The organism is Truepera radiovictrix DSM 17093 (assembly GCF_000092425.1).
GTDB lineage: Bacteria > Deinococcota > Deinococci > Deinococcales > Trueperaceae > Truepera > Truepera radiovictrix.
The window spans coordinates 1,410,862-1,636,781 of record NC_014221.1; the positions used below are offsets into that span (position 1 = coordinate 1,410,862).

The window sequence follows — 225,920 nt, forward strand, 5'->3', positions numbered from 1 at the left end:
AGCATGAGGACGCTCCCCTGCACCACGGGAAAGTCGCGCTGATTGATGGCGTCCACCGTGAGGCGCCCGAGCCCGGGCCAGGCGAAGACGACCTCGGTGACGATCGCGCCGCCCAAAAGCGCCCCGAACTGCAAGCCGATCACCGTCACGACGGGCAAGAGCGCGTTGCGCAGCGCGTGCCCAAAGACCACGCGGCTCGGACGCGCCCCCTTCGCGCGGGCGGTGCGCACGAAGTCGCGGCGCAGCACCTCGAGGAGGCTCGAGCGCGTCAGGCGGGTGATGAGCGCCATGATCGACGCGCCGAGCGCCACGGCGGGGAGCAGGAGGTGGCGCAGCCCGTTCCACAAAGGGGTGGGGTCTCCCGCCGTGAGGAGCGCCGTGAACCCTTCTGTAAGCGCCGGGCCGCGCCCGAAGATGGGCAGCCAGCTCACGTGAAGGGCCACCGTGCTTAAGAGCACCAGCCCGACCCAGAAGTTGGGCGCCGCCACCCCGATAAGGGCGGCGATCATGCTCGTAAAGTCGAGCCAGGTGTTGCGCCTCACCGCCGCCAACACCCCCAGCGGGACGCCGACGACGACCGCCAGCGCGAGGGAGGCCACGGCCAGCTCGAGCGTCGCCGGGAGGCGCTCTAGGATGAGCCGCAGCACCGGCGCCCCCTGCCGGATGGAGACGCCCAGGTCACCCCGCAGGGCCTGCGCGAGCCACCGCCCGTACTGCTCATAGAGGGGCCGGTCGAAGCCGTACAGCTGGGTGAGGCGCGCCACCTCGTCGGGCCGCGCCTGCTCGCCCAGCATGATGCGCACCGGGTCGCCCGGCGAGAGGTGCACGAGCAAAAAGACGATGACCGAGACGCCCCAGAGCGTCACGGCCAGGAAGAGGAGGCGTTTGAGGAGAAACTGGAGCAAGGCGGGTTCCTTGTTGCTAGGTGGGTCGCGGGTGGGGGAGGGCGGTAGGCGTCCCCGGGCGTGTCAGCGGGCTTTTTCCACCAAGTGCAGGTCTTGGAAGGTCGCCGAGACGTACGGGTGGAGCTGCCAACCCGTGATGGTGTCGTGGTTAACGCCGATCTCCTCGGTGTTGTTGATAAAAGCGAAGGGCGCGTCGGCCATCAGCACCGCTTGGGCTTCCCGGTAGACCGCGTTGCTCTCCTCCGAACCGGGCTCGAGCCTCCGTCCCTCCTCCAAAAGCGCGTCCAGCTCGGGGTTGGTGTAAGCGATGTAGTTGTTGTCCCCGCGCGAATGGAAGAGCTCGAACATGGCGTAGTTCGGGTCGACGTTGCCGGTCCAACCGAGCAAGAAGAGGTCGAAGTCGGCCGTGTCGGTGTCCAGGATGCGGTCGATAAAGGCACCGAACTCCTCGACGAAGACCTCGAGGTTGACGCCGACTTGCGCCGCCTCGAACTGCAGCACCTCGGCGATCTGGACGCGCACGGGGTTCTCGTTCGTGTGGAGCCGTAAGGAGAGACCGTCACCGTAACCCGCCTCTTCGAGCAGCTCGCGGGCGCGCTCGGGGTCGTAGTCGTAGCGCGGCACGTCTGGGTTGTACCAGGGCACGCCGGGGGCGATGGGGCCGGTGGCGACCGAACCGATCCCCTGCAAGATGCGTTCGACGATGGCCTCGCGCGGGATAAGGTGGCCTATCGCCTGACGCACCCGCACGTCCGACAGCGCCTCGTTGCGGAAGTTGAAGCCCACGTACGCGTGCCCCAAACCGACGGCGCGCTGGACGGTGATCCCCTCGGTCGCCTCTAGACGCGTCACCTCGGCGGGGACGACTTGGCCGTGGTAGAGGTCGATCTCGCCGCCCTCGAAGGCTAGGAGCCGGGTGGCGTCTTCGGTGATGGGCCGAAACTCGACCGCGTCGACCTGTGCGCGCCCGCCCCAGTAGTCCTCGTAGGCGCTTAACACCATGCGGTCGTCACGCGCCCACGACTCGAACACGAAGGGCCCCGTGCCCACCGGGTTGCGGCCGAAGTCCCCTTCTTCCCCGAGGTCGGCCGGGACGATGTGGAGCCGCGCGATGTTGTTGAGGATAAAGGCGTTCTCACCCGACAGGTCGAAGCGGACGGTGTGCTCATCCAAGACCTCGATGTTGGTGATGTCCTCCAAAAGCCCCGGGTTGGCGCCCGGGTTGTCGGGGTTTAACACCCACTCGAAGGTGTAGCGGACGTCCTCGGCCGTAAAGGGGCGCCCGTGGTGGAAGGTGACCCCCTGGCGCAGCGCGAAGGTGACGCTGCTCCCGTCCTCGGCGAACGTCCACGACTCGGCGAGGCGCGGCTGCAAGGTGAGGTCCTCGGGGCTGTAGGTTAGCAGCGTCTCCATAATCGGGTACATGCGCTGGTACGAGTAGGCGTCGTAGGTGGTGCGCGGGTCGAGGTCGGAGGCTTCGGCGACGGTGGCGATCACCAGGCGCGTCTGCGCGAAGGCGGTGCTAGCGAGGAGCGCGCAGCTAAGGGCGAGGGCGAAGGGGCGTTTCATAGGGACCTCCTGAGGCTGGGCATGGTGCGGCTAGATGAGGGTGAGTTCTCGGGGGGGCGTGCTGAGGAGTTCGGCCCCCTGGGCGGTCACGAGCACGTCTTGCTCGAGCCCAATGGGCGCCCCGCTCTGGCCCGTCACGCCGTGCACCACGGGTTCGACGGTGTAGACCTCGTTTTCGCGTAAGGGGACGTTGCCGCGCTCCCCGTAGCGGGCACCCAGGGGCGCTAGAAGCGTGCCGCCGTCGTGGACGGTGCGACCGATCTGGTGGCCGAGCGCGTGGGGGTAGGGGGTGATGCCCCCCGCCTCGAGGTGCTCGCGCGCGACCGCGTCGATTTCAAACCCGCGCTTGCCGGGGGCGATGGCGTCGATCGCGCGCATCATGGCACCCCGGCCGGTGACGAAGCGGTGCTGGACGCTTTCGGGCGGCCCGCTCTCCCCCTCGCGGCGGGCGTAGTAGGTCCGCTGGATGTCGCTGGTGTAGCCCTCGACGTAGACGCCCATGTCGACCACCACCACATCCCCCGGCGTGACCCGCGCCTCGCTCGCGGGGCGGTGGCCGATGCCCGCGTTCCCGACCATGACGTTCGCGCCGTCGCCGAACGAGTGCGTGACGCCGTAGTGGCGGTGGCGGGCCTTGACGAACGCGGCGGCCTCGAGCTCGCTCACCCCCGGACGCAAAAACGCCCCCAACTCGTCCAAGACGCGCTCGGTCACCCGCACCGCCTCGCGGATGCGGCGCACCTCCTCGGGGGTCTTCTGGCTGCGCAGCGCGTCCAAGATCCCCTGCGCGCTCCGGATGCGGCTCTCGAAGTCGTCCCAGCCGAGCACGCGCCTGAGTTTCCGGTAGAGGCCGACGCTCAGGCCGTCGGCTAGGGGGTCGCTCTCGCTAAAGTCGAGCGCCAGCGTCTTCGGCTGGGCGCGCTCTAAAAGCGCGCCTAGCGGCGCCTCGAAACCGCCTTGCCCGTAGGGGGTGATCGCAAAAGCGCCGCTCGCGGCAATCGGCGCGACGTCGTAGTCGGCGACGACGGCGAACTTCTGGCCGCTTTTGGTCAAGAGAAAGGCCGCTTCGCCGACCATCTCGGTGTTGGCAAAAAGCAGCGTGGCGGGGTCGCTCCCCTCGCGGCAGAGCACAAGCCACGCGTCGGCCTCCAGGCTCGGCAGCAGCGCGTCTAGCTGCGCCTGCTTCTCGCGGATGAGGGTGAGGTCGCTCGGTGTCATCGGGCGGCTTTCTCGGGTCTCATCTGGGTCGGGTCGCTCCTTTTGCGCTTGGGTGGCTGAGTGTTTATGCGGCCGCGCGGAAGTTCTTTAGAGTGTAGTCCCGGCAGCAGAGGGTGTCAAGATATTGAACTTCGTTCAATGAAGTGAAATAGTGGGGTATGCACCCCCACACCCCCTTGCGACCTCGAGGCGCTGCGTCATGAGTGCGCCCCTAGGCCCCGACGCGCCCTCCCCCCTCGTCTGCACCGCCCCGCCGACGCGCTTTTTCGGCTACTACCCCGGCACGGTCGCCGTCGTCACGGCGGCCGCCGACGGTGACCGTAACGTCATGAGCGCGGGCTGGCACGCGGCGCTGTCCGCCGAACCGCCCCTCTACGGGGTGGCGGTGGCGCCGGAGCGCTACACCTACGGGTTGCTGAGAGCGAGCGGCGCGTTTGCCGTGCACTTCCTCCCCTTCGGGCGCGCCGACGCGGTCGCCGGCGCGGGGAGCTTGAGCCGCCACGAGGGGGTCGACAAGTTCGCGGCGCTCGGCCTCGCGTGGCGCCCCGGCACAAAGACCCCCGCACCCATCTTGCAAGACGCCTACCTCGCCTACGAGTGCCGCCTCCAGAACGCGCTCCCGACGGGCGACCACACCTGGTTCGTCGGCGAGGTTGTGGCGCTGCACTACCGTCCGGAGGCGTTCGGCGAACGCCTGATGCAGGCGAGCGAGCGGGTCGCGCCCGCGGTCTACTACGGCCGGGCGACCTACGAGGCGTTGGGGGCGGGCGAACGGGCCGTCTTCCCACCGGACGCGTTTAGGGAGCGGGCGTGAAGCTCCTGCCTTTGGCACGGCAAGCGGAGGTCACCAACGGCTGGCTCCGCGAGCGGCTGCGGGCGGTGCTCCCCGAGGTGATGCGGCGCGCGCGCGTCGACCTCTGGCTGGTGGTCGCCCGCGAGTACAACGAGGACCCCGTCTTGCCGAGCCTCCTACCCGCCCCCATGATGGGCGCGCGGCGCCGCACGATGCTCGTCTTTCACGCGCCCGAGGGGGGCGCTTTCGAGGCGCTGGCGATCGCCAACGCGGGCGTCGGACTTGACGGCTTTTACACGCCGATGTGGGACAAGACGATGCTCGCCGAGGCCGCCGAGGACCAGTGGGCGTGTTTGCGGCGGGTGGTGGCCGAGCGGAACCCCAAACGCATCGGGGTCAACGTCAGCGCCGAGATCGCCTTCGCCGACGGGCTCTCCAAAAGCGAACACGACGCGCTCATGGCGGCGCTCGGGCCGGAGCTGGCCGCGCGCTGCGTGAGCGCCGAGGAGGTGGTCGTCGGGTGGTTGAGCCGCCGCCTAGAGGGTGAGATCGAAGCCGCGGACGGTATCAACGCCCTGGCGCACGGCCTCATCGCGGAGGCGTTTTCACCCCGCGTCGTGCACCCGGGGGTGACGACCGCTGTGGAGGTCGCCTGGTGGCTGCGCGAGCGCGCGCGGTCTCTGGGCCTGGGCTGCTGGTTTCAACCCTCGGTGTCCATCCAGCGGCGCGGCGAACACCTGGGCGACCTCGGCAGCAGCCCGGACGCGGTCATCCGCCGCGGCGACCTGTTGCACTGCGACTTCGGGTTGCACTACCTGGGGCTCGCGACCGACACCCAACAGAACGCCTACGTGCGGCGGCTCGGTGAGAGCGGCCCCCCGGCCGGGATGGTGGCGGCGCTCGCCAAGGCTAAATGGCAGCAGGAGCTCTTGGCGGCCGAGATGGTCATCGGGCGCAGCGGCAACGAGGTGCTGCGCGCGGCGCGCGCGGCGATGGCGCGCGCCGGCCTCGAGGGCCGCATCTACACCCACCCCATCGGCTATCACGGGCACGGGGCGGGGCCGATGATCGGCCGCTACGACAACCAGGAGGGGTTGCCCGGCGCGGGCGAGCTGCGCCTGCAAGACGCCACCCTCTTCTCGTTCGAGATGTTCGTCGAGCACGCGTTGCCGGAGTGGGACGGGCAGCGCATCAAACTGGCCACGGAGCAGTGCGTGGCGTTTCGCGGCGGGGAGGTCCACTTCCTGGGGGGGCGGCAGACCGCGTGGCACCTCATCTAGACGCCCCCGGGGCCCCGGCACCGGTCGAGCGCTGCGAGCTGGCGCCGGGACTTTCCGTCTCCCGCGTCCTCACCGGGCTCTGGCAAGTGGCCGACATGGAGCGCGGCGGCAAGCTCGAGCCGCGCGCCGCCGCGCGCGCCATGGTGCCCTACGTGGAGGCCGGGCTGACGAGCTTCGACATGGCCGACCACTACGGCTCGGCGGAGGAGATCGCCGGGACCTTCGGCCCCCGCAGCCCCTCGGGCACCCCCGTGCAGCGGCTCACCAAATGGGTGCCCGAACCCGGCCCCCTGACCAAAAGGGACGTGCGCGCGGCGGTGGAGCGCGCCCTGCGGCGCCTCCGGACGGAGCGCCTGGACCTGTTGCAGTTTCACACCTGGAGCTACGCCGACCCGAGCTACCTAGACGCCCTCTTCTGGCTCCAGGAGCTGCAGGCGGAGGGGCTCGTGGCGCACCTCGGGCTGACGAACGTCGACGCGGCGCACCTGCGGCTGGTGCTCTCGAGCGGCCTTGAGGTGGTCTCCAACCAGGTGTCGTTTTCGCTCCTCGACCAGCGGGCGGCGGGGGAGATGACGGCGCTCTGCCTCGAGCGGGGCGTCAAGCTGCTCGCCTACGGCACCCTCGCGGGGGGCTTTCTGTCGGAGCGCTGGCTGGGGCAGCCGGAGCCTGCCTGGGAGCGCCTGACGACCTGGTCGCAGCGCAAGTACCGCCGCTTTATCGAGGCGGCGGGCGGCTGGGGGGCGTTCCAGGGTGTTTTGCGGGCGGCGGCGCACGTGGCGCGGCGCCACGGCGTGTCGGTCGCCAACGTCGCCGTGCGGAGCGTTCTCGAGCAACCCGCCGTCGGCGGCGTGATCGTCGGCGCGCGCCTCGGCCAGAGCGAGCACCTTGACGACACGCTGCGCGTCTTTTCGTTTCGCCTCGACGAGACCGACCGCGCGGCGCTCCGCGGCGCCCTCTCGGCCCTCGCGCCAATCCCCGGCGACTGCGGCGACGAGTACCGCCGCCCGCCCTTTTTGACCGCCGCGGGCGACCTCAGCCACCACGTCGCCACCTTTCCGCCCCCCTACCCGAGCTGCACCCGCGCGGACGGTCGGCGCGTGGCGCTGAGCGGCACCCCCTGGGAGGCGCTGGCCGGGTACGCCCGCGCGGTGCGCGTCGGGGACCGCATCCTCGTGTCGGGGACCACGGCGACCCACGGGGGGCGGCTAATTGGCGGGGCGGACGCCGCCGCGCAGTTTCACTTCGCGGTGGACAAGCTCGAGGGCGCCCTGAGGTCGCTCGGGGGCCGCCTGGAGGACGTCGTGCGCACGCGCGTCTATGTCCGCGACCTAGCGGACTGGGAGGCGGTGGCGCGGGCGCACGGGGCCAGATTCAGGGAGATCAGCCCCGCCAACACGCTCGTGCAGGCGGGGCTGGTGGGGGAGGGGTACTTGGTGGAGCTCGAGGCGGAGGCGGTGGTGGGGGGCTGAAGCGGGCGCTGAGGGGGCGTTCCTGGCCTCAGACGCCCCGAGCCGGGCGTGACCGACGGCACTAGCGCGCCGCTGCGCAAACGGTTAGCCTGTTTTTATGGCAGCAGCTGCCCTGGAGCTTCGCGGCCTCAGCAAGCGCTTCGGCGCCGTGCGGGCGGTTCACGAGCTCGATTTGCGCGTCCCCCAGGGCGAGCTCTACGCCCTCTTGGGCCCCAACGGCGCGGGTAAGACCACCACCTTGCGGATGGTGGCGGGGCTGCTGGCACCCGACCGAGGGGACGCTCTCATCCTGGGCGCGAGCGTTCGGGAGCGCCCGACCGAGGCCAAGCGGGCGCTCGCCTACCTCCCCGACGATCCCATGCTCTACGGCAAGCTGCGGCCCGGCGAGTACCTCGAGTTCGTGGCAGGGCTCTGGGGGGTGCCCCCCGAGGAGGCGGCGCCGCGCGCAGAGGCGCTTTTGGAGCGCTTCGACCTGTGGCGGCACCGGCGCGACCTCACCGAGACCTTTTCACGCGGTATGAAGCAGAAGCTAGCGCTCGCCGGGGCGCTCGTCCACGCGCCCAAGGTGATGATCCTCGACGAGCCCCTGACGGGCCTCGACGCGGCGGCCGCGCGCGACGTCAAGGCGCTCCTCGCGGACTTCGTGAGCGCGGGCAACACCGTGGTCTTGACCACCCACATCATGGAGGTCGCCGAACGCTTGGCCGAGCGCATCGGCATCCTGAGCGGCGGGAGCTTGCGCGCCGAGGGCACGCTGGCCGAGCTGCGCGCCCTGAGCGGCGGCGAGGGCAGCTTGGAAGAGGTCTTTTTGGAGCTCGTCGGGGACGGGGCCGAGCAGCAGGAGAGGGCTGGGGCGTGAGGCCGGGCTCCTGGCTCTGGCTCGTGCGGCACGACCTGCGCCTCGGCTGGCGCGACCTGGCGGCGCGTTGGAACCCGCGCCTCGTCGCCGCGCTCGTCCTCGGCGCGCTCGGGGTGGTTCATCTGGTGCTCTGGCTGCTCCTGCGCGAGGTCCGCCTCGAGCTCTCGGACGAGCTGCACACCGCCCTGCTCTGGGTCGTGACCGGCGGTCTCGCGCTGGCCTTTGTCCTGGCGCTCGGCTTCGGGATGAACCGCAGCCTGCTGATGCTCTTCGAACGCGGCGACCTGGACCTCCTCCTCTCCTCGCCGGTGTCCGCTCGAGCGGTCTTCGCGAGCCGCGCGACGGGCGTCGCTTTGAGCGTGCTCCTCGCGTTCGCCCCCTTCGTGGTGCCGCTCGTGAGCGCCGGGGTGATGCTCGGCCTGCCGCGGCTGCTCGGCCTCTACCCAGCGCTGTTGGCGCTCGCGCTAGTGGCCTCGAGCCTGGGCCTGCTTGTCGTCCTCTGCCTGGTGCGGCTCGTCGGCGCGCGCGCCACCCGCACCCTGACGCAGATCCTAAGCAGCCTCGTCGGCGCGGCGCTCTTTCTCGCGTACTACTTCGTGCTCCTTACGGGGTGGCGGCCGCCCTGGCAGCTAGGGGACGGCGCGCCGCTGCCCGGGCCGGACAGCCCGCTCTGGTGGCCGGCGCGCGCCGCCCTGGCCGAACCCCTGCCGCTCGCTATCGGCCTCATGCTCGGCGCGGGGCTCTTCTGGCTGACGGTTGCGCTCACCCACCGCCGCTTCGTCGCCGGTACGCAGGCCGCCCTAAGCGTGCGGCGGCGCGCCGCGGCGCACCGCGGGTCCTTGCGCTTCCGGGGCGGGTTGTTGTGGGTGGTGTTCGCCAAGGAGTGGCGGCTGCTCCGGCGCGACCCCTACCTCCTCTCGCAGACGCTGCTGCAGGTGCTCTACCTGATCCCCTTGGCCTTTTTTCTCTTTCGCGGCGAGGACGGTTTTACCGGCCTGCCCCCCGGCGCGCTGGGGGTCGGTGTGGTCCTGCTGGCCGGCACCCTCGCGAGCACCCTCACGCGCATCTGCGTCGCCGCCGAGGACGCGCCCGAGCTCCTGGCGGCCGCGCCGCTGCCGCGCGGCCGCCTGCGCTGGCTCAAGCTGGGGGCGGCGCTGACACCCCTGTGGCTCTTGTGCCTGCCGCTCGTAACGACGCTCGCTCTGCGGGGCACGCCGGGCTGGTGGTGGATCCTCCTCGGCTTCGCCGGCATGACCCTCTCGGTGGGTGTGATCAACGTCTGGAGCGCGCACCCCATCCCTCGCAGCGACCTCTTTAAGCGCCAGGGCTACAGGGACCGCGACGTGGTGCTCACCCTTATCGAAGCGCTCCTCATCTTCGCCTGGCTGGGCGCGACTTGGGGGTTGGTGGTGGGCGCGTGGTGGGGATGGCTAGCGCTCGCCTTGGGGCTGCTGCTGCCGGGGGTCGCCTACGGGCGCTACCGGGAGCAGGGTTCGGGGCTGAGCTACTGACGTGTGGCGCCGCGGGTGGTGCAGCGAGCACCCCCTTGCGACCGTCACCCCTAGGCCGTAGGGCCCTATGCTGTAGGGATGGACTGCTGCGACCCCAATGGCCTTGACCGCATGTTCGCCGCTCCGCTCGTCCGCTGGGAGCTGCGGGCGTACCGGCGGCGCGGGCTCAACCGGCGGCAGCGGGAGATTGTCGCGCTGCTAGGCCCCCTCGCGCCCGAGACCTCGGTGCTCGACATCGGCTGTGGGATCGGCGCCCTCGGCGTCACCTTGTTGGCAAAAGGCGCCGGTGAGGGGACGTTCGTCGACCTCTCCTCGGCCTACCTCCAAGCAGCTCGCGAGGTCGCCGCCGAGGCGGGGGTGGCGGCGCGGGCTGCTCTTTACCGCGACGACTTCGCAACCTCGGCGCGCCCGTACCCGTGCGCCGACGTGGTGCTGCTCGACCGGGTGGTGTGCTGCTACCCGGAGGGCGCGGCGCTGCTCGAGAAAGCGGCGCGCCACAGCCGGCGTACGCTCGTCTACAGCTACCCGCGGCCCCTCTGGTTCATGCCGCTCTTTCGGGCGCTCTGCGCTCTCGGTATGAGGCTCATGGGCCAGCGCTACCGGTTTTTCCTGCACGACCCGGACGCGCTCCTGCGGGCGGCGACCGCGGGGGGTGGGGTCCACGTCGCGACCCGCCGGGTGGGCGTGTGGGGGCTGGTGAGGGTGAGCAAGCGCTAACGGTGTCCCTGCCCCCGCGCGCCGAGGTCTAGCGCGCACAGCCGACCCGCAGCTCAGCTGGGACGCCCCCGGCCGGCGAGAAACCGGATCGCGGCGGCGTAGCCGTCGGGTCCTAGACCGGCGATCGTCCCCACGCAGACGCCCGCGACAAACGAGTGGTGGCGGAAGCTCTCGCGCGCGTGGATGTTGGAGAGGTGCACCTCGACGACGGGCAGGGGGATGCTCGACACCGCGTCGCGCAGCGCCACCGAGGTGTGGGTGAGGCCGCCGGGGTTGAGGACCACCCCCTGAGCGCCCTCGTCGGGCGCTTCGTGAAGCCACGTGATGAGCTGCCCCTCGAAGTTCGATTGGCGGCACACGACCGGCACGCCGACCTCCCGCCCCCAGGCGGCGCACTGCGCCTCGAGCGCCTCTAGGGTCGCCGAACCGTACACCGCCGGTTCGCGGCGGCCCAGCATGTTGAGGTTGGGGCCGTTGAGGACGAGGATCACCGCGAGACCTCCTCGAGCCCGGCTAGACGCGCTTGCAGCGCCGTCCACGCCGCGCGCAGTTCGCGCTCGGTCACGTCGCCCGCAATGACGGGCGACGTGACGCGCTCCAAAAGCACCCAGCGCTGCTGCGCCTCGCCCCGAGCTCGGCTCAGGTGCTTTTTGTCGCGGGCGATAAAGGGGAGCAGGTCGTCTAAGCTCAGCTCGGGGAGCGGCGCGGGGGCGACCCACGCCACAAAGCGCGCGACCCGTTCGGTCTCGTCGGCGTAGCCGCGCGCAGCGCTTAAAAGGGCGGCGAACAGCAACCCGTAGGCCACCGCGTCGCCGTGAGAGAGGCGGTGCTGGGTGGCGGCCTCGAGCGCGTGCGCCAAGGTGTGCCCGAGGTTGAGGTGCGCCCGCACCCCCCCTTCGCGCTCGTCTCGTGCCACGATCGCCGCTTTGACCGCGACGGAGCGCGCGACGGTTTCTGTCAAAAACGCCGCGGGGCCGTCGCGGCGAAATTCGGGGCGGGTGACCGCCTCCAAAAGCCACGGGTCGGCTAGAAGCCCGTGTTTAAAGAGCTCGACGGCGCCGGCGCGAAACTCGCGTTCGGGGAGGGTGCGCAGCACGGTGGGGTCGATCAGCACCGCTCTAGGCTGCCAAAAGGCGCCGACCAAATTTTTCCCCTCGGGGAGGTTGATCCCCGTCTTGCCCCCGACCGCGGCGTCGACCATGGCGAGCAGGCTCGTCGGCAGCGCGGCGAAGGCCAGCCCGCGCATGTACGAAGCGGCGACGAAACCCGCCAAGTCGCTCACCACCCCGCCGCCGAGGGCGAGCACCGCGTCGTGGCGGGTAAAGCCCTTTCGGGCGAGCTCGCTTAAGAGCGCCCCAAACTGGGTGAGGGACTTGCTCGCTTCGCCCGCCGCTACGGGGCAAAAGGTGACGCGCGCCCCGGCGCCCGCCAGGCTCCGGACGACGCGCTCGGCGTAGTGGGGCGCTACGTTCTCGTCGCTGATGAGCGCGACGTTAGGGGCGCTCACCGCTTCGCCGACTCGAGCCAGCACCCCCGGTTCGACGTGAACGTCGTAGGGGGGGGTGGTCTGCACCGTGAGTGTGATCCGTCGGTGCGTCGCGCCAGGGTCTCTCATCGTCTCCTTTCGGCTTCGCGCGCCTCGCGCCACGCCCACAGCTTCTCGACGATCTCCTCGACGACGTCGCTGCTGTGGCGCCCGTCGGTCGACACGTGAAAGCTCGCGGCCGCGTCGTAGGCGCTTTGGCGGGCGTTCAAAAGTTCGCGGATGCGCCCCTCGGGGTCGCCGATCTCCAAAAGCGGGCGTTTGTGGCGCCGCGTGCGCCGGTAGATGGTTTCGGGGCTCGCGGTGAGCACGATCACCGGGCCGCGGCTTAGGAGCATCCGCCGGTTCGCCTCGCGCATCACCGTCCCACCCCCCGTGGAGATCACCGCCTCGTCGAGGCGCAGGCAGCGGCGCACGACCTCGCTCTCGTAGTCGCGGAAGACCGCCTCGCCGTAGAGCTCGAAGAGTTCGGGGATGCGCATACACGACACCCGCTCGACGACGCGGTCGGTGTCGATGAAGTTGAGCCCCAAGCGGCGCGACAGCTCCCAACCGATGCGGCTTTTGCCGGTCCCCATAAACCCCGCCAGCGCGAGCCAGGTCACGGGGCGCTCGAGCCGCAGCCGTCTCGGGGCGCTGCTGGCCATCACGCGCCTCTCGGGGTGTCGGGGAGACGTCGCCTGTACACGTTACGCTCGCCGGGCGGTTAGAAGGTGCTGGCGAAGTCGCGGTGAGCCGCCACCCGCTCGGTGATCTCGCGCACCGTGTCGGCGCCGAACTTCTCCATCAGAGCGTCCGCCAGGATAAGCGCCGACATCGCCAACACCACGATCGAGGCCGCTGGTACCGCCGTCGTGTCGCTCCGCTCGCGGGCGGCGTCGGCGGCCTCGTGCGTCAGCACGTCGACCGTCGGGAGCGGTTTCATAAGGGTGGCGATGGGTTTCATCGCGGCGCGCACCACGAGCTCTTCGCCGGTGGTCATGCCCGCCTCGAGCCCCCCCGCGCGGTTGCTCTGGCGGTAGTAGCCCGCCTCGCCAGGATGCTCCGCCGCGCTCCGGTATCCGATGGGGTCGTGGACCTGGCTGCCGGGAGCCCCTGCCGCCGCCCAACCGTCGCCGATCTCAACCGCCTTGATGGCTTGAATGCTCATCACGGCCCCCGCGAGCCGCCCGTCGAGTTTGCGGTCCCACTGGGTGTGGCTCCCCAGCCCCACCGGCAGCCCCCGAAAGCGCGCCTCGACGACGCCCCCCAAGGTGTCGCCGCTGCGTTTGGCCTCGTCGATCCGCGCGATGATGGCGGCCTCGGCGTCGCGGTCAAAGGTGCGCAGCGGGCTCTCGTCGAGGTCACTGAGGCGCTCCCAGTCCATCCCGCCGTCGCACGGGATGCCGCCCAGCGCGACCACGCGGGCGCACGCCTGGACGCCGACGGTCTCTAAAAGCCGCAGCGCGATGGCCCCCGCCGCCACGCGGCTCGCCGTTTCCCGCGCCGACGCGCGCTCCAAAACGTCGCGCAGGTCTTTGTGGCCGTACTTGATGCCGCCCGTGAGGTCGGCGTGGCCGGGCCGCGCCTCGGTCAGCGCGCGTTTGCGCGGTTCGCCCCCGGGTAGCGGCGACATGATCTCGGACCAGTTGCGCCAGTCGCGGTTTTCGATCTGCAAGCTGATGGGGGCGCCCGTCGTGCGCCCGGCGCGCACCCCCGCGAGGATCTGGGCGCAGTCGCTCTCGATGACCATGCGCCGACCCCGCCCGTAGCCCCCCTGGCGGCGGCGCAGCCACGGGTCGATGTGTTCGCTCGCGACGAGCGCTAACCCAGCGGGGACGCCATCGAGCAAGACGGTGAGGGCCGGGCCGTGCGACTCGCCGGCGGAGAAAAACCTCAGCATCTTCCCAGCTTAGCACGCACCTCTCGGGTGGTCGCGGCCCCGCTGTGGCGAGCACACGGGCGCGCCGCAGGGGGCTGGGTCTACTCGAGCACGTTGGCGGTGACGATAATAAGAAGTTCGGTATTCAATTCGGTAGCGGTGTTTGTGGAGAACAGGTTACCTACCACAGGTATATCGCCTAGGCCGGGAACGCTCCTATTGGACGCTACAACTTGATTTTGGAGAAGTCCACCTAGGACGACGGTTTGTCCTGGTTGTAGCGTGATTCGAGAGTTGGCTTTGCGAGTTAGAAACTCGGTTATCCTCCCTTCCGCATCGCGTAAGCTCGGCGTATCTACGCGCGCACAGAGATCAAGAATGACTGAGTTATTGTTGGCGACTTGTGGCGTAAAGCCGACGATGACGCCGTAGGGGATCTCGTCCCTGGTGACCCCTCCGGCCTCATCCCTTACGTAGTTGTATTGCGTCCCTCCAGCTTGGAGTGTAGCGACGCCGTTATTGAGCACGGTCACGTTGCTGTCATCAACGCGCCTTGAAAGCCCCTGTTCTTCGTAGACGTCGAGAATGGCTCCCAGGTTAAAACCAGCGATGGCGCGTTGCGCATCAAAGACGAAGCTCAGACCTCCCTCTCCTGAAAAGAGGGTTGTCGAAAACCGGTCCATGGCTGCAGTCAAGTTGAGGCCAAGGCGCTCGCTTGCATTTGCAGAGACTTCTTGGATGCGCACCTGGACGTTGATTTGCCGCTCCGGCCGGTCGAGTGTCTTGATAAGCTCTGCAATTTCTTCTTGGATGCTCACAGGTGCTGTGACGATAAGTTGGTTTGTGCGGGGGTCAGCTGATATAGCCAGAGAGGGTGTCTCCAGAGCTTCACTGTTTGGTATAGGCGTAACGCCCTCTGTGTTAACTGCACCTTGGTTTGTTGCTTGAGGAGTAGACAGATCAGCGGTACTACACAAGTCAGTTACGCTTCGTTGTTCGGAGGAGCCGAGCGTATTGGTGGAAAAGATCGTGCCAAGAAGTACGCCCGCTAGGTTGCTCGCGCGAGCGTAAGAAAGCGGATAGACGCGTCGCACCCTCGCCACTTTACTTCTGTCGTAGCGCTCGAGCAGCTCCGCAACCCGCTCCTGCTGCGCTGGCGCGCCCCGAACGCTGATGAGCCCCAGCTCCTCGAAGGCGGTGACGTCGACGCTCTCGGAGGCGAACTGCGCAGCTAAAAACGCGGCGAGCTGCTCGGGGCTGCTGTTGACCGCGTAGGTGCGCACGTCGCGCGTTTCGCGCGCCTCGGTGCGCGTTTCAAAGAGGCCGGCGAGCACGGACGGCGGCCCGATGACGACGATGTCGGGGTCGCGCAGGACGTACGTGAGGCCGTTTAAGCTGAGCACGATCTCCCAGATCTCGCGAAAGGGTTTGGGTTCGCCGATGTCGTAGCGGACGACCGTGTCGGGGACGCCTTGGGTGATGGCGGTGAGGCCGACCGAGCGCGCGAGCGCCTGCAGCATGGCGCTCAGCGCCTCCCCCTCGGGGCCCGTGCGAAAGCTGACCGGCGCGTCGAAGCGCGCCTCGGCGGGGAGCGGGGCGACCTGCGCGCGCGCCGCCGGCGCCGTCGTCTCTGCGGGGGGCGCTTCCTGGGCGACGGCGAGCTGCACCGCGCCGGCGATCAGGGCGCAGGTGAGCTGAGTTGCGACGCCCCGAAGGAGGCGCACGTGCGGGACGAAGCGCCATCTCTGCGCGAGGGGCGAGTGGGCTGGGGGGAGGCTTGTCATCTCCCCCTCAGCGTAAGTCAGGGTCTTAGCGGAAGCCTGTGACGAACGTCGGTTCGCTCCCCGTAGGCGAAGGCGGCCGCGTCGGGCGTCAGCTCGACGAGCACCACCTCGCTCCCCGGCAGGGCCTCGCCGACGGCGAGCAGGATGGGCCCGTCGTGCTCTTGGGTGCGGAAGACGCCGGTGCCGGTACTCATCGCGGTAAACACCACGCCGCGCTCGTCGAGAAGGCGCTGTACGGTGTTACCCGCCGCCTGCGCCTCTCGGCTGTGCGCGAGCTGTAGGGGGGGAGGTGGTTGGAGGGGGGTGGTCGCCCCCGCTGCGGTCGCCGAAAGACCGGCAGGGCGCTGCGTTACGGGCGTGCCGGGCTCGAGCGGCGGTACGCGCAGGGCGGCGACCTCGGCGAGCGCGCCCCCCCTCGCCGCGTGCGCGTCAGCGCCCTCCCACGCGAGGGGGCGCGGAGTTTGAGGGGTGGCGGAAGCCTCGAGGCGTCTTGGCAGCTCCCCTGGTCGCGTCAGGGGGGGGCGTGGTGTCGGGGTCGGGATGAGCTCGCTGAGGTCGGGTGGCCCCTCCACCACGCTCTCGGGGGGGGGAGGCGGCGCGCTGACCTCGGCGACCGGAGGGGGCGCTACCGGCGGGGGTTCGGCGACCGCCGGTGGGGTTTCGGTGTCTGGCGCCGGGCCGAAGAGCGCCGAGAACGGGTTGGCGATCGCCGCTTGGTCGGCGGCGGGGGGCTGCTCAGCGCCTCGTGGTGCTGGGCTCGCCGCGTCCGGCCCCGCCTCCTCTGGTAGGGGGATGAGAAACGGCAGCTCGGCGATGCGGAGGTCCGCGGTCACTTCGGGCGGCGTCGCTGCGGGGAGGGGGGGAGCCCCCCCCGTCATAGCGGCGTCGTTCGCCGGTGGGGGGGTGTCGGTGGGCGTCGGGGCTGCGGGGGTGGCGAGGGTCCAGCTCAGACCCAAGCTCAGGAGTGCGAGCGCGGTGCGCCAGGGCGAGCGGGGCGTCTTACGGCTCATGGGCGTTCGTCCGCGGCAGGCTCCCCCGCAGCCGCCTCATCGCCCATGACCTCATCGCCTATGACCTCGTCGGCGCTAACCTCATCGCCCATGCTCCCGTCGCCTGCCAGGACGAAGACCGTAAAGTCGTAGCTGGCGCTTAGCAAAGGGTCGCTGCTCGACTCGTTGGTGCTCAACCCGACGCGCTCCACCCTAGCGAAGCGGGGGAGCGTCTCGAGCGCCTCCAAAAAGGCGATGGTCTGGCCGTAAGTACCCTGGGTGCTGAGCGAAAACCCCAGGGGCCGCACCCCTTCGACGCTGGCGCTGCCCAAACCGGTGTGCTGCAGCGCGCTTAGGGTCACCCCCGCGGCGCTGCTGGCCTCACGCAGGTAGTCGAGCAGCTCGGCGACCTCGCGCTGCGGGGGGAGCTGTACCAAAAAGCGGTCCCGTTCGGCCTCTAAGCGCGCGATCTCGCCGCGCAGCGCCGGGAGGTTGGCGCGCGCGGCGCGCCCTAGCGCTACCTGGGTCTCAAGGCCCTGCACGCTCGCCTCGAGTTCGCTTAGGCGCAGCGTCGTCGGCGTGTAGAGGTTGAAGTACCAGAGCATGAGCCCGAGCGCCGTCACGGCGGCGCTCAGCATAAGCAGGTGGCGGCGGCTCAGCTTGAGTGAGGGGGAAGCGGCGTTCTCACGCGTCCAAAACCCGCTCACGCCCTTTAGGGTAAGCCCTCTCACGGGGTGTCTCCTTCGCTGCTTTCGGCTGGCATCGCTGGATAATCGGCGTCTGGGTTGTCGGCGTCGCCGGTGAGGGCCGCGCCGATGGTCAGGTTAAAGGTGTAAAAACCGCTCTCCTCGCGCGTGAGGTCGCGCAGCATCACGCCGAAGTCCGGCGCCCGCTGAAGCTCACGGACGTAGTCGGCGACGACGCCGGCGCTACCCGCAACGCCCGCAACGTCCATCTCGACGACCGCTGTGAGGTCTTCGTAGACGCCCTCGGCGCGGCGCTGCTCGCTCGTGGCCGCGTCGAGGGCGCGCATCTCGAGCGTCTGGAAGGCCATACGCGTCGCGGGGTCCTCGCGGGCGGGGGGGCGGGTCTCGAGCATGGCGAAGAGCTGCTCGGAGAAGAGGATTTGGTTTCCCTGCACCTCCTGGGCGATCGCCTGGAGCTCGCCGAGGGCGCTGCGGCGGTTCTGTAGCGCGCTCTGCTCGGCGATAAAGCGGCTTAGGGCGCGCTGTTCGGCGCGCAGCGCGCTCTCACGCGCCTCCAAGCGCGCCTGTTCCGAAGACACCCCCATCTGCAACCAGCCAGCACCGAGGAGCGCGACGAGGGGCAGCGCTGCCGCCGCGAGCGTGTAGGGGTCGGCGCGGCGGCGCCGCCGGAGCGTCTTCGGCAGGAGGTTGATGGTGATCACGGGCCGCTAACCCCCCGCAGCGCGAGCCCGAGCGGTACCCCGAACTCGGGGCCGAGATCTTTGAGCGCGTGGGCGTCGCCGTGCTCACCGGGCGAGACGGTGAGCCACGGGTCGCCGAGCTCGACCCGCAGACTGAGCGTGCGGCCGAGCGCCGCAGGCAGCCCGTGCAGCTTGGCGCCGCCGCCGGCGAGCAGCAGCCGACTGATGTGGGCGTCGCCCGACTGCACCCGGAAAAACTCCAGGCTGCGGCGGATCTCGGTGGTGAGCTCGGCGACGACGGGTCGGAGCGCTTCGTAGACGCGTTCGGGGCTCGGCGCTCCCGGGGGGGCTGGTGCGGCGGCTTCGGGTGACACGCCGCCGGTGCCGGGGGGGAGCGCCCCGCCGTAGCGGAGCTTGAGCGCCTCGGCGCTGTCGAAGTCGAGCCCAAAAGCGCGCTGCAGCGCCGTGGTGAAGTCGTCGCCGGCGACGCCCAGGTTGCGGTTCATGAGCACCCGCTCGCCGCGCACGAGGGTGATGGTGCTGCTCGAGGCGGCGACCTCGACGACCACCCCGATCTCGTCGTCTTCGGTGTAGGCGTCCCCCACGAGGGTGCTGCGGTTGAGGCGCTCGCCTAGCAGCGAACCCTTGAGCGCGCGCAGGAGCGCAAACGGTTTGATGTCTAAGACTACCGGCTCGAGCCCCGCGCCCCGCAGCGCGTGAGCGAGCTGCGTGACGAGGTCGAGCCGCGTCGCCGCGACGACCACCTCGATCTCGCCGCCGTCGGGGACATCATCGGGGTGGTCGAGGATAAAGTAGTCGAACGCCACGTCGTCAATCGGGAAGGGGATGTAGCGCTCCGCCTCCCAGGGGATCGCTTTTTGGAGGTCTTTGAGGGGCATCTTGGGGAGCTGCAGGTTGCGCGTGATGGCGAGCCGGTTGGAGACGGCGGTGACCACCGAGCGCTGGCGCACCCCTGCCGCCTCGAAGAGGGTCTGCAGCTCGCCCTTAAGGGCTGCTTCGTCGAGGATGCCGTCGTCGTGGATGACGCCGGGGGGCATGGGGCGCACGCCGAGGTGTTGCAGCGTAGGGGGGGTGCCGGGGCGCAGCGCAACGACTTTGAGCGCGCTCGTACCGACCTCGAGGCCGACGGCGAGGTGGCGCCGGGCCAGGAGGCGAGCAAAAGGGACGCGTCGGGTGCGGGTCGCGGGCGTGACCATAGCGCTCCCCCTCCTCGGGGAACAGGGAGACTGTAACAACTCAGGCGGGCTAGAGAGATAAAAAATGTCGCTTGCGCCAGAGGGCTGTGGTGGGCGGCTCTATGGTGTCAGACGGCGCGCTGCTTATAGCGGGCTGCAGGCTTGGGGTACGCGCTTGTAGGTGCTTTTGCGGCGGCGAGGCGGCGTGTGACGGATGAGCAAAACCGCTCTGTGTACGAATAACCATGGGGACTTACGTATCTCAGCCTATACTAATCTATACTAAACGGCGAACAAGAAAGGTCGCCTTGCTCAACGTGGGTGAGATGGGAGGAGGGGTATGCGGCATTTTGGAAATAGCACTCGACGCACGCTCTCTTGGGGTGGGGCTCGAGGTAACAGGGGACTTGGCTGGGTGCTCGCGCTCTCCATCCTATCGGGTTCGCTCATCGCTTGCTCTACGGGTGTTCGCGACGACGTCGCGCCCCCGGAGGTCGAGCTGCCGGCGTCACCTGAACCTGTGCGGACGCTGACGACATGGACCATCGACCCCGACTTCGACGTCGCGCAGCTTGACGATCCGCAGACGCGCGCCTGGTACGAGCGGGTCTACACCGAGATCGCGCACGAGCGGACGAGGCGCTGTCTGCCGCCCTCGGCGACCCCGGAGGACTACCCACATTACCCCGCCTCGGGGACGCTCGCGGCGTGTTCGGGGGTCAAGCACTACGTCGGCCGCGGCCTCAACTTCTATGTCACCTCGCTCCTCAGCCTCTTTCGCGTGACGGGTGACGCGGCGCTGCTGCAGGAGGTCGACCGCGTCATGGAGCTCGCGCGCGCGCAGCTCGCCGACACGAACGGCGACGGTTACCGCAACTGGCGGTGGCTGAAGCGCATCGACTCGAGCGACTTCAACCTTAAGGAGGAGTCGTTAGCACACGGGTTCATCGCTCAGGTCGCCTACGTCTTTACGCAAAACGCCGCGCTCAGCACCCCCGAGCACCCGTACGCGGCGCGCGCGGCCCTCTGGCTCGAGTACCTCCGGGACGACTTCGAGGCGAAGTGGGCGCAGCGCAGCGCGACGCGCGCGTCACGCGGACTGCCGCGGCACTCGCTCTTTCACCCCTACATGGAGCTGCTGCGCTACACCGTCTACATGGCGAAGCTCTTCCCGGAGGACCCGCGCTACGCGGCGCTGCGCGACGACATGACGCGCACGGCGCTACATGAGTTTCGGGAGGACATGACCGAAGCGGGCCCTGCGCTCGTGTGGTCGCACCGGATGCGGTGGGCGGCTGAGGACCCGGAAGCGTGCCTCGTCTTTCAGATGGGTACCTATCCGCAGCAGACGATGCTAGTCTTTGCCGACTTGGCGCTCGAGGGGCACGCCGGGTTTGCCGACGCCGAGAAGCTGCGGGCGCTCTCCCGCACGCTCTCGGAGTCGCTGCTCGAGCCTAACCGGTGGGGCTTTATGTATAAAGACGTCGGCGGCCTGAGAAACGGTAGCCTCGAGCTCCCGGGCAGCCGGAAAACGGCGGTGATCGACGGTTGGTGCTTTATGGAGTCGCCAGCATCGATCATGGGCAGAGAAGCGGACAACTTCCGCTCAGAGGGGTCGTACCGCCTGCTCACGTGGGGGTTTCTCGCCGCCTTTGCCCCGGAGCCCGGCACCCCCCTCGAGGCGACCAAGATCTACCGCACCAACCGCGAGGTCTACGGGGATCCCTTCTCGGCGGCGACGCCGCGGTCGGCGCTGCACATCCCGGTAGCGATGGCGTTTGCGCGCCTTTTTCACGCCCAGGGCTACGCGCTCGGAGCACCCTAACGCTTGACGATAAGGCGAGCGCGAAGCGGGCGTTAGAACGCTCTAACGCCCGCTTCGTAGGGCTTGGCGGTTTCACGCGTTGCTGCAGGATCAGGTGCGTCTAGGGCGCCCTTTTTTGTTTTTTGTCGTGAGAGCCCCCCTGGCTTCGTACGAACCGAGATACCTGCTAACCCGGTTTCGGCATCATCCCCGGCGGTAACAAAGGGCCTTTGGAGGGTTTGTCCGGTTTGGCGGGTGGAGTAGTTGCGGCGGGTGGGTTGGGCGCGACGTACGGTTCGTGCTCGGGGAGTTTTTCCCCCCGCATGAGCGCGGCGAACTCGTCGGCGTGGAGCGTTTCGCGCTCCAAAAGCACCCGGACGATGGTCTCGAGGTCGTCGCGGTGTGCCTGCAAAAGCGTCACGACGCGGCGGTACTGCTCGTCGATGATCGCCTTGACCTCGTTGTCGATGAGCCGCGCCGTCTCCTCGCTATAGGTCCTGATCCCCTCGACTTCACCCAAGTACGAGTCGGTGCCGCTTGAAAGCGCGACGCGTCCCAACGCGTCGCTCATCCCCCAACTCGTCACCATGCGCCTCGCGATGTTGGTGGCCTGCTGAAAGTCGTTTTGGGCGCCCGTGGTGATGTCGTTGAAGATAAGTTCCTCGGCCGCGCGGCCCGCGAGCGCGACCCCGATGGTGTCTAGGAGCATGTCGCGCGACATGTACATGCGGTCCTCTTCGGCAACCCGCATAACGTAGCCGCCCGCGCGGCCGCGCGGCACGATGGTGATCTTGTGAACGGGGTCGGCGTGGGGGAGCAAAAAGGCCGCCAGCGCGTGACCGCCTTCGTGGTACGCGGTGATCTTCTTCTCCTTGGGGCTGATGACGCGGCTGCGGCGCTCTGGCCCCATCACCACGCGGTCGGCGGCCTCGTCGATGTCGGCGGGGAGGATCTCTTTGCGGCCCGCGCGCGCCGCGACGAGGGCCGCTTCGTTGAGCAGGTTCTCGAGGTCAGCCCCGACGAAGCCCGGCGTGCGTTTGGCGACCGTGCGCAGATCGACCTTCTGGCTGAGGGGTTTGCCGCGCGCGTGAATCTGCAAGATCGCCTCACGCCCCTTGACGTCGGGGGCGTCGACGACGACCTGGCGGTCGAAGCGGCCGGGGCGCAAGAGCGCGGGGTCGAGCACGTCGGGGCGGTTGGTCGCGGCGATAATGATGATGTCGTGCTTGGACTCGAAGCCGTCCATCTCGACTAAAAGCGCGTTTAGCGTCTGCTCCCGCTCGTCGTTGCCGCCGTTGATGTTCATCCCGCGCCGCCTTCCTACGGCGTCGATCTCGTCGATAAAGACGATGCAAGGGGCGTTCTTTTTGGCGCTCTCGAAAAGGTCGCGGACGCGCGCCGCGCCGACCCCGACGAACATCTCGACGAAGTCGGAGCCGGAGATGCTGAAAAAGGGGACCTTGGCCTCGCCGGCGACGGCTTTGGCGAGGTGCGTCTTGCCCGAGCCCGGCGGCCCCACCATAAGCACGCCGTGCGGGATGCGGGCGCCGAGCGCGTGGAACTTGGCCGGGTTTTTTAGAAACTCGACGACCTCGTAGAGGTCGTTTTTCGCCTCCTCGACCCCGGCGACGTCTTTAAAGAGCGTCTGCGAGTTTTCCTCGGTGATCATGCGGGCGCGCGATTTGCCGAACTGCATGGCGCCGTCGCCGCCCGTGCGCATCCCGCGCATGAGGTACCACATAAAGGCGATGATGAGGATGATGGGGAGGAGCGTGATGAGGATACCCCCCCAGTTCTGGCTTCGCGGCGCGACCTCGACGGTGTTGACCTGCGCGTCGAGCTGACTAAGCTCCTCGGTCGACAGGGGGGCGCTGATGCGGGTGGTGTACGACTCCCCGCCCCGCACGCTGACCTCGAGCACGCCGTCGCCGACCACGACCTTGTCGATCGCTCCGCTTTCGAGCTGCCGAGCGAAGTACGAGTAGTCCCTAACGTTCCCACCCCCGCGTGACCCGTTCTGTGACGCTACAAACACCACCACGCCAAGCACGACTGCCCCGATGAGTACGCTCCGAACCGGAAATTTCCCCATAGTCTAGTCTACTCTTTCGGGGTCACGCGGATGTAAGCAAAGAACAGTTGGGGGGGAGAGCAATGAGCAACGAGCAATGAGTAATGAGTGATGAGTAAAAACTCTTCACTCATTGCTCGTTGCTCATGTCTCATGGCTGCTCTACTGCTGTTTTGCCAGGTCGTTAAAGCGCACGTGGGCGTTGTGAAACTGCAGCTCGATGGTGCCAACCGGGCCGTTACGCTGTTTGCCCAAGATGATCTCGGCGATCCCCTGCTTTTCGGAGTGCGGGTCGTAGTACTCGTCGCGGTAGATGAACATCACCAGGTCGGCGTCCTGCTCGATGGCGCCCGATTCGCGCAGGTCCGAGAGCATGGGGCGTTTGTTGGGGCGCGACTCGACCGCCCTGGAGAGCTGCGACAAGACGAGCACGGGGATGTCGAGCTCGCGCGCCAAGGCTTTGAGGCCGCGCGAGATCGAGGAGATCTCCTGCTGCCGGTTCTCGGCGCCGCCGCGCGAACCGCTCCCCTGCATGAGCTGCAGATAGTCGATGATCACGAGCCCCAAACCGTGCTCGGCCATGAGCCGCCGGGTACGGCTCCGGAGCTCCATGACGGTCATGTCGGCGGCGTCGTCGATAAAGATCTTGGCTTCCGACATCCGCCCGGCCGTGTCGGCGAGGCGCTGAAAGTCGCGGTCCGAGAGCTGCCCCGTGCGCACGCGGCTCATGTCGACGCGGGCTTCGCTGCAGAGCATCCGCATAACGAGCTGCACGGCCGACATCTCGAGGGAGAAGATACCGACCGTTTTGCCCTCTTTGAGCGCGACGTTTTGGCCGATGGTGAGCGCGAAAGCGGTTTTCCCCATCGAGGGGCGCGCGGCCAACACGTTAAGAGACGACGGTTGCAACCCGGCGGTCATCATGTCGAGCTCGCGAAAGCCCGTCCGCAAACCCGAGATGGGGTCGGGGTTGTTAAAGAGCTCGTTAATCTGCGCAAACGAGTCGGAGACGAGCGAGGGCATCCCCTGAAAGGCGTGGGTGCGTTTGTTCGACGAGAGCTCGAAGATGTTCGCCTCGGCCTTGTCGAGGATCTGCTCGAGGGGCATCGCCTGGTCGTAGGCGCTCTGCATGATGGCGCCCGAGGCGGCGATCAGCTCGCGCAGGGTCGCCTTCTCCGCCACGATGCGGGCGTACGACTCGGCGTAGGCCGCGGTCGGCACGCTGTCGGCGAGGCCGATGAGGTAGGGCACGCTGCCAACCGCTTCAAGTTCACCCGTTTGCCGCAGCTCCTCGGTGAGCGTCACGAGGTCGACGGGTTCGTTGCGCCGAAAGAGCCGTTCGCAGGCGCGCCAGATCTTGCGGTGGCTCTCCTTGTAGAAGTGCTCGGCGCTGAGCATCCCCTCGAGCTGCGCGAAGACCTCGTTGTCTAGGAGGATGCTTCCCAAGACGCTCTGCTCGGCCTCAAGGTTCTGCGGCGGCATGCGGCTCTCGATCACACCGCCCCCGAAGGCGCCGCCGGCCTCGCAAGACCCCTGTGAACACCTAGAGCCACGGGTAACACCACCCTGGCCGTGAGCTGTAAGGCGTTCTGCACGTCATCGCATCATCTCCCGTATCGTGCCCGTTCGCTTGGTAGCGGCTACTTCAGCTTCGTAGACCTCGGTCTATCGCCCCCGCGTGGGGCCCGCCTCAAAACGGCTCACCCACCTCATGGGCGGGTTCACGAAAGGAGATGATACCGGATTCGAGCCACAACCTGGCAGGGCCTCCGACGGGGGTGAACGGTACAATGCCCTGTGGACGGTTTTCTGTGATGGACGCTCTAGCTGTTTTCACCGCCGCGCTCGCGCTGCTGGGCGGCTTTGTGATCGGCTCGCTGCCGCTCGGCGGGCGCGTCGTCGCGCTTCTAAGCGGTCAAAGTCCGGCGGAGACGAGCGCACACAACCTGGGCGTGGAGAACCTGCTGCGCTTCGTCGGGGTGCCTGCGGCAGTCGTCTCGTTTTTGTTGGACGCGCTTAAAGGTCTTCTGGCGCTCGCCCTCTTTGGTGGTAGCCCCTGGGCGGCGTTCGGTGTCTACGCCGGGCACCTCTACCCGCTACCGCGTTGGCGCGGGGAGCTGCCCCGTGGACGCGGGAACGGGGTGCTGCTAGGTCTCTTGGCGGGGTTGTGGGCCGTCGTGGGAGTTCCTTTTTGGTTGACGGCGCTACCGGTCGCGGTCTACGCGGCGCTCCTGGCCCTTTCGGGGTTCGTCGCCCTGGCGACGACAGGCGGGCTCGTGGTGCTGCCGCTGCTCGCGTTGGGGGTAGCGGAGGGGGCGCGTAACGCGGTGCTAGCGGCGCTGCTTCTGGTCGTGCTGTTTGGGTTGTGGCGCCACAAGGTCAGCTTGGTGCGTATCGTGGACCGGACCGAGCCGCGCATCTGGGAGCCGCCGCCCGTGCGTGGTGTCGACCCCGGGGTGGTCTACGCCGCCTTTATGATCCACCCGCTCACCCTGGAGGACCTCTGGCAGGCGCCCAGCCTCCGGCCGTTCGGCGCCCTCGCGCGCCGCGGCCTCCTGCCGGAAGCGCTCATCCGTCTCTCGGTGCGTTGGCTGCGTCCGCAAAAGCGCGGCGAGATCAGCGGGATCCGGCTCTCGGACGGGCGCGAGCTGCGCGTGATGCTGATCGGCGGTCCCATGCTCCCCGACCAGATCCGCCGCTACCCGGATGAAGCGGTGCGGATGGCGATCCAGGGGGCGCGGCTGGCGTTCGAGTTGGGCGCTGAAGCCTTCGGGTTGGGCGCTTTCTGGTCGACGGTCGGCAACAAGGGACAGGCGGTGCAGGAGGCGGTGCCGCAGCTGCACATCACCAACGGCGGCGCCTACACCGCCGGCACGGTGCGCGCGGCGGTGCCGGGGATTTTAGAAGGCTTTCGCGCCTCCGGGCGCGACCTTAAGCGGGCGACGGCGGCCGTCGTCGGGGCCAACGGCGTCGTCGCTTTTGGCGTCGCGCGCACCGTGGCGCCGCACGTGGCGCGGCTTATCCTCATAGGCCGCGACGAGGCACGCCTGACGCGCAGCGCCCGCACCCTGAGGCGCAAGTTTCCGCAGACGCAGTTCGAGGTGAGCACCGACGTCGCGCGCTGCCGCGCGGCCGCGCTCGTCTTTTCGGCGACCTCCGACCCCAACCCCGTTATCCGCCCTGAGCACGTCGCACCGGGGACCTGGCTCTTTGACCTCGGGCGCCCCGCCGACGTCGACGAAAGCGTGCGGGCGCTCCCGGGGGTGCGCCTCATCCCGGGCGGCGTGGTCCGCCCACCCGGGCGGATGCGCAGCTCGCTCGACCTGCACTTCGGCGACGGCCTCGTACCCGCTTGCTTGGCCGAAACGATGATCATGACCGCGAGCCGCGCCTTCGGGCGCAAGTCGCTCGGGGAGCGCACGCGCGAGGCCGACATCACCTTCTACGTCGAGGAGGGGGCGCGTCTCGGCTTCGAGGTCGTCACCGAGGACGTGACGCAACCTGCCCGCACCGCCGCAGCGCGTGACGAGCGCGCTTTGGAGGCCGTATGACGAGCCGTATGACGCTCGCCTTTCGCGTCCGGGGAACGCTCGAGGACCCCCACCTCGCCCCCCTCTGGGAGGCCGGCTGCACCGGCATGCTCGAGGACGGCGGTGAGGTCGTCGCCTTTTTCAGCGAGCCCCCCCCAGGGGAGCTCCTCACCCGCTTCCCCCCCGGTGGGCGCTGGGAGCGTGTCGACGACACCGACTGGGTCGCCCGCTACCACGAGACCTTGGCGCCCGTTGTCGTGGGGCGGCTCGTGGTCGCGCCGACGCACCGCGAGGTGACGCTCCGCGCGCCCCAGCGCGCGCTCTGGCTCGACCCGGGGATGGCGTTCGGCACCGGCCACCACGAGACGACCTACCTGGCGCTCGCGGCGCTCGAGCGCCTCGAGCTGCGCGGGCGCCGCGTGCTCGACGTGGGGGCGGGTTCGGGCATCTTGGCCATCGCCGCCGACCTGTTGGGCGCGGCGGAGGCCGAGGGGCTCGACATCGACCCCGACACGGTGGGGGTCGCCGAGGCCAACGCGGCCCTAAACGCTTCGCGGGCGCGCTTCTCGGCGGGGGAGCTGAGCGCGCGGACGAGACCGGCGCACGTCATCGTCGCCAACCTCTACGCCGAGCTGCACGCCGAGCTCGCGCCGCTCTACGCGCGCCTCCTGAAGCCCGGCGGTTACCTCCTGGCGACGGGTATCTTGGCCTCGCGTGGCGCGGTGGCGCAAGGGGCGCTGGAGCGGGTTTTCGGGTCCGTCGAGGTAGAGGCGCGCGGCGAGTGGCTGCTGCTGCGCGCCCGCGCCCCATGAGCCCGCACACCGTGAACCCGTACACCGTGAACCCGTACACCGTGAACCCGTACACCGTGAACCCGTACACCGTGAGCCCGCACCGCCCGAGGAGGCGCGCGTGAGGGTGCACCGGGTGTTCGTCCCCCACCTCGCTGCGGGGGAGCGCGTCCTGACGGGCCGTGAGGCGCAGCACCTCGCGCAGGTGCTGCGGGTGCGCCCAGGGGCGCGCGTGCGCGCCTTTGACGGGGCGGGGCTCGAGGCCGACGGGACGGTGCGGGAGGTTACGGGGCTGCGCGTAACGCTCGAGCTCGGCGCGCCCTACGCCCGCGAGGTCGAGGCGGCGCTGCGCGTGACGCTAGCGGTAGCGCTCCTCAAGGGCGACAAGCTCGCCGAGGTGGTGCGGCGCGCGACCGAGTTGGGGGCCGTGGGCTTTCGCCCCTTTGTGAGCCGCCGCTGCGACGTGCGCGAGCTCTCGGCAAACAAACTCGCGCGACTGCGCCGCGTCGCGCAGGAGGCCGCCAAGCAGTCGGGGCGGAGCGTGGTGCCACCCGTGGCGGAAGCCGCTCCCCTGGCTCACCTCAGCCTGCCGGCGCCCACCCTCGTCGCGCACCCGAGCGCCCCCCGAACCCTCGGCGAGACGCTCGCCGCACTCACCCCCCCGCCCACCGCGCTCACCGTCCTCACCGGCCCCGAGGGGGGGTTGACCGAAGACGAACTCGCCGCGCTCACTGAGCGCGGCGCGCACCCCATCCGCCTGGGCGCGCGCATCCTCCGCGCCGAGACCGCCCCCGTGGCCCTCACCGCGGCCCTTCTCATCCCCGAGGGGTTATAAAGGACCGTATGACGCGCTCCGCTCTTTGGCCCCTTCGCGCGCTCGCGCTCTGCTTGGGGTTGGGCGTAGGGCTCAGCGCCTGCACGCTCACCTACCTGCCGCCGCTACGCGAGGTGCGCGAGAGCACGCCGCGGCTCGAGCTGGGGCCGGCGTCGAGCTTGCGGGCCGTGCAGGAGGCGGGCGGGACGAGGCTCGAGCTCGTCCTTGAGCTGAGCCGCGTGCCCGAACCCGACTGGCTCGCCGTGCAGTGGTTTAACCCGCGCAACGAGGAGGTCGCCGCAACCTCGCTCTGGGTGGTGCCAAGGGAGACCGAGCGCCGCAACGCCCTACCCGCCGACGTGCCCGTCGAGCCCGGTCTGTGGCGGGTCGTGGTGTCGTACCAAGGGCGGCTTGTGAGGCAGCTGTCGCTCGAGCTCTAACGCTCGGCGGCCACCGGTGAGAGGGGTCCGCGAAACAGCGCCCAAACAACACAGACCAAACAATACAAATCAAAATAAGAGGAGCCGTGAAGCACCTCACGGCTCGCACGCGGTCGCGCGGTGGGGTTAGCGCTGGGCGGGACGCACGCGCACGCTCGGTTTGGGTTTGGAGGCGCGCTGGCGGTTTTTAAACCACACCACCATCGGGGCGAGGATAAAGATCGACGAGTAGGTGCCGAACGCGATGCCGACCAGAAGCGTCAGGCTAAAGTCGCGGAGCACGCTGCCGCCGAAAAAGAGCAGCGCGAGGACCGGCAGGAGCGTCGTGCCGGAGGTCAGCACGGTGCGCGAGAGCGTCTGGTTGACAGAGGCGTTGACGATCTCGCGGTAGCTCATCCCGCGTCCCTTACGCAAGTTTTCACGGATGCGGTCGGCGATGATGATGGAGTCGTTTAACGAGTACCCGACGACGAAGAGCAGCGCGGCCAAGACCGGGATGCTGAATTCGGCGCCGGTGAGCGCCAAAAAGCCCATGACGATGACCACGTCGTGCGCCGAGGCGATCACCGAAGCGACCGCGACGATCCAGTTGGGCCAGAAGCGGAAGCCGACGTACACCAAGATGAGGCCGAACGCTAAGAGCACGGCGAGAATCGCCCCTTGGCGCAAGTCGGCGCCGACGGCGGGGCCGACGACGTCGGCTTGGAGCAGCTCGGCCTCTAAGGCGGCGGCGAGGTCGCTGGCAAAGGCCGTAGCCCCGTCGCCCTCACCCTGGCCGAGACCGATACGCACCGAGTAGAGCTGGCCCGCGGCCTGCTCGGCTCCGCCGTCGAGGGTGCCGTCTTGCACCGCCTGCACGGTCGCCGTGCTGCCGTCGACGCCGGGGATGTCGGCGGCGACCTCGCTGATGGCGGCGCGCACCTCCTCGACGGTGGTGCCTTCAGCCGTGCGCAGCAGCGCGCTGGTGCCGCCCGTAAAGTCGGTCGAGGGGTTGAGGCCGACCGTCAGCACGGCTAGGAGCGCCCCGGCGGCCAGCACCCCCGAGAGGGTGGTCACGAGGGGGGCGCGCTTTAAAAAGTCGATGCCGGTGACGTAAAAGCCCCTGGGGAGCCGTGGCCGCCTAAACCGCAGGGTCAAGACGTCGAGCAAAAAGGGCACGACGACCGTGTTGACGAACACCGCCGCGACGATCCCAATCGCGAGGGTGATGGCGAAGCCGCGCACCGGACCGGTGGTGTACTGGTAGAGCGCTGCGGCGGCGATTAGCGTGGTGACGTTGGCGTCGATAATGGCCGAGAGCGAGTTGGCAAAGCCACTCCGCATCGCGAGCCGCAGGCTCTTGCCGGCGCGCAGCTCCTCTTTGATGCGCTCAAACGAGATGACGTTGCCGTCGACGGCGGCGCCGATGGTGAGCACCAACCCGGCGAGGCCAGGGAGCGTGAGGGCAGCGCCGAGGCCCGCCAGCATCCCGAAGATGAGCACGAGGGCGAAGAGCACGCCGACGGTGAGCACGCTGCCGAAGAGCGGGCCGTAAAAGAGCAGCACGGTGACGACGACCGCGACCGCGCCGATGAGCCCCGCGCGGGTACCGGCGGCGACCGAGTCGGCGCCCAAGGTCGGCCCGATGGCGCGGATTTCTTGCACCTGCAAGGCGATGGGCAGGCTGCCCGAGCGCAGCACCAAGGCGAGGTCGGAGGCCTCCTCGAGCGTAAAGCGCCCGGAGATCTGCCCGCTCGCGTCGATGCGCTGGTTGATGGTCGGGGCGCTTACCACGTTGCCGTCTAAGACGATCGCCATGCTGCGGCCGACGTTGGCGCCGGTAAACTGGCCGAAAGCCTGCGCGTCGGCGCCGCGGACCTGAAAGTTGACCACGGGGCGCCCGAGCTCGTCGTAGCCCGTCTGGGCGCCGCTCAAGATCTCACCCGTAAAGGCGGGGGGTTCAAGGTCCGCTTCGGTCATCGCCTCGACCGGCATCCCGACCGACTGCGGTCTGACCAAACGGAACTCCAACACCGCCTGCTGACCGATGAGGTCTTGCGCGCGGTCTTGTTCGTCGGCCGATAGACCGGGGAGCTCGACGATGATGCGGTCGCCCCCGGCGGTCTGCACCAGGGGTTCGGCGACGCCAAACTCGTTGACGCGGTTTTCGATCACCCGCCGCGCGGCCTGAAGGTCTTCGGGGGCGGGGTTGGGGGTGGTGGACTGCAAGACCACGCGCAACCCCCCCTGCAGGTCGAGGCCGAGCCGCAACGGGGGGAGGCCCGTGGTGTTCCACGGTTGCCAGAGGTAGAGCACGGCCGCCAAAAGGGCGCCGAGCACCAAGATGCCCGTAAACGAGCGTTGTGTCATAGGGTCTCCAAATTGGGTTGACAGAGGGCGTTAAGACGAGGCTTCTAGACCTTGTAATAGACCTTGTAAAACGCCCTAGCCACCCTCGAGCTTGAGCTGCTGCAGGGCGACCAAGCTCGGTCTCTGGAGCAAGGAGGGGGCGGCGGGGGGGAGGGGGGCGCGTTGCCAGGCGCGCCCAGAGCCCGCACCTGTCGCCGCGAGCGGCAGCCAAGCGGCGCCCCCTACCTGAGAGGGGGCGCCGGCGCGGGAGGCGGGCTCGAGCGCAAAAGGGGGTGCCCCCATCCCCGCTTGCGGCGCCTCCTCAGGCAAGGGGCGCAGCGCGCGCGGGCTCTGCGGCCAAGGCCACGCGCAGCACAGGAGCATAAGGGCGCACAGCCAGCGCGCCGCGTGAGCCCAACCCCGCGGGCCGCGCGCGTTACGGCGCGCCCTGGCGAGCAAAAAGCGGATGTCGGGGGGTCCTTGCGGACGCCCCTGCACCCGCTTGTGGTAAGCGCGAGGTCGGTGGCTGCAACCCATCCGGGCCTAGGCTACCACGCTAGGAAGAAGTTTGTAGTCTAGCGCCAACTCCACCCGAGGTGCAGCGGGCGTTTAGACCGGCACCTCGACCATCTCGTACGCCTCGATGATGTCGCCCTCTTGCACGTTGTCGTAGTTTTGCAGGTTGATCCCGCACTCGAAGCCCGTGGCAACCTCGCGCACGTCGTCCTTAAAGCGCCGCAGCTGCGCCACCGAGCCCTTGTAGACCTCGCGGCCGCCCCGGATGAGGCGCGCCTTGGCGCCGCGCCGGATCACCCCGTCGGTGACGTAGGAGCCGGCGATATTGCCGCTTCTAGGCACGTGGATGACCTGCCGCACCTCGGCGTGACCGATGACCTGCTCCTCGAATTCGGGTTCGATCTGGCCCTTAATTAGGCGCTGCACGTCCTCGATGAGGTCGTAGATGATGCGGTAGCTTTTGAGCGTGATCCCCTGCCGTTCGGCGGCCTTTTTGACGCTCCCCGGCGCGGTGACGCCAAAACTCATCACGGTGGCGCCGGCGGTCGAGGCGAGCAGCAGGTCGGACTCGGTCGGTGCGCCGACCGCGTCGAGCATCACCTCGACGTCGACCTCTTCGACCTGTTCGGCCTCGCGGGCGATCACCCCCTTGATCGCCTCCAAAGAGCCCTGGGTGTCGGCGCGCAGGATGAGGTTGATCTTGACCGCTTTGGGTTTGCCGAAAAGGTCGGCCAAGGTAACGCCCTTTTTACCGATGCCCTCGCGCTCGGCCTCTTCACGCGCGGCGCGGCGCTCAGCCACGATCGCTTTGGCGGTCGCCTCGTCGGGGGCGCTCACGATCTTGTCGCCCGCGACGGGCTGCTCGCTAAAGCCTAGGATCTGCACCGGCACCGACGGCCCCGCTTCGGCGACGGTTTGGCCGTTTTCGTCGGTCATGCGGCGCACCTTCGCCCACACCTCACCTGAGACGAGGTAGTCGGCGACGCGCAGGGTGCCCTTTTGCACCAACACGGTCGCTAGGACGCCGGCGCGCTTGTCCAAGACCGACTCGATGATGACCCCTTCGGCGGGGCCGTCGACGGGGGCGCGCAGGTCCTCGAGCTCGGCCACGAGCGAGATCATCTCCAAGAGCTGGTCGACCCCCGCGCCCGTCTTGGCGCTGATCGGCACGGTGATGGTGTCGCCGCCGTAATCCTCGGGGACGAGCTCTAAGCGCATGAGGTCCTGCTTGACCTTGTCCACGTTGGCTTGCGGCAGGTCGGTCTTGTTAATAGCGATGATGATGGGCACCCCGGCGGCCCTGGCGTGCGCGATGGCCTCGCGGGTCTGCGGCATGATCGAGTCGTCGGCGGCGATGACGATCACCGCGATGTCGGTCGCCGAAGCCCCCCGCTGCCGGATGGTGGTAAACGCCTCGTGACCCGGCGTGTCCAAAAAGGTGATCGGTCCGTTCGGCGTCTCGACGCGGTACGCCCCGATGTGCTGCGTGATGCCGCCCGCCTCTTTGTCGGCGACGCGGGTTTTGCGGATAAAGTCGAGCAGGCTCGTTTTGCCGTGGTCGACGTGACCCATAACCGTGACCACGGGGGCGCGGTGCGGGGCGGCGGGTTGCGCTTCGGCGGGCGCCGGTGCGGTCGCGGCCGCCTGTGGCTGCGGCGCAGCGGCGACTTCGCCGCGCTCTTCGCTCACGAGCTGCCGGATGGTCTCGGCGACGTCCTCCTCGAGCGTCGACGAGTGCGACTTGTACTCGACGCCCAAGCTGTCGAGGTGCGCGAGGAGATCTTTGGTGTCGATGCCGAGCTCTTTGGCGAGTTGGTAGATGCGGACTTTTTCAGACATTCAGCCCTCCGGGGTCTTGGGGTTCTAGTTCATAGGCTTTGGGGCGAGGGTCGGTTGCCCTCGGGGTCGTGGGTGTTGTCGGTGTGCGGCGCTTCGGTTTGGGCGCCGTGGGGGTCGCTGACGGCGGCCTGCACCAGCGCGCGCACCGCTTCGGCCTGGCTGCGAAAGGTGCGCCGCAGCTTTTTGAGCTCCCAGCAGCTCGGCGTGTCGGCGCAGAGCCAGCTCCCGCGCCCCCCCGCGCGCCGCGCCGCGTCGAGGTGCCACACGCCGTCGCGCTGGTAAAAGCGCAGCAGCTCGGCCTGTGGCCTCGAGCGGCGGCACGAGGTGCAGCGGCGCAGCGGCACGTGACGCGCTCTCGCGGCCACGCGAACTCCTACGCTTCGTCGCCGACGCGCTCGGCCGCGTCGCCTTCTTCCGCGGCGCTCGGGGCGGCGCTAAAGAGCGCGTCAAAGGCAGCGCGTTTGGCGTCGTCGGTGGCGATGGGGGCGTCGTGGACGCGCGACGCGGCGGCCTGCAGGGCGGCGTCGAGGTCTGAGATGTGCTCCGAGGCCACGAGGTCGATTTTAAAACCCGTCAGTTTGGCCGCGAGCCGCACGTTTTGCCCCCCCTTGCCGATCGCTAGCGAGAGCTGGTCGTTGCTGACGGTCACCTTGGCTTCACCCGTTTCGCTGTTGACCTCGATGGTGCCGACCTTGGCGGGGGAGAGGGCGTTGCGGATGAATTCGCGCGGGCTCGGGTCCCACAAGATGATGTCGACGCGCTCGCGCTGCAGCTCGCCGGTGACCGCTTGGATGCGCGCGCCGCGGTGCCCGATGCAGGCACCGATGGGGTCGACGTTGGGGTTACGGCTCACCACGGCTACTTTCGAGCGCTGCCCGGCTTCGCGCGCAACCGCTTTGATCTCAACGGTGTCGTCGGCGATCTCGGGGATCTCTTGGCGCATGAGGTACTCCAAGAGTTCGGGCGCCGCGCGCGACACGAGGATGCTCGGGCCGCGGTTGCCGAGTTCGACTTTCATGACAAACACCTTGAGCCGCATCCCGACCATGTAGCGCTCGCCCGGGATCTGCTCCTTGGGCGGCATGATCGCCTCGCCGCGCCCGAGGTCGACGAAGACGTTGCGCTTGTTGTCGGTGCGCGACACCACGGCGGTGATCACGTCGCCCGCGCGGTCTTTATACTCGTTAAAGACGAGCGCGCGCTCGGCTTCGCGGATCTTTTGCGTAATGACCTGTTTGGTGGTCTGCACGGCGATGCGGGTAAAGCGCTCGGGGTCGACCGGGAGCTCCATCTCCATACCGACTTCGACGGTCGGGTCGAGCTCGCGCGCCTCTTCGAGGCTCATCTCGAGCCCGGGGTCCTCGACGGTCTCGACCACCCGTTTAACGACCAGCACGTCGATCTCCCCCGATTCGGGGTCGACGTGCACCTCGATCTGCTTGCCGGGTTCGACGTTGCGCTCGTAGGCCTGCTCGAGCGCCTCTTCAAAGCTCGCCAAAAGCTGTTCTTTATCCAGGTTGCGCTCGTGAGCGAGTTGGTTGAGCGCGTCGATAAAGTCTTTGTTCATCTGTCTCCTCGTAAGGGGGTCGGGGACGGTTTTAGCGCGGCGTGTCGGGCCACTCGGCCAGCCTCGCCTGTATGTCCTCTAGCGCGAGCGTGCGCGGCTGTCCGTGGACGTCGAAGGTGACCTGCGCGTCGCTGACCTCGACGACCCGGCCGGTAAACGTTTCGCCGTGCGCGCGCACCTTGGCGAGCAGCCCCGAAAAGCGCCGAAAGTGTTCGGCGGTCCTTAAGGGGCGCTCGGGGCCGGGGGATTCGACCTCGAGCCGGTACGCCCCCTCGAAGGGGTCTAAGCGGTCGAGCTCTAGGCTAAAAACCTGCGTCGCCCGTTCGACGTCCTCCATGGTGACGACGCCGCGGTCGCGGCGGTCGATGCGCAAGAGCACGTTGCGTTTGCCTCCTCTGCCGCTCACCACGAGCTCTAGGACCTCGTAGCCGAGCGGCTCCAGCAGCTGTTCGGCAGCTCTTTGTAAGTCCACGGCACCTCCCTCTCCCCAGTTCGCGTTGCTGCGCTTCCGGAGTGCCAAAATAAAAGGATGGGCCGCGGCCCACCCTTTATCAAGGCAGTCGGGAAAACGTTCCAGGGTTCAATATACAGCCTTTTAGGCTCCTTTTACAAGGCTTTGGGCGACGCTGCGAGCGGGCGCCTCCGGGAGATCCCGCTGCCTCGAACCCGAGCCGGGCTCGGGGCGCGTCGCGCAAGCACTTCACAACCGTGTGCAAGGTGTGTAAACTAACGCCATGATAGGCGCCCCGCTCCGAGCTAGCTGACCTGCGGTACGTTCTTCGCAACGTATCGCCCCCGATGACCGGCCCCGTAGGTGCGGTCGTTTTTTTGTTCGCCACCTGAGGTCTAGAGGCTCGACCGAGCAGAAACGGACGACGACGCGTGAACCCACCGCCTAGCCCACAACCCATCTTGCTGCTAACGCCAGGCCCCACCATGCTCCACCCGAGAGCCGCAGCCGCCCTCTCCTGGCCGATGGTCGGCCATATGGACCCGGAGATGTTCGCCTTTAACGACCGCGTAGCCCGCGACCTGCGCACGCTCTACGGGGCCGCCGACGAGGATTTTACGGCGCTCTTGTCGGGTACCGGGTCGCTCGGGATGGAGTCGGGCCTCGCCAACTTGCTCGAGCCCGGCGACCGCGCGTTGGTGCTCTCAAACGGCGTCTTCGGCGAGCGGATGGGGGAGATGGCGGCGCGCCTAGGCGCCGAGGTGTCGGTGCTGCGCGCGCCGCTCGGCGAACCCATCGACCCCGAGGCGGTGCGCCGAGCGGCTAGAGCGCAGCCTCCCAAACTCATCGCCGTGGTACACGGCGAGACCAGCACGGGGGTGTTAAACCCGGTGCCGGAGATCGCCGCGGTCGCCCGCGAGGTCGGTGCGCTGCTGTCCGTTGACGCCGTGACAACGGTCGGTATGCTGCCCTTTAAGTTCGCCGAGTGGGGGGTTGACTACGCCTACACGGGGTCGCAAAAGTGCCTCTCGGCGCCCCCCGGGTTGGCGCCGGTCGCCTACAGCGCGCGCGCTTTGCAGGTCGTGGCGGCCCGCCGAACGCCGGTGAGCACCTGGTACAGCGACGTTTCGGGGATGCAGGGGTACTGGTGCGCGGACGGGGGGGCGCGGCGCTACCACCACACCGTGCCGGTGCAGCTGCACTGGGCGACCGGTGAGGCGATTCGCGCCGCTTTAGAGGAGGGGATCGCCGCCCGCGCGGCGCGCGCCAAAGCGCTCGAAGACGCCGTGTTGGCGGCCCTCGGTACGGTCGGCTTCCGCGCCTTCGTCCCCGCGCGCTGGCGCTTGCCGACGGTGCTCGCCGTCACCCTCCCCGAGGCCCTCGACGACGCGCGTCTGCGCGCGGCGCTGCGCGAGCGCTTCCGCATCGCCGTCACCGGCGGCCTGGGCGAGACGGCCGGGAGGATCTGGCGCCTAGGTCTCATGGGTGAAAACGCCCGCCCCGAGTACTACGCGCGCCTCATGCACGCTTTAGAGGTGCTCTTGGGGGCTCGAGGGTTGGTCGCGCGCTTCGAGGCGCTCCTGAGCGTCGCCGGGTAGCGCCGTGGAGCTCTCCGCGTGGCTCCGCGCCCGCCTCGCTGCCCACGAACCCGGCGCGGCGCTCCGCCGCCGCGCCGAAGCTGCGGGGGTGGCGCTAGACGCGCTTAAGCGTGAGGACCCGGCCGCCTACATGGCCGCTTGCGCCGCGCCGCTCGTACGCACCGACGCGCGGCTCGTCGGGGTGGTGTCGGGGATCGTCGGCCGTCTGTTACCCGAGCACCAGCTTTTTCAGGTACCGCTCGTCACGCCGCAGACCGATACCGAGCTGCGCGTGTTCCCGCCCCTAACGCGCGCCGAGCGGCGCGCGCTCGACGACGCCTTCGGGCAGCTCGTGGGGGAGGGGCCCTACCGCGAGCAGCGGGTGTTCTACCGCGTCGTCGAGGAGCGGGGGGGGGCGCGCCGCGAGCTCGCCTGGCCGCTCGCGCCGAGCGCCTACCGGGCGGGCACCACGGGCCTCATCGGACCCTTCGAGGACGAGGCGGCGGCGCGCGCCTGGGGGGAGGCGCACGCCGAGCGGCGCAGCGGCGTGGTCTTCGACACCCTCCCCTACGGCGGGGCGTGGTTCTGCGACCTCTTTCGCGGCGAGCTCGAGTAGCGTCCCGTTCGCAACCCCCTGTTTTGCCCAAGGGTTCCGAGCGGCCGTGCAGCTGAGCGCGTCGCCCTATCCGGCCGCGACGGGCGCGTCGAGGCGCACCTCGATACCCCCCTCGAGCGTCAGCGTATGGTGCCCTGCGGTCCGCTTTGGCGGGGTGGCGCCGTGCCGCGCGGCCTTTCGCGGCGCGGGGTCAGGTGACGCGGCGCTAGCAAGCATCTGGCCGCAGCGCACGGTCCCGCCCGTGAGTTTGGCGACCTTGTAAGCGACGAGATTGTCCCGAAAGAGGAGCCATTCACCCCCCTCCCCACGGAGACACGTCGCTAAGCTGAGCACATCTGGGGGTAGCTGGTGGCGTTGGCTCGGTTTGAGTTCGACGAGGTAGCATCGGTTCATCTTCAGCCCCCATCAGGTAAAATGCGCCCTCTAGCATAGCGGGCACCGTGGGGTAGCGGAAGGGTGTGTTTCCAAAACTTGTACACAAGAACCCCCGCGGGGGGCGCCCCCCGAGTCACCCCGAGGCCCAGCAGAGCTGCCAAGGCTCACCTGGCCGTTGGGTCTGCAGTACGCGGCGCTGTCGTGGCCACTGCGTGTGGTTCTCCTGCGCGCGCCTCTTGGCGAGAGACCCCTTTGGCCCTTGCGCTCGCGCGGGGCATCGGCTAAACTCGGGGTTGTGAGAAGCGCTTTAGCTTCGCCCTTTACCCTGTAGCGCGGGACGCCCCGCGCGAGTTAGGCGCTGCCCTTCGGGGCGGTGTTTTTTTATGTTTCGAGGAGGCACGATGCCGGACGTAGGGCGACAAGGCGACGCGGAGGCTGCGCCGAGAGGACCTGAGGACCTCAAGGCGCTGCAAAAGGCGGCGCTAGAGGAGATCGCGAGCGCTGCGGATCAGGCGGCGCTGCAGGCGCTGCGGGTCAAGCTGCTCGGTAAAAAAGGGGTGCTCACCGCGCAGCTTAAAGGGTTAGGCGCGCTCTCGGCCGAGGCGCGTAAAACGCGGGGGGCGGCCGTCAACGAGACCAAACGGGCGCTCGAGGCCGCTTTTGCCGCGCGGCGCGAGGCTTTGGAGCGCGAGGCGCTCGCGCGGCAGCTTCTCAGCGAGCGCCTCGACGTGACGCTCCCGGGCGTCGCCTTTCCGGTCGGCGGCTTGCACCTCCTGACGCGGCTCACGCACCGTCTTCTGGACGTCTTTCGCAGCCTCGGCTACGACGTCGCGGTCGGACCCGAGCTCGAAACCGACGACTACAACTTCCGGATGCTCAACTTTCCCGACGAGCACCCCGCGCGCGACACCCAGGACACCTTCTGGACCGAAGACGGTCGGCTCCTGCGCACCCACACGAGCCCCGTGCAGGTGCGCTACATGCTGGCGCACCGGCCGCCCTTTAAGGTCGTCGCGCCCGGCCGCGTCTTTCGCAACGAGGCGGTCGACGTGACCCACGAGGCGATGTTTCACCAGCTCGAGGCGCTCGTCGTCGGCGAGCGCGTCACCATGGCCGACATGCACGGCGCGATTCTCAGCATGGCGCGCGCGCTCTTCGGCCCGGAGACGAAAACGCGGTTGCAGCCGACCTTTTTCCCCTTCGTCGAGCCGGGGGCGGAGTTCGCGGTGTGGTGGACGAACCCGCGCACGGGCCGCGGGGAGTGGCTCGAGCTGGGCGGCTGCGGCATGGTGCACCCGAACGTCTTTAAAGCGGTCGGTTACGAGAACGTCACGGGTTTTGCCTTCGGCTTTGGGCTCGAGCGCCTGGCGATGGTCTCGTACGGCGTGCCGGACGTGCGCTACTTTTTTAACGGTGACCTGCGGGTGCTGCGCCAGTTCCGGGGGCCGCTATGAACGTACCCTGGAGCTGGCTGCTCACCTTTTTCGAGGACGGGCCGACGAACCACCTTTTGGCGGCGCTCACGGAGCGCGTGCAGCGAGGCGCTCCGGAGGGGGCGTTAAGCGGCGCCGAGCTGGAGGCCGCGCAGCTCGAGAAGCTCACCGAGCTGCTCGACAGCTTGGGCCTCAGCGTCGAGCGCGTCGTCGAGCGCCCCGCCGCCCCGGCAGGGGTGGTGGTGGCCGAGGTGCGCGCCGTGGCGCCCGTTGCGGCTTCCGATCACCTGCTTGTGGCCGAGGTCTGGGACGGCCACGAAACGCGCCAGGTGGTGACGGGGGCGCCGAACACGGCGGTGGGGTTGCGCACGGCGCTCGCCAAACCCGGCGCGACGCTCCCCGCCGTGGGGCTTGCGGTCGCGGTGCGCGAGGTGGCCGGCGTGCGGAGCGAAGGGGTCCTCTGCAGTCCGCGCGAGCTCGGGCTGTACGACCACGCGGGGGGTCTTATCGCGTTCGGCGAGGACGCCCCCGTAGGCGCGGCGTTAGCGGCGCTCTGGCCGCAAGAGACGGTGATCGAGCTCGAGCTGACCCCCAACCGCGCGGACGCTTTTTCGCTCCTCGGCGTGGCGCGCGACCTCGCCGCGAAGCTCGGCGTCCCCTACCGCCACCCCGCCGACGGTCTGCCGCTCGGCGACCCGGCCTCTGAAGACGGCCTCAGCGTGCGGGTCGACGACCCGGCCGCCTGCCCCCGCTTCGTGTTGCGGCGCGTCGACGGGGTGTCGGTGGGGCCGAGCCCGCTCTGGTTGCAGCGCCGCTTGGCGGCCTTGGGGCTGCGCCCGCGCAACAACCTGGTCGACGTCACCAACTACGTGACCTTCGAACTCGGTCAGCCCTCGCACGCCTACGACGTCGCCGACCTGACGGGGGGCGCCGTCGTGGTGCGGCGCGCGGCGGCGGGGGAGAGGCTGCTGGCCCTCACCGAAGAGGAGCTGGCGCTCTCGCCGGAGAACCTGCTGATCACGACGCCGCGCGCGCCGTCGGCGGAGGGAGCGACGCAGCCCATCGGCCTAGCCGGGGTGATCGGCGGGGCCCACCACTCGGTCAAACCGACGACCACCGCGGTCGCCCTCGAGGTCGCCCACTTCGACCCCGTGACGATCCGCAAGAGCGCCAAGCGGCTCGGGCTCGTCACGGACGCGCGCACCCGCTTCGAGCGCGGTGTCGACCCCAACCTGCCGCCCGTAGCCGCCGCGCGCGCCGCGCAGCTCATGGCCGAGGTCGGGGGCGGGAGGGTTCACCCGGGGCGCACCGAGTTTGGCGGCGACGCCCCCCCCAAACGGGTCGCCTTTCGCCCCGCGCGCGTACCCTTTTTGACCGCCCTCGAAGTTCCCGAGGAGGTGCAGCGGCGGTTTTTGGCGGGGCTCGGCTGCCGCGTCACCGAGAGGGGGGAGCGCTGGGAGGTGCTGGTGCCGAGCTGGCGCTTCGACCTCGCGATCGAAGACGACCTCGTCGAGGAGGTCGCGCGCCTCTACGGCTACGAGCACATCCCGCAGACGGTGCCGGTGATGGACTTTATCCCCGCGGGGGCCGACACCACGCACCGGGGGTTGCGTACGCTGCTGGCGAGCATGGGGTTTCAGGAGGTGATGACCTACAGCTTTACCGGCGCGCTCGAGCTCGAGCGGGCGCGGGCGCCGGCGGCGCGCGTGCGCCTCGCCCATCCGCCGAGCTCGGAGCGGAGCGTGCTGCGCACCGCCCTCTACCCGGGGCTCTTGGCGGCGGCGCGGGGGAGCCGCGGGGAGCGCCTCGCGCTCTTCGAGGTCGGGCGGGTGTTCGTAGAGGACGAGCTCGAGCGCCTCGCGCTGCTGTTACGCGGCCCCTGGGCGGAGCTGCCCTGGTCGCCAGCCGCGCTCGCCGGTGACTTCTACACCTTCAAGGGGCTTTTGGAGGGCCTCGCCGAGACGCTCGGGGCGACCCTGCGTTTAGAACCCGCCCCACACCCCGCGCTGCACCCGGGCGTGAGCGCGAGCGCCTTCTGGAACGGCCGCGAGGTCGGCTTCGTGGGGCAGCTCCACCCCGAGGTCGCCGCGCAGTTCGCGTTGGAGGCGACCTTCGTGGCGGAGTTGACGCTCCCCCTAGAGGGCCGAGAGGCGCCGTTTCGCGACTTTTCCCGTCAACCGTTCGCTGAGCGCGACCTCGCCATCATCGCCCCCGCCGAGGTGACGTACGCGCAGCTCGCGGCGCTCGCGCGCGAGGCGGCGGGCGCGTGGCTCGAGTCGGTCGCCCCCTTTGACGTCTACGCGGGCCCCCCCATCCCCGAGGGGGAACGCAGCGTCGCGCTGCGGCTGCGCTTCCGGCACCCCGAGCGCGCGCTAGAGGGCGACGAGGTCGACAGCTACATGGCTAGGCTTATCGACGCGCTCGCGCGCGAGGGCTACAGCATCCGCGACCGTTAGGCTGCTAGCGGCGCGAGAAGTTTTGCAAACGTCACGCCCCGTTCACGCGCTTCGTGCTATCGTGCGCTATCTAGCGTGAGGCGCGTGACGTTTGGACGCCTTCGCCACGCCGGAAGGGAGGCAGCACGAGGACAATGCGGCTCGAGGAAGCGCAAGCCCTGACCGGTAGCCGAGCGTGCGGCGACGCTCTAGCTGCGAGCGCCGGTTAGGTGACGAGGTGGAGGGCCCTACGGGCGGCCGTACGCCCCTAGGGATAGGCGAAAGCCGAAAACGCGAGCGGTGTCACGAGGCACCTCAAGTCTGCGGGCCCCTCCTGGTTAGACCCCCACTCGAGACCTGTTGGGTCTTTGGGCTCACCCCCCAACTCTGAACGTCGACTGTGAGGCTGTGTCAACTCTGCAGCGCGCCGCAAGCCCATCACCCCAGGGTGTTCGGATGGCGGCTGCGTGCGGCGCGTTTCCACGGGCGCTTTTTGTTGGCACTTCACCCTTGTGACATGTAAACACGCTGTGTAGACACACTGTAGGAGACACCATGTGCGGCATTGTCGGTTACGTCGGTCATCGTCAGGCAGCAGAGGTCATCTTAGACGGGCTTAAACGGCTCGAGTACCGCGGTTACGACTCCGCGGGCCTCGTCATCGCCCCGCAGGAGCAGAGGGGCGCTCTCAGCGTGGTGAAAAAGTCGGGCAAACTCAAGGTGCTCTCCGAAGCCCTCAAGCAGGGCCCGCTCGTCGGCACGCTGGGGCTCGGCCACACCCGCTGGGCCACCCACGGCAAACCGAACGACGTCAACGCCCACCCGCACCTCTCGGAGGACGGGCGCTTGGCGGTGATCCATAACGGCATCATCGAGAACTACCTGTCCCTGAAGGCGAAGCTTGTAGAGAGCGGCCACGTCTTCTCGTCGGAGACCGACACCGAGGTGATCGTCCACCTTATCGAGGAGCACTACGCGCGGCTCGAAGGGGACCTCGTCGCGGCGGTCCGGAGCGCCCTCAAAGAGGTCTCAGGCGCCTACGCGCTCGTGGTCTCGCACGTCGACCACGAGCTCATCGTCGCCGCGCGCGCCACGAGCCCGATGGTGTTGGGTCTCGGTGAGGGGGAAAACTTCGTCGCCTCCGACGTCCCCGCGCTGTTGCCCTACACCCGCGAGGTCATTTTCCTACACGACGGTGACATGGCTCTGATCGCCAAAGACAGCCTCACCGTCACCGACTTTGACGGGCGGGTGTTGGCGCGCCCCGTCACCACCATCGAGTGGGACGCCGAGGCAGCCGAAAAGGCCGGTTTCGAGCACTTTATGCTTAAGGAGATCTACGAGCAGCCGACGGTGTTGCAGCACACCCTGGGCGGCCGCTTCGCCGGCAACGGCACCGACGTGCAGCTAGAGCTCGGCCTCGACCCGCTCGCCGTGGACCGCGTGGTCATCTCCGCTTGCGGCACGGCGTTCTACTCGGGGCTCGTGGGGGAGTACCTCATCGAACGCCTCGCGCGCCTGCCGGTCGAGGTCGAGATCGCCTCGGAGTTTCGCTACCGCGAACCGGTCTTAGATGAGCGCACCCTCTGCGTGGTGGTCTCGCAGTCGGGGGAGACCATCGACACCCTCGAGGCGCTGCGCGAGGCCAAACGCCAGGGGGCGCGGACGCTCGCGGTGCTTAACGCCAAAGGCTCGTCGATTAGCCGCGAGGCCGACGACGTGCTCTACATCCACGCGGGGCCGGAGATCGGCGTGGCGAGCACAAAAGCCTACACCGCGATGGTGGCGGCGTTCGAGCTTTTAGCGATCTTTTTGGGCCGCGCGCGGGGGGTGCTGAGCGGCGAGGCGGCGGCCGAACTGATCCGCGCGCTGCGCGCGCTGCCGGGGCTCGTCGAGGAGACCCTCGGGGCGCGCCCTGAGATCGCGGCGGTCGCCGAAGCCTTTAAGGACAAGCGCGACTACCTCTTTCTCGGTCGGGGGGCGAACTACCCGACGGCGCTAGAGGGGGCGCTCAAACTCAAAGAGATCTCCTACATCCACGCCGAAGCCTACGCGACCGGCGAGATGAAACACGGCCCCATCGCCCTCATCGACGCCGACATGCCCGTGGTGGCGGTGGCGACCGCCTCGGCTTTATACGACAAGACGATCTCCAACCTTCAGGAGGTGCGCGCGCGCGACGGCGTGGTGATCGCGCTCGCGAGCCGCGGCGACGAGGCGATTCGGGCGCACGCCGACCACGTCATCTACGTGCCTAGGACCTTGGAGCTGGTGTCGCCGATCGTCAATGTGGTGGCGCTGCAGCTGTTGGCCTACGAAACCGCCGCGCGTTTGGGGCGCGACGTCGACCAACCGCGCAACCTGGCCAAGAGCGTGACGGTGGAGTAGCGCCGTCACGCACCGCTAGCTTGCCGCGTCAGACGCTCGACGCGCGCCGCTTCGCCGCTGCACGCTATGATGGGGGCCATGAGAGTGTTGCACGGTCTAGGGGAAGCCGCCCCCCTCTTCGCGGCGCGCCAGGGCCCTGACAGCGCAGCCCACGAGGAGGCCGTCCGGGCGATTTTGGCGCGCGTCCGCGCGGAGGGCGACGCCGCCCTGTTCGACCTCACCGAGCGCTTTGACGGCGTGCGTCTGGGCGCGCTGCAGGTTCCCGAGGCCGCCTTCGCAGCGGCCGAGCGGGAGGTCCCCGCAGCGCTGCAAGACGCCATGCGCCTGAGCGCCGCGCGCATCCGCGCTTTTTACGAACGGCAGCCGCAGGAGGGCTTTTTGTACCCCGCCGAGGGGGGGCTCTTGGGGCAACTCGTCCGGCCCGTCACGCGGGTCGGGGTGTACGCCCCCGCTGCCCTCTTTAGCACCCTCCTCATGTGCGCCGTGCCCGCACAGGTCGCGGGCGTCCGCGAGATCGCCGTGGCGACCCCGCCGCGGGGTGACGGCCGCGTCGCGCCGGAGATCCTGGTGGCCGCGCGCCTCTTGGGCCTCACCGAGGTCTACGCGGTCGGGGGGGCGCAGGCGATCGGCGCGCTCGCCTACGGCACCGAGAGCGTCCCCCGCGTCGACAAGATCGTCGGGCCGGGCAACGCCTACGTCGTGCTCGCCAAACGGCTCGTCTTCGGCGAAGTCGGTATCGAGGCGCTCCCTGGGCCCACCGAGACGCTCGTCTTGGCCGACGAAAGCGCCGAGGCGCACCACGTCGCCGCCGACCTCTTGGCCCAGGCCGAACATGCGGGCGCGCAGCCGGTTTTCGTCACGACCAGCGAGGCGCTCCTAGAGGCCGTGCAGCTCGAGCTCACGCGCCAGCTCGTTACGCTCCCGACCCGCGAGGTCGCAGCGGCCTCCCTGGGGCGCGGCTACGCCGTCTTGGTCGGAACGCTCGAAGAGGGGGTCGAGGTCGCCAACCGCTACGCCCCCGAACACCTCTGCTTGCTCGTGCGCGACCCGTGGGCGGTGCTCCCCGCCGTCGAGCACGCGGGCGGCGTCTTCCTGGGCGCCTCGAGCATGGAGGCGTTGGGCGACTACGCGGCGGGGCCGAGCCACGTGATGCCCACGGGCGCTACGGCGCGCTTTTCAAGCGCGCTCAACGTCCGCGACTTTCAGAAGGTGATCCCCCTCGTCAACGTCAGCGCCGAGACGCTGGGGCGCATCGGCCCCGCTTCGGCGCAAATGGCCCGCGCCGAGGGGCTCGAGGCCCACGCCCGCGCCATCGAGGCGCGCCTTAAACGGGACGCGCCAGGCGACGCCCCGGCCACTGCGGCTGGAGCGGTGCTCCGTGACTAGGACGCCCGTGACTAGGGTGAGCGCGACCAGGGCGCCCCGCGAGGCTGGGGTGCGCCGTGGCTAAACGGTTCGTTTGGCTCCTCGCGCTCACCCTGCTCGGCGGGGGCGTCGCCGGTGAGCCGACCCCCGGCTGCCCCGCCGACACGCTGCTGGTCATGGGCGCCGCCCAGTACGACGGCGTCCCCTCGCCCGCCTTCGCGCGGCGCCTCGACCGGGCGTTCGAGCTCTACGAGGCGGGCTGCGCCGAGAAGATCCTGGTCACGGGCGGCAAGCGCCCCGGCGACCGCTTTACCGAGGGGGAGGCGGGGGTGCGCTACTTAGCGGCGCGCGGGGTGCCCGAGACGGCCCTCTTAAAGGAGACGAAGAGCCGCTCGAGCCTGCAAAACCTCCGCTACAGCCTGCCGCTGGTTCGGGGTGAACGCGTGCTCATCGTCACCGACGACCTGCACACCTACCGCACGGGCTTTTTGGCGCAAGAGCTCGGCCTCGACGCAACCGTCACCGGCGTCCCCACCAAGGGGCCGCGTCTGCCCTACTTGCTGCGCGAAGCGGCGAGCGTGACGGCTTACCTCTTGGGGCGCCGGTAGTGGCGGCCGAACCGCCGGGGACGCTGCTACAGGGGCGCTTCCAACAACCCTTAAGCTACCGCTTCGACCTCTGGCGTCCGGCGGGGCCGCTGCGGGGGCCGCTGCTCGTCTGCCTGCACGGCTACGGGCAGAGCAAGCGGGCGTCGCTTGCGTTCGGTCAGCGCGTCCGTCACGGCGGCCCGGTCGCCGCGCTCCAGGCGCCGCACCCCCATCACCGCCGCACCGAGGCGGGGTTACGCGTCGGTTTCAGCTGGGTCGGCGCCGCTGAAGCGGGCCTTTACGAACCGGACGAAGACCTCGCCAACCACCACCGCTTCGTGCAGCACGTCATCGCCCGCGCTCACGCGGAGGGGCTAGCGGCGGCGCCGAGGGCGTTTCTGTTCGGTTTCTCGCAGTCCGTGAGCCTCAACTACCGCTTCGCTGCCGCTCACCCCGAGCTGCTTTTGGGCGTCATCGCCGTCGCGGGGGCGACCCCGTCGGCGTGGGAGCGCGCCGCACCCCGCTTGGGGGTACCCGTGCTCCACATCGCCCCGACCGATGACGAGGCGTACCCGCGCGCACGCGCGCAGCGCTTTCGGGAGCGCCTGGCGGCGGCCACGGACGACCTCACCTGGCTCGAGCCGCCCGGGGGGCACCGCGTGCCGAGCGCGTGCTACCCGGTGATGCGGCGCTGGCTTTTGGAGAGAGCCCGTCCTTAGGGGAGCCCCTTAGAGCACCCCTTGCGTTTGCAGAAGAAAAAGGATCCCGAGCGCCAGGAGCGCGTAGAGCAGCCAGCGCACCCCCTGCCGCGCCCCGCGCCCCCCGAAGCCCTGGAGCGCGCTCCGCGCCTCCTCGCGGTCGCGCTGGCGCCCCACGCGCTGAGCGCGGCGGATGGCCTTGACGCTCCGGTCGATCTGCCCCTTGCGCCGGTAGGCGACCCCTAGGTTGTGGTGCGCGTTGGCGAAGCTGTCGTTGAGCTTCAGTGCCCCCTCGTAAAGGGCGATCGCCTCGTCGACGCGCCCCTCCTCGAGGGCGACGTTGCCGAGGTTCGTCTGCGCGCGGTAGTGTTTGGCGTCGCTCGTTAGGGCGCGGGTAAAGGCGTCTTTGGCGGCTTGTGGGTCGCCCAGAAAGATGTGGGCGGTGCCGCGCTGCGTCTCGGCTTCGGCGTGCAGCAAGGGTTCGGTGATCCCCGCCAGCAGCGCTAGAGCCGCCTCGGGCTCGCCGCGCTCGAGGTGCTTGCCGCTCACGCCGAGCTGCGCGACCTGCGCTTGCAACGTGGCCGGATCCGAGGGCATCGCTGCGCGCACGGCTTCGGGGAGTTTAAGCGCGGCCACGCGCCGGTGAGCACGGTCCCACGCCTTGGCCCGCAGGAAGGCGCGCACCTCCTCGAGCTCGCCGAGAGCGTCCACGACCTCGGGGTCGGCGCTTGGCTCCTGCAAAAGGCTGCGGAGCGCCGCGCTGAGCTGGCCCGCACGGAGCGCTTCGGCCCAAGGCGGCAGCGTCGTGGCGCCGCCTTCCCGGACGGTCTGCGCCGGTGCGACCTTGAGGGTTCCCGTCTTCATCCCGTGCAGTATAGCGCGGCCCTTTATGTGCCCGATGATGGCCCACGCGCCCTTGGTTACGCCGCGCCCCGAATCTCTCACCCGCGCGCCGTATACTCAGACTATGCCGAAGTTTGAGCGCAGGGTGGTGACGGGGTGAGGCGGCGAGGCGCGATCTTTCTCCTTGCGTTTCTCCTGTCCGTGGTGGTTAACGCGCAGTTTTTGCGCGACTTTTCAGGTCTGTCCGAGGAGGTCTTCAGCTCCCCGACGGGGCGCGCGTTTTTGCAGGCGTACGGCGCGCTGAAAGCGGGTTACCTCAACGAGACGGACGACGAGGTGCTCCTGCAAGGGGCGATCGAGGGGATGCTCGGGGCGCTCGAGGATCCCTACACCTCCTACGCGACGCCGGAGCAGGCGGCCCAAGACGCCGAGAACCGGAGCGGGTCGTTCGAGGGCATCGGCGCCGTTTTGCAACCCCGTAACCGCGCGACCGACACCGTCGTCGAGGTGATCAACGTCTATAGCGGCTCCCCGGCCGAAGAGGCGGGGGTCCAGGTCGGCGACATCTTCGTCGAGGTCGACGGGGTCGACGTGCAGGAGGCGACCACGCAGGAGATCGTGCGCATGGTGCGCGGCCCTGCGGGGAGCGAGGTGCGGCTCGGCTTCCGGCGGCCCGGCGTCGAGGGGGTCGTTTACATCACCGTGACGCGCGGTTCGATCGCGATCGTCGACGTCGAGTCGACCGTGCTCGAGGGTGGGGTCGGCTACCTCAGCATCTCGTCGTTCGCCAACGAGCGCGTCCACGACCAGCTCACCGAGCAGCTGGAAAACCTTAAAGCGCGCGGCATCACCTCGCTGATCCTCGACCTGCGCAACAACGGCGGCGGGCTGCTCGACCAGGGCGTGCGGGTCGCCGACGAGTTCTTGTCCGAAGGCGACATCGTCTTCCAGCGCGCCCGGGGGGTGACGCAGCGCCTCGCGACCGCCGACCCCGCTTGGTTCGACCTGCCGATGGTGGTGCTCGTCAACCGCAACTCGGCCTCGGCCTCGGAGATCGTCGCGGGGGCGCTGCAAGACAACGGGCGCGCCACGGTGATCGGCGAGGAGACCTTCGGCAAAGGCGTCGGGCAGAGCGTCGTCTCGCTGAGTAACGGCGGACAGCTCGTGTATCTCTCGTTCGAGTGGTTGACGCCGTCGCGCCGTTCGATCAACGAACAGGGGATCACACCCGACGTGCTGATCGAAGACGCGCTCCTCAGCGACGTGCTGACGCTACAGGGGCAGGGGGCGCGCCCGGGGCAGACGATCGAGATCGTCGTCGACGGCGAAGTCGTCGGCACCGCCGAGATCGACGACGAGGGCAACTTCACCTTCTTCCAGCCCCTGAATAACCGCCCCGACAGCGCCGTGCAGGGCGAAGCGCTCGTCGACCTCGAGGCCGACACCATCTTGCGGCGGGCGCACCACGAGCTGCTCAGCTTGCAGGCGCAGGCGCGCTAGCGGGCAAAACGAGCAAAAGAAAGAGGCGGGGTCACTCCCGCCTCTTGGCTTGTTTGGCCGCGCGGAGCGTGCGCGCCGCTGGGCCGCCTTTAGAGGTTGGGTCCAGCGGCGCGCACAGCTTCGGGGACGCTGCTGGCGAACTGGGCGAAGTTGTCGCCGAACATGCGGGCGAGTTTGGCGGCTTGCCGGTCGTACGCCTCGGCGTCAGCCCAGGTGCTCTTGGGGTCGAGCACGTCCGCGGGGACGCCGGGGCACGCGGTCGGCATGGCGACGTTGAACACGGGGTGCTGGCGCGTCGGAACCCCCTTAAGCGCGCCCGAGAGCGCCGCTTGCACCATCGCGCGGGTGTAGGCGAGCTTCATACGCGCGCCCGTTCCGTAGGGGCCGCCGCTCCAACCGGTGTTGACGAGCCACACGTTCGCGCCGTGTTGGCGGAGCTTGTCGCCGAGCATCTGGGCGTAGACGCCCGGGTGGCGCGGCATAAAGGGGGCGCCGAAGCAGGTGCTAAAGGTCGCTTTGGGTTCGGTGACGCCGCGTTCGGTGCCCGCGACCTTGGCGGTGTAGCCGCTCAGAAAGTGGTACATCGCCCCCTCGACGCTGAGCTTGGCGATCGGGGGGAGCACGCCGAAGGCGTCGGCGGTCAAAAACACGACGTCGGTGGGGTGCCCCGCCGTGCCCTCGAGGCTCGCGTTGGGGATAAAGTGAATCGGGTACGAAGCGCGCGTGTTCTCCGTTTTGCGCGCGTCGCCGAAGTCGACCGCGCGCGTGTGGGGGTCGACGACGACGTTTTCGAGAATCGTCCCGAAACGCTTGGTGGTGGCGAAAATCTCCGGTTCGGCCTCGGGGCTGAGGTTGATGACCTTGGCGTAGCAGCCCCCTTCGAAGTTGAAGATACCGCGCCCCGACCACCCGTGTTCGTCGTCGCCGATCAGCGTGCGGTGCGGGTCGGCCGAGAGGGTCGTCTTGCCGGTGCCCGACAGGCCGAAAAAGAGGGCCGCTTTGCCCTCTGCCCCGACGTTGGCCGAGCAGTGCATGGGCATGACGTCGCGGTCGGGGAGGAGAAAATTCAGCACCGAAAAGATGGACTTTTTGATCTCGCCGGCGTACTCGGTCGCGCCCACGAGGACGAGCCGCTCGCTAAACGAGACCGCGATGACCGTTTCGCTCCGGCAGCCGTGCCGTTCGGGGTCGGCGCGAAAGCTCGGGAGGTTGATGACGGTAAAGTCGGGGTCGCGCGCCTCGCGGGTCTCGGGGCGGACGAACATGTTGCGCGCGAACAGGCTGTGCCACGCGTACTCGGTGATCACCCGGACGCTCAGGCGGTACGCCGGGTCGGTGCCGGCGTAGAGGTCCTGAACGAACGGGGTGGTGTGAGCGAGCGCCGCCAACATGTCGCGTTTAAGCGCCGCGAAGTGCGCTTCAGACAGCGGTTGGTTGATCGCGCCCCACGCCACGGTGTTTTCCGTCAGCGCGTCTTTGACGATAAACTTGTCTTGGGGCGAGCGTCCGGTGAAGTGTCCGGTGTCGGCGCAGAGCGCGCCGTCGACACTCAGGAGGCCCTCGTGGCGCCTCAAAGACTCCTCGATAAGCGCGGCGCTCGGAAGATTGTGGTAAGGTGTGCGCAGAACGTCGGACAACCCGGACAGCTGAACGGCTGGGGTGGCGGTGTCGGCCATAGATCACCCTCTTTGCGAAGTCACTTCCCCCCGCGCAGCGCGCGGACAGATGAGTTTCACCTTAGCAAGGTGTAACGAGAGGGGTATCTAGGCTACTTTGGGGATGGTACACCGTTGCTACCGCCGTCGCTGCGCGCCGCCAAGGGTGCCTCGGTCGCCTGTAAGCTTACCCAAGTGGTTTATGAGAGCGCCGTTCGCCCTCTCGGTGGCGCCGCTGACCTGGCGTAGCCCGGGTCAAGGGGCTTCGGGCAGCGCCGGGGCTCAACCCCACGAGGTCGACCGAGAGATGCGCGCGGGAGGTGCCTGCGTAGGCCCTGGGGGTAAGCGAGCGCGCGTAGGCGGATCGTAGCGGAAAAAGAGGCCACAGCTGACAAACGCGTACGCGTTGGGTCAGCTACCGGTAGGCGTGGTCGCTCTGGAGAACGAAAGAGCTCCCCGCGTCGGGGGAGCTTGGTTGGGGTGCGACCCGTGAGGTTTTAGACATGGCCTAACCCATGAGAGGCTGGTTGTTGGGTCGATGGGCGTCGTGAGCCGGGGGGCCTGCTAGCGCGTCGACGAGACCGAGGTTCTGCAGACGTCACCGCCACCGTTGCCCGGGCGTGCAAAGGCAAAGGTGCTGAGGCTCAAGCAGATAAGCCCGAGGGTAACGATCTTCTTGACCATGTCGCGTCCTCCTTGGGTTCACTCTAGCGCTCGCGTGTTGCCGGAGCGTTACCGAGGTGTGACCGCGCGCCGCGCGCGCGTTGCCACATGGGCGTGTGCGTTGCCATATGGGTGCGACGGCCGCGCGCGTAAGCTCTGGTGAGGAGGTGTGGTATGACCCAGAGAGAGGCGAAAGCGAAGCTGGCGGGCACGTGGTCCTTTGCGCAGGTGGGTGGCGCCATCGCCCTGCGCGAGCGGTCGCTGGTCGAGGCCGTGCAGGCGCACCGAGCCCCGACGCCCACCTTATCCCTGAAAGCGGCGCGCCCCACCGAGACCGCTTTCCAACCGCGTTAAACCCGGGGCCGCCTTGAGGCGCAAGGGCGGCCTTTTCGAGCTGCCGCCCTGAGCGCGTGAGGGTGGGGGGCGTGACGTCGCAGGGTCCAGGCAAAGCCTTGCCCTGGGCGGGCTTTGGTCAAGTGCGAGGGTGAACCAGGGCGTTCGTGGCGCGCACTCGTCTCGAGCGGCCCGCCGGCTCACCTGCCTCTAGCTAGCCGTAGCGCCCTCACGGCCGACAGCGTACGACGCGCTGCGCTGCCGGTTACGGGCTGTGCCGCTTTCACCGCTGGACGCGCGACCATCGGTTGCCGAGAGTACGAGATCCTAGTTGTAGCGCGGCTCGAGGTCGCGCGCCACGCGTTGCAGGTGCGCCCGGACGATCGGCACCCGCGGGTCGCCCGGGCGCAAGGCGGCGTGGGCCGCTTGCCACAGCTCGGCGTCGTCGCCGAGGGTCTCGGCCAAGGGAATCAGGGCTTCGGGGTCGCCGGAGAGCAGCACGGTCTGGCGCAGCTGCTCCTCGAGGTAGAGGCGCGCTTCGCGGATTCCAGGCGCCTCGCTCTGCGGGAGCAGAGGGCCGCGGTAGAGCTCGAGGGCGCCCCGCACGTCCTTCTGGGCGAGCGCCGCTTCGCACGCGAAGGCGTCGAAGGCGTAGGGCACGGCGATCTTGTACGGTTCCGGGTGGCTGGTGATCGGTACGAGGTTGCGCAGGCGCGACACCGCCGAACGCAGCGCGACGAGCTTCGTGCTCTCGTCCTCGTAGAGTTTGGCGTGCAGCGCCTCGGCGCTGAGGCCCTTGGGGTGCAGCGCGAGCAGCACGAGCACCTCGAGCGCGCGTTCGCTCAGCTCGAGGGGCTGGTTTCTCAACCAGACCGCCGCGCGCCCCAGGGCGGCGATGCGCAAGGGGCGTTCGTCGCCGAGCACGGTTTCCCAGATGGGAGCGAAGAGCGTCTCGGGGCCCGAAAGGAGAAAGAGGCCGTTTTTCGAGAGCGACTGGAGGCTGCGCCGGAGCGCGTCGGGCAGCTCGGCGAACTCGAGCTCGCCGAGCTGCATGAGGTAAAGCGCGGCGCTTAAGCGCAAGTCGGCCTCGAGCTGCGCTGCGTCAAGGACGGCGCGCAGGTGCGCTTCGGCCTCGCGCGCGCCCCTAACGGCGAGCCCCATACCGAGCGCCAAGGCGGCGGGGAGGGCGTAAAAGGGGTCTTCACCCCCCGTAAGGGCGACGACGCGCCGCCCTTCCTCGACGGCCCGTTCGACCTCGCCCTCCTCGAGGAGCAGGCGGACGCGCAGCACGGCGAAGCGCCCGAGGTCCTGGCGCGAGCTCTGCCGGAGGTTCTCGGCGCAGAGCTCTCTAGCCTCCTCGAAGCGCCCGAGGACGAAACTCAGCTCGGCGAGCGTGGAGCGGAACTCCACGGCGAGGCTCGGGTGGGTGCTTTCAAGGAGGTGCCTGGCTTCGGCGAGCGCGTTGTAGAGCCCGTTGGTCTGGCCGCAGAGGAGGCGCGCGTACGCCCAGCCGTTCAGCAGCCTGAGGCGGCGCTGGCCATCTTTGAGCTGGTGTCTATCGAAAGCTTCGAGCGCCCACTCGCCCCAGCTCAGCGCGTCGGTAAAGTTGCCGTCGTGAATCAGCCTTTCGGCGAGCCCGCCGGCGTTGCGTACGACGTCGTAGGGCCGACCCTCCTTTTCGGCGAGCCGGACGCTCTCTTTAAGGAGTGCGACGCCGACGCTGGGGTCGGGGTGTAAGCGCCCCAGCTGATAGAGGGTAATCGGGGTGGCCTGGGCGGCGGCGGCGCGCTGCGCCTCGGCAAAACGCAGCGCCGGGTCGCTGAGGGTGCCGGCGTAACGCGCCCGCAAGTTGGGCGCCTCGTGCTCCGCGAGGTGCCGCGCGACGTCGGTGAGCACCGGTTGGTGGGCCGACTGGCTGTACGCGGCGACGAGGCGCCACTCGAGCACCTCCTCGGCGTAGCGGGCTGGCGCCTCGAGGCTCTCGAGCAGCAGGTGCAGGCGCGCCAAAAGCCCCTGGTCCTGGTAGACCGGCCCCGCCTCCTTAAGGATCTCCGCGACCCGTTCGGGCAGGCTCATCACCGCCAGGTCGAGCGCCTCGGTGTAGCGGCCGAGCTGCATAAGCACCTCGAGCAGCAGCTCCGGGGCGACGAGCGCCTGTGCGCCCGGCGTAGCGAGCTCCCCCTGAGGGGAGGGGACGTGGGGCAACGCCTCGCCGCGCAGCCGCCGGACGCTGCTGATAAACGTCAGGTAGGCGCCCCCCGACGAGCGCCAGAGGGTCTCGCGTTCGCTGGGGGTGAGAAAGGGGCCGGCGAGGGTTTCGGCCTCCTCCAAGCTCAGCGCCAACTCCGCCTGCTTGAGGTGCAGCCCCCACACCCCGAGGGGTGCGGTACCGCTCACGAGGGCGATGACCTTGGCGTGCTCGCTGCTAAGTTCGAGGAGCGCGTCGCGCAGCGGGGGGCTAAACTCGGCGTTCGAGAGCGCGATGAAAAGGGGACCGAGGAGCGGTAGGCGCCTTTTAAGGAGCTCCGTGCTGTAGGTGTAGGGGAGGGCGTAGGGTAAAAAGGTGGCCTCGAGAGCGCTGTTGACCGCTTCGGCCAAACGGTTGCCGAGCGCCACGGGGTCGCCCGCGTCAGCCGGCGCGAGCTGCAACCAGGCGACGCGGTGCACCTTGCGCAGCGCGTCGATCAAAAAGGGGCCGCCGTACGCCTCACCCCCCTCGATGAGGATGGGGCCGGGGTGGCCGTGGATGCGCGCGAGCAGGCGTTGGAGCCACACGGTTTAGTATATCCCTGTAAGCTCCGTGGGGTCGGCGAACCCATCTTGGCGCCGCCTCGCTCGAGGTCGAGGGTGCGAGACTGCAAGTACCGGCGACAAACGCCCCCGACCGGTCGCGCGGGCCCGTGTGTGACGGCGCTTCTCAGAAAGCGACCCTGCTAGCCGTGCTAGCAGGGCAGGGTGTAGCGCCACCGTTCCCCCCGGTGGTGTTGCTATCGTAGTTTTTGTGTGCTGCAGCGGCTAGAGACAGATGCAAGTACGCCCTGGTACTTGTGTACCACTTTGGCGCTGACGGGGTATGTGACGGGGCATGAAGGTGCCGGCCGGTTCGGAAGGTTCGCCAGCTTTGCAGCTTAGCGGTGTGCGCCCTTGTTAGCCTGCCCGAACAGGTGGCAGAACGAACAGAAACAAACAGCAGGTTTCGTGGCGACACCTTTACTTTTGTGACCTTGCGTAGTACGCTAGGCGCACAGTGCTCGGTTCGGGGCGGGGCGCGCTTCGGAGGTCCTCGGCCTCTCGGTGACGCCGATGGGTGGCTCAACCTCCAGGCACCGGAGTGCGAGGCGGGGTACCGGTCACCCAAACCTCCCCGCTCCCGGCGGACTTTTAGAAAGGAACCATCTTGTCATCGATTAGCGCCAGCAGAGTCTACATGCCCACCTATAACCAACGCCTCGTGCTCGAGCTCGTGCGGGTGCGCGGGCCCATCTCGCGGGCGGACATCGTCCGGCTCTCGGGCCTGACGTTCCCCTCGGTGTCGCGGATCGTCGGGGAACTCATCGAGCGCAACCTGATCGCGGAGAAGCGCCAGCGGCGCGGCGGTATGGGCAAACCACCGACCGAGCTCGAGCTCAACCCCGAGAGCGCCTTTTCGATCGGGCTCAACGTCGACCGCGATCACCTCTCGGCGGTGATCGTGGACCTTGCGGGCGTGGTCAAAGGGCACTACCACCATCCGCTCGAAGACCCGAGCCCCAAGTCGGTGCTCCCCCTCCTCTCAGAGGCGGCCGAAACGCTCCTAAACGAGCACGGCGTCGCCAAGAGCCTCCTCTTGGGGGCGGGGGTTGGGTTGCCCGCGCCGCTACACACCTCGGCCGTCGACGGGCTTTCGCATAACAGCGCCCTGCCCGAGGACCTCTCGGGGTGGCAGAGCGTGGCGCTGCCGACGACCTTGGGTCAGCAGCTCGGGTGCCCCGTCCTGCTCGAGAACAACGCCACGGCGGCGGCGATTGGCGAGCGTTGGTACGGCGTCGGGCGCAACATCGACAACTTCTTCTTCGTCTTTTTCGGCTACGGCGTAGGGGGTGGGCTCATCCTCGAGGGGCGGCCGCACGTCGGCTTCCGCGGGTTTGCGGGGGAGTTCGGCAACATCCCCATCCGCGCGCCCAAGCGGGGGATGCCGAAGCACACCGGCGAGTACGCCGCCATGGGGTTGCTCCATGAGCGGCTCAAAGAGGCCGGTGTCGCTACCGACGCCGAAACGCTCGCGGCGCGCTACGCCGAGGGTGACGCGATCATCCTCGAGTGGTTGGACACGGCGGCGCAGCACCTCGCGCCCGCCCTCGTCTACGCCGAGTACCTCATAGACCCCGAGGCGATCATCTTCGGCGGCAGGCTCCCGGCGCCCCTCACCGACGGGCTCATCGAGCGCGTCGCGGCGCTTTTGCCCGCGCTGCGCCACCCCGCCAAACCGTACGAGCCGCGCCTTCTGCGCGGTGAGACGGGGGAGAACGCGGCCGCCCTGGGCGCAGCGACGATCCCCATCTACCGCGCGCTGACCCCCGACCCGGTCCCCGAGGGGCGCTACTACAGCCGCGCCCATCCGGCGACCGTGCAACCCATGCGGGCGTTTTAAAGGTGCGTAGCGGTCCGCAACCGCACCTCAAGCTCCCCGCAAGCCGCCACTGGCACCCTGGGGGTATGAAAAGCTTGTCGCTACCAACCCCCACACCCTTTGCCGCCAGCCGTGAGCGCTCACCCGCTCGGCGCTCCCTTGCAGAGCGCGCCCTTTTCATCATCATGACAGGGCTCGTGCTCTGCGGCGTCGTCGACCTCGAGGCGTCACCCGACTAGCGCGCAGCGGGGCGCGGCCGCCCTACTCACCGAGCCGCGCCCTCAGCTCCTGTTCGGCCTCGCGCCAGGTCGGGCCAGAGGTCACGAGCAAAAGGGTGTTTTCGGGGAGCTCGCCGTGAAAGGCGCGCCGCCCCCGCTCAGCGCGGTCGGGGTCGCTATACTCGTCGACCATCTCGACCGTCTGGATGGCGGCGTCATAGTCGGCGAAGATGCGCGCGACAAAGTAGCGTTTGGCGTACATGCCCCACTCTAAAGCCCGCTGGGAGGGCGCGCCGTCGCGCAGCTCGCTTTGTCGCGCGCTCAACCTCGGTTCAAGACCGCAGACAGCGTAACGGCTACGTAGCCGCTGCGCGCAGCTCCCTGCGCCACTCACGCCTGTGACACCCGGTGCCCGTGTCGACTGTCGGCCGGGTCAGCTCGGCGCCAGCCCAACGCTAATGGGGGCTTGGGGCCGAGCGGCGCATGGACAAGGGCCGTGACCGCCCGGTAAACGTTGGGAGCAAGAGCGTTGCTCGCCGGAGGACTGTGCCAAAAAGCCAGAGGCTGCGCGAAGTATCTCCGCGCAGCCTCAGCGTTTGGTGCCGAAGGTGGGACTCGAACCCACACGCCGTGAGGCACACGACCCTGAATCGTGCGCGTCTACCAATTCCGCCACTTCGGCGTGGCTCAGGCAGTCTAGCAAAAGCCCTCTCCTTTGGCAAGGGGTCTAGGGTTTGGCGTTGCGTTTGCGGTAGACGTAGATGGTGGTGCCGACGCCGCCCGCGAGCGCGAGAAAGAGCGCGAGAAAGAGCGGTGTGCCGATGATCAGCAGCAACACGAAGAGCGGGGCGGTCGCGACGATGCCCCAGATCATGGCGTCTTCAAGCTCCATACCTCACTCTCACCCAAAACGTCCCCGAGCGCAACCCCCAAACCTCCCAACAGGCCATGTGGCGACGTGGGTAGTGCGAGCTACCCCTTTTGTTGACACCCTTTGTGCTTAGCCCGCACTATAGGGACATGACGCAACGACACGTTGACCTAGCGCTCCTCGTGGGGATCGGCGTGCTGCTCCTGGCGCTGCTCGTGCTGGCGCTACGCGCGGCGCCGGAGGGGAACGCGCCGGTGACCGGCGTAGCGCCGCGCACCGCACGGGAGGGTGCGCCCCCAAACACCCCGGCGGGAATGGCTGACCCTGCGAGCGAACCGACGCAGGTGACGTTGCCGGAAGCGCCCGGTGGGGGGGGCGCGACGCTAGGGGAGGGGCAGGGGCTCGAGAGCGCTGCGACGAGCCCGCAGACCGTCCCCGAGCGGGCGGGGAGCGCGTCAGACCGCGCCGATAGCGCTCCCGAGCCAACCGGTGCTGATCAAGCGGCTTCGACCGGCACGCTGCCGGCGGCGCCTGGCAGCGCCGCGGTGACGGGCGGAGCGGTGCCGACCGCGGCCGCGAGGACGGGGGCCGCGGGGGTGGGGGCCGTAGGTGCGGCGCCACCTCAGGGCGCGGCGCAGCCTTTGGAGCGCGTCGGTTTCGCCTTCGGCGCGGGCAGCGTGGGGGCGTGCGGGGTGCCGCTCCAACCCTGGCAGCACGTGGCGGTGAGCCGCGACCTCCTGGAGCGCTACGGATGCGGCGCGACGGTCGAGATCACCCTCGCCGAGAGCGTCGCCGGGCGGGAGCGCGTGGTGGCCCAGGTCGGCGACACGATGGGGGCGGAGCTCTCCGGGACGGTCAACATCTTCGTCGCCGAGGACGAACCCGCTTTCGAGTACGGCGTCACCGAGGGGACGTTGAGGCCCGTCGGTTCGCCCTAGGCGCGTGCGCCGCTTTACCGCCCAGGGCACCAACGAGGGGTTTACGTGCCGCCACTGCGGCGCTGCGGTGCCGCCTTTAGCCAACGGCAGCTACCGCAACCACTGCCCGCGCTGCCTCTACTCGCTTCACGTCGACGTCTTCCCGGGCGACCGCGCGAGCGACTGCGGCGGCCTGCTCGAGCCCATCGGGGTCGAGCACAGCGGCAAGAAGGGCTGGGTCATCGTCCACCGCTGCGGGCGCTGCGGCGCGCTGCGGCGCAACAAGGCGGCGCTGGACGACCCCGCGGCGCCCGACAGCTTTGAGCGGCTGCTCGAGCTCTCGCAAGGGCCGCGCTAGCGCCGCCGCGACTGGCGCGCGCCCGCAAGGCGGGGTAGAACGGCTCGCGCGACCCGCGCGCGGCGCGCGCCACCCTGTATCGTCACCTTGTAGCGTTTTTGTAGCGTCTTTGCGCCATCACGTGTAGAGGAGGCCGACTATGCCACCTAGAACCTACGAGACCCTCAGCCTCGACCTGCGGGCGGGGGTGCTCACCCTAGCGCTCAACCGCCCACACGTCCTGAACGCCCTCTCGCCGCAGCTGTTAGAGGAGTTGCGGCGCGCGCTCCAGGAGGACGCGGCCGACCCCTCGGTGCGGGCGGTGCTCCTGACGGGGACGGGGCGCGGCTTCTGCTCGGGGGCCGACCTCGCCGAGACCGACCTGGAGGCGGGCGCCGAGGTCGTCGTCGAGCGCCTTTACAACCCCGTTGTCCACGCTCTGCTCGCGCTGCAAAAGCCCGTCGTCGCGGCCGTCAACGGGGTCGCGGCGGGGGCGGGGATGAGCCTCGCGCTGGCCTGCGACGTGCGCCTGCTGTCACAAAACGCCGTGTTCGCGCTCGGCTTTTCGCGCATCGGTCTGGTGATGGACGCCTCGTGTTCGTACTTTTTGCCGCGCCTCATCGGCCCCGCGCGCACGCTCGAGCTGGCCTATAGCGGGCGCAAGGTCGGCGCCGAGGAGGCGCTCGCCATGGGGCTCGGCGAACACCTCTACCCCGCCGAGGGGTTTTTGGAGGCGGCGTTTGACTACGTCAAGGCGCTCGCCGCGGGGCCGACGCGGAGCTTCGCGCTGATCAAGCAGCAGGTCGCCGCTTCGGCGCACAACGACCTTGAGGCGCAGCTCGCGCTCGAGGCGGCCTTACAGGGTGAGGCGAGCCGGACGGCCGACTTCACCGAGGGGGTGCGGGCCTTTGCGGAGAAGCGCCCCCCCGCCTTCGAGGGGCGTTAGATGGCGCTGCCCGAAGGCCTGCGTGACACGCTCTTTGTCGGCACCATCCTCACGATGGATGAGGCGCGCCCCCGGGCCGAAGCGCTCCTCGTGCGCGGGGGGCGGATCGCCGCGGTCGGCGCGCTCGCCGCGGTCGCGCCGCTCGCCGCCCCCGGAGCCGAGCGCGTCGAGCTGTCTGGGCGCGCGCTGCTGCCCGGGTTTCACGACGCGCACGTGCACCTCACGCAGCACGGCCTCAACCTCGACCGCCTCGACCTAATCGCCACCCAGAGCTTGGAGGAGGCGCTCCAGGCGGTCGCGGCGCGCGCGCAGGTGACCGAGCCGGGCGCCTGGATCGAGGGCTCGGGGCTCTCCATGAGCCGCTGGGGGGTGTCGCGCCTCGACAAACGCGACCTCGACCGGGTGTCGCCGCACCACCCCGTGGTGCTCCGCTCGCAAGACGGTCACTCGGTGTGGGCCAACTCGCTCGCGCTGGCGCGTGCGGGCGTCCACGCCCAGACCCCCGACCCCGAACACGGCATCATCGAGCGGGACGAGGCGGGCGAGCCCACGGGCCGCCTTTTGGAGCAGGCCTCGGCGCTCGTGATGCGCGCGCTGCCCGCCCCCACGGAGGCGGCGCTGCGCCGGGCGCTGGCGCGGGCCGGCGCGCACCTCGCGAGCCTCGGCATCACCACCGTGCACCACATGGCCTACGAGCCGCCGAGCTACTTCCGGCAACTCGCGCTCGCGGCGAGCGATGAGGCGTTCTCGCTGCGTGTCTGGGCGTGCGTGCCGCACGAGGACCTCGAGCACGCGGCGGCGCTCGGGTTGGCGACGGGGCAGGGGGGCGGGCGCTTCGCGGTGGGGGGCGCCAAGTTCTTCGCCGACGGGGCGATAGGCAGCCTGACGGCCTGGATGCTCGAGCCCTACGCCGGCACCCGCACGTGCGGCGTCGCCGTGCACGGCCCCGAGGTGCTGCGCGAGCGGCTGCCGCTGGCTATCTCACAGGGCCTGACGCCCGTCGTTCACGCCATCGGCGACGCCGCTAACCGCGCGGTGGTGAGCGCTTTCGAGGCGACCCGGCCGCTCTGGGAGGGGGCGGGGTTGCGCCCGCGGCTCGAGCACGCCCAACACCTGCACCCCGACGACCTCGCCCGCCTCGCCGCGCTCCGCATCCCCGTCTCCATGCAGCCCGTGCACCTGGTCTTCGACGCCAAGCGCGTCGCCGAGCTTCTCCCCGACCGGATCGCGGGCTACTGCGCCACGCGCTCGCTGCTCGCGGCGGGGGCCCCGCTCGCTTTCGGGTCGGACACGCCCGTTGCCGACCCCGACGTGAGGCTCGGGTTGCGCGCCGCCACCACGCGCGTCGCGGCGACCGGCGAGGCGCTCAACCCGGCCGAGACCGTACCGGTCGAGGCGGCGCTGGCGGCCTACACGCGGGGCGCCGCTTACGCCATCGGGCGCGAGGGGCGTTCGGGGCGGCTCGCGCCCGGCTTCGACGCCGACCTCGTCGTGCTCTCGCACGACCCCACGGCGACCTTAGACGGGCTCGAGGTCGCGGGGACGATGCTGGCGGGGCGGTGGACCTACCGCCCTGGTGACCCCGCGGGTGACGCGCGCTATACTCACGCATGACCCGAGCTGCCGAGCGCTCCAGTGAGCTAGACCTCTCCAACCTGCTGCGGCGGGCGCGCGTCGCCGCGCGCGCCCTGCCCCGCGCCCCCCGGAGCGCCGCGCTGCGCGCCGTGGCCGACGCCCTCGAGGCGGACGCCGAGGTGATCCTCGCGGCGAACGCCGAGGACGTCGCGGCCGAGCGCGCGCGCGGCACCGCCGCCCCCCTCGTCGACCGTCTGGCGCTCTCCCCAGCGCGCCTGTCCGGCATCGCGGCGGCGGTGCGGCAGGTCGCCGCCCTGCCCGACCCCTTGCACCGCGTCCTCGCGGGGTGGCGGCTCGAGAACGGCCTGCAGGTGCAGAAGGTCACCGTGCCCTTCGGGGTGATCGGCATGATCTACGAGTCGCGCCCGAACGTCACCGTCGACGCGGCCGCGCTCGCCCTCAAAGCGGGGAGCGCGGCCGTGCTGCGCGGTTCGGCGAACGCCCTCAGGAGCAACCGCGCCTTGGTCGCCGCGGTGCGCCGCGCGCTCGCCGGCGCGGGGCTCCCCGAGGACGCGGTGCAGCTCATCGACTCGCCCGACCGGGCGCTCGTGACGCAGCTTCTAGCGGCCCGCGGCCAGGTCGACCTGGTCATCCCCAGGGGCGGCGCGTCGCTGATCGGTCACGTCGTCGAGACGGCCAAGGTGCCGGTGCTCGAGACCGGCGTCGGCAACTGCCACGTCTTCGTCGACGCCTCGGCCGACCTGGAGATGGCCGAGCGGATCGTCCTCAACGCCAAGGTGCAGCGGCCAGGGGTGTGCAACGCCGCCGAGACGCTGCTCGTCCACGAGGCGGTCGCTAAGGCCTTCGTGCCCCAAACGCTGGCCGCGCTCGCGGCGGCCGGCGTCGAGCTGCGCGGCTGCGAGCGCACGCGCGCGCTCTTCCCGGCGGCGCGGGCGGCCAGTGAAATCGATTGGGCGACCGAGTACCTAGACCTCAAACTCGCCGTGCGGGTCGTGGCGAGCTTGGAGGAGGCGCTCGAGCACATCAATCGCTACGGTACGGGCCACTCTGAGGCTATCGTGACGCGTTCGCGCGACGCCGCGCGGCGCTTCGAGGAGGAGGTCGACGCGGCGGCGGTCTTCGTCAACGCCTCGACCCGTTTTACCGACGGCTTCGAGTTCGGCTTCGGCGCCGAGATCGGCATCTCGACCCAGAAGCTGCACGCCCGTGGACCGATGGGGCTCGCCGAGATGGTGACCTACAAGTACCTCTTGGAGGGGGACGGTCAGGTGCGCACCTAGCCCCTAGCGTGCGCGTGCGGTGAGAAAGCGCCGGGCGGGGGAGGTCTGCTCGAGCACGAAGTGCAGCAGGGTGAGCGCCGCAAAAAAGCTCAGCACGACGAGCTCGCCGCCGTCCTCTAGGAGAATGGTCCGCGCCAGAAAAAAGCGCACGGTGGGGTTTTCGACGTAGGGCGCCGCCGCGTGCAGCGCGTCGACGACCGCGCCGCAGAAGAAGAGCGCCCCCAAAAGCCCTAGAAGAAGCCTCGAGAGCGGGCGCAGCGCCGGCTCGCGGCGGTAACCCAGCGCGATCAGGAGGAGCAAGGGGGGGGCGACGGCGAGCCACAACACCGCCTCCGCGTAGAGCTCGGGGCGCACCCCCAGAAGCGTCGGGAGCGCCCCGCTGTCTACAAGGGCCGCACCGACCCTCTCGTGGAGTTCAAGGGCGTCATCGAGAAGGATAAAGACGAGGGTCACCCCCCACGCGACGTAGGTCAGGGCGCGCTTTCGGGCGAAGAGGACAAACAGGAGCAGGGCTGCAAACCCCGCCTTGAGGTACGAAAAGATTTCGGGGTACGACCCATCGATACCGAGGCTCCAGCGCGTCCTGTCGTGGAAGATCCCACTGTAGGCGACGTCGCGCGTGAGGCGGGTGTGGGCTAAAAACGCGCCGATAAAGAGCAGGTCGATCACCAGAAGAAGCGCGAGCGTGACGATAAACAGCCGGCGGGGGCTCGGTGCGCTGCGGGGGTAGGTCTGGCTCAGCTGCATAGGGGGGTCCTTTCGGGGTGGGCGCGGGGTTGGGGGGCGACGCCTCTAGAGCCGCCGGATCTTCGGCTGACGGTTACCTGACGGTTTGCTGACCTTCCGATGACAAAAGTGTAGCACGCTAACGCGCCCTTAGGTAAGTAAGCGCCGCGGCGCTCGGGCGCCGCGGCAGAACCCGACATCTGGCGGAGTTTTCGTCCTGGACGTAGCTTCTGGCTTACTTCGGGGGTCGCAAACGTGCTAAAGTGAACTGTTTGACTGTTTGCCTGGCCGAACACGCCGGCCCTTGACGGTAAGCGAAGCGGAGGACATGTTGACGACCTACACAGCGGACAGCATCAAGGTACTTAAAGGTTTGGAGGGGGTGCGTAAGCGCCCGGCGATGTATGTTCAAGGGGGCACGGGGGTCGACGGGTACCACCAGCTCCTCACTGAGATCATCGACAACGCTATCGATGAGGCCTTGGCGGGTCACGCCGACACCGTCGAGGTGGTTTTAAACCCCGACGGCTCGGCGACGGTCGCTGACAACGGCCGCGGTATCCCCGTGGGCATGATGAAGCGCGAGGGGCGTCACGCCATCGAGGTGATCTTTACCGAGCTGCACGCGGGTGGCAAGTTCGACTCGGACGCCTACAAGGTCTCCGGGGGGCTCCACGGCGTCGGGTCGTCGGTCGTCAACGCACTTTCGGTGTTTCTAGAAGCCGAGGTCAAGTCCGGTGGAAAACTGCACCGCATCCGCTTCGACCGCGGCGAGGTGACCGAACCGGTTCACGTCATCGGCAAGGTCAAACCGGGTGACACCGGCTCCAAGGTCACCTTTCTGCCCGACCACGACATCTTTAAAGAGGTTAAAGCGTTCGACTACGCGCGCATCCGCCGCCGGCTGCGCGAGCTCGCCTTTCTCACCGCGGGCGTCAAGATCACCCTGGAGGATCGGCGCGGCGCTGAACCCAAGCGCGAAGTGTTTCAGGAAAAGGGTGGCGTCGCGGCCTTTGCGCTTACCCTCGCCGAGGGGAACTACCTCTACGACAAACCGGTCCTCATTCGCGGGCACGCCGACGACATCGAGGTCGAGGTCGGGTTCATCCACACGGGCGCCTACGTCCAGACCATCTTGACCTACGCCAACATGATCACCAACCGCGACGGCGGCACCCACTTAACCGGCTTTAAAACCGCCTACACCCGCGTGCTCAACAACTACGCGAAGGCGAAGAACCTGATAAAAAAGGGCGACCCCGCGCCGACGGGTGACGACTTTTTGGAGGGTATCTCGTGTGTCGTGTCGGTCAAGCTCGGCGACCCGCAGTTCGAGTCGCAGGCGAAGGTCAAGCTGTTAAACCCCGAGGCGCAGAGCGCGGTGCAGTCGGTCGTCTACGAACGGCTCACCGAGTTTTTGGAGGAGAACCCGAAGGTCGCCAAAGCGATCATCGAAAAGGCCGTTCACGCCGCCAAAGCGCGCGAGGCGGCGCGCAAGGCGCGCGACCTTGTGCGCCGCGCCAACCCTATCGACAACGACGAGCTGCCCGGCAAGCTCGCCGACTGCCAGTCCGAAGACCCGTCGGTGAGCGAGCTCTACATCGTCGAGGGGAACTCGGCGGGCGGCTCGGCCAAGGGGGGGCGCGAGCGGCGCTTCCAGGCCATCTTGCCGCTCCGCGGAAAAGTCCTCAACGTCGAGAAGGCGCAGCTCAGCAAGGTGCTCAAAAACGCCGAGATCCGCGCGATGATCGCCGCTATCGGCGCGGGGCTCGAGGGCACCGGCGACGACGCGCACTTCGACCTCGAGTCGGTGCGCTACCACCGCATCATCATCATGGCCGACGCCGACGTCGACGGTTCACACATCCGCACGCTGCTCCTGACGTTTTTCTACAACTACATGCGCCCGCTGATCGACGCGGGCTACCTCTACCTGGCGCAGCCGCCCCTTTACGCCGTGCGCTTCGGCCGCGAAAAAGACGTCACCTACGTCTACGACGACGCCGATCTGCAGCGCCTGTTGGCTGAAAACAAGGGGCGTAAGTACGAGCTGCAGCGCTTTAAGGGGCTCGGTGAGATGAACCCCGAGGAGCTGTGGGCGACCACCATGAACCCGGAGACGCGCATCCTTAAAAAAGTCACCGTCGAGGACGCCCTAGACGCCAAGGAGACCTTCGAGGTGCTGATGGGCACCGAGGTGCCGCCGCGCCGCCGCTTTATCGAGGAGAACGCGCACTTGGCGCAGCTCGACGTGTAGCTTTCCTGCGCGCAACGCCCACAACAGGCCGACCTCCGGGTTGGCCCTTTTGCTGTGGGCTTGGGGGCGCCCCAGCTAGCTCAGGGCCGCTGCGGCGTAAAGCGGCCCCTCAACCCCTCTCTGCGCGCCCGCCCGGCCCACAGGTGCGCTTGCCGCAGCGGTTCGGGGAGCTTGGTGGGGGCGGGCAGGGCGCGAATGAGCTCGAGCCCCTCCCGTAGTCCCAGGCGGTGCCCCGGCGAGAGGTAGAGGGGTTTGACGCGCGCGCGCGAGCGGTAGACCCAGCCGAGCTGCGCGCTTCTGGCAGTGAGGGGCACCGCGCTGCCAGCTTCCTCGGGCAGCTCACCCGCAGGAACGCCGTAGAGGAGGCTTTTGGCGACCCCTAAGCTCGGCAGGTCGAGGTGCACCCCTAGGTGCGCGGCGATACCCAGCCCCCGCGGGTGCGCGACCCCTTGGCCGTCGACGAGCAGCAGGTCCGGCACTTCTGAAAGCGCGGCGAGCGCCGCTAGGTAGGTCGGTGCTTCGCGGAAGGAGAGAAACCCCGGGACGTAGGGGAAGAGCCCTTCCGGAGGGGTCGCGGCGACGCTGACCTCGAGCACCCGCTCCTCGGCGAGGTCCCACAGCACCGCCGCCGCGACGAGGGGTTCGCCGCGCCTGCTCGAGGCGTCGAGCGCCGCGACCTTGCGCACCCCCGTAAGGTCACCCGTTAACAGCACGCGCGCGGCGAGCTCGCGCTGAAGCTGGCTCGCGCTTTTGAGGTCGCGGGGAGTGGGGAAGAGGGCGCTCACGCCTCCAGCTTAGCAAGCCGTAGACCCCCTTTTCGGAAGAGCAGTGCGCCCTACGCTAGTTTGACGCGCTGGCCACCCGCCCCCCTCATCACTGGTCTCAGCAAGTACCGACGTACGGCTCAGCGTCTCTCCAGGTTAGAGGTCGCGCTCGTTGTTCTCCGGGGTCTCTTCCCGGTCGGTTCCGCCCGGCTCGCGAGCCTCCCCTTGCTCCCAAAGCTCGCGTTGGGTACCGCGCTGCTCGCCGCGCTCTGGCTCCGACCCTCGTTCTGGCTGGGGCTGGTGTTGATCATCATCGTGCGCCAGATGATGATCCTGGTGCTTTGGTGAGAACGTGCCAGCGAAAACCCCCAGCCATCAGGGGCCAGGGGTCGAGGGTGGGCTGCTCGAGCTAGACGATCCGCGCCCAGGGGCTCGGGGCGACGAAGGGCTCGAGCCCCACGTCGTGAAAGAGCGCCTCGGGGAGATCGAAGCTGGCGAGGTAGAGGTCGCCGACGACCCCGCCGGGGGGGGTCCCCGGTTTGGGGAGGGCGAGCGCGAGGGTGGCCGAGGCTCTTACGACGTCGCCCGGCACCTCGCCGCTGTCGGCCGCTAGGCCGGTCGGGACATCGAGCGACAAGACCTTGCAGCCCAGGTTGTTAAGGACGGTGATTACGTCCAAGGTGCGGCCGCGCGGGGGACCTTCGAGCCGCATGCCGACAGCGGCGTCAAGGGCGCAGCTGAACTTCATCTTAGGCAAGCTGCTGCGCAAACGCACGTTGGGCAGCTCCGCGAGGCGCTCGAGGAGCTCTTTGGGCACCCCCGAGTAGTTCTCCGCTTCGTGGGTCGGCACCACCCACACGGCGCGGCGCGCGCGGGCGAGGCAGTGAGCGGCGGCGAGCCCGACCCCGCCGTTGTGACCGCGCCCCGCGACGACCAAGACCGGACCGTCGGGGGCGAGGTGCGCCGCGAGCCCCGCCAGGCTCTCGCCGGCGCGTTCCATCAGGGTTTGCAGTTCGAACCCGTAACGTCCGGTAGCGAGCGTGGTGAGGTGGCGCGCTTGCGCGGCGCTCATCTTCGGCACCTCCGCCCAAGCGAGCGTCGGCAGCGCCTCCGGAGCGCCCCCCGCGCGCCGCTGAGCGCGTTCAGACGGGCTCGGGAACATTGTCCAGCTCGGCCGTGCTGTAGACGCTCTGAACGTCGTCGAGATCCTCGAGCGCTTCGATGAGGCGCGCTAGCTTCGCCGCCTCCTCGCCCGTAACGCTCGTGGTGGTCTGCGGCACCTTGGTGAGTTGGGCGACGTCGGTCTCCAAGCCCGCCGCTTGCAACCCCTCGAGCACCGTGTAGAGGTCCCCGGGGGCGGTGGTGATGGTGAGCTGCTCGCCGACCTCGAGGTCTTCGGCGCCGAGCTCGATGGCGAGCTCTTGCGCCCGCTCGCTGGTGTCCGCAAGCGTGATGATGCCCTTGCTTTCAAACTGCCAGGCGGTCGAGCCCGACATGCTGCCGCCATGTTTGTTAAACGCGTGCCTCACCTCGGCGACGGTGCGGTTGCGGTTGTCGGTCAGCGCTTCGACGAGTAGGGCAACCCCAGCGGGGCCGTAGCCCTCGTAGACGACCTCGTCGAAGTTGCCCCCCTCACCCCCCCCGAGGGCGCGTTCGATCGCGCGGTCGATATTGTCCTGCGGGACGTCGTCGGACTTTGCCGCAGCGAGGGCGTTTTTAAGCGCCAAGTTGGCGCTCGGGTCGCCGCTCCCCCCCGATCGCACCGCCGCCTGCACCGCGCGGATGTGTTTGCTGATGGTTTTGCCGCGCTGCTTGTCGTTGGCCGCTTTTTTGCGTTTGATCTGGGCCCATTTGCTGTGACCGGCCATGGTCCTCCCTTCCGCTCGGATGGTCTTTAGAGCGCGTTACACGTCCCTTTAGTATAGACGCTCGCACGCACCCTGCGTGCTGGCGCAGGTTCTAAACAAGGACGCGCCTTAGCCAGAGAGCGTAGGCCGCTCGAGGCCACTACGTTGCACGAGCAGCGCGAAGCGCACGAGCCGCGGCAAGCGGTACCAGCGCTTCGGGTCGCCGCCGACCCGCCAGAGCCATTCGAGCCCCAACTGGTGCGTCCAACGGGGGGCCCGCTTGACCTCCCCGGCGAGCACGTCGAGCGCGCCGCCGACACCTATCATCAAAGGGGCGGCGAGAGCCGCGCGGTGGCGATGCAAAAAGAGCTCCTGGCCTTCGCCCAAGCCCGCTATGAGCAGCTGCGCGCGGCTCTCGCGCACCTGCTGGACAACCTTCTCAACGTCGTCTGACCTAAAAAAGCCGTGCTGCACGCCTGCGACGGCGGTGCCAAAGCGCGCGCGCGCCGCCGCTGCGGCCCGCTCGGCAACCCCCGGCCTAGCACCCAAAAAGTAGACCCTTAGCGCGGGTCCGCCGCGCGCCAAAAGCTGCGTCATGAGCTCGACGCCGGGGACCCGGCCCGGCAGCTGCACCCCCGCGCGGCGGGCGGCCCAGACGACACCGACGCCGTCGGCGACCGTGAGGTCGGCGTGGTGCAGGGCGTCGCGCAGCGCCGCGTCGCGTTCAGCGCGCACGATGATCTCGGGGTTGAGGGTGACGAGCAGTTTGGGGAGGGCGCCGTCAAAGGCGGCCCGTAGGCCCCAGTGAGCGGCCTCCTCGAGGGTGCAGCGCGCGACGCGGTAGCCGAGGACGTCGGCGGTTGCAAAGCTGGCCTGAGAGAGCGCAGGGGACATGAGCCGACCTCTAGCGCGCGCAGGCGTCGCCGACGCCCGCTGCGGAGACGTCGTGGCGGTCCGGCTGGTCACCCGGCACGGGGACGCGGTGGGCGGTAAAGCGAAAGAGGGGTGCGCCCTCGGCGTGGAACGTCGTTTCTAGGTAGGGGACCGTGCGCGACGCTGAGAGCAGGCCGGCTGTGGCGAGGTCGTCCTCGAGCGCGAGGGTGCGCAGGTACTGCCCGGCGCGCGAACGCCACAGGGCTTGGGTGGGGTTGGGAAAAGCTTTGAACAGGCTGATGCTCATGAGTGTGGCGCCGACGAGTTCGGCGTCGCCGAAGCGCCGTTTAAGCTGCGCGGCGAGAAACCCCGCGCAGAGCGCGTCGTCGAGGTCTTCGTTGCCGGCGAACCCCGAACACACCAAAGCGACCTCGTCGTGCGCGAGCGACGCGGCGTGGGCCGCGACGGCCTCGGCGTTGTACAGCGAACCGAGCAGCAGGTGACGCGCCCCGGCGACCTGCTCGAGGACGCGCGGCGCGTTTTCGGAGACGAGCACGGCGCTGCGCCCGGCAACGGGGGCGGTCAAGAGCTCCTGGGGCGAGTTGCCGTAGTTAAACCCCTCCGGTGGGAGCCCGCGGCGTTCGCCGACCAGAAGCAGGTCCTTAGCCTCCGCGAGGTGCAGGGCGCGCCGGATGCTGGCGCTCATGTAGAGCGCCTCTAGGCCGCGGTCAAAAAGCAGCGGGGCGATGGTGCAGGTGCGCAGCACGTCGATCACGACCACCACGTCGCCGTAGCTGCTTTTGGGGAGGAGGTCGACGCGGAGCTTCACACTAGGTCCAAGGTGACTCTGGCGGTGACGGTGGCGAGGGGGCGAGGTCGGGCGCCCCGAGCTGGCTCCGGTAGAGGTGGTGCGTGCCGTTGCCCAAAGGGGGGGTGGAGCGGGCATAACGCGGGGTCAAACACACGCTACAGTCTAGCATCCCCCTCCCGAGGGTGGGCCAAAGGGGGCGGCCAAAAACGACACCGCTACCCGCACGCCAGCGGCTAAAGGGCGTGACGCGCATCCGACGCCGCGCACCGGCCGCGCGCGGTAGGCTAAGCGGGTGCCGTCACCCTCGTTTGAAACCGCTTACGCGCAAGGGGCGTTCGCCGACTTTTTTCAGCTCGCACCAAAAGACACGGCGGCGGCGCTCGAGCTCCCCCGACCGGTGCCGCGCGCGGCGCTGACCGCGGCGCTTGGCCGCAGCGCCGAAAAGCTCGGCGCGCCGGAGGCCGCCCTGAGGAACCTGGAGCGGCTCGCGCACCCAGGGAGCCGCGTGGTGGTGACGGGGCAGCAGACCGGGTTGCTGCTCGGGCCGCTCTACACCCTCAGCAAAGCGGTCACGGCGATCGCGCTCGCCAAGAGGCTCTCGAGCGAAGCGCGCCCCGTCGTACCGGTGTTCTGGCTCGCGAGCCAGGACGCCGACAGCGCGGAGATCGATCACAGCTACCTCCTCGACCTGCGCGAACGGCTCCACCGCCCCGCGCTGCCCCTGCCGGAGGGGGTCTGCGCGGGGCGCATCCCGCTGCCAGAGGCGTGGCTAGAGGCGCTGCTCTGCGACCTAGACGCCCTTGAGGTCCCGGAGCCCTACCGCCGTGAGGTGGGGGCGCTGCTGCAGCGCACCGCCGCGCGCGCCCAGAGCTTTAGCGAGTGGTTCGGTGCGCTGCTCTACGAGCTCTTGGGGCCGGCGGGGCTCGTCGTGCTCGACCCGATGGCGTGCGACACGGCGGCGCTCTTTAGGCCGGTGTTGGAGGCCGAACTCGCCGCGCCGCTGCGCTCGGTGACGGCGATTGGGGCGGCGGGGGCGCAGCTGCGGCGCCTCGGGTGGACGCCGCAGCTAGGGCGCGGGGCGGGGGCGACGAACCTCTTCGTCGAGGAGGCGGGCCAGCGCCGCCTGTTGCGCGTCGACGGCGACGGCTTTCGCACCGAGCGGGCGCACTACACCGCCGCCGAGCTGCGCGAGCGGCTCGAGCACGACCCCTGCGCCCTGACGCCGGCGGCGGGGCTGCGGCCAGTCACCCAAGACGCGGTGCTGCCGACCGCCGCGACCGTCGTCGGGCCGGGGGAGCTGCGCTACTTCGCCCAGCTCCGCGGCGTCTACGAAGCGCACGGCGTCGCCATGCCGCTCATCTGGCCGCGCGCGTCGGTCACGGTGCTAGAGCCGCCGGTGCGGCGCATCCTGGACAAGTTCGGCCTCTCGGCCAGGGAGCTGCAGCGCGACTTCGACGGGGTCATGGGGGAGACGCTGCTCGCGCTGCACGGCCACAAGGCCGCTTTCGACGAGAGCTTGGCGGCCCTTAAACGTCACGCGCTCGAGCTGACGCGGCATGCCTCGAACATCGACCCGACGCTCTCAGGGACCGTTGCGCGGGCCGAGGCGCGTTTGACGAGCGTGTTCGGGACGCTCGCGAAGAAAAGCGCCGCCGCGCTTTCAGCCCGCGACGACCTCTACACGCGGCAGTTCGGACGGCTGCGCGCGCACCTGCTCCCGAACGGCGCGCCGCAGGAGCGGGTGCTGAGCCCCTTCTCCTTTTTCCTCAAGTTCGGCGTGCAGAGCGTGGTCGAAGCGTTTTTGGCGCTGCCGCCGGAGGGGGAGCACGAGGTGCGGTTTTAGCGGCCGCAGCACCGCGAAACGTGGTGCCAACTTTTAGGCGCTTGTAAGCGCACAACGGGCGCCTCCGACCGGAGGCCGCACGCGGACTACTGCCCGTGCCGCGACACCGAGTAGTTAGGGGCGTCTTTGGTGATCGTCACGTCGTGCGGGTGCCCCTCGATGAGGCTCGCTTGGGTGATGCGCACGAACTGCGCGCGCGCCTGCATAGCGGCGAGGTTCTCGGTGCCGCAGTAACCCATCGCGCTCCGCAGGCCGCCCAACATCTGGTACAAGACGTCGCCCACCGGCCCCTTGTAGGCGACCATCCCCTCGATGCCCTCGGGGACGAGCTTTTTGGCGTCCTCCTGGAAGTAGCGGTCGGCGCTGGAATTGCCGTCGCCGGCCATCGCGCCCAAGCTCCCCATCCCCCGGTACGCCTTATAGCGCCGGCCGTCGCGCAAGATGTCCTCGCCGGGCGCTTCGGAGGTGCCCGCGAGCATGGAGCCGACCATCACGCAGTCGGCGCCGGCGGCGATGGCTTTGGGTAGGTCGCCGGTAAACTTGATGCCGCCGTCGGCGATGACCGGCACCCCCGAACCGCGCGCGGCGTTAGCGACCTCCATGATGGCGCTTAGCTGCGGCACCCCGACCCCCGTGACGACCCGGGTGGTGCAGATGCTGCCGGGGCCGATGCCGACCTTTAGGGCGTCGGCGCCCCGGTCCAAAAGGGCCTTCGCGGCCTCGGCGGTGGCGATGTTGCCCGCGACGACGTCGACGTCGAAGCTCTCTTTGAGGTAGACCAGAGCGTCCAGGATGCCCTGCGAGTGGCCGTGCGCGGAGTCGAGCACGAGCACGTCGACGCCCGCTCTAACGAGCGCCTCGGCCCTGGCCTCGAGGTCGCTCGCGACCCCGACCGCCGCCGCCGCCCGCAGCCGGCCGAGAGCGTCTTTGGCGGCGTGCGGGAACTCGAGCTTTTTGGTGATGTCTTTGATCGTAATCAGGCCCTTGAGGATGTAGGCGTCGTCGACCACCAGCAGCTTTTCGACCTTGTGCCGCCGGAGGATGTCGCGCGCCTCCTCGAGCGTGGTGCCGACCGGCACCGTCACGAGGTCGTCTTTGGTCATGAGCGCCTCGACGGGCTGCGAAAAGTCGGTTTCAAAGCGCAGGTCGCGGTTGGTGAGGATGCCGACCAAACGCCCGTCCGGTTCGGTGATGGGCACCCCGCTGATGCGGTACTCGCGCATCAAGTCCTCGGCCTCTTGGAGCGTCGCGTCGCGCGTTAAGGTGATCGGGTCGACGATCATCCCCGCTTCGGAGCGCTTGACCTTGGTGACCATGTCGGCTTGCGCCTCGATGGGGAGCTTTTTGTGGATCACGCCCAAGCCGCCGTGCCGCGCCATGGCAATAGCCATCTTTGTCTCGGTGACCGTGTCCATGGCCGACGAACTCACGGGGATGTTGAGCGCGACGCGGCGCGAAAACCGGGTGGTCGTGTCGACGTCTTTGGGGAGCACCTGCGAGTAGGCCGGGACGAGGAGCACGTCGTCAAAGGTCAGCGCCTCGCCGCGGAACTTGCTGGGCGCGCTCGCCGCCGGGTGGGGGGTGGGGGTTGGCTGTGTCGTCACCTGGGCACCTGCTTTCTCATCCCATCCTAAAGGGGCGCGACGTGCTTTTCCAGCGCCTGCAGCCACGCCTGCGGCAGCCGCACGACGCGCCCGCGGCGGTCGACCGGGGTGTGGACGCTCTCGCCCGAGGCGACGCGCTCGCCGCCGCGCGTGATCTCGTAGCGGTAGCGGACGCGGCGGCTTTTGAGTTCGGTCATCTCGGCCTGGACGCTGAGTTCGTCGTCGAAGCGGGTGCTCTGGTGGTAGAGCACGTTAAGGGCACTTACCGCGAGCGAGACGCCCTCCTCCTCGAGCGCGCGGTAGCTCATCCCGCGCGCGCGGAGCCACTCGACGCGGGCCGCCTCGAACCACACCACGTAGGCCGAGTGATGGGCGATGCCCATCTGGTCGGTCTCGGCGAAGCGCACGCGGAGCGTCAGGGTGGGCCTCACGAGAGCACCTCGGCGGGGTCGGTGTGAAAGCTGAGCCGCGGGGTGCGTCTAAGGTCCGCCGCTGCGGCGAGGCGCCGCTGCAAAAAGCCGCTCGCGCGCTCCAGCGCCGCTTTTAGGGGCGCTTCGTCCTCCTCGCGCAAGGTGCTGACCAAGACCTTGGCCGCCGAGAAGTCGGCGCTGAGGCGCACCCGCTCAATGGTGGCTACGACGGGGATGCGGGGGTCTTTGAGTTGGGGGATGAGTTCGGCGAGCGCACGCTCGAGCGCGCGCGCGTGCCGCTGAGAAGCGTCCATCTACGTAGGATAGCGCGCGCCCGGGCGGCGGTGCGTAACTGTAGGCATGGGGCCCAGCGGCGACGTCGCGCGGGGGGCGTAAAGGGGCGACGCCGAGGGCTATGCTGGAACCCAAACGCTCTCGCTTACGGCGGCAAAGGAGGTCGCGTGACCCACACGCCACGTACACCACCCCACAGGGTCGGCTTTTGGGGGGGCTTCGGGCTCTCGCTCGCCCTGCTCGCGCCGCTCAGCGCGCTCGGGTGGCTCGCCTGGCAGCTCGGGCTGCCGTTTCCCCCCTTTAACCTCTTTGACGGGCTCGCGCGGGTGCTGCCGGGACCCCTCGTCACCGCCGGCATCGACGCGCTCGTCCTCGTCCTGCTCGCTTTGGGGCTCTCGGTCGCCGACCTCGCCAAGCTCGCCGAGCAGCTCCTGGCGCTCGCGCTCTTTACCGCCCTCCTCCTCCTCGCGGGTGGCGCGTTCTGCGCCGCCTTGCGCCGCCGAGCGCCGTGGCGCGCGGGGTGGGCGCTGGCTGTTGCCGTCGGGGTGCCGCTAGCCCTCGTCGCGGCGCAGGCCCCAGGGCCCCACGCGCCGCCCTTTGCGGCGGCGTGGACGCTGGCTTTCGTGCTCGCCTGGGCGCTGCTGCTAACCGCCGCGCAGCGCCGCCTCAGCCCGCCCGCCGCCGCGACCGAGGTGGGTGCTGGGGCAAGCGCCGACCTAAGCGCCGCGACCGACCGGCGGCGCTTCATGGTCTACTTGGGCGGCGCGGCGGCGCTCGTCACGGTCGTCGCTGCGGGCGGCGCGGCCTCCCTGGGGGGGCGGCGGCCCGACGAGGAGGCGGAGGCTGGAACGCGCTGGTCGGAGGTGAACCGGCTGCCCAACGCGGACGCGGCCGTGCAGCCCGCCCCCGGCACGCGCCCCGAGCTGACCCCCTTAGAGGCGCACTACCGCATCGACATCAACCTCGCGCCGGTCGTCATCGACGAAAAGACGTGGCGGCTGCGGGTCGAAGGGCTCGTCGCGGCGCCCCTCGAGCTCACCCTGGATGAGCTGCGCGCTTACGAGAGCGTCGACCAGTTCGTCACCCTCTCGTGCATCTCCAACCCCATCGGCGGCGACCTCATCGGCACCACCCGCTGGACGGGGGTCCCCTTGGTGCGGCTCTTGGACGACTGGAACCTGGACCCGCGCGCTTCGCACCTACGCATCACGGCGGCGGACGGCTTTTTCGAGATCATCCCGGTAGCGGACATCCGGCGCGACGAGCGCATCATGCTCTGCTACGCCTGGGACGGGGTGCCGCTGCGCTTTCGCCACGGCTTCCCGCTGCGCATCTATATCCCCGACCGCTACGGGATGAAGCAGCCCAAGTGGATCGAGCGCATCGAGGCTGTGGACGCCTGGGAGCCCGGCTACTGGGTCGTGCGGGGGTGGGACCGCGAGGCGCGTATGAAAGCGACGGCAGTGATCGACACCGTCGCGCAAGAAGCCATCGTCGACGAGGGGGGGCGGGCGCTCGTACCGGTCGGCGGCATCGCGCACGCGGGGGCGCGCGGCATCTCCCGGGTCGAGGTGCGCGTCGACGACGGGCCCTGGCAGGAGGCGAGGTTGCGCGAGCCCCTGTCGCGCACGACCTGGGTGCTCTGGCGCTTCGACTGGCCCTTCGAACCGGGGGAGCACCTGCTCACCGTGCGCTGCTTCGAGGGCGACGGCACGCCGCAGATCTCCGAGCGGCGGCCGCCGCACCCGAGCGGGGCGACGGGGCTGGACGGGCGGCGGGTTCAGCTTTAGGTCGTCTGTAGTGTGGCTTGCAACTTGTGTATCTACGAGCCACAGGCCACGAGCCTTTGGAGCCCTGGACCGTCGCTAGGCGTTGCGCTCGAGCCACACCTCAAGCACCTTGTGGTCGAGTTTGGCGAGCGGCAGCGCGCGGAGCTCCGCGGCCCTCACGAAGCGCCCGTCCCCCGGCGGTGGGGCCTCTACGAGCACCGGCGTGGCGGTGATCCGAAAGTGCGTGTAGGCGTGCTTGACCGCCCCCAACTGCGCCCCCGGGGGCGCCTCTTCGGTGAGCGGAAAGCCCCACAAACCCCCTAGCATCTCACCGATGGGGCGCTGGCGCAGCCAGAGGGCGCCGTCACGGGCGCAGACGAGCGCGTAGCGCCGCACGTGCGGCACGCGCTTGCGCGCTTTGGGGGCGGGGAAACGCGCGACCGCACCCTGCTGGTACGCCCCGCAGTGCGCCTGCACGGGGCAGCGCGGGCACTGCGGGGCGCGCGCCGTGCAGACCAGGGCGCCGAGCTCCATGAGCGCCTCGTTGAAGTCGCCCGGGGCGTCGTCGGGGAGGTGCGGCTCGAGGCGTGCCCGCACGGCCTCCCGGGTGACCTCGCCGGGGAGGCAGAAGAGCCGCGCCGCAACTCGCTTGACGTTGCCGTCGACCGCGAGCGCTCGCTCCCCGAACGCGAGCGAGGCGACGGCGGCGGCCGTGTAGGGGCCGATGCCGGGGAGCTTAAGGAGCGCCGCGTAACTCTCTGGCAACCCCCCGTGTCGGTCTAGGGCGGCCCTAGCTGCCTCCTGGAGCCGACGCGCGCGGCTGTAGTAGCCGAGCCCCTCCCAGGCTTTGAGGACGTCGTCCAAGGGGGCGGCGGCGAGCGCCTGTAGGCTTGGAAAGCGCGCCATCCACCGCCTAAAAAAGGGGACGACGGTCGCGACCTGCGTCTGCTGGAGCATGACTTCGGAGACGAGCACACGGTAGGGCGTGCGCACCTCGCGCCAGGGGAGGGCGCGTTTGGCGCCGCCAAACCACGCCAGAAGGTCGGCTGCTAGGGGTGAGACGGGTGCGCCCTTCACCCCTCTAGGCTATCAGCTCGCCCGCAGCGCGCGGGTTGCCCGTCGCCGGGCTATGAGCCCGGGGCTGCGAATGGTAAAGTGCTTGCCTAAGAAGGTCCCGGTCTGGTGAAGCCGTGCGAAACGCTGTCGATAAGAGGGCAAGGGGTTAGCGCCCACGACTGAGGGGTGCACCTCCAAACCCACGCCCGACGAGGTAGGGAGTGGCATTGCCGAGTAGCCGAGAAAAGACGATTGGGGAGAACTTCCAAGCGCAGACCAAGTACCGCCGCGGGGCGTTGCCGCCGAAGACGGGAAAGGCGGTCAGCCCCTTTAAGGTCTACGCCAACCCGCTCGAGGTCGCGGCTTTGCCAGTTCCCGAGCTCTCGGGCGGCAAGGGGCTCTGGGGGACGCTCGCCACGACCCGCGAGAGCATCCCCGAGGGGGGGCGGTTGCGCCAAGGGGACGTGTCGCAGCTGCTCTGGGCGAGCTCGGGCTTTACCTATGGCGGGCAGCGCACCCACGCGACGGCCGTGCCCTTGGCGGGGCTCGAGACCTACCTCGTGGTGCGGCAGATCGAGGACGTGTTCCCCGGTGTCTACCACTACAACCCGCGCGAACACGCCCTCGAGCACCTCGTTCAGACCGAGCCGAGTTTGGAGCTCGCCGACGCGCTTCTAGACACCGACATCAGCGCGTGCGCCGCGGCGGTCGCCTACACGGGGCTGCCAGGGCGCATCGACGACGGCGCCAAAAGCCGCGCCTACCGCTACCTCTACCTCGAGGCGGGCGCCGCGGCGCAGTGCGCCATGTTGGCCGCCGTCGAACTCGGGCTCGCCGCGACCGTGCGCGCCGAGTTCTACGACGACGAGCTCGCGAGGCTGCTGCAGATCGACGGGGTGAGCGAGGTGCCGCTCTGCGTGCTGACGCTCGGAACCTAACCGAGACCCGACCCCGTGACCTAGGCGCATGGACAAGCTTTTCGTCTACGGCACCCTCAAACCGGGCGGGCGCAACTTTCACCTCGCGCGGGGCGTCGTTCGCGCCGAGCCCGCCTTTGTCGACGGCTTTGTGCTGCTGCACTTTCACCCCGAGGGGTATCCCGCGATGGTGCGGGGGGCGGGGCGCGTGTACGGCGCCCTCCTGACGTTCGCCGACCTCGACGCGGCGCTGCCGGTGCTCGACCGGCTCGAGGGGCTCGACCTCGAGCCACCCGAGTACGCGCGCGTCGAGGTCAGCGTTCAACCCTCCGGCCAGCGCGCCTGGACGTACCTCTACGTCAACGAGACGCGGCTCGCGGCGCCCGGCGTCGTCCCCGTGCCCAGCGGGGATTGGCCGCTGCAGTAGCCGCTACGCAGCGCCGCTACCCGCGCACCCGCATGCGCAAGCGGTCCTACGCGCACCTTCTCGGCGCTACCCGCTAGACCGCGCAGCACCCCCGAACCCTAAGCCTTGAGGGATTTGCATCCCTTCGTCGATACCGCTTCTCGCTTTCGATTTTAAGGCGCGAGGTGCATCGACCTTAGACCCGACGGCGCACCCGCAAAACACCCTAAAAAACGTAAGAAAGCCCGTTCTGGACGGAAAAAGTCGATTTGACAAAACTATTTTCACGTCGTAGGATGGCTCTCGTTGTGCGGTGGCCTGCAGGGTCACCGGAAGCGATTCGTAAGCGCCCTGGGCGCTCCCCATGAAACAGTCTGTCGAAGGAGAAGCGTGAAAACCCGTGACTGGTGCCTTATCGATTCGACCCTGCGCGAGGGCGAGCAGTTTGCGCTCGGCAACTTTAGCTTGGCCGATAAGGTGGAGATCGCCAAGGCGCTCGACGCGTTCGGGGTGGAGTACCTAGAGCTCACCACGCCGGTGGCCTCTCCGGCGTCGCGGCAGGCGTTGGAGACCATCGCAGGGCTCGGCCTAAAGGCCAAAGTCCTGACGCACACCCGCGCGAACCTCGAGGACGCGCGCGTGGCGCTCGAGTGCGGCGTCGACGGCGTCGATATCCTCTTCGGCACCTCGCCCGCGCTGCGCAGCTCGCACGGGCGCGGCGTCGACGAGATCATCGACGAGAGCTTAGAGGTCATCGGCTACGTCAAGAGCGCCGGCAAGAGCGTGCGCTTCTCCTCAGAAGACACCTTCCGCAGCGACCGGGAGGACCTGCTGCGCATCTACGCCGCCGCCGACCGCGCGGGCGTCGACCGCGTGGGGCTTGCCGACACCGTCGGGGTCGCGAGCCCCAGCGCGGTGCGCGAACTTGTCGCCGACGTGCGCGCGGTCGTCGGTTGCGACATCGAGTTTCACGGCCACAACGACACGGGTTGCGCGATCGCCAACGCGTTCGAGGCGGTGCGCGCCGGCGCCACGCACATCGACACGAGCATCTTGGGTATCGGCGAGCGCAACGGCATCACGCCCTTGGGCGGCTTTTTGGCCCGGATGTACACCCAGAACCCGCAGCGGCTCCAGGAGAAGTACAACCTCACGATGCTCCCCGAGCTCGACGCCATGGTGGCCCGCATGACGGGGCTTTCGGTGCCCTTTAACAACTACCTCACGGGCGCGTACGCCTACAACCACAAAGCGGGGCTGCACCTTAAAGCCATCTACGTCAACCCCGGCGCTTACGAGATCATCCCGCCCGAAGTCTTCGGGGTCACGCGCACCCTGCAGATCGGCAGCCGCCTCACCGGGCGCAACGCGGTCGCGGCGCGCGCCGCCGAGCTCGGCCTGGAGCTGCCGGACGAAACGGTGCGCGAGCTCACGCGCCAGATCAAGGCTTCTGCCGACGCGGGTGACTTAGCGCTCCACGACGTTGACGCGCTGTTGCGCGCGGCGGCGCAGAGGCGCGCGCCAGAGGAGGTGTTCGCGTGAGGCCACCCGACTTAGCGGGGCTGACGCTCGCCGAGCGCATCCTCTCGGTGCGCGCGGGGCGCCGCGTCCGGGCTGGCGACCTCGTCGTGGTCGACGTCGACCAGGTGATGGTGGTCGACTCGATCGCCCCGTCGGTGATCCGGCGCATCGAAGGGGACCTCGGCGGGCGCGTCCGCAACCCCGAGCGCGTCTCGTTCGTCCTCGACCACGTCGCGCCGGCGGCCAACGTGGAGGTCGCGAAAGCGCAGGCGGACGCGCGCCGCTACGCCCGTGAGCGCGGCTTCCGGCTCTTCGACGTGGGGCGCGGCATCTGCCACCAGGTGTTGATGGAGGAGGGCCTCGCCCAACCCGGCGGCGTCGTGTTGGGTTCGGACTCGCACGCGACCACCTACGGCGCGGTCGGCTGCTTCGGTACCGGCATGGGCGCGACCGACATCGCGCTCGCGGCGGCGAGCGGCAAGACCTGGCTTAAAGTGCCGGAAACGGTCGCTGTAAAGCTCACGGGGACGCTACCCGCGGGGGTGAGCGCCAAAGACGTGGCCCTGAGCGTTATCCGCGAGCTCACCGCCGACGGCGCCACCTACGCCAGCCTCGAGCTCCACACCCCCGACGGCTTCACCCTCTCCGAGCGCATGACGCTCGCCAACTTGGCCGTCGAGGCGGGGGCGAAGGTCGGTCTGGTGCCGCCGAGCGGGGAGGTTCGGGAGCGCTTCTCGGTGCCCGAGTGGCTCGTGGTCGACTCCCGAGCGCGCTACGCCCGCGTCGTGGAGCTCGACCTCGGCGCCCTGGAGCCGGTTGTCGCCGCGCCACCTTTTGTCGACAACGTCCACCCGCTCACCGCATTCACCGGCGTGCACGTCGACCAGGTGTTTGTCGGGACCTGCACCAACGGCCGTCTGGACGACCTGCACGTCGTCGCCGACATTCTGCGCGGCAAGCGCGTGGCCGAGGGGACGCGGCTTTTGGTTATCCCGGCGAGCTCGCAGGTGTTGGAGGCGGCTGCCGCCGACGGGACGCTCTCGACGCTGCTCGCGGCGGGCGCGGTCCTGGGGACCCCCGGTTGCGGCCCCTGCATGGGGCGGCACATGGGCGTCTTGGCCCCCGGCGAGGTGTGCGTGTCGACGAGCAACCGCAACTTCGTCGGCCGTATGGGGAGCCCCGAAGCGCAGATCTTTCTGGCGTCCCCGGCGGTGGCGGCGCGCGCGGCGCTCTCGGGCACCCTCACCCTCGCCGAGGACGCCGCGCTTCCCGAACGGGCGGTGGCGTGATGGCGCGGGTCTGGACGTTCGGCGACGCGGTCAACACCGACGACATCCTGCCGGGCAAGTACGCGCCTTTTATGGTCGGCGAGGACCGCTTTCACCGCTACGCCTTTGCCCACCTGCGCCCCGAGTTCGCCGAGCGGGTGCGTCCCGGTGACCTGCTGGTGGGCGGGCGCAACTGGGGCCTTGGCTCCTCGCGCGAGTACGCCCCGCAGGCGCTTAAAGCCCTCGGGGTCGGGGCGGTGATCGCCAAGTCGTTCGCCCGCATCCACTACCGCAACCTGCTCAACCTAGGGATCCCGGCGTTTACCTCGGAGACCGTCCCCGACGCGCTCCAGGACGGCGACGAGGTGAGCTTCGACCTCGCTGCCGGCACCGTGACGCGCGGGGACGAAATCTTCCAGCTCGAGCCCCCGCCTTTGTTTCTCCAGGAGGCGCTGCGCGAGGGGTCGATCCTCGAGTTTTACCGAAAACACGGGCGCTTTCCGGGTGAAGCGCCCTAGCGCCTCCGGAAAGCGCGAACCGACGTTTACCGCACACACCATCTTGAAAGGACACCCCATGCTCCAAACCATCGATACCCCCTACGGCACCGTTGAAGCTGACCCCGACACCCTCGAGCTCGGCGAGATCTTGGTCTCGGACGACGGCACCGAGCTGGAGGTGGTGAGCCTCGACCCCTTGAGGCTCGAGCCCGCCCCCGAAGAAGACGAGGATTGGGGGGAGTAGAGACGACGAGTGCTGAGTACCCAGTACCGAGTGCCCAGTAGGGGCTTCTACTCGGAACTCAGCACTCATCTCTGCACTTTCATGACCCAGCTTTTAGAACGTCCCGCACCCCCTGCCACCGCCCCCCGCATCGCCGTGGTCTACGACCGCCTGCGCCCGGAAGAGAGGATGCTGTTTGACGCCTTCGAGCGCGCCGGGGTGCCCGTTGAAAAGCTCTACGCGCCGAGCCTCGCTTGCGACTTCTCGCACCTCGCCGCGCTGCCCCGCTTCGACGTCGTCGTCGAGCGCTGCGTCTCACAGACGCGCGGCCTGGCCGTGTCGCGCATCTTTTCGGCGCTCGGCGCGCGCGTCCTCAACCCCCCTGAGGTGATCGAGGTTTGCGGCGACAAGCTCGCGACGAATGCCGCCTTGGCGCGCGCGGGCGTCCCGACCCCGCGCACGGGCGTCGCCTTCGACACGGAGACGGCGCTCGCGCTGGCCGAGGACTTCGGCTACCCCGTGGTGCTTAAGCCCACCGTCGGTTCGTGGGGCCGCATGGTCTCCAAGCTGAGCGACCGCGACGCCCTGGAGGCGGTTTTAGAGCACAAGGAGACGCTCGGCGGGCCGCAGCACAAGGTCTTTTACCTGCAGGAGTTCGTCCGCAAACCCGGCCGCGACATCCGCGCGTTCGTCGTGGGCGGCGAGGTCGTCGCGGCCATCTACCGCACTTCTGAGCACTGGGTGACCAACACGGCGCGCGGGGCGGTGGCGACGAACTGCCCGCTCACCTCCGAGCTGCAGGACGTGGCCCTGGCCGCAGCCGCAGCGGTAGGGGGCGGCGTGGTGGCGGTCGACCTGCTCGAGTCGGAGCGCGGGCTGTTGGTCGTTGAAGTCAACCACACCATGGAGTTTCGCAACTCGGTGGCGACCACCGGCGTCGACATCCCGGGTCGCGTCGTGGCGCACGCGCTTAAGCAGGCGGGCGTCTTCGTCTCGTCGGCTGTCTAAGGACCTAGCGCGCGTAGAGCCCGCACGCTAAGCTCGAGCAGCCTGCGCCCCCAAGCCCTAGCCCGCGTCGAGCGGATGGCGCCACCTGAGGCCGGGGAAGCGCGCAACGCCTCGGTCGGCGGTCGCTAGCTCGCTACCCGATTCGATGGCGAGCGCGGCGAGGTAGGCGTCCGGTACCACGTTCCCTTTGGCGCCTACTGCATGGCAGAGCTGGAGAAAGATGCGCCAGTGACGCTCGCCCGGTGCCAGGATGACGCAGTTGGGTTGCGCCCTGATGTCCTCTAGGTACTCGAGCGCGTCGTCTAGAGGGGACGGCGGTGAGAAGACGCGAGGATGCGTCACGACCCGTATGAAGCCGCTGCATACGATATCGGCGAGGCCGAAAGCGGCGTCTTGGTTGACGAGCTTTTCGAGCCACCCCACGTACGCCGGGTGCTGCGGCGCGTCCGGTCTAAAGGCGTAGACCAGCGGATTGATGTCGAGCAGGATCACCCCCGGCCTTCCATCAGGTCGAGCAGCGCCGCATTGTCGTCGAGGTCTACCCCCGGTTGCAAACCCTTAGCCGGACCTCGGTAGACCTTCGGTGTAAAAGGTGGGCGGTCGCGCGCGCCCTTACGCCGCGCGAGTCGTTCGCGCAACGCCTCTTCGATCACGGCGGTGAGCGTCTGGTTCGTCTCGGCAGCTAAACGCTTCGCTTCCCGCAGCAGCTCGTCGTCCAAACGAATGGTGGTTCTCATGCATCAGAGCATAGGCACTAGGCATCAGTATGTCAAACTACTCCCATGAGGTCGTTATGTCCGAACGCCTAAACGTCGCTATCGTCGGCGCCTCGGGGTATGCGGGCGGCGAGTTTTTACGCCTCGCCCTCGGCCACCCCTACCTCAACGTCACCCAGGTCACTTCCGAGCGCTTCGCCAAGCAACCCGTGCACCTCGTGCACCCCAACCTGCGCGGGGCGACCAGGTTGCGCTTTTCGCCTCTGGCGGAGCTGCAAGAGGCCGACCTGCTCGTGCTGGCGCTGCCGCACAAGGAGTCCTCGACGCGCTTTGACGCGTTCAGCCAGAAGGCCCCGCGCCTCCTCGACCTCTCCGCCGACTTTCGCCTCAAAGACGCCCGCACGTACGAGCGCTTCTACGGCGAGCCGCACCCGCGCCCCGAGCTCCTCGAGCGCTTCGTCTACGCCAACCCCGAGCTGCACCGCGACGCGCTCCGGGGGGCGCACTACCTCGCCGGTGCGGGGTGTCTGGCGACGGCGGCGATTTTAGGTCTCTACCCGCTCCTCAAGTACGCCGTACCGGCGCGGGGCGACATCATCGTCGAGGGCAAGATCGGTTCGTCGGCGGCGGGTAACCGGCCGACGGACGCGGGGCACCACCCCGAGCGGGCGGGGGTGGTGCGCACGTACGCCCCGACCGGCCACCGCCACGAGGCCGAGCTGATGCAGGAGCTGCCGGGGCGTTTCCCCGTCCACCTGACGGCGACCGCCATCGAGCGCGTGCGCGGCATTCTGGTTACGGCGCACGTCTTTTTGCCCGACGGCTACAGCGACCGCGACGTGCTGGGCGCCTACCGCGAAGCCTACGAGGACGAGCCCTTTATCCGGTTGGTCACCGCCAAACGGGGTATTCACCGGGTGCCGGATCCCAAGATCCTAGACGGCACCAACTTCTGCGACATCGGCTTCGCGCTCGACAACGACAGCGGCCGCGTGGTGGTGATGAGCGCGCTCGACAACCTCGTCAAGGGCACGGCGGGGCACGCGCTGCAAGCTTTGAACATCAGCATGGGGTGGCCCGAGACCCTGGGGCTCGAGTTCTTGGGGCTGCACCCGTAAGCCCGTGGTGTGTGGCTCGTGGCCTGTGGGTTATGGGTGGGTCCGTGGTTCGCGCGTTCTATGAGCTTAGCGGCGCCCAGGGGGGTGTGGGGCAGGTATAACGGGGGATGGGCAAACGCATCCGCATCGACGCCGGAACGATCGTCGCTTGCCAAGGGGGGGAGCACCGCATCCTCGAGGGGGGCTGCCTGGTTACCGAGGGCAACACCATTCACTACGTCGGCAAGCGCTTTTCGGAGCCGGTCGACGAGGTCATCGACGCCACGGACTGCCTCGTCACCCCCGGGCTCATCAACGTCCACACCCACCTCTTCGAGTCGCCGCTCGACAAGACGCTCGTCGAGGACATCGGCCGGCGCGAGTTCGCCAACTCCAAGCTGGTCGACGTGCTGCCGGGTAAGGCGCGGGCGATGGACGAGGCGGCCGAACGGGCGTGCGTGGACTTCTCGATGCTCGAGCTGATTCGCACGGGCACCACCACGGTCATGGAGATCGGTTTCGTCGGCGCCTACACCGCCGAGGCCGCCGAGCGCGCGGGGCTGCGCGCCTACATCGCCGACGGCTACCGTTCGGGCCGCTGGACCACCGACGACGGGCGCAGCGTCCGCTACGTCTGGGACGAGGCGGCCGGTTGGGAGGGCCTGGAGCGGGCGGTCGCTCTCATCGAGCAGCTAGGCGGGCGGGCTGGGGGGCGCATCCAGGGTTTTTTGTCGCCCATGCAGGTCGACACCTGCACCGCCGAGCTGCTCGTCAAAAGCCGCGAGCTCTCCGACGCGCTCGGTGTGCCGCTGGCCCTGCACGCCAGCCAGGCGGTCTTCGAGTTCGACGAGATGCTGCGCCGTCACGGCCGGACGCCCGTCGAGTGGCTGGAGGAGATCGGTTTTTTAGGCGAGCGCTGCATCCTGGGCCACGCCATCTTGCCCGCCGGGCACAGCTGGGTGCAGTGCGCGGGCGACGACTTAAGCATCCTAGCCCGTCACGGCGTCTCGGTCGCGCACTGCGCCTGGGTGTTCGCGCGTAGCGGCATCGTGATGGAGAGCTTTCCCAAGTATCAAGACGCCGGCATCAACCTCTGTTTGGGGGCCGACAGCGCGCCGCAGTCGATGATCGAAGCGATGCGCTGGGCGGCGATCCTGGGCAAGGTCGCCCACCGCCAGGCGGCGCGCGCGACCGCCGCCGACGTCTTTAACGCGGCGACCCTCAACGCCGCGAAAGCCCTGCAGCGCCCCGACTTAGGGAGGCTCGAGGCCGGCGCCAAAGCCGACCTTTTGGTGTGGGACCTCACGGGGCTCGGTTTCACCCCCTGCCGCGACCCGATCCGCGCGCTCGTCTATAGCGCCCAAGCCGAGGACCTTAAGGCCGTGATGATCGACGGCGCCTGGGTGATGCAGGAAGGGCGGGTGCTCACCGTCGACGAGGCGGCCGTGACGGCGCGGCTGCGCGAGGCGGCGGCGCGGGTGTGGTCGCGCTTCGGGCCGGGCGACTGGGCCGAGCGCACTGTGGACGAGCTGTCGCCGCCCAGCTTCGCGCCGTTTGAGGGTGAGGCCTAAATGGCGGCTGCGCAGCCGCGGGCGCCGTGAAGCGGGAGCGCGCGGTTGATCCCGGCGGGGTGCAAGGGGGCAAGCAGCCTCGGCGCGTGGGGTGATGCGTATGGTAGCATATACGCTATGAAACGGACGACGGTGTACGTAGATGAAAAGACCGACCTCGAGTTGGCGCACCTCGCTAGGCAGCAAGGGCGTCCCAAGGCCGAACTCGTGCGTGAGGCGCTCTCTCGCTACGTCGAGCGTCAGCGCACGCCGCGTCCCCTGCCCCGCTCCGTCGGCATGGGTCGGAGCGGTCTGCCCGATCTCGCCGAGCGCACAGACGAGCTGCTGGGTGGCCTTTACGAGGAGGAGCACGCGAGCGTCACGGCAGCGTCGAGGGAGCGCCAGAGGGACGAGGAAGCGCAAGGGTGAGCCTCCTCGCCGATACGAGCGGGGTGTTGGTGCTGCTCGACGCCGACCACGCGCTTCACCACGCTGCCAGGTCGCTCCTAGAACGAGAGGTGCTCATCGTGCCGAGCTCCATCCTCGGTGAGGTGGACTACCTGGCGAACGCGCGGTTGGGCGCCCAGACGGCACGAGCGTTTTTAGAGGACACGGTCACCGGCGCCTACGACTTCGTGCAGGTCGAGCTCGAAGACATGCGGCGCGCGCTCGCGCTCATGCAGCAGTACCGGGACGCGCACATCGGATTCGTGGACGCTTCGATCGTCGCGCTCGCCGAACGGTACCGCCTGCGCCGCATCCTGACGTTAGATAGCCGTCACTTCAGCCTCTTCCGCCCCGCGGGGCTCGGCCATCTGGAGCTGCTGCCGTGATCGTCGTCAAGGTCGGCGGCTCTACGGGTATCGACTACGATGCCCTGTGCGAGGACGTCGCGGCGCTCTGGCGGGAGGGCCAGCGGCTCGTGCTGGTCCACGGCGGCAGCGCCGAAACGAACCGCGTCGCCGAGGCGCTCGGGCACCCCCCCAAGTTCGTCACCTCCCCCTCGGGCTACACGAGCCGCTTTACCGACCGCGAGACCCTGGAGATCTTCGAGATGGTCTACTGTGGCAAGCAGAACAAGGGTCTTGTCGAGCGGCTCCAGCGCCTCGGCGTGAACGCGGTCGGGCTCTCGGGGTTAGACGGCCGCCTCTTCGAGGGCAAGCACAAGGACAAGGTGCGCAGCGTGGAAGGCGGCAAGGTCAAGGTGCTGCGCGGCGACCACACCGGTACCGTCGAGCGGGTGAACACGGGGCTCCTCACGCTCCTCTTGGAGAGCGGCTACCTACCCGTCCTGACGCCGCCGGGGGTGTCTTTTGAAGGCGTCGCCATTAACGTCGACGGCGACCGCGCGGCGGCGGCCGTGGCGGTCGCGCTTCAGGCCGAGGCGCTGCTGCTTCTCTCGAACGTCCCCGGGTTGCTGCGTGACTTCCCGGACGAAGCGTCGCTTATCCCCGAGATCCCCGCTGGTGAGGTCGAGAGCTACCTCGGCTTCGCGCGGGACCGGATGAAAAAGAAGGTCCTGGGTGCGGCCGAGGCGGTGCAGGGGGGGGTGAAGCGGGTGGTCTTTGGTGACGCTCGAGTCCGCCAGCCGGTGCGTGCGGCGCTCTCGGGGCGGGGTACGGTCGTTCGCTGATGCCGCGAGACGTCTCGGTCACGGTGGGCGCGCACCTTTTCAACCTCCGCGTCGCCGCTATCATCCGCCGTCAAGGAAACGTGCTCGTCAACAGGCTTCGTGACCAGGACTTCTGGTTCTTACCGGGTGGCAGGGTGCAGGAAGGGGAAGCGACCCGAGAAGCCCTCCTACGCGAGCTGCGGGAGGAGCTCGGGGCCGAATGCCGCGCCCACCGCCCCGTCTTCTTTCACGAGAACTTCTTTCGGCATGACGGCAAACGCTTCCACGAGGTGTGCGTGTACTATGACGTTGAGCTGCCGCCGGACGCAGCGACGCTAAGCGACGTTTCAGCGGCTGATGGTGGTATCGACCTTGAGTGGCTCGAGCTGACGCAGCTTAGCAGCATCAATCTGCAACCCCCTTTTTTACCCTCACGTCTTCAAACATTACCGCTAGGACTCGAGCACGTTGTCAGCCGCAACTAGGAGAGGCATGTCACAGACGCAGACGAAAACGCAGGAGATTCTGGCGCGCGACGCCGAGCACCACACCGGCCTCTGGAAGCCCGACGTGGTCTTCACCCACGGCGACGGCGTGAAGCTCTACGACGCCGAGGGCAGGGAGTACCTCGACTGCATGGCGGGGATCGCGGTTGCCAGCATCGGCCACGGCAACAAGCGCTTGGCTAGGGCGGTCGCCGAGCAGGCCGAAAAGCTCATCATCTGCTCGCAGGCGCACGCCAACGACGCCCGCGTCCGGTTCTACGAGCTGCTCTTTTCGTTTGTGCCGCCCGAGCTGGGCTTGACGCGGGTCTTTATGGCCAACTCGGGTTCGGAGGTCAACGAAGCGGCGCTCAAGTGGGCGCGCGCGGCGACCGGCCGGCGGGGCTTCGTGGCGGCGCGGCGCGGTTTTTCGGGGCGCACCTTGGGGGTCCTCGGGCTCACCTGGGAGCCCAAGTACCGCGAGCCCTTCGCGCCCTCCCCCTACCCCGTGACCTTCGTCGGTTACAACAACGTGAGCGAGCTCGAGGCGGCGGTGACCGACGAGACGGCGGCGGTGTTTTTGGAGCCCGTGCAGGGCGAGGGGGGGATGCACCCGGCAACGCCGGAGTTTTTAGAGGCGGCGAGAGCGCTCTCGCGTGAGCGCGGCGCGCTGCTCATCATGGACGAGGTGCAGTCCGGCGTCGGGCGTACGGGCAAGTTCTTGGCCACGGAGCACTACGGCGTAGCGCCCGACATGGTGACGCTCGCCAAGGGCTTGGGTGGCGGCGTGCCCATCGGCGCGCTGCTAATGACGGATGAGGTGGCGCGCGCCATGCCCCCCGGCGGCCACGGCACCACCTTTGGCGGCAACGCGCTCGCCTCGGCGGCGGCGGCGGCGGTTCTAGAGGAGCTCCGGGCGCGGGGGCTGATCGAGAACGCGGCGGAGGTCGGGGCGTACTTTCAGGAGCGGCTGCGCGCGCTCCCCGCGCCGCAGATCCGCACCGTGCGCGGCCTCGGTCTGATGATCGGGGTCGAGTTCAAGCTCAAGGTGGCGCCCATCGTCGCCGCGCTGCGGGGCGCTGGGGTGTTGGTCATCAACGCCGGGGCGACGGTCATCCGCTTCGTGCCGCCTTTAACCATCACCCGCGCCGAGGTCGACGAGGTGGTCGCGCGCTTGGGCCGCGTGCTGGAGGCGCAAGCGGTGAACCCCGCGTGACGGGGGAGGCGCGAGGCGGCGCTCGAAAGCCGAGGACTCACGTAGACGCCCTGTTAGACGGCCTCGACGCGCTCCTACGCGCGCAGGGGGTGTTCGAGACCGCCTCCGTTTAGGCGCGTCGTTCGCCCTCGAGGTGGGGTGCTAGCGCTCTAGGGCGCTTCTGCTAGAGGATTACGCCACTTAAGGCGAGGAAACCGGCCGAAGTCGCCATCCGTGCTGCACAGGGTGAGGCCGTGCTCTAGGGCCAAGGCGGCGAGGTGGGCGTCGGGGATGAGGTTGGCCGTGGCGCCTGTTTGCGTGACGAGGTCCCTCAGCAGCTTCGGGTGTTCTGCGGTAGGGGTGGGTAGCCAAACCGAGGGAACGCTCAGCCACGCCTCGACCTGGGCCCACGCCTCCGCTGCGGTGAGGGGGCGTTCAAAGACCCTCGGGTTGGTGGTCAGTCGTAAAAAAGCGAGCAGCGAAGGCCAGGGCAACCCGACGCGGTAACCCGCACTGAGCTGCGCGTCGAGCCACGCGTGTGCCGCGTGGTGCTGAGGCGAGCCCATCACGTGGGCGTAGATCAGCAGGTTGGCGTCGATCAGGATCAACCGTGGTGGGCGCCTTCAGCTACCTCGAGCGCGTCGGCTACGCTATCTAGGTTGACCAACGCCCTTCCCAAAGAGACCGTCTGCGTCCTAAAGGCGTCCGTGGCTCGTGGCTGCTCGAGAGCCACGAGCCCTTCGCGTAGGGCGCGGTTGACGAGCGACTTGAAGCTTTCCCCGCGCTCCTTTTGAAGGCGCCGAAGGCGCTTCTCTACGTCATCGTCAAGGGTGAGGGTCGTTCTCATACCTTACTGTAGAAAAGCATGCATCAAGCGGTCAACCTGCTGATGTGCTGATGCCTAGAGCCCCCTCCTGTTACGATGGCCCCATGCTGCAGGTCGCCGACCTCCTCGCCGAAGCCGTCGCCATCCCCAGCGTCTCGGGCGCCGAGGCCGAGGTCGCGCGTTTTCTGGTCTCGCGGATGGCGGGGTTTTGCGACGCGGCCTACCTCGACGCCGCGGGCAACGCGGTCGGCCGCGTCGGTAAGGGGCCTTTCAAGGTGTACGTTCTAGGGCACATCGACACCGTTCCGGGCGTGGTGCCTGTGCGCGTGGAGGGGGGCAAGCTCTACGGGCGCGGCGCGGTGGACGCCAAAGGCCCCTTCTGCGCGGCCCTAGCGGCGGCCTCGAGGCTCACGGAGGCGGCCAAGGGGGCGCTCAGCGTCACCCTCATCGGCGCGGTCGAGGAGGAGGCGCCCTCCAGCAAGGGCGCGCGGCACGCGCTCGTGACGCTCCCCAAACCCGACCTGGTGATCATTGGCGAGCCCTCGGGTTGGGACGCCGTGACGCTCGGCTACAAGGGGCGGCTCGTCGCCAAGCTGGCGCTCGAAAAGCCCAACTTCCACTCGGCGGGGGAGGGCAGCACGGCGGCTGAGGCGCTGCTTGAGGTGTGGGAGGGCCTCAAGGGGTGGGCGCAAGGGGCCTCGGGGGCGGGGCTCTTTGACAGCGTGCAGCTCGCCCTCCAGAGCCTCAACACCCAGTGCGACGGTTTGACGCAGCGCGCCGAGGCGACCATCGGGCTGCGGCTGCCGCCCGCATGGCCGCCCGAGCGGGCCGAAGGGGCCTTGCGCGCGCTGCTCGCGGGCGTCCCCGGCCTACGCGCTACCTTCACGGGGCACGAGGTCCCCTACCGCGGCCCCAAGGACACGCCGCTCACGCGCGCCTTTCGCGTGGCCATCCGCGAAGCGGGGGGGACGCCGCGCCTGAAACTCAAAACCGGCACCTCGGATATGAACGTGGTCGCGCCCGTTTGGGACGTGCCGATGGTGGCCTACGGCCCCGGCGACTCGGCTTTGGACCACACGCCGGACGAGCACGTGGAACTTGCGGAGCTAGAGCGCGCCGTCGGCGTGTTGGAGGGGGTTTTAGAGCACCTTAGCCGCAAGGTGGGCCGAAGCGCAGAGACGCTCTAAACCTCCCGGCGCGCCCTCGCACCCAAAGGCCGACTCGGTGGTGCTTTGGTTGCAGTGGTCATAAGGTCGGCAGCCACAGCTCGAGCGCCCCCGGTAGCGAGCTTACCTGGACTTGCGTGCTGTCGACCTGAGCGCCCGTCAACGACGCCTCGTCGTAGTGCAGGGGTGAGCCGTCCCAGGTCAGCTCGAGCCGCCGGCCTTTGGTGACCGTGACGTTAGGGAGCGCCTCCAGCCGTCCGGAGATGAGGCTGGTGACGTAGGCTGTCCACCCTACGCGTTCGTCCTCTCTCACCAGCACGAGGTCAAAAAGGCCGTCGCTGGGGTCGGCCTCCGGTGCGAGCGCCACGCGCAGCCCCACCGAGGCGGTGTTCATCACCTCGACCAGCAGATAGCGGCCGGAGAGGTCTGCGCCGTCGAGCTGTAGGCTCCACGGCTGCGCTCGGTAGCTCGCGAGGGTGCTTATGGCTCTGGCCGCGCGCACGACGTTGGCCCCTGCACCGAGGTAGTCGGTGAACCCGCGGGCCAAGAGGCCCGCGCCGAACGCCTCCAAAAAGTACACCGTGCCCCACGGGCCGCGCGCCACCCCGAGATCGAAGGGGCGCGGTCGCGGTTTCGCGAGCCCCATGAGCAGGGTTTGGGGCGGTGCGGTAAGGCCGAGCGTGCGGGCGACGTTGTTGGCCGTGCCGAGGGGGAGTAGGGCGAGGGGCACCTTGCGGCGCAGGTGGTAGAGCGCTAGAGCGGTAGCGCGCACAGTACCGTCTCCGCCCGCGGCGATGACCAGGTCGCCGGGGTCGCGTAAGGCGTCTTTGAGGTCGCGCTCGCCGTTGATGGCGGGCACTTTGGCGCTCACGCCGATCGTTGCAAGGGTGCGCACGATAGAGGCCGCAGCGAGCGTCTCGGTGGCGGCAGCGTTGGCGTTGTAGATAAGCGTTGCCCGCACCTCCCTGCTCCTTTACACGTCACGTCACGGCGCACGTCGTTGCAGCAGGTGAGCGGTCCTAGCGGGTGGCGTCTTACCCGTTGCGCCTCGAAGCGCGTTTCCAGCACCCCTTCTGCGATGACGCCGTGACGCCAGCAGCCTGGAGCGGTCGACAAGCCCTGGATGGCACGGCCAACTGTCGGCTAACGGTCGGCTAGCAGTTAGCGGCCAGCCTACCGCAAGGGGGGCAGCTCGAGCGCCGGTGAGGCGACGGGCGCTTACCGTGACGGGGTACTTCCGGCTGACAGGTCGAGGAGCGGCGCTTGTCGCCCCATCTTTTCATGACCGTCGCGAGGCGCCCCCTCCTCGCCCTCATGCGGCGCCCTCCGCTCGGGCCGACCTCGAGATAACCGGGACACCCTTTTCGAGCATGACACAAGGGGACACGCGCGCTGAGCTCTGTCAGCTGTGTCAAAGTGGGAGGCTGAAGGGCCGTTTGGGTGTGACGTCAAAGGTGCCGCTCCGGAAACGGCGCGGCTCCCGAGCACCGCTTCGGTACGTTACAGCTGCGCTCAAGCAGGTCGACACGAGGAGGTTTAGGGATGTCTCAACCGCTTGTCGAACGCACCTCTCAAGGGGGGGTGAGGGTGCTTACGGTGCACAACCCCCCCGTCAACGTGCTCTCCCCCGGGGTGCCCGAGGCGTTGATCGCGGGCCTTAGGGAGGCGAACGCCGACCCGAGCGTGCGGGCGGTGGTGCTTGCGGGGGGCGGGCGCACCTTTATCGCGGGCGCCGACGCTAGAACCTTCGACCTACCCGCCGAAAAGATCCCCGACGTCCCCGCCATCATGGCCGCGCTAGAGGCGAGCCATAAACCCGTGGTGGCCGCGCTTCACGGGACGGCTTTGGGGGGCGGGCTCGAGGTCGCGCTGGCGAGCCACTACCGCGTCGCCGCGCCGGACGCGCTGCTCGGGTTGCCGGAGGTCAAGCTGGGGCTCCTGCCGGGGGCGGGGGGGACGCAGCGCCTGACGCGCGCCGTCGGGGTAAAGCGGGCTCTGGAGCTGATGCTTTCGGGCGAGCCCATCGGCGCGCGCGAGGCGGCGGCGCTCGGTTTGGTGGACGAACTTATCGAGGGCGACCTCTTGGCGGGGGCGGTGGCGTTCGCGGAGCGCGTCGCCGACCGCCGACCGCTGCCGCGCCTTAGCGCGCGGCGCGCGGCGCCGGACCCCGAGGCCGTGGCGGCCGCCCGCGCGGAGCTCGACAGGCGGGCCCAGGGGCTTTTAAGCCCCCACTTCATCGTCGAGCTCGTCGAGGCGGCGACCGAGCGGCCCTTCGAGGAGGGGACGCGGCTCGAGCGCGAGCGCTTTTTACAGGCGCGCTCGAGCCCGCAGTCGCGCGCGCTCAGGCACCTCTTCTTCGCCGAGCGCGCGGCCGCCAAGGTCGCGGGCGTGGGCAAGGAGACGCCGACCCGGGAGGTGCGCCGCGTCGGCGTCGTCGGGGCGGGGACCATGGGGGGCGGTATCGCCATGAGCTTTCTCAATGCCGGCGTGCCCGTGACCCTGCTCGAGGCCGACGCGGGGGCTCTGGAGCGCGGCCTCGCCACGGTGCGCGCCAACTACGAGGCGAGCGCCCGCAAGGGGCGGCTTAGCGGCGAGGAGGTCGCGGCGCGCCTGGGCCGCCTCACGCCGACGTTGGAGCCGTCGGCGCTCGCCGAGGCTGACCTCATCATCGAGGCGGTCTTCGAGGACATGGAGGTGAAAAAGGAGGTCTTCGGTCGCCTCGACGCGCTCGCCAAACCCGGCGCGATCCTCGCGACGAACACCAGCACCCTGGACGTCAACGAGATCGCCGCTGCGACCTCGCGCCCGGAGGACGTCTTGGGGTTGCACTTTTTCAGCCCCGCGAACGTCATGAAGCTCGTCGAGATCGTCCGCGGCGAGCGCACGAGCGCGGAGGTGCTGGCGACCGCGCTTAAGCTCACCAAACGCCTCGGCAAGGTCGGTGTGGTCGTCGGCGTGTGCGACGGCTTCGTCGGCAACCGGATGATCCACGCCTACGTCCGCGAGGCGCAGCGGCTCGTCGAGGAGGGGGCCGCGCCGCACGAGGTCGACGGGGCGATGCACGCCTTTGGCCTGCCCATGGGCCCCTTTGAGATGGGTGACCTCGCCGGGCTCGACATCGGTTACGCCATCCGGCAGCACCGCGCGAAGCTCGCCGGCGCCCCCAAACCCGACGACCTTTTAGACCGCATCGTCGAGCGGGGCCGCAAGGGGCAGAAGACGAAGGCGGGGGTCTACGACTACCCGGAGGGCCGCAAGGGGGTGCCGAGCGCCGAGGTCGCGGCGCTCATTGACGCGCTGCGCGCCGAGCGCGGGGTGACGCCGCGGACGCTCGGCCAAGAGGAGATCACCAAGCGCCTCCTCTACACGCTCGTCAACGAAGCGGCGCGCATCTTGGAGGAGGGGGTCGCCGCGCGCGCGGGCGACATCGACGTTATCTACCGCTACGGCTACGGTTTTCCGGCCTACCGCGGCGGCCCGCTGCACCACGCCGACGTGCAGGGTCTGGGGAACGTACTCGCCGACATCCGGCGCTTCGGTTGGACGCCCGCGCCGCTTCTTGTGCGGCTGGCGGACGCGGGGGAGACCTTCGCCGACTTCGACCGCGAGGGGGCGCGCGCGTGACGCGCACGCTCCACGACCTCTTCGACCTCTCGGGGCGGGTTGCGCTCATTACAGGCGGCAGCCGCGGTCTGGGGCTCAGCATCGCCGAGGCGCTCGGCGAGTACGGGGCGCAGCTCGTGCTGACGGCGCGCAAGGCGGACGAGCTCGAGGCGGCCAAAGCGCACCTAGAGGCCCGCGGAGTGTCGGTTCTGACCGTCCAGCACGACCTCAGCGCCCACGACACGGTCGCGCCGATGGTCGAGGGGGTGCTCGCGGCGTGCGGCAAGGTCGACATTTTGGTCAACAACGCCGGGACGACCTGGGGCGCCCCGACCGCCGAGCACCCCTTGGCCGCGTGGCGCAAGGTCTTGGACCTCAACCTGACGGGGCTGTTTTTGGTGACGCAGGCCGTCGGGCGGCTCAGCATGCTCCCGCGCCGGAGCGGGCGCGTGCTCAACGTCGCCTCGGTCGCCGGGTTGCAGGGCGGCGACCCGCAGCTCACGCCGACCTTGGCGTACAGCACCTCGAAGGGGGGGGTGGTGAACTTGACGCGCGCGCTCGCGAGCGAGTGGGCGGCCTACGGGGTGACGGTCAACGGCCTCTGCCCGGGCTACTTTCCGACGAAGATGACGCGCGGCACGCTCGAGCGGGCCGAAGCGCACATCGTCGCGCGCACCCCGCTGGGCCGGTTGGGGTCGGGCGACGACCTCAAGGGGGCGGCGCTGCTGCTGGTGAGCGATGCGGGCGCCTACATCACGGGGCAGAACATCGCCGTCGACGGCGGCCTCAGCGTGGTTTAAGCGCCCGCGCGGCGCGTATGCTAGGCTGCCCGAGGCGCGCTCAGCGTGGCGGCGGACGCGCGAACGTGACGGTGGATTTGACTCTTGCAGACTCACATAATGTATTATTGAAGGCGATGTGACGAGGACGCTGCGTAACCCCTACGACGTGCTGGGCGTCTCTAAGCACGCGGACGCCGCCGAGATCAAGGCGGCGTACCGGCGCCTCGCGCTGCAGTACCACCCCGACCGCAACCCCGGCGACAAGGAGGCCGAGGAGCGCTTCAAGGAGATCTCCGAAGCCTACGCGACGCTGCGGGACCCCGAGGCGCGGCGGCGCTTCGACCGCTTCGGTACCGCGGGGGGGGCGGCGAGCCGGCCGACCGTCGAGACCGTCGATTGGCAGACGGTCTTTCAGGAGGCTGATATCAAGATCGATTGGAGCCAGCGCGGTGGGGTGCCGCGCACCGGCAACGTCGTCTTCGACGCCCTGTTCGGGGTGATGACGGGGATGATGCGCTCGTCGGGGCTGTTGCCCGGCGAGGACCGCGTGGTCGGGCTCGCGCTCTCGCTCGCCGAAGCGCGCACGGGGACGCGGCGGCGCGTCCGCATCCCGGGGCCGAGCGTCTGCGCCACCTGCCGCGGTTCGGGGCGCGCCCAGAGCGGGCTTTGCGAGCGCTGCGCGGGCCGTGGGGTGCTGCGCGGCGGCGACGAGGTCGAGGTCGCGGTCCCCCCCTACCGCCGCGGCGACGCCCGCCTGCGGCTCCGCGGGCTCGGCGGGCCGGGCCGCCCCCCGGGGGACGCGTACGTGCAGCTCGAGCTCATCTTGCCCGAAGGGGTGCGCCTAGAACCCGACGGCACGCTCCGCGCGACGCTGACGCTGGCGCCCTTCGAGCTGCGAGGCGGGCTCAGCACGTCGTTTTTGGGCGTGCAGGTCGAGGTGCCCAAAGGGGCCAAGGCGGGCGACACCCTGCGCGTACCGCGCGGCGGCCTAGCGGGCGCCGACCTCGTCGTCACGCTGCACGTCGACCTCTGGGGAGGGGTCTGGCGCCGCGTCAAGAGCGCGCTGACGTAACGTTGCGTCACGGCCTAGCGACGGCCCGAAAGGAGGGACATGCCGAGGAAAAAAGCCGCGCCGCGTCCGAAAGGTACCGAGGCGGATGACAACGCGGGTGACAACCGAGACCGCCCGCTCTACGTGATCAGCGTGGCGGCGGAGCTCGTTGACATGCACCCCCAGACGCTCCGCCTCTACGAGCGCAAAGGGCTGATCGAACCGAGCCGTTCGTCGGGTCAGACGCGGCTCTACTCGCAGCGCGACATCGACCATCTGCGCGAGATCCGTAGGCTCACCCAAGAGCTCGGGGTCAACCTCGCCGGGGTCGAGGAGATCATCCGGTTGCGGCGCGAGCTCGACGCGCTGCAGCGCCAGATGGAGACCCGCATCGGTTCGCTGCAGAGCGAGATCTCCGAGCGCCTCACCGATTACCGCAGCAAAGGGGCGCTCGAAGCCCCCAAAGAGGGGGCGGACGAGGTCGCCGAGCCCGCGGAGTAACTCCCCGCTGGGCCCCGGGGGGGCGGCGGTATACTCGGCCTCATGGCCCACTCTCAGACCCCCCCCGCAAGCCCCCTCGAGCTCCCAACAGCCGACGTGCGCGCCTACGTCGAGGCCCATCGGGCGCGGTTTTTAGGCGAACTCAGCGATTTTCTCCGCATCCCTTCGGTCAGCACCGACCCCGAACGCCGGGAGGAGGTGCGGCGAGCGGCCGACTTTTTGCTCGACAAGCTCGCCGACCTGGGTTTTAAAACCGAGCGCCTCGAGACCCCCGGCCACCCGGTCGTCTTCGCCGAGCGGCGCGTCTCGGCGGACCTGCCGACGGTGCTCGTCTACGGCCACTACGATGTGCAGCCGCCCGAGCCCTTGGAGCTGTGGGCGGCGCCGCCCTTTGAGCCGACCGTGCGGGGCGGCAAGCTCTACGCGCGCGGCGCTTCGGACGACAAGGGGCAGCTCTACGCGCACGTCAAGGGCGTCGAGACGCTGCTGGCGCTCTCCGGCACGCTGCCCGTCAACGTCAAGTTCTTGCTCGAGGGCGAGGAGGAGATCGGCTCCCCCAACCTGCTGCCCCTCATCGAGAGGCACCGCGAGCGCTTCGCCGCCGACGTCGTGCTGATCTCCGATGGGGCCATGGCCGCGCCCGAGACGCCGACGATCACCTACGGCCTCAAAGGGCTCGCCTACGTCGAGGTCTGGGTGCGCGGGGCAGCGATGGACCTGCACTCGGGCGCGTTCGGCGGCGCGGCGCCCAACCCCATAGACGGCCTCGCCAAGATGATCGCCGCGCTCCACGACGAAACGGGGCGCGTCGCGGTGCCCGGTTTTTACGACGCGGTCGTCGACATCACCCCCGAGGAGCGCGAGGTGTTCGGCCGCGCCCCCTTCGACGAGGCGGCGCTCGCGCAAGAGCTCGGCGTGTCGGCGCTCCCCGGCGAGGCGGGGTACACGGTCTTAGAGCGCCTCTGGGCGCGCCCGACCTTGGACTGCAACGGTATCGGCGGCGGTTTTCAGGGCGAGGGCTCAAAGACCGTCATCCCGTCTCAGGCGATGGCGAAGATCTCGTGCCGCTTGGTTCCCAACCAGACGCCCGAGGAGATCACCCGCAAGCTGAGCGACTACCTCAAAGCCCTCGCGCCGGAGGGGCTCAGCGTCGAGGTCAAGGACCTGCACGGCGGCGACCCGGCCGTGACCCCCTTGACCTCCCGGGCGGTCCAGGCGGCGGGCCGCGCCTTGGAGGCGGTCTACGGCCGTCCGGTGGTGTTCGCTCGCACGGGCGGCACCATCCCGGTCGGCAGCACCTTTCAGAAGGTCCTCGGCGCCGACGTGGTCTTTGTCGGCATGGGGCTAGAGAGCGACCGCGCGCACTCGCCCAATGAGAAGTTCGACCTCGTCAACCTCTACCGCGGCATCGAGACGAGCGCGGCGCTCTTTCGGGCGCTGGCTACGCTCTAGGGGGCCGTAAGGCGCGCGGGCTGCGCTTGGGGCCTGGCGTCATAAGGCAGCGTTCGCCGCCCCGTAGCGGCGTCACCGCGCCTCGGCCGCCCCCAAACGCCGGCACGCCTCGAGCGCCAGCATCTCGTAGACCAAGTTGGCGGCGAGCAAGCAGGTCGTACCGGCGACGTCGTAGGGGGGCATGACCTCGACGAGGTCGTAGGCGACGAAAGGAAGGCCCGCGAGGGCGCGCAGGAGCGCTAGCGCCTGCACGCTGCTCAGCCCGCCGACCTCGGGGGTGCCGGTGCCGGGGGCGAAGGTCGGGTCGAGGGCGTCGATGTCGAAGCTGAGGTAGAGCGGCCCCGTGCCCGCGCGCGCGCGCACGCGGCGGGCGACCTCCTGGACGCCGACGCGGTGCAGCTCGGGGGCGGTGACCATCTCAAAGCCCAGGCGCTGCGAGAGGGCGTGGTCCTCGGCGCTGTAAAGGGACCCGCGCAAGCCTATCTGGATGGAGCGGGCGGGCTCGAGGAGCCCCTCTTCGAGCGCCCGCCGAAAGGGGGTGCCGTGGGTGTCTTTGCCGCCGAAGTACCCCTCCCAGAGGTCGCTATGCGCGTCGATGTGGACGAGCCCCACGGGGCCGTGACGCTGGGCCACAGCCCGCAGCAGCGGCAGCGACACCGAGTGGTCGCCCCCCAGAAAGAAGGGCGTGACCCCGGCCGCGACGAGCTCGGCAGCGCCCCGCTCGAGCTGGGCGTGCGACTCGCTTAAGTACCCGGGGGTGACGGGAAGGTCGCCGTAGTCGACGAGCGAGAGCTGCTCGGTGACGTCGACGCGCAGCTCGGGGTGGTAGGGGCGCAGCAGCATCGACTCATGGCGGATGCCGGCGGGGCCGAAGCGCGCGCCGACGCGGTAGGTGCCGCCGGTGTCGAAGGGTGCGCCGACGATGGCGGCGTCGATACCGGCGCCAGCGAGGTCGGTGACGTGCGGCAGCCGCATAAAGGTGCGGATCCCCTCGAAACGGGGGTAGACCATGGCGTCGGGGGGGCGGTAGCGGGGCATGGGACCTCCTGGGTTACGGCGAGGGGTTGGGGTCGGTGGTGTCGGCGTCCCCTTCGGCGGCGCCTTGCGCCTCGGGGTGCAGCAGCTCGAGGTTGGGTTGGGCGTACTTGACCACCCGCAGGATAAGGCTCGTGTGGGTGTCGGCGACGCCGGGGATGCGCGGGAGCCTCTCGGTGACGAGCTCGGTGAGGTGGGCGAGGTCGCGGCACATGACGTCGACCTCGAGGTCGTAAGGCCCCGAGACGATCGCCACGTAGCTCGTTTCGGGCAGGTCGGCGATCTGCGCCGCCGCCGCCGTGATCAGCTGCGGCGGGCGCACGGCGATGTGGACATTGGCGGGGGCGTGAAACCCGACCCGGTGCGGGTCGGCGCGGCCGATGACGTGCAGGGTGCCGTCCTCGAGGAGCCGGGTGAAGCGGTTGCGGATGGTGCCGACGGAGAGGCCGAGCGCGCTCGCGATGTCGGTGAACGACCGGCGCCCGTCGTCTTGGAGCTGCCGCAAGATCGCCAGGTCGACCTGGTCGAGCGGCCGCGAGCTCACGGCGCCCCCGTCGGGGTAGGCGCGTCGCTGGCGTGTCCTACGTGCCAGCGGGGGCGGCGGTGCTGCCAGGGGCGGCGCGCCTCGAGGGCGGCCGCGACGCTAAGGAGCGTCTCCTCGTGAGCGCTGCGCGCGACGAGCTGCACGCCTAGGGGCAGCCCCGCACGGCTCCAGGCGAGCGGCAGCGAGAGCGCGGGTTGGCCCGTGAGGTTAAAGAGCGGCAGAAAGACCCCTGCGCGGTCGCAGAGCCGGAAAAAGCCCTCGAAGTCGAGGTCGGTGCGGTCTTGGTGGTAGACGCCGAGGGGTTCGGGGGGTGGAGCAGGGTCGGCGTGACGAGGAGGTCGTAGCGCCGAAAAAAGGGGGCGACTTGCCGGCAGAGGGCGCGCGCCTCCGCCTCCGCGTGGGCGACCGCCGCCGGGCTCAGCCCCTTGGCCGCTCTGTAGAGCGCGAGCGTCACCCCCTCGAGCTGCGACGCGTCGAGCGGGCGTCCGAGCTCGGCGGCGAGAGCCTCCAAGTAGGTGTCGAACCCCACCGCCCAACCGACGGTGGCGGCCGCGACGAAGCGGTCGTAGTCGAAGCGGGGGCTCGCCACCTCGACGCGGTGGCCGAGCGCCTGCAGCTCGCGCGCCACCTCCCACACGGCCGCCTCGACCTCCGGGTCGATGGCGTACCCCCCCCACGGGGTGGTGGTCACGGCGACGTTGAGCCCCTGGGTGCGCTGCGCCCGGGCGCCGAAGCGGTCGAGGAGACCAAAGAGCGCCGCCGCGTCGCGCAGGGAGCGGCTGACGACGAACTCGGTGTCCATCGCCCGCAGCGGCGAGGGGCCCGTGGGGTTGCCGACGAGCCGCCCGCGCGTGGGTTTGAGCCCCACCAGAGCGCACGCGCTCGCCGGGATGCGGATCGAACCGGCCGTGTCGGTGGCGTGCGCGACCGGTACGGCGCCCGCGGCGACCGCCGCCGCCGCCCCCCCGGACGAGCCGCCGGCCAAGCGGGTGGGGTCCCAGGGGTTTTTCGCGCTGCCGTAGAGCTGAGACTCCGTGGAGAGCGAGAGGGCGAACTCGGGCGTGGCGCTGCGCCCGAGCGTCACGAGGCCGAGTTCGGCGAAGCGCCGCGCCAAGGCGCCCGTGTCCCGCACCACCCGGCCCCGCAGGAGGCGGCTGCCGCACGTCTGCGGGCGCCCCGCCTGCGCCGTGCCGAGGTCTTTGAGGAGAAAGGGGACGCCGGCGAAGGGGGCAGACGGCACCCCGGTGGGCGCTTCGGGGAGGGTCGGGGGGACGTCGTCGTAGATGTCGACCACCGCCCCCAGAGCCGCTCTGACGCGGCGGAGGGCGCTGAGAGCGAGCTCGGCGACCTGGCGCTGCTTCAGCTCGCCGCGCGCGAGGCGCGCAGCGAGCGCCGTCGCGTCGTGTTCGGCGTACTCGGCGAGCGTCATGCTCGCCACCATACCTCAAAACGAAGGCCTTTGCAAAAACTGCAGGGATATTGACAGAAAACTGCAAATCCTTTATGTTCAGCCATGATCACGCGGTGGTTGTGGCCGGCTCGAGGGTGCTGCGGTGAGCCCTCCTGAGACCCAGGGTGCTGCGGTGACGGTGTCGGGCGCTCCGCGCGCTGGCGTCCTCGAGCTCTCCCGCGGCCACCCCAGCGCCGACCTGCTGCCGAGGGCGCTGCTGGCGCGCATGCGCGCGGCGCTCGAGGCGGCCGACGTGTCGCCGCTGCAGTACGGCGCCGAAGCGGGGGACGCGAGGTTGCGGGAGGCCGTGGCGGCCTTTTTGGCGGCCGAAGCCGCGACGCCCGAGGGGGCGCGCCCGCGGCCCGAGCGGCTCTTTATCACCGCGGGCGCGTCGCAAGCGCTCGCTCTGCTCTGCACCCTCTTTACGAGAGCGGGCGACCGCGTGCTGGTCGAGGACCCCACCTACCACCTGGCGCTGGCGGTGTTTCGCGATCACCGCCTGCAGGTCGTTAGCCTGCCCCCCGGTGAGGCGCGCCTGGAGGGGCTCGAGGCGGCGCTGGCGCGCTTTCGCCCGAAGCTCGTCTACCTGGTGCCGAGCTTCGCCAACCCGACCGGGGAGACGTTGGACGCGTCCCAGCGGGAGCGGCTGCTAGAGGCCTGCGCGCGCTCGGGGGCGCTGCTGGTCGCCGACGAGGTCTACCGCCTCCTCGGCTTTGCCGGCGCGCCGCCCCCGACGCTCGCCCGCGAGGGGGCCGAGCGGGTGGTGAGTTTGGGCTCGTTCTCCAAAATCCTCGCGCCGGGGTTGCGCCTCGGGTGGTTGGAGGCCGACCCGGCGCTCTGCGCGCGGCTCGAGCGCAGTGGGCTGCTCCGCAGCGGGGGCGGGCTAAACCCCTTCGTCGGGGCGCTCACTTACCCTTTCGTCGCGGAGGGCGCTCTGCGCGAGCACCTGCAGGGGTTGCGGCGCGCCCTCGCCGAGCGCGCCGCAGTGCTCGGTGCGGCGCTTCGCGGCGCCCTGCCGGCGGCGCGTTGCAGCGACCCGGACGGGGGCTACTTCGTCTGGCTCGAGCTGCCCGGGCAGAGCAGCGCAGCGGCGCGCGCGCGCGCCCAGCGGTGCGGGGTCGACTACCTTCCGGGGCCGCACTTTTCGCCCACCGGTGCCTTCGGGTCGGCCCTGCGGCTCTCATTTGCGCCCTACCCGCCGGCGCTGCTGCGCGAGGCCGCGGAGCGCCTAGCGGCCGCCTTACCCCCGTAACCGGTGCGTCGGCGCAGGGAGCGGCCGCTGCAAAAGGGCGCGACACCAAAGCATCAAGGCATGGCTGAGGAGGGTTCATGAAACGTCGCACGTTTCTCAAACTTCTAGGGGCGAGCGCCGCCGCGATCGGCTTCGGCGGCTCGCTGGCGCTGGCGCAAGACCGGAGCCTCCGGGTTGGGGTCTACGGCGGTTATTTCAAGGATTCATTTGACGCGCACGTCTTCCCGCGCTTTACCGAGGAGACGGGGATTCGGGTCGAGTCGGTCGCCGTGCCGACGGGCGAGGCGTGGCTCGTGCAGCTCGAGACCGCCGCGCGCGCGGGCCAAGCGCCGGCGGACGTGTCGATGATGGCGCAGGTGCCGCTCCGGCGGGGGGCCGCCGCGGGGCTCTGGACGCCCCTGGACGAGAGCGCGCTGCCCAACCTCGAGTACGTCCGCCCACCCCTGCAGACCCGCGACGCCGAGGGGGCGCTCGTCGGGGTCGGGGCGGTGTCGTGGTTTATCACCCTGGTGACCAACACCGACGTCTTTCCGGAGGCGCCGACCTCGTGGGCCGAGTTTTGGGGCGATCACCCCAACCAGCTCGGGCTCTTGGCGCTGGCCACCAACTCGTTTCTGCTCGAGATCACCGCCCGCACCTTTTTGGGGGGCACCGACGCCCTGGACACCGACGAAGGCCTCGAGGCGGCGTTCGCCAAGCTCGAGGAGCTCAAAGGCAACGTGCAGCTCTGGTACCGCGACGAGGGGCAGTTTCAGCAGGCGCTCCAGTCGGGGGAGATCCCGATGGGCCAGTACTACCACGACGTGACCGGTTTGGCCGCCGCGGACGGGTTCCCGGTGCGCTCGACGTTTCCGCAAGAGGGCGGGGTGCTCGACTGGGGGTCGTGGGCCGTGAGCCGCGCTTCGGACAAGCTCGAGGAGGCGCAGGCGTTTATCAACTGGTTTTCGCAGCCGAGCGTCCAGGACCTCGTCGCGCGCCAGGTGGGGACCGCGCCGACGGTGGAGCGCACCTTTTTGGGGCTCTCCGACGAGGAGTTCGCGCGCGTCTCGAGCGACATCGACCCCATCGTGCCCAAGTACGAGCTCTACTTGGAGCGCGGCGACGCCATCAACCAGCTCTGGACGGAGCGGATCACCAGCTAGGGTGAGCGCCGCGACCGCCACCACGCGAGCGGAGGCGCCGCGGCGCGCCGAAGCGCTCGCCATCCGCGGGGTGAGCAAACGCTTCGGCGCCACCGTGGCGCTCGACGACGTGCACCTCGAGCTGCCCGCGGGTGGGCTCACCTGCTTTCTGGGCCCCTCGGGGTGCGGCAAGACGACCCTGCTGCGGCTGATTGCCGGGCTCGAAACGCCGAGCAGCGGGCGCATCCTCTTGGGGGGGCGCGACCTCAGCGCCGTCCCCGCGCACCGCCGCGGGATCGGGATGGTGTTTCAGTCCTACGCGCTCTTCCCGCACCTGAGCGTGGCCGAAAACGTCGCCTACGGCCTGCGGGTACGCGGGGTGGGCGCCCGCGAGCGCCGCCGCCGCGCCGACGAGCTCCTGGCGCTCGTGCGCCTAGAGGGTCTCGGCGACCGCCCCGTGGGCCGGCTCTCGGGGGGGCAGCGGCAGCGCGTGGCGATGGCGCGCGCGCTCGCGCTCGAGCCCGCGCTCTTTCTCCTCGACGAACCGCTCTCGGCGCTCGACGCCAAACTGCGTAGCGCCATGCAGGTCGAGATCAAGCAGCTGCAGCGGCGTCTGGGGGTGAGTACGGTGCTCGTCACCCACGACCAGGAGGAGGCGATGACGATGGCCGACCTCGTGGTGGTGATGGGGGAGGGGCGGGTGCAGCAGGTGGGGCCGCCGCTCGAGGTCTATCACCGCCCGGTCAACCGCTTCGTCGCCGACTTTATCGGCAGCAACAACTTCGTGCCGGCCACGGCCCTTTCAAAGGGGGTGCGGGCGCTCGGGGTGACGCTCCCCCTGACGCTCCCCGCCGGCACCCGAGAGGGCGACGCCGTGACCCTCTCGGTCCGCCCGGAAAAGCTCGAGCTCTTCGCCGCGCCGCCCCCCTCGGGGGCGCCCCAGGGCCGCGTCAGCTTCGTGCGCGACCTCGGGCAGCGCACGGAGACCTACGTGGAGGTCGCCGGGGTGCAGCTCATCGCGGTGAGCCCGCTCGAGTTCCCCGTGGGCGCGCCCGTCTGGGTGCGCTTGCCGCCGGAGAGCTGCACGGTGTTCGCCGCATGACCCCCGCACCGCGCGCGCGCTGGTGGCTCCTCTACCCCACGCTGATGCTCGGCGTGCTCTTCGTGCTGCCGCTCGGGGCAACCGTCGCCGTGAGCTTTTTTCGGCGCGTCCAGGGGGCGCTGCCTGGGCCCGCCTTCGCGCTAGACGCCTACGCCCGCGCGCTCTCGCCCTTTTTCCTGGAGCGCCTCGCCGTGACCCTTGGGCTCGCCGCGTTGGCAGCGGCGCTAAGCGTCCTCATCGGTTTTCCCTTCTGCTATGTGCTCACGCGCAAGCCCCGCCGCCGCCAGGTGCCCTACCTGGTGTTGCTGCTCGCGCTGCTGTCGCTTTCGGAGGTGATCATCGCCTTTGCCTGGTCGCTCCTGCTGTCGCGCACCTCGGGGCTGTCAAACCTCTTGGTGGCGCTCGGCTGGCTGCCGCAAGCGGTCTCCTGGAGCCCCGGGTTCGGCGCCGCCCTGGCGGGTTTTGTCTTCGTCGCCCTGCCCCTGACGGTGCTGACCTTCTACCCGACGCTCTCGCGGCTGAGCCCCGACTACGTCGAGGCCGCCCGGACGCTCGGGGCGCCGCCGCTCCTGGCTTTCTGGAACGTGGTGCTGCCTCTTATGCGCGCGGCGATCGTCGGCACCACTATCCTCGTGTTCGTCTTCGTGCTCGGCGCCTACGTCATCCCCCAGGTTCTGGGGCGGCCCGCGCAGTGGACGCTGCCGGTACACATCACCGACCAAGCGGTGTTGCAGTCGAACCTGCCGCTCGCCGCCGCGCTCGCGGTGGTGCTGCTGTTGGTCAGTGGGGTGCTGGCCCTTTTGGCCGCGCGCTTAGGCCGCACGCAGGAGCCCTCGTGAGGGCTTTGCAACGGCTTTTTTTCGGCCTCGTCGTCGTCTACTTGCTGCTGCCCATTGCCGTGATCTTCGGCGTGTCGTTAAACGCGCGCAACACCCTCTTCTTCCCCCCGCAAGGGGTGTCGGGGCGCTGGTACGGGGCGTTTTTTACCGCGCGGGAGTGGTGGTTGCCGGCCCTCAATAGCGTCTGGATCGCCGCTCTCGCCGCGCTCGTGGCGGTCTCGGTGGCGTTGCCGGTAGCCTACGCGGCGTGGCAGGGGCGCTCGCGCTACGCGCGGCTGCTGCTTTTCACCGGCTTCGTCCCCTTCGCTTTGCCGCCCGTGATCACCGCGTTGGGCGCGCTCGTCCTCTGGACGCTGTTGCAGAGCTACGGCCGGCCGCACACGGTCGTCTTCTCGCACGCGATCTTTTTGACCACGCTGCCGCTCGCCACCATCACCCTGGGGTTGCAGACGTTAAACCCCCAGATGGTCGAAGCGGCGCGCACGTTGGGGGCGGACCCGCGCACGGTTTTTATGACCGTGATCTTCCCGTTCGTCCGGCCCTACGTGATCGCGGGGTACCTGTTCGCCTTCGTGCTGTCGCTTAACGAGTACCTGATCGCCTACATGACCGTGGGCTTTACGGTGGAGACGCTGCCCATCAAGATCTTTAACAGCCTCCGCTACGGCTACTCGCCGGTGATGGCCTCGGCGTCGCTCATCTTTTTTCTGGCAGCTGTAGTGATCTTCGGGGCCGTCGGGCGCTTCGGCGACCTGCCACGCCTGTTGGGCGCCGACCCCAGCCGCGAGTAGGCGCGCACCCAAAAGCCAGGGCCGCCCCGGGCGGCCCTGGCGCTCTCGCTTAGGGCGGCGCTAGGGTCTGTCTGACTGATTAGAGCCAGAGGATAATGGAGGCGACAAGCACGCCCGCGAGGTAGTTCCGACCCCGCTTGTCATAGCGGGTTGCTACAGCACGAAAGTCTTTAAGTCGGTTGATGCAGCGCTCAATGACGTTGCGCCCCTTGTACGCCTTGGTATCAAAAGCAGGTGGACGCCCACCTTTGGAGCCCTTGGCGAGCCGGTGCTTTTTGGCGTCTTCTCGCTCAGGGCTGATACAGCGAATGTTCCGTCGCCTCAACCCTTGGCGCTGCTTCTTAAAGCTGTAAGCCCGGTCCAAGCGGAGCTGTGAGGGGCGCTTTCGGGGTCGCCCTCTACCTAAACGTGGTACGTGTATCTCGTCGAGCACCCGCTCCAACCAAGCGGCATCGTTGCGTTGCCCGGCGGTCACGACAAGGGACAGGGGGCGAACCTTCCCATCAGCACAGACATGAACTTTGCTGGTATGCCCGCCACGCGAGTGGCCTAACCACTCATCTGTCAAGCCCCCCTTTTTTCGCCCTCGGCGGGCCGCTTTCTCGCACCTGCAGCGCTCCGGTGGGCTTTGATGTGACTGCTGTCCAAGGCCGCTCCGTCCCAGTCAATATCGCCTGTGGCGTCGGCATGCGCTTGAAGGGCTTGTAGGATGCGCTGCCAGTCACCGCTACGTTCCCACCTCGTGAACCGGTCCCAGCAGGTTTGCCAGGCTCCGTAGCGCTCAGGAACATCTCGCCAAGGTGCTCCAGTCTTGAGCCGCCACAAAATGCCGTTGATAACTCGGCGATGGTCAACGTAGGCGTGGCCGCGTTGGGGATTCGCAGGTAAATGCGCTTTTAACGCTCGCCACTGTTTCTCGCTTAAGTCCGTCCGTGCCATGCCTTTACCCTAAAACATCAGTCAGCCCTTCTGTCAGACAGACCCTAGCTCGCGCCGGTCTCCGCAGTGGACGCCCCGAGCAGCCGCGCGAGCCCCTTGAGCGGCAGCCACACCCAATCGGGGCGGCTGCCGAGCTCGTAACGCACCTCGTAGAGGACCTTGTCGAGCTGGTACGCCCACAAGAGCAGGTCGCGCGCCTCTAGGTCGCTCGGCAAAAAGCTCGCGCCCTCGCCCGCCGTCGAGAAGTAGGCCTCCAGAAAGACCGCTTCGCTCCAGCGGATGAGGAGCTCCGTCCAGGGCGCCGTCGCCTCCTGCGCGGCGCCGGTCTCTTGGGCGTGGGTGCGCTGCGCCATGAGGCCCGCGTACTCGAGCGAGCGCAGCATCCCGGCGACGTCGCGCAGCGCGCTGTCGCGTTTGCGGCGCTCCTGCAGGGGCCGGATGGGTTCCCCCTCGAAGTCGAGGATGTAGAGCTCGCTCTCGGCGCGGACCACTTGGCCCAGGTGGTAGTCGCCGTGGATGCGGATCTGCTGCCAGGTGAGCCGCTCCTCTTGTTCGGCGAGCGCCTCCAACGCGGCGAGCTTGGCCTCTAACACCGTGCGGTCTAGCGCCGTACCCTGCGCCTCGAGCTGCGCAAGGGTCTCCTCGGCGTTGCGGCGCACGCGCGACGCCAACGCGCGCAGGTCGTCGCCGGTGACCGCCTCGGGGGCCATCGCCGCGCCCTCGGCGCGCGCGAGCACGGCGTGCAGCTCAGCGGTGCGCACCCCCAACAGCGAGGCGAGCTGCAGGCTCTCCCCGGCGGCGTCCTCGAGCCACGCCGGGGCGGGGTCGGCGAACGTCGTCGGCAGCTCCCCTTCGGGCGGGGTCGCTTCGGCGGTGCGCCCGAAAAAGCGCGCGCTCTCCTCCAGGGCGTAGCGCCAGGCGTCCTCGCCGCCGGGGATAAAGGACTGAAAGACGCCCAGGGTAAAGTGCAGCTCGCCGCGGCGGAAGCGCACCTCGCCCTGGAGCTGCGGGACGAAGGGGAACTCAGCGCGGGTGAGGTAGCTGAGCAGCTCGAGCTCGGGGTTGCGCTCGTCCTCGAGCTTGCGGTAGAGCTTGCCGAACACCTTGCCCTCGTACGAGGCCGACGAGTTGCTCTGTTCGACCTCGGCGGGGGTGGCGTGCTCGACCTCGGGCAGCCGCACGCCGGGGGTCGCGCCCGCGCTGTAGAGCCCCTGGAGCGAGCGGCCGCGCCAGGAGCGCTGCGCCGCGCGGTAGAGCGCCAGCCAGAAGCCCTCGTCGGCCGTCGCGTCGTGCAAGAGGGCGCGCCCGCTGGGGCCGGAGAGCCACGCGACCGCCGCGCGCCCGTGGGCGTCTAGGAGCGCGCGCGCCGCCTCGCCGGTTTTTAGCGTCAGCGGCAGGAAGTAGCGCTCTAACGAGCCGTCTTCGAACTCGACGCGGACCAGCGTCAGGTAGATGGGCGGGTCGGCCTGCAGCCGCACGGCGTCGACCAGCTTGGTGCGGGCGATGGCTTTTTCCTTCGACCCGAACCAGCGCTGCGCCCCTAGAAAGTCGGGCAGGGCGCGCTCGAGCCGCGCTTTGGCGTCCCCTTGGACCATGGTGTCGACGAGGACCGTCTCGAGGCCGCCGCTCGTCTTGAGCGTCTGCAGGGGGCGCTCGAAGGGCTCCTCTTCGGGTGCGGCCTCGCCCGTCTCTTCCCCCGGCTCTTTGAGCACGAACCAGAAAAACCCGTGCGGCGAGAGGGTGAGCGGGTAGCCCCCCGCGCCGTCCGTGATGGCGGGGAAGGGGGCCTGGCTAAAGAGCTCGATGGGCACCGCGCCCGCGTACCTCTGCAGGGGCAGCGAGGCGGCTTGGGCGTAGCGCGACAAGTTGGCGACGACCAAAATCGTCTCGCCCTCGTAGTGGCGCAAAAAGGCGAAGACGCGCTCGTTCTCGACCTCCAACACCTCGAGGCTGCCCCGCCCGAAGGTCTTGGCGTGCTGGTTGCGCAGCCTTAAGATGCGCTGCATAAAGCCGTAGAGCGAGTGCGCGCTCCGCTGCGCCTCCTCGACGTTGACGAAGCCGTAGGAGTAGGGCCCCTCGTTGATGGGTGGCAAGAAAAGCTGATGGAAGGGGGCGCGCGAAAAACCGCCGTTGCGGTCGGCGCTCCACTGCATGGGGGTGCGCACCCCGTTGCGGTCGCCCAAAAAGGTGTTGTCGCCCATGCCGATCTCGTCGCCGTAGTAGATAATCGGGCTCCCTTTAAGCGAGAGCATCAGGGCGTTCATCAGCTCGATGCGGCGGCGCTCACCGCCCAGAAGCGGGGCGAGGCGGCGGCGAATCCCCAGGTTGATGCGAAACTGCCGGTCGGCGGCGTACTCGTTATACATAAAGTCGCGCTCTTCGTCGGTCACCATCTCCAAGGTGAGCTCGTCGTGGTTACGCAGGAATAGCGCCCACTGCGCGCTTTCGGGGATGCCGTCGGTGAGTCTTAGCATTTCGACGATGGGTTGTCGGCTCTCGCGGCGCAGCGCTAGGTACATGCGGGGCATCAGGGGGAAGTTAAAGGCCATCTGCACCCCGTCGCCGCTCTCGGGGTCGCCGAAGTAGGGCAGGGTGTCCTCGGGCCACTGGTTGGCTTCGGCCAAGAGGATGCGGCCGGGGCCGTAGCGCTCCTCGATGGCCGCCCGCAGGCGCTTGATGGCGTCGAGGGTCTCGGGGAGGTTTTCGCCGGAGGTGCCTTCGCGCTCGTAGAGGTAGGGCACGGCGTCGAGGCGCAACCCGTCGACGCCCATGTCGAGCCAGTAGAAGAGCACCTCGTGGAGCGCCCGTTCGACCTCCGGGTTGTCCCAGTTGAGGTCGGGTTGGTGGCTAAAGAAGCGGTGCCAGTAGTAGGCGCCCGCGACCGGGTCCCAAGTCCAGTTCGAGTGCTCGGTGTCGGTAAAGATGATGCGCACGTCCTTGTACTTCTCGGCGGTGTCGCTCCAGACGTACCAGTCGCGCTTTTTAGAACCGGGTTGGCGCGCCTCTTGGAACCAGGGGTGCTGGTCGGAGGTGTGGTTCAAGACGAGCTCGGTAATCACGCGCATCCCGCGCGCGTGGGCTTCGTCCAAAAACGCTTTGAAGTCGTCTAAGTTGCCGTGGACGGGGAGCACCTTGAGGTAGTCGGCGATGTCGTAGCCGTCGTCGCGCAAGGGCGACTCGTAAAAGGGCAGGAGCCAGAGGGTGTTGACGCCCAGCTCCTCTAGGTAGGGCAGCTTCTGGCGCAACCCCTCGAAGTCGCCGTAGCCGTCGTTGTTGGCGTCGAAAAAGGAGCGGACGTGGACCTGGTAGATGACGGCGTCTTTGTACCACAAAGGGTCCCTAACGAGCGGGTCGTTGGCGGTGCCGGGGCCGAGGGCCGGCTCGGAGGTGGGCTTGTCGCGCGCGGCGTCGCTCACCGCATCGGTTGTCGTGTCGCTGGTGGTGTCCATCGTGACCTCGGGTGGGATACTGGTAGCGGGGTTTAGACGGCGCGCCCGCGCGCCGCGTAGTCGTCGTCGCCGCGCGGCGAGAGCCTGAGGATGTGCGCGGGGAGGTGGTGGGGGTCGAGCTGCACGAAGTTGCGCCTGCCCTCCCAGGTGTAGCGCTCATCGGTCAGGAGGTCGTGCGCGACGAACGGTTCGTGCTCGGAGAGCTCGAGGGCGCCTAGGTCGAGCTCGACGAAACCCGCCTGGGTGTGCTGGTCGTCTAGGTTGACGACGACCAGGATGCGGTTGTCACCCTCGCGCTTCGAGTAGGCCAACAGCTGGTCGTTCTCAAGGCGGTGAAAGCGCAACGAACGGTTGCCGTGCAGCGCGGGGTTCTCCGCGCGGATGGCGTTGACGCGGGTAATGAGCGGCTTGAGCGAGTTCGGGTCCTCTAGGTTCCACCGCTTGAGCTCGTACTTCTCGTTGTTTTTGTTCTCCTCGCGCAGCTCGTGAGGCTCGTTGTCCATGAGCTCAAACGCCGGCCCGTAAAGGCCGTACGACGAGGACATCGTCGCCGCCATGACCAGCCGCGCCTGAAACGAGGCTCTGCTCCTCAAGTAGGGCGGCAGGATGTCGGGCGTGTTCGGCCAGAACGAGGGGCGGTAGAACTCGGCGACCTCGGTGTGAAAGAGCTCAGTAAGGTACTCCTCGAAGTCCCACTTGCTGTAGCGCCAGGTGAAGTAGGTGTACGACTGCGAAAAGCCGAGCTTGGCGAGCGCGTACATCTGTTTGGGACGGGTAAAGGCTTCGGACAAAAAGATGAGGTCGGGGTAGTCTTGCCGAAGCGAGGCGAAGCACCACCCCCAGAAGGGGAGCGCTTTGGTGTGCGGGTTGTCGACCCTAAAGGTTCTGACCCCGCGCTCGGCCCAAAAGGCCACCACGCTCCGGAGCTCTTGCCAGAGGTTTTTCCAGTCGGCCGACTCGAAGTCGATGGGGTAGATGTCCTGGTACTTTTTGGGCGGGTTTTCGGCGTAGCGAATCGAGCCGTCCGGGCGCTGCCGGAACCAGTCGGGGTGCTCTTTGACGTAGGGGTGGTCGGGGGAGCACTGGTAGGCGAGGTCGAGGGCGACCTCGAGCCCGAGCTCCTTGGCGCGCGCCATAAAGCGGTCGAACGCCTCTAGGCCCCCTAGCTCCGGATGCACCGCTTTGTGGCCGCCCTCCTCGCTGCCGATGGCCCAAGGTGAGCCGGGTTCGCCGGGCCCCGCCGTCGGGCTGTTGTCCTTGCCCTTGCGGAACGAGCGGCCAATCGGGTGAATGGGCGGCAAGTAGACGATGTCGAAACCCATCTCCTTGACGTAGTCGAGGTGCCTAGCGGCGTCGTCGAGGGTGCCGTGCGCGCCGTCTGGACCGAACGAGCGCGGGAAAAACTCGTACCACGAGCTAAACTGCGCGAGCGGCCGCTCGACCAGGATCTCTAAAGGTTCGCTCTCGGCCGCCCCCTCGCGCGGGTCGTAGACGCTCGCGAGGCGCGTCACCTCGGGCTCCAGAGCCGCTCCGTGCTCACCCGCCTCGAAGCGCCCAATAAAGGCCTGCAGCGCCCTTTTGTCCTCGCCCTTGGCTTTGCGCGCGGCTTTTTGGAGGAGAGCGGCGCCCTCGAGCAGTTCGCTCCTCAGCTCCGCCTCGTCGCTGCCGGCGTCCACGCGGCGTTTAAAGATGGCCTGCCAGGTGGCGAACATGTCCACCCACGCGCGTACGCGGTAGCGCATCATGCCCACGCCGGAAGCCGTGAAGCAGCCCTCGTAGACGTCGTTGCCGACGTGCTTGAGGCGCACGGCCTCTTCGGCGCTCTTGGGCGCGCCCTTGGGGCCAAACAGCACCTCGGCGGCGACGGTTTCGTGACCGTCGGCGACGATATCGGCGCTTACCGCGACCGCCTCGCCGGTAATGCGTTTGATGGGGAAGCGGCCGCCGTCGACGCTCGGGCGCACGGCCAGGATGAGCGCTCGCGACCACTTTTTGGGGAGCTCGGGAGAGATCATGGTTTCACTATACCTGTGGGCCCTTCGCAACGTTACCGCCCCCTTGGGCCCACCGTAGGGGCTTTGAGCTATGAGCCCCTGTCGCGCCGCAACCTCGCCACGCCCTCTCGGACGATGCCGAGAGGTCCTGAAGCTCTGCCGGGCGCGCGTACGCCACACCCCGCTACCGCTACAGGTCCGGTCTGCAGGAGGCTCCAGACGGCGCGCATAGGGCGACTGCGCGTGGTGGCGCGTGTGCGTTCCTCGCGGCGAAAGCCGGGGGCGCGTCTGGCCGGCTCCGGCTTTCGCAAGGGCTCTGCGGGAGACGAGGGTGCAGAGGCTTACCCTCTAAGGGCCCGCCGAGGGGTCCGCGGGCGCGGTGCGTGGGGCTGTGTGAGCGGGGCTGTGCGAATGGGGCGCCGCGGCGCTGGGTGGGGCCACCTCGAGGATGACCTTGCCGCACACGCGCCCGGCCTCTAGGTCGCGCATCGCCTCGGGCAACCGGGTAATCGGCCTGACGCTATCCAGCGTCGGTCTCAGCGCTCCCGCAGAGAGCAGCCCCAGCAGGGTCGCGAGGTCGCGGCGGTTTTCGCTCGCGACCAAGGTGACGATCCGCCGGCGGCGCACGAAGGGTGCCTTTAGCGCGGCGCCCAGGAGGCGGCGCATCATGGTGCGGCTCTCGCCCCCGACGATGACCAGCGTGCCCCTCTCTGCGAGCAGGCGGCGGAGCTGCCCCAAGGGGAGGCTGCCACCGACGGCGAGCACGAGGTCATACGGCCCGCCCAGGTCGGTCTCGGCGTAGTCGCGCACGTCGTCTGCCCCAAGCTCCCGCACCAGGTCTAGTTTGGCGGCGCTGGCCGCGCCCGTGACCGTCGCGCCGAAGTGCTTGGCGAGGGGCACCGCAAAGGTCCCGACCCCGCCCGACGCCCCGAGGACGAGCACGCGCTCCCCCGGTCGCACGCGGCCGTGGTCGCGCAGCGCCTGCAGGGCGGTGACGCCCGAATCGGGGACGGCTGCCGCGACCTCGAACGGTATGCCCTCGGGCAGGTGGGCGAGCTTGTCGGCGCGCGCCGCCGCATACTCGGCGAAGGCGCCGCGGGCGAAGCCGAACACCCGGTCTCCCGGCGCGAAGCCGACGACGCCCTCGCCGACCCGCGCTACAGTGCCCGCCAGCTCGAGCCCCAACTGCGCGTTCTTAGGTTTGCGAATTCCGTAGGCGAGCCGCGCCAGATACGGCCGCCCCCGCATCAGGTGCCAGACTCCCCGCCCGAGCCCCGCCGCCGCGACCCGCACCAGCACCTCGCCCGCGCCCACGTGGGGCACGGGGATATCTTTGAGTTCCAAGACCTCCGCCGAGCCGTAGCGCTCGCGCACGATTGTCTTCATCGTGGCCGGTAGGGTGGCCCTGCTCGTGTCAGCCTCGAGGGTGCGCGGCACCGCCCTATCGGGGGGCATCTCGGGGGCGCGAGGGGACAGCAGCGGGGTTGCGTTCACCTTGTTGGTTGCTCCTAAGGGGCGGCTGAGCGTGCGTCGTGAAGCCATGCGCCTACCGTCCCATCTGGATCTGCGGTCGGTGGGGTGCAGTGGGCTCTAGCTTCGACGGTGAGGTCGTGCGGGGCCAGGTCCAGGCGGCGCGCAGGATAAAAGCGAGAAGGATCACTTCCAGCGCGACGCCAAGGCCGTAGAAGTACGTCCAGGACTCGCCCACCACGTTGAACGCGGCGTAGGGGATCTGCAGCGAAGCCACAGTGAGGTTCGTGAGGCGGTTTGCCCGGGCGGGCAGCGTCAGCGACAGCACGACCATAAAGATCGGGATCGCCATGAGCGCGAGGAAGGTGGTCAACAGCGTCTGGTTGACGCCAAACTCCCAGACCTTGCCGGCGAGGATATTATCGATGACGCCGGGCTTAAAGAAGGCGATGATGTCTACGTAGGCGTACAGGAACATGAAGCTAGTCCATGCTGCTGCGAGCTTCACCTGGACCGGGATCTGCCGCTCCTCTAGGATGGTCATCGGCTTTTGAAGCGAGTTCATTATTCCAAGCGTAAGGTTGAAACCACCGCCTTTAGGCGGTCAGATTTCATCTGCTAGCCTTGGCGGATGGAGTATCGCTATGGCAGCCATACCGTCTTCAACATCGAGTACCACTTTGTGTGGGTCACGAAGTACCGCTACAAGGTGCTGAAAGGGGACATAGCCGAGCGTGTTAGGGAGTTGGTGCGGCAAACCTGCGAGGCGTTCGAGATACGGATTCTGAGCGGAGTGGTGAGTAGCGACCACGTGCATATTCTGGTGAGTGCGCCGCCGACAATGGCGCCGAGTGAGATCATGCGGCGGATCAAAGGGCGAAGTGCGAGCAAGCTATTCGAGGAGTATCCGAAGCTAAAAGCACGTTATTGGGGGCGGCACTTTTGGGCTAGAGGGTACTTCTGTGCGACGGTGGGGCAAGTCACGGAAGAGATGATCAAGAGCTACCTGGAGCATCACTTCGAGCCGACCCGAGAGGACAACTTCAGGACAGAGGACTGACGGGTCTATGACCCGTATCCCGACTTTCAGTCGCTCTTTCAAACCCTCCGACTTTAGTCGGTGGTTGTTTAGTTTTTAGTCCTTTTCCAATTCCCAGTGAGGTAAAAAGCGTTGAGAGAGACATGCCCAGCATTGCGGCCGCTACGCTGTGCTTCGAGAGTTGAACGACAGCAAAAGCGCTACCAAAGGTGGATCACCTCCCGTGAGGGTGCCACAGGTTCCGTCTCCACGAAGACGCCGACGATGACGAAGACGACGATAAAGAGGACGCTCCCCAGCACCCCGGCCAGACCCCCCCAGCGCAGCACGCGGTTTTCCTGCACGATCGGTTGAAGGTCGCTCACTCGTTTCTCCTTTTCCCGGGCCTACTTCACGCCCTATCGGGGTCTGGCCTTACGCTGTAAGGTGGGCATATAGTAGGCTTACGGTGTAAGGTTGTCAAGTGGGGAGATAGTGTGACGACCAAAACTCACAAGCCTGACGATCTGGAGGCCGGCGCGCGCCCTCGGCTAACCCGCGAGCACGTTTTGGAGCGGGCCGTCGCGCTGGCCGACCGAAACGGCCTTCAGAAGCTCACGATGCGCGCCCTCGCCAAGGAGCTCGGTGTTGAGGCGATGTCGCTCTACCATCACGTCGCCAACAAGGACGCCCTGCTAGACGCGATGGTCGACCGGGTCTTCGCCGAAATTGCGCTGCCCGCCCAAGACGTCGCTTGGAAGGACGCCCTTCGCGCTCGAGCCGTCTCGGCGAGAGAGGCCCTCGTTCGGCACCCCTGGGCTCTGGGCCTGATGGAGTCGCGCGGCGCGCCCGGCCCCGCCAACTTGCGCCACCACGACGCGGTGCTCGGCTGTCTGCGAGCGGGCGGGTTTTCGGTCGCGGCGGCGGCGCACGCCTACTCGCTCTTGGATAGCTATATCTACGGTTTCGTGCTGCAGGAGCTGAGCCTGCCCTTTGACGCGTCGGGGGGAGCCGCGTCGGTCGCGGCGGACGTGCTGGCGCTGATACCGTCCGGCGCGTACCCACACCTCGAGGAGGTGGCGCGGGATCACGTGCTCAAGCCTGGCTACCGTTACGCCGACGAGTTCGGGATCGGCCTGGAGCTGGTTCTCGACGCGCTGGAGACCCTGCGCGCGCCATGAGCGCCCGGGCGTCCTGCCGGGGGCTTTGAAGCTTTGCGCCGCTCAGGCGGTACGAAGGCGAGCGCCCGCTTATGGGGCGCGGCTCAAGGCAACCGCAAGCGCCTTTTGTCTACCTCGAGTCGGACGACAAGGCCGATGATCTAGACGACGCGCACTCTCGCCAAACCGGGGCTGGCGAACCGGGCGCAGGTCGTGCGCTGGGCGCTCGAGCGGGGCTTGCGTCGCCCGAGTGCCGCGGTCAAGGGCTAACTGGACAAAACCGAATGGCTGCGAACAACGTGGGGTTCCCACACGCCCCGCGCGCTGGGGGTGCAGCGGGCGGGGCGTGCACTTTATGGGGCTCCACTCGTGACAGTTCGTCTCGGAAGGATAGACTTGTTGCCGCTACACGTGCCGACGGTGCAGGCTGACCAAGCTGTTTGGGCGATGCTTGGGCCGTTCGCGCGCAAGGTGAAAGCGCCGTCGGCAGTTGCCTGGAACGTTTGTTCCGAACCTCTTCCACGTTTGCCATGTCACGCTTAAGGACCCGCTTCTACAAGAGCGCTTGCACAAGCACAACGGTGCTGACCGAGCGACGTTTTGCGTCGAAGCAGCAACGGGTTTGTCGAGCGCCGAGTGACTCCAGTAAGCTTGCGCAGCCGCCTCGCCCAACAGTTCAGAAGGACGCCTGTTATGGAGGTTGATGTACTGTAGACGGTAGTGCAAGTAGGACTTCTCGGTGCTGCAACCCAGACGCCTAACGCGGATGGTCTGTCTAACCGTGTTAAGGAAAGGAAAGGTCTTTGTTGAATAACCTATACCTCTTTAGCATGCTCACTTCAAACCCATCAAGCGTGGTGAAATCGCCCATGTTGGGTGCGTTATGCCGCAGGCTGCGGCATAATCGTAGTTGGGCGACAAACGGTGACCGGAGTGTTGGGCGTCATTGCGTGAACACAAGCGTTATTACGCTAAGATGAAGGTCGATTAACAGGAAAGCAAATTGCACAGTTACGAGCACAAGAAGCTGACTGAGGTAATCACTAGGCTCGACGAAGTGCCGGCGGATTCTAAACTCTTTTCCGAGTGGATACAGGCCGAGGCACATCTTGACTTCCTACGTAGAAACGCCCGTGCTGATGAACTGGTCATTTATGCGTCGGGTGAATACACGTTCATCCACTCCGTAGCCGTTCCGAGTGAGCGGCTCGAGCCTTCTGACCAGCAAGACCTGATGCAATGGAGTTTCAACCCTTACACGTCAATCGCCAGCTATGTAACCGGGGGTGGGCGCGAGGACGTTTGGGTTGAACGCGGCTTAAGCGGGACAGGCACCAAAACTCTGGAGAACGCCATGCAATTGATCTTCGGCCGGACTTTTGAAGGCTGGACTGGGCCGGGCCGCACCTACTACGAACTCCACCAAGAATATGCACATCTCACAGGCATCCATTGGCGTCCCGAAAAGCGGGCCTACTGCCGCTTCAATGAACACGGCGACCTTGAGCCCGTTGTTTCCGTGACCAGCCGCGAGGACAAGGGTAGCAACATAGACCTCGTCTCCTTCAAGTGGGAGCCGCTGGAAGAGTACCTTGCGGCGTCCAATGCCTCACTCGTAAGGATGTTTGATTTCACGTTGCTGCGACGCTCCGGGTTTTCTGGCTGGTCAGACGAGCCGACGCAGGAAATCATCGAATCGCCAGACTTCTTCTACCGCCAGAAAGTCATGCCCGGCTATGCGGCCTACACGCGAGGCGTCCAGATCATCCGCCCTCGTCGTACTCTGGAAGCTATCTTCACGGATATGACGGACAGATGGTTCGGAAGGAGTAACAAGCAGTACGTCGAGTTCATCGCCTACGATTGGCGCAATAAGCGCGTGACGAGAATCTCCACCGACCCTGCGGCCACGACGAACTATTTTCAGGCCAAAGAAAATGCGCTGCCGTTCGAAGTATCGCCTGCGTTCTTCCGGCCGGAGGTTCTGCTGAAGTACAAGATGGATCGTGACAAGTACACAGTGAGCGACCGTGATGTCTCATGCCGGGCAGGGTGGCACCTTCCAGCAATCGACGTCAACGAAGCGGGTCAAGTACACGCTTACATCTGCTACTTGCGCCGCCTTCCGTACGAGGAGCAGTTGCACTGGCTCTCCTACAACGAGCCGCCGAAAGCCAGTATCTCCGAACGCGCCTTCATCAATGATTTCAAGGGCGAGTTTGTGAACTTCGTACAGCCGCTGCAGAAGGTCCTGTCTATCGTGCGGCGCTGGCACGATGACAAGGTTGTATGGTGGACGCTTCGGGATGAGAAGCTGCTTGAGCGTGTGAATACACCTCTAACGGAGAGTCGCGATGAATGGGCTGAGGCATTCATGGACCTTGCAAAGTTGGTTATCGAGGGCTTTGAAACAAAAGAGATCCGAGCCCGACTCGATAAAGCGCAAGTTCCATACGAAATGGAAGACAAGACGATCGCGTTGCTCGAAAAGCTTTTGAGTAAGACCGGAACAGGGGTTGAGAAGCTGGCCGGCTTGCGAACAGTCCAGCTCTTGCGCTCAAAAGCCAAGGGGCATGCGGGCGGCAGTGGGGCCCACCAGTTGGCTCAGGATGCTTTGACCGAGCATGAATCCTTTGCTAGTCACTTTCAGCATGTTTGCTTACAAGTCGCTGACGAGCTTGAGAGCATAGAAACGTGGATGCCATAGTGGATTGCCGCCCAACAAGACGCTCCACCTGACTGCCATTCCGTTGCGCTACATGGCGCCGGGTGAGTTTTGTCGTTATGTGCCTTCGCGTACCATGACTGTACCGGGCTAAAAACGGAGTAAACTAATCGTATGAGCGTCATTGCCAACCTCATCGAGGTCAGAGCACTCCCTGACTACAAGCTTTGGCTGCACTATGACGACGGTGTGGTGGGCGAAGTCGACCTCTCTCAGCTTGTAGGCAAGGGTGTCTTTAAACTCTGGAACGACTATCGCAGGTTTGAGCAGGTTGTCATTGGGCCTCACGGTGAGCTTGCCTGGGGTGATGACATCGATCTGTGTGCCGATGCCCTTTACCTGGAGCTCAGCGGCAAACGACCGGAAGAGGTTTTCGCAAGCCTGAGAACTGAACACGTGGATGCCTGAGATAAGCCGCTTCTACGGCATCATCATCAAGATGTACTTTAACGACCATACGCCACCTCACTTCCACGCCTTCTACGGTGATCATGAAGCGCTCATCAATATTGCGACGCTGGCGGTGATCGCAGGCAAACTGCCGCCCAGAGCCCTGGGATTAGTTACAGAGTGGGCGGCTCTTCACCAGGACGAGCTTTTGGCGACGTGGGAACGGGCGCGAAAGGCTGAGCCTCTTGTTAAGATCGCCCCACTACCGTGATGGAACGGCACATAACCAGCGTTTGCAGCCGACTTCTCGGTGTCTTCTGTGACCGAGCGCTCCCTTTCCGCTATCCTTGACAGAGGGGCGACTGAAACGCAGACCGTTAGCTGGCACTGCTGCTGAGAGCATCGGTCCTATAACGCTTGACGTTTAACATGCCTCGTTATGATCCGGATTGTGATCAAGTCCTTCAGGGATCAGGAAGCCCAAAAGGTCTTCTCCCGCCAGCGCTCGCGGAAACTCCCGCAGGACATTCAACAAGTCGCCTATCGAAAGCTTCGCATGCTTAGCAACGCCCAAACGCTTGCTGACCTACGTATCCCCCCTGCCAACCGACTCGAAAAGCTAAGTGGTAACCGAGCAGGAGAGTACAGCATCCGCATCAACGATCAGTGGCGTATCTGCTTTGAGTGGCATGACGGTGACGCTTACAACGTTGAAATTGTGGATTATCATTAGCGAAAGGAGGCAGCCATGAGTGAAGAAAAGCTCGCACCTGTACATCCTGGCGAGGTCCTCTTAGAGGAGTTTTTGAAGCCTATGGAGATCAGCCAGAATCGCCTGGCGCTCAGTATCGGCGTGCCGGCGCGGCGGATCAACGAGATCGTTCTCGGTAAGCGCGGTATCACCGCGGATACTGCGTTGAGACTTGCCCGCTTTTTTGGGACGTCGCCTCAGTTCTGGCTGGGGCTCCAGACGGATTATGACCTCGATGTGACGTTAGACATGCTTGGTGACAGGCTCGAGCGCGAAGTACACGCTGTTCACGCAAGTCACGGATAAACGCGCCGGCTAACTACACGCTGCAGGGGGACACAGCCGCGCGTCGCCCGAACTTTGTCGTGGACCCAGGGATACCCCGGTTTATCCGTCTAGGCTGCGCCCCTGAGCTTATACGTTGGGCAGACACGGGTCGTTAAGAATCGGCGGAGGGGCTCGGATGCAGGTGCTCGCCAGTCCGAATCTCACACTTGCGTTCGCACTGGAGCTCGCGACGCTTGCCGCTTTCGCCTACTTCGGGTTCCGGGTCACGGACCACGCGATCATCCGTTGGGTGTTGGCAATTGGACTGCCGGTCCTGCTCTCGCTGGTCCTGTTCCTCCTGGCGGCGCTAGCGCTCTACCGCTCGGGTCAGCCCGGTCTTGCCGTCGCTACGGGCGTTTCTGTCGTGCTGCATGTAGCTCTCGGGTTCGCTTGGAGTCAGTGGTAGCGGCACCGCGAGACCCGCTCGAGCCCGGGCCTGCTGTCCAACAAGCGCATCAAGCTGACGCGCACGCGGTAGAATCAACCTGAAGGCGCGCAGCTCACGCGAGAACACGTCATGCCCTAAAATGACTGTGTGCCTACGAGCTTGCGTCTAGGCCCTTATAGATTTTTCTTCTAGGCCAACGAAGATGACGAGCCCGCTTTGCAATGGCGGCGACGAACCCTTTAAACGCAACCTCGACCGGCTCGGGGGGAGCCGCGCTCGGCTACACGGTTAGCGCCACTAGGCGCCGGGCTAGTGCCCGTGACCGCGGCGCTATTGAGCCAAGGGCCGTGCTGAAGGTGTCTTCGGCGCGCTTTTGTTCGTGCCGCTCATGCGCGTGCTGATGGCCGGTGTGCGCGCGCCGGCTTGACTTGAAAGATGCGGCTAGAGGGGGCTCGGTGGGCCGCATGTGGCTGACTGTCTGGCGTTATAGCCGAGGAACGTGGCGGATGTGGCGTAAAGTACCGCATGGAGCTCCCTTACGACCTCCTCGATGTGTTCACCACGCGCCCCTTGACGGGCAACCCGCTCGCGGTGGTCAGAGACGCCCGCGGCCTCAGTGACGCGCAGATGCAGGCCGTGGCGCGCGAACTCAACCTCTCCGAGACGAGCTTCGTGCTGCCCTCGGCGACGTGCGACGTGCGGGCGCGCTTCTTTACACCGACGACCGAGCTGCCCACGGCGGGGCACCCGAGCGTCGGGACGGTCTACGCGCTCTACCAGCGCGGGCTTTTCCGAGACCGCGAGCGCGTCACCCTCGAGCTTCAAGCGGGCCCCACCGAGATGCGCCTCGAGCGCCGCGGCGACGCGTTGGCGCGCGTCTGGATGGACCAGGGGGTGCCGGTGCTGGGGGAGACCTTCGACAAGGGCGCGGTGGCGCGGGCGCTGGGGCTTGGCGTGGCGGCGCTCGAGCGGGACCTCCCCGTGCAGCTCGGCAGCGCAGGTAACCCCTTTCTGCTCGTGCCGGTGGCGTCGCTAGAGGCGCTCGCGGCGGTGACGCCCTCGCACGCTGCCCTCGCGGAGGTGCTGGGCGGCGCACCCGTCGGGGTCTTCGCTTTTACCCAAAACGCGGGGGCGCCGGGGGTGCGGGTGCGCGCCCGGATGTTCGGGGAGGCTTTGGGCGTTCGCGAGGACCCCGCCACGGGCAGCGCGCACGGGCCGCTCGCGGCGTACCTGGCGGCCCACACCGACCTCCTGCGGGGTGCAGAGGCCGCGTTCGTCAGCCATCAGGGGCTCGAGATGGGGCGGCCGAGCGAGCTCTTCGTGCGCCTTCGCCGGACGCCAGAGGGCGTCGCGGTCGCCGTCGGTGGGGCGGCGGTGCGCGTGGGCGAGGGGCGGCTCTTTTTGGCGGGTGAGGACGGTGAGTGAGCGGCTGCAGAAGTTTCTGGCCCGCGCCGGGGTGGCGAGCCGCCGCAAGGCCGAAGCGCTCATCCTCTCGGGCGCGGTCACCGTCAACGGGGTGCGGGCCGAGCTCGGGCAGCGCGTGGCGGCGGGCGACGAGGTGCGGGTGCGCGGGGAGCGGGTCGCGCCGCCCGCAGCGCACGTGACCTACGCGCTCTACAAACCCAAAGGGGTGATCTCGGCGGTCACCGACGACCGCGGCCGCGTGACGGTGCTGCAGCTCGTACCGCCTTCGGCGCGGGTGCCGGGGCTTCACCCCGTCGGGCGGCTCGACGCCGACTCCGAGGGGCTGCTGCTCCTCACCACCGACGGCGAGCTGACGCTGACGCTCACCCACCCGCGCTACGGCCACGAAAAGACGTACCGCGTGTGGTGCGAGCCCGTCCCCGGTCCCGAAGCCCTGCGGCGGCTCGAGCGCGGCGTCGCGCTCGAGGACGGCCCCGCGAGAGCGCGGCGCGCCCGCGCCGCACCGGGGGGGTGCACGCTCGTGTTGAGCGAGGGGCGCAACCGCCAGGTGCGGCGGATGTTAGCGGCGCTCGGCTGTGAGGTGACGCGGCTTCTGCGGACCCGTATCGGCGGCCTGAGCCTGGGGGCGATGCGGCCGGGCGAGCTGCGGCGGCTCTCGGACGCCGAGCTCGCGCAGCTGGGCTATACTCGAGACCGTGCCGACAAGCGATCCCCATAATCCCCCCACCATCTTCCGCCCCGGCGCGGGCAGCGTGCAGCTCTCTAGAGCCGAGATCGCCGCGCGCGTCGCCGAACTGGGCGCGCAGATCACCGCGGACTACCGGCCCAAAGACGCCGCCGGCGAGCCGCTGCACCTGATTTGCGTGCTTAACGGCGCCTTTATCTTTATGGCCGACCTCGTGCGGGCGATCGACCTGCCCCTGACCACCGACTTTATGGCGGTGTCCTCCTACGGCTCGCGCACGGCGACCTCCGGCGAGGTGCGGCTCACCAAGGACCTCGACCAGTCGCTCAAGAACAAACACGTCATCTTGGTCGAAGACATCGTCGACACGGGCCTGACCATGCAGTACCTGCTCGGTTACCTGCAGGGGCGCAGGCCGCTGTCGGTAAAGGTGGCGGCGCTCCTCTCCAAACCCTCGCGGCGGCTCGTAGAGGTGCCCGTCGACTACGTGGGGTTCTCCATCGAGGACGCCTTCGTCTACGGCTACGGCCTCGACGTCGCGCACCGCTACCGCAACCTGCCCTTTGTGACCTCGCAGGTGACCGAGGAGGGATAGGGGGGCGTGAGGCTGCGCCGCGCGCTTTTGGTGAGCTGCGCCGCCCTCGCGCTCGCCGCGTCGGCGCTCGCGCAGGGGTGGTTGGACCGGGTGCCGCCCGAGATCCACGGCGAGGTGCCCGCGCGCGCCCCGGCGGGGGAGCCGTTGACGGTCCGCTTCTCGGCGAGCGAACCCGTCGCCTACACCCTCGCTTATGGCGGCGAGACCTGGGAGGCGGTGGTGCAAAACCTCTTCGTCCTCCGGGTGCGACCCGGCGAGCACGCGCTCGTGGTCACGGCCACGGACGGCGCGGGCAACGAAACGCGCGTCGCCTACACCGTCACCGGCGTGGGCGCCCCTGCGGCCGAGCTCCACGTGACCGAACGGGCACGCGCGGGCGACCCCGTCAGCGTGCGCGTGACGCTGCCGGAGCCGCCAGCGGAGGTCGTGAGCGTGCGCCTCGGCGGCGAGGCGCTGCCGACCTTTGCCGCAGACGCTGTTGAGGGCGGCGCGGGGCGCTCGGTCGTCGCGCTCGGGGCGGTGCCCCTGAGCGCGGCGGGTACGCTTGACGTCGAGGTCGTCGTGCGCGACCCCTTCGGGCGGGAGCGCACGCTAAAGCGCGCGCTCGAGGTCGCCGCCGAGGCGCGCCCCGTCCAGGAGCTCGGGCTCACCCCCGAGGCGCTGGGCGCCCTCAGCGACGAGAACCGCGAAGCCGAGGCCGCCGCGCTCCGGGAGGCCTACCGCGGCGCCGCCCCCGACCCCCTCTGGCGCGAGCCCTTTATCCTGCCGACCGAAGGGGTGAACACGAGCGCGTTCGGTCTGCCGCGCCGCTACGCCGTAAGCGGCGCGGTCTCCTTTCACCAAGGCGCCGACATCGCCGCTCCGCAGGGTACGCCGATCGTCGCCACGAACGACGGCGTGGTGCTCCTGACGGGGTTTTACCCCATCAAAGGGGGGCTCACGGTGATCGACCACGGCGGGGGGGTGTCGAGCCTCTACTTTCACCAGGCGGTCATGGTGGTGACGCCCGGACAGCGGGTGCGGCGCGGCGAGCGCATCGGCGAGGTCGGCAGCACGGGCCTCGCGACGGGGCCACACCTGCACTGGGAGATGCGGGTCAACGCCGTCCCGACCGACCCGCTGGCGTGGGTCGGCAGGCTGCTCCCCTAGACGCTTCGTCGCCGGTGGGTGGCCCGACCCGGCGGCGCTGCTATGTGAAAAACCTAAGCGACCCGTTTTCGCGCCTGAGGTAGCGTACAGCGGCTGGGGGCGAGATGTTGAGGTCGCTGTGAGATGGTTAAGACGATACATGGGTGTCGCGGCGCTTGTCGCAGCCCTCGTGACGAGTTGCCAAGGCCCCGCAGGGGGTGACGGGGCGGCCCTCCTCGAAAACCCCTGGCTGACCCGAGGCGGCGCTACGCAGGCCGAGCCGCCGGCGCCCTGGTCGGCGACGCTCGAGCCACCGCGCGAGCGCCCCGCGACGCCCGTGGCGCTCGCGCTGCGCCAGCTGGGGCTCACCGAGGGTTTCGAGCTCGCGGGCCTCGGGGCGAGCCGCGAGCTCTTCGTACCGGTCAACCCCGGTCTCCGCCCCGAGACGCTCGCGCTGCACCTCCTGCCGAGCCCTGGGCTCCCCGAGGGGTACGTGCGGGTCGTCAGCGGGGGGCGCGTGCTCGCCCAGGCGCCGCTACCGAAAGAGGAGCGGGTCGCCCTGCTGCCCCTAGAGGGCGCCGAGGTGCGCGCGGGCGGGGTCGCGCTGCGGCTCGAGATGGTCCTTGCGGGGACCGACCGCTGCGCCGCCGAGGCGTTGCACCGCCTTTTCGTCGCCCCCGAGAGCCGCGTCTACTTCGCGGGGACGCCGCTCGAGCCGGCGCAGCTCAGCGCCTTTTTCCCCCCCTACCTCGAGCGCGTCTCCCTCTACCTCCCCGAGACGCTCTCCGAGAGCGCGGCGCAGATGGCGCTGATGCTCGCGGCGTACTTGCCCCGGCGCTACCCCGGCGTGCGCCCCGAGCTGCGCGTGGCGCGCTACGCGGACCCATCCGCGGCGCTGCCCCCTGCGGGCGTCTGGGAGCGCGTGGTGGTGTGGCACGAGGGCGTCGGGGCGCTGCTCGCCTCCCCGCCGGGCGGCGGCGTGGTGCTGCTGTTGGGCGGCACCCGGGAGGCGGCGCAGCTGTTTGCCCTGCCGCCGCTTTCGGCGGCGCCCGTCACGCAGGGGCTGGTGGCGCAGACGCTCACGCGCGAGGCGTTCGAGCTGCACGCAAGCGCCGAGCTGGGGGCACAGGTGCGCTTTGGCGACCTCGGTTACGGCCCGGTGGTGCTCGAGGGCAGCGGCGCGCTCGCGACCGCCTACACCTTTGCGCTCGCCGACCTCGGACCGGACGCGGTGCCGCTCGGGGTGCGTTTGCGCCTCCAGCATAGCCCCGTCGCGGAGGGGGAGGGCTACCTGCAGGTCTTTCTCAACGGCCGTCAGGTGACGAGCGCGCCCCTCGCTGGCACGCGTTTCGACACGTGGTTTGAGCTCCCGCGCGGGGCGCTCGCGCGCGACAACACCCTCGAGCTGCGCCTTGCTTACCGCGCCGCGGGCGGCGACTGCAGCCGCGGCGCGCTGCCCCTCAGCGTCACCGTCGAGCCGGACTCGGCGCTTAGCGTCACGCGCGGGGCGCTCGGAGACGGGTTCGCGAGCTTTCCGCAGGCCCTCTTGCCGCGCTTTGCGGTCTTTTTGGAGACCCTCGAGCACGACGCCGTAGCGCTCGCCGCGCAGCTTGTCGGGGCGCTGCAGGCGACCACCCGCGCGGCGCTCGAGCCCGTCTTGGTGACCGAAACGGAGGTGGCGGCGCCGCTGCTCGCGGTCGGCGACGCGGGGAGCGCGCTGAGCGCCGCGCTCGGCGCCCCCTTGCAGAGCCCCGGGTTTCGCCTCAGCGACCCCTCGGGGCCGCTGCTGGTCAGCTTCGAACCGGCGGACGCGTTCGCCTCGCTCCAGGCGTTCCGGCGCGGGGGCGCGCCGACGCTGCTCCTCGGCCAGTCGTCGGGGGCGGCCGAGGACCTGCGCGCCGCGCTCGTCGAGGACGTCTTGCGCGACGACGGCTGGTACGGCCTCGCCGGCGACGTCGCGCTGCGCGGCGCCGCCGAACCCGTCACGACGCTGCGCCTGGCAAGCGACCTGCGCCTCACCCCCTTGCCCGAGCCCCCCGAGGCGATGTGGGTGCGCTACCGCTCCCTGATCTACCTCGGGCTCGCCGCGCTCGCCCTCGCGCTCCTCGTCTCGCTCTACCCGCTCGTCGTGCGCCGCGGCAAGGCGAGGCCGCCAACCTGAGCGTGAACGCTACCAAAGCGCGTTTGGGTGAGCTGCTCGTAGCGCGCGGCGCGCTGAGCCCCGAGGCGCTGGCGCACGCGCTCGAGCTGCACCGCCGCACGGGTGAGCGGCTCGGGCGGGTGCTGCTGTCGCTCGGTTACGTCCGCCGCAAGGCCCTCTACGAGGCGCTCTCCGAGCTCTGGAACCTACCTTTTATCCTCTTGACCGAGACCGCGCCGGTGCCGGAGGTGGCGACGCGCTTTCCGCCGGAGCTGATGCTGCGCTTTCGGGCCGTTCCCGTCGACTTCGAGGCGGGGGCGCTGCGGGTCGCGGTGGCGGACGCGCCCTCGGCCGCGCTCGTCGCGGCGCTGGGCGAGCACTTCGAGGGGATCCGCTGCCGCTTTTTCGTCACCACCGAGTGGGACATCGACAAAGCCATCCGCGAGCTCTACCGCGACGAGCTCCTTGACGCCTCGGTCTACACCCTCTACTACCGCAGCCCCGAAGAGTCGGGGTACACGGTCTTTACCAGGGGGCAGTTTTTGGCGCTAGGCGCCCTTGTGTTTCTCCTCCTCGGCTGCCTTTACGCCGCGCCGCAAGGGACGCTCGTGGCGATCAACGCTGCTGTAAACCTGGTGTTTTTGGTCGGCATCGGTTTTAAGTTCTTCGTCAGCCTCGCGGGCGCCCGCGCGGAGCAGTTCGAACCCGTCACCGACGCCGAAGTCGCCGCCCTACACGACGCCGAGCTGCCGCTTTACACCGTCTTGGTGCCCGTCTACCGCGAGGCGAATATCGTCGGGCTTTTGATGCAAAACCTGTCGCAGCTCGACTACCCTAAAGAGAAGCTCGAGATCCTGGTGCTCATCGAGGAGGACGACCCCGAGACGCTCGAGGCGGCCAAGGCGGCGCACCCCCCGGATCACGTGCAGTTCGTCATCATCCCCGACGGGCAACCCAAGACAAAACCCAAGGCGTGCAACCTGGGGCTGCTGTTCGCCCGCGGCGAGTACCTGGTCATCTACGACGCCGAAGACCGCCCAGACGCCGATCAGCTCAAAAAAGCCGTCGCCGCCTTTCGCAAGGGGCCCGAGAGCTTGGTGTGCGTGCAGGGGGCGCTCAACTACTTTAACTGGCGCGAAAACTTCCTCACCCGCATGTTCACCCTCGAGTACTCCTACTGGTTTGACTACATGTTGCCGGGGCTCGCCCGTCTGGGCCTCCCCATCCCCCTGGGCGGGACGAGCAACCACTTCCGCACCGACCGCCTGCGCGAGCTCGGCGGTTGGGACCCCTTTAACGTCACCGAGGACGCCGACCTGGGCATCCGCGCCGCCATGCGCGGCTACACCGTCGGGGTGATCAACGCGACCACCTTCGAAGAGGCCAACAACCACGTGGGCAACTGGATCAGGCAGCGCTCGCGGTGGATCAAGGGGTACATGCAGACCGCCCTCGTGCACGCGCGCAACCCCCTAAGGCTGGTGCGCGCGGTCGGGCTCAAGCAGGCGGCCGGGTTTGCGCTGCTGATTGCCGGCACCCCCCTGACGTTTCTCGCGGCGCCGCTGTTGTGGCTGCTGTTTCTCGTCTGGATGCTCACCGGCACCCACGCGCTCGACCCCTACTTCCCGCCGTGGCTCCTCTACCTGTCGCTCGTCAACCTCCTCGTCGGCAACGCCCTGGCGGTCTACCTCAACATGCTGGCGGTCTTTAAGCGCGGGCTCTACGCGCTCGTGCCCTTTGCGCTGCTCAACCCGGTCTACTGGACGCTGCACTCGAGGGCGTCGTACAAGGCGCTCTACCAGCTCTTTACCAAACCCTTCTTCTGGGAAAAGACGCTCCACGGCCTGAGCACACACGAGGCGCAGACCGAGGTGCAACCCGAAAGGACGCAGGACGAAAAGACGCCCGTCGAGGAGGCGCACGGGGTGGGCGCGCGCAAGGGGGATGCCGCCGAGGTGCAGCCGTGAGCGGGCGCAGCGCCGCAGCGGCTCCCCGCGCGCCCCTGCAGCGCAGCGCTCTAGGGGCTACCTGCTTCGCGGTCGCCGGTACGCTCCTGTTGGCGCTGCCCTTGGCGCTCGTCGGCGCCGCGGTGACGGCGCAAGGGGCGCTCGGCGAGGTCGACGCGAAGTTTGTGACGCAGGCGCTCGTGGCGCTCGATCGCGGCCAGCTCGAGCGCCTGGGCTTCGCCTTTCCGCCCCTGCCGCTCGTGCTGCTGGCGCTCTACCCGACGCCGCTCGCCTCGAGCCTTTGGGGCGCCTTTTGGGTGGGGGCGCTGGCGTTTTTGCTCATCAAAGACGCCCTGGAACGCGAGCGGCGCTTTCTTATCCTCGGCGTCGCCGCGCTGTTTCTCTCGCCCGTGGCGCTCAACCTCGCGGGCGGCAACTACGGGGAGCGCATGGCACTCTTTCTGCTCTTCTGGGCGTGGCTGCGCTACGTGCGCTGGAGCGCTGCGGGGCTCAGCGTCTACGGCTTCGAGGCGGGGCTCATCTTGGGGGTAGCGGTCTTCGTCACGCCGCTAGCCGTACCCCTCGCGCTCACCTTCGGCGCCGCGCTGCCCGCCTTTCGGCCGATGTCTTTGGGGGCTTACCTGACGGGTTGGCTCATCCTGGTCTTTCCGGCGCTCGCCGGGCTCATGACCTGGGCCTATATGGGTTGGCTCTTTACGGGCGAGCTGACCTGGCTCTACGCCCCCCCGGGCGCCCGCGCCGAACCCCTCTGGCTCGTGCTGCTTTTCAGCCCGCTCTACGTCGCTGCGGGGTTTCGGCTGCTCCTAAACCCTAGCGTGCGCCTGCTCGTGTACCTCTTCCCCCTCGGGCTGCTGTTCGCCTCGAGGCTCTTTGGCGTCTACTCGCTCGCTTTTGAGGTCATGCTGCTGTCGATCTTCGCGCTCGGGGCGCTCTCGAGGCAGGCGACGCGGCCCGACAGGGCGCTGCTGCTCGCGGGGGCGGCGGCGCAGCTCGTGGTGGCCTACCTCGCCTTCCCGTGGCCTGCGGCCCCGCCGGAAGGCGCCCTCGAGCAGGCGGTCGGCAGGACGCTCGCCACGGCGGACGCGCGCGCGGTGTTGAGCGATGACGCGACCGCCTACCGCGCGATCGCCTGGGCGGGGACCGCGCGGCCCTTTCTGCTACCCGTTGACGCGAGCTTTCACCTCGCGCTCGCCGCCCCCGCCGCGCACGTGCGCTACGCGTTTGTCTGCCCCGGCGATTCGGCGCTCTACCGGCGTTACGGTGAGCGGCCGCCCGAGGGCTTCGCGCTCGAGTGGACCTACAACGGGTGCCGCTTCTACCGCGCTTTCGGGGCGCCGCCCCTGCAGCACCCCTAAGCCACCGCCGCCTAGCGCATCAGCCGCTTAAGGAGCTCGAGCTTGTCCTCGTGAACGGTGCGCCAGTCGTCGTGCAACAGCCCCCCCGTGTCCGCCGAGTTCGGGTTGAGGCTCCAGTAGAAAAACCCGCGGATGGGGCGCGCTAGCAGATAGTCCACGAAAGCGTCCTGCCACAGCCGGTCGCGCTCCGCGTAACGGCCGCCGAACTCGCCGATGACGAGCGTGTAGCCCTTGTCGACGAGGTGCCCGAAGTGAACGTCCCAGATGTGCGGCAAGTTCGCCGGGAACTCGGGCGCCCCGAAGTAGGGTTTGTGGTGGACGCTCGGGCCGTAGACGTGCGGGCTGTAGACGAGTTTGCCCCCCGGAATACCGGGCAGCTCGCCCGCTCGGGTCAGGTTTTCGCCCCAGTTGGCGCCGTAGCCGCCGTTGTCCGAGGCGTTGGCGACCCCCTCGACGAAGACGAGCAGGTCGGGGTTGGTCTTTAGTACCTCGCGTCCGGCTTCGGCGGCGAGCTTCGCCCACGCCCTCCAGGTGAGCTTGTGGGGTTCGTTGCAGAGGTCGATGCCGAGCACGTTGGGGTAGCGTTTGGCGAGCTCGGCCAGCGTCCTCAGGTCGGCGAGCCAGTCGGCTTTGGTGTAGCCGTCCCCGAACGGGCGGCCGGGCAGGTCGTGACCCAAGCGGTTGGGGTCGTAGGTGTGAAAGCTCAGGAGCACCAATAGCCCCGCGCGCTCCGCTTCGCCAAGCACGCGCTCGAGGACGCTCCGCCCGTCGGGGCCGTAGGCGCGCGCCCAGGGCGCGGCGGCGTAGCCGGGGCGGATCACCTGCGGGGAGAGGGGCAGGCGCAGCGCCGTAAACCCCAGCTCACGCACCTGACGCATAAAGCTCTCCACGCTCCGGCCCGTCCAGAGGCCGTGCGGCGCGCGGTCGGGGGTGCCCATCCCGAACCAGTTGAGGCCGTGCACGGCGACCCTTTCGGTGCCCCGGTAGACCTCGCCCGCCTGCACGCTCCAGCGCCCCAAGGCGCCCTGCGCGCGCGCGCGTTGTCGACCCGAAACGAAGTCCGCACCGTCACCCGCCGCCGCGGCCCTAGCGTCACCTTGGCGGTGAGGGTGTGATCGCCGTCGGAAAGGCGCGCGGTCGAGAAGGGGATGGGCCCGAGGCCGCCGCGCGGCGCGTGGAGGGTGCGAAAGGGCTTCCTGGCGCCGTTAAGGTGCAGCTCGGCGCGGGTCGCGCGCGCAAACGGCAAGAAGAGGTAGACGTCGCCCGAGAGCACCTGCGCCTCTAAGCGCGCGGCCGCGCGCCGCTGCGGCGACGCGCTGACGAGCACCCGCCCCGACGCTGGCTCCGAGGTCGCCTCGAACGCGGCGGGGCGGGTGCGCTGCGCGTGGTTGCACGCGCCCAACAGGGCGAAAAGGGAGCAGAGGAGCAGGAGGCGGAGGTTCATGGGGCGCTTTCGGGAGCGCCTCGCGGGGGGAGTCCCGGGGTGCGGGCCGCGAGGGTCGGCGAAGCTCTAGCGTACGCGTCCTGCAGGCGCGGCCGTGCGAAAAAACGCATACGGCCCCCTTTCCGGGCGCGCCCCCGGCACACGGACGTTGCGCGCGTGCAAAGATAACGCATGACCGTTTTTAAGTGGCTCCTGACCCTAGCGCTTTTCTCGCTCACCCTGTTCGCGGGGGCGCAGCCGGCTCCCGACAGCGTCTTTTACGAGATCTTCGTGCGGTCGTTTCGGGACTCGGACGGCGACGGTATCGGCGACCTGCGCGGCGCTACCGAGGGGCTCGACTACCTGCAGGACTTGGGGGTGACCGGCGTGTGGCTTATGCCCATCCACCCGAGCCCGTCGTACCACGGCTACGACGTGACCGACTACTACGCCATTCACCCCGACTACGGCACCATGGCGGATTTCGAGGCGTTTGTCGCGGCGGCGCACGAGCGGGGCATCGAGGTGGTGCTCGACCTCGTGGTCAACCACACCTCGTCGCAGCACCCGTGGTTTCTCGCCGCGGCGGCCGGTGACCCCGCGTACCGCGACTTTTACAGCTGGTCGGACGAGAACCCGGGGTGGCGCGGGCTGGGCGGCCCCGCGTGGCACCCCGAGGGGGACGCGTACTACTTGGGGCTCTTCTGGAGCGAGATGCCCGACCTTAACTTCCGCAACCCCGCGGTGCAGACCGAGATGGAGGCGGTGGCGCGCTTTTGGCTCGAGAAAGGCGTCAACGGCTTTCGGGTGGACGCGATTCAGCACATTATCGAGAGCGACACGGGGCTGATCGCCAACACGCCGGAGAACGTCGAGTGGGTGCGCGACTTTACCGCGTTTGTCAAGTCGGTCCGCGAGGACGCCTATCTGGTGGGGGAGACCTGGACGGACGCGGCGACGATTGCCCGCTACCACGAGCGCGCCGGGCTCGACGTGTCCTTTAACTACCCGCTTTTCGACGCCCTGACGAGCGCCGTGCAGCGCCGCTCGGTCACCAGCCTCGCGTTCGCGCTCGAGCAGGACGAGAGGCTCTACCCCGACACCGCCGTGCGCGGCACCTTCATCTCCAACCACGACCAGATCCGCCCGGGTACCGCGCTCGGCTTTTTGCGCCGCGACGAAGCCCGCTTGCGCCTCGCCGCGGGGTTGCTGCTGACCCTGCCGGGGGTGCCCTTCCTCTACTACGGCGAGGAGCTCGGGATGCCCAACGGCCCCGGCGAGGCGGACGAGGAGAAGCGCACGCCGATGCGTTGGGACGCCTCAGAGGGGGCCGGTTTTACCACCGGCACCCCCTGGCACCCCTTTAGCACGGACGACCCGGCGATCACGGTCGCCGCGCAGGACGAAGACCCCGACTCGCTCCTGAGCCTCTACCGGCGCCTTATCGCGCTGCGCCGCGCGCGTCCGGCGCTCTACGCGGGCGGCGTCACGGTGCTGGAGGCGCCCGAGGGGGTGCTGGCGCTGCGCCGCGAAGCGCCCCAAGAGACGCTCTTCGTGCTCGCCAACCTCGGCGCGGAGCCGCAAGAGCTCGACCTGCGCGCCCTCACGGGGCTCGAGACAGCGACCGAGCTGCTGAGCGAGGCGGCCCTCGCGGGGCGCTACACCCTGCCGGGGAGCACCGTGGCCGTCATCGGCGAGGGGGAGTAGCGCTCGCGCGCCCAAGGACACCGCACGGGACACCACACAGGTACACAACGCAGGTACACAAGGCGTGTTGGTGCCGTCGAGAACGGCTTTTTCATACGCGCGTCGCTTTGTAACGGCGCGTGAAACGCACCGGTCTCGCGCCCCTTGGGACGTGTTACGCTGCTCTTTGGACAGCGACAATGCTACGAAAGGAGTTTGCCATCTGGCTCAGGGTACCCGTGTCGTACGTGAGCTGCTCGCCTGCGCCCCTTAGCGTGCACCGCGTAGCGGCACACCGTCTCATAAAACACATTGTTCCGAGCTGCCGCGCTGTTAACTAGCGACACCGTCGACGCGACGCTGACGTGTTCGGTCGTCCCAATCTCTTTGCTCTGGAGGTCCCCCTTGCACCGTTGGAAGCGAACCGCTGGACTGTTGGCCCCGAGTCTTATGCTGCTGGGCCTTACGGCGCCTCTGGCGCTCGCCCAAAACCAAGTCGAGCTGCGCATGACCTGGTACGACGACGGCAACGAAGGCCAGGTGATGCGCGAGCTTTTGGACCGCTTCGAGGCCGACAACCCCGACATCCGCGTGGTGATGGACACGGTCGCCTACTCCTCGGGCATCTTGGAGACGCTGCCTCTGCAGCTCGCCTCGGGCGACGGCCCCGACATGGCGCGTGTGACGAACCTGGGCGGGCTCTCCGAGTACTACCTCGACCTGCGCGAGTACCTCAGCGACCCCGAGTACTGGGAGGAGAACTTCGGGCAGTTTCTGGACTGGATGCGCCCCGAGGACCCGGAGATGATCCCCGGCTTTATGACGCAGCTCACCGTGACGGGGCCGTTTGTCAACAAGACGCTCTTCGACCAAGCCGGCGTCGAGATGCCCGCTGAAGGCGCGACGTGGGAGGCGTGGGCGCAGGCGACGCGCGAGGTCGCCGAGGCGACGGGGACGGCCTTCGCCATGGCGATGGACCGCTCGGGGCACCGCCTCGCCGGAGCGGCGATCAGCCAGGGCGCCGCTTACTTCGACGAGGAGGGCAACCCCGCTATCGACGATGAGGGTTTCCGCCAAATGGCCCAGCTCATGGTCGACTGGCACCAAGACGGCACCATGATCCCCGACGTGTGGATCGGTGCGGGCGGCACCTACACAGCCGGGAACGAGCAGTTCATCAACGGCGAGGTGGTCTTTTACATGTCGGGCAGCTGGCAGGTCGGGCAGTTTGCCGAGACGATTGGCGACGCCTTCGACTGGGTGGCGGTGCCTAACCCCTGCGGCCCGGCGGCGTGCACGGGGATGCCTGGGGGGGCGGCGCTGGTCGCTTTCGAGGACACCGACCACCCCGAGGAGGTCGCGCGCGTCATGGAGTACCTGGCGAGCGAACCCGTCTTGGAGGAATTTTACGCCCGCACCCTCTTTATCCCCGGGCACCTCGGGCTCGCGGAGCGGGGCATCGACTTCCAGACCGACTTAGAGCTCGCCGCAGACGCGCTCAACGTCTTTGCGGGCGAGGTGACCCGCCTCGACGACACCGCTTTTGCCCTGCAGGGCTACCCGTTTAACCGCGTCGTCTTCGACGCCACGACCAACCGCCTGACGCAGGTGCTCGTCGGCGAGCTCTCGCTCGACGAAGCGATCGCGCGGATGCAAGCGGACATCGAAGAGGGGATCGCCGCTGCAGGTCAGTAGCGCGCTTCGCTAACCGCTTTTATCGCACACTCTGGGCGGCTACCCGGTACTCGGTAGCCGCCCTTTGGAGACCGATGCAACGAGACCGTCACAACGTGGTGCGAGCCCCCTCGCGGCCTCGCAGAGCCCCCAAGCCGTCTCTGGGCGGGCTTTTCGGCAGCCTCTTCGCGGGGCTGATGAACGCCTTTGAGCTCGTGATGAGCCCTTTGCAGCGCCTTTTGGGCGTGCGGGGGATGGCGTATATCTTTTTGCTGCCCAACCTCATCATCTTCGGCGTGTTCGTACTCTTTCCAATGGTGCTCAACGTCTATTTCGCGCTGACCGGTGGGACCGCCCTATTCCCACAGAACCGTCCCTTCGTCGGCACCCAGAACTTCGAGACGCTGCTCTCGTGCACCAACTATCTCGACCCCAACACCTGTCAAGAGGACCGCTTTTGGCGGGCGCTGCGCAACACGGGTTTTTTCGTCGTCTTCCAGGTGAGTGGAACGGTCTTCTTCTCACTTCTGACCGCCCTCGTGTTAAACCGCCGCATCCTCTGGCGCGGGTTTTTTCGGAGCGTCTACTTCTACCCCGTGCTGCTCTCACCGGTCGTCGTGGCGCTCGTGTGGAAGTGGATGTTGCAGCGTAACGGGCTGCTTAACGCCATTCTCGTCTCGCTGGGCGGCCAACCCGAGCTGTTTTTGCTCAACGCGAACTGGGCGATGTTCTGGGCGATCTTCGTCAACATCTGGGCGAACATGGGCTTTTACACCCTGATCCTCTTGGCGGGGCTGCAGTCGATACCCAAAGAGCTTTACGACGCCGCGGCCATGGACGGCGCGGGGCGCTTTCAGAGCCTGCGCAACCTCACCCTGCCGCTACTCATGCCGACGCTGCTCGTCGTGCTCGTGCTCTCGCTCATTCGCGGGGTGCAGACCTTCGACGAGGTCTTCGTGCTCACCGGGGGCGGCCCCGGCACCTCGACCCTATTTATCATCCAGTACATCTACAACACGGGGTTTTCGGGTCAAGTCCAGCGCTTCGGCCTCGCGGCGGCAGCTTCTGTCCTCGTCGGCGCGGCGCTCCTCGTCTTCACCCTCGTTCAGCTGCGTATCGGGCGTTCGCGCCCCGCTTAGGAGGACCATGACCACGGTAAGCACCTTTTTGACGCGCCGCCGCGGGCGGCGCCTGCACGTCACCGACGTGCTCACCTACCTCTACTTGGCCGCCGGGGTGCTGATCATGTTCGGCCCGGTGCTCTGGCTCGTGCTCTCGTCTTTCAAGACGCCGAGCGCGCTGCTCGAGTTCCCCCCCGCGCTGCTCCCCACGGCGCAGGCGACCGTCACGGTCGAGGGGTACGACACCCCTTTGCCCCTTTTCGACGTGACCCTAGAGGACGGCAGCCAGGCGCGCCTCGCGCAGGTGCGGCGCATCGGGCTCGAGGCGCAGATGATCGACCCCGCCGCCCCCGACGAGATCATCAGCGTCCCCACCGCCCAGCGCCAGGAGGTGCGGCGGGTCCAGTTCGCTTGGAACAACTACACGGAGCCGCTCGCGCGCTTTAACTTCGTGACGTTTTTGCGCAACTCCGTCGTGGTCACCGTCACCGCCACCCTCATTACGCTCTTGATCAACAGCATGGCCGCTTTTGCCCTCTCCAAGTACGAGTTCAGGGGTCGCAACGCCATCTTCCTGCTCATCATCGCCACCTTGATGATCCCCATCTCGGTCATTCTGGTCCCCGTCTACTTGGTCATTACCCAGATCGGTTGGACGAACAACCTCTGGGGCGTCATCCTCCCCGGCGCCGCCACCCCGACGGGGGTCTTCCTGCTGCGCCAGTACATGCTCACGCTGCCCGACGAGCTTCTAGACTCCGCCCGCATCGACGGCGCGTCCGAGTGGCGCATCTACTGGCAGATCATCCTGCCCCTGACGGCTCCCGCTTTGGCCGTGCTGGCCATCTTCTCGGTCATGTGGCGCTGGAACGACTTTTTGTGGCCTTTGATCGTCCTGACGCGGAGCGAGCTCTTTACCCTGCAAGTCGGCCTCAACTCGTTCCAGGGCGAGCTCAACATCCAGTGGCACTATGTCCTGGCGATGACCGTGCTCACGCTCCTGCCCGTCACCGTGGTGTTCGCCTTTTTGCAGCGCTACATCACGACGGGGGTGGCGACGACGGGGTTGAAGTAGATCCGATCGGTTCTTGCGGCGTGGCCCACATGGCGCCCCCACGGAGCACCCTAGCGCGCATCTTCCGATATGTGCCAAGAGCGTTTTTCCGCGAAACTGCCGCCACAAGTTTGCGCCACACGTTTACAAGAGCGCGGCCCCCGAAGCTGGGGGCCGTTTCTGTTGGTGGTCGGTTCTGTCCGTAGCTAGGCTTGCGCTGGCGGCGGTAGGGCGCGCTCCCGTCGCGCCGCCCCCCCCACCCACCGCAAAAACACCGCCGCGATGGCGATCAGCATCACCGTCATGTAGAGGATGCCCATGAACACCCCCGCGAGCTGCTGGTCTTGCATCGGCGAGAGCCCAAAGACGCGCGGCACCTCCCCGTACCAGGGGTAGATGAGGCGGTTTGAAAAGCTGATGACGGTCGAAAAGGGGTTGTGCGCGATGATCATCACGATCAGGTAGATGAGCTGCGTTTTGTAGCTCGGCGTGGGCAGGTCGTTCGGTAAGGGGTTCATCACGGGCCACCACATGAGCACCGCTGAGGTGAAGATAGCGGCGTAGGTGTAGTAGTGCAGCAAGTCGGTGGAGAACATCATCGTTCTAAGCACCACGGGGATGTGAATAAGCGCGAACGCTAGGTTGAAGTGAATGACGTTCACCACGGGGCGCGTGAGAAAACGCAAGGCGGGTTTGATCACCGGGTGAAGCGCCACGGGCGCGATCAGCCACCCCGGTAAGCCCAACAGGAAAAGCGGCGCCACGATAAAGATCACGATCATCATGGTGAGCATGTGCGCTGAGAGCAAAAAGTACTCGCCGATGGTGTGCAAGGGCGAGATGAAGGTCAGTGTGAGGATCGCTAGGCTGAGGTAGAAGAGGATCGCCTTGTTGGTCGGGTAAGCGTGACCGGGGAAGAGGCGTCTCCGCAAGGGGCCGGTCCCCAAGGTGTAAAAGAGCAGCGCTACAAAGGTCGCGGCAATTGGCAGCGGCTCGAGGCGCCAGAGGTAGGAGAGGTCCATAGGTCATTGTATGCAGAGCTGCGCGCACCGCGCAGCGGACAAATGACCGTAGCGGGGGGCGAGGGTGGTGGGGTGTAGCGCCCGTGTGTTACGTTAAGCCTCGGTCGGAAAGTTAGCGAAAGGTTTGTGGTGTTGAGCGGGCGCCACGCGCGACAGGGGGAGACGCCTCTTTGGGGTGAGGAGGACGATGACAGAAACGCTCACCGCGACCTACCGAGTGGTCACGCCGCTCTTTATGAGTGGCGCTGACCAGAGCCGGGCCGAACTCCGCCTGCCAAGCATCAAGGGGGCGCTGCGCTTTTGGTGGCGGGCGCTCGCTTGGGAGCGCTTGGGTGGCGACCTCGAGCAGATTCGCAGGCAGGAGGCGGAGCTTTTCGGCAGCACCGATACGGGGCAGGCTGGGGTGCTGATGCGGCTTAGGGCGCCAGAGGTGACGCAGCTGAGCAAGGGGGTGGTTTTAAAGGACGGCGGCCGCGTTGTCGGGGAAGGGGCGCGTTACCTCGGTTACGGCGTTATGGAGGCGTTTGCCAGCCGCAACAAGGGTACACAGGAAGGACAGCTTACGCGGGCGTGCCTTGCGGCGCCCTTTGACTTTACCCTGCAAGTGTGCTTTAAGCCCAACCTGACCCCAAAACAGCGCGATGGCATCGTCGATGCCCTTAAGCTGCTAGGCACCGTCGGCGCACTTGGCAGCAAGGCGCGCAAAGGTTATGGCAGCCTGGTTCTTAAGGAATATCAGGATGGTGAGAAAGTTTGGCAAGCGCCACAAGATATAATTGCTATAAAAGAGGAGCTGGAAAAGCTAAAGTCAGAGTTTAAGCTCAGAACTGACAAGCCGCCCTATACGGCATTCTCCCGGGAAAGCAAGATCCTACTCGTTGAAGGTGAGGTCAGCCAGTCGCCCTTAGAGCTGCTGAACCGCATTGGGCGTGAGATGGTTTTCTACCGTAGCTGGGGCAACAACGGCAAAGTCTTCGACCAGAATGCCGAGCAGAACTTTCCAGATGATCACGACCTGATGAAGGCAATCGCTTCAGGGGGGACCTCCTCAGTATCAATTGAGCATCCAGAGCGCGTCGCCTTCGGCTTACCTCACAACTACTTCTTCAGCAGCACGAAGGATAAAGCAGAAGTCAAGGCGGTTGATGCCACGAATCCGCGTAACCCCACCGCGATAGAGCGACGTGCCAGTCCTTTGCAGATTCATATTCACCAAATTGGTGATACTCCAATTGCCGTCCTGACGTTTCTGCCGAGCCAGTTTTTGCCCGCTAATGCTAAAATCCGCCTCATCGGCAAACAGCAAAAGGTTGTTTCAGTAGACACCTCTAACAACCTATGGCAACCCATACATGAGTTTTTCGAGCGCATGAAAAACGTCAGAGGACAACCTCACTTACAGCGCAAAGAAGACTTCGGCAGGGTGGTGGAAGTTAGATATGCCTGAGCGCCTTCTCCACTTCACCCTCGGCCCCGTCCAGGGCTTCGTCGCCCAGGCGCGGCGCACCCGCGACCTGTGGGCCGGGTCGTTCTTGCTCTCCTATTTGGCGGGTCACGCGATGAAAGCGGTGCTCGAGGGAGGCGGCAGCATCACTTTCCCCGATGTGGGGAGCATGGCGAAGCCCACCGACCCGCTGCTCGCGGCCATCCTCGGCAAACCTTTGCCCGATAACCCAACGCCTAAAATCGGCTCCCTCCCCAACCGCTTCAAGGCGGAAGTGCCGGATGGCTTCGACCCTGTAAGCTGCCGCAAAGCGGTCTTAGGTGCGTGGCAGAGAATAGCTGACGCGGTGTGGCAGCGCTACGTCGCGGGCGCCGCGCCGCAGGGCCGCGGCACGCGGGCTATTTGGGAGCGCCAGGTAGCGGGCTTTTGGGACATGAGCTGGGTCATGGGGGGCGACCCCGGTGACCGCTCGGACAACACCTGGCTCGACCGCCGCAAGAACTGGCGCACCTTTGCGCCGACCGAAGAGCCCGGCGACAAGTGCACCCTGATGGGCAGCTTGCAGGAGCTCTCGGGTTTTGTGAGGGCGACCGCGCGCGGGAAGCAAACCGAGCGCGGGAACCAGGAGGACTTTTGGGGGGAGGTCCGGCGCAGGGTCGGTTCCCTCAACCTAGGGGAGCATGAGCGCCTCTGCGCGGTGTCGCTCATCAAGCGGCTTTTCCCCAACGTCGCTAGCGAGGTCATCGGCTGGGAGCTTGACGCCAAGACCTGGCCCTCGACCTCGTACATGGCGGCGGTGCCGTGGCTAGAGCGCATTCAAGCAAGCCTAGAGGCGCAGGCTCTCGCGCTCGAGTACCCCAAGCTCGTCCGAACGCATGCCGAAGGCGACATTTTCGGCGAGTACAGCACCGACTTGTCCTGCGTGGCCCGTGACGACTTCACCCGGCTCGACGGCCAGCTCTACTACCGCTACGCCATCGAGAGCGACAAGGAGCGCGGCTTCTCGGCGGAGGCCAAGCGGGCGCTTCAGGCGCACCTCGGCGAGTTGAGCAACGCCGTCGGTCACCCGCCCAGCCCCTTTTACGCGCTCTTGCTCATGGACGGCGACAGCTTGGGCAAGCTCTTGCAGCATCAAAGCGTTCAGCCCACCGACGTTTCTCGAGCCCTCGCCCACTTCACCGACGCGGTGGACGGCATCGTTCGAGAGCGCTGCGGTAAGACCGTCTACGCGGGCGGCGACGACGTGTTGGCGCTCTTGCCGCTCGACCGGGCGCTGCCGGCCGCAACGGCGCTCCGTCAGCGCTACCAGCAGGCCTTCGAGGAGGTCTTGGGGGGGAAGCGCCCCGCAGATCACCCCCCAACCACCATCTCGGCGGGGCTCGTCTTCGCGCACTACCACACCAGCCTGCGCGCGGTGATGCAAGAGGCGCACTATCTTCTCGACACCGTGGCCAAAGACGGCAACGGGCGCGACTCGATTGCGGTGAGCGTGTTGACCGGCAGCGGGCGCACGGTGGAATGGGTCTCGAGCTGGGAGGAGAGGACGGCGCCGCACCCCGTCCCCGACATCGTGCAGGACCTGGTTAGGGGCTTTGTGGACAAGGACGACAAGGACGAAGCGCAGTTTGCCAGCAAGTTCTTCTACAACGTCCGGGCGCGCTTTGAAGTGCTCACGGGCGACGAGCGAACGCGCCGGGCGTCCGGGCACAAGCTCCCCAAAGAGTTGGACGCGATGAGGCTCCTCGTCGCCGAGTACCAAAAGAACAAGAGCCGCGAGCGCGTCGTGCCCCTCCACGAGGCAGAGGAGCGGGTGAAACAGCTTCTGCGCGTCTGTCGCGTGCGCAAGGGGGGTGTCGAAGACCCGAAGACCCTCAACGTTGAGGGCGCCATGCTCGTGCGCTTTCTAGCGACCAAGGGGCGGGGGGTGGAGCGGTGAGGCAGCTTGAGCTCACCCCCTTGGACACGCTCTTTTTCCGCGACGGCAGCCCCTTTTCGGCGGGCGAGACGGGGCAGATGGAGGTGCGCGGCGTCTTCCCGCCCTCGCCGACGACGGTCGTGGGGGCGCTGCGGGCGGCGTTTGCCAGGGAGCTCGGTTGGCAAGGCGGCGTGTGGAAACCGGACATCACCGCCGAGCTGGGCGACGGCGACGACTTGGGACCGCTTGCCTTCGTCGGCCCCTACCTGCTGCGCCACAACGCGCCGCTCTTTCCCGCCCCCTTGCACCTGCTCTATGCCAAGGACAAGCCGCAAGACGAGCAAGAAGCCAAAGAATACCTCACCTGGCTTAAACCCAGTGCGGAGCTTCAGACGGATATTGGCACGGTCAAACTTCCCGAAGTCGTCAACGTCACAGGCGAGCGGGGGGAACAGGTGACGGGGTTTAAGCCGCTGGAGGGCTACCTGACGCTCGAGGCCATGCAGCGGGTCCTAAAGGGCGACTTGCCCGACCCCGCGAGCATCATCGCGCGCGGCGAACTTTGGCAGAGCGAGGCGCGCGTCGGCATCCACCGCGACGACGCGAGCCGCACCACCAAGGAGGACGCGCTTTACCAGACCGCCCACGTGCGGCTCTCGCGCGGCGTGTCGCTCGGCGTAGGCGTCTCGGGCTACGACGGCGCGGTGCCCAAGCTGGTGACGCTCGGCGGCGAGAGCCGGATGGTGGGTATCGAGGAAGTGTCGTGGGCGCTCCCCCAAGCGCCGACGCTGACAGGTCGCCGCTACACCGTGACCCTCATCACGCCTGGCTGCTTCAGGGGTGATGGCTGGAAGACGCCGGGCGGGGCACTGCCGGGCTTGCCGGGGCGCATCGTCGCGGCTTGCGTCGGCAAACCGCTCATGATCGGCGGCTGGGACAGCGAAGCGAAGCAACCTAAGCCGCTCGCCTTGCACCTGCCGCCGGGGAGCACCTGGTTTATGGAAGCGGATGACGTGCAGGCGGCCTTGGCCATGCACGGTAAGCACATCGGTGAAAAGACCTCCTGGGGTTATGGGCAGATCCTGATTGGAGCGTGGTGAATGAACAGCGTCATCGTGGGCATGTTGGCAGAGACGTTCGTGCACCCGGGCACGGGCCAGAACGTCGGGGCGATCGACCTGCCGGTAGCGCGCGAGGCGGCGACCGATTATCCGTTTATCGCGGGCTCGAGCCTCAAGGGGGCCTTGCGCCAGGCGTATGAGCAGCTGGGCAATGGGGGTGCAGAGGCGATTTTTGGCAGGCAGGACAACGCCGGAGAACTCCTCGCCTCAGATGCGCGGCTGCTGCTGCTCCCGGTTCGCAGCCTCAGCAGCGCCTACAAGTGGGTGACCTGCCCGCACCTTCTGGAGCGGCTAGCGCGCGACGCGGGTCGCAGCGGCATGACCGTGAGCTTTCAGATGCCCAAAGTGGCAGACAAAACGGTGCTCAGCCAAGGCTCCGGGCGGCTTTTCCTCGAGGAGCGCTCCTTTGAGGTCACTGGGGGGCCAGGCGACAAACTTGTCGAGGCGTTAGGCAGTCTCATCCCCAACGAGAGCGCGCGGGCGCGGTTAAAGGGCCAACTTGCCATCTTAAGCGACGACGACTTCGCTTGGTTTGCCCGCTACGGCTTGGCGGTGCAGGCGCGCAACGTCTTGGACGACAAAAAGACCAGCAAAAACCTCTGGTACGAGGAGACGCTGCCACCTGACACGCTCATGTACGCGGTCTTGGCCGAGCGCAACGGCCAAGGGGTTTTGCAGGACGTGCAGAAAATTGGCGATTACCTGCAGGTGGGCGGCAACGAAACGGTGGGACAGGGCTGGTTTAGCCTGCAGTGGTTGGGGGCGCGATGAGCCAGACCCTCGCCCAACGTCGTGCGGCGGACGCGCTCAGAAACGTCGAAGAGCTCAAGTATCGAGGCGACTATGGCAACTACAAGAGCTACGTCAAGGCGCTGCCCGCCAACATCCTGATGAGCGGGCTGGGGCAGGCAATAGCTACCGTGCGCTCGCGCGACCGCAAGGGCTACCCACAACTTTACAAGCATCTTGAGGGTTGGCTCTGCGGTCCCGACGAGGACGCGCCTTACCGCAACTACACCCCGGGGTTGCTCAAAGCAATCGTTGCGCACGACCAAGACCACTACATCCGCGCCCAAGCTGAAGCGATGGCGTACCTCGAGTGGCTGCGCAAGTTTGCTGACGCCTTTTTAGAGGGCGGCGAGGAGCGCGAGTAGTGCGGCCCCTTTACCGCGAAGCGCGCGAGCGGCTCGAGCGGCGAGGGGGCCACGCCGGGCTCTGGTACGACAAGTTCTGCGATAAGTGGCAGAGCGACTGGTCGGGGCTGGGAGACGAGGGCAAGAAGGACTGGGTGACGAGCGTGACGGGCAAGCCCGTAGGTGACGCCGACCAGCTCAAAGCGCACGCTGAGCGCATGCAAAGTTTTCTAAGCGCCCTTGGTCAAGCGCCCCTACTCTATAAGCTCGAGTCCGACTTCGTCACCGGCTTGGGCCGTGAGCACCCGGTCGAAAACGGCTTCGCTTGGCACCACACGCTGGGCACGCCCTATCTGCCCGGCTCGTCGGTCAAAGGCATGGTGCGGGCGTGGGCAGCTCAGTGGGCTAAAGAGAGCAACGAGACCCTCAAGCGGATTTTCGGCAGTGAGGACATCGACGACAAAAACTTCCAAGTTGGTTCGGTCGTCTTCCTAGACGCCATCCCCACCGCGCCCGTGCAGCTTAAAGCCGACGTGATGACGCCGCACTACGGGCCGTGGTACCGCGGTGAAGCGCCCCCCGCCGACTGGCACAGCCCCGTGCCGGTGCCCTTTTTGGTCGTCGAGCAGGAGCAGACCTTCCTCTTTGGGGTGCTGCCGCGGCGCAATGGCGGGCAAGGCCGCGAGGACTGCGAGGCGGTAAGGGGTTGGCTTAAGGAAGCGCTCTGTTGGCTTGGCGCCGGCGCTAAGACGGCGGTGGGCTACGGGCGGTTTAAGCCCGTTGGAGCGAAAGCTACAGCTGCTAGCACTGTCCAAGAAGTGCAGGAGGCAGCCACGCTTACGCCAGCTGAGGAACTCGTCAAAGGCTTACGCCAAGTAAGCAATAAAAAACTCAGAGAAGCAGCCCAGGGGTTTGTTGATAAGCTTAAACGTCTCGAATGCAGCGACGATGAAAAGTTCGCAGCAGCCAAGGCAATGCAAGCGATCCTGGAAGAGGCCAAATTACCCAAACTTACCAAGCTCAACGCCTATCGGGAGCTTAACAAACTCGTCGGGGAGTAGTAGCGCGTCCTTTTCGTAACCTTCAGTGGTAGCTGCGAAGCGGTGGTGACGGCGATTTGGGGGTTGACCTCACTGGCGTCACCTACCCGGCCCGTACTGCGGCGACTCGAGCACGCCGCCTGCGCCGTATACTAGGCGGATGACCGAGCCCGCTTTGGCCGACACCCCCCGCCAGGAGGGCGCCCCCAAGGCCCCCTCTATTCCGCAAACCGCCAAAAAGACGCGCGTGTTCTCCGGTATGCAGCCCTCCGGCGAGCTGCACCTCGGCAACTACGTCGGGGCGCTGCAGCACTGGGTAGCGCGGCAAGACGAGAGCGACAACATCTTCTGCATCGTCGACCTGCACGCGCTGACCATCCCCGAGCAGATCGACGCGCGCGCGCTGCACGACAACGCCCGCAAACTGGCCGCCTTGTACCTCGCGAGCGGGCTCGACCCGGAGAGAAACCTCATCTTTATCCAGTCGCACGTGCGCGAACACAGCGAGCTCGCCTGGATCTTAAACTGCGCGACGCCCTTGGGGTGGTTGCAGCGGATGACCCAGTTCAAGTCCAAAGCGCAGCAGTTTGAGTCGACGGGGACGGGGCTTTTGATCTATCCGGCGCTGCAGGCTGCGGACATCTTGTTGTACGACACCGACGCCGTGCCGGTCGGCGAGGACCAGCGCCAGCACATCGAGCTGACGCGCGACATCGCCATCCGTTTTCACCGCCTTTTCGGTGAGGTCTTCAAGCTGCCTGTAGCGGTGATCCCCGAGGTCGGCGCGCGGGTGATGGGGCTAGACGACCCCGAGACGAAGATGAGCAAGAGCTTGGCGGTGACCCGTCCGGGGCACGCGATCAACCTGCTCGACGACGAGAAGACGATCCGCAAAGCCATCATGTCGGCGGTGACCGACTCGGGCCGCGAGACGCGCTTCGCGCACGCCTCGCCGGGGGTGCGCAACCTGCTGTCGATCTACCAGGCGCTGACGCGTGAGCCGATGAGCGCGGTTGAGGCGACCTTCGCGGGGCAGGGGTACGGCGCGCTCAAAAAGGCGCTCGTCGAGGTGGTGTGGGAGACCCTCAGGCCCCTGCAGGCGCGCTACCACGAGATCATGGCCGACCGCGCGGGGCTCGAGGCGGTGCTGACGCGCGGCGCCGAACGCGCCCGCGAGATCGCGAGCGCCACCATGCAGCGCGTTCGCGACGCTACGGGCGTCGGCTGACGCGCCGCCAAGGCGCCCGAAGCCCGTGGGGGTCTTGCTGCTCTTTCTCGACGGCGTCGGCTTGGGGAGCCCCGACCCGAGCGTCAACCCCTTCGCTGCGGCGCGCACGCCCACGCTAGCGGCCCTGCTCGGCGGTCCGCTGACCGCCGAGCGCACCCCTTTTGCCCGCGACGGGACCCTGTTCGCTTCGCTGGACGCTGGCCTGGGCGTAGCGGGGCTGCCGCAGTCGGCGACCGGGCAGACGGCGCTCCTGACGGGTCGCAACGCCGCCGCCCTGATGGGCCGCCACTACGGGCCGTGGCCCGGTCCGACCCTCAAACGGGTGCTGGACGAGGGCACCCTGTTTCTCGAGGTCGCCCGGGCGGGGGGGCGCGCGGGGCTCGTCAACGCCTTTTCGCCGGCGTACGTCCGGGCGCTCGAGGACCGCAGGGGGGCGCGCGTCAACGTGCCCGTCTACGCCGCTCTGGCCGCCGGGTTGGGGCTCCGCACCGCCGCCGACTACGCGGCGGGGCGGGCGGTGAGCGCCGACTTAGACGGCAGCTATCTGGGCGCCCCCAGACCGCTCGGCGAGGCGGGGGCGGCGCTCGGGCGGCTCGCCAAAGGGTTTGACCTCGCGTTTTTTGACTTTTGGCTCCCCGACACGGCGGGGCACCGCTGGGAGCTGGGGGCGGCGGTCGCGCTCGTCGAAAAGCTCGACGCCTTTTTGGCGGGGCTCCTCGGGGCGCTCGGCGAGACCACCCTCGTGGTGACGTCTGACCACGGCAACGTCGAGGACAAGGGGACGCGCTCGCACACCCGCAACCCCGTGCCGCTCCTGGCGCTGGGGCCGCGGGCGGCGGCGTTCGCCGGGGCTAGAGACCTCACCGACCTCGCCCCGCGCGTCCGCGCCGCTCTCAGCCTAAAAGCGTCGGCAAGATGATGATGGCCGCCTCGTACCAAGCGCCGATGACGAGCAGCAAAAAGGCGATGGGCAGGGTCATCGTCAGCTTGCGAAAGGCGAGGCGAAAACCCCCGAAGCCCTCGCGGACGAGCGTCGCGAGCAGCATCCCGCCGCCGGCGGTTACCAGCACGTAGGCCATGAGTTCGACCACGATGAGGACAAGCACCGCGAGCAGGGTCACGGGGTCGGCTTGAGTCAAAAAGCCGAAGGGCAGCCCGAGGGCGAGAAAGCGCGCGCCGTTGAGCAGATAGGCGAGCGCTCCAAACGAGATCAGGGCGACGCCGTAGGTCGTTACAAGGGTGCCCATGACGAAGTTTTGGTACATCGTCACCACCGCCGCGCGCGCGACGTTGCCGCTCTCGTACGCTTCGGTCGCCCCCAACCCCGCGACGCCCCGCGCGACGATCTCGCTAATTGCCGCCTGGCACACGGGCGGGAGAGCGGCGCCGCTAAAGACGCCCAGGGTGAAGAGCCCGTAAAGGAGCGCCACCGTGCCGATGACCAGGCGGCGGTGCGCCTTGACGTAGCCCCACCCCTCGGCCAGCCAGCGCCGGAAGAACGAGGGGCGCGCGAGCCCGTAGAGGAGCCCCAGCGTCAGGAGCACGAAGCCCCACGCGGCCACGGGGGTCTGGAAAAAGGCGGGGATCGTCGGCGTCGGCTCTCGCTGGAGGCCGACGCGTTCGGCGTTCCAGGCGTTTCCTTCCTCGCGCAACACGACCTCGAGCACCTCGAGGCGCCCGCCGGGGAGGGTGACGGGGTAGGTGTAGCGGCGCGTGGCAGGGTCCTCGGTGGGGCGCTCGACGCGGTTGCCGAAGTTCACCGTGGTGCCCTGGGGGGGCGGCGGGTTCTCGAGGAGCCCCGGCAGCTCGCGGCACAGCTCCTCGGCGGGGACGCCCGCGAGCGCGACCGGGCTGAGCGGTTCGCGCGCCAGCCACGCCCGCACCGCTTCGTCGGCGGCGGCGGTGGGGTCGGTCGTGGGGGCGGCCTGCAGGGCGCCCGGGCTCTGCGCAGCGGGCGCCGCCTGCGCGACCCCGACCCAGAGGGCGAGGAGCACCCAGACGAGGCTCACACCTCCTCCAAGGGCACGCCTGCGCGGCAGAGGGGGCACGCGTCGGGGGCGTAGGAGGGGAACTCGAGCTGCACGAGCGAGCGGGGCGCCAAGGGCGACCCCAGACGGTCGATGATGCAGCCGATGTCGACGCACCTAGCGCCCTCCGCTTCGGCGGCGCGGATCGCCTTGCGGAGGCTGCCGCCGGTGGTGATCACGTCTTCGACGGCCAAAAAGCGCTCGCCCGGGGTGACTTTAAAGGCGTCGCGGAGGATCATCCCCTTACCCGCCTTTTCGGCGAAGAGCGCGCGGCAGCCGAGCGCCTTGGCGACCGTGTGGGCGAGGATCACGCCGCCCATCGCCGGCCCCAGCACGAAGTCGAGCTCAAGGTCGCGGAACTTCTCCGCGAGCGCCGCCCCGAGCGCTTCGGCGTGTTCGGGGTACTGCATGACGGTGGTTGACTGCAAGAACTTGGGGGAGTGGCGCCCCGAGGCGAGCAAAAAGTGCCCCTCGAGGTAGGCCCCGGTCTGCTTGTAGAGGTCAAGGACGTCCATTAGGTGTAGCATACCGCCCCCGCAGCGCCGGTGCGGGGGCGCATCCAGTAAACTGGCGTATGGACCTCTCGCCCGAGCAGATCGACGACCTCACCGACCTCGCCCAGGGGGCGCTGCTGGTGCACCAGCGCTCCGAGGCGCAGTGGTACCTCTACCTCGAGGGGAGCCCCGTGCACGAGGTTTCCGAAAAGGACGTGGCGCTCTACCTGGAGCGGGGGTGGGTCGAGCGGCAGGGGTTCGAGAGCGCTCTTAACCTCGAGATGTACGCGCTCACCGAGGCGGGCCACGACGCCATCGAACCCTTTTTGGAGGCCGAGGCGCGGGTCGGCGCGCCTCACCTGCTGCTCAGCGCCGCCACTGCGGAGGCGGACGGGGAGACGCTCCTCGTCGCGGTGCCGATTGACCCTTTCGACGTTGAGCAGCTGCGCCGGCGCACGGTGCTCGCCGAGACGCTCGCCGCGGCCGACGAGGCGTTCGTCGCGCTCGAGTACGAAGCGGAGCTCCTCGCGCTCGACGCGAGCCGCCACGAGGAGCTGCAGGCGCTGCTGCCGAACCCGGAGGCGCACGCGCTCGTAACGGCGCTCCCTGAGAGCTGGCACGACGCAGCGGGGCTCGAGGTACGTTGGGCGAGCGTGCTGGTCGGTGAGGGGGGGTTTTCGTTCGCGCTCGAGCTCGCCGACGGGCGCCGCTTCGAAACGGCCGAGCTCGCCGAAGCGGCGCTCATGGAGGCGGCCATGACGCTTATGGGGGCGGAGTTGGGGGCGCCCTCGGAGGCGTCGGCCTAGGGAGCGGGCCGCTCGTCGGTCGCCGCCCGAGCGCTGCGTGTGGTGTGTGGCCAGTAGTCAGCAGTCAGTAGCCAGTAGCCAGTAGACCACGGGCCACGAGCCACCTGCGCGCCTAGCGGCGCCGCTTCGGTAAAGGTGGCGGCAGCGCGGGGGGGCGAAGGCGTACCCCTGCAGGTACGCGACGCCGTGCGCGAGCAGCCACGCGGTCTCCTCGTCGCGCTCGACCCCTTCGGCGAGGGTGGCGACGCCGAGTTCGTGGGCGAGCTCGAGAAGCTTGGCGAGCAGCTTCTGCTTGAAGGGGTCGGTGTGGACGCCGCTGACGAGCCCCCGGTCGAACTTGACGAAGTCGGGGCGCAGCTCTGCAAGGAGCGTGAGCGAGCTGTAGCCCGAACCGAGGTCGTCGAGCGCGACCCGAAAGCCCTGGTCGCGGTAGAAGCGGATGATGGTCTGCAGGTGCTCCACGCTGCCGATGTGATCGCTCTCGACGACCTCGAAGACGACGTCGTGCGGGGCGATACCCGCTTCGCGGATGGCCTGGGTGGTGCTCCGGAGGCAGAACCTGGGGTCGTAGATGGCGGTCGGGTTGAAGTTGATAAAGAGCGGTACGCTGATGCCGCACGCCCGCGCGTTGCTGATGGCGCTCAGCCGCGCCGCGCGGTCGACTTGAAAAAGCAGGTCGGCGGCGCGGGCGGTGCTAAAGATCGCGTCCGGGTAGACCGTCTGACCGTCCTCCAGGCGCCCGCGTAGCAGGCACTCGTAGGCGTAAGGGGTCTCTAGGTCCGAAGCGGCGACGATGGGTTGGAAGGCGTTGTAAAACCGCTTTTCGTGGAGCATGGCCACGAGCCAGCTCGAGCCGAGACGGGCCCGCAGCCCGTCGAGCGTCAGGGTGCGCTCGAGCACCTTGCGCGCGCCCCGCGCCTCGCTCGGCGCGTCCCAGAAGACCCTGCAACTGCCGCGCTCGAACGCGCTGAGCGCCTCCCAAGCGGTTTCGGTGGCTTCATGCAGGCGCCCTTCGGGGACGTTAACGGCGAACGCGCCGAGCGCCGAGGGTTGCAGCTCGAAGCGCGCCGCGAGCGCCCGCCGCAGTTTGCTCCGCGTGTGCCCCAAGGGGTGCGTGAGGTGCAGCGTACCCGCTTCGTCGGCGGGCGCTGGCGCGCTCGCGCAGAAGGTGCAGCCACCCGCCTCGTGCGTCCCCGCAACGTCTGGCACGGCCTCCTCCTGGGCCCTGGTTGTAGACGCGTCCGCCGTAGCGGTAGCGCTCGTCGTGATCGTCATCGTTGTCCCCCTCACCACTGCGCATCCTTCGGGACAGCGTAAGCTGGCCCTTCTGACAAAACGCTTACACCCAACCCACCTAGCTTAGAGGGTGGGGCGGCGGGGGGTTCACCCGCTATGGCCGCTGGAGACCGCTCGCCGACGCTTCGTGCGCCTAGGCCAGGTCGTAACGCCCCAGAGGGCGTAGAGTCGGGCTAGCCCCTCGGCCGGAGCTCCCGTCACCGCCGAGGGGTCGCAGGAGCGCCCAGGGTGGCTTGCTCGAGTAGGCTGGCGGCGTTCGTGAACGTGCGGGGGTGGGGGCCCGGGGGCTCGCACGGAAAGGAGCAGCGTGGCTGACGTGGACTTTGACGTGATCATCATCGGTGCGGGTCAGGCGAGCGTCCCCCTGGCGCGGGCGCTCGCCGAAGCGGGGCGGGAGGTAGCGCTCGCCGAGCGCAAACACCTCGGCGGGTCGTGCGTCAACTTCGGTTGCACCCCGACAAAAGCGGTCATCAGCTCGGCCAAGGTGGCGCACCTCGCGCGCCGCGCGGCCGACTACGGGGTGCACGTGGGTGCTGTCGAGGTGGACCTCGAGGCGGTCTTGGCGCGCGCTGAAAGCATCCTGCAAAGCTCGAGGCAGAGCCTGCGCAGCACCCTCGACGAGGCCGGCGTCCGCCTCATCGAGGGTAGCGCGCGCCTCGCGGGGCGCCACGGCGAGGCGTTTGGGGTGCAGGTCGGGGGCGAGACGCTGCGCGCGGGGGCGGTGGTGCTCAACACGGGGACGCGCACGGCCATCCCGCCCATTGAGGGGCTAGAGGCGCTTGTGGAGGGCGGCAGGGTGCTCACCGCCGAGACCTGGCTCGCGCAGCGCACCGTGCCGAAGCACCTGGCGGTTCTCGGCGGGTCGTACATCGGGCTCGAGCTCGGCCAGTTCTACCGCCGCATGGGGAGCGAGGTGACGATCTTTGAGACCGCCGAGCGGATCGCCGCGCGCGAGGACGAGGACGTGTCGCGCGCGCTGCAAGCGCTTCTGGAGGGGGAGGGCGTCCGCTTCCACCTGGGCGCGCAGGTTGAACGCGTGTCGGCGCAGAGCGAGGGGTTAGAGCTGCACCTAGAGGGCGGTGAGAGGGTCGCCGCCAGTCACCTCTTGATCGCGGCGGGGCGCCAACCGAACACCGACGCGCTCGACCTATCGTCCGTGGGCCTGGAGCCGGACGACGGAGGCTTTTTAGAGGTCGACGAGCGCCTCGCCTCGAAGGTCGCGGGTATCTGGGTCGCCGGCGACATTCGCGGTGGGCCGATGTTCACCCACACCGCCTACGACGACTTCGAGGTGCTCGCCTCGCAGCTCCTCGGGGAGGGCGAGCGGACCGCCGAGCGCCTGGTGCCCTACGCCATGTTCACCGACCCGCAGCTCGGCCGCGTCGGGATGAGCGAGCGCGAGGCGAGGGAGGCGGGCTTCGAGGTCCGCGTGGCGACCTACGACATGAAGGCAAACGGGCGGGCGCGGGCGCTCGGCGAGGAGGACGGTTTTGTCAAGGTGGTCGTAGACGCGAGGACGCAGAAGCTTTTAGGTGCCGCCGTGCTCGCTGCCGAAGGGGCGGAGCTCGTTCACGTCTTCGTCGCGCTGATGAACGCGGGTGCTCCCTACACGGTGCTCGACAGGGCGCTCCACATCCACCCGACGCTCTCGGAAGCGACCAAGAGCGTCGTCAAGGGGTTGGGTGCCTGAAGCGCTCGAGGTCTGGCGGCGTGGCGGTTGCGGAGCGCTAGCTCGAGAGCTTGTGGCAAGTGGTCTGTGGCTAGTGGACTGCAAGTTAGCGGCCACTTGCTACGAGCCACGAGCCGCGCGCCACACACCCCTCACCCTTGTGCAGTCCTGAGGCGCGCCGCCCAGTCCACCGCCCGGCCCCGCAACTCATCGGCGGCGGGGAGGCTTCTAAGCCGCATGCACTCGTGGACGCGGCAGAGATCGGCGTCGCGCCCGGCACCCAGGACGGCGGCGAGGCGGCCCTTTTGGAGGTAGTACGCCAAAAAGTCCCAGGCGTCTAGGTCGCCTTGGATGACGACCTCGTCCCACGCCTCGGCGTGCCCGACGTAGCGCAGCCCTTTGCCGTGCTGCAGCGTCCAGAAAAAGGGCACGCCGTCAAAGGTCTCCGCGCTCCCCAACATGGCCCGCGCGGCGGCGCGCCCGGTCTGCATCGCCACGCGCCAGTGCTCGACCCGGATGCGCCCGGGGCCGTAGGGGTTCGGGTAGCGCGCGACGTCCCCGGCGGCGTAGAGCGGTCCCGGTGCGCCCACGACCCGAAACGACCCGTCGACGGCGAGGCTGCCGTCGTCCTCTAGAGGTACCCCCGCCAGAAACCCCGTCGCGGGTTCGACCCCGACGCCGACGAGCACGAGGTCGGCCTCCAGCGCGCGGCCGTCCTCTAACACGACCCCGGCGACGCGCCCCTCCCCTTCAAAGCGCGCGACCTGCGCCTCGGTCAGGAGCGTGACGCCGTTTTGGCGGTGCAGCTCGGCGAACGCGCGCCCCACGGCGCTCCCCAAAAGGCGTTCGAAGGGGACGGTGTCGGGGGTAATGGCCGTGACCGCGAGGCCGCGCGCGCGCAGGCTCGAGGCGCACTCCATGCCGATAAAGCTCGCCCCGACGAGCACCACGCGCCGCGCCCCCTCGGCCTCCGAGAGGAGCGCCCGCGCGTCGTGGAGGGTGCGCAGCGTGTGGACGCCCTCGAGCTCGGCGCCGGGCAGCTCGAGGCGCCGCGGCGCACCGCCGGTCGCGAGCAGCAGCGCGTCGTAGGCCAGCGTCTCGCCGCCCTCCAGGGTGAGGGTCTGCGCGGCCGGGTCGACGCGCGTCACCTGAGCCTCGAGCCGTTCGATGTCGCATGCGCTGTAAAAGGCCCCGTCACGCAGCGGGATCCAGCCCTTCGTCGCCTCCTCTTTGAGGTAGTCCTTGCTTAAGAGCGTGCGGTCGTAGGGGCCGTCTTGGCCCACAAGCAGCACGCGCCCCCGAAACCCCGCCTCGCGCAGGGCTTCGGCCGCCGCCGCGCCCGCCGCGCCGGCGCCCAGGATGACGAAGCGGCGCGCGTCCGCCTCCGGCGCCCCCGCCCCCTCGGGGAGGACGCGCCCTAACACGGGGTCGGGGAGGGTGACGAAGACCTCGTCGCCCTCGACGCGGGTCTCAAAGCGCGGCAGGGCGTCTAGGGCGGGGGGCTCGAGGAGCGCCCCCGTCGCGGCGGCGAAGCAGGCGTGGTGCCACGGGCAGACCAGGCGGCCGTCACTCAGGATACCCTCGGCGAGCAGCGCGCCGTAGTGGGTGCAGCGGCCGTAGAGGGCGTGCAGCTCGCCCCCTACGCGGACGAGTACGAGGTCGGTCTCGCCGACCTTGACGGGGTAGAGTTCGCCTTCGCGCACGTCGCGCGCTCTAGCTACGCGGTGAGTTGTCATGGTGCCCCACTCTACCGGGTGGCCGCAGCCCGCTCCGGAGCCCGGCTTGCAGTTTGGGGGCCGGTGGCGCGTGGCAAGTGGCGTGTGGCGTGTGGCAAGTGGCAAGAGGTAGGTGGCGTGTGGCAAGTGGCCCGTGGCTGGTAGGCCGCGAACCACACGCCACGAACCACAAGCCGCGAACCACAAGCCACGAACTACAACCCACAGGCCACCAACCCCGTGCCCTCCGCAACCCGGTACACTAGCTCTGTGACGTGGTTTTTCCTCGATGGCGCCCCGCCGCGCCTGGTGAGCACCCTCTGGCGGACCGCGCAGGCGTTCGTACCCCGCCTGGCGCGCGCCGACGACGCTTTTGCCGCGCGCGTCTTGCCGCGCGCCGAGTACGCGCTCTACCGGCGGATGGACGTGCGCGACCGCGCGCACGCGTGCGGGGTCGCTCGCGCGCTCCTGACGCTCGAGCCCGCCGCCCCCAGCACGCTCTTGCGCGCCGCTCTGCTGCACGACGTCGGCAAGTCGGGGCGCCGTTACCGCCCTCTAGAGCGCATCCTGGTCGCCCTCTACACCCCCCGCGCGCTGCCGCACGCGCCGCGCCTGCGGGGGCTGCGCGGGGCGTGGCAACGGCGGCGCCACCACCCCCGCTACGGCGCCGAGCTGATCCTCGCCGCCGGCGGCGACCCGCGCGTCGCCGAGCTCGTCGCGCGGCACCACCACCCGGCGGGTGACCCGGAGGCCGAGCTCCTCCGGCGGGCCGATGCGCGCTTCTAAAGACCCCGAGCTGCAAGGGGCGCTCGACTGGCTCTTCGCCCGCCAGCGCTTCGGGGTTCAGCTGGGGCTCGAGCGGATGCGCGCGCTGCTAGCCGCCTTAGACCATCCGGAAGGGGCCTTCGAGAGCCTGTTGGTCGGCGGTACGAACGGCAAGGGGAGCGTCACGAGCACGCTCGCGTCGATTTTGCACGCGGCGGGGCGCCCCGTGGGCCGCTTTACCAGCCCGCACCTCACGCACTTTCGGGAGCGCTTTACGCTCGCGGGGGAGCCCGTCGGGGAAGCGCCGCTGCTGAGGGCCCTCAAGGACGTGCGGCCTCACGCCGAGCGCTTGGGCGCCACCTTTTTCGAGATCACCACGGCCGTCGCGCTTTTGCTCTTCGCCCGCGCGGGCGTTACAGTCGCCGTCATGGAGGTCGGGCTCGGCGGGCGCTTGGACGCCACGAACGCCCTTTCGCCGCGCCTCAGCGTCATCACCGGGGTCGCGCTCGACCACACCGAGGTCTTGGGGGGGACGGTCGCCGAGATCGCCATTGAAAAGGCCGGGATCCTCCGGCCCGGCCGTTTGGCGCTGACCGGCGCGGCGGGGGAGGCGCTCGCGGTCATCGCGCGCGAGGCTGCGCGCTTGGGGGCCCCCCTGTGGCGGCTCGGGCACGAGATCTCGGTCACGGCGCGCGACGAAGGCTGGCGGGGCTCGAGCCTCACCGTCGGGACGCCGGCGGGGGCGCTGGCGGTGCGCACCCCCCTCATCGGCGCCCACCAGGTGCCCAACACGGCGCTCGCGGTCGCGGCGGCGCGCGCCCTGGAGGTCCCGGACGCGGCGATCGTGCGCGGCGTGGCGGGGGTGCGCTGGCCGGGGCGGCTCGAGCCCGTGCCCTACCGGGGGCGCACGGTGCTGCTCGACGGGGCGCACAACCCGGCGGCGGCGGCGGCGCTCGCGGCGACCTTGGAGCGCCTCGGGGTGGCCCCCGCGCTCCTCGTCTTCGGCACCTCAGCCGACAAGGACGCCCGCGAGATGGTCCGCGCCCTCGCCGGGAGCGTGCGGGCGACCATCGCCACGCGCGCCCGCCTCAGCCCGCGCTCGAGCCCGCCCGAAACCCTGGCCGCGCTCTGGCGCGACGCGGCGCGGCCCGCGCAGGTCGCCCCCACGCCGGAGGCGGCGCTGGCGCTGGCGCTCGAGAGCAGCCAGCCCGGCGAGACGGTGGTGGTCGCCGGCAGCCTCTACCTCGTCGGCGAGGTGCGCCCGCTGCTCGTGGGGGAAGCGGGTGAGGGGTGGGAGCGGCTCCAGTGAGGCAAACAAAATTTTCACGAACCAGAGTATTGTGAATTAAATAACATGAAGTCCTACCCCGCCGAGAGCCGGTACGATAAACCCGTGACCACCCCACCCTCCAGACCCGCGTCCACCCCAACCGGCCACGGCCTGACGTTCGCCTACCCCGTCCCCGGGGGCGTCCGCACCGCTGCGGGGTGGCGCTGGCGCTGGTCGGGGGTCGCCGTCATGGGGATTCTCAACGTGACCCCCGATTCGTTCTCCGACGGCGGCCGCTACCTCGCGCCGGAGCGGGCCGCAGCGCACGCGCAGGCGCTCATCGCGGCGGGGGCGGCGGTGCTCGACGTCGGCGCCGAGTCGACCCGCCCCGGCGCCGAGCCCGTCCCCGCCGAGGTCGAGCTCGACCGGCTGTTGCCGGTGCTCGCGCGCCTTAAAGGGGCGCCCGTGCCGCTCAGCGTCGACACCTACAAACCCGAGGTCGCCGCCGCGGCGCTCGCGGCGGGCGCGCACCTCGTCAACGACGTCAGCGGTCTGCGCGACCCCGAGATGGTGCGCGTCTGCGCGGCCGCGGGGGCGCCGGCCGTGGTGATGCACATGCAGGGGACGCCGAAGACGATGCAGGACGCACCCCACTACGAGGACGTGGTGGGGGAGGTGCGGGGCTTTTTGCAGGCGCGCGCCGCCGCGGCGCTCGAGGCGGGCGTCCCGAGCGTGCTGCTCGACCCCGGCATCGGCTTCGGCAAGACCCTGGCGCACAACCTGGCGCTGTTGCGGAACCTGCGGGCGTTCACCGCGCTCGGCCACCCCGTCTTGCTGGGCGCTTCGCGCAAGGGGATCGTGCGGCTGCTCACGGGCGCCGAAGCGCCCGAGGCGCGCGACGCGGGCTCCCTGGCGCTGCACCTCTGGGGGGTGCAGCAGGGGGTCAGCATGGTGCGGGTGCATGAGGTGGCCGCCCACGTCAGCGCGCTTAAAGCGTGGGCGGCGCTCGCGGACGAGGGCGCTGTGGGGGAGACCTGAGGTGGACCGGATCGTGCTCGCGGGGCTCGAGTTTCACGCCCACCACGGCGTCTTCGCGGCAGAAGGGGAGCTGGGCGCGCGCTTCGTCGTCGACGTCGAGCTCTTTTTGCCCCTCTCACGCACCGACGACCTCGCGGCGACGGTCGACTACGGCGCCGTCTACGCGCTCGTGCGGGCGCGCGTGACAGGGGAGCGCTTCGCCCTCATCGAGGCCCTGGCGGTCGACATCGCGACCCGCCTTTTGGCCGCGCACCCCCCCCTGCGGCGCGTGCTGGTGCGGGTGCACAAACCGCACGCGCCGCTGCCGGGGGTGTTCCGCGACGTCTTTGCGGAGGTCGTGCGTGAGCGTTCGTGAGGGCGATAGCGCCAGCGGCGGCGTCGAAGGTGTCTTCGTCGCGCTAGGGGCGAACCTGGGCGACCCGCTCGCGAGCTTGCGCTGGGCCCGGACCGCGCTCTCTAGCGTGAGCCGCATCCGGGGCGCCTCGAGCCTCTACCGCACCGCGCCGGTCGGCGGCCCGCCGGGGCAACCCGACTACCTCAACGCGGTCTTAGAGCTCACGCCCTTCGAGGAGGAGCCGGAGCGCTTCATGGCGGTGCTCTTAGAGCTCGAGCGCCGCTGCGGGCGCGTCCGCAGCGAGCGCTGGGGGCCGCGCACCTTGGACCTCGACCTCTTGGCGTGGGGCGCGCGCGTCCAAAAGAGCCCGAGGCTCACCCTGCCGCACCCCCGCATGATGGTGCGCGCTTTCGTGCTGGCGCCCCTTTGCGAGCTGGCGCCGAGCTGGCGGCATCCGGTGACGGGTACCCTGGCGTGTGACGCGCTGCGAGCGCTCGGGGGCGCGCCGCCGGTCGTCCGGACCCCTCTGGCGTGGGGTTGACGCGGTAGCGCCTCACGCCGAGGGGCGCAGGCGGCGGCGTGGGCGCGGTAAGCTTGGGCGGTATGCGTGTTTTCGCCATCGCCGACCCCCACCTCTCGAGCGCGCATCCTAAACCCATGACCGTCTTTGGCGACACCTGGGCGGGCCACCCGGAGGCGTTTTTCAGGGGTTGGCGCCGCACCGTCGCCGACGATGACCTCGTGCTCGTCCCCGGTGACATCTCCTGGGCGATGAGCTTGGAGGACGCGCTCGGCGACCTGCGGGCGATCGCCGCGCTGCCGGGGCGCAAGGTTCTCTTGCGCGGTAACCACGACTACTGGTGGCCGTCGGTCTCCAAGCTGCGCGCCGCCCTACCCGAGGGGATGTACGCGCTGCAAAACGACGCGCTGCGCTTTGGGGGGGTCGTCGTCGCGGGGACGCGCGGTTGGGTGTGCCCCGGTGCCCCCGGTTTTAGCGAGGACGACGAGCGGATCTACCGGCGCGAGCTCGCGCGCCTCGACCTGTCGCTTCAAGCCGCACAACGGCTCCGCGAGGTGGGGACCAAGCTCGTGGTGATGCTCCACTACCCGCCGACGAACGCGCGCTTAGAACCCTCTGGGTTTACCGAACGTCTGGCGGCGGCCGCCCCCGACGCGGTGGTCTTCGGGCACCTTCACGGCGACTACCGGGGCCGCGTCGTGGAGCACGTCGGCGAGGCCCCCGCCTACTTGGTCGCGGCGGACGCGCTCGAGTTCGTGCCAAGGTTGATTTTGCCGGACAACGACTGACGTTTTAAGGTGCCAGCACTATGATAGCTTAGGTATCAAGGATGAGATCATGGACGCAAACCTAAAACCGGAGGCCCCAAGGCCCCTTGAGTTGAGCATCGCTAAACTCGAGGGCGCCTATGAGCAGATGGATCGGCGTATGGGAACCCTTGAAACGGACCTGACCCAAGGGCTGGCGGACGTGCGCGCAGAAATCCGAAGTCTGCGGGGCGAGATCAACAACTTGAGAAACCTTATCTTCATTCTTTTCGGCGCTCTAGGCGTGCTAATCAGTATCTATCAATTCTTAGGGTAATCATTTACGTTAGTTGGTGCTTGCTGCTCTAGGGCTGCCAAGCTGCGAGAAACGTCCGTTTGAGGGGTACAACGACGGTTCCTCAAACGGACGTCGCCTATAAAACAGTACCTAAAACCGCAGGTTGAACCCCGTCGACAGCTCCGCGTCGACGTTGTTCACCGGCGCAAAACCGTAAGACGTGACGAGTTGCACAAAGAGCCCCAAGCGCGGGGTGAGCAGGTACTCGGTGCCGAAAGGCGCCTCGAGAAGCCACGCGCCGCCGCTCGGGCGCACCGTGCCGCCGACGCCCAAACCGCCGTAGAGCTTGAGGTCTTCGCTGAGGAGGTCGGCGCGCGCGAGGGCGTCGAGGGCCAGGCGCAGCTCGCGGTTGCCGCCGTTAAAGGTCAGCCGCGCCGCCGGTCCGACGGGGCCGATGAGGTTGTCGAAACCCGCCTGCACGCTCAAGTACACGTCGCCGGCGGTCGAGATGACGCCGGGGGAGATGCCGACATAAAAGGGGTGCGCTGGCGGCGCGCTAAACTGCACCTGCAGCTCCGGTAGGGGCGTCGCTACGGGGTCGCCGGCGCGCGCTTCGGCGGCTGGCGTCGGGATGGTCTGCTCGGCCTCCTGAGCGGTTTGGGGAGCGGCGCTCGCTGGCTGCGTAGACGCTTGGGCTTCGCGCAGAGCGGCCTCGAGCGCCGCGACGCGCGCCTCCAAGCGGCGGGTGGTCTCGAATGTCTGCGCCTCCTGCGCGGCGCTCCCCGCCGCCGCTCCGGGGGGGACTGCCGCCTCGAGGCGCTCTAAAAGCCGCGCCGCGACGACCGCTAGCTCGTAGCGCGTCGCAGCGCGGGTGCCGTCAAAACGGCCGTCGGGGTAGCCGGTCAAGATGCCGAGCTCGGTGAGCGCGCGCACGGCGCGGTAGGCCCAGTGGGTGTCGGGCAGGTCGTAAAACGCTTCCGGCGCCGGTTGGGTGGCGCCCGTGGGGGTCTGCGCGGCCGCCAGCCCGGTGCAGAGCCCCACGGCGAGCGCCCAAGCGCTCAGGGTGCGGCGTAAGGGTCGTTTCATCTCCACCTCCACCCCCAAGCCTACGCTAGGGGCGACGCGGCGGAGTGTGACGTGTTCTGTGGTCGCGGTTCAGGCGCTCGCGCGCGGTTCGGTGCCGTTTGTCGGGGCGTGCTGGTTGGGCGCGTGTAGCGGCAGCGGGCGCCGCGCGCCGACCCCTTGGTTCAGCCGGTGAAAGTGGGTAATAGCGTCCTCACCCTGCTCCCAGCAGAGGTAGACCACCTCGGCCCCCAAGCGGCTGGGGAAGTCGACCAAACCGCGCTCGAGGTCCTGGACAAAGACCCCCATGCGGTCGAGCTCCTGCTTCGTGGCGTAAGCCGCCGCCATCACGAACTTGAGCTCCTCGGCCGCCGCCTGGGCGCGCAAGCTCGTAGGGGGGAGCGACTGCAACTCGCTGCGGAGGGCCGCGATGTCGCGCACTGCCCCCTGCAGTTCGCGCAGCTTCTCGTCGACGACGGGCAGCAGGGCGGTCGCTTGCTCTTTGGTGAACAGTTTGTACATGATGACTCCCGTCCTTTCCTTGCGTACCAGTGTACGCCATGATACCGGTTTGCGATGTCACCTTTCACACAAAATCTTAGCGCCCTATTGTCAAGGTTAAGGGAGCGTGAAGGTGATAAGCTGGGGCGGTGACCGACCCGAGCCGCTCTCTTATCCCCCTTGCCGAGCGCGTTCGCCCGCGGCAGCTGCACGAGATCGTTGGGCAGCGCCACCTGCTAGGGCCCGGAAAACCGCTCGCGGTGATGGCCACGGGGCGCCTCCGTTCGCTCCTGCTGTGGGGGCCGCCGGGGGTCGGCAAAACCACGCTGGCGCGGCTTCTAGCCGAGAGCAGCGGGGCGCACTTCGTGGGGCTCTCCGCGGTGACCGCTGGGGTCAAGGAGGTGCGCGCCGTCGCCGCCGAGGCGGCCGAGCGGCGCGCGCAGGGGGGGCAGACGCTCCTCTTTCTGGACGAGGTGCACCGCTTTAACAAGGCGCAGCAGGACCTGCTCTTGCCCTTCGTCGAGGACGGCACCCTGACCTTGATCGGGGCGACCACCGAAAACCCGTCTTTCGAGGTGACCGGCGCGCTCCGCTCGCGCCTGCAGCTTTTTGTCCTGGAGCCCCTGACGCAGGAGGAGGTGCGGACGCTGCTCACGCGCGCGCTTACGCACCCCGAGGGCTTCGGGGGGGCGCTCGAGGTCACCGCGGAGGCGCTCGGCGCGCTCGCGGCGTGGGCGCTCGGCGACGGCCGCCGAGCGCTCGCCGCCCTCGAGGCGGCCGCTGCGTACGCCCACGAGGGGCGTCTGGCGCTCCCCGGTGTGCGCGCCGCCCTGCAGGCCAAGGGGCTCGAGCTCGACAAAGGGGGGGAGCACTTCTACAACCTCACGAGCGCCCTGCATAAAGCCGTGCGCGGCTGCGACCCCGACGCGGCCCTCTACTGGCTCGCGCGCCTGCTCGCGGGCGGCGCCGACCCCCTCTACGTCGCGCGGCGGCTCGTGCGCGTCGCCTCCGAGGACGTGGGGCTGGCTGACCCCAACGCCTTGCGCCTCGCGCTCGCGGCGCGCGACGCCGTGCAGTTTTTGGGCCAACCCGAGGGGGAGCTGGCGCTCGCCGAGGCGGCCGTCTACCTGGCGCTGGCGCCCAAATCGAACGCGGTGTACACCGCCTGGAAGCGGGCGCGCGCGGAAGCCGAGCGCCACGGCGAGGCGCCCGTGCCGCTGCACCTGCGCAACGCCCCGACCGCCACCATGAGAGCGCTCGGTTACGGCGCGGACTACCGCTACCTGTTCGACGACCCGGAGGGGAGCTTTCGCCAGACCTACCTCCCCGAAGGGGTCGCCGGGGGCTACTACACCGCCGACGGTGAGGGTTGGGAGGCGCGGGTGCGCGAGCGCCTGGCGGCTTTTGCCGAGCGGCGCGCGGCGGCGCGGCAGAAAGCGCCAGAGGGCCAGAAAGGAGGGGCGCCGTGACCGCCCCCTTGCCGCCCGTGTTGGTGGTCAACGCGGGCAGTTCGTCTCTCAAGGTCAAGCTGCTGCCGCAGGGCCACGCGTTTCTGGTCGAGCGGATCGGCGGCGACGTCGCGGGGTCCTCGAGCCTGGGCGCGTTGCCCGTCACCGGCGTGCGGGACCACGCGGACGCGCTCCGGGCCTGCTTGGAGCTTTTGGGGGCTTATGTGCCGCTCGCGGAGGTGCGGGCTGTCGGGCACCGCGTGGTCCACGGCGGCGAGCGCTACACCGCGCCCGTGGTGGTCGACGAGGGGGTGCTGGCGGACTTGGAGGGGTTGTCGCACCTCGCGCCGCTGCACAACCCGCCCAACTTAGAGGGCATCCGCGCCGCGCGCGCCCTTCTGGACGTGCCGCAGGTCGCCGTGTTCGACACCGCCTTTCACGCCAGCTTGCCGCCGCACGCCTACCTCTACGGGCTGCCGCGCTCGCTGTACGAGGCGCGTGGCGTGCGCCGCTACGGCTTCCACGGCCCCTCGCACGACTTTGTCACGCGCCGCGCGGCCGAAGTGTTGGGCCGAGCGCGCGCGTCACTCAAGCTCGTCTCGCTCCACCTCGGCAACGGCGCCTCGGCGGCGGCGGTCTCGGGGGGGCGTTCGGTCGACACCACGATGGGGATGACGCCCTTAGCGGGGCTCGTCATGGGGACGCGCGCGGGCGACGTCGACCCGGGGGTGCTGCTCTACCTGCTAGAGGGTGGGATGAGCGTCGCCGAGCTGAGCGAGCTGCTCAACAAACGCTCGGGGCTGCTGGGCCTTTCCGGCGTCTCGAACGACATGCGCGACGTGGCGCGCGCCGCTGCCGAGGGCGACGCGGCGGCCGCCGAAGCGGTGGCGGTGTTTTGCTACCGCGTGCGCCTCGCGGTGGGGGCCCTCACCGCGGCGATGGGCGGCCTCGACGCCGTCATCTTTACGGGGGGCATCGGCCAGCACGACGCGGCGGTGCGGGCGCGGTCGTTAGCGGGGCTCGAGGTGTTGGGCATCGAGCTCGACGCGGCGCGCAACGACGCCCACGAGACGCGCATCAGCGCCGACGGCTCGAGGGTGGCGGTGCTGGTGATCGCCACCGACGAGGAGCGGATGATCGCCGAGGCCGCTGTGGCGGTGTTGGGGCTCGCTTAGCCGCGCCCGCCGGGCCTCTGGGCGACCAACCGTGACGCGCTCGTGGACCGTTCTAGCGCAGCCCGAGAGCCCGCAGGCTCCGCCGCGCGGAGCCGTACGCCTCGTCGCGGCGCCGCGTAAGCCACGTCAGCGCGCCCGGTTGTGGGCGCGACAGCGAGGCGACGAGCGCTTCGGGGGTGGTCCACGGGGTGACCTCGAGGCGCGGTAGCGCGGTGAGGTCGTCGCGCGCCGTGGCGAGGCGGCGCCCGACCGCGCAGGCGGCGCGGTAGCCCGCAGCGCGCACGAGCCGCTGCGTCTCGGCGCGGTGGTGCCCGAAAGGGTAGGCGAAGGTCTCGACGGCCGCGCCCAGCAGCGCCTCGAGGTCGCGCTTGGAGCCTTCGATTTCGTCCCTGGCCGCGCCCTGCGGCAGCTCGTCGAGGTGCGCATGGGTGCGGCTGTGCGCGGCGATCTCGAAGCCGCACGCGTGCAGTCCGGTGAGGTCTCGGGGTCCGAGGACGGCCAGGGCCGCGCCACCCCCCGGCAACCACGCCGCCTTCTTTCCCACGAAGGCGGTCGGGACGAAGATCGTCGCCGGAAAACCGTACTGCATCAACGCTGGCACGGCGTCCTCTAGAAGGTGCTCGAAGGCGTCGTCGAAGGTGATCACCACCGGGCGCTCGGGGGGGTGGGTGCGGTGTAGGAGGTCGCGGAGGGTCATAGGGTGGTAGCCCGCCGCGCAAAGTGCGCCGAGCTGCTCCCGAAAGAGACCGGGGGGGACGAAAAACCGCTCGAGCGCGCTGACGTCGGTGCGGCCCACGCCGTGGTACATGAGGATGGGATACATCGGGGTTCCTTGGGAATGGGGGCGCTCGGGGCGCTACCGTCGGCGCCGCGCCTCGAGGGTGTCGAGCGCGTAGCCGAAAAGGGCGCCGCCGAGGCCGACCGTTCGGAGCAGCAGGCGCTGGGCCGCCCAGCGGTCGCGCTTAAGGAGCCGCGCGGCGTCGCCGGCGAAGGCCTGGGGCAGCACGCGAAGGAGGTAGCGCTGTTCGCTGCGCAGGGCGAGCGCGCTCCGGGTCGCGCGCCGCATCCGCGCCTTTGAACGGCCCTCTCCGAGGCAGCGGCGCCAGAGGTAGGTGGCGCTCAGGCGCGTCTGCGGTACGTGGTGGTGGATCACGGCCGCCGGGTCGTAGATGAAGCGGCCGCCGGGGATCCGCTCCTGGGCCAGGATGCAGAGCTCGGTCTCCTCACAGCCGTAGAGCTCGGTCGCGGTGCGTCCCGTCCCCTCGCGAAAGCCGCCCACGGTGTCGAGCACGCTTTTGCGCACCACCATGCAACCGCCGAAAAGGTTGCGCACCGGACCGGGGCGCTCGGGCAGCCCCGTGTAGGAGCACCCGAGCGCCCACAAAAATTCGGGTGGAAAACCCTGGGCGAGCGCCTCACGCCAGGAGGGTTTGACGTAGCCGCCGGCGCCGAGCACGCGCGGGTCGCTGAACCAGCGGCTGAGCCGCGCGAGCCACTCGGGTTCGGCGACCGCGTCGTCGTCCAAAAAACCCACGAGTTCGCCGCGCGCGAGCGCGCTGCCGGTGTTGCGCGCCCCCGACAACCCCCTACCGTAGCGGTTGGCGACGACCGTGACGCCCGGCCAGGGCTTCTGCTCGAGCCTCGCGAGCAGCTCCGGCGCGTGATCGACCACGACGATGATCTCGAAGGCGCGCTGGCGCTGCTGCAAAAGCGACGCGACGGCGCGCTCGAGCCACTCGAGCCGCTCGGCGGTGTAGGTGCAGATGACCACGGAGGTTCTCAGCGTGCTGGTATCCAAGGGGCTGGTATCGGGGGGGCTGTGGGCGGGCGCGGTGCTGCTTAGCGGTTCCATGGGGGGCGACCCTCCTTCAGGGTGTGGCGCTTACAGAGGCGGTGACGACACCCGCGTAACGGCCGAGGTGCGCGCTACCCGGGAGTGGTCGGAGCTGTCTGAGAGGCTCAGGGGACCCGCGCCCAAACTCGAGTCCCCATCCGGGTGAGCGGCGTGGGGCACGGGCGACTGCAGGGGTCCGTCGGTCCGGAGCGCGCGGCGAGAACGTCTCACGTCCCAACGAGGATAAGGGCTGAGCGTTACGGCGGCGTTCCTGCGCCCCGCCCACGGGGGCGCGGAGGTGCTGATGGGTAAGGAGCTGCCGGAGCGTGCGGTTCGTAGGCTGCTCGGCGCCGCTACGCTCGGGGGCGCCCCCTTTCCGCGACCGCGCGGTTGGGCGTGACGTGGGCGTGAGGGGTGTAGGCAGCGCGCCCGCCCTAGGGGGCGTGATAGCGTACCCCTATGACGAGTACGACCCTCGGCCTCGACCTGGGAGGCACCAAAATCGCCGCCGCGGTGGTTTCGCGAGGTGAGATCCTGAGCCGCACGCAGCTCCCGACCCCGCGCACCGGTTACGAGGCCGTTTTAGGCGCCCTCGAGACGGCCGCGCGGGAGCTCCTCGCGGAGCACCCCGAGGTCGAGCGCGTCGGTCTCGGGTCGCCCGGCCCCCTCGACATCGCCGCGGGGCGGGTGATCTTCGCCCCCAACATCCCGGGGATGGAGCAGGCGCCCGTCGCGCGCGACCTCAGCGCGCGGCTCGGGCTCCCCGTGGTGCTCGAAAACGACGCCAACGCCGCCGGGTACGCCGAACACCTCTACGGCGCGGCGCAGGCGCTCGAGAGCAGCATCTACGTCACCATCTCGACGGGTATCGGCGGCGGCGTGTTCGTCGGCGAGCGCGTGATCCGCGGGGTGCACGGGGTCGCGGGCGAGGTCGGCCACATGACCCTGCTCCCCGGCGGGCCCCTCTGCGGCTGCGGCCAGCACGGTTGCTGGGAGGCGCTCGCGGCGGGGCGGGCGGTCGCGCGCGACGCTTCGCACGCCTACGGCTTTGCGCTCACGACCGCGCAGGTCTTCGACCGCGCCCGGGCGGGGGAGCGCCTGGCGCTGCGCGTCGTGGAGAACGCGGCCTACTACACGGGCCTGGCGCTCGCGAACCTGCTCAAGGCCTTTGAACCGGACGGCTTTGTCATCGGCGGTGGGATGGCGCAGGCAGGGGCGTTTTACCTCGACAAGGTGCAAGCCGCTGCCGACCGCTTTACCGAGGGGTTCCCGAGCGTCAAGCTCTTCCCCGCAGCCCTCGGGACCGACGCCGGGGTGATCGGCGCGGCGAGCGTCGCGGCGCAGCAGCTGTCGCAGAGCACGCCCCTCGCCCCCCTCTAGGTTCTGTTGACACTTTAACGAGCGTAGATGCTAGAAATAGGTATGAGCACGGTAGAACTCAGGCAAGACCAGTGGCGAAAAATCCTCAAGTTTCTACGCGAGCACCCTCGGGTACATGTGGGCAAAGCGCGTAAGTGCAAACGCTTTATCGAGGCTGTGATGTGGATGGACCGCAGCGGCGCACAGTGGCGCTTGTTGCCAGAGAAGTATGGCAGTTGGAACAGCGTCTACAAACGCTTTGACCGCTGGAGCGAGCGGGGAGTCTGGCATGAGATGTTCGAGCATTTTGCCGCCGACCCCGATATGGAAAGCGTAATGATTGACAGCTCAGTGATTCGCGCACATGCTTGTGCTGCGGGCGCACCCAAAGTAAAAGGGGGCAAGAAGCGCAAGCCCTCGGTTACAGCAGAGGTGGGTTCAGCAGCAAGATTCACGTAACCGTCGATGCTTTGGGCAATCCTTTGCGTCTCTTGCTCACGGCAGGTCAAGCGCACGAGGCACCTCACGCTGAGGCCTTGCTGACGGGGTACGAAGCCGACTTCGTTCTTGGCGACAGAGGCTACGACGCCGAACACATCCGCACCACTATCGCCGAGAACGGAGCACAAGCGGTTATTCCACCCAGGTCAAATCGCAAAGACCCCAGCGCGTATGACCCGGAGCTTTACAAAGAACGCCACCTCATCGAATGTTTCATTGGCAAGCTGAAACACTACAGACGTTGCTTCTCGCGCTTCGACAAGCTCGCTCGCAATTACCTCAGTTTCCTCCATTTTGCCTCTACCCTCATCTGGCTACGGTGAAACGTCAACAGAACCTAGCGCCTTAGCGGGTGGTCGCTAAGGGCGCGCGCAAAAGCTGTTCGAGCCCCGCTAGAGGCAGCGGTTTGGAGAGCAGGTGCCCCTGAGCGTAGTCGCACCCGAGCTCCTGGAGGGCGCGGAGCTGTTCGGGGGTCTCGATCCCCTCGGCGACGACCTCGAGCTCGAGGGTTTTGGCCATCGCCACGACGGTGCGCACCAGCTCGGCGCTCTCCGCGCTCTCGGTCATCCGCTCGACAAACGAGCGGTCGATCTTAAGGGTGCTGACCGGTAGGTGCTGCAAGTACGACAGCGACGAGTAGCCCGTACCGAAGTCGTCGAGGTGCAACCCGACGCCGAGGTCACGGAGCTGCGAGAGCACCTGCGCGACTGTCTCCGTCTGGTCCATGAGCGTGCGCTCGGTGATCTCGAGCTTGAGGTCGCTCGCGGCGAAGCCGGGTTGCGCGAACGAGTGGCTCGAGAGGTTGACGCTGAGGGTTATGGGCGGCGCCATCGGGTAGCGCGCCCGCAGCTGGCTGATCTGGGCACACGCGCGCCGCAGCACGAAGCGGTCGAGTTCGGGGATGAGCCCGGCCTCCTCGGCGAGCGGCACGAACACCGCCGGCGACACGGGGCCGCGGAGCGGGTGAGGCCACCGCACGAGCGCCTCGACCCCCACGGTGACGCCCCGCTGCACGGCGATGATGGGTTGGTAGACGACCTCGAGCGCCCCGTAGGCGAGGGTTGCGCGCAGGTCGTGCTCGAGCGCGAGGCGTTCGAGCACCCTGTCGCGCATGGTGGGGGAGAAGAGCCGATACCCCGCGCGCCCCTGCGTCTTTGCCTGATACATGGCGATGTCGGCGTCGCGCAGCACCTCCTCGGGGTGGTCGTAGCCGGTCGCGCTGACGGTCACGCCGATGCTGGCGCTGATCTTGAGGGTGTGTCCGCGCACCGTGAGCGGCGTTTGAAACGCGCGCAGCACCCTTTCGGCGGCCCTGAGCGCTTCGCCCGCGTCGGCGAGGTCGGTGAGGAGGAGGGTGAACTCGTCGCCGCCTAGGCGCGCGACCGTGTCCGAGGGCCGGACGCAGCGGCGCAAGCGCTCGGCGATGGCGCCGAGCAGCGCGTCGCCGACGCCGTGGCCGAACGCGTCGTTGACCGCCTTGAAGCGGTCGAAGTCGAGAGAGAGCACCGCGAAGCCGTTGTCGGGGCGCCGTTTTTCGCGCTCGATCGCCCCGGCGAGCCGGTCGTGAAAGAGCACGCGGTTGGGCAGCCCGGTGAGCGCGTCGTAGAGGGTGCTGCGCTCGAGCGCCGCTTGCGCCGCGACGCGCTCGCTGATGTCGCGCGAGCTGCTGATCAGCTGCACGGTGCGACCCGTCTCGTCGCGCACCGCGCGCACCCGCGTCTCCAACCAGACGTCGCGACCATCCTTGTGCCGCGCGCGGTAGGTGAGCGTGTCGCGTGTGCCCGCGAGCACCTCCCGCAGCGCACCCTGCCGCAGCCTCACGGCGTCGTCCGGGTGCAGCCACGACAAGGGATCGGTGTGTAGCAGCGTCTCAGGGGCGTAGCCGAGGAGCGCCGCGCACGAGGGGCTGACGTAGGCCAAGGGGTCGTTCGGTTCGTGCAGGCACACGACGTCGCCCACGTTCTCGGTGAGCAGCCGAAAGCGCGCCTCGCTCTCCCGAGCGTCGCGTAGCGCCCTCTGCAACCGGTCGATGACCCCCTGGGCAAGGGTGTTAAACGCCCCTGCGATCTCCCCGATGACGTCGTGGCTCGTTACCGGCAGCGGCGCGATCAGGTCGCCGTCGGTCAGCTCCGGCGACCGCAGCACCTCCTCGTGAAGCGCCCGCATCCGCCGCACCACGCACCCGAGTTCGCGCGCGATGACCCGCCCGAAGAGCCGGCAGTTGGCCCAACCGACCAAGAGTCCAGCGGCGAGGCAGAGGGCGAAAAAGGACGGCTCCAGGGCGCGTTCTGTGTCGAGGAGCAGCGCCGCGAAGGGGGGGAAGGCGAGGCCGACGAGGGCGCCGAAACCGAGCGTAGAGGCGTAGAGAAGGCGGAGCACACTTCGCTGGCGCAGGCGGGTCATGACGGGAAGTGTACACGGGGGTGTCTGACGGCGCTCTTACACAGCCCTCCACGTTCGCAAAGGGGTCTAGGTCGCCGCGCTCGGCGCCTCTTTACCCCCGCTGCGGCCCTTTTCAACAAAGTTCTTGATGGACAAAAGCGCTTTTACGAGCCCCTCTTGGATCTGTTCACGGTTAGGGCCCGCTTGGTCAGTTTCACCTGGCGCGCCCCCCTCGCCCGCCGGTGGGCCGCCCGAAAACGACAGGTGCACGGTCATCTGCGCGCCCTCGCCCTGCGCCTCGACCGCCAACCAGCCCGAATAGTGCCCCTCGTCGGCGCCCCACTCGAGGCGGTGACGGGCCGCGTCGCGGCGAAAGTAGCCGTCGGCGTCGTAGGGGTGCCCCCGCGCCTCGCCCTGCACGCGCACTCGTTCGCTCCCCTGCGGCTGCGCGCTCTTGGTCGTCGGCAGGTATTTGGGGAGGTTTTCGACCTTACCGATAAAGGCGAAGACCTCGTCCGGCGACGCCTGGATGGTGGTGCTGTGCTCGAACTCGCTCACGCTGCCTCCCTAAGTGATGCTGAAGCGTACGGTACGCCGAACGCGCGGGGGCTGCTTGGCGTTTACCTACGCGTTTACCTACAAAGGGTAGGGGGCAGGCTCCGGTGGGGTGCTGCCGGCTGCGGGCCAGGGCTACCGGGTTGGGTGGGGTTGGTCGTCCGTGTGGCTCGCTCCAAGTGCCTGGGCGCGGCAAACGTCCGCGCTGTTCGTGCAGGCGCGCCCGACGCTCTCATCACCGGAGGGCCGCGTTTGAAGCGCTAGGGTCGCCACGGCCCGCCGTGGGTGCTCCCCGCCTTATAGGGGCGGCGGGCGCCACCCCCCGAGGGCGCGTTGCAGCTCATACGCCACGGCCAAGGCCACGTCGTCGCGCCAAGGCCGCGCGACCACCTGCACGCCGATGGGCAGCCCCTCCGGTGACGTCCCGGCGCGCACCACGGCGCAGGGGTAGCCCGTCAGGCTGTAGGGCAGGGTGTAGGGGATGCCGCCCTCCGGCTCGCCGTGCGGGGCGGCGGGCCTTTCGGCGGCGGGGGTGAGGATGACGTCGAAGCGCGCCATAAAGCCGATCAGCGCGCGGCGCAGGCGGTCCCACGCGAAGAGGTGGCGCTCGACCGCCTCGCTGGAGAGCGTCGCCTCGCCGTCGGGTTCCCACCGCTCCCACGATTCGGATTCGGGCCGCCGCCAGTAGTCGCGGGTGATGGCGTAGGCTTCTTCGACGCGGGGCGGGATACGCTCCTCGACGTCGAGGCCCGCCCCTGCGAGCGCTTCCGCCGCCCGGCGGACGGCTGCAGCGGTCTCAGGGGTCGGCGACGCGCCCTCGTGTTCGGTGTAAACGGCGACGCGCAGCTCCGGTAGGGTGACCTCGAGCGGGTCTCCAAGCGGCACCGGCAGGGCGCTCGCGTCGCGCCAATCGGGGCCGCTCAAGATGGGCAGCGCGAGCGCCAAATCTTCCACAAAGCGGGCCATCGGGCCGACCGCGGTGCGTGGGTCGTTCATCGCGCTGATTCTGGGCAGGTGCCCGGTCAGCGGCACGCGCCCGGTGGTCGGTTTAAGGCCGGCGATCCCGCAGTTGTGCGCGGGTTGGCGGATGCTCCCGCCCGAATCGCTGCCCAACCCGAGGGGCGACCCGCCCGCTGCAATCAGGGCGGCTTCCCCGCTGCTGCTGCCCGCCGGGGAGTAGCCGAGCTTGTAGGGGTTATGGGTCCGCCCGTAGACCGGGTTTTGGGCCATCACGTTCGTCTTGCCGAGCAGCACCGCGCCCGCCGCGCGCAGGCGGGCGACGGCCGTGGCGTCCTCTTTAGGCACGTGTCGGCGGTAGCGCTCGTCGCCCGCCGTGCAGACCACCCCGGCGGTCTCGAGCCAGTCCTTGACGGTAAACGGCACCCCGTGAAGCGGCCCCAGTACGGTTCCGCGCGCGAGCCTCTGGTCCGCTCGGCGCGCTTCCTCGAGCGCCGCATCGGCGAGGAGCTGCACGACGGCGTTAAGAGAGGGGTTGACGGCCGCAATACGTTCTAGGTGGGCGCGCACGACGGTCTCGGAGGTGACCTGCCCGGTGCGGATGATTTCGGCCAGCTTCGTCGCGGAGGCTGTCGTGAGGTCGGTTGGGTTCATCAGTTCTCCTAGAAGTGCGGGCGGCGCCCTACCCCTGGAGGAGGTCCGGTTGCCCCCGTTGTCCGTTTCGGCGCGCGCTCAGCTCAGTCTGCCGCGTTATGATAAGCGAGGACGCGAAAGGAGATCGCATGACCACACCGCCCGAGCCAGAAGGGCCAAACGCACAGGGACCAAGCGTGCCGGGGCCGAACCACGACGCGAGCGCGCCGGAAACCGAAGGGGCGACCGGCGCCCAACGGCAGAAGCGCACCTGGGTCGAGGAGGTCGAGGTCGCCGGCAACCAACTCGTCGACCGCATCAAGGAGCTCGTCCAAGACAGCACCACGAAGCGCGTCATCCTCCGCACCCAAGACGGGTTCGAGCTCATCAGCGTGCCGCTCACCGTCGGGGTCGTCGCGGGGGGGATCTTGACGCTCGCGGCGCCGCTCTTGGCCGCGCTGGGGGCGATCGCCGCGCTCGTCTCCAAAGTCAAGCTCGAGGTCATCCGCGAGGAGGAGGGCCCCGGCGACCCGCCCCCCCCGACCCCGCAACCCTAAGCACCAGCCCCAAACCCCACCTCCAAGCACACGGGCCGCCCTACCGCTACACCTTAAGTGGTAGGGCGGCGCCGCGCTTTGGGGGGCGAAGCGTGGCGCCGCGCGCCCTACACTAAGGGGATCAACGCGTCACGCGCTAGCCTAACGCTGACCTGCCGGGAGGAGCGAGCTATGAGAAGCCACCAGGGCACCCGCGTGTTGGTCGTGTACGGGACGACCGAAGGCCACACCCGCGACGTCGCTGCGCGCGTCGCCGACACCCTCCGGGGGGAGGGGGCGTTCGTCAAACTCGCCGCAGCCGCCGAGGCGGGGGAGCTGCTCGCGCGCGGCGGTTGGGACGCGCTCATCCTCGGCGCTTCGGTCCACCAGGGGCAGCACCAGACGAGCGTGGTGGACTTTGCCAAGGCGCACGCCGAGGCGCTCGCAGAGCTGCCGACCGCCTTTTTCTCGGTGTGCCTCTCCGCCGCCGTGCACCACCCCGACAAGCAGCGCGAGGCGCAGGGCTACATCACGGCCTTTGTGGAGGACACCGGCCTCAAGCCGCTCGTCACCGCGAGCTTCGCCGGCGCGCTGCGGCACGCCCGCTACGACTACTTTAAGCGCCTGGTGCTCGAGCTCTTGGACTATCAGCTGGGCGGCGGTACGGTGACCAGCGAGGACGTGGTCTACACCGACTGGGACCGGGTCGAGGCGTTCGCCAAGGGCTTTTTGGCGCAGGCGCTCGCCGCGCCCAGGGCGCCGCTCTCGGCCTAAACGCCGGCCGCTCGGCCGCGCGCCTTTGGAGCGTCGGGCAGCGCGGCTTCGGCTAAAAACTCGAGCACCAGCCGGTTAAAGGCCGCCGCGCGCTCGAGCTGCGGCGCGTGTCCCGTGTTTCTGAACAAGTGGGTCCGCGCGTGCGGGTAGAGCCGCCGCACCCGCTGAAGGTGCCGCACCGGCAGGATGCGGTCGCGCTCGCCCCACACCACCAGCATCGGTACCGGGTGGGCGGCGAGGCGCTGCGCGAGCTCGCGGCGCCACGCGGCGCGCACCCCGAGGGGCGAGCCGAACGCGCGCAGGGCGCGCAGCAGCGCCCGTTTGGCGCCGGGTCGCCGAACGAGCTCGAGGGTCTCGCGCACGCGCGCGCGCGTCGCAAACCGCGGGTCGTAGAAGATGCAGCGCAGGGCGATCTCGGCGGCGAGCCGGTCGAGGGCGAGGCACAGCTCGCCGACGCCGGGCAGCGCCAGCAGGCGCAGCAGCCAGAGGAGCCCGCGGCCAAAGCCCGCAGAGCCCGCGAGCACGAGTTTGGCGACGCGCTCCGGGTAGTCGGCCGCGAAGCGCAGCGCGACGGCGCCGCCGAGCGAGTTGCCGATCACAGCGAGCGGCCGGTGCTCCCCGACCGCGTCCAAAAATGCCTTGGCAAAGTGCGCAAAGTCGCCCAGAGCGGCGTACGCGTCGCGCGACGCGGCGTTAAACTGCGCGAGGTCGAGGGCGTAGACGCGGTGGTGCGCCCCCAGCGGCGCTAGCGTCGCGGACCAGTCCTCGAGGCTGCGGCTGAGGCCGTGCAGCAGCAGCACGGGCGACCCCTCGCCGAGGGCGAGGTAGCGGGTGCGGTGGCCGAGCACGTCCGCAAAGCGCGCGGGCACCGCGAGGCTCGGGCGTGGCCGGTCAAGGGTGCGGGAAGGCCCCTTCATAAGCCCCAATCATACGGTCCATAAGGGCGTCCATGCGCGCATCGACGCGCCCCCGCGCGGGGTCGGCGTCAAACCAGGCGATGATCTCCTCGGCGCCCCTGGCAAACGGCACCGTCGCCCGGTACTCGGGCACGGCGCGCTTGATCTTGGTGTTGTCGAAGACCATGCTGTGCGCTTTGTCCCCCAGGAGCCCGGCACCCCACTCGGCGTCAAAAGCGGCGATCAGCTCCGAGGGCAGGTGCACGACCCGCGCCTCGGTCCCCGCCGCGCGCGCCACGAGGTCAACGATCTGGTTCCAGGTGAGGACCTCGTCCGAGGTGATGTGAAACGCCTCGCCGAGCGCCTGTGGGTTGCCGAGGAGCCCGACGAAGCCGAGCGCGAAGTCGCGGTGGTGGGTCAGCGTCCAGAGGGAGGTGCCGTCGCCGTGGACGATCACCTTCGCGCCGCGGCGCATCCGGTCGAGAACGGTGTAGCCGCCGTCGAAGGGTAGGAGCGTCCGGTCGTAGGTGTGCGACGGCCGGACGATGGTCATGGGGAAGCCCTCGTCGCGGTAGGCCTGTGTGAGACGTTCCTCGCAGGCGATCTTGCCCTGCGCGTAGCGCCAGTAGGGGTTGCGGAGCGGGGTCGACTCGGTGATTGGCAGGCGCTGCGGCGGCGTCTGGTACGCCGAGGCCGAGCTGATAAAGACGTACTGCCGGGTGCGGTCCCGAAAGAGCGCCAGGTCGGCCTCGAGGTGTTCGGGGGTAAAGGCGATCCAGTTGACCACCGCGTCGAAGACCCGAAACCCCAAGCCGCCGAGCGCCGCCTCGACGGAGGCCGGGTCGCGAACGTCGCCTTGCAGCAGCGTCGCGCCCTCTGGGACGGGCCGCGCCGTCCGGCCGCGGTTCAGCACGTAGAGCTCGACGCCGCGCTCGGCGGCGAGCTGCGAACAAGCCGAGCTGATGACGCCGGTACCGCCGAGGAACAGAACCCTCACGAACCCCCCTCCGCGCGCTTCACGCTAGCTCCCCTGCCGCACGGGGCGTAAGCTGCGCCGTCAGCCACGCGGTGAGCGCGTCTAGGTCCGCTAGCACGAAGTCCGGTTGCACCTCGGAGCGCGCTAAGTCCTCGTGGCGGGTGATCCCGGTGAGCACGAGCGCGGTCTTGAGCCCCGCCGCCTGCGCCCCGACGACGTCGGTGTCCAGGCGGTCGCCGACCATCAGCGCCCGCTCGGGGGGGACGCGGAGGCGGCGCAGCGCCTCGTCGAACAGCGCCCGGTGGGGTTTGCCGACCACCGTGGGCGGCGTGCCCGTCGCCTGCGTGATAACGCTCAAGACGGCCCCCGCCCCCGGCAGCGGCCCCCGTTCGGACGGGTAGGTGCGGTCGCCGTTGGTGGCGACGAAGGCCGCCCCCCCCCGGACGAGCAAGCTGGCGGTCGCGAGCAGCTCGTAGGAGAGGTTGTGCGTGGTGAGCCCCCCGACGACTACCGGCGGCGAGGCGCCGGCGCGCACCTCGTCGGGCCCGACGACGTCAAAACCCGCCTCTAGGAGCGCTTCGTGAAGCCCCCGCTCGCCGACGGCGTAGACGGGGGTGCCCGCGGGGAAGCGCTCCCGCAAGTACCCGACGGCGGCGCCCGGCGAGGTGAGGATCTGCTCGGGCGCCACCGTCACGCCGAAGCGCTGCAGCTTCGCTTCGTACTGCGCGGGCGTTTTGGTGGCGTTGTTGGTCGCCAGCACGAAGGGCAGCTGCAGCGCCCAGAGCGTGCGAAACAGCTCCTGAAGTCCGGGCAGGGGCGTCTCGCCGTGCCAGAGCACCCCGTCCATGTCCAGGATGATCCCTGAGATGGTCATGGGGGAGTTTACCCCGTTTACCTTGGGCGCTGCGGGGCGTGAGGGGTTTGAGGCGGGGCGCGCCGGGTGAGGACGCCCCGACCATTCGGAAACCATTGACAAAATGCGCCAGGATATGTTAACGTTCACACTGAGGTCAACGACAACAGGAACCTTGGAGGAGGCGGTATGAGGGCACGTCGGTCGGTTTTGGTCGCGTTCGTAGGGCTCTGGCTAGGTGCGGCGGCGGCACAAGAGACGGGTTACGTGGGGATTGCGATGCCGACGCAGTCCTCCTCGAGGTGGATCTCCGACGGGCAGAGCATGGTGGCGTTCTTTGAGGAGAAAGGTTACCGCACCGATCTGCAGTACGCCGAGGACAACATCCCCAACCAACTCGCGCAGATCGAGAACATGATCGTCAAGGGCGTGGACGTGCTCGTGATCGCCGCGATCGACGGCACGACGCTCTCGGACGCGCTCGCGCAGGCGGCCGACCAGGGCATCCGCGTGATCGCCTACGACCGCCTCATCCGCGACTCGCCCAACGTCGACTACTACGCCACTTTCGACAACTTCCAGGTCGGCGTGCTGCAGGGGACCTATATCGTGGAGGCGCTCGGGCTCGAGAGCGGCGAAGGACCCTTTAACATCGAGCTCTTCGGCGGCTCACCGGACGACAACAACGCCTACTTCTTCTACGACGGCGCCATGTCGGTGCTGCAACCCTACATCGACAACGGGCAGCTCGTGGTGCGGAGCGGCCAGATGGGCATGAACCAGGTCTCGACGCTGCGCTGGAGCGGCTCGGCCGCGCAAGCCCGGATGGACAACCTGCTGAGCGCCTTCTACACCGACGCGCGCGTCGACGCGGTGCTCTCCCCCTACGACGGCCTCAGCATCGGGATCATCTCCTCGCTTAAGGGCGTCGGCTACGGTTCGGACGACCTGCCCATGCCCATCATCACCGGGCAAGACGCTGAGATCCCGTCCGTCAAGGCGATTTTAGCGGGCGAGCAGTCCTCGACGGTGTTTAAAGACACCCGCGAGCTCGCTCGGGTCACGACCGAGATGGTCGACGCGCTGCTGGCCGGCGAAGAGGTGCCGGTCAACGACACCGAGACCTACGACAACGGCGTCAAGGTGGTGCCCTCGTACCTGCTCGAGCCCGTCATCGTCGACGCCTCGAACTGGGAAGCGGTGCTCGTCGAGAGCGGCTACTACACGCGCGACCAGCTCGAGTAAGGCTCGAGGCGGCCCCGTCACGTCAGGGGCTGCCTGCTTTTTCGACCGGGAAACGCTGACGCTTATGACTGTAGAGCTACCTAACCCTCTAGCAAACACCGCGGCTCAGCCCCTTTTGGAGATGCGCGCGATCACCAAGACGTTCCCGGGGGTGCGGGCGCTCCACAACGTCTCGCTGAGGGTGCGCGAGGGGGAGATCCACGCGCTCGTCGGTGAGAACGGGGCGGGTAAGAGCACCCTCATGAAGGTCCTGAGTGGCGTCTACCCGCACGGGTCTTACGAGGGGGAGATCCGCTTTCGCGGCCAAGTGCGCGCCTTTCGCAACGTGCGCGACAGCGAGGCGTTGGGCATCATCATCATCCACCAGGAGCTCGCGCTCGTGCCGCTCTTGTCGATCGCCGAAAACCTCTTCTTGGGTCACGAGCGCGCGCGCTTTGGCGTCATCGACTGGTCGCAAGCGACCCTGCAGGCGCGCGCGCTACTCGCCAAGGTGGGGCTCGACGAAGCGCCCGACACCCCGGTGGCTGAGCTCGGGGTAGGTAAGCAGCAACTCGTGGAGATCGCCAAGGCGCTCGCTAAAGAGGTCAAGCTCCTCATCCTCGACGAGCCCACGGCGAGCTTGAGCGAGAGCGACTCCGAGGCGCTGTTAAAGCTGCTGCTCGAGTTTAAGGCGCAGGGGATCACCTCGGTGTTGATCTCGCACAAACTCAACGAGGTCGTCAAGGTAGCGGACACCATCACCGTGCTGCGCGACGGCGAGGTGGTCGAGACGCTCGACGCGCGCGCGGGGCCGGTGAGCGAGGCGCGCATCGTCCGCGGCATGGTGGGGCGCGAGCTGACCCAGCGTTACCCGCCCCGCACCCACCGGGTCGGCGAGACGCTCTTCGAGGTGCGCGGTTGGAACGTCTTTCACCCCGTGCAGCGCGACCGACGGGTGATCCACGACGCGTCGTTTTACCTGCGGCGCGGCGAGGTGGTCGGGCTCGCGGGGCTCATGGGCGCGGGGCGCACGGAGCTCGCCATGAGCCTCTTCGGTCGCTCGTACGGTCGGCGCGTGAGCGGCGAGGTGCGTCTGCGCGGCCAGGTCGTCGACCTCAGCACGGTCCCCAAAGCGATCGCCCAGGGCGTCGCCTACGTCACCGAAGACCGCAAGGCGCTCGGGCTCATCTTGGAGCAGGACATCCGGCACAACCTCACGCTCGCCAACTTGGGCGCCGTCGCCAAAGGGGTGGTGATCGACGCGCCCCGGGAGGTGGGGGTGGCTCACCGCTACCGCGAGGAGCTCCGCATCCGTTGCCGCAGCATCGAGCAGGAAGCGGTCAACCTCTCGGGGGGCAACCAGCAGAAGGTCGTGCTCGGCAAGTGGCTCTTCGCCGAGCCGGAGGTGCTGCTTTTAGACGAACCGACGCGCGGCGTCGACGTCGGGGCGAAGTTCGAGATCTACACCCTGATCAACCGCCTCGCGGCCCAGGGCAAGGCGATCCTCCTCATCTCCTCGGAGTTGCCGGAGGTTTTGGGGATGAGCGACCGCATCTACGTGATGAACGAGGGGCGCATCGTGGGCGAGATGGACGCTCGGAGCGCCTCGCAAGAGCGCATCATGCGCGAGATCGTCCGGTTAGAGGACGCCCCGCCGGACGCGCGGGAGGTACCCGTATGAGAGGAGGGCCGAGGTGAGCACCACCCCTTCGGCGCTGCCGCGCGCGCAAGTCGCTAGCGCCCGCGAGCTCGTGCGCCGCAACCTCCGCCGCTACGGCATGCTCGTGGCGCTGCTCGCCATCATGGTGTTTTTCCAGCTCCGCACGGGCGGCGTGCTGCTGCGCCCGCTGAACCTCACCAACTTGCTGCTGCAAAACTCGTACATCGTCATCATGGCGATCGGCATGCTGTTGGTGATCGTCGCGGGCCACATCGACCTCTCGGTCGGGTCGGTGGTCGGCTTCGTCGGCGCCCTCGCCGCCGTCTTGATGGTGCAGCAAGGTGTTCACTGGTTGCCGACGGTGCTGCTCTGCCTCCTCACGGGGGTGCTGATCGGGGCGGCGCAGGGGTTTTGGGTCGCCTACGCCCACATCCCGTCGTTTATCGTCACGCTCGCGGGGATGCTCGTGTTTCGGGGGCTCAGCCTGGCCTTGCTGCAAGGCCAGTCGGTCGGCCCCTTTCCGGGGGCGTTTCAGCGCCTCTCGTCGGGCTTTCTCCCGGACGTCTTCGGCGGGGGCGAGCTGCACCTCACCTCCCTCGTCTTGGGTGGGCTCGTCTCCCTCGCGCTCGTGCTGCTCAGCCTCCGGGGTCGGCGCAGCGCGCGCCGCTACGGTTTAGAGACCGAGCCGCTGGGGTTTTTCGTCCTTAAAAACGCGGCCGTTGTCGCCGCCATCATGTACCTCTGCTACCTGCTCGCCTCCTACCGCGGGTTGCCCAACGTGCTGCTGATCATGTTCGCGCTGATCGTCCTCTACACCTTCGTCACTACCCAGACGGTCATCGGCAGGCGCCTCTACGCCTTGGGGGGTAACGTCAAGGCGGCCAAGCTCTCGGGGGTCAAGACCGAACGCCTGACCTTTTTGACCTTTGTCAACATGGGCTTTCTCGCGGCCCTAGCGGGGCTCGTGTTCGCCGCGCGGCTCAACACGGCGACGCCCGGGGGGGGGAGCACCTTCGAATTAGACGTCATCGCGGCCGCGTTTATCGGCGGCGCCTCGGCCTCGGGCGGCGTCGGTACGGTCGTCGGGGCGGTGATCGGCGCGTTTGTCATGGGCGTCATGAATAACGGCATGTCGATTCTCGGGGTGGGGATCGACTACCAGCAGGTGATCAAGGGGCTCGTCTTGCTGCTCGCCGTCTTCTTCGACGTCTACAACAAGACCCGTGGCTAAGGGGGGGCTCAAATGGGCTCCCCAGGGGCGTCCTTATGGTAGGGAAGGGTTATGAGTGCTAGTGCCTCGCACCCCCCCAAAGCCGTCACGCTCAACGACGTCGCGCGCGCCGCCGGCGTCTCGCACCAGACCGTCTCGCGGGTCATCAACGAGCACCCTAGCGTCGCCCCGGCGACGCGCGCGCGGGTGCTCGCCGCCATTCGCGAGCTCGGCTACCGGCCGAACGCGCTCGCGCGCAAGCTCGTCACGGGGCGCTCCAAAACGGTCGGCATCGTGGGTTTCGGCACCACCTTCTACGGCCCCGCGCAGATGGTCTTAAGCGTCGAGCGGGCGCTCAAGGGGCGCGGCTACGGGTTTGCGCTGGCCTCGGTCGACGACCTCGAGCGCCCCAGCTTGGAGGGTGCGGTGCGCGAGCTAGGGCGCCACGACGTCGAGGGGCTGATTTTAATCACGCCGCTGCGCGAGGTGAGCCTCGCGGAGATCGACGCCCTTTGCGGCGGGCGGCCCTTCGTGATGATCGACGTCGCCAAGGGGAGCCCGCTCCCGTCGGTGGTCATCGACCAAGGGCACGGCAGCGCGCTCGCGACCCGGCACCTCGTGGACCTCGGGCACCACCATGTGGCCGAGATCAGCGGGCCGCTCGCGTGGCACGACGCCTGGGCGCGCCACGAAGCGTGGCGCGAGACGCTTCTCAAGGCCGGGCTGACGCCGGGGCGGAGCGTCGAGGGCGACTGGACCGCTGAGGGGGGCTACCGCGCCGCGGAGGCGCTGCTGAGCTCGGGGGAGCGCTTTACGGCGCTCGTCGTGGGCAACGACCAGATGGCGCTGGGCGCCCTGGCAGCGCTCTCCGAGCGCGGGGTGCGGGTGCCCGAGGAGGTCTCGGTGGTCGGTTTCGACGACGTGCCGGAGGCGCGCTTTTACCGCCCCCCCTTGACGACCGTCCGGCAGGACTTCGCGGAGCTGGGTACGCGGAGCGCCGCGTTGATCCTCAAGGCCATCGAGGCGCGCCGGGCGCCGCAGCTGCCGCCCCGACCCGAGCAGGTGTGTTTGACGCCCGAGCTGGTGGTGCGCCTGAGCACCGCGCCCCCACCGCGCTGACGCGCCGTGGGTTTAAGGGGAGGAGATGATGAGTGACGCTAGCGAGTTGCGCCGCGAGGTCTGCGCGCTCCACGCCTACTTGCCCGCCCACCGCCTGGTGGCCTGGACGAGCGGCAACCTCAGCGGCCGCGCGCCGGGGGCGAAGACGATGCTGATCAAACCCTCCGGGGTGATGTTTGAAGACCTCACCCCCGAGAGCCTCTGCGAGGTGGATATCGAGACGCTCGAGGCTAGAGGCCCCTACAAGGTCTCCTCGGACACCGCCACGCACGCCTACATCTACCGCCACATGCCCGAGGTCGGCGGCGTCGTGCACACCCACAGCCCCTACGCCACGGCCTTTGCCGCTGTCGGCCGCGAGATCCCCTGCTTTTTGACCGCCATGGCCGACGAGTTCGGCGGGCCGATCCCCTGCGGGGGATTTGCGCTCATCGGCGGCGAGGAGATCGGCCGCGAGGTCGTGCGGGTGCTGCGGGGCCACCGCTCGCCCGCGGTGGTCATGCAAAACCACGGCGTCTTCGCGCTCGGGCCGACCCCTAGAGCGGCGCTCAAGGCGGCCGTGATGTGCGAAGACGTCGCGCGCACCTCGTTTTTGGCGCTGCAGCTCGGTACGCCCGTGCCGTTGGCGCAGGAGGCGATCGACAAGCTGCACGAGCGCTACACCACCGTCTACGGCCAGTAAGGAGGCGCCGTTGTCCACCCTCGCCCACCTTCAGACCCCCGAGCTGTGGTTTGTCTGCGGCTCGCAGCACCTCTACGGCCCCGGCCCCCTGGCCGAGGTCGCCCGCAACGCCGAGGAGGTCGCGCGCGGCCTCTGCGCCGCCGCGGCGCTCCCGCTGCCCGTGCGCTACAAGGGCGTCCTGACCACCCCCGAGGAGGTCACGGGGCTCTGCGCGGCGGCCTCGAGCGACCCGTCGTGCGCGGGCCTTATTGTGTGGATGCACACTTTCTCCCCCGCCAAGATGTGGATCCGCGGGCTCGCCACCTTGAGTAAACCCCTCTGCCACCTGCACACCCAGCACCACCGCGACCTCCCCTGGAGCGCACTCGACATGGACCTCATGAACCTCCACCAGGCGGCCCACGGCGACCGCGAGGCGGGGGCGCTGCACGCGCGGATGCGGCTGCGCCGCAAGGTCGTGGTCGGCCACTGGCAGGACCCGGAGGTCGCGGCGCGGCTCGGGGCCTGGGCGCGCGCGGCGCACGCCTGGAGCGACCTGCAGGGGGCGGCGGTGGCCCGCTTCGGCGACAACATGCGCTTCGTGGCGGTCACCGAGGGCGACAAGGTGGCCGCCGAGCTGCGCTTCGGCGTCTCGGTCAGCGGCTACGGCGTGGGCGACCTCGCCGAACGGGTGGAGGCCGTTTCAGAACGCGAGGTCGACGCGCTCATCGACGTCTACGCCGCCGCCTACGACGTCGCCCCCGAGCTGCTCCCGGGCGGCGCGCGCCACGCTTCGCTGCGCGACGGGGCACGCCTCGAGCTCGGGTTGCGGGCTTTTTTAGAGGAGGGCCGCTTCAAAGGCTTTACCACCACCTTCGAGGACCTGCACGGCCTCAAGCAGCTCCCCGGTTTGGCGGTGCAGCGGCTCATGGCCGACGGCTACGGCTTCGGTGGGGAGGGCGACTGGAAGACGGCGCTGCTGCTGCGCGCGGCCAAGGTGATGGCGGGGGGGGAGCGGACGTCCTTTATGGAGGACTACACCTATCACCTGCACCCGGACGGGCACCTCGTGCTGGGCGCGCACATGCTCGAGGTCTGTCCGAGCATCGCCGCGGGGCGGCCGCGCTTAGAGGTCCACCCCCTAAGCATCGGCGGCAAGGCGGACCCCGTGCGGCTCGTGTTCGACGCGCCGCCCGGGCGGGCGGTCAACGCCTCGCTGGTGGACCTGGGGGGGCGGTTTCGGCTGATCGTAAGCGAGGTCGAGGCGGTCGCTCACCCCGAGCTGCCCAAGCTGCCCGTGGCGCGGGCCGTGTGGCGCCCCCTGCCCGACTTTAAAACGGCCGCTGCCGCCTGGATCTACGCGGGCGGCGCGCACCACACCGCTTTTTCATACGCCGTAACCACCGAGGAGCTCGAGGACTTCGCCGAGATCGCGGGCGTCGAGCTGGTGGTCATCGACCGCGACACGACCCTGCGCGCCCTGCGGCGCGAGCTGCGTCAGAACGACCTCGCGTACGCGCTCGCGGAGGGCTTGAGGGGTTAGGCGGCGCTCTTGCCCCGCTTGCCGCTGGGGGCGCCGAAGCGCTCGGCCATGCGCGCGGCGAGGTCCTGGCGCTGCGCGGGCGTGAGCTGCTCGAGGGCGGCGACCTTGTGGTAGCTGCGCGCGGCCAGGAGCAGCTTCGCGCGGTCGACGCCGTAGCCCTCGGCGCGCGCGACGAGCTCCGAGAGGCTCAGCTCGGGCTCGGCGGGGGCGTCTGGCAGCGTCAAAAAGGCGGGCACCGTGTCGTGGGCGGGGGGGACGTCCTCGAGCCGCTCCAAGAGCATCCCGAAGGTCGGGTCCTCGAGCTCTAGGCCGATGGGGAAGTGCGCGCTGTTACTCTTGATGACCGTCCCGACGCGCCGCGTCTCGAAGCCGTCGGCGCGCAGCGAGAGCTCGAGCATCACGTCGATAAAGTACTCGAGCCCGCCCCGGGTGATGGGGACGACTTGGCCGAGCTCGTTCTCCTCGGCCTGCTCGCGGCCCTTGGCGGCGATGTGGTCGGTGATGACCACGCAGGCGCCGCTGTCGATGCAGAGCCGCCGCAGCACCTCCTGGTAGAGCACCTGGTCGTCGTGCAAGAGGTCGGCGCTCGGTTGCGCGGTGGGGTCGCCCGTGCGCTCGCGAACCGCCCGCAACGTCTCGCGGTGTTTGCGCGCGAAGTAGAGGCTCCACGAGTCGAGGGCGAAGGCGCCGTAGCCCTGCGCGCGCCCCTCGCCCTCGAGCGCCCAGTCGATAAACTCGGGCAGCTCGTCGGGGTGGTGGATCTCGACCGCGTCGAACGCGGGTGCCGGCCCCGTGGCGCCGGGCAGGAGCCGCGACTTGCGTTCGACGTCAAGCAGCAGCAGCCGACCGACGCCGGCGCGCGCCAGCGAGGCGGCGAAGTGGCTTTTGCCGGTGCCCGCCGCGCCGCGCACCGCTACCACCAGCCGCTTCTGGCCGGGGCGGCGGCTTAAGGGGTTGACTCGGAGCGTCATGCGCGCATGATACCTCAAATAATGAGGCATTACAAGCTGTAAGTTACCCACCGCCCGCGGCGGGCGCTCTCCCGCGCGCCTACTCCGGCAGCGGCAGGGTGGCTAAGAGCCGCGTCCCCCGGCCCGGCGCCGAGGCGATCTCGAGGGTTCCCTGGAGCGCCTCGACGCGTTCGCGCATCGACGACAGCCCCAAGCGCCCGCTAAAGCGCGCCGTCGGGTCGAAGCCGACGCCGTCGTCGCAGACCTCAAGCCTCACCACCCCGTTCTCGGTGCTGAGGCTGAGCGACACGCGGCGCGAGCGCGCGTGTTTAACGACGTTGTGGAGCGCCTCCTGGGCGACGCGGTAGAGGGCGCTCTTGTGCTTCATGGGCAGCGGCGGTTCGCCGCTGACATGGCACGTGGCCTCGAGGTGGTGGCGCGCCTGCGCGGCGGCGGCGAGCTTGGTGAGCGCCCCCCCCAAGCCTTCGGCCTCGAGCATCTCGGGGCGCAGCTCGAAGATCAGCGCGCGCATCTCGCTCATCGCCGCCTCGGCCATGGCGAGCACGTACTGCAGCCGCTCCTCGACCCGTTCGGGGTGCGTTTTAAGGAGGCTCAGGGCGCTTTTGGAGCCCAGCGCGATGCCGTAGAGCGCCTGCGAGACCGAGTCGTGCAGCTCGCGGGCGAGGCGCTGGCGCTCCTCGAGCGCGGCGCTGTCTTGGGCGTCGGCTAAAAGCCGCGCGTTCTCGATCGCCAGCACGCACTGCCCCGCTAGGCGCCCCAAAAAGTCGCGCTCGCTTTCGACCTCGTAGCCCTCGGGGAAGTAGGCCAGGAGCACCCCGAGCGTCTGGGCGCGCAGCCGCAAGGGCACGCTCACCAGGGTGTCCCACGGGGCTCCTTGCAGGGCGGGGCGCAGCTCGGCGAAGGCGGGGTCGGCGAGGTGCGCCGCGCGCGCGCCGCGCACGACGCTCGCCCCCTCGCCGGCGAGGATCGCGCGGCCCGTCAGGGGCGGCCGCCCGGCTGCCAGCCCCGCGCGGCAGGCCGCGCCGAAGCCGCGCGGCAAGCCGTAGGAGCCGGTGACGTAACCGCGGCTTAGGTCCCCCTGAAAGAGCACCACGGCGGCCGCCGCGGCGCCGCTCGTCTTGACCACCCAGCGGGCGATGGCGCTCGAGGCCTCGTAGACCGAAGCGCCCGCGCCGAGGCTCGAGGCGACCCGCGAGAGGGTGTGCGCTTCGCGTTCGGCGCGGCGGCTTTCGGTGACGTCGTGGAGCGCCAGGAGCCCGGCGGTCTCGTCTTCCAAGGTGACCGGGACGCAGAAGCAGGAGACGACGCGCGTGCGGCTCCCGCAAGGGTGCGCGACCTCGAGGTCGCGCGTCTCCGCGCCCCCGCGCAGGGAGCTCGCGAACCAGCGCTGCGCCTCGATGCGGGTCGCGGCGCTTACGCACCCAAGCAGGGTGCTGGCGCGCAGCGCCTCGTAGGGGCGGCCCAAAATCGCGCAGCCGCGCGCGTTGATGTGCAAAAAGCGCCCGTCGGCGTCTAGGAGCGCGAGCCCGTGCGCGGCCACCTCGAACATCCGCGCGAGCATCTCGGCCCCGAGCTTTTCGAAGGGCGTTTTGAGCGTCTCACTCAAGGCTGACGAGCCCCTCTTTAAGCGCGAAGAGCGCGGCTTGGGTGCGCGAAGCGAGGCCGAGCTTGGAGAGCAGCCGCGAGACGTGCGTTTTGACCGTCAGCTCGGAGAGCCCGAGCGCCGCGGCGATCTCCTTGTTCGACTCGCCGCGCCCGATGTGGCGCAGGATATCGGTTTCGCGCGCCGTCAGGGCCTCGCGCATGTCGCTCGTGCGCACGCTCCTTAGGAGGCGCTTGGCGGCCTCCGGGTGGAGCCGCACCTCGCCGCGCGCGGCGGCGTAGATCGCCTCGACGAGCCCCTCGGCGTCGGTATCTTTGAGCAAGTAGCCCGTCGCCCCCGCCTGCACCGCGCCCGCCACGAGGCGGTCCTCCAAAACGCTGGTGATCGCCAGCACTTCGACCTCGGGGTAGCGCGCTTTGATCTCGCGCGTCGCCGCGACCCCGTCTTTGACGGGCATCAGGAGGTCCATCAACACGACGAGTGGGCCGCCCCCCGCCGCCGTGAGCGCGGCGACCTGCTGCAGCGCCTCCTCGCCGTCGCGCGCCTCGCCGACGACGACGAGCCCGTCGTCGGGCTCCAGAAAAAACCGCAGCCCCTGGCGCACGACCGCGTGGTCGTCGACGAGCAGGATGCGGATCGCCGCTGACGGCACCTCCTGTGCTGCCTGCTGTTCCATGGCTCTAGTCTAGGCTATGGGCGGCCGGGGTGCCGGTAAGGGGCCGACGCGGCGAGCATACCGCTTTACGGGGCGCGGCGTCCCCGCTCCGCGCGCCCCTCCCGAACGGTTTGGAGGCTGCGGTTGACCACCAGGTGGGGTGTCGCCGAGGCGCGCAGCACCCGTTCGGTCACCGAGCCGAGCCCCAAGGGGCCGCGCGCGGTGAGGCCGCACGCCCCCATCACCGTCAGGTCGGCGCGGCGCTCGGCGGTGAGGATCGCCGCCCCCGCCTCCTCCTCGACGAGCGCTACCGCCGCGGTGACGCCCGCCGCTTCGGCGCGCCCGGCGGCGTGCGCCAACAGGGCCGCCGCGGCGGCCCGGTCGCGGGCCGCGGCAGCGGGCTCGAGCGCGTGGAGCAGCGTGACCCGAGCGCGCAGCGCCCGCGCCAGGGCGAGTCCTTGGGTCACGGCCGCCTCGCCGCAGGGACCGCCGTCGAGGGCGATGAGGAGGTGTCTCAACGCGGGCGCATCAAACTCGGCGTCGCAAGCGCCCGCTCGCATGTCGTCGGGCAAGCGCACCACCAAACAGGGGCCCTCGGCGCGGCGGAGCACCTCTTGGGTCGCCGAGCCCAGAAAAAAGCGGTCCAAGCCTAGGCGGCTGTGGCTCCCCAAGACCGTGAGGTCGTGCGCCGCCGCGGCCGCCAAGATGGCCCGCGCCGGCCGGTCGTCGTTTGGGAGCTGGGTGCGCACCCCGATCCCGGCGGCTTGTGCCCGCGCCGCGGCGGCGGCGAGCAGCGCCGCCCCCGCCCACTTCAGGTCGCTCGCCAGCTCGGGGGCGTAGGGCATCCCCGGTGGCAGGGCGTAAAGGCCCGCCATGGGGTCGACCACGACGTGTAGCAGCGTGAGCTCGGCGTGGCAGGCGCTAGCTAGCGCCAAGCCGTAGGGGAGGGTGTGCGCCGAGGCGGCGGAGCCGTCAAGCGGCATCAAGATGCGCTCGATCATGGGGTCTCCTGGAGAAGAGTCTGACGGCCGCGCGCGGCGGCGTCGGCCCCCAAGAGTGGGGTTGGGCCACCCACTTTCGGTGTAGGACCGCGCCCTGTGGGCTTTGCGCGCGTACGGCCTCCGGGCGTTGGCGAGGGGCTCTGCCGCGCGGCCGCCGCGCGCCCCGGCGACCGCCAAAAGAGGGTGCACCATCCCCCCCAAAAGAAAGTCGAGTCGGGGCGGTGGGCGCGGGATACTAAAAGCAGCTGCTTCGCTTACGGCCGAGGGCCGCGAAACGCACGCCGAGACGCCGGGTCAAGCCGATTCACGTATTGGAGGAGCGCTGTGAACGAGTCACCCACCCCACCCGAGCCGGAGCGCCCGGTGAGCGAAGGGGCGCCGCAGGGCGCCCCCCCGCCGGAACCGCCTACCGCGCCCCCCCCCGAAGCGCCCGGTTCCCCCAGCGGGGCGGTCTTTATCACCACCTTTTTGCTCGTCGTGATCCTGCTGCTCTGGTTCGCGACCTTTTTCCTCAACGCGGCGCGGGGTTGACGTGGCCGAGTACCCCAACCCCGAACCCTACCGCGACGCGCACCCCGGCGCGGCCCCCGATCCGCAGCGCGAAGCCCACGAGGAGCCGCACCACGACGCGACGCACGAGGCGATCGCCCGTTGGGAGCGCCGTTGGCTCAACGCCGCGGGGCTGCTGCTGGTGCTGTTTCTCGTGCTGATCGCCTACTCGCTCGCGACCGAGGGGGGACACATCGCGCAGCGCAGCGGGCGCGCGGCGCCCGATCAACTGACCGCGCTCGAGCTCTTCGCCAACCCCGGCGTCACGGTGACGAACCTGGGCGCGGGGCGGCCGCCCGAGGTGCAAGTCAGCGTGGTCGCGCAGTCGTACGCCTTTAACCCCTCCGAGATCCTCTTGCCGGTGGGCGCCGTGGCCACCTTTTACCTGACCTCCCGCGACACCCAGCACGGTTTTCAGGTCGAGGGGACCAACATCAACGTGCAGCTCATCCCCGGGGAGATCTCGCGCTTTACCTACACCTTCCGCGACGCCGGCGTCTACCGCGTGACCTGCAACGAGTACTGCGGCATCGGCCACCACAACATGCTCGGCACCATCCGCGTGCTCTACCCCGAACAGCTCGCCGCCGCGCAGGACCCCGCGGGGGCGCAGGAGGCCGCTCTGGCGATCGGCGAGGGGGTCTACGCGGCCAACTGCGCGGGCTGCCACGGCGCCTCTGGTGAGGGCGTCGCCGGCGCCTTTCCGCCCCTTGCCGACGGGCACGCCGCCGCGCTCGCCGCGGCCGATCGCAACTACCTCCCCAACGTGCTGCTCTACGGCCTCGCGGGCCCGATCACCGTCCGCGGAACCGTCTACAACGGCCAGATGCCCGCCTGGTCGGCCTTGTCGGACGAGGAGATCGCCGAGACCATCAACTACCTCCTCGCCTCGTGGGGGAACGCCGAGGCGCAGCCGGGGGACCCGTACACCGCCGACGAGATCGCCGCGGCCCGCGCGACCCCGCGCTCGCCGCAGGAAGTGCACGCCGAGCGCCACGCGCTGGCGCTCGAGTAGCCTCGGAAAGGACCGTCTATGGCCGTTAGCACCGCCGCTCTGCCGCACGCCGCCACCGCGCACCCCGAAAAACGGGTGACGCTCGCCTTTCTGTTGACGGGGCTTCTGGCGCTCCTCGTGGGGGCGCTGTTGGGCCCCTTCCAGGCGCTCAACTACGCCGGCATCAACCTTTACGACGCGCTCCCCTTTCTGCGCTCGTACTACCAGGGTCTGACGCTGCACGGGGTTTTAAACGCCTTCGTCTTCACCACCTTTTTTATCAGCGGCATCCTGCTCTACCTGCCCGCGCGCGAGCTCGACCTGCGCCCGGACATGACGCTCGCCTGGGGGTCGTACGTGACGATGCTCCTCGGCCTCGTCTTGGCCGCTTGGGCGGTTTTAAGCAACACCTCGACGGTGCTCTACACCTTCTACCCCCCCCTGCAGGGGCACTGGGCGTTCTATTTGGGGCTCACGCTGGTGGTCTTGGCGAGCACCGCGGTGGGCTTTGAGACCATCCGCCTGCGGGCGCGCTGGAAGCGCCAAAACCCCGACAAGGTGACGCCGCTGGTGACCTACATGAGCGTGGTGACCTGGCTCATGTGGTGGCTGGCGACGACCGGCATCGTGCTCGAGATGGTGTTTTTGCTGCTGCCATGGTCGTTTGGGTTGATCGGCGGCGTCGACCCCGAACTCGCCCGCACGCTCTTCTGGTGGACGGGTCACCCCATCGTCTACTTCTGGGTGCTGCCGGCTTACGTCTCGTGGTACGCCCTGCTGCCCCGCCAAGCGGGGGGGGAGCTGGTGTCGGACTCGTTGGCACGGCTTGCGTTCATCATGTTTCTGCTCTTTTCGGTGCCTGTGGGCTTTCACCACCAGTTCACCGACCCCGGCGTGCCGGCGCCCTGGAAGATCACCCACTCCCTGCTGACCATGATGGTCGGTATCCCGAGCCTGCTCACCGCCTTTACCGTCGGCGCCTCTTTGGAGCTCGGCGGTCGGCGCCGCGGGGGGCGCGGGGTGCTCGGTTGGATCCCCAAGCTGCCCTGGCGCGACCCGTCGTTTACGGCGCAGGTTCTGGCCATGGTCTCGTTTATCTTCGGCGGCGCCGGCGGCATCGTGCTGGCTTCGTTCAACCTCAACATCTTGCTGCACAACACCGCCTGGGTGCCGGGGCACTTTCACATCACCGTCGGCACCGCGACCACGCTGACGTTTTTGGGGCTCACCTTCTGGCTCGTCCCGCACCTCACCAAAAAGCCGCTCTTCGCCCCACGCATGGCGCTCGCCTCGGCGTGGGCGTGGTTCGGTGGGATGATGATCTTCGCCTTTGGGATGCACTGGCAGGGCTACCTGGCGGTCCCGCGCCGCGCGCAGATCAGCGCCCTCACCGGCAACTGGGAGGGGGCGTACGCGAACGCCGCGGTGCCGATGTTCTTTACCGGTCTTAGCGGCGTGGTGCTGCTCACGGCCGTGCTGCTCTACTTCACGGTGCTGTTCGGCACCCTCTTCTCGCGCCGCAAGCTTCCCGACGGCGAGGTGCCGGCGATCCCATTTTCGCGCACCGTCGCCCTGCGCAGCGAGGGGGTGCTGCGGGTGATGGACACCCTGCGCGCCTGGTTCGCGTTGGCGGTGCTGCTGGTGATCGTCGCCTACGGCCCGACGGTCATCTCGATGTGGCTCGACCAGCTCCCGGTGCCGGGCGTGCGGTACTGGTAGGAGGGGGCTATGGGGTTCTTTTTCGCCGCGCTCGTCGCGGGGCTTCTGGCCACCGGGGTGATGGTCGTCGCGCTCTACCTGCCAGTTCTCTGGGGTGGGCTCCACTACGACACCCTGGGGGGGCTCGGGGCGATGGTGCTGCGGCGCGTCGACGCCCGCGCCCGCGTCGTCGGCGCCGTGCTGCTCGCCCTCGGGGGGGTGGCGTTCGCCCTCTTTTACGGTTGGTTCGTGCAGATGTTTCTCTTCGGCCCCTTCCCGGCGCCCCAGTACCTGCTCTTCGCAGTGCCGCAGCTCAACCTGTTTTTCCCCATCTTCGGGTTTGTCGCGGGGTTTTGTCACGGCATCTTTATCGGCATCATCACCACCTTCGTCGTGGTCGACTACCATCCGGTCCCCTCGTACCGCGAGGTGTTCCCGCTGTTGGTGTCGTTTATCGTCGGCCACACGGTCTACGGGGTGGTGGTGACCTCCTTTCTCAGCCTCTTTCTGCGCCTCGTCGGCTAAGGTAGCCCTATGGACCTCGCCATCTTTAGCACCAAGCCTTACGACCGCCGCTTTTTCGAGGCCGCCAACGCCGAGCACGGCCACGGGCTGCACTTTTTTGAGCCCCGCTTAACGCCGGAGACCGCTTCGCTCGCCGCCGGGTTTACGGGCGTGTGCGCTTTTGTCAACGACGTCTTAAGCGCGCCCGTCTTGCGCGAACTGGCCGCGGGCGGCACGAAGCTCATCGCGCTGCGCTCGGCGGGCTTTAACCACGTCGACTTGGGCGCGGCGCAGGAGCTGGGCCTCACCGTCGCCCGCGTGCCCGCCTACTCGCCTTACGCCGTCGCCGAGCACGCGCTCGCTCTTATCCTCACCCTCAACCGCAAAACCCACCGCGCCTTTAACCGGGTGCGTGAGGGCAACTTCGCCCTCGACGGGCTTTTGGGTTTTGACCTGCACGGCAAAACGGTCGGGGTGGTCGGCACCGGCAAGATCGGCCTCATCTTCGCGCGGATCGCCGCGGGGTTTGGCTGCGAGGTGCTCGCCTACGACCCCTACCCGAACCCCGAGGCGCGCGCCCGCTACGTCCCCCTCCCCGAGCTTTTGGGGGCCGCGGACATCGTCTCGCTCCACTGCCCGCTCACCCCCGAGACGTACCACCTCATCGGCAAAGAGGCGGTCGCGCAGATGAAACCGGGGGCGATGCTGATCAACACGAGCCGCGGCGCGTTGGTCGACACGCGGGCGGTGATCCATGGGCTCAAGTCGGGGCAGATCGGCGCGCTCGGTCTAGACGTCTACGAGGAGGAGGCCGACCTCTTTTTCGAGGACCTCTCCGACCGGGTCATCCAAGACGACGTCTTTACCCGCCTGCTGACGTTTCCCAACGTGCTGATCACCGGCCACCAGGGGTTTTTCACCGTCGAGGCGCTTGACAACATCGCCCACACGACGCTGCGCAACGTCACTGCCTTTGAGACGGGGGCGGGCGAGCTGCACCGCGTCGCCGTCGACACCGCGCACGCGTAACCGGTGGCGCTTGTTGCAGCGCTCCCCATCGCGCTCATCCTCGTCCTCATGCTCGGGTTGCGGGCCTCGGCGGCGCGCGCCGGGGTGCTGGGGTGCGCGGTGGCCTTCGCGGTGGCCTACCTGGCTTTCGGTTACGGCACCGAGCGCGTCCCTTTGGGCGTGGTGACGGCCACCCTCGGGGTGTTCGCCGAGGCGCTCTTTGCCACCGCGACGATTTTGTGGATCATCCTGCCGGCCCTTTGCATCCACAACCTCCAGCTCCGCACGGCCCAGGTCGAGGTGCTGCAGCGCGCGCTCGCGGGGCTCTCCGGCGACCCGCGCGTAACGGCGCTCTTAGTAGCCTGGTTTTTCGTCCTCTTCGTCGAGGGGGCGGCGGGGTTCGGCACCTCGGTGGCGCTCGCCGCCCCCTTTTTGGTGGCCGCCGGCTTCGGCCGCGTGCAGGCGGTCGTCATCGCGCTCGTCGGGCACGCCGTCGGGGTGTCGTTCGGGGCGGTCGGTACGCCGATCGTCCCGCAGGCGGCGGCGACCCCCTACAGCGCCCAGGAGCTCGCCGCCGCCACCGGGGTCTACCACGCGCTCGTCGGGTGGGTGATCCCGCTCCTCATGATGGTGCTCACCACCCGCGCGCTCCCCGAGGGCGGCGCCAACGGCACCAAGGGCGGCATCTGGGGGTGGACGCTGCTGGCGGCCGCGCTCTTTTTGCTCCCCTACACCCTCCTGTCGCGCTTCGTCGGCCCGGAGCTGCCGACGTTGGGCGGGGCGCTCTTCGGCGGCGCCGCGTTCGTCGGCGTCCTGCGGGTGCGGCGCCCCTCGCCGCCGGGCGCCCTGCCGGCGGGGCTCGCGCGCGCCGGGGCGCCCTACCTGGTGCTGGTCGCGGCGGTGCTCGTCACGCGGCTCGTGCCGCCCCTCCGGGCGGCCCTCACCAGCCTCGAGCTGAGCTGGAGCTTCGGCCCCTTCGCGGGGAGCGTGCAGCCGCTGTATCACCCCGGCACGATGCTCTTTATCGGTTTCGCCTTGGGGGCGGCGCTGCAGCGCGCACCCCGCGAGGCGCTCCGGGGGGCGGTCTCAGACGCCCTGGGGCGGCTCGCCCCGGTCGCGGTGGCGCTCGTCGCGATGCTCGCGCTTTCGCGCGTGATGGTCCACGCGGAGATGATTGGCGCCCTCGCGCTCGCCGCGGCGGGGATCGCTGGCCCCCTCTGGCCGCTTCTAGCCCCCTTCGTGGGGGTGCTGGGCACCTTCGTCACGGGGTCGGCGACGGCGTCGAACATCCTGTTTACCGACTTTCAGCGGGCGACGGCGCTCGCGTTAGAGCTGCCGGCGCTGCCGCTACTCGGCGCGCAGGGCTTTGGCGCGGCGGTCGGCAACATCGTCTGTCCGCACAACATCATCGCCGCGGGGGCGACCGTGGCGCTCGTCGGGCGCGAGGGGGAGGTGCTCGCCCGGACGCTCTGGGTGGGTCTACTCTACGCCCTGCTGGGGGGGCTGCTGGCGCTGTTCGTCTTTACGTGAGCGCGGCCCGTGGCGCGTGGCCCGTAGCGTGTGGGGCGGGTAGCGTGGGCCGCCCTGAGTGTGTGGCGCGCGCGCCTTGCAGCGCCCTTAAGGGCCGACTATCGTGGTAAGGAGCGCCGCCCCCGCGGAGCCGGACGGGAGGGAGACCTATGAAGCTACCTACGACGCGCGCCGAAACCTTGACCGGCGCCCTGCACCGCCGGGTGAGCCGCCGAGGGGTGCTGAAACTCGGCGCGCTCGCCCTCGTGGCCCAGAGCTTCGGTTGGGGGGCGGCCGCGCCGGGGCGCCCCGCGGCGCCCAGCCTGAGCGACCTCGACGCCGAGCTCGGCGTCTACCCCTTTGCGCTCCCCGAGCTGCCCTACCCCTACGACGCGCTGGCGCCCGCTATCGACGCCGAGACCATGCGGCTGCACCACGAGGCGCACCACCGGAGCTACGTCGAGCGCCTTAACGCGGCGCTCGCCGACGTGCCGGAGTTTCACGGGCTGCCCTTTTCACGGCTCCTCATCGACCTCACCGCCCTGCCGACGGCGCTCGGGACGGCCGTGCGCAACCACGGCGGCGGGCACCTCAACCACACGCTCTGGTGGGGTTGGCTCGAGCCCGGCGGCCCTGCAGCGCCGCCGAGCGCCCTGCGGCGCGCGCTCGAGGGGGCGTTCGGCTCCACCGAGAGCTTCCGGGAGCGCCTCTTGGGGGCGGCGGCGGCGCACTTCGGCTCCGGTTGGGCGTGGCTCGTCCTCGACGCTGCGGGGCGTCTGCGGGTGCGCACCACGCGCAACCAGGACAGCCCCGTGATGGACGGCGAGCTGCCCGTGCTCGGCGTCGACGTCTGGGAGCACGCCTACTACCTCACCTACCGCAACCGGCGCGGCGAATACCTCGAGAACTTGTGGCGCCTCGTCAACTGGGACGCGGTCGCGCGCGCCTACGAGCGGGCGGAGGCGGCCTCCAAAGCGCGCGGCTGGGTTGGCTAGCGCCGCGTGCGCGCGGTGACGCTGGAGGCGCTGCTGGCGGCGGCGGAGGCGGGGGCGGCGGTCTTCGACCTGCGCCCCGCGCCGTCCCACCTAGCGGGCGCCGTCCCCTTGAGCCTCGAGGCGCTGCAGAGAGGCGCGCTGCCCGACCTGCCCCCGGAGACCCCCGTGTACCTCGTCTGCGCGCGGGGTCAGGTCTCGGAGCTCGCGGGGCTCTACCTCGAGGCGGCCGGGTTTACAAACGTGCACCACCTCGTGGGCGGCCTGCGGGCGTGGGTGGGGCGCGATTGACGCGCCCCGGGGGCCTCCCTATAATCGGAGACAGCGTTCTTTACCCCGTTGCGCCCTCGCGATCCCCTGACGCCCCCCGGAGCCCGATGCCCCCTCTAGAGACGCTCAACGCCGTTTCCGACGCCGAGTTCGTCGCCCTTCTGGGCGGGGTGTTCGAGGGCTCGCCGTGGGTGGCCGCGGGCGCCGCCGCGGGGCGCCCCTACGCTTCTTTCGAGGCGCTCCACGCGGCCATGGTGCGCGTCGTCGAGGGGGCGGGGGAGGGGGCGCAGCTAGAGCTGCTGCGCGCGCACCCCGACCTCGCCGGCAAGGCGGCGCTCGCGGGGGAGGTGAGCGCGGCCTCGAGCGCCGAGCAGGAGGGCGCGGGTCTAGACCGGCTCTCCGAGGCGTCGTTGGAGCGCTTTCACGCGCTCAACGCCCGCTACCGCGAGCGCTTCGGCTTCCCCTTTATCCTGGCCGTCAGAGGGCACACGGCCCCGAGCATCCTGGCGTCTTTCGAGGCGCGCCTCGCTAACACCCCCGAGCAGGAGCGCGCGCGCGCCCTGCGTGAGGTCTTTCGCATCGCCCACTTCCGGCTCCGCGACCTCATCACCGAGTCACCTAGCTCATAGTCACCGAGCTCACCCCCTAGCCGCGACCGATAGGAGCGCCCCGTGACCCACCGCCCCACCCTCAGCGCCATCGACTACGGCAAGGGGGACATCGGCGTCTACCGCTTCGCCGCCCCCACCTACCGCGTCCCCGCGATCCCCGAGTCGCCCTTTACGGGCCGCGCGCACGACCTTTTCGCCGCCGAGGTGGGCGTGCAGGTCCTGGGCGGCCCCTTCGCGGCGGCCTACACCGAGGGCGACAACCGCAACGTCGTCGCCACCGACACGATGAAGAACTTTGTCCTCAAGCACGCGCTCGCGTTCGAGGGGGCGACCCTGGAGGCGTTTTTGGACTCGCTCGGGCGCGCCTTTTTCGAGGCCTATCCGGACATGGAGACCTTACGGCTCACCGGCCGCGAGGTGCCCTTCGCCGCGGCGCCCGTCCGGCAAGGGGAGACCTTCGTCCCGAGCCCGGTGCTCCTGTCGCGCTCGCGGGGCGACTGCGGTGCGGCGGCGCTCCTCGTGACGCGCGAAGGGGTGCGCGAGCTCGAGAGTGGCCGGCTCGGGTTGCAGCTCCTGAAGACCACCGGCTCCTCGTTTGCGAGCTTTGCCCGCGACGCCCACACCACCCTCCCCGAGATGCACGACCGCCCCCTACTGATCTACCTCGACGCCTTTTGGCGCTACCGCGACCCCGCGGCGGCGCTCCAAACGGGGACGGGGGAGCTAACGGGCTACGTGGCTTCCGAGCAGGTGCGCGACCTTTTGGCGGCGACCTTTCACGACGTTAACAGCCGCTCGATCCAGCACCTCGTCTACGAGATGGGGGTGCGGCTGCTGGCACGCTTTCCGCAGCTCCGTGAGGTCCGCTTCGAGGCGCAAAACCGGCTTTGGGACCACGCTTTTAGCGACGACGAAACGGGCCGCAAGGTTCACACCGACCCGCGCCCGCCGTACGGCCGCATCGGTCTCACGCTCACCGCCTAGTCATGGGCCGCCTCAGCACCCACGTCCTAGACACCGCCCACGGCCAGCCGGCGGCGGGCGTCGAGGTGAGGCTCTACCGCGTCGCTGCGGGCGCGCGCGAGCCCCTGGCGTGCACCCACACGAACGCCGACGGCCGCACCGACGCGCCGCTGCTCGCCGGCGGCGCGTTCACCGCCGGCGTCTACGAGCTCGTCTTCGGCGTCGGCGCCTACTTCCGGGGGCGCGGCCTGGCGCTCCCCGACCCGCCCTTTTTAGACGAGGTGACGGTGCGCCTCGGCGTCGCGGACGCCGAGGCGGCCTACCACGTACCGCTCCTCGTCTCCCCGTGGAGCTACAGCACCTACCGGGGGTCGTGATGGCGGCGTGTGGCGCGCGGCCGGTAGCGCGTGGGGGACCCGCCACAGATCACACGTCACGAGCCACGGGCCACCCCGAGGGCGCCCGTGCTTGACCTCGCCCTCCGCGGCGGCCTGGTGGTCACCCCCGAGGGGGTCCGGGAGGGTGACGTGGGGTTCGAGGGGGGCATGGTCGCCGAGGTCGGCGCGGTCGGGCGGGCGCGCGCCGAAAGGGACGTGCGCGGGCTCTACGTGCTCCCCGGGCTCATCGACGTGCACGTCCACTTTAACGAACCGGGGCGCACCCACTGGGAGGGCTTCGCCACGGGGAGCGCGGCGCTCGCGGCGGGGGGCGGCACCCTGTTCGCCGAGATGCCGCTCAACGCCCACCCGCCCCTTTTAAGGGCCGCCGACTTTCACGCCAAGGTCGCCGCGGCCGCCGCCCTCTCCCGCACCGACTTCGCCCTCTGGGGCGGCCTGACGCCGGACAACCTCGAGCACCTCGCTGAGCTCGCCGAACTCGGCGTAGTCGGTTTCAAGGCGTTTATGTGCCCCTCGGGGATCCCCGAGTTTCGCGCCGCCGACGACGAGACCCTCTTCGAGGGGCTGACGCGCGCCGCTATGCTCGGGCTCCCCGTCGCCGTGCACGCCGAGAGCGCGGCGATCACGGGCGCGCTCGCCGCGCGCGCCCGCGCGGCGGGGGGGCGGGGCGTGCGCGACTACCTCGCCTCGAGGCCCCCCGTGGCGGAGCTCGAGGCCGTCTCCCGCGCCCTCTACCTCGCCGAGGCCGCGGGGGCCGAGGTGCACCTCGTCCACCTCAGCACCGCGCGCGCCACGCAGCTCGTCGCGGCGGCCAGGGCGCGGGGTGTGCGCGCGAGCTGCGAGACCTGCCCGCACTACCTGCTCTTTACCGACGAGGACGCCGCGCGTCTGGGCGCCCCCCTCAAGTGCGCTCCGCCGGTGCGCTCCGCCGCCGAGCGCCAGGCGTTGCTGGGGGCTCTCTGCGCCGGCGAGGTCGACCTCGTCGCCTCCGACCACTCGCCTGCGCCCCCCGAGCTCAAGGCCTCCGAGGACGCGTTCGCGGTGTGGGGCGGCGTCTCCGGCGTTCAGACGACGCGCGCGGCGCTGCTATCGCTCGGGCTCACGCTCCCCGAGGTCGCTCGCCTCACCGCCGCCGCCCCCGCCGCGCGCTTCCGGCTGCCGCGCAAGGGGCGGCTCGCGCCCGGGATGGACGCCGACGTGACGCTCCTCGACCTGAGCGCCACGACCACCTTCACGCCCGAGAACCTCCTCACCCGCCACAAGGTGAGCCCGTACGTGGGGCGGACGCTGCCGGGGCGCGTCGTCGCCACCTACGGGCGGGGCCGCCTCCTCTTCGAGGCGGGCGCGCCGCCCACGCTCCCCCCCGTGACGGGCCGCTTCGTCCGCCCCACCGCTGAAAGGACCCCATGACGCTCACCCCCTTCGGCCACACCCGCACCCGCGTCACCCCCACGCACGCCCTACTCAGTCCCGACGGCCACGTCGCCACCCGGCTCCCGGGGTGGGAGGCGACGGACACCGTGGTGCTCATCTCGCCGCAGCTCGGCGCGCGCTTTACGCAGCTTTTGGCGCACCTCGGCGCGGGCGGGGCCTGGTCGGGGGCGGTGCCCGGGGGGCTCGAGCGCTTCGTCTTCGTCGTCGCTGGCGAGGTTGTGCTGGCGCTCGCCGGCGAGACCCACGCGCTCCCCCCCCACGGCTACGCCTACGTCCCCCCTGAGACGCCCCACACCCTGCGCGCGGCCGCCCCGGCGACGCTCTGCGTCTTCGAGCGCCGCTACGTCCCCCTCGACGGTGCAAGTAGGTCATCGGCGCTAGCCGAAGGGCCCGTGGCCCTAACCTCGGCGCCGGAGGTCGTGGTCGGCAACGCGGCCGAGGTACCCGGCGAACCCTTTTTGGGCGACGAGGGGGTGCGGGTCCGCAAGCTGCTGCCCGAGGCGCGGGCCTTTGACCTCATGGTGAGCACCATGACCTTCGCGCCGGGCTCGAGCCTGCCCTACGCCGAGACGCACGTCATGGAGCACGGGCTGCTGATGCTCGCGGGCGGCGGCGTCTACCGGCTCGCCGAGAGCTGGTACCCGGTCGCGGCGGGCGACGCCATCTACATGGCGCCCTACTGCCCGCAGTGGTTCGGCGCCCTCGGCAAGGTGCCGAGCACCTATCTGCTCTACAAGGACGCGCCGCGCGAACCGTTCGCGCTCGAGGCCGGAAGCTGATGGAGCTGCCCGTCGACGCCGCCCGCATAAGCCGCGAGCTCGACACCCTCGCGGGGTTTACGGACGACCCCGCCCCGGCCGTGACCCGCGTCGTCTACACCCCGACCGACCTCAAAGCGCGCGCCTACGTGCGCGCGCTTTTGCGCGAGGCCGGCCTGACGCTGCGCGAGGACGGCCTGGGCAACCTCTTCGCCCGCTGGGAGGGGGCGCGCCCCGAGCTCTCGGCCGTGGCCACGGGGTCGCACCTAGACGCCATCCCGCACGCGGGCCGCTTCGACGGCACGGTAGGCGTCCTGGGCGCGCTGGAGGCCTTTCGCGCCCTCCGCGCGGCGGGGTTTGTACCCCTGCGGCCGCTCGAGCTCGTCGTCTTTACCTCCGAGGAGCCCACGCGCTTCGGGGTCGGCTGCTTGGGGTCGCGCGCGCTCGCCGGGGTGCTCACCCCCGAACAGCTGGCCGCGCTGCGCGACGCGGACGGTGTGAGCGTCCCCGAGGCCGCGCGCGCGGCCGGTTTCACCGCCCCCTTGGAGGCGGTCGCGCTGCGCGCGGGGCACTTTCACGCCTTCGTCGAGCTGCACATCGAGCAGGGGCCGCAGCTCGAGGCTGCTGGCGTCCCCATCGGCGTCGTGACGGCCATTGCCGCGCCCGCGACGCTGCACCTCACGCTGACGGGCAGCGGCGGCCACGCCGGGGCGGTTCTCATGCGCGGCCGCCGCGACGCGCTCCTTGCGGCCGCCGAGGTCGCGCTCGCGGTCGAGGCCGCCGCGCTCGCCACCGAAGACCCCGACACGGTCGCCACGGTCGGTATCCTAGACGTCCACCCGCGCGCGGTGAACGCCATCCCAAACCGCGCCTTTTTGACGGTCGACGCCCGCGACACCCACGAGGGCCGCCGCGACGCCCTCGTCGCCCGCATCCGCGCCGACGTTCAAGAGGTCGCCGAGCGGCGGGGGGTTGCGGCCGAGGTCGTGCTCGTCAACGCCGACCCGCCCGCCGCCTGCGACCCCGCCCTCGTCGCCGCTGCCGAGCGCGCCGCCGCAGCTGCCGGTCTCCCGTCGCAGCGGTTGGTGAGCCGCGCCTACCACGACACCCTCTTCATGGCGCGCGTGTGCCGCGTGGGGATGGTCTTCATCCCCTCCCAGGGCGGCGTCAGCCACCGCCCCGACGAGTACAGCAGCCCGCAGGAGGTCGCCCAGGGGGTCGAGGTCCTGGCGCGGACGTTGGCGGCGCTCGCCTCGGAACCCGATTAGGCTTTTCGGCGGCGCGCGAGGAGCGCCTTGACCTCCTCGAGGGAGTAAGCAGGTTTTCTCTGGTGAATGATGGCGTGACAGTTGGGGCACACGGGGCGCAAGTCCGTCAGAGGATCGACAACATATTCCTCACCGATTTGAGAGAGTTCGGTGAGGTGATGAACGTGGATAACACCCCTGAACGCTTCGCCGTAAACCTCACCAAACGAAAAGCCGCAGATGTAGCACGCCGTGCCGTAGTGCTCGAGGCAGCGTCGCCGCGCCTCTGGGTTGCGCTCGTACGCGTTCGTGAGCGTGCGGACGAGCTTTCCTTCCCGTAACCACTGTTCTTCCTCGGGGTCTTGTTGCGGCTCGGCAGCAGCGACCAGGCCGAGCTGCTCGAGCGCCTCTTGAACTTGGGGTCTTAAGGTCCACGCGCATTCGCCCGTCGGCCAGGCCATCGTAACCAGAGACTGGACCGGGTACTCAAGGGCTAGGCCTAGCGCGTCGGCGAGGCGCCTGCCGAGCTTGCCGTAGTGGAGGTTGGCCGCGCCAAAGTGCTTGTAGCCTGTGCGGCGCGCCATCTCCTTCGCCGTCACCGTCATGCGCGGTGCCGCGTAGTGCGCCCTCAACAGCTTGAGGTCGTTTTCTGTCAGGCGTAGCTGACTCAGCGCACGAAAGACGTCAGCAGCTGGCCGCGCCTCCAGATGCGCCTCGGCGTCGTCGAAGTTGAGCATGGTGCGCCAATGCTACCAGCTCGTGACGTAACGCTGGCCTCGTAAGGCGCTTCGGCGCGTGCAGTGGGGTATGGGGAACGCTGGGCCGCTCTGCATTTTAGGGGATGGCTCTAGGACGCCCCCGCAGCGCCCCGGGAGCGGCGCACGAGCGGCAGCAGCCGCGATACGAGCGCCAGCACGGGGAGTTCGACGAGCGGCCCGACGATCAGGGCGAGCGCCACGAGGGGGCGGCCCGGAAACGCCGTGACGGCTACCGCGAGCGCCACGGGTGAGTTGCGCGCGAGCGTCGCGAAGACGAGCCCCGTGCGGGCGGCCTTGCTCAGCCCGGCGGCGCGCCCGAGCCGCAGGGCGAGGGCGAAGTTGACGGCGAAAAAGAGGAGCAGCGGCGGCAGCAGCTGGAGCGCCACCTCGGGTTGCGCCAGCAGCGCCCCCCCTTGCGAGGCGAAGGTGGCCGCGATCGCCCCGCAAAGAGCGGCGAGCTGCAGCGGCTCGAGGGTGGGTAAAAGCGCCTCCAAGCGCGCCCCTCGGCCCGTGCGGCGTGCCAGGGTGCGCACCAACGTCGCGGCGGCGAGCGGCAGGGCGAGCGCCCACACGACGCTCTCGGCGAGCGCGCCCGGCGGCAGCGGTACGAGCGTGCCGGCGAGGAGCAGCAGGTAGAGCGGCAGCAGCAGCAGCTGCAGCACCAGGTGCCAGGGGAGCAGCGCAGCCCCGAGGCGGACGTCGCCGCGGGCGAGGCCGGTAAAGACCAGGTACCAGTCGGTGCAGGGCGTCACGAGCAGCATGAGGAGCCCGATGCGCAGGTCGGGCTGACCCCGCAGAAAGAGCGCCCCGAGGAGCCACCCGAAAAGGGGCGTCCAAAGGAAGTTGAGCCCCAAGCTGAGGCCCGTAAACCGGAGGTTGCGAAAGGCCCCCCCGAGGCCGCGCAGCGGGACGCGCAGAAACACCCCGGTGAGCATTACCATGAGCAAGGGCAGGACGAGCCCTTCGGCCCCGGCGGCGAGCTGCGGCGCCTGCCCGAGCGCGAGCCCGAAAAGCGCGGCAGCGAGGATCAGCAGGGGTTGCGTCAGTTCGGCCACCCCGTGAGTCTACCGCCGCGCTACCCTTGCAACGGACGCCTGGAGCGCGCACAATGGGGAATGTCGGCTCTTTTTCGCCTTAACGGCGCCCCCGTGCGCGCCGAGACCCCCTCGCAGATGCTGCTCTACTTCCTGCGCGCGCGCGGCCTCACGGGCACCAAGGAGGGCTGCGCCGAGGGCGACTGCGGCGCCTGCACCGTGGCGCTGCGCACGCCGGCGGGCTTCGAGGCGGTCAACAGCTGCCTCCTGCCGGTGGGCGCGGTCGCCGGCCGCGACGTCGTCACGGTCGAGGGGCTCGCTCAAGGGGGGACGCTGCACCCCGTGCAGGAGGCACTCGCGGCCGCAGGTGGGTCGCAGTGCGGCTTCTGCACGCCGGGGTTCGTGATGAGCCTCTTTGCCGCGTTCTACAGCGGCGAGCGGGGGGACGACGTCCTCGGGGGCAACCTCTGCCGCTGCACGGGCTACGTCCCCATCCGCGCGGCGCTGCGCTCGCTCCCGGCGCCGAACCCGGACGACCCCTTCCTGAGGCCGCCCGCGCCCCTTCCCGCCCCGAGCGCCATGGCGGGCTTTTTCGCGCCCACGTCCCTCCCCGAGCTCTTCGCGCTGCTCGCGGAGCACCCCGAAGCCAAGCTCCTCGCCGGCGGCACCGACGTCGGGGTCGAGATGAACACCGTCGGGCGGGTCTACCCGGTGCTGGTGTCGCTCGCGTCGGTTGCGGAGCTGCAGGCGCTCGAGGACGCGGGAGACGCCGTCCGGGTGGGTGCGGGGGTGACGCTCTCGCGGCTAGAGCGCGAACTAAGGGGCGTTTTTCCCGCCCTAGACGACATGCTCGCCCACTTCGCCGCGCGCCCCATCCGTAACCGCGCGACGGTTGGCGGCAACTTGGGGACCGCTTCGCCCGTCGGCGACCTCGCACCGGTCTTTTTGGCCCTGGACGCGCAGCTCGAGCTGGTCTCGGCGGCGGGCGCGCGGACGCTCCCGCTCGGGGACTTTTTCACCGGTTACCGCGCCACCGCGCTCCGGCCGGGCGAGCTCATCGCCGCCGTGCGGCTCCCCAAACGCCAACCCGCGCTCACGCGCGCCTACAAGGTCAGCAAGCGCGCCGCTGATGACATCAGCACGGTTTCGGCGGCCTTCGCCGTCGCGCTGAGTGCGGCGGGCCGCGTCGAGACGGCCCGCCTCGCCTACGGCGGGGTCGCGGCCACCCCGGTGCGCGCGCTTGCTGTCGAGCGCGCGCTCGTGGGGCGGCCCTGGAGCGCGGCGACCGTCCGCGAGGCGGCGGCGGCGCTGCGCGCGGCCTTCACCCCGCTCTCCGACCTGCGCGGGAGCGCGGCGTACCGCTCGCGTTTGGTCGGCAACCTCTTCGAGCGGTTTTTCTATGAAAGCACCCCCGAGGCGGCGCGCCCATGAGCCTCCCCGACCCCATCGGCAGAGCGCTACCGCACGAGAGCGCCCGCGCCCACGTCCAGGGCTCGGCCCGCTACACCGCCGACCTCCCCGACCTCGCCGGGACGCTGCACGCCGCGCCGGTGTGCGCCCCGCACGCGCGGGCGCGGCTCGTGGCCCTAGACGTGTCGGCGGCGCTCGCGCACCCGGGCGTCGCCACGGTGCTCACCGCCGCCGACGTGCCGGGCGTCAACGACTCGAGCGCGCACGGGGGGGACGAACCGCTTTTTGCCGACCCCGAGGTGCTCTACTGGGGCCACGCGGTCGCTTGGGTGCTGGCCGAGAGCGAAGCCGCAGCCCGCGCCGGCGCGGCGCTCGTCCGGGCGACCTGCGAGCCCCTGCCCGCGCTGCTGAGCATCGAAGCGGCCATCGCCGCGGGGAGCTTTCACGGCCCCGAGCAACGGCTGCGCTGGGGCGACCCCGAAGCGGCCCTCGCGCGCGCCCCCCACCGCCTTGAGGGGGAGCTCTTCGTGGGCGCTCAAGACCACTTCTACCTAGAGACCCACACCGCCTACGCGCTCCTTGAACCAGACCACACGCTGCACGTTTACAGCTCCACGCAGCACCCCAGCGAGACGCAGGGGGTCGTGGCCCAGGTCCTCGGCGTCCCGGCAAACCGCGTTACCGTCACCTGTCTGCGGATGGGCGGCGGCTTCGGCGGCAAGGAGTCGCAGGGCGCGCCCTACGCGGCCGTCGCGGCGCTCGGCGCCCTCAAGACGGGGCGGCCCGTGCGGGTGCGGTTGCGGCGCTCTGACGACATGGTGATGACCGGCAAGCGCCACCCCTTCTGGGGCCGCTACGAGGTCGGGTTTCACCCGGACGGGACGCTGGGGGCGGTGGTGCTCGAGCTTTTTAGCGACGGCGGCTTCTCCTCGGACCTCTCGCTGCCGGTGATGGGCCGCGCGCTCTTTCACGCGGACAACGCCTACTACGCCCCGCACCGGCTCGTGCGCGGGCGCGTCTGCAAAACCCACAAGACCTCGCAGACCGCCTTTCGCGGCTTCGGCGGCCCGCAGGGGATGCTCTTCGCCGAAGAGATCATCGACCGCGTGGCGCGTTCGCTCGGGCTCCCCCCGGACGCGGTGCGCGCGCGCAACCTCTACTGCGCCGCGGGGGCGCGGGCGACCACCCACTACGGCCAGTTGATCCTCGATAGTCACCTCGAGCGGGTCTGGCACGAGGTGCTGTCTCGAGCCGACGTCGCGCGCCGCCGCGCCGAGCTCGCCGCTTTTAACGCCGCGCACCCCCACTGCAAACGCGCTCTCGCGGTGACGCCCGTGAAGTTCGGCATCTCGTTTACAAAGACCCCCATGAACCAGGCGGGCGCGCTTGTGCTCATCTACCTCGACGGCAGCGTGCAGCTCAACCACGGCGGCACCGAGATGGGGCAGGGGCTGCTGACCAAAACCCTGCAGGTCGCCGCGGCAACCCTGGGGGTGCCCTTAGAGCGCCTGCGCGTCATGCCGACCGCCACCGACAAGGTGCCCAACACCTCCCCGACGGCGGCGAGCAGCGGGAGCGACCTCAACGGCCAGGCGGTCAAAGCGGCTTGCGAAACCCTTAAGGGGCGCCTCGCCGGGGTCGCGGCCAAGCTCCTCGGCCTCAGCGCCCCCGAGGTGCTCCGCTTCGAGGGCGGCGAGATCTTCTGCCCCTACCAGCCGCAGCGCCGGCTCCTGTTTACCGACGTCGTGCGGCAGGCGTACCTGGAGCAGGTGCCGCTCTTCGCCACCGGCTACTACCGCACCCCGAACCTGCACTTCGACCCCGCCACGGGTCGGGGCCGCCCCTTTCACTACTTCGCTTGCGGCGCGGCCGCGAGCGAGGTCGAGGTCGACGGCTTTACGGGCGCCTTTAAGCTGCGCCGGGTCGACATCGTCCAGGATGTCGGCGCGCCGTTAAACCCCCTTATCGACAGGGGCCAGATCGAGGGCGGCTTCGTCCAGGGGCTCGGTTGGCTGACGATGGAGGAGGCGCTCTGGGACGCCGCGGGCCGCTTCGTCACGAACGCGCCGAGCACCTACAAGATCCCGACCATCGCCGACGTGCCCGAGGCCTTTCACGTCGCGTTTCTCCCGGACGCCGCGACGCCGGGGGTGATCGGCGGCTCCAAAGCGGTCGGCGAACCCCCCCTGATGCTCGCGCTGAGCGTCCGCGAGGCGCTGCGTGAAGCCGTCGCGGCGTTTACCGAAGCGCCCCCTAGGCGCGTCGAGCTGGCCGCCCCGGCCACCCCCGAGGCGATCTTGTGGGCGATCGAGCGGGTGCGCGCTGAACCCGTGCGCGACCTCGTCTCCGGGGACTAGGGCGTGAGCTGGCTCGCGGCCGCCGCTGAGCTCGCCCGCGCGGGCACCCCCTTCGTGCTCGTGACGCTCGCGCGCGTGCGCGGCCACGCTCCGCGCCGCGCGGGGAGCAAGATGGTGGTGACCGCGCGCGAAGCGCACGGCAGCGTCGGCGGCGGCAACCTCGAGGCCACCGCCACCGCGCGCGCCCGGGAGCTCCTCGCATCTGGCGCGCGCGACCCCGAGCTGCTGAGCTTGCCCCTGGGCCCGCAGGGGGGCGCGCACGGGGTGCAGTGCTGCGGCGGCGAGGTGACGCTCCTCTTGGAGCCCTTCGCCCTCGCGCGCCCCAGCGTCGCCCTCTTCGGCGCGGGCCACGTCGGGTGGGCGCTCGTACAGGTGCTCGGCACCCTGCCCTTAAACCTCCACCTCATCGACTCGCGCGCGAGCGCCCTCGCGCGCCCCCTGCCGAGCCCGCTCGCCGCGACCCTCACGCGCCACCACGCCCCGGTGCCCGAGAGCGCGCTCGCGGCGCTCCCCGCGGGCACCCACCTGCTCATCCTGACCCACGACCACGCCGAGGACCTGGCGGTGCTCGAGCGCGCCCTGCGGGGCCCCTTCGGTATGGTCGGGCTCATCGGTTCGGCGAGCAAGTGGGCCCACTTCCGGCGCGAGCTCGCGCGGCAGGGCCTCTCCGAAACCGACTTAGCGCGCGTGGTGACGCCCATCGGCGACCCGGAGCTGGGCAAGAGCCCGCCGGCGATCGCCATCGGCGTGGCGGCGCAGCTCCTCAGCGTTCTAGAGCTCCCCGAAGGGCTCTTTTAGCGGTGATCACCCCCCGCACCCCCCCTTCCCGCGAGCGCGTCGCACACCACTACGATGAGCTCGACCCCCTCTACCGCCGCCTCTGGGGGGAGCACCTGCACCACGGCCTCTGGCGCTCGGGTCGCGAGTCACCCGCGAGCGCGACGCTGAGGCTTTTAGACGAGGTCGCCGCGCGCGCCGCGCTGCGCCCCGGGATGGCCGTGTGCGACGTCGGCGCGGGGTACGGCGCCACCGCGCGCTACCTGGCGCAGCGGCTGGGCGCCCACGTCACCGCGCTCACCCTCTCGAGCGCCCAAGCCGCGTACGCGCGCGCCCAACCCCTCGCCTCCGGCGCCCCGCCCCCGCGCTACTTGCTCCGCGACTGGCTCGACAACGGCCTGCCGGACGCCGCCTTCGACGCGGTGCTGGCGCTCGAGAGCACCGAGCACATGCCGCTCGCGCCCTGCTTGCGCGAGGTCTACCGGGTGCTCAAACCGGGCGGCCGCTTCGTCGCCTGCGTCTGGCTCGCCCGCGAGGGGGCGGGGGCGCTCGAGGTGCGCGCCCTACTGGAGCCCATCTGCCGCGAGGGCCGCCTCGTGGGGCTATGCAGCTTGCGCGAGTACGGTGCGGCGCTCGAGCGCGCCGGCTTCGCCGTTAAGCGCGCCGACGACGTCAGCCCGCTCGTGCGCCGCACCTGGGGGGTGGTGCTCGGCCGCCTCGCGTGGGGCCTGCTCACGCGAGGCGAGCTCTGGGCGTATCTGCTGGGCGCGGGGCACCTCGAGCGCCCGTTTGGCGTGACCGTGCTGCGGTTGTGGCTCGCCTACCGCACCGGCGCGCTGCGCTACGGGATCTTTAGCGCCGTGCGGCCCTAGCGGTCGCCCCGCGCCGTGGCCCGTGGCTTGTAGCCCGTGGTCCACCAGCCACAAACCACGAGCTACAAACCACGATCCACGAGCCAAGCTACATCGGCTCGCTCAGCGCGGGGCGGTCGTAGAGCCTTCGCGCGGTGCCCACGCGGAGGTTGAACCGCGCCTCGTCGCTAAGAGCGTCCAGAAAGGGGGTAAAGCGTGCCATGGTGCTTGCCAGACGGTCAAAACGCCCGAAGAGGTCCGAACCCAGGCAGAGGCGGTCGCTGTAGCGCTCGGTGAGCGCCAGCCAGGCGTCGTCGGGCACCCCGCCGGGGCAGACGAGCGTGTCGAACACGAGCCACGACAGATCGCCGTAGAGGTTGGGAAAGCGCTCCAAAAGCCCCGCGACGTAGGCGGCGTGGTCGGGCAGCCGCACGCGCCGCGAGAACCCGAGGTGCGCCCACACGAAGGTCGTCTCGGGGTGCTCGGCGAGCGCCCCTATCAGCTCGCCCTCGTATAGGGGCACCTCCCGCCCGATGGCGGTGATGTCTTGGTGCACCAAGACCGGCAGCCCGCGTTCGCCGGCGAGCGCGTAGACCCCGTGGAGCGCCGGGTGGTTCGCGCGCGGCGGCTGCCCGTAGAGCAAGTTCGTGAGGTCGTCGTGGCGCAGCAGCAGCTCGCCGATCCCGCGAAACACCCCCGGGTAGAGCTTGATAAGGCGCTGCACGTGTTTAAGCGCGTACTTGTCGACCGGGTTGAAACCGCACAGCAGCGGGATGAAGCGCGCGCGCTCCTCTGCGGAGAGCGCGAGGTAGCGCTCCGCGACGAGCGCGTCGGTGAGGCTGTAGGGATAGAGGCGGGCGTTGTCGGCGAGGTAGTAGTCGGGCCCCTGCGGCTCCCACTCGGCCCACTCTTTGGTCACGGGCATCCCGAAGATCACCGCGCGTTCGACCCTAGCCTCGTCCATACGCGTCAAAAGCGCCCGCAACCCGTCGGACTCCTGCAGAAAGTCGACGACGTGCAGGTGCGCGTCGAAGGTCTCGTAAGCGGGCGTGCTCACCCCTCGCGCCTCGCGCTCACGGGTTGGGCGGGTTGTAGGCCAGGATGATCTGCCCGTCGATATACATGCGCAGCTCGGCCTCGCCGAAGACGACGACGGTGTCCGAGACGGGTTCGTCGGGCCCCATCTGCCGGTCGATGGCGACGCGCTCCCCCTGCTCGTCGGTGATCTCGACGCGAAAGGCGTAGGCGCGCCCCCGCAAAAAGCCGTAGTTGGCCGGGTCGTATTCGATGGGGATCGCGCGCCCTCCGATGGGCACCGCCGCCTCCGGTGGGGTCTGGTCCGGAGCGTCTGGCGCCGCAGCGCCCGCGGCGGTGTCCGCGCGGGGGCCCTGCAGGGGCCCTCCGCGCGGCGGCGGGGCGGGTTCGGGGGCCTCGAAAGCTGTGACCTCGCCGTTAACGGTGAGCGCGACGGGGCTCCCCCAGAGGGTGTAGTCGGAGGGGGTAACGGCTGTGACGCCGCGCGGCCGGCTGGGGTCAAAAGAGGTCTGCAACGGGCCGACGCGCAGCCCGGCGGCCGAGAGCCGCCGCGCGGCGGCCTCGAGCGGGAGACCGACGACATTTGGCACGCGCACCACCTGCGGGTTGCTGACCGACGTGTAGAGGGTGACCTGCGTGCTTAAAGGCACCCGCTCCCCGGCGGCCGGAAGCTGCGCGTGCACGCCGGGGGGGCCGAGCCGGCTGGGGATCACCTCGATGCGGCGAAAGCCGAGCGCGAGAAGTTCGTCGCGCGCCGGTGCCGCGCGGCGACCGACGAGGTTGGGCACGGCCACGGTCGGCGGCTCGGGTCCGCGCGACACGACGAGGCTCGCCGTGTCGTGCGCGCTCGCCGCGCCCCCCGCCGCGGGCAGCTGCTCGAGCACCGTCCCTGCCGCTTCCGGCGCGTGGCGGTAGCGCAGCTCGGTGACCGTGAGCCCCGCCTCGGCGAGGAGGGTTTCGGCCGCCTCTTGGGGGGCGCCGACGACGTCCGGCACGTCCCCCCGTTCGGCGGCGCCGATGCCGAGCGACACGCTGCGCCCGCGCCGCACGGCGGTGCCCGCGTCGGGGGTCTGCGACACGACGCCCCCAGCGAGCGCGTCGGGAACGGTTTCGGTGTAGGTGCTGACGGCGAACCCGAGCGCTTCGAGGGTGCGCGTCGCGTGCGCCGCCTCCTGGCCGAGCACGTCGGGGATCACCACCTCATCGACCTGCAAGTAGCGCGCCGCCGACAGGGCGATGAGCCCGGCGAGCGCGAGCAGCAGCCCTAGCGAAAGCAGCGCGCGCACCAAAGGGGCGCGCTTTGCGGAAACGACCACCCGCCGAGTCTAACACGGCGCGGCGGGTCGTCGCGCGGCCGTTATAGTAGCCTTATGGATCCCCGCCCGCCCGCCCCGCCGGACCCGCTTTTCAGCCTCGCAGCGCTCCCCGAAGGCCTCGAGCCCGAGCTCTCGGCGCTCGCGCAGCTTCAGCGTGCGGGGCTGCCCGTCGCGCCGCTGCGCGTGCTCTCGCCGGACGCCGAGGAGGCGTTTTACCGCCTCAACAACCTCCCCGCGCAGCTCCTGAAGCTCTTCTCCGGCCTCGACCTCACCGACCCCGACGAAGACGACCTCGAGGAGCGCGCGCCGGAGGCGCAGCGCCTCATCAAAGCGCACTTTCTGCTCGACGAGTTTATCGACGCCTTTTACGCGGGGCTCGCACCGCTGCCTTCGCAGCTGCGCCTGCGGCGCGCGACCCCCCCGGGCGGTCCCTTGGAGTCGGGGCAGGTCGCCCTCAAAGGGCGCCCGGCGCTGCTCGCGCTAAAAAACCTCTGGGCCGAGGATTGGTCCGTCGAGGCGCTCCTAAGCCGCACCGCCGCGACGGCGTCGGTGGGGCTCGCGGCGCGCGCGGTGCTCCTCGTCGCGCCCGAGCAGGCGCCTGCGGAGGCGGCTCTGACCGCCCGCGCGGCCGAGGTCTTGGGTGCGCCCCCCGTCCTGACGGTCGCGCCGAGCGGGATCACCGGCGTGCAGCTCGCGCGCTGAGTCGGCTGCGCGACGCGCGCGCCGCGACGCGAAACGCTAAGGTGTAAAGACAAAAGCCCTCGCCGCGCCCCGCGCCCTAGGCGGCGAGGTCATCCGAAGGAGGCGCCATGCCGTGGCTCGTCCCCCGCGCGCTCCCCCCCGAAGGGGAGCGGGTGCTCTCGCGTTTTCTCGGCGAGCTCACCGAAAAGCTCGACGATCCTGCTCTCGACCGCAACGAGGTCGTGCGCGACACCCTCGCCGAGGTCCTCTACGCCGCTCCCTTTACCGAGCTCGCCGAGCGCGCCCCGCTGGCGGCGTTTGCGCTCGACCCGCGCAACGTGACCTTCGAAGCCGAACGCTACGTCGTCACCGACCCCGAGCGCTTCGCGCGGGTGAAACCGCTGCTCTGGCTCTGGAAAAGCCTCGACCTCACACCCTTCGGGCAGTCGGTCGAGAGCGGCCTCCGGTTGCGCGCCCTGCTCGCTGCGCGCGTCTTCGCCCACGCGGGGAAAAACCTCAAGATCTTTCAAAACGTCGAGGTCTCCGTCGGCTACAACCTCTGGGTCGGCGACGACGTCACCATCCACCGGGGCGTCTTTATCGACGATATCGGCGGGGTGACCTTGCACGACGGGGTCAGCTTGTCGGACTTCGTCAACGTCTACTCGCACACCCACAGCGTGCTCGAGTCCCCCGACGTGACCCTTAAAGAGACGGTCATCGGCAAGGGGGTGCGGGTCGCTTACCACGCGACCGTTTTGGCGGGCACCGTGCTCTCGGACGACAGCATGGTCGGGGCGATGGCGCTCGCCACCCGCGACCTCGAGCCGCACGTTATCGGCCTCGGGATCCCGGCCAAGGCGCGCGTCTGGAAGGAGCGCGCGGGCGACCCGCGCTTCGCCTCACTCGTCGTCGACGCGCGCACCTACGCGCGCAAGGCCCCCGTGCGCGCCAACCCCGACTTCCGCACCGAGGAGCCCGCCGACCCGGTCGAAGAGCCCTCGGTGTAGGCTACTTCGCCGTGGGGGCGCCCGTGTGGAGGGTCTCGAGCGCTTCGGCGAGCGCCTCGAGGGAGCGCGGTTCGAGGCGCGCCAACGCTGCGATCTCGGCCTCCGGCACCCCCGCCTCGAGCAGGGTGCGCCGCAAGTCGCGAAAGAGGCGAGCGCGATACTGCGGGTCGATGAGCGCCCGGTTAAAGGCGAAATTCAGTGCTCTGCTGCGCATGACGAAAGGCCCCCCCTAGCGTGGTCTACACCGCGGCGGTCTCGAAGAGGATTATTTGGACTCTAGCACACGCCTCTAGGCGTGTACATAGATACTTTTGTCCTCGAAAGAAGGCGCTTCGCCCGCCATCGTCACCGAGCTCAAGGGGATACAAATTTCACGAGCAAGGGTATTGTGAAAAGTTTCTTTTTAGCATGGAGCCACGTCACGACCTCCAAGCACCGGTCTACAATACGGTTATGCCGCACTTTGCACTCATCAAGCCGACCGAACTGGCGCACCTGGCCGAGCTGAGCGAACGTCACGAGGAGCTGATGCAGCAGCTGCGGGTGGGGGAGGGGACGCCGAACGTCCTCAGCGCGCGCGAGCTGCAGATCGAGGCGCGGCAGCTGCGCCAAGAGACCCTCAAGGTGCTCGCGGCGCTCTCAAAAAAGATCGAAGCGCTCGGTTAGGCTGCCGTGGCGTACCGCCTCGAACCCCACGAACCCCTCTCCGAGGGTCTCCGGCGCGTCGCGGCGGCGGAGCTCGCGGGGGCGCGGGCGTCATTAGAGGCGGCGCTGCGCTCGCTACCCGACGGAGCGGACGCGGACCGCGACGCCCCGATCCACGACGCCCGCAAGCGCCTGAAAAAACTCCGCGCCCTCGTCTACCTCGTCCGCGACGACCTCGGCCGGGCGCCCGCAAAACGCCTCAACGGGCGCTTGCGCGAGGCGGGGCGCGCGCTCTCGGCGCTGCGCGACGCCGGGGTGATGCTTAAGACGCTGGCGGCGCTCGTCGCTGCCGACGCTGCTCCCCAGCCCCCCGAACGCGCCCAGCGCGCCGTTAGGCGCGCGCTCAAGCAGCACCAGCGCGTGGCCTTCGACCCAGTGTCCACGCGCCAGCGTCTGGAGAGCGCCCTGGCGGGTGTCTGCAGCGTCCAGGCCGAGGTCGCTACCTGGCCCCTCGCCGACCGCTGGGAGGGGGTTGGCGCGCGCCTTCGGCGCGGCTACCGTGAGGGGCGGCGGGCAATGGCGAGCGCGTACGGCGAAAGGCAGGGCGACCTGACGGACGAGCGCTTTCACACCTGGCGCAAGGCGGTTAAGCGCCTGTGGTATCACCTGCGGCTCCTGCACCCGCTCTGGCCACCGGTGATGGGCGCGTACGCCGCCGAGGCGGAGGCGCTCGGGGAGCTCCTGGGCCGCGACAACGACCTCGCCGTCTTGCTGCGTTTTCTCGCCGCCGATCCCGAGCGTTTCGGCGGCGAGGAGGCGGTGCGGGCGTTGGTCACCGCGGGCGCCGCTCAGATGAGCGCGCTTCGCAGCGCCGCAGCGCCCCTCGGCAAGCGGCTCTACGCGGAGCCCCCCGAGGCCTTTGCGCGGCGGCTGGCGGCGCTCTACGAGGTGATGCGTGACGGGTGACCTCGCAAAGAATCATTTCAGCAAAGAATCATTTCACGAGCAGTGGTGTCGTGAAAGTTTTCACTTTTTCCCCACCAAACCCGCGCCATCACGCACTCTCTTCCCCCCGCCCCGCTTAGGCTGCAGCTGGAGGAACCCATGTCACTCCCCGGCCCTCACCACGTCAGCCCCCGTTACCGGCACCTCTGCGACCGCTGCCACTGCCTCGGTCACATGAGCCTCAACGGCAAGAGCGCCGACCTCTTCGTCTGTGACGGCGTCGCGATCGCGCGTTTTAGCGACCAGCCAGAGGACTACCTCGCCGCGCACCTCAGCAGCCTTTCGGCTCACTCGGACGTCTTTTTGCTAGCCGCGTTTCGGCTCTACCTCGACGCCCGCGGCGAGACGGCGCCTCGCAGCGCGCTGCGTCACGGGCCGACCCCACCCCTGCAGAGCTAGGCCACGGGGGGCGCTCACGCCGCCCCGGGGGCTAGCGCTGCGGTGTCCGGAGGGCGGCGCGCAGCACCTCGAGGACGAACTGCACGTCGCCGCGGGCGCGGTGGCTCGCGTAACATTCCAGCAGCTCCGAGAGCCCCTCGTCGGCAAGAGCGCGGTGCAGGCCGTAGCTCCGCCGCCCGCGCGCGCGCGCGTAGAGCCGCATGGCGCAGGCGAAAAGGAGCCGCGGGTGGGGAAGACCCCAGGCGGCGCTCGTCGCCTCGAGCATCCGCGCGTCGAAGGGCGCGTTCCAGGCCAGAACGGTCGCCCGCTCGGCGAGGCGCCGCAGTTCGGGGAGCACCTCGGGCCAGGTCGGTCGGTCGGCGAGCTCGGCGAGCGTGATCCGGTGAACGCGCGCGGCGTAAGGGTTGAGCCGCATCACCTTGGGCCGCACGAGGGTGTCGAGCAGCACCTCGCCGCGGGTGCTCAGCAGGGCAAGTTCGATCACCTCGGCGCTTTTGAGGCCGGTCGTCTCGGTGTCGAGGATGAGGACGTCGTCGCGCGCCAAAAGGGCGGCGATCGCCGCCAACGCGCGGCGCTGCTCGGGTGATGGGGGGGTGCAGCCGCAGCGGGCGTGGCGGAGCGGGCGGCCGCAGCGCGGGCAGGGGAGATGCGGCGTGTCAGGGAGCACCCTTTACTATAGCGCCCAGGGCCCTTCTCGCACGTCTTTCGTTCGCTGCGGGAGTTTCCCGCCGACACCCGCGGCGCTCGCGGGGCGAGCGTTCGGGGTAGACTCTTGGCCATGCGCCCCGAGCGCCATCTGGAGGACGTTATGTGCCCACCTACCCCCGAAACGCCCCCACAAGCCGAGCTCGGACTGATCGGACTCGCCGTGATGGGGCGCAACTTGGTCCTCAACCTCGCCGACCACGGCTACACGGTCGCCGTCTTTAACCGCACCACGCAGCGGATGACGGACTTTCTCGAGGGCGAGGCCAAGGGACGCAGCGTCGTCGGCTACGAGCGGCTGGAGGACTTTGTCGGCGCGCTCGAGCGCCCCCGCAAGGTCATGCTGATGGTCGAGGCGGGCCGCGGGGTCGACGCGGTCATCGGGGCGCTCCTGCCGCTCCTCGAGCCCGGCGACGTCATCATCGACGGGGGCAACTCGAACTTTCTAGACACCCGCCGTCGGGAACGCGACCTGCGCGAACGGGGGATTCACTTCCTCGGCGTCGGCATCTCCGGCGGCGAGGAGGGGGCGCGCCACGGCCCCTCGATCATGCCGGGCGGTTCGCGCGAGGCCTGGGAGCTCGTCCGCCCCATCTTGCAGCGCGTCGCCGCGCACGTCGGGGGCGCGCCTTGCTGCGACTACGTCGGCGAGGACGGCGCGGGCCACTTCGTCAAGATGGTCCACAACGGGATCGAGTACGGCGACATGCAGCTCATCGGCGAAGCCTACGACCTGATGAGGAGCGTTCTCGGCATGAACGCCGATGAGCTCGCCGAGACCTTCGCGCGGTGGAACGAGGGGCCGCTCAACTCGTACCTGATCGACATCACCGCGACCATCTTCCGGGTTAGAGACCGCGACGGCACCCCTTTGGTCGAAAACATCCTCGACGTCGCGGGGCAAAAGGGCACGGGTCGCTGGACGGTCGTCGCCGCGCTCGAGGAGGGGGTGCCGCTCACGCTGATCGCCGAGGCGGTGTTCGCCCGCTCGCTCTCGGCGCTTAAGAGCGAGCGCGTCGCCGCCGCAGCGCACCTCACGGGGCCGGCGCCGAGCGCCGCGCCGGAGCGCGAGGCGGTGCTCGCCGACCTCGAGGCGGCGCTCTACGCCGCCAAGATCACCTCGTACGCGCAGGGCTACATGCTCCTGCGCGCCGCCGCGAAGACCTACGGTTGGTCGCTCAACTACGGCGGCGTGGCGCAGATGTGGCGCGGCGGCTGCATCATCCGCTCGGCGTTTTTAGACCACATCAAAGCCGCCTACGACGCCGACCCCGAGCTGCCCAATCTGCTCCTCGCCCCCTACTTCCGCGACGCCGTGACGCGCGCGCAGGGCGCGTGGCGGCGCACGGTCGCTTTCGGCGTGCAGCACGGGGTGCCGCTCCCCGCCTTCGGTGCCGCGCTGGCTTTTTTCGACGGTCTGCGGCGCGCCACGGGGCCAGCCAACTTGCTCCAAGCCCAGCGCGACTTTTTCGGGGCCCACACCTTCGAGCGCGTCGACGGCCCGCGGGGCACCTTCTACCACGCCGATTGGCTGGGGCAGGGCGGGGGGACGTCGGACGGCGGGGGCGCGTAAGCGTTTTGTGAGCCGGCACCTGCTAGGCTAACGGCATGCCCCGCCCCGCTGCCGCCCCCGAGCGCGCGCGCCTCGCCGCGCTCGCCCGGCTGCGCGCGGCGGGGGGCGTGCCGGTCGGGCTCTACAAGCCTCTGCTGGCCCTCGGAGCACACGCGCTGGGCACCCCGATCGCCGCCGTAGGGCTGGTCGACGCCGCGCAGGTCGCCTTTCCGGTGGCACTCGGGTTGCCGGCGGGGTTTACAGCGCCCCGCCTGGACGCCTTCTTGCACCCCGCCCCGCTCGTCGTAGGGGACGTCAGCAGCTCCCCGGACTGGGCCGCGTCGCCGCTCGTGGGCGCGTTGGGGGTGCGCTTCTACGCGGGAGCGCCCCTGCGCACCCCTGCGGGGCAGCTCGTGGGCGCGCTGTCGCTGATGGACCGGGCGCCGCGCGACGCGAGCGACCTGGGCGGCGACCTCTTCGCACTCTTGGAGGCGCTCGCCGCCGCGGCTACGGCGGCCCTCGAGCGCCCCGGGCCGAAGCGCCGCGCCCGACCGGCAAACCCCCCAAGGGCCGAGGTGCTCGAGCTGATCGCGCGCGGCGCCCCCCTGCCGGCGGTGCTGCTGCACCTCACCCGCGCGCTCGAAGCGGCGCAGCCGGGTCTGTGGGCGTCGGTGTCGCGGCTCGAGGGAGGCAGGCTGCTGCTCGAGGTCGCCCCGAGCCTGCCGAACACCTTGGCGAGGGCGCTCGAGGCGTTGCCGATAACCCCGCGCGTCGGCGCTCTGGCGGCGGCGGCGCGCGGCGAGCGGGTGTTAACGGCCGACGTCCGCTCAGACCCCTTGTGGCACCCTTTCCGCTTTGCGGCCCTGCAGCACGGCCTGCACGCGGTCTGCGCCGACCCCATCGTGAGCGACGAGGGGGAGGTGCTGGGGACGTTTCACCTCTACAGCCGCGAGGTCGCCGGCATCACCGAGGAGCGCTTACGCGACCTGCGCGAAGCGGCGCAGCTCGCGAGCCTCGCGCTGACGCGCGAGCGCCTGCAGCAGCGGTTGCAACACCAAGCGCGGCACGACCCGCTGACGGGGCTCCCCAACCGCGCCCTGATGCACGAGCGCCTCGAGCAGACCCTCGCGCACGCCCAGCGCACCAGCGGCGTCGTCGCCGCGCTGCTTTTGGACCTCGACGACTTTAAACGCGTCAACGACGCCCTCGGCCACGCCACCGGCGACAGGCTGCTGCAGGAGGTCGCCAGGCGCCTCCGCGCGGCGGTGCGCGCGCTCGACACGGTGGCGCGCCTCGGGGGCGACGAGTTCGTCATCATCGCCCCCTTAGCGGCCGCCGAGGACGCCCCCGCGTGCGCGCAACGGGTGCTCGAGGCGCTCCGCCCCCCCTTCAAGGTGCAGGAGCACACCTTCGAGATGCGCGCGAGCGTCGGCGTCAGCCTCTACCCCTGCGACGCCCAGGACGCCGAGACGCTCCTGCGCGCGGCCGACAGCGCCCTCTACGCGGCGAAAGGGGACGCTCGGGCGAGCTTTCACCGCTACCAGCAGGCGATGACCGAGACCCTGGAGACGCGGCTCACCCTCGAGGTCGCGCTGCGCGAAGCGCTCGCCGTAGGCGCGCTCGAGCTCTTCGCGCAACCGCGGTTTGCCCTCCGCACGGGGGCGGTGGCCGCCTTCGAGGCGCTGGTGCGCTGGCCCCACCCCGAACGCGGCCTGCTCTTGCCGGGGTGCTTTTTGGAGGTCGCCGAGAGGGGGGGTCTTATGGCCTCCCTCGACGCGTGGGTTTTCGAGCAGGCCTTGGTGCACCTCAGCCGCTGGCAGCGGCTGGGGCTCCCGTACCGGCTCTCGTGCAACCTCTCGGCGGCCTCGTTCCGGCGCGGCGACGTCGCCGCGGGGCTCGGGGAGCTGGCGGGACGTTACGGGGTCGATCCCGCGCGGCTCGAGCTCGAGGTCACCGAAGACCTGTTGATGCACGACCTCGACAGGGCGGCGCAACAGCTGCGTCAGCTTAAGGCGCAGCTCCCGGGGCTCCGGGTCGCGCTCGACGACTTCGGACGCGGGTACTCCTCACTCGCCTACTTGCGCCACCTCCCCCTCGACACCCTCAAGATCGACCGCGCGTTCGTCGCCGACCTCGCAGCGCCGAACCTCGCTGCGCCACGCGTGCGCGAGGGCGCCCCGCGCACCCAACGGACCGCGCTCGCGGTGATCCGCGCGGTCGTCGCGCTCGGGCACGAGTTGGGGTTGAGTGTGGTGGCCGAGGGGGTGGAGTCGGCGGCGCAGCTCGGCATGCTCACGGCGCTCGGGGTCGACGAGGTGCAGGGGTTTTTCGTCGGCTCCCCCGCGCCACTTCGTGAGGTCGCCGGTGCAGGCGCGGCGCCAGTCCCCGACGCGTAGCCGCTTACCAGTCCTCGATCCCCTCGCCGACGACCTTGTCGGCCATCTTCGCGTAGCGCCGCGCGGTGTCGACGCTCGCCTGGCGTAGGTGTTGCGCGACCCGGCCGAGGTCTCGAAACTGCCCGTAGACGCGCGTCCCCGCCCCGTGGCGCAGGCCGTGCACCTCGCGCCCCTCGTACACCACCCCAGCCCGCAGGCAGAGGCGCTGGAAGCGCTCGCGGGCGCGGTAGGCGCGAAAGGGGAGGACGTAACCCTGCGCCGCGGGGTCGCCCGCGAGCCGGGTTTCACGTAGCGCTTCGCGTAGGCGCCGCGTCATCGCGACGCGGGCCGTTTTGCCGCCCTTGCCGCGGCGCACGACGAGCTCCTTGGCGCGCCAGTCGATGTCCGACCAGCGCAGGGCGGCCATCTCGGCGATGCGCAGCCCCGCGTGCGCCCCCAAAAGCACCATCACCCTGTCCGGCCCCTCGGCGACCCCCAAAAGGGCCTCGACCTCCTCGGGGGTGTACGCCCCCCGCTTTTCCCAAGCGGGCACCGGGTCTTTGGCCGCTTTGACGTTATCGAAAGGGGTCGCCGTCGTCGCCCCCGACCAGCGGAGCGCCCGGTAGAGGGCGCGCGCGGCGGCGAGTTTGGCCTGCACCGTCGCCGGGCTAAGCCGCTTGGGGGTCCCCGTGCGGGGGCCCAAGACCGGTTCGCCGGTCTGCCGGTCGCGCAGCGTGCGCTGCTCGAGGCGCCGCACCCAGATCACCCCCGCGTCGCGGCTCGGCCGCAGGAGGTTTTCGCCCCCCCAGTCCTCCACGAGGTCGCGCACGCCGCGCCGGTAGCTCTCGCGGGTGCGCGCGCTGAGCGCCGACCCCTTGGCGCCGTGCAGCGTCAAGTAGGCGTCGGTGAGCGCCCAGAGCGCGTCGGCGTCGCGTTCGGCGGCGGCGCTCATGGCGCGCCGTTTGAGCTCGTCGGGGGGCAGCGAGGCCCATGAGATCGCCTGCTCGAGCGCGTCGCCGCGGTAGCGCTCGAGCGCCTCACCGCTCGGGGTATCGGCGGTGGTGCTCGCAGCGCGCGCGGCGCGTTCAAGGGCCCCCAGCGCCTGTTGCGCCATTTTCCGGACGCGCTCACGGCTGACGCCGAGCTCGAGGCTGAGCTGGGCGAGCGTCGCCTCTTTGGCGCCGCCGAGTCCGAGGAGCCGCGCCAGAACGTCGCCGTGGCGCGGGGGCACGGCGACGTTCAACGCGCTGAGGAGAGCCTCAAGGGCCGCCAAGCGGGTCGGCGTCGCCCGCAGCTCCCTGAGACTGGGGACGCCCTCGCCAAAGAGGGTGGCGTAGATCTCTCGAACGTCGTTCGGCGGTCGTGCTCTTGGTGCCACGGTGACCCTCGCTCCCTAGGCGCGCCCTGACCCTAAACGCTGTCGCTTTCTCGGCGCTGCGTCTACGGTAAGCGGGTTTGTCGGATTTGTCAACACCTACCCACCTAATCAGCCTTAGGTGGGGGTGTTGACAAGCCTACAGGCCGTCGCACGCCCTACGCTGAGGTGTGCTGAGTGTATGGGTACCCGCACCCCGAGCGCAAGCTCGAGGTAACACCCTGTGAGCACCCCGTCGTCGGTCGTCAGGGGTCAGTGGTCCAGGAGCCAGGGGGCGCTCGCCACCGGCTCGAGGCGCCGCTGGCTGCGGTACCTGCAAACCGAGGCGCTGCCCCGGTGCCTCTTAGAGCGTCGGCGGGTGTTACGAGGGCACGGGTGTTACGAGGGCCCCTCGAGCGGGCCTCGCTGGCCCGGTGACCCCCAACGCGCACGGTAGGTGGGCGCCGACCCTGCGGGCCCCGCGCGCCAGTGGCATGCACCTCGAGGCCCAACGCGCGGCGCTCGTCGGCGGGTGCACAGGGGTGGACGAGGGAGCGGGCGCGCAGCTCGAGCTTGTCTTTCGTACGTCGCTGCGACGTTGTCTCGGGCGTCGTGCGGCTCTACACGCCCCCGATCGCTGCCAGCAAGGGGGGTGCCCCTTTGGCGCCAGCGCCGCCGCGTGCTTCGGCCGCTCTCTTTGAGGGTGCGAAAGTGATTTGTTTCACGTTACTGTGCCCGTGAGGGAACGGGTTCCTTCTGACCCGGACTGCGGGTCGCGGTCCTGCTACCATGGTGCATCATGGTGACGTATGGCCTCTAGCGTCGACCTCAACGCCGACCTCGGCGAGGCCTTCGGGGTCTGGCAACTCGGTCAGGACGAGGCACTGATGCCGCAGCTCACGTCGGCCAACCTCGCCTGTGGCTTTCACGCGGGTGACCCCCTGACGATCCGGCGCAGCGTCGCGCTCGCCCGAGAGCACGGGGTGCAAATAGGCGCGCATCCCGGCTTTCCCGACCGGGTCGGTTTCGGCCGCCGCGACCTCGCCGCGACCCCCGAAGAGGTCTACGCCGACGTGCTCTACCAGCTGGGGGCGCTCGAGGCCTTTTTGCGGCCCCACGGCGCCAAGCTGCACCACGTTAAGGCGCACGGTGCGCTCTACCTCAAGCTGCACGCCGACCCCGCTATCGCCGAGGCGGTCGCGGCGGCCGTGGGCGACTTCGACGCGTCCTTGCCGCTCGTCTTGCTCGCCGGAGCGGGCGGTGCGGAGGCGGCGCGCGTCGCGCGGGGGCGGGGGCTCAGGGTGGTCTTCGAGGCCTTCCCCGACCGCGCGTACGTCGCCGGCGGCCGCCTCGCCCCGCGCGCGCTCGCCGGAGCGGTGCTCCATGACCCCGAGAGGGTCGCCGAGCGCGCGGTGCAGATGGCTGCGGGGAGCGTCACCACGCTCGAGGGGGACACGGTGGCGCTGGAGGCGGGGACGCTCTGCCTGCACGGCGATCACCCGCGCGCGGTCGAGAACGCGCGCGCGGTGCGCCGCGCGCTAGCGGCGGCGGGCGTGCAGGTCGCCGCCTTTTAGCTGGCGTGATGGCGCTTTACGGGCTCTACAAGCGCTTCGCCAGCCCTACGGACCCGCCCGACCGCGCGGTCAGTGCCGCCGTGCAGGGACTCGCTCGAGCCCTCCTCGAGGCGCCCCTGGCGGGGGTTACGGACCTCATCCCCGCCTACGCGTCGCTCTACGTGGAGTTCGACGCCACGCGGGTGAGCGCGCAGCGGGTGCGGGCGTGGTTAGAGCGCGGCGAGCGCGTCTCTCCCCCACCTCCCAGCCGCACCGTGGAGCTAGCGGTCCACTACGACGGCCCCGACCTCGCGAGCGTCGCCGAGCGCACCGGGCTCACGGTGGACGAGGTCGTCGCGCGGCACGCAGGCCGCGCCTACTACGTCTACGCGGTGGGGTTTACGCCGGGCCTCGCCTTTATGGGCGAGGTCGACCCCCAGCTGCAGCTCCCGCGCCGCCCGAAGCCGCGAGGCCGCGTAGCGGCGGGGAGCGTCGCCATCGCGGGCGCCCAGACGACCGTCTACCCCGTCGCGTCGCCGGGCGGGTGGCACCTCCTGGGGCGCACCCTGGAGCCGGTCTACGACCCGCACGCGCGCGAGCCGCTGCGGCTCGCGGCGGGCGACACGGTGCGCTTTCGCCCCTCACCGATCCCGCCCCACCACACGGGCTTGGACGAGCGGCCGCTCGAGCTCCTCCCGGAGGGGCCGGAGCGGCCACTTTTGCGGGTGCTCGAGCCCGGCCTCCTCGACCTCGTCGTGGACGCGGGGCGCTTTTGGGCGGGGCGTTACGGCTTCGCCCGCAGCGGCCCCCTGGACGCGCGTTCGGCGGCGCTCGCCAACCGCTTGGTCGGCAACCCGCCGGGGGCAGCGCTCCTCGAGCTGAACGCGCGCGGCGGCCTCTACGAGGCGCTCGCCGCGGGGGTGCTCGCGTTCGCGGGGTACGGTCTGCGGCCGCTTCGCAACGGCGAACCGATGCCGCCCTTTACGAGCTTCGCGGTGCGCGAAGGCGACCGGCTCGCCTTCGCGCCGACCCCCCGCGGTTGCCGGGGGTACCTCGCCCTGGCCGGCGGCGTCGAGAGCGGGCGCTTTCTGGGGAGCGCGGCGGTCGACCTCAAGGGGCGGATCGGCCGCGCGCTGCGCGCCGGCGACGTGCTCGGCACCGCGCGCAGCGCGCCCGTCCGGCCGGGCCGGAGCTTCGTCCCCCACGGTGAACCGGGGCCGGACACGACCCTGCGGGTGCTGCCGGGGCCGCAGGCGAGCGGCGAGGCGCTCGCCGCCCTCACGGCGGGGGCGTTTACCGTGGTGCGCGCCGACCGGATGGGGGTGCAGCTCGGGGGCCCGCCCGTCCCCGGGGGCGAGGTGCGCTCCGAAGGGGTCCCCCTCGGGGCGGTGCAGGTCCCGCCGGGGGGTGAGCCCATCGTCCTGCTCGCCGACCGCGGTACGATGGGCGGCTACGCCAAACCGGCCGTCCTCCACCCCGCCGACCTCGCGCGCGCGGGGCAGCTGCGGCCGGGGGACCGGGTCCGCTTTCGGCGCCTCGCAGGGGGGGCGTAGCGTGCGCGTGACGCTTCCCGTCTTCAACGACCGCGGCTTGGCGGCGCTCCAGGGGCCGCTCGAGCCCTACCTCCGCCCGGAGGACACCCTCATGCTGGTCTCGGGCAACGTGGACAAACCGCTCTCGCTCCCCTGGCTGGAAGCGACCCTGCCGGCGCTGCGCGCTCTCCCCCCGCAGCGCCTGCTCGCCGCGACCGCCGGGCACGCGCACCTCGCCGCGCTCGCAGACGCGGGGCTTAAGGTCGCCGGGCTCGTCTACATCTACGAACCGGGCTTCGCCAACGTCCCGGAGTTTTCCTGGGAGGCGCCGCGAACGCTGTGGGCCCTGCAGGAGGCACGCGCCCTCGCCCAGGGCTACCCGCTCGTCTTCAAACCGACCGGCCGAGCGCTGCTGCAGGGCTACTTGAGGCGCTACGGTTGGCACTACGGCCGCTTCGCCGAGCGCTGCGACGCGCTCTTCGTACAGACCCAGACGTACTGCCGCGCGGGGACCTTCGGCGCGGCGCTCGAGAAGCTGGCGCGCGAGTGCGCCGCGCACCTGGACCGGACCTACGTCCAGGTCACCGCCGACCCGGCGGCCCCCAACGGCGTGCCGAGCGCGCAGGCGCTTGCGTGTCTGCGCGCGGCGCACCCCTTCGCGGGGGCGACGCTCTGGTGGTCGCCGCGCGCGCAGGACGCGGTGCGCGCCTGCCTTGCCGCGCTGCGCCCCTAGCAATCGTGGGCTAAAAGCCGTTTGTCACGCGCTTTAGCGGGTACACTTGGCCCACCACGCGACCCACATGCACACGGTACGCGCCGCACACCAAACACGCTCGACAAGACGGGGTGCCGCACGGCTTGGGTGGCCTGGTGCGAGATGCCTTGGAGAAAGGGAGCCTATGCCGAACCCCAGCCGCAGAGCCCGCTTCGCCTCACTCGGCGCCTTGGCCGCGCTCGCGCCGCTCGCCGGCGCGCAGACCCTGACCGTGGCGACCCACTACCCCCCCGAAAACGTCGCGGTGTTAGAGCCCTGCTTCGCGCGCTACACCGAGGAGACGGGCGTGCAGATCGTGCACCAACAGATCCCCTACGGCGACTACCTGCAGACGATCCTCACCGCGCGCATCGGCGGGCAGACGCCCGACATCCTGCACGTGTACTCGATCTGGGCGGCGCAGCTCGTACATAACGGCATCCTGGCCGCTCCACCCGAGGAGACGCTGGCGTTTATCCGCGACAACTACGTGGCCAACACCGTCGACGCCGTCACCATCCAGGGTCAAGTCTGGGGGATCCCCACGGAGGTCTCGAACTACCTGCTGGTGTACAACAAGCGCCTCTTGCAAGAAGCGGGGTACGACGCACCCCCCAGCACCTGGGACGAACTACTGGAGATCGCCGAAGCCACCACCGAGCGTGACGCGCAGGGGCGCCTGACGCGGGCAGGTTTCGCCTTCGGGCCGACCGTGGCCAACGTCGTCCACCCCTACCTGACGCTGCTCTACTCCAAGGGCGTGGACCTCTTTACCGAGGACTTCTCCGCCACCAACCTCACCACCCCCGAAGCGATCGAGGCGCTCGAGCAGCAAGTCCGCCTCTTCGAGGCGGGCGTCGCGGACTTTAGCCTCCCCGTCGCGGAGTTTCAGGCGGGCGACGTGGCGATGACGATCCAGGCGGTCTGGACGAAGGGCGGGCACCGCGAGGCGTTCGGTGAGGCCTTCGAGGAGACCGTCGGCGTCGCTCCTATCCCCATGGGCGACGCTTGGCGCAGCCTGCAGTACGCCTTTTTCTACGGGGTCGACGCGGGGAGCCCCAACCAAGACGAGGCGTGGCGCTTTTTGGAGTGGCTCAACACCGCTCAGGAGGCGGGAGAGACGTCGTGCATGGGCGCGATGCTCGTCGACTTGGGGGCCCTAACCGCCAACACCACCGATATCGAGGCCGCCCAGGATGAGCTCGGCGACGCTTTTAGCGCGCCTTTTGTCGAAGCGTTGGCGCGTTCGGTCACCGAACCCAACGTGATCCAAGCCGCCGAGATCCAGGCGATTTTGCAGACCTATATCGAACGCGCTTGGCGCGGCGAGCTGAGTCCCGAGGCGGCGCTGACCCAAGCTGACCAGGAGATCAGCACCATCCTCGCCGAGTTCTACTAGCCCGTGGCCTCGCCGTCCGTCCAGCGAAGGGGTGCACCCCAGCGGGCGCGCCGCGCCGCCCTGCCGCAAAAGGCGTGGGCGCCCTACGTCTTTTTGCTCCCCGCGCTCGTCTTTTTCGTGGTGTTCTTTCTCCTGCCGGTCCTTTTCTCCTTGTACCTCACCTTTACGAGCTGGAACGCCCTCTCTCCCCCGCGCTGGGTGGGGGGGCTCAACTACCGCTTTCTCTTGACCCAAGACCCCGCCTTTTACACCACCTTGCGTAACACCCTGGTGTTCGCCTTCGGCACGGTGCTTTTAGGCATCCCCATCGCCCTGGGGTTCGCCTTTCTCTTTACCCGCAGCCGCTACAAAGCTCTCTGGCGCGCCCTTTACTGGCTGCCGATGGTCACCAACGTGGTGGCTATCGCCTACTTGTGGCAGTTTATCCTCGACGGGCGCTTCGGGCTCTTTAACCGGGTGCTGGGGTGGGTGGGGATCACCGGCCCCAACTGGCTCACCACGCCGGGGTTCGACATGGCGGCGGTCATCATCGTCGCGGTGTGGGCGGGGTTGGGGCAGAACATGGTGCTCTTCTCGGCCGGTTTGGAGGGGATCGACGGGTCGTACTACGACGCCGCACAGACCGACGGCGCGGGGCTCTGGGCGAGCTTTTGGCACGTGACCCTGCCGCTGTTGCGCCCCACGCTGCTCTTTGTCAGCGTCACGAGCTTTATCGCCGGGATGGGGTCTTTCGCCCTCATCTTGGTCCTTACAGGTGGCAACCCCAGCCCGACGACGAACGTCACCGCCCTTTACATGTACCAGATGGCCTTTCAGGACCTGCGCCTCGGGCGCGCGTCGGCGGCGTCGTTTCTGCTCTTCGTGGTGATCTTCCTCCTCACCCTCGTGCAGCTCCGGCTCTTTCGGCGCGG

Annotated in this window: 212 protein-coding genes, 1 tRNA gene and 1 pseudogene (2 of these 214 only partly in view); 135 read left to right on the forward strand and 79 right to left on the reverse strand. The window is 69.1% G+C overall.

Annotation, left to right across the window (positions count from 1 at the left end; genetic code table 11):
• The 3 genes from TRAD_RS06545 to TRAD_RS06555 form a co-directional block, all read right to left on the reverse strand.
• Positions 1 to 905, reverse strand: the 5' portion of a protein-coding gene (locus TRAD_RS06545; RefSeq protein WP_013177809.1) for an ABC transporter permease. The gene continues 79 nt to the left of window position 1, outside the view; only the first 905 of its 984 coding nucleotides appear in the window; it begins with the start codon at positions 903 to 905; its stop codon lies beyond the left edge, outside the window.
• 63 nt (positions 906 to 968) lie between these two features.
• Complete coding sequence (locus TRAD_RS06550; RefSeq protein WP_013177810.1) at positions 969 to 2,474, reverse strand: ABC transporter substrate-binding protein; 1,506 nt, start codon at positions 2,472 to 2,474, stop codon at positions 969 to 971.
• Positions 2,475 to 2,504: 30 nt separating this feature from the next.
• Positions 2,505 to 3,692, reverse strand: coding sequence for a M24 family metallopeptidase (locus TRAD_RS06555; protein ID WP_013177811.1), 1,188 nt, complete (start codon positions 3,690 to 3,692; stop codon positions 2,505 to 2,507).
• Between the two features lie 199 nt (positions 3,693 to 3,891).
• Here TRAD_RS06555 and TRAD_RS06560 point away from each other — a divergent pair, with 199 nt between their 5' ends.
• From TRAD_RS06560 to TRAD_RS06585, 6 genes are all read left to right on the forward strand, one after another.
• Positions 3,892 to 4,506: a flavin reductase family protein gene (locus TRAD_RS06560; protein ID WP_013177812.1), complete on the forward strand. Its 615-nt coding sequence runs from the start codon at positions 3,892 to 3,894 to the stop codon at positions 4,504 to 4,506.
• Positions 4,503 to 5,765, forward strand: coding sequence for a M24 family metallopeptidase (locus tag TRAD_RS06565; protein WP_013177813.1), 1,263 nt, complete (start codon positions 4,503 to 4,505; stop codon positions 5,763 to 5,765). The genes TRAD_RS06560 and TRAD_RS06565 overlap by 4 nt, the downstream gene beginning before the upstream one ends.
• Positions 5,750 to 7,234: an aldo/keto reductase gene (locus TRAD_RS06570; protein WP_013177814.1), complete on the forward strand. Its 1,485-nt coding sequence runs from the start codon at positions 5,750 to 5,752 to the stop codon at positions 7,232 to 7,234. Before TRAD_RS06565 ends, TRAD_RS06570 begins: the two co-directional genes overlap by 16 nt.
• A gap of 97 nt (positions 7,235 to 7,331) precedes the next feature.
• The gene (locus tag TRAD_RS06575) at positions 7,332 to 8,093 is read left to right on the forward strand and encodes an ABC transporter ATP-binding protein (protein WP_013177815.1); all 762 of its coding nucleotides are present in this window, start codon (positions 7,332 to 7,334) and stop codon (positions 8,091 to 8,093) included.
• Positions 8,090 to 9,604: a hypothetical protein gene (locus TRAD_RS06580; RefSeq protein ID WP_013177816.1), complete on the forward strand. Its 1,515-nt coding sequence runs from the start codon at positions 8,090 to 8,092 to the stop codon at positions 9,602 to 9,604. The genes TRAD_RS06575 and TRAD_RS06580 overlap by 4 nt, the downstream gene beginning before the upstream one ends.
• Positions 9,605 to 9,682: 78 nt before the next feature.
• On the forward strand, positions 9,683 to 10,321 hold the full coding sequence (locus TRAD_RS06585; RefSeq protein WP_013177817.1) for a methyltransferase domain-containing protein: 639 nt from the start codon (positions 9,683 to 9,685) through the stop codon (positions 10,319 to 10,321).
• Between the two features lie 53 nt (positions 10,322 to 10,374).
• Here the strand turns inward: TRAD_RS06585 and aroQ are convergent, their stop codons facing one another.
• From aroQ to pilM, 9 genes are all read right to left on the reverse strand, one after another.
• A complete protein-coding gene (gene aroQ / locus TRAD_RS06590) occupies positions 10,375 to 10,812 on the reverse strand; it encodes a type II 3-dehydroquinate dehydratase (protein WP_013177818.1) in 438 nt (145 codons plus the stop codon).
• Positions 10,809 to 11,936: a 3-dehydroquinate synthase gene (aroB, locus tag TRAD_RS06595; RefSeq protein WP_013177819.1), complete on the reverse strand. Its 1,128-nt coding sequence runs from the start codon at positions 11,934 to 11,936 to the stop codon at positions 10,809 to 10,811. The genes aroQ and aroB overlap by 4 nt, the downstream gene beginning before the upstream one ends.
• Positions 11,933 to 12,511 (reverse strand): shikimate kinase, encoded by a 579-nt coding sequence (locus TRAD_RS06600; protein ID WP_013177820.1) that lies wholly within the window; start codon positions 12,509 to 12,511, stop codon positions 11,933 to 11,935. The genes aroB and TRAD_RS06600 overlap by 4 nt, the downstream gene beginning before the upstream one ends.
• Positions 12,512 to 12,570: 59 nt before the next feature.
• Positions 12,571 to 13,743 carry a chorismate synthase gene (gene aroC, locus TRAD_RS06605; protein ID WP_041947709.1) on the reverse strand — a complete coding sequence of 391 codons (1,173 nt, stop codon included), beginning with the start codon at positions 13,741 to 13,743 and terminating at the stop codon, positions 12,571 to 12,573.
• Positions 13,744 to 13,826: 83 nt separating this feature from the next.
• Entirely contained in the window at positions 13,827 to 15,449 is a 1,623-nt protein-coding gene (locus TRAD_RS06610; RefSeq protein ID WP_185095207.1) for a type II secretion system protein GspD, read from the reverse strand.
• A gap of 77 nt (positions 15,450 to 15,526) precedes the next feature.
• The gene (locus TRAD_RS06615; RefSeq protein ID WP_013177823.1) at positions 15,527 to 16,519 is read right to left on the reverse strand and encodes a hypothetical protein; all 993 of its coding nucleotides are present in this window, start codon (positions 16,517 to 16,519) and stop codon (positions 15,527 to 15,529) included.
• The gene (locus TRAD_RS15165) at positions 16,516 to 17,229 is read right to left on the reverse strand and encodes a type IV pilus inner membrane component PilO (RefSeq protein ID WP_013177824.1); all 714 of its coding nucleotides are present in this window, start codon (positions 17,227 to 17,229) and stop codon (positions 16,516 to 16,518) included. The genes TRAD_RS06615 and TRAD_RS15165 overlap by 4 nt, the downstream gene beginning before the upstream one ends.
• On the reverse strand, positions 17,226 to 17,906 hold the full coding sequence (locus tag TRAD_RS15170; RefSeq protein ID WP_013177825.1) for a hypothetical protein: 681 nt from the start codon (positions 17,904 to 17,906) through the stop codon (positions 17,226 to 17,228). The genes TRAD_RS15165 and TRAD_RS15170 overlap by 4 nt, the downstream gene beginning before the upstream one ends.
• Positions 17,903 to 19,102, reverse strand: coding sequence for a type IV pilus assembly protein PilM (gene pilM, locus TRAD_RS06630; RefSeq protein WP_013177826.1), 1,200 nt, complete (start codon positions 19,100 to 19,102; stop codon positions 17,903 to 17,905). The genes TRAD_RS15170 and pilM overlap by 4 nt, the downstream gene beginning before the upstream one ends.
• Positions 19,103 to 19,496: 394 nt before the next feature.
• Here pilM and TRAD_RS06640 point away from each other — a divergent pair, with 394 nt between their 5' ends.
• Positions 19,497 to 20,906: a hypothetical protein gene (locus TRAD_RS06640; protein ID WP_013177827.1), complete on the forward strand. Its 1,410-nt coding sequence runs from the start codon at positions 19,497 to 19,499 to the stop codon at positions 20,904 to 20,906.
• 166 nt (positions 20,907 to 21,072) lie between these two features.
• On the opposite strand, the gene ftsH is transcribed toward TRAD_RS06640, so the two are convergent.
• Complete coding sequence (ftsH, locus tag TRAD_RS06645; RefSeq protein ID WP_013177828.1) at positions 21,073 to 22,977, reverse strand: ATP-dependent zinc metalloprotease FtsH; 1,905 nt, start codon at positions 22,975 to 22,977, stop codon at positions 21,073 to 21,075.
• Between the two features lie 141 nt (positions 22,978 to 23,118).
• Positions 23,119 to 24,450, reverse strand: coding sequence for a replicative DNA helicase (gene dnaB, locus TRAD_RS06650; RefSeq protein ID WP_041947713.1), 1,332 nt, complete (start codon positions 24,448 to 24,450; stop codon positions 23,119 to 23,121).
• A gap of 320 nt (positions 24,451 to 24,770) precedes the next feature.
• Between dnaB and TRAD_RS06655 the strand changes: the two genes are divergently transcribed.
• From TRAD_RS06655 to TRAD_RS06670, 4 genes are all read left to right on the forward strand, one after another.
• On the forward strand, positions 24,771 to 26,507 hold the full coding sequence (locus TRAD_RS06655; RefSeq protein WP_013177830.1) for a glycerol-3-phosphate acyltransferase: 1,737 nt from the start codon (positions 24,771 to 24,773) through the stop codon (positions 26,505 to 26,507).
• Positions 26,504 to 27,298, forward strand: a complete 795-nt coding sequence (locus TRAD_RS06660; RefSeq protein ID WP_013177831.1) for a 50S ribosomal protein L11 methyltransferase — start codon at positions 26,504 to 26,506, stop codon at positions 27,296 to 27,298. Before TRAD_RS06655 ends, TRAD_RS06660 begins: the two co-directional genes overlap by 4 nt.
• A gap of 100 nt (positions 27,299 to 27,398) precedes the next feature.
• Positions 27,399 to 28,112 (forward strand): 16S rRNA (uracil(1498)-N(3))-methyltransferase, encoded by a 714-nt coding sequence (locus TRAD_RS06665; RefSeq protein ID WP_013177833.1) that lies wholly within the window; start codon positions 27,399 to 27,401, stop codon positions 28,110 to 28,112.
• A gap of 8 nt (positions 28,113 to 28,120) precedes the next feature.
• Positions 28,121 to 28,531 (forward strand): hypothetical protein, encoded by a 411-nt coding sequence (locus TRAD_RS06670; RefSeq protein WP_013177834.1) that lies wholly within the window; start codon positions 28,121 to 28,123, stop codon positions 28,529 to 28,531.
• Positions 28,532 to 28,657: 126 nt separating this feature from the next.
• Here TRAD_RS06670 and secD read toward each other — a convergent pair whose 3' ends face one another.
• The 6 genes from secD to rimP all read right to left on the reverse strand — a co-directional run bounded on the left by secD (position 28,658) and on the right by rimP (position 35,253).
• Positions 28,658 to 30,880, reverse strand: a complete 2,223-nt coding sequence (gene secD / locus TRAD_RS06675) for a protein translocase subunit SecD (protein WP_013177835.1) — start codon at positions 30,878 to 30,880, stop codon at positions 28,658 to 28,660.
• Positions 30,881 to 30,955: 75 nt separating this feature from the next.
• Entirely contained in the window at positions 30,956 to 31,357 is a 402-nt protein-coding gene (locus tag TRAD_RS06680; protein WP_185095208.1) for a hypothetical protein, read from the reverse strand.
• A 111-nt stretch (positions 31,358 to 31,468) separates the two neighbouring features.
• Positions 31,469 to 33,214: a translation initiation factor IF-2 gene (gene infB, locus TRAD_RS06685; RefSeq protein ID WP_013177837.1), complete on the reverse strand. Its 1,746-nt coding sequence runs from the start codon at positions 33,212 to 33,214 to the stop codon at positions 31,469 to 31,471.
• A 29-nt stretch (positions 33,215 to 33,243) separates the two neighbouring features.
• Positions 33,244 to 33,579, reverse strand: coding sequence for a DUF448 domain-containing protein (locus TRAD_RS06690; RefSeq protein ID WP_013177838.1), 336 nt, complete (start codon positions 33,577 to 33,579; stop codon positions 33,244 to 33,246).
• Positions 33,580 to 33,587: 8 nt separating this feature from the next.
• A complete protein-coding gene (gene nusA / locus TRAD_RS06695; RefSeq protein ID WP_013177839.1) occupies positions 33,588 to 34,781 on the reverse strand; it encodes a transcription termination factor NusA in 1,194 nt (397 codons plus the stop codon).
• Between the two features lie 31 nt (positions 34,782 to 34,812).
• Positions 34,813 to 35,253, reverse strand: a complete 441-nt coding sequence (gene rimP, locus TRAD_RS06700) for a ribosome maturation factor RimP (protein WP_013177840.1) — start codon at positions 35,251 to 35,253, stop codon at positions 34,813 to 34,815.
• A gap of 464 nt (positions 35,254 to 35,717) precedes the next feature.
• On the opposite strand from rimP, the gene TRAD_RS06705 reads away from it, so the two are divergent.
• Positions 35,718 to 36,830, forward strand: coding sequence for a pyridoxal-phosphate-dependent aminotransferase family protein (locus TRAD_RS06705; RefSeq protein WP_049772994.1), 1,113 nt, complete (start codon positions 35,718 to 35,720; stop codon positions 36,828 to 36,830).
• A 4-nt stretch (positions 36,831 to 36,834) separates the two neighbouring features.
• The gene (locus TRAD_RS06710) at positions 36,835 to 37,425 is read left to right on the forward strand and encodes a hypothetical protein (protein WP_013177842.1); all 591 of its coding nucleotides are present in this window, start codon (positions 36,835 to 36,837) and stop codon (positions 37,423 to 37,425) included.
• Positions 37,426 to 37,491: 66 nt separating this feature from the next.
• Here TRAD_RS06710 and TRAD_RS06715 read toward each other — a convergent pair whose 3' ends face one another.
• Positions 37,492 to 37,818 (reverse strand): hypothetical protein, encoded by a 327-nt coding sequence (locus TRAD_RS06715; RefSeq protein WP_013177843.1) that lies wholly within the window; start codon positions 37,816 to 37,818, stop codon positions 37,492 to 37,494.
• A gap of 449 nt (positions 37,819 to 38,267) precedes the next feature.
• On the opposite strand from TRAD_RS06715, the gene TRAD_RS06720 reads away from it, so the two are divergent.
• From TRAD_RS06720 to TRAD_RS06745, 6 genes are all read left to right on the forward strand, one after another.
• Positions 38,268 to 39,254 carry a phenylalanine--tRNA ligase subunit alpha gene (locus TRAD_RS06720; protein WP_041947716.1) on the forward strand — a complete coding sequence of 329 codons (987 nt, stop codon included), beginning with the start codon at positions 38,268 to 38,270 and terminating at the stop codon, positions 39,252 to 39,254.
• Positions 39,251 to 41,689, forward strand: a complete 2,439-nt coding sequence (gene pheT, locus TRAD_RS06725; RefSeq protein WP_013177845.1) for a phenylalanine--tRNA ligase subunit beta — start codon at positions 39,251 to 39,253, stop codon at positions 41,687 to 41,689. The genes TRAD_RS06720 and pheT overlap by 4 nt, the downstream gene beginning before the upstream one ends.
• Before the next feature lie 534 nt (positions 41,690 to 42,223).
• Positions 42,224 to 44,056 (forward strand): glutamine--fructose-6-phosphate transaminase (isomerizing), encoded by a 1,833-nt coding sequence (gene glmS / locus TRAD_RS06730; RefSeq protein WP_013177846.1) that lies wholly within the window; start codon positions 42,224 to 42,226, stop codon positions 44,054 to 44,056.
• 78 nt (positions 44,057 to 44,134) lie between these two features.
• A complete protein-coding gene (gene hisD, locus TRAD_RS06735) occupies positions 44,135 to 45,442 on the forward strand; it encodes a histidinol dehydrogenase (protein WP_221401675.1) in 1,308 nt (435 codons plus the stop codon).
• Positions 45,443 to 45,498: 56 nt separating this feature from the next.
• The gene (locus tag TRAD_RS06740; protein ID WP_013177848.1) at positions 45,499 to 46,029 is read left to right on the forward strand and encodes a YdcF family protein; all 531 of its coding nucleotides are present in this window, start codon (positions 45,499 to 45,501) and stop codon (positions 46,027 to 46,029) included.
• Positions 46,029 to 46,727 carry an alpha/beta hydrolase gene (locus TRAD_RS06745; protein WP_013177849.1) on the forward strand — a complete coding sequence of 233 codons (699 nt, stop codon included), beginning with the start codon at positions 46,029 to 46,031 and terminating at the stop codon, positions 46,725 to 46,727. The genes TRAD_RS06740 and TRAD_RS06745 overlap by 1 nt, the downstream gene beginning before the upstream one ends.
• A 9-nt stretch (positions 46,728 to 46,736) precedes the next feature.
• Here TRAD_RS06745 and TRAD_RS15175 read toward each other — a convergent pair whose 3' ends face one another.
• Positions 46,737 to 47,570, reverse strand: a complete 834-nt coding sequence (locus TRAD_RS15175) for a tetratricopeptide repeat protein (protein WP_013177850.1) — start codon at positions 47,568 to 47,570, stop codon at positions 46,737 to 46,739.
• Between the two features lie 183 nt (positions 47,571 to 47,753).
• Between TRAD_RS15175 and TRAD_RS06755 the strand changes: the two genes are divergently transcribed.
• Positions 47,754 to 49,049, forward strand: a complete 1,296-nt coding sequence (locus TRAD_RS06755) for a S41 family peptidase (protein WP_185095209.1) — start codon at positions 47,754 to 47,756, stop codon at positions 49,047 to 49,049.
• Positions 49,050 to 49,138: 89 nt separating this feature from the next.
• Here TRAD_RS06755 and TRAD_RS06760 read toward each other — a convergent pair whose 3' ends face one another.
• Complete coding sequence (locus TRAD_RS06760) at positions 49,139 to 50,725, reverse strand: phosphoenolpyruvate carboxykinase (protein WP_013177852.1); 1,587 nt, start codon at positions 50,723 to 50,725, stop codon at positions 49,139 to 49,141.
• 816 nt (positions 50,726 to 51,541) lie between these two features.
• On the opposite strand from TRAD_RS06760, the gene TRAD_RS16300 reads away from it, so the two are divergent.
• Positions 51,542 to 51,721, forward strand: coding sequence for a hypothetical protein (locus TRAD_RS16300; RefSeq protein WP_013177854.1), 180 nt, complete (start codon positions 51,542 to 51,544; stop codon positions 51,719 to 51,721).
• A 306-nt stretch (positions 51,722 to 52,027) separates the two neighbouring features.
• Here TRAD_RS16300 and TRAD_RS06770 read toward each other — a convergent pair whose 3' ends face one another.
• Positions 52,028 to 54,475, reverse strand: coding sequence for a hypothetical protein (locus TRAD_RS06770; protein ID WP_013177855.1), 2,448 nt, complete (start codon positions 54,473 to 54,475; stop codon positions 52,028 to 52,030).
• 652 nt (positions 54,476 to 55,127) lie between these two features.
• Between TRAD_RS06770 and TRAD_RS06775 the strand changes: the two genes are divergently transcribed.
• The gene (locus tag TRAD_RS06775) at positions 55,128 to 56,330 is read left to right on the forward strand and encodes an ROK family transcriptional regulator (protein ID WP_049772996.1); all 1,203 of its coding nucleotides are present in this window, start codon (positions 55,128 to 55,130) and stop codon (positions 56,328 to 56,330) included.
• Between the two features lie 65 nt (positions 56,331 to 56,395).
• Positions 56,396 to 56,548: a hypothetical protein gene (locus tag TRAD_RS16305; RefSeq protein ID WP_185095210.1), complete on the forward strand. Its 153-nt coding sequence runs from the start codon at positions 56,396 to 56,398 to the stop codon at positions 56,546 to 56,548.
• Between the two features lie 22 nt (positions 56,549 to 56,570).
• Here TRAD_RS16305 and TRAD_RS06780 read toward each other — a convergent pair whose 3' ends face one another.
• The 3 genes from TRAD_RS06780 to TRAD_RS16310 form a co-directional block, all read right to left on the reverse strand.
• Complete coding sequence (locus TRAD_RS06780) at positions 56,571 to 56,789, reverse strand: hypothetical protein (protein ID WP_013177857.1); 219 nt, start codon at positions 56,787 to 56,789, stop codon at positions 56,571 to 56,573.
• Between the two features lie 335 nt (positions 56,790 to 57,124).
• Positions 57,125 to 57,209, reverse strand: a tRNA-Leu gene (locus TRAD_RS06785).
• Positions 57,210 to 57,254: 45 nt separating this feature from the next.
• Positions 57,255 to 57,419 (reverse strand): hypothetical protein, encoded by a 165-nt coding sequence (locus TRAD_RS16310; RefSeq protein ID WP_013177858.1) that lies wholly within the window; start codon positions 57,417 to 57,419, stop codon positions 57,255 to 57,257.
• Positions 57,420 to 57,547: 128 nt separating this feature from the next.
• Between TRAD_RS16310 and TRAD_RS06790 the strand changes: the two genes are divergently transcribed.
• From TRAD_RS06790 to TRAD_RS06810, 5 genes are all read left to right on the forward strand, one after another.
• Entirely contained in the window at positions 57,548 to 58,336 is a 789-nt protein-coding gene (locus TRAD_RS06790) for an RlpA-like double-psi beta-barrel domain-containing protein (RefSeq protein ID WP_041947181.1), read from the forward strand.
• 4 nt (positions 58,337 to 58,340) lie between these two features.
• A complete protein-coding gene (locus TRAD_RS06795; protein WP_013177860.1) occupies positions 58,341 to 58,673 on the forward strand; it encodes an RNHCP domain-containing protein in 333 nt (110 codons plus the stop codon).
• A gap of 139 nt (positions 58,674 to 58,812) precedes the next feature.
• Positions 58,813 to 59,598 (forward strand): enoyl-CoA hydratase-related protein, encoded by a 786-nt coding sequence (locus tag TRAD_RS06800; protein ID WP_013177861.1) that lies wholly within the window; start codon positions 58,813 to 58,815, stop codon positions 59,596 to 59,598.
• Positions 59,599 to 61,212: an amidohydrolase gene (locus TRAD_RS06805; RefSeq protein ID WP_013177862.1), complete on the forward strand. Its 1,614-nt coding sequence runs from the start codon at positions 59,599 to 59,601 to the stop codon at positions 61,210 to 61,212. It begins immediately after the preceding gene.
• On the forward strand, positions 61,209 to 62,474 hold the full coding sequence (locus TRAD_RS06810; protein WP_013177863.1) for a glutamate-5-semialdehyde dehydrogenase: 1,266 nt from the start codon (positions 61,209 to 61,211) through the stop codon (positions 62,472 to 62,474). The genes TRAD_RS06805 and TRAD_RS06810 overlap by 4 nt, the downstream gene beginning before the upstream one ends.
• 3 nt (positions 62,475 to 62,477) lie before the next feature.
• Here TRAD_RS06810 and TRAD_RS06815 read toward each other — a convergent pair whose 3' ends face one another.
• Positions 62,478 to 63,221, reverse strand: coding sequence for a hypothetical protein (locus TRAD_RS06815; protein ID WP_013177864.1), 744 nt, complete (start codon positions 63,219 to 63,221; stop codon positions 62,478 to 62,480).
• A 307-nt stretch (positions 63,222 to 63,528) separates the two neighbouring features.
• Here TRAD_RS06815 and TRAD_RS06820 point away from each other — a divergent pair, with 307 nt between their 5' ends.
• Positions 63,529 to 65,457: a DNA topoisomerase subunit B gene (locus tag TRAD_RS06820; protein WP_013177865.1), complete on the forward strand. Its 1,929-nt coding sequence runs from the start codon at positions 63,529 to 63,531 to the stop codon at positions 65,455 to 65,457.
• Positions 65,458 to 65,537: 80 nt separating this feature from the next.
• Here the strand turns inward: TRAD_RS06820 and TRAD_RS06825 are convergent, their stop codons facing one another.
• Complete coding sequence (locus TRAD_RS06825; protein WP_013177866.1) at positions 65,538 to 66,242, reverse strand: endonuclease V; 705 nt, start codon at positions 66,240 to 66,242, stop codon at positions 65,538 to 65,540.
• A 204-nt stretch (positions 66,243 to 66,446) separates the two neighbouring features.
• Here TRAD_RS06825 and TRAD_RS16720 point away from each other — a divergent pair, with 204 nt between their 5' ends.
• Positions 66,447 to 66,569, forward strand: coding sequence for a hypothetical protein (locus tag TRAD_RS16720; protein ID WP_281054497.1), 123 nt, complete (start codon positions 66,447 to 66,449; stop codon positions 66,567 to 66,569).
• A gap of 61 nt (positions 66,570 to 66,630) precedes the next feature.
• Here the strand turns inward: TRAD_RS16720 and TRAD_RS06835 are convergent, their stop codons facing one another.
• From TRAD_RS06835 to TRAD_RS06850, 4 genes are all read right to left on the reverse strand, one after another.
• The gene (locus tag TRAD_RS06835; RefSeq protein ID WP_041947182.1) at positions 66,631 to 67,383 is read right to left on the reverse strand and encodes an NAD(P)H-hydrate epimerase; all 753 of its coding nucleotides are present in this window, start codon (positions 67,381 to 67,383) and stop codon (positions 66,631 to 66,633) included.
• On the reverse strand, positions 67,364 to 68,089 hold the full coding sequence (locus TRAD_RS06840) for a YebC/PmpR family DNA-binding transcriptional regulator (RefSeq protein WP_013177869.1): 726 nt from the start codon (positions 68,087 to 68,089) through the stop codon (positions 67,364 to 67,366). The genes TRAD_RS06835 and TRAD_RS06840 overlap by 20 nt, the downstream gene beginning before the upstream one ends.
• Positions 68,090 to 68,197: 108 nt before the next feature.
• Entirely contained in the window at positions 68,198 to 68,962 is a 765-nt protein-coding gene (locus TRAD_RS06845; RefSeq protein WP_013177870.1) for a WecB/TagA/CpsF family glycosyltransferase, read from the reverse strand.
• A 10-nt stretch (positions 68,963 to 68,972) separates the two neighbouring features.
• Positions 68,973 to 69,770 carry a 2-phosphosulfolactate phosphatase gene (locus TRAD_RS06850; protein ID WP_013177871.1) on the reverse strand — a complete coding sequence of 266 codons (798 nt, stop codon included), beginning with the start codon at positions 69,768 to 69,770 and terminating at the stop codon, positions 68,973 to 68,975.
• A gap of 274 nt (positions 69,771 to 70,044) precedes the next feature.
• Here TRAD_RS06850 and bshC point away from each other — a divergent pair, with 274 nt between their 5' ends.
• Entirely contained in the window at positions 70,045 to 71,595 is a 1,551-nt protein-coding gene (gene bshC / locus TRAD_RS06855; protein ID WP_013177872.1) for a bacillithiol biosynthesis cysteine-adding enzyme BshC, read from the forward strand.
• 86 nt (positions 71,596 to 71,681) lie between these two features.
• Here the strand turns inward: bshC and guaB are convergent, their stop codons facing one another.
• From guaB to rbfA, 3 genes are read right to left on the reverse strand one after another with little or no spacing between them, the layout of a single operon-like run.
• Positions 71,682 to 73,199, reverse strand: coding sequence for an IMP dehydrogenase (gene guaB, locus TRAD_RS06860; RefSeq protein WP_013177873.1), 1,518 nt, complete (start codon positions 73,197 to 73,199; stop codon positions 71,682 to 71,684).
• A 26-nt stretch (positions 73,200 to 73,225) separates the two neighbouring features.
• Positions 73,226 to 73,630 (reverse strand): acyl-CoA thioesterase, encoded by a 405-nt coding sequence (locus tag TRAD_RS06865; RefSeq protein ID WP_013177874.1) that lies wholly within the window; start codon positions 73,628 to 73,630, stop codon positions 73,226 to 73,228.
• Positions 73,627 to 73,923, reverse strand: a complete 297-nt coding sequence (gene rbfA / locus TRAD_RS06870; RefSeq protein WP_013177875.1) for a 30S ribosome-binding factor RbfA — start codon at positions 73,921 to 73,923, stop codon at positions 73,627 to 73,629. The genes TRAD_RS06865 and rbfA overlap by 4 nt, the downstream gene beginning before the upstream one ends.
• A gap of 147 nt (positions 73,924 to 74,070) precedes the next feature.
• Between rbfA and TRAD_RS06875 the strand changes: the two genes are divergently transcribed.
• Positions 74,071 to 75,693: a molybdopterin-dependent oxidoreductase gene (locus TRAD_RS06875; RefSeq protein ID WP_013177876.1), complete on the forward strand. Its 1,623-nt coding sequence runs from the start codon at positions 74,071 to 74,073 to the stop codon at positions 75,691 to 75,693.
• 75 nt (positions 75,694 to 75,768) lie between these two features.
• Here TRAD_RS06875 and mutY read toward each other — a convergent pair whose 3' ends face one another.
• On the reverse strand, positions 75,769 to 76,749 hold the full coding sequence (mutY, locus tag TRAD_RS06880; protein ID WP_013177877.1) for an A/G-specific adenine glycosylase: 981 nt from the start codon (positions 76,747 to 76,749) through the stop codon (positions 75,769 to 75,771).
• 206 nt (positions 76,750 to 76,955) lie between these two features.
• Between mutY and TRAD_RS06885 the strand changes: the two genes are divergently transcribed.
• The 7 genes from TRAD_RS06885 to lysX all read left to right on the forward strand — a co-directional run bounded on the left by TRAD_RS06885 (position 76,956) and on the right by lysX (position 82,571).
• Positions 76,956 to 77,666, forward strand: a complete 711-nt coding sequence (locus TRAD_RS06885) for a SagB/ThcOx family dehydrogenase (RefSeq protein ID WP_049772998.1) — start codon at positions 76,956 to 76,958, stop codon at positions 77,664 to 77,666.
• A gap of 28 nt (positions 77,667 to 77,694) precedes the next feature.
• A complete protein-coding gene (locus TRAD_RS06890; RefSeq protein ID WP_013177879.1) occupies positions 77,695 to 78,072 on the forward strand; it encodes a gamma-glutamylcyclotransferase family protein in 378 nt (125 codons plus the stop codon).
• A gap of 369 nt (positions 78,073 to 78,441) precedes the next feature.
• The gene (lysS, locus tag TRAD_RS06895) at positions 78,442 to 79,593 is read left to right on the forward strand and encodes a homocitrate synthase (RefSeq protein ID WP_013177880.1); all 1,152 of its coding nucleotides are present in this window, start codon (positions 78,442 to 78,444) and stop codon (positions 79,591 to 79,593) included.
• Positions 79,590 to 80,861 (forward strand): 3-isopropylmalate dehydratase large subunit, encoded by a 1,272-nt coding sequence (locus TRAD_RS06900; RefSeq protein WP_013177881.1) that lies wholly within the window; start codon positions 79,590 to 79,592, stop codon positions 80,859 to 80,861. Before lysS ends, TRAD_RS06900 begins: the two co-directional genes overlap by 4 nt.
• Entirely contained in the window at positions 80,861 to 81,358 is a 498-nt protein-coding gene (locus TRAD_RS06905) for a LeuD/DmdB family oxidoreductase small subunit (protein WP_013177882.1), read from the forward strand. The genes TRAD_RS06900 and TRAD_RS06905 overlap by 1 nt, the downstream gene beginning before the upstream one ends.
• A 58-nt stretch (positions 81,359 to 81,416) precedes the next feature.
• Positions 81,417 to 81,584, forward strand: a complete 168-nt coding sequence (lysW, locus tag TRAD_RS15675) for a lysine biosynthesis protein LysW (RefSeq protein WP_013177883.1) — start codon at positions 81,417 to 81,419, stop codon at positions 81,582 to 81,584.
• A gap of 81 nt (positions 81,585 to 81,665) precedes the next feature.
• Positions 81,666 to 82,571 carry a lysine biosynthesis protein LysX gene (gene lysX / locus TRAD_RS06910; protein ID WP_013177884.1) on the forward strand — a complete coding sequence of 302 codons (906 nt, stop codon included), beginning with the start codon at positions 81,666 to 81,668 and terminating at the stop codon, positions 82,569 to 82,571.
• Between the two features lie 57 nt (positions 82,572 to 82,628).
• Here the strand turns inward: lysX and TRAD_RS06915 are convergent, their stop codons facing one another.
• Both TRAD_RS06915 and TRAD_RS06920 read right to left on the reverse strand, forming a co-directional pair.
• Complete coding sequence (locus tag TRAD_RS06915; RefSeq protein ID WP_013177885.1) at positions 82,629 to 83,063, reverse strand: type II toxin-antitoxin system VapC family toxin; 435 nt, start codon at positions 83,061 to 83,063, stop codon at positions 82,629 to 82,631.
• Positions 83,060 to 83,308 carry a type II toxin-antitoxin system VapB family antitoxin gene (locus TRAD_RS06920; protein ID WP_013177886.1) on the reverse strand — a complete coding sequence of 83 codons (249 nt, stop codon included), beginning with the start codon at positions 83,306 to 83,308 and terminating at the stop codon, positions 83,060 to 83,062. The genes TRAD_RS06915 and TRAD_RS06920 overlap by 4 nt, the downstream gene beginning before the upstream one ends.
• Before the next feature lie 56 nt (positions 83,309 to 83,364).
• Here TRAD_RS06920 and argC point away from each other — a divergent pair, with 56 nt between their 5' ends.
• From argC to TRAD_RS06955, 7 genes are all read left to right on the forward strand, one after another.
• A complete protein-coding gene (argC, locus tag TRAD_RS06925) occupies positions 83,365 to 84,405 on the forward strand; it encodes an N-acetyl-gamma-glutamyl-phosphate reductase (protein ID WP_013177887.1) in 1,041 nt (346 codons plus the stop codon).
• 107 nt (positions 84,406 to 84,512) lie between these two features.
• Entirely contained in the window at positions 84,513 to 85,955 is a 1,443-nt protein-coding gene (locus tag TRAD_RS06930) for a chlorohydrolase family protein (protein ID WP_013177888.1), read from the forward strand.
• Between the two features lie 117 nt (positions 85,956 to 86,072).
• On the forward strand, positions 86,073 to 86,363 hold the full coding sequence (locus TRAD_RS06935) for a ribbon-helix-helix domain-containing protein (RefSeq protein WP_013177889.1): 291 nt from the start codon (positions 86,073 to 86,075) through the stop codon (positions 86,361 to 86,363).
• Positions 86,360 to 86,767, forward strand: coding sequence for a type II toxin-antitoxin system VapC family toxin (locus TRAD_RS06940; RefSeq protein WP_013177890.1), 408 nt, complete (start codon positions 86,360 to 86,362; stop codon positions 86,765 to 86,767). The genes TRAD_RS06935 and TRAD_RS06940 overlap by 4 nt, the downstream gene beginning before the upstream one ends.
• Positions 86,764 to 87,567, forward strand: coding sequence for a [LysW]-aminoadipate kinase (locus tag TRAD_RS06945; RefSeq protein ID WP_013177891.1), 804 nt, complete (start codon positions 86,764 to 86,766; stop codon positions 87,565 to 87,567). Before TRAD_RS06940 ends, TRAD_RS06945 begins: the two co-directional genes overlap by 4 nt.
• Complete coding sequence (locus TRAD_RS06950) at positions 87,567 to 88,031, forward strand: NUDIX hydrolase (RefSeq protein WP_013177892.1); 465 nt, start codon at positions 87,567 to 87,569, stop codon at positions 88,029 to 88,031. The genes TRAD_RS06945 and TRAD_RS06950 overlap by 1 nt, the downstream gene beginning before the upstream one ends.
• Positions 88,032 to 88,038: 7 nt before the next feature.
• The gene (locus TRAD_RS06955) at positions 88,039 to 89,244 is read left to right on the forward strand and encodes an aspartate aminotransferase family protein (RefSeq protein WP_013177893.1); all 1,206 of its coding nucleotides are present in this window, start codon (positions 88,039 to 88,041) and stop codon (positions 89,242 to 89,244) included.
• A 149-nt stretch (positions 89,245 to 89,393) separates the two neighbouring features.
• Here the strand turns inward: TRAD_RS06955 and TRAD_RS06960 are convergent, their stop codons facing one another.
• Positions 89,394 to 89,831, reverse strand: coding sequence for a type II toxin-antitoxin system VapC family toxin (locus TRAD_RS06960; RefSeq protein WP_013177894.1), 438 nt, complete (start codon positions 89,829 to 89,831; stop codon positions 89,394 to 89,396).
• Between the two features lie 322 nt (positions 89,832 to 90,153).
• Between TRAD_RS06960 and TRAD_RS06970 the strand changes: the two genes are divergently transcribed.
• Positions 90,154 to 91,236 carry a [LysW]-lysine hydrolase gene (locus TRAD_RS06970; RefSeq protein ID WP_013177896.1) on the forward strand — a complete coding sequence of 361 codons (1,083 nt, stop codon included), beginning with the start codon at positions 90,154 to 90,156 and terminating at the stop codon, positions 91,234 to 91,236.
• Between the two features lie 58 nt (positions 91,237 to 91,294).
• Here TRAD_RS06970 and TRAD_RS06975 read toward each other — a convergent pair whose 3' ends face one another.
• The gene (locus TRAD_RS06975) at positions 91,295 to 92,176 is read right to left on the reverse strand and encodes a diacylglycerol/lipid kinase family protein (protein ID WP_013177897.1); all 882 of its coding nucleotides are present in this window, start codon (positions 92,174 to 92,176) and stop codon (positions 91,295 to 91,297) included.
• Positions 92,177 to 92,757: 581 nt separating this feature from the next.
• Between TRAD_RS06975 and TRAD_RS06980 the strand changes: the two genes are divergently transcribed.
• From TRAD_RS06980 to TRAD_RS07000, 5 genes are all read left to right on the forward strand, one after another.
• Positions 92,758 to 94,839 (forward strand): 3-hydroxyacyl-CoA dehydrogenase NAD-binding domain-containing protein, encoded by a 2,082-nt coding sequence (locus tag TRAD_RS06980; RefSeq protein WP_013177898.1) that lies wholly within the window; start codon positions 92,758 to 92,760, stop codon positions 94,837 to 94,839.
• Entirely contained in the window at positions 94,836 to 95,618 is a 783-nt protein-coding gene (locus tag TRAD_RS06985; protein ID WP_013177899.1) for an SDR family oxidoreductase, read from the forward strand. Before TRAD_RS06980 ends, TRAD_RS06985 begins: the two co-directional genes overlap by 4 nt.
• Before the next feature lie 118 nt (positions 95,619 to 95,736).
• Entirely contained in the window at positions 95,737 to 96,672 is a 936-nt protein-coding gene (locus TRAD_RS06990; RefSeq protein WP_013177900.1) for a DnaJ domain-containing protein, read from the forward strand.
• 39 nt (positions 96,673 to 96,711) lie between these two features.
• Positions 96,712 to 97,152 (forward strand): heat shock protein transcriptional repressor HspR, encoded by a 441-nt coding sequence (locus tag TRAD_RS06995; RefSeq protein ID WP_013177901.1) that lies wholly within the window; start codon positions 96,712 to 96,714, stop codon positions 97,150 to 97,152.
• Positions 97,153 to 97,194: 42 nt separating this feature from the next.
• Entirely contained in the window at positions 97,195 to 98,604 is a 1,410-nt protein-coding gene (locus TRAD_RS07000; RefSeq protein WP_013177902.1) for a dipeptidase, read from the forward strand.
• Positions 98,605 to 98,676: 72 nt separating this feature from the next.
• On the opposite strand, the gene speB is transcribed toward TRAD_RS07000, so the two are convergent.
• The 4 genes from speB to TRAD_RS07015 are packed head-to-tail and all read right to left on the reverse strand — an operon-like array spanning position 98,677 to position 101,612.
• Positions 98,677 to 99,642 (reverse strand): agmatinase, encoded by a 966-nt coding sequence (speB, locus tag TRAD_RS07005; RefSeq protein ID WP_013177903.1) that lies wholly within the window; start codon positions 99,640 to 99,642, stop codon positions 98,677 to 98,679.
• Between the two features lie 13 nt (positions 99,643 to 99,655).
• Positions 99,656 to 100,183: an Lrp/AsnC family transcriptional regulator gene (locus TRAD_RS07010; RefSeq protein WP_013177904.1), complete on the reverse strand. Its 528-nt coding sequence runs from the start codon at positions 100,181 to 100,183 to the stop codon at positions 99,656 to 99,658.
• Positions 100,180 to 100,404: an amidase family protein gene (locus TRAD_RS16795; RefSeq protein ID WP_425358647.1), complete on the reverse strand. Its 225-nt coding sequence runs from the start codon at positions 100,402 to 100,404 to the stop codon at positions 100,180 to 100,182. The genes TRAD_RS07010 and TRAD_RS16795 overlap by 4 nt, the downstream gene beginning before the upstream one ends.
• Positions 100,329 to 101,612 (reverse strand): amidase, encoded by a 1,284-nt coding sequence (locus tag TRAD_RS07015; protein WP_013177905.1) that lies wholly within the window; start codon positions 101,610 to 101,612, stop codon positions 100,329 to 100,331. The genes TRAD_RS16795 and TRAD_RS07015 overlap by 76 nt, the downstream gene beginning before the upstream one ends.
• A 124-nt stretch (positions 101,613 to 101,736) precedes the next feature.
• Here TRAD_RS07015 and TRAD_RS07020 point away from each other — a divergent pair, with 124 nt between their 5' ends.
• From TRAD_RS07020 to TRAD_RS07040, 5 genes are all read left to right on the forward strand, one after another.
• Positions 101,737 to 102,885, forward strand: a complete 1,149-nt coding sequence (locus TRAD_RS07020) for an aminotransferase-like domain-containing protein (protein WP_013177906.1) — start codon at positions 101,737 to 101,739, stop codon at positions 102,883 to 102,885.
• Positions 102,886 to 102,962: 77 nt separating this feature from the next.
• Entirely contained in the window at positions 102,963 to 104,027 is a 1,065-nt protein-coding gene (locus tag TRAD_RS07025; protein ID WP_013177907.1) for an ABC transporter substrate-binding protein, read from the forward strand.
• Between the two features lies 1 nt (position 104,028).
• Positions 104,029 to 105,108: an ABC transporter ATP-binding protein gene (locus TRAD_RS07030; protein WP_013177908.1), complete on the forward strand. Its 1,080-nt coding sequence runs from the start codon at positions 104,029 to 104,031 to the stop codon at positions 105,106 to 105,108.
• Complete coding sequence (locus TRAD_RS07035) at positions 105,105 to 105,947, forward strand: ABC transporter permease (protein ID WP_013177909.1); 843 nt, start codon at positions 105,105 to 105,107, stop codon at positions 105,945 to 105,947. Before TRAD_RS07030 ends, TRAD_RS07035 begins: the two co-directional genes overlap by 4 nt.
• Positions 105,944 to 106,738 carry an ABC transporter permease gene (locus TRAD_RS07040; protein WP_013177910.1) on the forward strand — a complete coding sequence of 265 codons (795 nt, stop codon included), beginning with the start codon at positions 105,944 to 105,946 and terminating at the stop codon, positions 106,736 to 106,738. The genes TRAD_RS07035 and TRAD_RS07040 overlap by 4 nt, the downstream gene beginning before the upstream one ends.
• A gap of 79 nt (positions 106,739 to 106,817) precedes the next feature.
• On the opposite strand, the gene TRAD_RS15680 is transcribed toward TRAD_RS07040, so the two are convergent.
• From TRAD_RS15680 to TRAD_RS07060, 5 genes are all read right to left on the reverse strand, one after another.
• Positions 106,818 to 107,677, reverse strand: a protein-coding gene (locus tag TRAD_RS15680; protein WP_148221177.1) for an IS5 family transposase whose coding sequence is annotated in 2 segments (ribosomal slippage) — positions 106,818 to 107,323 and positions 107,323 to 107,677 — 861 coding nt in all. Because the reading frame shifts where the segments join, the coding sequence is not laid out codon by codon here.
• A 44-nt stretch (positions 107,678 to 107,721) separates the two neighbouring features.
• Positions 107,722 to 111,126 (reverse strand): maltose alpha-D-glucosyltransferase, encoded by a 3,405-nt coding sequence (gene treS / locus TRAD_RS07045; protein WP_013177911.1) that lies wholly within the window; start codon positions 111,124 to 111,126, stop codon positions 107,722 to 107,724.
• 32 nt (positions 111,127 to 111,158) lie between these two features.
• Positions 111,159 to 113,141: an alpha-1,4-glucan--maltose-1-phosphate maltosyltransferase gene (locus TRAD_RS07050; RefSeq protein WP_013177912.1), complete on the reverse strand. Its 1,983-nt coding sequence runs from the start codon at positions 113,139 to 113,141 to the stop codon at positions 111,159 to 111,161.
• Positions 113,142 to 113,468: 327 nt separating this feature from the next.
• On the reverse strand, positions 113,469 to 114,614 hold the full coding sequence (locus TRAD_RS07055) for an NAD(P)-dependent alcohol dehydrogenase (protein WP_221401677.1): 1,146 nt from the start codon (positions 114,612 to 114,614) through the stop codon (positions 113,469 to 113,471).
• Between the two features lie 52 nt (positions 114,615 to 114,666).
• Positions 114,667 to 115,155 carry a DUF6326 family protein gene (locus tag TRAD_RS07060; RefSeq protein ID WP_041947184.1) on the reverse strand — a complete coding sequence of 163 codons (489 nt, stop codon included), beginning with the start codon at positions 115,153 to 115,155 and terminating at the stop codon, positions 114,667 to 114,669.
• A gap of 66 nt (positions 115,156 to 115,221) precedes the next feature.
• On the opposite strand from TRAD_RS07060, the gene tnpA reads away from it, so the two are divergent.
• Positions 115,222 to 115,650 carry an IS200/IS605 family transposase gene (gene tnpA / locus TRAD_RS07065; protein WP_013177059.1) on the forward strand — a complete coding sequence of 143 codons (429 nt, stop codon included), beginning with the start codon at positions 115,222 to 115,224 and terminating at the stop codon, positions 115,648 to 115,650.
• 179 nt (positions 115,651 to 115,829) lie between these two features.
• On the opposite strand, the gene TRAD_RS16315 is transcribed toward tnpA, so the two are convergent.
• A complete protein-coding gene (locus TRAD_RS16315; protein ID WP_013177915.1) occupies positions 115,830 to 115,994 on the reverse strand; it encodes a hypothetical protein in 165 nt (54 codons plus the stop codon).
• A gap of 111 nt (positions 115,995 to 116,105) precedes the next feature.
• Here TRAD_RS16315 and TRAD_RS07070 point away from each other — a divergent pair, with 111 nt between their 5' ends.
• The gene (locus tag TRAD_RS07070; protein ID WP_013177916.1) at positions 116,106 to 116,789 is read left to right on the forward strand and encodes a TetR/AcrR family transcriptional regulator C-terminal domain-containing protein; all 684 of its coding nucleotides are present in this window, start codon (positions 116,106 to 116,108) and stop codon (positions 116,787 to 116,789) included.
• Between the two features lie 384 nt (positions 116,790 to 117,173).
• On the opposite strand, the gene TRAD_RS16800 is transcribed toward TRAD_RS07070, so the two are convergent.
• Positions 117,174 to 117,587: a phage integrase N-terminal SAM-like domain-containing protein gene (locus TRAD_RS16800; protein WP_083770752.1), complete on the reverse strand. Its 414-nt coding sequence runs from the start codon at positions 117,585 to 117,587 to the stop codon at positions 117,174 to 117,176.
• 238 nt (positions 117,588 to 117,825) lie between these two features.
• On the opposite strand from TRAD_RS16800, the gene TRAD_RS07075 reads away from it, so the two are divergent.
• The 13 genes from TRAD_RS07075 (at position 117,826) to TRAD_RS07135 (ending at position 130,644) form a co-directional block, all read left to right on the forward strand.
• Complete coding sequence (locus TRAD_RS07075; RefSeq protein WP_221401678.1) at positions 117,826 to 119,475, forward strand: hypothetical protein; 1,650 nt, start codon at positions 117,826 to 117,828, stop codon at positions 119,473 to 119,475.
• A 132-nt stretch (positions 119,476 to 119,607) separates the two neighbouring features.
• Entirely contained in the window at positions 119,608 to 119,901 is a 294-nt protein-coding gene (locus TRAD_RS07080) for a DUF2442 domain-containing protein (protein WP_013177919.1), read from the forward strand.
• Positions 119,894 to 120,154, forward strand: coding sequence for a DUF4160 domain-containing protein (locus tag TRAD_RS07085; RefSeq protein ID WP_013177920.1), 261 nt, complete (start codon positions 119,894 to 119,896; stop codon positions 120,152 to 120,154). The genes TRAD_RS07080 and TRAD_RS07085 overlap by 8 nt, the downstream gene beginning before the upstream one ends.
• A gap of 180 nt (positions 120,155 to 120,334) precedes the next feature.
• Complete coding sequence (locus TRAD_RS07090; RefSeq protein ID WP_041947734.1) at positions 120,335 to 120,616, forward strand: type II toxin-antitoxin system RelE/ParE family toxin; 282 nt, start codon at positions 120,335 to 120,337, stop codon at positions 120,614 to 120,616.
• Positions 120,617 to 120,631: 15 nt separating this feature from the next.
• Positions 120,632 to 120,940, forward strand: a complete 309-nt coding sequence (locus TRAD_RS07095; protein WP_013177922.1) for a HigA family addiction module antitoxin — start codon at positions 120,632 to 120,634, stop codon at positions 120,938 to 120,940.
• A gap of 157 nt (positions 120,941 to 121,097) precedes the next feature.
• Entirely contained in the window at positions 121,098 to 121,367 is a 270-nt protein-coding gene (locus TRAD_RS07100; RefSeq protein WP_013177923.1) for a DUF2568 domain-containing protein, read from the forward strand.
• A 507-nt stretch (positions 121,368 to 121,874) separates the two neighbouring features.
• Positions 121,875 to 122,774 (forward strand): PhzF family phenazine biosynthesis protein, encoded by a 900-nt coding sequence (locus TRAD_RS07105; protein ID WP_013177924.1) that lies wholly within the window; start codon positions 121,875 to 121,877, stop codon positions 122,772 to 122,774.
• Entirely contained in the window at positions 122,767 to 123,492 is a 726-nt protein-coding gene (locus tag TRAD_RS07110) for a pseudouridine synthase (protein ID WP_013177925.1), read from the forward strand. Before TRAD_RS07105 ends, TRAD_RS07110 begins: the two co-directional genes overlap by 8 nt.
• Positions 123,470 to 124,054 carry a hypoxanthine phosphoribosyltransferase gene (hpt, locus tag TRAD_RS07115; protein ID WP_013177926.1) on the forward strand — a complete coding sequence of 195 codons (585 nt, stop codon included), beginning with the start codon at positions 123,470 to 123,472 and terminating at the stop codon, positions 124,052 to 124,054. Before TRAD_RS07110 ends, hpt begins: the two co-directional genes overlap by 23 nt.
• A 6-nt stretch (positions 124,055 to 124,060) precedes the next feature.
• Entirely contained in the window at positions 124,061 to 125,203 is a 1,143-nt protein-coding gene (locus tag TRAD_RS16510; protein WP_013177927.1) for a M23 family metallopeptidase, read from the forward strand.
• Between the two features lie 169 nt (positions 125,204 to 125,372).
• Positions 125,373 to 127,343 (forward strand): cellulose biosynthesis cyclic di-GMP-binding regulatory protein BcsB, encoded by a 1,971-nt coding sequence (locus tag TRAD_RS07125; RefSeq protein ID WP_185095211.1) that lies wholly within the window; start codon positions 125,373 to 125,375, stop codon positions 127,341 to 127,343.
• 2 nt (positions 127,344 to 127,345) lie between these two features.
• Positions 127,346 to 129,289 (forward strand): glycosyltransferase family 2 protein, encoded by a 1,944-nt coding sequence (locus TRAD_RS07130; protein ID WP_013177929.1) that lies wholly within the window; start codon positions 127,346 to 127,348, stop codon positions 129,287 to 129,289.
• A complete protein-coding gene (locus TRAD_RS07135) occupies positions 129,286 to 130,644 on the forward strand; it encodes a hypothetical protein (RefSeq protein ID WP_013177930.1) in 1,359 nt (452 codons plus the stop codon). Before TRAD_RS07130 ends, TRAD_RS07135 begins: the two co-directional genes overlap by 4 nt.
• Before the next feature lie 11 nt (positions 130,645 to 130,655).
• Here TRAD_RS07135 and TRAD_RS07140 read toward each other — a convergent pair whose 3' ends face one another.
• The gene (locus tag TRAD_RS07140; protein WP_013177931.1) at positions 130,656 to 131,663 is read right to left on the reverse strand and encodes a glycoside hydrolase family 5 protein; all 1,008 of its coding nucleotides are present in this window, start codon (positions 131,661 to 131,663) and stop codon (positions 130,656 to 130,658) included.
• A 596-nt stretch (positions 131,664 to 132,259) separates the two neighbouring features.
• Between TRAD_RS07140 and TRAD_RS07145 the strand changes: the two genes are divergently transcribed.
• The 4 genes from TRAD_RS07145 (at position 132,260) to TRAD_RS07160 (ending at position 137,623) form a co-directional block, all read left to right on the forward strand.
• Positions 132,260 to 133,774: an alpha-amylase family glycosyl hydrolase gene (locus TRAD_RS07145; RefSeq protein ID WP_013177932.1), complete on the forward strand. Its 1,515-nt coding sequence runs from the start codon at positions 132,260 to 132,262 to the stop codon at positions 133,772 to 133,774.
• Positions 133,775 to 134,188: 414 nt separating this feature from the next.
• Positions 134,189 to 135,448, forward strand: a complete 1,260-nt coding sequence (locus TRAD_RS07150; protein WP_221401679.1) for an ABC transporter substrate-binding protein — start codon at positions 134,189 to 134,191, stop codon at positions 135,446 to 135,448.
• A gap of 74 nt (positions 135,449 to 135,522) precedes the next feature.
• Positions 135,523 to 136,566, forward strand: a complete 1,044-nt coding sequence (locus TRAD_RS07155) for a carbohydrate ABC transporter permease (protein ID WP_013177934.1) — start codon at positions 135,523 to 135,525, stop codon at positions 136,564 to 136,566.
• A gap of 7 nt (positions 136,567 to 136,573) precedes the next feature.
• Complete coding sequence (locus tag TRAD_RS07160) at positions 136,574 to 137,623, forward strand: carbohydrate ABC transporter permease (protein ID WP_013177935.1); 1,050 nt, start codon at positions 136,574 to 136,576, stop codon at positions 137,621 to 137,623.
• Positions 137,624 to 137,808: 185 nt separating this feature from the next.
• On the opposite strand, the gene TRAD_RS07165 is transcribed toward TRAD_RS07160, so the two are convergent.
• The gene (locus TRAD_RS07165; protein ID WP_013177936.1) at positions 137,809 to 138,624 is read right to left on the reverse strand and encodes a cytochrome c oxidase assembly protein; all 816 of its coding nucleotides are present in this window, start codon (positions 138,622 to 138,624) and stop codon (positions 137,809 to 137,811) included.
• 187 nt (positions 138,625 to 138,811) lie between these two features.
• Between TRAD_RS07165 and cmr1 the strand changes: the two genes are divergently transcribed.
• From cmr1 to TRAD_RS07205, 8 genes are all read left to right on the forward strand, one after another.
• On the forward strand, positions 138,812 to 140,071 hold the full coding sequence (gene cmr1 / locus TRAD_RS07170) for a type III-B CRISPR module RAMP protein Cmr1 (RefSeq protein WP_013177937.1): 1,260 nt from the start codon (positions 138,812 to 138,814) through the stop codon (positions 140,069 to 140,071).
• Positions 140,064 to 142,004: a type III-B CRISPR-associated protein Cas10/Cmr2 gene (cas10, locus tag TRAD_RS07175; protein ID WP_013177938.1), complete on the forward strand. Its 1,941-nt coding sequence runs from the start codon at positions 140,064 to 140,066 to the stop codon at positions 142,002 to 142,004. The genes cmr1 and cas10 overlap by 8 nt, the downstream gene beginning before the upstream one ends.
• Positions 142,001 to 143,083, forward strand: a complete 1,083-nt coding sequence (gene cmr3 / locus TRAD_RS07180) for a type III-B CRISPR module-associated protein Cmr3 (protein ID WP_013177939.1) — start codon at positions 142,001 to 142,003, stop codon at positions 143,081 to 143,083. Before cas10 ends, cmr3 begins: the two co-directional genes overlap by 4 nt.
• Positions 143,084 to 143,875: a type III-B CRISPR module RAMP protein Cmr4 gene (cmr4, locus tag TRAD_RS07185; RefSeq protein WP_013177940.1), complete on the forward strand. Its 792-nt coding sequence runs from the start codon at positions 143,084 to 143,086 to the stop codon at positions 143,873 to 143,875.
• Positions 143,872 to 144,258 carry a type III-B CRISPR module-associated protein Cmr5 gene (gene cmr5, locus TRAD_RS07190; protein WP_013177941.1) on the forward strand — a complete coding sequence of 129 codons (387 nt, stop codon included), beginning with the start codon at positions 143,872 to 143,874 and terminating at the stop codon, positions 144,256 to 144,258. The genes cmr4 and cmr5 overlap by 4 nt, the downstream gene beginning before the upstream one ends.
• Entirely contained in the window at positions 144,258 to 145,298 is a 1,041-nt protein-coding gene (cmr6, locus tag TRAD_RS07195; RefSeq protein WP_013177942.1) for a type III-B CRISPR module RAMP protein Cmr6, read from the forward strand. The genes cmr5 and cmr6 overlap by 1 nt, the downstream gene beginning before the upstream one ends.
• 139 nt (positions 145,299 to 145,437) lie before the next feature.
• Positions 145,438 to 146,505, forward strand: a complete 1,068-nt coding sequence (trpS, locus tag TRAD_RS07200) for a tryptophan--tRNA ligase (protein ID WP_013177943.1) — start codon at positions 145,438 to 145,440, stop codon at positions 146,503 to 146,505.
• Between the two features lie 25 nt (positions 146,506 to 146,530).
• Positions 146,531 to 147,424, forward strand: coding sequence for an alkaline phosphatase family protein (locus TRAD_RS07205; protein ID WP_013177944.1), 894 nt, complete (start codon positions 146,531 to 146,533; stop codon positions 147,422 to 147,424).
• On the opposite strand, the gene TRAD_RS07210 is transcribed toward TRAD_RS07205, so the two are convergent.
• Positions 147,399 to 148,514: a hypothetical protein gene (locus tag TRAD_RS07210; RefSeq protein WP_013177945.1), complete on the reverse strand. Its 1,116-nt coding sequence runs from the start codon at positions 148,512 to 148,514 to the stop codon at positions 147,399 to 147,401. The two genes, TRAD_RS07205 and TRAD_RS07210, sit on opposite strands and share 26 nt — an antisense overlap.
• Positions 148,511 to 149,047 carry an orotate phosphoribosyltransferase gene (gene pyrE / locus TRAD_RS07215; RefSeq protein WP_041947187.1) on the reverse strand — a complete coding sequence of 179 codons (537 nt, stop codon included), beginning with the start codon at positions 149,045 to 149,047 and terminating at the stop codon, positions 148,511 to 148,513. The genes TRAD_RS07210 and pyrE overlap by 4 nt, the downstream gene beginning before the upstream one ends.
• Positions 149,048 to 149,106: 59 nt before the next feature.
• Here pyrE and TRAD_RS07220 point away from each other — a divergent pair, with 59 nt between their 5' ends.
• Positions 149,107 to 149,832 carry a hypothetical protein gene (locus tag TRAD_RS07220; RefSeq protein WP_013177947.1) on the forward strand — a complete coding sequence of 242 codons (726 nt, stop codon included), beginning with the start codon at positions 149,107 to 149,109 and terminating at the stop codon, positions 149,830 to 149,832.
• A gap of 57 nt (positions 149,833 to 149,889) precedes the next feature.
• Here the strand turns inward: TRAD_RS07220 and TRAD_RS07225 are convergent, their stop codons facing one another.
• On the reverse strand, positions 149,890 to 151,107 hold the full coding sequence (locus tag TRAD_RS07225) for an EAL domain-containing protein (RefSeq protein ID WP_083770753.1): 1,218 nt from the start codon (positions 151,105 to 151,107) through the stop codon (positions 149,890 to 149,892).
• Between the two features lie 328 nt (positions 151,108 to 151,435).
• Here TRAD_RS07225 and TRAD_RS07230 point away from each other — a divergent pair, with 328 nt between their 5' ends.
• Positions 151,436 to 152,818 (forward strand): mercuric reductase, encoded by a 1,383-nt coding sequence (locus tag TRAD_RS07230; RefSeq protein ID WP_013177949.1) that lies wholly within the window; start codon positions 151,436 to 151,438, stop codon positions 152,816 to 152,818.
• A gap of 131 nt (positions 152,819 to 152,949) precedes the next feature.
• Here the strand turns inward: TRAD_RS07230 and TRAD_RS07235 are convergent, their stop codons facing one another.
• Positions 152,950 to 154,533, reverse strand: a complete 1,584-nt coding sequence (locus TRAD_RS07235; protein WP_013177950.1) for an FAD-dependent oxidoreductase — start codon at positions 154,531 to 154,533, stop codon at positions 152,950 to 152,952.
• A gap of 249 nt (positions 154,534 to 154,782) precedes the next feature.
• Between TRAD_RS07235 and TRAD_RS07240 the strand changes: the two genes are divergently transcribed.
• From TRAD_RS07240 to TRAD_RS07270, 7 genes are all read left to right on the forward strand, one after another.
• Positions 154,783 to 155,298 (forward strand): HD domain-containing protein, encoded by a 516-nt coding sequence (locus TRAD_RS07240; RefSeq protein WP_013177951.1) that lies wholly within the window; start codon positions 154,783 to 154,785, stop codon positions 155,296 to 155,298.
• The gene (locus TRAD_RS07245; RefSeq protein WP_013177952.1) at positions 155,285 to 156,586 is read left to right on the forward strand and encodes a bifunctional folylpolyglutamate synthase/dihydrofolate synthase; all 1,302 of its coding nucleotides are present in this window, start codon (positions 155,285 to 155,287) and stop codon (positions 156,584 to 156,586) included. Before TRAD_RS07240 ends, TRAD_RS07245 begins: the two co-directional genes overlap by 14 nt.
• Positions 156,587 to 156,631: 45 nt before the next feature.
• Complete coding sequence (gene folP / locus TRAD_RS07250; RefSeq protein ID WP_013177953.1) at positions 156,632 to 157,585, forward strand: dihydropteroate synthase; 954 nt, start codon at positions 156,632 to 156,634, stop codon at positions 157,583 to 157,585.
• 1 nt (position 157,586) lies between these two features.
• Positions 157,587 to 157,940, forward strand: coding sequence for a dihydroneopterin aldolase (folB, locus tag TRAD_RS07255; RefSeq protein ID WP_013177954.1), 354 nt, complete (start codon positions 157,587 to 157,589; stop codon positions 157,938 to 157,940).
• Entirely contained in the window at positions 157,927 to 158,460 is a 534-nt protein-coding gene (folK, locus tag TRAD_RS07260) for a 2-amino-4-hydroxy-6-hydroxymethyldihydropteridine diphosphokinase (RefSeq protein WP_013177955.1), read from the forward strand. The genes folB and folK overlap by 14 nt, the downstream gene beginning before the upstream one ends.
• A 62-nt stretch (positions 158,461 to 158,522) precedes the next feature.
• The gene (locus tag TRAD_RS07265; RefSeq protein WP_041947188.1) at positions 158,523 to 159,227 is read left to right on the forward strand and encodes a metallophosphoesterase; all 705 of its coding nucleotides are present in this window, start codon (positions 158,523 to 158,525) and stop codon (positions 159,225 to 159,227) included.
• Positions 159,228 to 159,276: 49 nt separating this feature from the next.
• The gene (locus TRAD_RS07270) at positions 159,277 to 159,522 is read left to right on the forward strand and encodes a hypothetical protein (RefSeq protein WP_013177957.1); all 246 of its coding nucleotides are present in this window, start codon (positions 159,277 to 159,279) and stop codon (positions 159,520 to 159,522) included.
• A gap of 111 nt (positions 159,523 to 159,633) precedes the next feature.
• On the opposite strand, the gene TRAD_RS07275 is transcribed toward TRAD_RS07270, so the two are convergent.
• Positions 159,634 to 160,569, reverse strand: a complete 936-nt coding sequence (locus tag TRAD_RS07275; RefSeq protein ID WP_013177958.1) for an S-layer homology domain-containing protein — start codon at positions 160,567 to 160,569, stop codon at positions 159,634 to 159,636.
• A gap of 69 nt (positions 160,570 to 160,638) precedes the next feature.
• On the reverse strand, positions 160,639 to 161,067 hold the full coding sequence (locus TRAD_RS07280; RefSeq protein WP_013177959.1) for a DUF2203 domain-containing protein: 429 nt from the start codon (positions 161,065 to 161,067) through the stop codon (positions 160,639 to 160,641).
• Between the two features lie 128 nt (positions 161,068 to 161,195).
• Here TRAD_RS07280 and TRAD_RS07285 point away from each other — a divergent pair, with 128 nt between their 5' ends.
• Complete coding sequence (locus tag TRAD_RS07285) at positions 161,196 to 162,515, forward strand: replication-associated recombination protein A (RefSeq protein ID WP_013177960.1); 1,320 nt, start codon at positions 161,196 to 161,198, stop codon at positions 162,513 to 162,515.
• Positions 162,516 to 162,523: 8 nt separating this feature from the next.
• Positions 162,524 to 163,669, forward strand: a complete 1,146-nt coding sequence (locus TRAD_RS07290) for an acetate/propionate family kinase (protein WP_041947747.1) — start codon at positions 162,524 to 162,526, stop codon at positions 163,667 to 163,669.
• 52 nt (positions 163,670 to 163,721) lie between these two features.
• Here TRAD_RS07290 and TRAD_RS07295 read toward each other — a convergent pair whose 3' ends face one another.
• Complete coding sequence (locus TRAD_RS07295) at positions 163,722 to 164,492, reverse strand: polysaccharide deacetylase family protein (protein ID WP_013177962.1); 771 nt, start codon at positions 164,490 to 164,492, stop codon at positions 163,722 to 163,724.
• A gap of 33 nt (positions 164,493 to 164,525) precedes the next feature.
• Complete coding sequence (locus TRAD_RS07300; RefSeq protein ID WP_013177963.1) at positions 164,526 to 165,521, reverse strand: glycosyltransferase family 2 protein; 996 nt, start codon at positions 165,519 to 165,521, stop codon at positions 164,526 to 164,528.
• A gap of 441 nt (positions 165,522 to 165,962) precedes the next feature.
• On the opposite strand from TRAD_RS07300, the gene TRAD_RS07305 reads away from it, so the two are divergent.
• Both TRAD_RS07305 and TRAD_RS15690 read left to right on the forward strand, forming a co-directional pair.
• Positions 165,963 to 166,883 (forward strand): ROK family protein, encoded by a 921-nt coding sequence (locus TRAD_RS07305; RefSeq protein ID WP_013177964.1) that lies wholly within the window; start codon positions 165,963 to 165,965, stop codon positions 166,881 to 166,883.
• A 42-nt stretch (positions 166,884 to 166,925) separates the two neighbouring features.
• Positions 166,926 to 167,686 (forward strand): annotated as a pseudogene (locus TRAD_RS15690) (IS5 family transposase).
• 22 nt (positions 167,687 to 167,708) lie between these two features.
• On the opposite strand, the gene TRAD_RS16725 reads toward TRAD_RS15690, so the two are convergent.
• From TRAD_RS16725 to TRAD_RS07320, 3 genes are all read right to left on the reverse strand, one after another.
• The gene (locus TRAD_RS16725; RefSeq protein ID WP_013177965.1) at positions 167,709 to 169,766 is read right to left on the reverse strand and encodes a putative bifunctional diguanylate cyclase/phosphodiesterase; all 2,058 of its coding nucleotides are present in this window, start codon (positions 169,764 to 169,766) and stop codon (positions 167,709 to 167,711) included.
• Positions 169,767 to 169,832: 66 nt separating this feature from the next.
• The gene (locus tag TRAD_RS07315) at positions 169,833 to 170,303 is read right to left on the reverse strand and encodes an SRPBCC family protein (protein WP_013177966.1); all 471 of its coding nucleotides are present in this window, start codon (positions 170,301 to 170,303) and stop codon (positions 169,833 to 169,835) included.
• A 294-nt stretch (positions 170,304 to 170,597) separates the two neighbouring features.
• Positions 170,598 to 171,911 (reverse strand): amidase, encoded by a 1,314-nt coding sequence (locus TRAD_RS07320; protein WP_013177967.1) that lies wholly within the window; start codon positions 171,909 to 171,911, stop codon positions 170,598 to 170,600.
• Between the two features lie 128 nt (positions 171,912 to 172,039).
• On the opposite strand from TRAD_RS07320, the gene TRAD_RS07325 reads away from it, so the two are divergent.
• Positions 172,040 to 172,447: a DUF4342 domain-containing protein gene (locus TRAD_RS07325; protein ID WP_013177968.1), complete on the forward strand. Its 408-nt coding sequence runs from the start codon at positions 172,040 to 172,042 to the stop codon at positions 172,445 to 172,447.
• Between the two features lie 171 nt (positions 172,448 to 172,618).
• Positions 172,619 to 173,200 (forward strand): flavodoxin domain-containing protein, encoded by a 582-nt coding sequence (locus TRAD_RS07330; protein ID WP_013177969.1) that lies wholly within the window; start codon positions 172,619 to 172,621, stop codon positions 173,198 to 173,200.
• On the opposite strand, the gene TRAD_RS07335 is transcribed toward TRAD_RS07330, so the two are convergent.
• Genes TRAD_RS07335 through TRAD_RS07345 form a run of 3 tightly spaced genes read right to left on the reverse strand, consistent with a single transcriptional unit; the run spans position 173,197 to position 175,946 of the window.
• A complete protein-coding gene (locus tag TRAD_RS07335; RefSeq protein WP_049773010.1) occupies positions 173,197 to 174,117 on the reverse strand; it encodes an alpha/beta fold hydrolase in 921 nt (306 codons plus the stop codon). The genes TRAD_RS07330 and TRAD_RS07335 overlap by 4 nt on opposite strands.
• Positions 174,092 to 175,093, reverse strand: a complete 1,002-nt coding sequence (locus tag TRAD_RS07340; RefSeq protein ID WP_013177971.1) for an SDR family oxidoreductase — start codon at positions 175,091 to 175,093, stop codon at positions 174,092 to 174,094. Before TRAD_RS07340 ends, TRAD_RS07335 begins: the two co-directional genes overlap by 26 nt.
• 19 nt (positions 175,094 to 175,112) lie before the next feature.
• The gene (locus tag TRAD_RS07345; protein ID WP_013177972.1) at positions 175,113 to 175,946 is read right to left on the reverse strand and encodes an HAD-IIA family hydrolase; all 834 of its coding nucleotides are present in this window, start codon (positions 175,944 to 175,946) and stop codon (positions 175,113 to 175,115) included.
• Between the two features lie 168 nt (positions 175,947 to 176,114).
• On the opposite strand from TRAD_RS07345, the gene chvE reads away from it, so the two are divergent.
• The 6 genes from chvE to araA all read left to right on the forward strand — a co-directional run bounded on the left by chvE (position 176,115) and on the right by araA (position 183,342).
• Complete coding sequence (chvE, locus tag TRAD_RS07350; RefSeq protein ID WP_013177973.1) at positions 176,115 to 177,170, forward strand: multiple monosaccharide ABC transporter substrate-binding protein; 1,056 nt, start codon at positions 176,115 to 176,117, stop codon at positions 177,168 to 177,170.
• Positions 177,171 to 177,291: 121 nt separating this feature from the next.
• On the forward strand, positions 177,292 to 178,830 hold the full coding sequence (gene mmsA / locus TRAD_RS07355) for a multiple monosaccharide ABC transporter ATP-binding protein (RefSeq protein ID WP_041947751.1): 1,539 nt from the start codon (positions 177,292 to 177,294) through the stop codon (positions 178,828 to 178,830).
• Between the two features lie 13 nt (positions 178,831 to 178,843).
• Complete coding sequence (gene mmsB / locus TRAD_RS07360; RefSeq protein ID WP_013177975.1) at positions 178,844 to 180,040, forward strand: multiple monosaccharide ABC transporter permease; 1,197 nt, start codon at positions 178,844 to 178,846, stop codon at positions 180,038 to 180,040.
• Between the two features lie 51 nt (positions 180,041 to 180,091).
• Positions 180,092 to 181,138, forward strand: a complete 1,047-nt coding sequence (locus tag TRAD_RS07365) for a LacI family DNA-binding transcriptional regulator (RefSeq protein WP_013177976.1) — start codon at positions 180,092 to 180,094, stop codon at positions 181,136 to 181,138.
• Between the two features lie 28 nt (positions 181,139 to 181,166).
• Positions 181,167 to 181,820 carry an L-ribulose-5-phosphate 4-epimerase gene (locus TRAD_RS07370; RefSeq protein WP_013177977.1) on the forward strand — a complete coding sequence of 218 codons (654 nt, stop codon included), beginning with the start codon at positions 181,167 to 181,169 and terminating at the stop codon, positions 181,818 to 181,820.
• Between the two features lie 10 nt (positions 181,821 to 181,830).
• Positions 181,831 to 183,342, forward strand: a complete 1,512-nt coding sequence (gene araA / locus TRAD_RS07375) for an L-arabinose isomerase (RefSeq protein ID WP_013177978.1) — start codon at positions 181,831 to 181,833, stop codon at positions 183,340 to 183,342.
• On the opposite strand, the gene TRAD_RS07380 is transcribed toward araA, so the two are convergent.
• The 4 genes from TRAD_RS07380 to TRAD_RS15190 all read right to left on the reverse strand — a co-directional run bounded on the left by TRAD_RS07380 (position 183,339) and on the right by TRAD_RS15190 (position 187,572).
• On the reverse strand, positions 183,339 to 184,313 hold the full coding sequence (locus TRAD_RS07380) for a DEAD/DEAH box helicase family protein (protein WP_013177979.1): 975 nt from the start codon (positions 184,311 to 184,313) through the stop codon (positions 183,339 to 183,341). The genes araA and TRAD_RS07380 overlap by 4 nt on opposite strands.
• A gap of 79 nt (positions 184,314 to 184,392) precedes the next feature.
• Positions 184,393 to 185,919 (reverse strand): PAS domain-containing sensor histidine kinase, encoded by a 1,527-nt coding sequence (locus TRAD_RS15185; protein WP_013177980.1) that lies wholly within the window; start codon positions 185,917 to 185,919, stop codon positions 184,393 to 184,395.
• Positions 185,912 to 186,592: a response regulator gene (locus TRAD_RS07390; RefSeq protein WP_013177981.1), complete on the reverse strand. Its 681-nt coding sequence runs from the start codon at positions 186,590 to 186,592 to the stop codon at positions 185,912 to 185,914. The genes TRAD_RS15185 and TRAD_RS07390 overlap by 8 nt, the downstream gene beginning before the upstream one ends.
• Positions 186,593 to 186,657: 65 nt before the next feature.
• Positions 186,658 to 187,572, reverse strand: coding sequence for a universal stress protein (locus tag TRAD_RS15190; RefSeq protein WP_013177982.1), 915 nt, complete (start codon positions 187,570 to 187,572; stop codon positions 186,658 to 186,660).
• 324 nt (positions 187,573 to 187,896) lie between these two features.
• Between TRAD_RS15190 and TRAD_RS07400 the strand changes: the two genes are divergently transcribed.
• From TRAD_RS07400 to TRAD_RS07470, 14 genes are all read left to right on the forward strand, one after another.
• Entirely contained in the window at positions 187,897 to 188,103 is a 207-nt protein-coding gene (locus TRAD_RS07400) for a cytochrome c oxidase subunit 2A (RefSeq protein WP_013177983.1), read from the forward strand.
• A 1-nt stretch (position 188,104) separates the two neighbouring features.
• The gene (locus tag TRAD_RS15195) at positions 188,105 to 189,136 is read left to right on the forward strand and encodes a c-type cytochrome (protein ID WP_013177984.1); all 1,032 of its coding nucleotides are present in this window, start codon (positions 188,105 to 188,107) and stop codon (positions 189,134 to 189,136) included.
• A gap of 18 nt (positions 189,137 to 189,154) precedes the next feature.
• Complete coding sequence (locus TRAD_RS07415; RefSeq protein ID WP_013177985.1) at positions 189,155 to 190,834, forward strand: cbb3-type cytochrome c oxidase subunit I; 1,680 nt, start codon at positions 189,155 to 189,157, stop codon at positions 190,832 to 190,834.
• Positions 190,835 to 190,843: 9 nt separating this feature from the next.
• A complete protein-coding gene (locus TRAD_RS07420) occupies positions 190,844 to 191,338 on the forward strand; it encodes a hypothetical protein (protein WP_013177986.1) in 495 nt (164 codons plus the stop codon).
• A gap of 9 nt (positions 191,339 to 191,347) precedes the next feature.
• Positions 191,348 to 192,346 (forward strand): 2-hydroxyacid dehydrogenase, encoded by a 999-nt coding sequence (locus TRAD_RS07425; protein ID WP_013177987.1) that lies wholly within the window; start codon positions 191,348 to 191,350, stop codon positions 192,344 to 192,346.
• A gap of 3 nt (positions 192,347 to 192,349) precedes the next feature.
• Positions 192,350 to 193,855 (forward strand): L-lactate permease, encoded by a 1,506-nt coding sequence (locus tag TRAD_RS07430; protein WP_013177988.1) that lies wholly within the window; start codon positions 192,350 to 192,352, stop codon positions 193,853 to 193,855.
• Between the two features lie 149 nt (positions 193,856 to 194,004).
• On the forward strand, positions 194,005 to 194,829 hold the full coding sequence (locus TRAD_RS07435; RefSeq protein ID WP_013177989.1) for a superoxide dismutase: 825 nt from the start codon (positions 194,005 to 194,007) through the stop codon (positions 194,827 to 194,829).
• 6 nt (positions 194,830 to 194,835) lie between these two features.
• A complete protein-coding gene (locus TRAD_RS07440) occupies positions 194,836 to 195,117 on the forward strand; it encodes a rhodanese-like domain-containing protein (RefSeq protein ID WP_013177990.1) in 282 nt (93 codons plus the stop codon).
• Between the two features lie 86 nt (positions 195,118 to 195,203).
• Positions 195,204 to 195,725, forward strand: a complete 522-nt coding sequence (gene uraD, locus TRAD_RS07445) for a 2-oxo-4-hydroxy-4-carboxy-5-ureidoimidazoline decarboxylase (RefSeq protein WP_013177991.1) — start codon at positions 195,204 to 195,206, stop codon at positions 195,723 to 195,725.
• Between the two features lie 42 nt (positions 195,726 to 195,767).
• Positions 195,768 to 196,691 (forward strand): factor-independent urate hydroxylase, encoded by a 924-nt coding sequence (gene pucL, locus TRAD_RS07450; protein WP_013177992.1) that lies wholly within the window; start codon positions 195,768 to 195,770, stop codon positions 196,689 to 196,691.
• A gap of 2 nt (positions 196,692 to 196,693) precedes the next feature.
• The gene (gene uraH / locus TRAD_RS07455; RefSeq protein ID WP_013177993.1) at positions 196,694 to 197,047 is read left to right on the forward strand and encodes a hydroxyisourate hydrolase; all 354 of its coding nucleotides are present in this window, start codon (positions 196,694 to 196,696) and stop codon (positions 197,045 to 197,047) included.
• A gap of 87 nt (positions 197,048 to 197,134) precedes the next feature.
• A complete protein-coding gene (gene allB / locus TRAD_RS07460) occupies positions 197,135 to 198,478 on the forward strand; it encodes an allantoinase AllB (RefSeq protein ID WP_013177994.1) in 1,344 nt (447 codons plus the stop codon).
• Positions 198,475 to 199,281: a (S)-ureidoglycine aminohydrolase gene (gene allE / locus TRAD_RS07465; RefSeq protein ID WP_013177995.1), complete on the forward strand. Its 807-nt coding sequence runs from the start codon at positions 198,475 to 198,477 to the stop codon at positions 199,279 to 199,281. Before allB ends, allE begins: the two co-directional genes overlap by 4 nt.
• Positions 199,281 to 200,528: a M20 family metallo-hydrolase gene (locus TRAD_RS07470; protein WP_013177996.1), complete on the forward strand. Its 1,248-nt coding sequence runs from the start codon at positions 199,281 to 199,283 to the stop codon at positions 200,526 to 200,528. Before allE ends, TRAD_RS07470 begins: the two co-directional genes overlap by 1 nt.
• Here TRAD_RS07470 and TRAD_RS07475 read toward each other — a convergent pair.
• Together TRAD_RS07475 and TRAD_RS07480 are read right to left on the reverse strand one after the other, a co-directional pair.
• The gene (locus TRAD_RS07475) at positions 200,525 to 201,244 is read right to left on the reverse strand and encodes an HNH endonuclease (RefSeq protein WP_013177997.1); all 720 of its coding nucleotides are present in this window, start codon (positions 201,242 to 201,244) and stop codon (positions 200,525 to 200,527) included. The genes TRAD_RS07470 and TRAD_RS07475 overlap by 4 nt on opposite strands.
• 110 nt (positions 201,245 to 201,354) lie before the next feature.
• Positions 201,355 to 202,320, reverse strand: coding sequence for an arsenic resistance protein (locus TRAD_RS07480; RefSeq protein ID WP_013177998.1), 966 nt, complete (start codon positions 202,318 to 202,320; stop codon positions 201,355 to 201,357).
• A gap of 60 nt (positions 202,321 to 202,380) precedes the next feature.
• Here TRAD_RS07480 and TRAD_RS07485 point away from each other — a divergent pair, with 60 nt between their 5' ends.
• Genes TRAD_RS07485 through TRAD_RS07500 form a run of 4 tightly spaced genes read left to right on the forward strand, consistent with a single transcriptional unit; the run spans position 202,381 to position 207,715 of the window.
• A complete protein-coding gene (locus TRAD_RS07485) occupies positions 202,381 to 203,730 on the forward strand; it encodes a xanthine dehydrogenase small subunit (protein ID WP_013177999.1) in 1,350 nt (449 codons plus the stop codon).
• Positions 203,727 to 206,066 carry a xanthine dehydrogenase molybdopterin binding subunit gene (xdhB, locus tag TRAD_RS07490; RefSeq protein ID WP_013178000.1) on the forward strand — a complete coding sequence of 780 codons (2,340 nt, stop codon included), beginning with the start codon at positions 203,727 to 203,729 and terminating at the stop codon, positions 206,064 to 206,066. The genes TRAD_RS07485 and xdhB overlap by 4 nt, the downstream gene beginning before the upstream one ends.
• Before the next feature lie 3 nt (positions 206,067 to 206,069).
• Positions 206,070 to 206,864, forward strand: a complete 795-nt coding sequence (gene xdhC / locus TRAD_RS07495; RefSeq protein WP_013178001.1) for a xanthine dehydrogenase accessory protein XdhC — start codon at positions 206,070 to 206,072, stop codon at positions 206,862 to 206,864.
• A gap of 2 nt (positions 206,865 to 206,866) precedes the next feature.
• A complete protein-coding gene (locus TRAD_RS07500; protein ID WP_013178002.1) occupies positions 206,867 to 207,715 on the forward strand; it encodes an SAM-dependent methyltransferase in 849 nt (282 codons plus the stop codon).
• A gap of 88 nt (positions 207,716 to 207,803) precedes the next feature.
• On the opposite strand, the gene TRAD_RS16320 is transcribed toward TRAD_RS07500, so the two are convergent.
• Together TRAD_RS16320 and TRAD_RS07510 are read right to left on the reverse strand one after the other, a co-directional pair.
• Positions 207,804 to 208,751 carry an amidohydrolase family protein gene (locus TRAD_RS16320; protein WP_013178003.1) on the reverse strand — a complete coding sequence of 316 codons (948 nt, stop codon included), beginning with the start codon at positions 208,749 to 208,751 and terminating at the stop codon, positions 207,804 to 207,806.
• Positions 208,752 to 208,767: 16 nt separating this feature from the next.
• The gene (locus TRAD_RS07510; protein ID WP_041947190.1) at positions 208,768 to 210,045 is read right to left on the reverse strand and encodes a PASTA domain-containing protein; all 1,278 of its coding nucleotides are present in this window, start codon (positions 210,043 to 210,045) and stop codon (positions 208,768 to 208,770) included.
• A gap of 54 nt (positions 210,046 to 210,099) precedes the next feature.
• Between TRAD_RS07510 and TRAD_RS15200 the strand changes: the two genes are divergently transcribed.
• On the forward strand, positions 210,100 to 210,747 hold the full coding sequence (locus TRAD_RS15200; protein WP_013178005.1) for a hypothetical protein: 648 nt from the start codon (positions 210,100 to 210,102) through the stop codon (positions 210,745 to 210,747).
• A 107-nt stretch (positions 210,748 to 210,854) separates the two neighbouring features.
• Positions 210,855 to 211,736: an acyltransferase gene (locus TRAD_RS07520; RefSeq protein WP_013178006.1), complete on the forward strand. Its 882-nt coding sequence runs from the start codon at positions 210,855 to 210,857 to the stop codon at positions 211,734 to 211,736.
• A gap of 1 nt (position 211,737) precedes the next feature.
• On the opposite strand, the gene TRAD_RS07525 is transcribed toward TRAD_RS07520, so the two are convergent.
• Positions 211,738 to 211,950, reverse strand: a complete 213-nt coding sequence (locus TRAD_RS07525) for a hypothetical protein (RefSeq protein ID WP_013178007.1) — start codon at positions 211,948 to 211,950, stop codon at positions 211,738 to 211,740.
• A 239-nt stretch (positions 211,951 to 212,189) separates the two neighbouring features.
• Between TRAD_RS07525 and TRAD_RS07530 the strand changes: the two genes are divergently transcribed.
• From TRAD_RS07530 to TRAD_RS07540, 3 genes are all read left to right on the forward strand, one after another.
• The gene (locus TRAD_RS07530; protein ID WP_013178008.1) at positions 212,190 to 212,402 is read left to right on the forward strand and encodes a hypothetical protein; all 213 of its coding nucleotides are present in this window, start codon (positions 212,190 to 212,192) and stop codon (positions 212,400 to 212,402) included.
• A 6-nt stretch (positions 212,403 to 212,408) separates the two neighbouring features.
• On the forward strand, positions 212,409 to 213,347 hold the full coding sequence (locus TRAD_RS07535; protein WP_013178009.1) for a CHAD domain-containing protein: 939 nt from the start codon (positions 212,409 to 212,411) through the stop codon (positions 213,345 to 213,347).
• A 138-nt stretch (positions 213,348 to 213,485) separates the two neighbouring features.
• On the forward strand, positions 213,486 to 213,785 hold the full coding sequence (locus tag TRAD_RS07540; RefSeq protein ID WP_041947191.1) for a hypothetical protein: 300 nt from the start codon (positions 213,486 to 213,488) through the stop codon (positions 213,783 to 213,785).
• 31 nt (positions 213,786 to 213,816) lie between these two features.
• Here the strand turns inward: TRAD_RS07540 and TRAD_RS07545 are convergent, their stop codons facing one another.
• Complete coding sequence (locus TRAD_RS07545) at positions 213,817 to 214,452, reverse strand: 3'-5' exonuclease (RefSeq protein ID WP_083770756.1); 636 nt, start codon at positions 214,450 to 214,452, stop codon at positions 213,817 to 213,819.
• Positions 214,453 to 214,593: 141 nt separating this feature from the next.
• On the opposite strand from TRAD_RS07545, the gene gnd reads away from it, so the two are divergent.
• Positions 214,594 to 216,063 (forward strand): decarboxylating NADP(+)-dependent phosphogluconate dehydrogenase, encoded by a 1,470-nt coding sequence (gnd, locus tag TRAD_RS07550; RefSeq protein ID WP_013178011.1) that lies wholly within the window; start codon positions 214,594 to 214,596, stop codon positions 216,061 to 216,063.
• A 35-nt stretch (positions 216,064 to 216,098) separates the two neighbouring features.
• On the forward strand, positions 216,099 to 218,438 hold the full coding sequence (locus TRAD_RS07555) for a putative bifunctional diguanylate cyclase/phosphodiesterase (protein WP_013178012.1): 2,340 nt from the start codon (positions 216,099 to 216,101) through the stop codon (positions 218,436 to 218,438).
• A gap of 4 nt (positions 218,439 to 218,442) precedes the next feature.
• Here TRAD_RS07555 and TRAD_RS07560 read toward each other — a convergent pair whose 3' ends face one another.
• Positions 218,443 to 219,795, reverse strand: coding sequence for a site-specific integrase (locus tag TRAD_RS07560; protein ID WP_013178013.1), 1,353 nt, complete (start codon positions 219,793 to 219,795; stop codon positions 218,443 to 218,445).
• Between the two features lie 785 nt (positions 219,796 to 220,580).
• On the opposite strand from TRAD_RS07560, the gene TRAD_RS07565 reads away from it, so the two are divergent.
• The 5 genes from TRAD_RS07565 to TRAD_RS07585 all read left to right on the forward strand — a co-directional run.
• Complete coding sequence (locus TRAD_RS07565; protein WP_013178014.1) at positions 220,581 to 221,345, forward strand: 5-oxoprolinase subunit PxpA; 765 nt, start codon at positions 220,581 to 220,583, stop codon at positions 221,343 to 221,345.
• 8 nt (positions 221,346 to 221,353) lie between these two features.
• Positions 221,354 to 222,877, forward strand: coding sequence for a 5-oxoprolinase subunit B/C family protein (locus tag TRAD_RS07570; RefSeq protein WP_013178015.1), 1,524 nt, complete (start codon positions 221,354 to 221,356; stop codon positions 222,875 to 222,877).
• Between the two features lie 7 nt (positions 222,878 to 222,884).
• Positions 222,885 to 223,589, forward strand: a complete 705-nt coding sequence (locus tag TRAD_RS07575) for a hypothetical protein (protein WP_148221201.1) — start codon at positions 222,885 to 222,887, stop codon at positions 223,587 to 223,589.
• A 166-nt stretch (positions 223,590 to 223,755) separates the two neighbouring features.
• A complete protein-coding gene (locus tag TRAD_RS07580) occupies positions 223,756 to 225,009 on the forward strand; it encodes an ABC transporter substrate-binding protein (RefSeq protein WP_013178017.1) in 1,254 nt (417 codons plus the stop codon).
• A 3-nt stretch (positions 225,010 to 225,012) separates the two neighbouring features.
• Positions 225,013 to 225,920, forward strand: the 5' portion of a protein-coding gene (locus TRAD_RS07585) for a carbohydrate ABC transporter permease (protein ID WP_013178018.1). It continues 19 nt past the right edge of the window; 908 of the gene's 927 nt are visible here — the first part of the coding sequence; its start codon is at positions 225,013 to 225,015; the stop codon falls past the right edge of the window.

Bases quoted from the DNA above. Each gene is read 5' to 3' on its own strand.
- TRAD_RS06550 (WP_013177810.1), bottom strand. From the start codon at position 2,474: ATGAAACGCCCCTTCGCCCTCGCCCTTAGCTGCGCGCTCCTCGCTAGC.
- TRAD_RS06555 (WP_013177811.1), bottom strand. From the start codon at position 3,692: ATGACACCGAGCGACCTCACCCTCATCCGCGAGAAGCAGGCGCAGCTA.
- TRAD_RS06560 (WP_013177812.1), top strand. From the start codon at position 3,892: ATGAGTGCGCCCCTAGGCCCCGACGCGCCCTCCCCCCTCGTCTGCACC.
- TRAD_RS06575 (WP_013177815.1), top strand. From the start codon at position 7,332: ATGGCAGCAGCTGCCCTGGAGCTTCGCGGCCTCAGCAAGCGCTTCGGC.
- TRAD_RS06585 (WP_013177817.1), top strand. From the start codon at position 9,683: ATGGACTGCTGCGACCCCAATGGCCTTGACCGCATGTTCGCCGCTCCG.
- aroB (WP_013177819.1), bottom strand. From the start codon at position 11,936: ATGAGAGACCCTGGCGCGACGCACCGACGGATCACACTCACGGTGCAG.
- TRAD_RS06600 (WP_013177820.1), bottom strand. From the start codon at position 12,511: ATGGCCAGCAGCGCCCCGAGACGGCTGCGGCTCGAGCGCCCCGTGACC.
- TRAD_RS06615 (WP_013177823.1), bottom strand. From the start codon at position 16,519: ATGAGCCGTAAGACGCCCCGCTCGCCCTGGCGCACCGCGCTCGCACTC.
- pilM (WP_013177826.1), bottom strand. From the start codon at position 19,102: ATGGTCACGCCCGCGACCCGCACCCGACGCGTCCCTTTTGCTCGCCTC.
- ftsH (WP_013177828.1), bottom strand. From the start codon at position 22,977: ATGGGGAAATTTCCGGTTCGGAGCGTACTCATCGGGGCAGTCGTGCTT.
- TRAD_RS06655 (WP_013177830.1), top strand. From the start codon at position 24,771: ATGGACGCTCTAGCTGTTTTCACCGCCGCGCTCGCGCTGCTGGGCGGC.
- TRAD_RS06660 (WP_013177831.1), top strand. From the start codon at position 26,504: ATGACGAGCCGTATGACGCTCGCCTTTCGCGTCCGGGGAACGCTCGAG.
- TRAD_RS06670 (WP_013177834.1), top strand. From the start codon at position 28,121: ATGACGCGCTCCGCTCTTTGGCCCCTTCGCGCGCTCGCGCTCTGCTTG.
- secD (WP_013177835.1), bottom strand. From the start codon at position 30,880: ATGACACAACGCTCGTTTACGGGCATCTTGGTGCTCGGCGCCCTTTTG.
- infB (WP_013177837.1), bottom strand. From the start codon at position 33,214: ATGTCTGAAAAAGTCCGCATCTACCAACTCGCCAAAGAGCTCGGCATC.
- nusA (WP_013177839.1), bottom strand. From the start codon at position 34,781: ATGAACAAAGACTTTATCGACGCGCTCAACCAACTCGCTCACGAGCGC.
- TRAD_RS06705 (WP_049772994.1), top strand. From the start codon at position 35,718: ATGCTCCACCCGAGAGCCGCAGCCGCCCTCTCCTGGCCGATGGTCGGC.
- TRAD_RS06715 (WP_013177843.1), bottom strand. From the start codon at position 37,818: ATGAACCGATGCTACCTCGTCGAACTCAAACCGAGCCAACGCCACCAG.
- pheT (WP_013177845.1), top strand. From the start codon at position 39,251: ATGAACGTACCCTGGAGCTGGCTGCTCACCTTTTTCGAGGACGGGCCG.
- glmS (WP_013177846.1), top strand. From the start codon at position 42,224: ATGTGCGGCATTGTCGGTTACGTCGGTCATCGTCAGGCAGCAGAGGTC.
- hisD (WP_221401675.1), top strand. From the start codon at position 44,135: ATGAGAGTGTTGCACGGTCTAGGGGAAGCCGCCCCCCTCTTCGCGGCG.
- TRAD_RS15175 (WP_013177850.1), bottom strand. From the start codon at position 47,570: ATGAAGACGGGAACCCTCAAGGTCGCACCGGCGCAGACCGTCCGGGAA.
- TRAD_RS06760 (WP_013177852.1), bottom strand. From the start codon at position 50,725: ATGGCCGACACCGCCACCCCAGCCGTTCAGCTGTCCGGGTTGTCCGAC.
- TRAD_RS16300 (WP_013177854.1), top strand. From the start codon at position 51,542: ATGACCCAGAGAGAGGCGAAAGCGAAGCTGGCGGGCACGTGGTCCTTT.
- TRAD_RS06775 (WP_049772996.1), top strand. From the start codon at position 55,128: ATGCCCACCTATAACCAACGCCTCGTGCTCGAGCTCGTGCGGGTGCGC.
- TRAD_RS16305 (WP_185095210.1), top strand. From the start codon at position 56,396: ATGAAAAGCTTGTCGCTACCAACCCCCACACCCTTTGCCGCCAGCCGT.
- TRAD_RS06780 (WP_013177857.1), bottom strand. From the start codon at position 56,789: ATGTACGCCAAACGCTACTTTGTCGCGCGCATCTTCGCCGACTATGAC.
- TRAD_RS16310 (WP_013177858.1), bottom strand. From the start codon at position 57,419: ATGGAGCTTGAAGACGCCATGATCTGGGGCATCGTCGCGACCGCCCCG.
- TRAD_RS06790 (WP_041947181.1), top strand. From the start codon at position 57,548: ATGACGCAACGACACGTTGACCTAGCGCTCCTCGTGGGGATCGGCGTG.
- TRAD_RS06800 (WP_013177861.1), top strand. From the start codon at position 58,813: ATGCCACCTAGAACCTACGAGACCCTCAGCCTCGACCTGCGGGCGGGG.
- TRAD_RS06805 (WP_013177862.1), top strand. From the start codon at position 59,599: ATGGCGCTGCCCGAAGGCCTGCGTGACACGCTCTTTGTCGGCACCATC.
- TRAD_RS06810 (WP_013177863.1), top strand. From the start codon at position 61,209: ATGACCCGAGCTGCCGAGCGCTCCAGTGAGCTAGACCTCTCCAACCTG.
- TRAD_RS06815 (WP_013177864.1), bottom strand. From the start codon at position 63,221: ATGCAGCTGAGCCAGACCTACCCCCGCAGCGCACCGAGCCCCCGCCGG.
- TRAD_RS06820 (WP_013177865.1), top strand. From the start codon at position 63,529: ATGTTGACGACCTACACAGCGGACAGCATCAAGGTACTTAAAGGTTTG.
- TRAD_RS06835 (WP_041947182.1), bottom strand. From the start codon at position 67,383: ATGTTCCCGAGCCCGTCTGAACGCGCTCAGCGGCGCGCGGGGGGCGCT.
- TRAD_RS06840 (WP_013177869.1), bottom strand. From the start codon at position 68,089: ATGGCCGGTCACAGCAAATGGGCCCAGATCAAACGCAAAAAAGCGGCC.
- TRAD_RS06845 (WP_013177870.1), bottom strand. From the start codon at position 68,962: ATGTCCCCTGCGCTCTCTCAGGCCAGCTTTGCAACCGCCGACGTCCTC.
- rbfA (WP_013177875.1), bottom strand. From the start codon at position 73,923: ATGGACGCTTCTCAGCGGCACGCGCGCGCGCTCGAGCGTGCGCTCGCC.
- TRAD_RS06890 (WP_013177879.1), top strand. From the start codon at position 77,695: ATGGACAAGCTTTTCGTCTACGGCACCCTCAAACCGGGCGGGCGCAAC.
- TRAD_RS06905 (WP_013177882.1), top strand. From the start codon at position 80,861: ATGGCGCGGGTCTGGACGTTCGGCGACGCGGTCAACACCGACGACATC.
- lysW (WP_013177883.1), top strand. From the start codon at position 81,417: ATGCTCCAAACCATCGATACCCCCTACGGCACCGTTGAAGCTGACCCC.
- lysX (WP_013177884.1), top strand. From the start codon at position 81,666: ATGACCCAGCTTTTAGAACGTCCCGCACCCCCTGCCACCGCCCCCCGC.
- TRAD_RS06920 (WP_013177886.1), bottom strand. From the start codon at position 83,308: ATGAGAACCACCATTCGTTTGGACGACGAGCTGCTGCGGGAAGCGAAG.
- argC (WP_013177887.1), top strand. From the start codon at position 83,365: ATGTCCGAACGCCTAAACGTCGCTATCGTCGGCGCCTCGGGGTATGCG.
- TRAD_RS06930 (WP_013177888.1), top strand. From the start codon at position 84,513: ATGGGCAAACGCATCCGCATCGACGCCGGAACGATCGTCGCTTGCCAA.
- TRAD_RS06935 (WP_013177889.1), top strand. From the start codon at position 86,073: ATGAAACGGACGACGGTGTACGTAGATGAAAAGACCGACCTCGAGTTG.
- TRAD_RS06950 (WP_013177892.1), top strand. From the start codon at position 87,567: ATGCCGCGAGACGTCTCGGTCACGGTGGGCGCGCACCTTTTCAACCTC.
- TRAD_RS06955 (WP_013177893.1), top strand. From the start codon at position 88,039: ATGTCACAGACGCAGACGAAAACGCAGGAGATTCTGGCGCGCGACGCC.
- TRAD_RS06970 (WP_013177896.1), top strand. From the start codon at position 90,154: ATGCTGCAGGTCGCCGACCTCCTCGCCGAAGCCGTCGCCATCCCCAGC.
- TRAD_RS06980 (WP_013177898.1), top strand. From the start codon at position 92,758: ATGTCTCAACCGCTTGTCGAACGCACCTCTCAAGGGGGGGTGAGGGTG.
- TRAD_RS06995 (WP_013177901.1), top strand. From the start codon at position 96,712: ATGCCGAGGAAAAAAGCCGCGCCGCGTCCGAAAGGTACCGAGGCGGAT.
- TRAD_RS07000 (WP_013177902.1), top strand. From the start codon at position 97,195: ATGGCCCACTCTCAGACCCCCCCCGCAAGCCCCCTCGAGCTCCCAACA.
- speB (WP_013177903.1), bottom strand. From the start codon at position 99,642: ATGCCCCGCTACCGCCCCCCCGACGCCATGGTCTACCCCCGTTTCGAG.
- TRAD_RS07015 (WP_013177905.1), bottom strand. From the start codon at position 101,612: ATGACGCTCGCCGAGTACGCCGAACACGACGCGACGGCGCTCGCTGCG.
- TRAD_RS07025 (WP_013177907.1), top strand. From the start codon at position 102,963: ATGAAACGTCGCACGTTTCTCAAACTTCTAGGGGCGAGCGCCGCCGCG.
- TRAD_RS07035 (WP_013177909.1), top strand. From the start codon at position 105,105: ATGACCCCCGCACCGCGCGCGCGCTGGTGGCTCCTCTACCCCACGCTG.
- treS (WP_013177911.1), bottom strand. From the start codon at position 111,126: ATGGACACCACCAGCGACACGACAACCGATGCGGTGAGCGACGCCGCG.
- TRAD_RS07050 (WP_013177912.1), bottom strand. From the start codon at position 113,141: ATGATCTCTCCCGAGCTCCCCAAAAAGTGGTCGCGAGCGCTCATCCTG.
- TRAD_RS07060 (WP_041947184.1), bottom strand. From the start codon at position 115,155: ATGAACTCGCTTCAAAAGCCGATGACCATCCTAGAGGAGCGGCAGATC.
- tnpA (WP_013177059.1), top strand. From the start codon at position 115,222: ATGGAGTATCGCTATGGCAGCCATACCGTCTTCAACATCGAGTACCAC.
- TRAD_RS07080 (WP_013177919.1), top strand. From the start codon at position 119,608: ATGAGCGTCATTGCCAACCTCATCGAGGTCAGAGCACTCCCTGACTAC.
- TRAD_RS07085 (WP_013177920.1), top strand. From the start codon at position 119,894: ATGCCTGAGATAAGCCGCTTCTACGGCATCATCATCAAGATGTACTTT.
- TRAD_RS07095 (WP_013177922.1), top strand. From the start codon at position 120,632: ATGAGTGAAGAAAAGCTCGCACCTGTACATCCTGGCGAGGTCCTCTTA.
- TRAD_RS07100 (WP_013177923.1), top strand. From the start codon at position 121,098: ATGCAGGTGCTCGCCAGTCCGAATCTCACACTTGCGTTCGCACTGGAG.
- TRAD_RS07105 (WP_013177924.1), top strand. From the start codon at position 121,875: ATGGAGCTCCCTTACGACCTCCTCGATGTGTTCACCACGCGCCCCTTG.
- TRAD_RS07145 (WP_013177932.1), top strand. From the start codon at position 132,260: ATGACCGTTTTTAAGTGGCTCCTGACCCTAGCGCTTTTCTCGCTCACC.
- TRAD_RS07155 (WP_013177934.1), top strand. From the start codon at position 135,523: ATGCAACGAGACCGTCACAACGTGGTGCGAGCCCCCTCGCGGCCTCGC.
- TRAD_RS07160 (WP_013177935.1), top strand. From the start codon at position 136,574: ATGACCACGGTAAGCACCTTTTTGACGCGCCGCCGCGGGCGGCGCCTG.
- TRAD_RS07165 (WP_013177936.1), bottom strand. From the start codon at position 138,624: ATGGACCTCTCCTACCTCTGGCGCCTCGAGCCGCTGCCAATTGCCGCG.
- cmr1 (WP_013177937.1), top strand. From the start codon at position 138,812: ATGACAGAAACGCTCACCGCGACCTACCGAGTGGTCACGCCGCTCTTT.
- cas10 (WP_013177938.1), top strand. From the start codon at position 140,064: ATGCCTGAGCGCCTTCTCCACTTCACCCTCGGCCCCGTCCAGGGCTTC.
- cmr4 (WP_013177940.1), top strand. From the start codon at position 143,084: ATGAACAGCGTCATCGTGGGCATGTTGGCAGAGACGTTCGTGCACCCG.
- cmr5 (WP_013177941.1), top strand. From the start codon at position 143,872: ATGAGCCAGACCCTCGCCCAACGTCGTGCGGCGGACGCGCTCAGAAAC.
- trpS (WP_013177943.1), top strand. From the start codon at position 145,438: ATGACCGAGCCCGCTTTGGCCGACACCCCCCGCCAGGAGGGCGCCCCC.
- pyrE (WP_041947187.1), bottom strand. From the start codon at position 149,047: ATGGACGTCCTTGACCTCTACAAGCAGACCGGGGCCTACCTCGAGGGG.
- TRAD_RS07220 (WP_013177947.1), top strand. From the start codon at position 149,107: ATGGACCTCTCGCCCGAGCAGATCGACGACCTCACCGACCTCGCCCAG.
- TRAD_RS07225 (WP_083770753.1), bottom strand. From the start codon at position 151,107: ATGACGATCACGACGAGCGCTACCGCTACGGCGGACGCGTCTACAACC.
- TRAD_RS07235 (WP_013177950.1), bottom strand. From the start codon at position 154,533: ATGACAACTCACCGCGTAGCTAGAGCGCGCGACGTGCGCGAAGGCGAA.
- TRAD_RS07245 (WP_013177952.1), top strand. From the start codon at position 155,285: ATGCGCGCTTCTAAAGACCCCGAGCTGCAAGGGGCGCTCGACTGGCTC.
- folP (WP_013177953.1), top strand. From the start codon at position 156,632: ATGAAGTCCTACCCCGCCGAGAGCCGGTACGATAAACCCGTGACCACC.
- TRAD_RS07265 (WP_041947188.1), top strand. From the start codon at position 158,523: ATGCGTGTTTTCGCCATCGCCGACCCCCACCTCTCGAGCGCGCATCCT.
- TRAD_RS07270 (WP_013177957.1), top strand. From the start codon at position 159,277: ATGGACGCAAACCTAAAACCGGAGGCCCCAAGGCCCCTTGAGTTGAGC.
- TRAD_RS07275 (WP_013177958.1), bottom strand. From the start codon at position 160,569: ATGAAACGACCCTTACGCCGCACCCTGAGCGCTTGGGCGCTCGCCGTG.
- TRAD_RS07280 (WP_013177959.1), bottom strand. From the start codon at position 161,067: ATGTACAAACTGTTCACCAAAGAGCAAGCGACCGCCCTGCTGCCCGTC.
- TRAD_RS07295 (WP_013177962.1), bottom strand. From the start codon at position 164,492: ATGTATCCCATCCTCATGTACCACGGCGTGGGCCGCACCGACGTCAGC.
- TRAD_RS07300 (WP_013177963.1), bottom strand. From the start codon at position 165,521: ATGGAACCGCTAAGCAGCACCGCGCCCGCCCACAGCCCCCCCGATACC.
- TRAD_RS07305 (WP_013177964.1), top strand. From the start codon at position 165,963: ATGACGAGTACGACCCTCGGCCTCGACCTGGGAGGCACCAAAATCGCC.
- TRAD_RS16725 (WP_013177965.1), bottom strand. From the start codon at position 169,766: ATGACCCGCCTGCGCCAGCGAAGTGTGCTCCGCCTTCTCTACGCCTCT.
- TRAD_RS07320 (WP_013177967.1), bottom strand. From the start codon at position 171,911: ATGAACCCAACCGACCTCACGACAGCCTCCGCGACGAAGCTGGCCGAA.
- TRAD_RS07325 (WP_013177968.1), top strand. From the start codon at position 172,040: ATGACCACACCGCCCGAGCCAGAAGGGCCAAACGCACAGGGACCAAGC.
- TRAD_RS07330 (WP_013177969.1), top strand. From the start codon at position 172,619: ATGAGAAGCCACCAGGGCACCCGCGTGTTGGTCGTGTACGGGACGACC.
- TRAD_RS07335 (WP_049773010.1), bottom strand. From the start codon at position 174,117: ATGAAGGGGCCTTCCCGCACCCTTGACCGGCCACGCCCGAGCCTCGCG.
- TRAD_RS07345 (WP_013177972.1), bottom strand. From the start codon at position 175,946: ATGACCATCTCAGGGATCATCCTGGACATGGACGGGGTGCTCTGGCAC.
- chvE (WP_013177973.1), top strand. From the start codon at position 176,115: ATGAGGGCACGTCGGTCGGTTTTGGTCGCGTTCGTAGGGCTCTGGCTA.
- mmsA (WP_041947751.1), top strand. From the start codon at position 177,292: ATGCGCGCGATCACCAAGACGTTCCCGGGGGTGCGGGCGCTCCACAAC.
- TRAD_RS07365 (WP_013177976.1), top strand. From the start codon at position 180,092: ATGAGTGCTAGTGCCTCGCACCCCCCCAAAGCCGTCACGCTCAACGAC.
- TRAD_RS07370 (WP_013177977.1), top strand. From the start codon at position 181,167: ATGAGTGACGCTAGCGAGTTGCGCCGCGAGGTCTGCGCGCTCCACGCC.
- TRAD_RS07380 (WP_013177979.1), bottom strand. From the start codon at position 184,313: ATGACGCTCCGAGTCAACCCCTTAAGCCGCCGCCCCGGCCAGAAGCGG.
- TRAD_RS07390 (WP_013177981.1), bottom strand. From the start codon at position 186,592: ATGGAACAGCAGGCAGCACAGGAGGTGCCGTCAGCGGCGATCCGCATC.
- TRAD_RS15190 (WP_013177982.1), bottom strand. From the start codon at position 187,572: ATGATCGAGCGCATCTTGATGCCGCTTGACGGCTCCGCCGCCTCGGCG.
- TRAD_RS07415 (WP_013177985.1), top strand. From the start codon at position 189,155: ATGGCCGTTAGCACCGCCGCTCTGCCGCACGCCGCCACCGCGCACCCC.
- TRAD_RS07420 (WP_013177986.1), top strand. From the start codon at position 190,844: ATGGGGTTCTTTTTCGCCGCGCTCGTCGCGGGGCTTCTGGCCACCGGG.
- TRAD_RS07425 (WP_013177987.1), top strand. From the start codon at position 191,348: ATGGACCTCGCCATCTTTAGCACCAAGCCTTACGACCGCCGCTTTTTC.
- TRAD_RS07435 (WP_013177989.1), top strand. From the start codon at position 194,005: ATGAAGCTACCTACGACGCGCGCCGAAACCTTGACCGGCGCCCTGCAC.
- uraD (WP_013177991.1), top strand. From the start codon at position 195,204: ATGCCCCCTCTAGAGACGCTCAACGCCGTTTCCGACGCCGAGTTCGTC.
- uraH (WP_013177993.1), top strand. From the start codon at position 196,694: ATGGGCCGCCTCAGCACCCACGTCCTAGACACCGCCCACGGCCAGCCG.
- allE (WP_013177995.1), top strand. From the start codon at position 198,475: ATGACGCTCACCCCCTTCGGCCACACCCGCACCCGCGTCACCCCCACG.
- TRAD_RS07470 (WP_013177996.1), top strand. From the start codon at position 199,281: ATGGAGCTGCCCGTCGACGCCGCCCGCATAAGCCGCGAGCTCGACACC.
- TRAD_RS07475 (WP_013177997.1), bottom strand. From the start codon at position 201,244: ATGCTCAACTTCGACGACGCCGAGGCGCATCTGGAGGCGCGGCCAGCT.
- TRAD_RS07485 (WP_013177999.1), top strand. From the start codon at position 202,381: ATGTCGGCTCTTTTTCGCCTTAACGGCGCCCCCGTGCGCGCCGAGACC.
- xdhB (WP_013178000.1), top strand. From the start codon at position 203,727: ATGAGCCTCCCCGACCCCATCGGCAGAGCGCTACCGCACGAGAGCGCC.
- TRAD_RS15200 (WP_013178005.1), top strand. From the start codon at position 210,100: ATGGATCCCCGCCCGCCCGCCCCGCCGGACCCGCTTTTCAGCCTCGCA.
- TRAD_RS07520 (WP_013178006.1), top strand. From the start codon at position 210,855: ATGCCGTGGCTCGTCCCCCGCGCGCTCCCCCCCGAAGGGGAGCGGGTG.
- TRAD_RS07525 (WP_013178007.1), bottom strand. From the start codon at position 211,950: ATGCGCAGCAGAGCACTGAATTTCGCCTTTAACCGGGCGCTCATCGAC.
- TRAD_RS07530 (WP_013178008.1), top strand. From the start codon at position 212,190: ATGCCGCACTTTGCACTCATCAAGCCGACCGAACTGGCGCACCTGGCC.
- TRAD_RS07540 (WP_041947191.1), top strand. From the start codon at position 213,486: ATGTCACTCCCCGGCCCTCACCACGTCAGCCCCCGTTACCGGCACCTC.
- gnd (WP_013178011.1), top strand. From the start codon at position 214,594: ATGTGCCCACCTACCCCCGAAACGCCCCCACAAGCCGAGCTCGGACTG.
- TRAD_RS07555 (WP_013178012.1), top strand. From the start codon at position 216,099: ATGCCCCGCCCCGCTGCCGCCCCCGAGCGCGCGCGCCTCGCCGCGCTC.
- TRAD_RS07565 (WP_013178014.1), top strand. From the start codon at position 220,581: ATGGCCTCTAGCGTCGACCTCAACGCCGACCTCGGCGAGGCCTTCGGG.
- TRAD_RS07570 (WP_013178015.1), top strand. From the start codon at position 221,354: ATGGCGCTTTACGGGCTCTACAAGCGCTTCGCCAGCCCTACGGACCCG.
- TRAD_RS07580 (WP_013178017.1), top strand. From the start codon at position 223,756: ATGCCGAACCCCAGCCGCAGAGCCCGCTTCGCCTCACTCGGCGCCTTG.